Source organism: Stenotrophomonas sp. SAU14A_NAIMI4_8 (assembly GCF_003086695.1).
Taxonomy (GTDB): domain Bacteria; phylum Pseudomonadota; class Gammaproteobacteria; order Xanthomonadales; family Xanthomonadaceae; genus Stenotrophomonas.
Genome location: NZ_CP025999.1, coordinates 1,163,079 through 1,387,660, shown reverse-complemented (window position 1 = coordinate 1,387,660; position 224,582 = coordinate 1,163,079). Strand labels below are relative to the sequence as shown.

218 protein-coding genes and 1 tRNA gene (2 of these 219 cut by a window edge) are annotated in these 224,582 nt (G+C 67.4%); 122 read left to right on the top strand and 97 right to left on the bottom strand.

The features are described from left to right. Positions 1-73, bottom strand: partial view of a hypothetical protein gene (locus C1930_RS20180; RefSeq protein WP_159093560.1) — the beginning only. It extends 104 nt beyond the left edge of the window; the window shows 73 of its 177 coding nt (coding positions 1-73); its start codon is at positions 71-73; its stop codon lies off the left edge, out of view. 126 nt (positions 74-199) lie between these two features. On the opposite strand from C1930_RS20180, the gene C1930_RS06430 reads away from it, so the two are divergent. From C1930_RS06430 to C1930_RS06415, 4 genes are read left to right on the top strand one after another with little or no spacing between them, the layout of a single operon-like run. Then, positions 200-1,549, top strand: a complete 1,350-nt coding sequence (locus C1930_RS06430) for a TolC family protein (RefSeq protein WP_234412772.1) — start codon at positions 200-202, stop codon at positions 1,547-1,549. Further along, entirely contained in the window at positions 1,542-2,555 is a 1,014-nt protein-coding gene (locus C1930_RS06425; RefSeq protein WP_108771342.1) for an efflux RND transporter periplasmic adaptor subunit, read from the top strand. The genes C1930_RS06430 and C1930_RS06425 overlap by 8 nt, the downstream gene beginning before the upstream one ends. Further along, positions 2,540-3,727: an ABC transporter permease gene (locus tag C1930_RS06420; protein WP_108771341.1), complete on the top strand. Its 1,188-nt coding sequence runs from the start codon at positions 2,540-2,542 to the stop codon at positions 3,725-3,727. Before C1930_RS06425 ends, C1930_RS06420 begins: the two co-directional genes overlap by 16 nt. After that, positions 3,724-4,845, top strand: coding sequence for an ABC transporter permease (locus tag C1930_RS06415; protein WP_108771340.1), 1,122 nt, complete (start codon positions 3,724-3,726; stop codon positions 4,843-4,845). The genes C1930_RS06420 and C1930_RS06415 overlap by 4 nt, the downstream gene beginning before the upstream one ends. Here C1930_RS06415 and C1930_RS06410 read toward each other — a convergent pair. Further along, complete coding sequence (locus C1930_RS06410) at positions 4,842-6,227, bottom strand: hypothetical protein (protein WP_108771339.1); 1,386 nt, start codon at positions 6,225-6,227, stop codon at positions 4,842-4,844. The genes C1930_RS06415 and C1930_RS06410 overlap by 4 nt on opposite strands. Positions 6,228-6,356: 129 nt before the next feature. Beyond that, positions 6,357-6,719 carry a glycine zipper 2TM domain-containing protein gene (locus C1930_RS06405; protein WP_108752523.1) on the bottom strand — a complete coding sequence of 121 codons (363 nt, stop codon included), beginning with the start codon at positions 6,717-6,719 and terminating at the stop codon, positions 6,357-6,359. Between the two features lie 154 nt (positions 6,720-6,873). Between C1930_RS06405 and C1930_RS06400 the strand changes: the two genes are divergently transcribed. The 4 genes from C1930_RS06400 (at position 6,874) to katG (ending at position 13,134) form a co-directional block, all read left to right on the top strand. Next, the gene (locus C1930_RS06400) at positions 6,874-7,278 is read left to right on the top strand and encodes a barstar family protein (protein ID WP_108772545.1); all 405 of its coding nucleotides are present in this window, start codon (positions 6,874-6,876) and stop codon (positions 7,276-7,278) included. Positions 7,279-7,390: 112 nt separating this feature from the next. Further along, the gene (gene mutS / locus C1930_RS06395; RefSeq protein WP_108771338.1) at positions 7,391-9,982 is read left to right on the top strand and encodes a DNA mismatch repair protein MutS; all 2,592 of its coding nucleotides are present in this window, start codon (positions 7,391-7,393) and stop codon (positions 9,980-9,982) included. Between the two features lie 168 nt (positions 9,983-10,150). Then, on the top strand, positions 10,151-10,750 hold the full coding sequence (locus C1930_RS06390) for a DUF937 domain-containing protein (RefSeq protein ID WP_108771337.1): 600 nt from the start codon (positions 10,151-10,153) through the stop codon (positions 10,748-10,750). A gap of 143 nt (positions 10,751-10,893) precedes the next feature. Continuing rightward, a complete protein-coding gene (gene katG, locus C1930_RS06385; RefSeq protein ID WP_108755717.1) occupies positions 10,894-13,134 on the top strand; it encodes a catalase/peroxidase HPI in 2,241 nt (746 codons plus the stop codon). A gap of 86 nt (positions 13,135-13,220) precedes the next feature. On the opposite strand, the gene C1930_RS06380 is transcribed toward katG, so the two are convergent. Both C1930_RS06380 and C1930_RS06375 read right to left on the bottom strand, forming a co-directional pair. Then, complete coding sequence (locus C1930_RS06380; protein ID WP_108752517.1) at positions 13,221-13,628, bottom strand: RNA-binding S4 domain-containing protein; 408 nt, start codon at positions 13,626-13,628, stop codon at positions 13,221-13,223. Positions 13,629-13,637: 9 nt separating this feature from the next. Beyond that, positions 13,638-13,877: a hypothetical protein gene (locus C1930_RS06375; protein WP_108771336.1), complete on the bottom strand. Its 240-nt coding sequence runs from the start codon at positions 13,875-13,877 to the stop codon at positions 13,638-13,640. 62 nt (positions 13,878-13,939) lie between these two features. Between C1930_RS06375 and C1930_RS06370 the strand changes: the two genes are divergently transcribed. Further along, entirely contained in the window at positions 13,940-15,397 is a 1,458-nt protein-coding gene (locus C1930_RS06370) for an MATE family efflux transporter (protein WP_108755715.1), read from the top strand. Positions 15,398-15,477: 80 nt separating this feature from the next. Here the strand turns inward: C1930_RS06370 and C1930_RS06365 are convergent, their stop codons facing one another. From C1930_RS06365 to ffh, 10 genes are all read right to left on the bottom strand, one after another. Then, positions 15,478-15,876, bottom strand: coding sequence for a DUF1801 domain-containing protein (locus C1930_RS06365; protein ID WP_108755714.1), 399 nt, complete (start codon positions 15,874-15,876; stop codon positions 15,478-15,480). Positions 15,877-15,910: 34 nt separating this feature from the next. Beyond that, positions 15,911-16,342: a DUF1801 domain-containing protein gene (locus C1930_RS06360; protein ID WP_108755713.1), complete on the bottom strand. Its 432-nt coding sequence runs from the start codon at positions 16,340-16,342 to the stop codon at positions 15,911-15,913. A gap of 24 nt (positions 16,343-16,366) precedes the next feature. After that, positions 16,367-16,738, bottom strand: a complete 372-nt coding sequence (locus C1930_RS06355; protein ID WP_108771335.1) for a DUF6404 family protein — start codon at positions 16,736-16,738, stop codon at positions 16,367-16,369. Positions 16,739-16,820: 82 nt separating this feature from the next. Next, positions 16,821-17,222, bottom strand: coding sequence for a 50S ribosomal protein L19 (gene rplS, locus C1930_RS06350; protein WP_005408597.1), 402 nt, complete (start codon positions 17,220-17,222; stop codon positions 16,821-16,823). A 154-nt stretch (positions 17,223-17,376) separates the two neighbouring features. After that, entirely contained in the window at positions 17,377-18,135 is a 759-nt protein-coding gene (trmD, locus tag C1930_RS06345; protein WP_108771334.1) for a tRNA (guanosine(37)-N1)-methyltransferase TrmD, read from the bottom strand. Between the two features lie 8 nt (positions 18,136-18,143). After that, positions 18,144-18,656: a ribosome maturation factor RimM gene (rimM, locus tag C1930_RS06340; protein ID WP_108748976.1), complete on the bottom strand. Its 513-nt coding sequence runs from the start codon at positions 18,654-18,656 to the stop codon at positions 18,144-18,146. Between the two features lie 45 nt (positions 18,657-18,701). Then, positions 18,702-18,962 (bottom strand): 30S ribosomal protein S16, encoded by a 261-nt coding sequence (rpsP, locus tag C1930_RS06335; protein ID WP_108748975.1) that lies wholly within the window; start codon positions 18,960-18,962, stop codon positions 18,702-18,704. A 165-nt stretch (positions 18,963-19,127) separates the two neighbouring features. Then, on the bottom strand, positions 19,128-19,940 hold the full coding sequence (locus C1930_RS06330) for an aminotransferase class IV family protein (RefSeq protein ID WP_108757668.1): 813 nt from the start codon (positions 19,938-19,940) through the stop codon (positions 19,128-19,130). After that, complete coding sequence (locus C1930_RS06325) at positions 19,937-21,007, bottom strand: nitronate monooxygenase (protein ID WP_108771333.1); 1,071 nt, start codon at positions 21,005-21,007, stop codon at positions 19,937-19,939. Before C1930_RS06325 ends, C1930_RS06330 begins: the two co-directional genes overlap by 4 nt. 235 nt (positions 21,008-21,242) lie before the next feature. Beyond that, positions 21,243-22,619: a signal recognition particle protein gene (gene ffh / locus C1930_RS06320; protein ID WP_108752509.1), complete on the bottom strand. Its 1,377-nt coding sequence runs from the start codon at positions 22,617-22,619 to the stop codon at positions 21,243-21,245. 122 nt (positions 22,620-22,741) lie between these two features. On the opposite strand from ffh, the gene ccsA reads away from it, so the two are divergent. Next, a complete protein-coding gene (ccsA, locus tag C1930_RS06315) occupies positions 22,742-23,536 on the top strand; it encodes a cytochrome c biogenesis protein CcsA (RefSeq protein ID WP_108748971.1) in 795 nt (264 codons plus the stop codon). A 121-nt stretch (positions 23,537-23,657) separates the two neighbouring features. On the opposite strand, the gene C1930_RS06310 is transcribed toward ccsA, so the two are convergent. From C1930_RS06310 to radA, 4 genes are all read right to left on the bottom strand, one after another. Beyond that, positions 23,658-24,125, bottom strand: coding sequence for a hypothetical protein (locus C1930_RS06310; RefSeq protein WP_108771332.1), 468 nt, complete (start codon positions 24,123-24,125; stop codon positions 23,658-23,660). Between the two features lie 78 nt (positions 24,126-24,203). Further along, positions 24,204-26,510 (bottom strand): tetratricopeptide repeat protein, encoded by a 2,307-nt coding sequence (locus C1930_RS06305; RefSeq protein ID WP_108771331.1) that lies wholly within the window; start codon positions 26,508-26,510, stop codon positions 24,204-24,206. A gap of 51 nt (positions 26,511-26,561) precedes the next feature. Further along, on the bottom strand, positions 26,562-28,418 hold the full coding sequence (locus tag C1930_RS06300; protein WP_108771330.1) for an ATP-binding protein: 1,857 nt from the start codon (positions 28,416-28,418) through the stop codon (positions 26,562-26,564). 405 nt (positions 28,419-28,823) lie between these two features. Next, the gene (gene radA / locus C1930_RS06295) at positions 28,824-30,200 is read right to left on the bottom strand and encodes a DNA repair protein RadA (RefSeq protein ID WP_108752506.1); all 1,377 of its coding nucleotides are present in this window, start codon (positions 30,198-30,200) and stop codon (positions 28,824-28,826) included. A 204-nt stretch (positions 30,201-30,404) separates the two neighbouring features. Here radA and C1930_RS06290 point away from each other — a divergent pair, with 204 nt between their 5' ends. Further along, positions 30,405-32,462 carry an EAL domain-containing protein gene (locus C1930_RS06290; RefSeq protein ID WP_108771329.1) on the top strand — a complete coding sequence of 686 codons (2,058 nt, stop codon included), beginning with the start codon at positions 30,405-30,407 and terminating at the stop codon, positions 32,460-32,462. 818 nt (positions 32,463-33,280) lie between these two features. Here the strand turns inward: C1930_RS06290 and cyoD are convergent. Genes cyoD through cyoA form a run of 4 tightly spaced genes read right to left on the bottom strand, consistent with a single transcriptional unit; the run spans position 33,281 to position 37,297 of the window. Next, entirely contained in the window at positions 33,281-33,622 is a 342-nt protein-coding gene (gene cyoD / locus C1930_RS06285; RefSeq protein WP_108748966.1) for a cytochrome o ubiquinol oxidase subunit IV, read from the bottom strand. Then, positions 33,622-34,260: a cytochrome o ubiquinol oxidase subunit III gene (cyoC, locus tag C1930_RS06280; protein WP_108748965.1), complete on the bottom strand. Its 639-nt coding sequence runs from the start codon at positions 34,258-34,260 to the stop codon at positions 33,622-33,624. The genes cyoD and cyoC overlap by 1 nt, the downstream gene beginning before the upstream one ends. Continuing rightward, positions 34,257-36,254, bottom strand: coding sequence for a cytochrome o ubiquinol oxidase subunit I (gene cyoB / locus C1930_RS06275; protein ID WP_108757666.1), 1,998 nt, complete (start codon positions 36,252-36,254; stop codon positions 34,257-34,259). The genes cyoC and cyoB overlap by 4 nt, the downstream gene beginning before the upstream one ends. A 2-nt stretch (positions 36,255-36,256) precedes the next feature. Further along, on the bottom strand, positions 36,257-37,297 hold the full coding sequence (cyoA, locus tag C1930_RS06270) for a ubiquinol oxidase subunit II (RefSeq protein WP_108752504.1): 1,041 nt from the start codon (positions 37,295-37,297) through the stop codon (positions 36,257-36,259). Between the two features lie 338 nt (positions 37,298-37,635). Here cyoA and C1930_RS06265 point away from each other — a divergent pair, with 338 nt between their 5' ends. The 3 genes from C1930_RS06265 (at position 37,636) to C1930_RS06255 (ending at position 39,147) form a co-directional block, all read left to right on the top strand. After that, complete coding sequence (locus tag C1930_RS06265) at positions 37,636-37,974, top strand: hypothetical protein (protein WP_108771328.1); 339 nt, start codon at positions 37,636-37,638, stop codon at positions 37,972-37,974. A 418-nt stretch (positions 37,975-38,392) separates the two neighbouring features. Then, complete coding sequence (locus C1930_RS06260; RefSeq protein WP_108771327.1) at positions 38,393-38,749, top strand: hypothetical protein; 357 nt, start codon at positions 38,393-38,395, stop codon at positions 38,747-38,749. Positions 38,750-38,787: 38 nt separating this feature from the next. Next, the gene (locus tag C1930_RS06255) at positions 38,788-39,147 is read left to right on the top strand and encodes a hypothetical protein (protein WP_108771326.1); all 360 of its coding nucleotides are present in this window, start codon (positions 38,788-38,790) and stop codon (positions 39,145-39,147) included. On the opposite strand, the gene C1930_RS20175 is transcribed toward C1930_RS06255, so the two are convergent. From C1930_RS20175 to C1930_RS06220, 8 genes are all read right to left on the bottom strand, one after another. Continuing rightward, positions 39,117-39,386 carry a hypothetical protein gene (locus C1930_RS20175; protein ID WP_159093559.1) on the bottom strand — a complete coding sequence of 90 codons (270 nt, stop codon included), beginning with the start codon at positions 39,384-39,386 and terminating at the stop codon, positions 39,117-39,119. The genes C1930_RS06255 and C1930_RS20175 overlap by 31 nt on opposite strands. A gap of 48 nt (positions 39,387-39,434) precedes the next feature. After that, a complete protein-coding gene (locus tag C1930_RS20170) occupies positions 39,435-39,584 on the bottom strand; it encodes a hypothetical protein (protein WP_159093557.1) in 150 nt (49 codons plus the stop codon). 48 nt (positions 39,585-39,632) lie between these two features. After that, positions 39,633-40,904 (bottom strand): hypothetical protein, encoded by a 1,272-nt coding sequence (locus C1930_RS06245; protein WP_108771324.1) that lies wholly within the window; start codon positions 40,902-40,904, stop codon positions 39,633-39,635. 671 nt (positions 40,905-41,575) lie between these two features. Continuing rightward, positions 41,576-42,004, bottom strand: coding sequence for a hypothetical protein (locus tag C1930_RS06240; protein ID WP_108755701.1), 429 nt, complete (start codon positions 42,002-42,004; stop codon positions 41,576-41,578). A gap of 79 nt (positions 42,005-42,083) precedes the next feature. Continuing rightward, positions 42,084-42,623 carry a hypothetical protein gene (locus C1930_RS06235; RefSeq protein ID WP_108771323.1) on the bottom strand — a complete coding sequence of 180 codons (540 nt, stop codon included), beginning with the start codon at positions 42,621-42,623 and terminating at the stop codon, positions 42,084-42,086. A gap of 743 nt (positions 42,624-43,366) precedes the next feature. Then, on the bottom strand, positions 43,367-43,732 hold the full coding sequence (locus C1930_RS06230) for an Imm8 family immunity protein (RefSeq protein ID WP_108771322.1): 366 nt from the start codon (positions 43,730-43,732) through the stop codon (positions 43,367-43,369). A 382-nt stretch (positions 43,733-44,114) separates the two neighbouring features. Next, positions 44,115-44,190, bottom strand: a tRNA-Thr gene (locus C1930_RS06225). 36 nt (positions 44,191-44,226) lie between these two features. Next, positions 44,227-45,231, bottom strand: a complete 1,005-nt coding sequence (locus C1930_RS06220) for a 2-hydroxyacid dehydrogenase (RefSeq protein WP_108771321.1) — start codon at positions 45,229-45,231, stop codon at positions 44,227-44,229. A 194-nt stretch (positions 45,232-45,425) separates the two neighbouring features. On the opposite strand from C1930_RS06220, the gene C1930_RS06215 reads away from it, so the two are divergent. Both C1930_RS06215 and C1930_RS06210 read left to right on the top strand, forming a co-directional pair. Next, positions 45,426-46,247: a FecR domain-containing protein gene (locus C1930_RS06215; RefSeq protein ID WP_234412741.1), complete on the top strand. Its 822-nt coding sequence runs from the start codon at positions 45,426-45,428 to the stop codon at positions 46,245-46,247. Between the two features lie 11 nt (positions 46,248-46,258). After that, positions 46,259-49,045, top strand: a complete 2,787-nt coding sequence (locus C1930_RS06210; protein WP_108771319.1) for a TonB-dependent receptor — start codon at positions 46,259-46,261, stop codon at positions 49,043-49,045. 183 nt (positions 49,046-49,228) lie between these two features. Here the strand turns inward: C1930_RS06210 and C1930_RS06205 are convergent, their stop codons facing one another. The 7 genes from C1930_RS06205 to murJ all read right to left on the bottom strand — a co-directional run bounded on the left by C1930_RS06205 (position 49,229) and on the right by murJ (position 59,097). After that, positions 49,229-49,900: a lysoplasmalogenase gene (locus tag C1930_RS06205; RefSeq protein ID WP_108771318.1), complete on the bottom strand. Its 672-nt coding sequence runs from the start codon at positions 49,898-49,900 to the stop codon at positions 49,229-49,231. Further along, positions 49,897-51,780, bottom strand: coding sequence for a M61 family metallopeptidase (locus tag C1930_RS06200; RefSeq protein WP_108771317.1), 1,884 nt, complete (start codon positions 51,778-51,780; stop codon positions 49,897-49,899). Before C1930_RS06200 ends, C1930_RS06205 begins: the two co-directional genes overlap by 4 nt. Before the next feature lie 359 nt (positions 51,781-52,139). After that, positions 52,140-53,090, bottom strand: coding sequence for a 4-hydroxy-3-methylbut-2-enyl diphosphate reductase (ispH, locus tag C1930_RS06195; protein ID WP_108755693.1), 951 nt, complete (start codon positions 53,088-53,090; stop codon positions 52,140-52,142). A 27-nt stretch (positions 53,091-53,117) separates the two neighbouring features. Next, positions 53,118-53,642 (bottom strand): signal peptidase II, encoded by a 525-nt coding sequence (gene lspA, locus C1930_RS06190; protein ID WP_108761511.1) that lies wholly within the window; start codon positions 53,640-53,642, stop codon positions 53,118-53,120. After that, positions 53,642-56,473, bottom strand: coding sequence for an isoleucine--tRNA ligase (gene ileS / locus C1930_RS06185; protein WP_108755691.1), 2,832 nt, complete (start codon positions 56,471-56,473; stop codon positions 53,642-53,644). Before ileS ends, lspA begins: the two co-directional genes overlap by 1 nt. Further along, positions 56,470-57,417, bottom strand: coding sequence for a bifunctional riboflavin kinase/FAD synthetase (locus tag C1930_RS06180; protein ID WP_108752489.1), 948 nt, complete (start codon positions 57,415-57,417; stop codon positions 56,470-56,472). Before C1930_RS06180 ends, ileS begins: the two co-directional genes overlap by 4 nt. Before the next feature lie 75 nt (positions 57,418-57,492). Continuing rightward, on the bottom strand, positions 57,493-59,097 hold the full coding sequence (murJ, locus tag C1930_RS06175) for a murein biosynthesis integral membrane protein MurJ (RefSeq protein WP_108755689.1): 1,605 nt from the start codon (positions 59,095-59,097) through the stop codon (positions 57,493-57,495). A 117-nt stretch (positions 59,098-59,214) separates the two neighbouring features. On the opposite strand from murJ, the gene rpsT reads away from it, so the two are divergent. After that, a complete protein-coding gene (gene rpsT / locus C1930_RS06170; protein ID WP_005408560.1) occupies positions 59,215-59,484 on the top strand; it encodes a 30S ribosomal protein S20 in 270 nt (89 codons plus the stop codon). Positions 59,485-59,687: 203 nt separating this feature from the next. Here rpsT and cgtA read toward each other — a convergent pair whose 3' ends face one another. The 3 genes from cgtA to rplU form a co-directional block, all read right to left on the bottom strand. Next, positions 59,688-60,740 (bottom strand): Obg family GTPase CgtA, encoded by a 1,053-nt coding sequence (gene cgtA / locus C1930_RS06165; RefSeq protein WP_108751495.1) that lies wholly within the window; start codon positions 60,738-60,740, stop codon positions 59,688-59,690. Positions 60,741-60,934: 194 nt separating this feature from the next. Further along, entirely contained in the window at positions 60,935-61,198 is a 264-nt protein-coding gene (gene rpmA, locus C1930_RS06160) for a 50S ribosomal protein L27 (RefSeq protein ID WP_049467623.1), read from the bottom strand. A gap of 18 nt (positions 61,199-61,216) precedes the next feature. After that, entirely contained in the window at positions 61,217-61,525 is a 309-nt protein-coding gene (rplU, locus tag C1930_RS06155) for a 50S ribosomal protein L21 (RefSeq protein ID WP_108748943.1), read from the bottom strand. A 303-nt stretch (positions 61,526-61,828) separates the two neighbouring features. Here rplU and uvrA point away from each other — a divergent pair, with 303 nt between their 5' ends. The 4 genes from uvrA (at position 61,829) to C1930_RS06135 (ending at position 67,049) form a co-directional block, all read left to right on the top strand. Continuing rightward, positions 61,829-64,822, top strand: a complete 2,994-nt coding sequence (gene uvrA, locus C1930_RS06150) for an excinuclease ABC subunit UvrA (protein WP_108771316.1) — start codon at positions 61,829-61,831, stop codon at positions 64,820-64,822. After that, positions 64,822-65,229, top strand: a complete 408-nt coding sequence (locus C1930_RS06145) for a thioesterase family protein (RefSeq protein WP_108748941.1) — start codon at positions 64,822-64,824, stop codon at positions 65,227-65,229. The genes uvrA and C1930_RS06145 overlap by 1 nt, the downstream gene beginning before the upstream one ends. A 156-nt stretch (positions 65,230-65,385) precedes the next feature. After that, positions 65,386-66,111: an enolase gene (locus C1930_RS06140; RefSeq protein ID WP_108755687.1), complete on the top strand. Its 726-nt coding sequence runs from the start codon at positions 65,386-65,388 to the stop codon at positions 66,109-66,111. A gap of 188 nt (positions 66,112-66,299) precedes the next feature. Then, a complete protein-coding gene (locus C1930_RS06135) occupies positions 66,300-67,049 on the top strand; it encodes an enolase (protein WP_108771315.1) in 750 nt (249 codons plus the stop codon). A 97-nt stretch (positions 67,050-67,146) separates the two neighbouring features. Here the strand turns inward: C1930_RS06135 and C1930_RS06130 are convergent, their stop codons facing one another. After that, a complete protein-coding gene (locus C1930_RS06130) occupies positions 67,147-67,581 on the bottom strand; it encodes a copper chaperone PCu(A)C (protein WP_108771314.1) in 435 nt (144 codons plus the stop codon). A 34-nt stretch (positions 67,582-67,615) separates the two neighbouring features. On the opposite strand from C1930_RS06130, the gene C1930_RS06125 reads away from it, so the two are divergent. The 4 genes from C1930_RS06125 (at position 67,616) to C1930_RS06110 (ending at position 71,348) form a co-directional block, all read left to right on the top strand. Then, positions 67,616-68,392 (top strand): enoyl-CoA hydratase/isomerase family protein, encoded by a 777-nt coding sequence (locus tag C1930_RS06125; RefSeq protein ID WP_108771313.1) that lies wholly within the window; start codon positions 67,616-67,618, stop codon positions 68,390-68,392. Positions 68,393-68,564: 172 nt separating this feature from the next. Further along, positions 68,565-69,473, top strand: a complete 909-nt coding sequence (tesB, locus tag C1930_RS06120) for an acyl-CoA thioesterase II (protein ID WP_108755683.1) — start codon at positions 68,565-68,567, stop codon at positions 69,471-69,473. Between the two features lie 4 nt (positions 69,474-69,477). Further along, positions 69,478-69,984, top strand: coding sequence for a pathogenicity-like protein (locus C1930_RS06115; RefSeq protein WP_108771312.1), 507 nt, complete (start codon positions 69,478-69,480; stop codon positions 69,982-69,984). Between the two features lie 146 nt (positions 69,985-70,130). Next, positions 70,131-71,348 carry a sigma-70 family RNA polymerase sigma factor gene (locus C1930_RS06110; RefSeq protein ID WP_108752480.1) on the top strand — a complete coding sequence of 406 codons (1,218 nt, stop codon included), beginning with the start codon at positions 70,131-70,133 and terminating at the stop codon, positions 71,346-71,348. Positions 71,349-71,407: 59 nt separating this feature from the next. Here the strand turns inward: C1930_RS06110 and C1930_RS06105 are convergent, their stop codons facing one another. Beyond that, positions 71,408-71,977: an EF-hand domain-containing protein gene (locus C1930_RS06105; RefSeq protein WP_108755681.1), complete on the bottom strand. Its 570-nt coding sequence runs from the start codon at positions 71,975-71,977 to the stop codon at positions 71,408-71,410. A gap of 153 nt (positions 71,978-72,130) precedes the next feature. On the opposite strand from C1930_RS06105, the gene C1930_RS06100 reads away from it, so the two are divergent. Then, positions 72,131-72,886 carry an arginyltransferase gene (locus tag C1930_RS06100; RefSeq protein ID WP_108752478.1) on the top strand — a complete coding sequence of 252 codons (756 nt, stop codon included), beginning with the start codon at positions 72,131-72,133 and terminating at the stop codon, positions 72,884-72,886. A 38-nt stretch (positions 72,887-72,924) separates the two neighbouring features. After that, positions 72,925-74,139 carry an endonuclease/exonuclease/phosphatase family protein gene (locus C1930_RS06095; protein WP_108771311.1) on the top strand — a complete coding sequence of 405 codons (1,215 nt, stop codon included), beginning with the start codon at positions 72,925-72,927 and terminating at the stop codon, positions 74,137-74,139. 71 nt (positions 74,140-74,210) lie between these two features. On the opposite strand, the gene purT is transcribed toward C1930_RS06095, so the two are convergent. Further along, complete coding sequence (gene purT, locus C1930_RS06090) at positions 74,211-75,398, bottom strand: formate-dependent phosphoribosylglycinamide formyltransferase (RefSeq protein WP_108755679.1); 1,188 nt, start codon at positions 75,396-75,398, stop codon at positions 74,211-74,213. 129 nt (positions 75,399-75,527) lie between these two features. Between purT and C1930_RS06085 the strand changes: the two genes are divergently transcribed. The 5 genes from C1930_RS06085 to C1930_RS06070 are packed head-to-tail and all read left to right on the top strand — an operon-like array spanning position 75,528 to position 78,252. Then, complete coding sequence (locus C1930_RS06085) at positions 75,528-76,409, top strand: SPFH domain-containing protein (RefSeq protein WP_108748929.1); 882 nt, start codon at positions 75,528-75,530, stop codon at positions 76,407-76,409. A gap of 45 nt (positions 76,410-76,454) precedes the next feature. Beyond that, the gene (locus tag C1930_RS06080) at positions 76,455-76,634 is read left to right on the top strand and encodes an Arc family DNA binding domain-containing protein (protein ID WP_100439285.1); all 180 of its coding nucleotides are present in this window, start codon (positions 76,455-76,457) and stop codon (positions 76,632-76,634) included. Next, positions 76,631-76,810: a DUF4177 domain-containing protein gene (locus C1930_RS06075; protein WP_108748928.1), complete on the top strand. Its 180-nt coding sequence runs from the start codon at positions 76,631-76,633 to the stop codon at positions 76,808-76,810. The genes C1930_RS06080 and C1930_RS06075 overlap by 4 nt, the downstream gene beginning before the upstream one ends. 29 nt (positions 76,811-76,839) lie before the next feature. Next, entirely contained in the window at positions 76,840-77,433 is a 594-nt protein-coding gene (locus tag C1930_RS20405) for a PH domain-containing protein (RefSeq protein ID WP_199912409.1), read from the top strand. A gap of 9 nt (positions 77,434-77,442) precedes the next feature. Beyond that, positions 77,443-78,252 (top strand): M15 family metallopeptidase, encoded by an 810-nt coding sequence (locus tag C1930_RS06070; RefSeq protein WP_199912408.1) that lies wholly within the window; start codon positions 77,443-77,445, stop codon positions 78,250-78,252. A 622-nt stretch (positions 78,253-78,874) separates the two neighbouring features. Here C1930_RS06070 and C1930_RS06065 read toward each other — a convergent pair. The 4 genes from C1930_RS06065 to C1930_RS06050 form a co-directional block, all read right to left on the bottom strand. Beyond that, positions 78,875-79,246, bottom strand: a complete 372-nt coding sequence (locus tag C1930_RS06065; protein WP_108748927.1) for a DUF423 domain-containing protein — start codon at positions 79,244-79,246, stop codon at positions 78,875-78,877. Positions 79,247-79,351: 105 nt separating this feature from the next. Next, the gene (locus C1930_RS06060) at positions 79,352-80,425 is read right to left on the bottom strand and encodes an SRPBCC family protein (protein WP_108755677.1); all 1,074 of its coding nucleotides are present in this window, start codon (positions 80,423-80,425) and stop codon (positions 79,352-79,354) included. 233 nt (positions 80,426-80,658) lie between these two features. Beyond that, positions 80,659-81,300, bottom strand: coding sequence for a response regulator transcription factor (locus tag C1930_RS06055; RefSeq protein WP_108748925.1), 642 nt, complete (start codon positions 81,298-81,300; stop codon positions 80,659-80,661). Next, on the bottom strand, positions 81,300-82,505 hold the full coding sequence (locus tag C1930_RS06050) for a sensor histidine kinase (RefSeq protein WP_108752472.1): 1,206 nt from the start codon (positions 82,503-82,505) through the stop codon (positions 81,300-81,302). Before C1930_RS06050 ends, C1930_RS06055 begins: the two co-directional genes overlap by 1 nt. A gap of 150 nt (positions 82,506-82,655) precedes the next feature. On the opposite strand from C1930_RS06050, the gene C1930_RS06045 reads away from it, so the two are divergent. From C1930_RS06045 to C1930_RS06025, 5 genes are read left to right on the top strand one after another with little or no spacing between them, the layout of a single operon-like run. Further along, a complete protein-coding gene (locus C1930_RS06045) occupies positions 82,656-83,252 on the top strand; it encodes a GNAT family N-acetyltransferase (RefSeq protein WP_108748923.1) in 597 nt (198 codons plus the stop codon). Positions 83,253-83,254: 2 nt separating this feature from the next. Beyond that, positions 83,255-84,049, top strand: a complete 795-nt coding sequence (minC, locus tag C1930_RS06040) for a septum site-determining protein MinC (protein ID WP_108755676.1) — start codon at positions 83,255-83,257, stop codon at positions 84,047-84,049. 35 nt (positions 84,050-84,084) lie between these two features. Next, complete coding sequence (gene minD / locus C1930_RS06035) at positions 84,085-84,894, top strand: septum site-determining protein MinD (RefSeq protein WP_108755675.1); 810 nt, start codon at positions 84,085-84,087, stop codon at positions 84,892-84,894. Between the two features lie 2 nt (positions 84,895-84,896). Further along, complete coding sequence (gene minE, locus C1930_RS06030) at positions 84,897-85,157, top strand: cell division topological specificity factor MinE (protein WP_005408532.1); 261 nt, start codon at positions 84,897-84,899, stop codon at positions 85,155-85,157. Positions 85,158-85,204: 47 nt separating this feature from the next. Continuing rightward, positions 85,205-85,684: a hypothetical protein gene (locus C1930_RS06025; protein WP_108771310.1), complete on the top strand. Its 480-nt coding sequence runs from the start codon at positions 85,205-85,207 to the stop codon at positions 85,682-85,684. Between the two features lie 71 nt (positions 85,685-85,755). Here the strand turns inward: C1930_RS06025 and C1930_RS06020 are convergent, their stop codons facing one another. The 3 genes from C1930_RS06020 to C1930_RS06010 all read right to left on the bottom strand — a co-directional run bounded on the left by C1930_RS06020 (position 85,756) and on the right by C1930_RS06010 (position 91,480). Next, positions 85,756-86,979, bottom strand: a complete 1,224-nt coding sequence (locus C1930_RS06020) for a DUF819 family protein (RefSeq protein ID WP_108755673.1) — start codon at positions 86,977-86,979, stop codon at positions 85,756-85,758. A gap of 138 nt (positions 86,980-87,117) precedes the next feature. Next, positions 87,118-89,196, bottom strand: coding sequence for a S9 family peptidase (locus tag C1930_RS06015; RefSeq protein ID WP_108771309.1), 2,079 nt, complete (start codon positions 89,194-89,196; stop codon positions 87,118-87,120). Between the two features lie 319 nt (positions 89,197-89,515). Beyond that, positions 89,516-91,480, bottom strand: a complete 1,965-nt coding sequence (locus C1930_RS06010) for an oligopeptide transporter, OPT family (protein WP_108752468.1) — start codon at positions 91,478-91,480, stop codon at positions 89,516-89,518. A gap of 201 nt (positions 91,481-91,681) precedes the next feature. Between C1930_RS06010 and C1930_RS06005 the strand changes: the two genes are divergently transcribed. Continuing rightward, the gene (locus tag C1930_RS06005; RefSeq protein ID WP_108771308.1) at positions 91,682-92,854 is read left to right on the top strand and encodes a heparan-alpha-glucosaminide N-acetyltransferase domain-containing protein; all 1,173 of its coding nucleotides are present in this window, start codon (positions 91,682-91,684) and stop codon (positions 92,852-92,854) included. A gap of 7 nt (positions 92,855-92,861) precedes the next feature. Continuing rightward, positions 92,862-94,616 carry an oligopeptide:H+ symporter gene (locus C1930_RS06000; protein ID WP_108752466.1) on the top strand — a complete coding sequence of 585 codons (1,755 nt, stop codon included), beginning with the start codon at positions 92,862-92,864 and terminating at the stop codon, positions 94,614-94,616. Between the two features lie 24 nt (positions 94,617-94,640). Here the strand turns inward: C1930_RS06000 and C1930_RS05995 are convergent, their stop codons facing one another. Then, positions 94,641-96,626 carry a prolyl oligopeptidase family serine peptidase gene (locus C1930_RS05995; RefSeq protein WP_108755670.1) on the bottom strand — a complete coding sequence of 662 codons (1,986 nt, stop codon included), beginning with the start codon at positions 96,624-96,626 and terminating at the stop codon, positions 94,641-94,643. A gap of 172 nt (positions 96,627-96,798) precedes the next feature. Further along, a complete protein-coding gene (locus C1930_RS05990) occupies positions 96,799-97,434 on the bottom strand; it encodes a LysE family transporter (RefSeq protein WP_108748912.1) in 636 nt (211 codons plus the stop codon). 137 nt (positions 97,435-97,571) lie between these two features. Here C1930_RS05990 and C1930_RS05985 point away from each other — a divergent pair, with 137 nt between their 5' ends. The 15 genes from C1930_RS05985 to C1930_RS05920 all read left to right on the top strand — a co-directional run bounded on the left by C1930_RS05985 (position 97,572) and on the right by C1930_RS05920 (position 113,029). After that, positions 97,572-98,477, top strand: a complete 906-nt coding sequence (locus C1930_RS05985) for a LysR family transcriptional regulator ArgP (RefSeq protein ID WP_108755669.1) — start codon at positions 97,572-97,574, stop codon at positions 98,475-98,477. A 171-nt stretch (positions 98,478-98,648) separates the two neighbouring features. Continuing rightward, positions 98,649-99,233 (top strand): hypothetical protein, encoded by a 585-nt coding sequence (locus C1930_RS05980; RefSeq protein ID WP_108755668.1) that lies wholly within the window; start codon positions 98,649-98,651, stop codon positions 99,231-99,233. Between the two features lie 85 nt (positions 99,234-99,318). Then, positions 99,319-99,765, top strand: a complete 447-nt coding sequence (locus tag C1930_RS05975; RefSeq protein WP_108771307.1) for a GNAT family N-acetyltransferase — start codon at positions 99,319-99,321, stop codon at positions 99,763-99,765. A 172-nt stretch (positions 99,766-99,937) separates the two neighbouring features. Next, positions 99,938-101,635 (top strand): malate dehydrogenase (quinone), encoded by a 1,698-nt coding sequence (mqo, locus tag C1930_RS05970; RefSeq protein ID WP_108761486.1) that lies wholly within the window; start codon positions 99,938-99,940, stop codon positions 101,633-101,635. Between the two features lie 327 nt (positions 101,636-101,962). Continuing rightward, positions 101,963-104,152 (top strand): TonB-dependent siderophore receptor, encoded by a 2,190-nt coding sequence (locus C1930_RS05965; protein WP_108771306.1) that lies wholly within the window; start codon positions 101,963-101,965, stop codon positions 104,150-104,152. Between the two features lie 69 nt (positions 104,153-104,221). Next, positions 104,222-104,374: a hypothetical protein gene (locus tag C1930_RS20165; RefSeq protein WP_159093556.1), complete on the top strand. Its 153-nt coding sequence runs from the start codon at positions 104,222-104,224 to the stop codon at positions 104,372-104,374. Between the two features lie 230 nt (positions 104,375-104,604). Continuing rightward, positions 104,605-106,248, top strand: coding sequence for a malonate decarboxylase subunit alpha (gene mdcA / locus C1930_RS05960; RefSeq protein ID WP_108755664.1), 1,644 nt, complete (start codon positions 104,605-104,607; stop codon positions 106,246-106,248). A gap of 10 nt (positions 106,249-106,258) precedes the next feature. Beyond that, on the top strand, positions 106,259-106,579 hold the full coding sequence (gene mdcC, locus C1930_RS05955) for a malonate decarboxylase acyl carrier protein (protein WP_108771305.1): 321 nt from the start codon (positions 106,259-106,261) through the stop codon (positions 106,577-106,579). Then, complete coding sequence (locus tag C1930_RS05950; protein WP_108771304.1) at positions 106,576-107,484, top strand: biotin-independent malonate decarboxylase subunit beta; 909 nt, start codon at positions 106,576-106,578, stop codon at positions 107,482-107,484. Before mdcC ends, C1930_RS05950 begins: the two co-directional genes overlap by 4 nt. Continuing rightward, positions 107,481-108,191, top strand: a complete 711-nt coding sequence (mdcE, locus tag C1930_RS05945; RefSeq protein ID WP_108771303.1) for a biotin-independent malonate decarboxylase subunit gamma — start codon at positions 107,481-107,483, stop codon at positions 108,189-108,191. The genes C1930_RS05950 and mdcE overlap by 4 nt, the downstream gene beginning before the upstream one ends. Beyond that, positions 108,184-108,825: a malonate decarboxylase holo-[acyl-carrier-protein] synthase gene (gene mdcG / locus C1930_RS05940; protein ID WP_108771302.1), complete on the top strand. Its 642-nt coding sequence runs from the start codon at positions 108,184-108,186 to the stop codon at positions 108,823-108,825. The genes mdcE and mdcG overlap by 8 nt, the downstream gene beginning before the upstream one ends. Next, on the top strand, positions 108,822-109,679 hold the full coding sequence (mdcB, locus tag C1930_RS05935) for a triphosphoribosyl-dephospho-CoA synthase MdcB (protein ID WP_108771301.1): 858 nt from the start codon (positions 108,822-108,824) through the stop codon (positions 109,677-109,679). Before mdcG ends, mdcB begins: the two co-directional genes overlap by 4 nt. Further along, complete coding sequence (mdcH, locus tag C1930_RS05930) at positions 109,676-110,593, top strand: malonate decarboxylase subunit epsilon (RefSeq protein ID WP_108771300.1); 918 nt, start codon at positions 109,676-109,678, stop codon at positions 110,591-110,593. Before mdcB ends, mdcH begins: the two co-directional genes overlap by 4 nt. Before the next feature lie 108 nt (positions 110,594-110,701). Beyond that, on the top strand, positions 110,702-112,069 hold the full coding sequence (locus tag C1930_RS05925; protein ID WP_108752453.1) for an SLC13 family permease: 1,368 nt from the start codon (positions 110,702-110,704) through the stop codon (positions 112,067-112,069). A 240-nt stretch (positions 112,070-112,309) separates the two neighbouring features. Then, a complete protein-coding gene (locus tag C1930_RS05920; protein ID WP_108771299.1) occupies positions 112,310-113,029 on the top strand; it encodes a GntR family transcriptional regulator in 720 nt (239 codons plus the stop codon). Between the two features lie 245 nt (positions 113,030-113,274). Here the strand turns inward: C1930_RS05920 and C1930_RS05915 are convergent, their stop codons facing one another. Both C1930_RS05915 and C1930_RS05910 read right to left on the bottom strand, forming a co-directional pair. After that, positions 113,275-113,589: a hypothetical protein gene (locus tag C1930_RS05915; protein WP_108771298.1), complete on the bottom strand. Its 315-nt coding sequence runs from the start codon at positions 113,587-113,589 to the stop codon at positions 113,275-113,277. Between the two features lie 31 nt (positions 113,590-113,620). After that, positions 113,621-114,076, bottom strand: coding sequence for a hypothetical protein (locus C1930_RS05910; RefSeq protein WP_108771297.1), 456 nt, complete (start codon positions 114,074-114,076; stop codon positions 113,621-113,623). A 153-nt stretch (positions 114,077-114,229) separates the two neighbouring features. Here C1930_RS05910 and C1930_RS05905 point away from each other — a divergent pair, with 153 nt between their 5' ends. Continuing rightward, the gene (locus C1930_RS05905; RefSeq protein ID WP_108771296.1) at positions 114,230-115,177 is read left to right on the top strand and encodes a nucleoside hydrolase; all 948 of its coding nucleotides are present in this window, start codon (positions 114,230-114,232) and stop codon (positions 115,175-115,177) included. 4 nt (positions 115,178-115,181) lie between these two features. Here C1930_RS05905 and C1930_RS05900 read toward each other — a convergent pair whose 3' ends face one another. From C1930_RS05900 to C1930_RS05880, 5 genes are all read right to left on the bottom strand, one after another. Then, positions 115,182-116,441 (bottom strand): MFS transporter, encoded by a 1,260-nt coding sequence (locus tag C1930_RS05900; protein ID WP_108771295.1) that lies wholly within the window; start codon positions 116,439-116,441, stop codon positions 115,182-115,184. A 152-nt stretch (positions 116,442-116,593) separates the two neighbouring features. Then, on the bottom strand, positions 116,594-117,907 hold the full coding sequence (locus C1930_RS05895; RefSeq protein WP_108771294.1) for a HAMP domain-containing sensor histidine kinase: 1,314 nt from the start codon (positions 117,905-117,907) through the stop codon (positions 116,594-116,596). Further along, a complete protein-coding gene (locus tag C1930_RS05890) occupies positions 117,904-118,644 on the bottom strand; it encodes a response regulator (RefSeq protein WP_108748893.1) in 741 nt (246 codons plus the stop codon). Before C1930_RS05890 ends, C1930_RS05895 begins: the two co-directional genes overlap by 4 nt. A 55-nt stretch (positions 118,645-118,699) precedes the next feature. Further along, on the bottom strand, positions 118,700-119,245 hold the full coding sequence (locus C1930_RS05885; protein WP_108771293.1) for a redoxin family protein: 546 nt from the start codon (positions 119,243-119,245) through the stop codon (positions 118,700-118,702). 3 nt (positions 119,246-119,248) lie between these two features. After that, positions 119,249-120,043: an alpha/beta hydrolase gene (locus C1930_RS05880; protein ID WP_108771292.1), complete on the bottom strand. Its 795-nt coding sequence runs from the start codon at positions 120,041-120,043 to the stop codon at positions 119,249-119,251. 342 nt (positions 120,044-120,385) lie between these two features. Here C1930_RS05880 and C1930_RS05875 point away from each other — a divergent pair, with 342 nt between their 5' ends. The 5 genes from C1930_RS05875 (at position 120,386) to C1930_RS05855 (ending at position 123,915) form a co-directional block, all read left to right on the top strand. Further along, entirely contained in the window at positions 120,386-121,030 is a 645-nt protein-coding gene (locus tag C1930_RS05875; RefSeq protein WP_108771291.1) for a DoxX family protein, read from the top strand. 94 nt (positions 121,031-121,124) lie between these two features. Next, positions 121,125-121,601 (top strand): EF-hand domain-containing protein, encoded by a 477-nt coding sequence (locus C1930_RS05870; RefSeq protein WP_108755650.1) that lies wholly within the window; start codon positions 121,125-121,127, stop codon positions 121,599-121,601. A 54-nt stretch (positions 121,602-121,655) separates the two neighbouring features. Beyond that, positions 121,656-122,501 (top strand): DUF692 domain-containing protein, encoded by an 846-nt coding sequence (locus tag C1930_RS05865; protein ID WP_108771290.1) that lies wholly within the window; start codon positions 121,656-121,658, stop codon positions 122,499-122,501. Continuing rightward, the gene (locus tag C1930_RS05860; RefSeq protein ID WP_108771289.1) at positions 122,494-123,228 is read left to right on the top strand and encodes a putative DNA-binding domain-containing protein; all 735 of its coding nucleotides are present in this window, start codon (positions 122,494-122,496) and stop codon (positions 123,226-123,228) included. The genes C1930_RS05865 and C1930_RS05860 overlap by 8 nt, the downstream gene beginning before the upstream one ends. A 51-nt stretch (positions 123,229-123,279) precedes the next feature. Beyond that, the gene (locus tag C1930_RS05855; protein ID WP_108771288.1) at positions 123,280-123,915 is read left to right on the top strand and encodes a ferric reductase-like transmembrane domain-containing protein; all 636 of its coding nucleotides are present in this window, start codon (positions 123,280-123,282) and stop codon (positions 123,913-123,915) included. A gap of 11 nt (positions 123,916-123,926) precedes the next feature. Here C1930_RS05855 and C1930_RS05850 read toward each other — a convergent pair whose 3' ends face one another. The 6 genes from C1930_RS05850 to C1930_RS05825 form a co-directional block, all read right to left on the bottom strand. Continuing rightward, entirely contained in the window at positions 123,927-124,352 is a 426-nt protein-coding gene (locus tag C1930_RS05850) for a hypothetical protein (protein ID WP_108755646.1), read from the bottom strand. Positions 124,353-124,433: 81 nt separating this feature from the next. Next, the gene (locus C1930_RS05845) at positions 124,434-125,597 is read right to left on the bottom strand and encodes a metallophosphoesterase (protein ID WP_108772544.1); all 1,164 of its coding nucleotides are present in this window, start codon (positions 125,595-125,597) and stop codon (positions 124,434-124,436) included. Positions 125,598-125,661: 64 nt separating this feature from the next. Then, entirely contained in the window at positions 125,662-127,197 is a 1,536-nt protein-coding gene (locus C1930_RS05840; RefSeq protein ID WP_108771287.1) for a TerC family protein, read from the bottom strand. Between the two features lie 43 nt (positions 127,198-127,240). Then, a complete protein-coding gene (locus C1930_RS05835; RefSeq protein ID WP_108748883.1) occupies positions 127,241-127,465 on the bottom strand; it encodes a helix-turn-helix transcriptional regulator in 225 nt (74 codons plus the stop codon). Positions 127,466-127,478: 13 nt separating this feature from the next. Beyond that, positions 127,479-127,946, bottom strand: a complete 468-nt coding sequence (locus C1930_RS05830; RefSeq protein ID WP_108772543.1) for a DUF2975 domain-containing protein — start codon at positions 127,944-127,946, stop codon at positions 127,479-127,481. Between the two features lie 166 nt (positions 127,947-128,112). Continuing rightward, positions 128,113-128,706 (bottom strand): hypothetical protein, encoded by a 594-nt coding sequence (locus C1930_RS05825; protein ID WP_108755644.1) that lies wholly within the window; start codon positions 128,704-128,706, stop codon positions 128,113-128,115. Between the two features lie 130 nt (positions 128,707-128,836). Between C1930_RS05825 and C1930_RS05820 the strand changes: the two genes are divergently transcribed. Beyond that, complete coding sequence (locus tag C1930_RS05820; RefSeq protein ID WP_108771286.1) at positions 128,837-129,148, top strand: metalloregulator ArsR/SmtB family transcription factor; 312 nt, start codon at positions 128,837-128,839, stop codon at positions 129,146-129,148. 13 nt (positions 129,149-129,161) lie between these two features. Then, on the top strand, positions 129,162-130,553 hold the full coding sequence (locus C1930_RS05815) for a DUF2867 domain-containing protein (protein WP_108771285.1): 1,392 nt from the start codon (positions 129,162-129,164) through the stop codon (positions 130,551-130,553). Positions 130,554-130,588: 35 nt separating this feature from the next. Here the strand turns inward: C1930_RS05815 and C1930_RS05810 are convergent, their stop codons facing one another. Next, positions 130,589-131,020: a pyridoxamine 5'-phosphate oxidase family protein gene (locus tag C1930_RS05810; RefSeq protein ID WP_108771284.1), complete on the bottom strand. Its 432-nt coding sequence runs from the start codon at positions 131,018-131,020 to the stop codon at positions 130,589-130,591. 99 nt (positions 131,021-131,119) lie between these two features. Beyond that, positions 131,120-132,145 (bottom strand): AI-2E family transporter, encoded by a 1,026-nt coding sequence (locus tag C1930_RS05805; protein ID WP_108752436.1) that lies wholly within the window; start codon positions 132,143-132,145, stop codon positions 131,120-131,122. A gap of 92 nt (positions 132,146-132,237) precedes the next feature. On the opposite strand from C1930_RS05805, the gene C1930_RS05800 reads away from it, so the two are divergent. After that, positions 132,238-132,639, top strand: a complete 402-nt coding sequence (locus tag C1930_RS05800) for a hypothetical protein (RefSeq protein WP_108755640.1) — start codon at positions 132,238-132,240, stop codon at positions 132,637-132,639. A gap of 42 nt (positions 132,640-132,681) precedes the next feature. On the opposite strand, the gene C1930_RS05795 is transcribed toward C1930_RS05800, so the two are convergent. Further along, entirely contained in the window at positions 132,682-133,689 is a 1,008-nt protein-coding gene (locus C1930_RS05795; protein WP_108771283.1) for a LacI family DNA-binding transcriptional regulator, read from the bottom strand. Between the two features lie 95 nt (positions 133,690-133,784). Between C1930_RS05795 and C1930_RS05790 the strand changes: the two genes are divergently transcribed. From C1930_RS05790 to C1930_RS05770, 5 genes are read left to right on the top strand one after another with little or no spacing between them, the layout of a single operon-like run. Next, complete coding sequence (locus C1930_RS05790) at positions 133,785-134,837, top strand: sugar phosphate isomerase/epimerase family protein (RefSeq protein WP_108771282.1); 1,053 nt, start codon at positions 133,785-133,787, stop codon at positions 134,835-134,837. A gap of 27 nt (positions 134,838-134,864) precedes the next feature. Then, positions 134,865-136,082 (top strand): nucleoside permease, encoded by a 1,218-nt coding sequence (locus tag C1930_RS05785; protein WP_108771281.1) that lies wholly within the window; start codon positions 134,865-134,867, stop codon positions 136,080-136,082. A gap of 12 nt (positions 136,083-136,094) precedes the next feature. Continuing rightward, on the top strand, positions 136,095-137,219 hold the full coding sequence (locus tag C1930_RS05780) for a Gfo/Idh/MocA family oxidoreductase (RefSeq protein ID WP_108771280.1): 1,125 nt from the start codon (positions 136,095-136,097) through the stop codon (positions 137,217-137,219). A gap of 19 nt (positions 137,220-137,238) precedes the next feature. Next, positions 137,239-138,105, top strand: coding sequence for a sugar phosphate isomerase/epimerase (locus tag C1930_RS05775; RefSeq protein ID WP_108771279.1), 867 nt, complete (start codon positions 137,239-137,241; stop codon positions 138,103-138,105). A gap of 18 nt (positions 138,106-138,123) precedes the next feature. Next, complete coding sequence (locus tag C1930_RS05770; RefSeq protein ID WP_108755634.1) at positions 138,124-138,420, top strand: cytochrome c; 297 nt, start codon at positions 138,124-138,126, stop codon at positions 138,418-138,420. Between the two features lie 9 nt (positions 138,421-138,429). Here the strand turns inward: C1930_RS05770 and C1930_RS05765 are convergent, their stop codons facing one another. From C1930_RS05765 to ssb, 5 genes are all read right to left on the bottom strand, one after another. Beyond that, a complete protein-coding gene (locus C1930_RS05765) occupies positions 138,430-139,179 on the bottom strand; it encodes a DUF1080 domain-containing protein (RefSeq protein WP_199912406.1) in 750 nt (249 codons plus the stop codon). Continuing rightward, a complete protein-coding gene (locus C1930_RS05760) occupies positions 139,179-139,754 on the bottom strand; it encodes a gluconate 2-dehydrogenase subunit 3 family protein (protein WP_108771277.1) in 576 nt (191 codons plus the stop codon). The genes C1930_RS05765 and C1930_RS05760 overlap by 1 nt, the downstream gene beginning before the upstream one ends. Beyond that, the gene (locus tag C1930_RS05755; protein ID WP_108771276.1) at positions 139,754-141,439 is read right to left on the bottom strand and encodes a GMC family oxidoreductase; all 1,686 of its coding nucleotides are present in this window, start codon (positions 141,437-141,439) and stop codon (positions 139,754-139,756) included. Before C1930_RS05755 ends, C1930_RS05760 begins: the two co-directional genes overlap by 1 nt. Positions 141,440-141,466: 27 nt before the next feature. Continuing rightward, positions 141,467-142,369, bottom strand: coding sequence for a TIM barrel protein (locus C1930_RS05750; protein WP_108755630.1), 903 nt, complete (start codon positions 142,367-142,369; stop codon positions 141,467-141,469). Between the two features lie 202 nt (positions 142,370-142,571). Beyond that, positions 142,572-143,174 carry a single-stranded DNA-binding protein gene (ssb, locus tag C1930_RS05745; protein ID WP_108755629.1) on the bottom strand — a complete coding sequence of 201 codons (603 nt, stop codon included), beginning with the start codon at positions 143,172-143,174 and terminating at the stop codon, positions 142,572-142,574. Positions 143,175-143,582: 408 nt separating this feature from the next. Between ssb and C1930_RS05740 the strand changes: the two genes are divergently transcribed. The 3 genes from C1930_RS05740 (at position 143,583) to C1930_RS05730 (ending at position 149,327) form a co-directional block, all read left to right on the top strand. Next, a complete protein-coding gene (locus C1930_RS05740) occupies positions 143,583-144,614 on the top strand; it encodes a LacI family DNA-binding transcriptional regulator (protein ID WP_108771275.1) in 1,032 nt (343 codons plus the stop codon). A 225-nt stretch (positions 144,615-144,839) separates the two neighbouring features. Continuing rightward, positions 144,840-145,739, top strand: coding sequence for an ABC transporter ATP-binding protein (locus C1930_RS05735; RefSeq protein ID WP_108771274.1), 900 nt, complete (start codon positions 144,840-144,842; stop codon positions 145,737-145,739). 12 nt (positions 145,740-145,751) lie between these two features. Further along, positions 145,752-149,327 (top strand): M1 family aminopeptidase, encoded by a 3,576-nt coding sequence (locus C1930_RS05730; RefSeq protein ID WP_108771273.1) that lies wholly within the window; start codon positions 145,752-145,754, stop codon positions 149,325-149,327. Between the two features lie 222 nt (positions 149,328-149,549). On the opposite strand, the gene C1930_RS05725 is transcribed toward C1930_RS05730, so the two are convergent. From C1930_RS05725 to C1930_RS05710, 4 genes are all read right to left on the bottom strand, one after another. Continuing rightward, positions 149,550-149,930 (bottom strand): SseB family protein, encoded by a 381-nt coding sequence (locus C1930_RS05725; protein ID WP_108752423.1) that lies wholly within the window; start codon positions 149,928-149,930, stop codon positions 149,550-149,552. Between the two features lie 195 nt (positions 149,931-150,125). Then, complete coding sequence (locus tag C1930_RS05720) at positions 150,126-151,841, bottom strand: alpha-amylase family glycosyl hydrolase (RefSeq protein ID WP_108771272.1); 1,716 nt, start codon at positions 151,839-151,841, stop codon at positions 150,126-150,128. After that, complete coding sequence (locus C1930_RS05715; RefSeq protein WP_108748862.1) at positions 151,841-153,328, bottom strand: MFS transporter; 1,488 nt, start codon at positions 153,326-153,328, stop codon at positions 151,841-151,843. Before C1930_RS05715 ends, C1930_RS05720 begins: the two co-directional genes overlap by 1 nt. Next, a complete protein-coding gene (locus tag C1930_RS05710; protein WP_108771271.1) occupies positions 153,325-155,517 on the bottom strand; it encodes a Six-hairpin glycosidase-like protein in 2,193 nt (730 codons plus the stop codon). Before C1930_RS05710 ends, C1930_RS05715 begins: the two co-directional genes overlap by 4 nt. Before the next feature lie 235 nt (positions 155,518-155,752). Here C1930_RS05710 and C1930_RS05705 point away from each other — a divergent pair, with 235 nt between their 5' ends. Together C1930_RS05705 and C1930_RS05700 are read left to right on the top strand one after the other, a co-directional pair. Continuing rightward, complete coding sequence (locus tag C1930_RS05705; RefSeq protein WP_108771270.1) at positions 155,753-157,807, top strand: glycoside hydrolase family 97 protein; 2,055 nt, start codon at positions 155,753-155,755, stop codon at positions 157,805-157,807. Between the two features lie 222 nt (positions 157,808-158,029). Further along, positions 158,030-160,780: a TonB-dependent receptor gene (locus C1930_RS05700; RefSeq protein WP_199912008.1), complete on the top strand. Its 2,751-nt coding sequence runs from the start codon at positions 158,030-158,032 to the stop codon at positions 160,778-160,780. A gap of 422 nt (positions 160,781-161,202) precedes the next feature. Here the strand turns inward: C1930_RS05700 and C1930_RS05695 are convergent, their stop codons facing one another. After that, complete coding sequence (locus tag C1930_RS05695) at positions 161,203-162,816, bottom strand: alpha-glucosidase (protein ID WP_108771269.1); 1,614 nt, start codon at positions 162,814-162,816, stop codon at positions 161,203-161,205. Between the two features lie 214 nt (positions 162,817-163,030). On the opposite strand from C1930_RS05695, the gene C1930_RS05690 reads away from it, so the two are divergent. Next, entirely contained in the window at positions 163,031-164,029 is a 999-nt protein-coding gene (locus tag C1930_RS05690) for a polyprenyl synthetase family protein (protein ID WP_108771268.1), read from the top strand. Positions 164,030-164,103: 74 nt separating this feature from the next. Here C1930_RS05690 and C1930_RS05685 read toward each other — a convergent pair whose 3' ends face one another. Further along, positions 164,104-164,889 (bottom strand): dienelactone hydrolase family protein, encoded by a 786-nt coding sequence (locus tag C1930_RS05685; RefSeq protein WP_108771267.1) that lies wholly within the window; start codon positions 164,887-164,889, stop codon positions 164,104-164,106. A gap of 125 nt (positions 164,890-165,014) precedes the next feature. Between C1930_RS05685 and C1930_RS05680 the strand changes: the two genes are divergently transcribed. Continuing rightward, on the top strand, positions 165,015-165,593 hold the full coding sequence (locus C1930_RS05680; RefSeq protein ID WP_108771266.1) for an SMI1/KNR4 family protein: 579 nt from the start codon (positions 165,015-165,017) through the stop codon (positions 165,591-165,593). 34 nt (positions 165,594-165,627) lie between these two features. On the opposite strand, the gene C1930_RS05675 is transcribed toward C1930_RS05680, so the two are convergent. The 4 genes from C1930_RS05675 to C1930_RS05660 form a co-directional block, all read right to left on the bottom strand. Then, a complete protein-coding gene (locus tag C1930_RS05675; RefSeq protein WP_108771265.1) occupies positions 165,628-166,161 on the bottom strand; it encodes a hypothetical protein in 534 nt (177 codons plus the stop codon). 124 nt (positions 166,162-166,285) lie between these two features. Beyond that, on the bottom strand, positions 166,286-167,695 hold the full coding sequence (gene murD / locus C1930_RS05670; protein ID WP_108771264.1) for a UDP-N-acetylmuramoyl-L-alanine--D-glutamate ligase: 1,410 nt from the start codon (positions 167,693-167,695) through the stop codon (positions 166,286-166,288). Continuing rightward, entirely contained in the window at positions 167,676-169,028 is a 1,353-nt protein-coding gene (gene murL / locus C1930_RS05665; RefSeq protein ID WP_108755614.1) for a UDP-N-acetyl-alpha-D-muramoyl-L-alanyl-L-glutamate epimerase, read from the bottom strand. Before murL ends, murD begins: the two co-directional genes overlap by 20 nt. A gap of 90 nt (positions 169,029-169,118) precedes the next feature. Then, on the bottom strand, positions 169,119-171,713 hold the full coding sequence (locus C1930_RS05660) for a bifunctional aspartate kinase/diaminopimelate decarboxylase (RefSeq protein WP_108752411.1): 2,595 nt from the start codon (positions 171,711-171,713) through the stop codon (positions 169,119-169,121). Positions 171,714-171,788: 75 nt separating this feature from the next. On the opposite strand from C1930_RS05660, the gene C1930_RS05655 reads away from it, so the two are divergent. Together C1930_RS05655 and C1930_RS05650 are read left to right on the top strand one after the other, a co-directional pair. Beyond that, positions 171,789-172,661 carry a PhzF family phenazine biosynthesis protein gene (locus C1930_RS05655; protein ID WP_108771263.1) on the top strand — a complete coding sequence of 291 codons (873 nt, stop codon included), beginning with the start codon at positions 171,789-171,791 and terminating at the stop codon, positions 172,659-172,661. Between the two features lie 97 nt (positions 172,662-172,758). Continuing rightward, entirely contained in the window at positions 172,759-173,637 is an 879-nt protein-coding gene (locus tag C1930_RS05650) for a PhzF family phenazine biosynthesis protein (protein ID WP_108771262.1), read from the top strand. Positions 173,638-173,677: 40 nt separating this feature from the next. Here the strand turns inward: C1930_RS05650 and C1930_RS05645 are convergent, their stop codons facing one another. Further along, on the bottom strand, positions 173,678-174,109 hold the full coding sequence (locus tag C1930_RS05645) for an OsmC family protein (RefSeq protein ID WP_108755612.1): 432 nt from the start codon (positions 174,107-174,109) through the stop codon (positions 173,678-173,680). 359 nt (positions 174,110-174,468) lie between these two features. Between C1930_RS05645 and C1930_RS05640 the strand changes: the two genes are divergently transcribed. The 4 genes from C1930_RS05640 to C1930_RS05625 all read left to right on the top strand — a co-directional run bounded on the left by C1930_RS05640 (position 174,469) and on the right by C1930_RS05625 (position 176,836). Beyond that, entirely contained in the window at positions 174,469-174,867 is a 399-nt protein-coding gene (locus tag C1930_RS05640; RefSeq protein WP_108748848.1) for an HU family DNA-binding protein, read from the top strand. Between the two features lie 386 nt (positions 174,868-175,253). Next, entirely contained in the window at positions 175,254-175,562 is a 309-nt protein-coding gene (locus C1930_RS05635; protein ID WP_108748847.1) for a DUF3861 family protein, read from the top strand. 55 nt (positions 175,563-175,617) lie between these two features. Beyond that, entirely contained in the window at positions 175,618-176,160 is a 543-nt protein-coding gene (locus tag C1930_RS05630) for a hypothetical protein (protein WP_108771261.1), read from the top strand. Between the two features lie 79 nt (positions 176,161-176,239). Next, the gene (locus tag C1930_RS05625; protein ID WP_108755610.1) at positions 176,240-176,836 is read left to right on the top strand and encodes a DUF1439 domain-containing protein; all 597 of its coding nucleotides are present in this window, start codon (positions 176,240-176,242) and stop codon (positions 176,834-176,836) included. Positions 176,837-177,062: 226 nt separating this feature from the next. Here C1930_RS05625 and C1930_RS05620 read toward each other — a convergent pair whose 3' ends face one another. Beyond that, on the bottom strand, positions 177,063-177,530 hold the full coding sequence (locus C1930_RS05620; RefSeq protein WP_108755609.1) for an SET domain-containing protein-lysine N-methyltransferase: 468 nt from the start codon (positions 177,528-177,530) through the stop codon (positions 177,063-177,065). A gap of 204 nt (positions 177,531-177,734) precedes the next feature. Here C1930_RS05620 and C1930_RS05615 point away from each other — a divergent pair, with 204 nt between their 5' ends. The 5 genes from C1930_RS05615 to C1930_RS05595 all read left to right on the top strand — a co-directional run bounded on the left by C1930_RS05615 (position 177,735) and on the right by C1930_RS05595 (position 183,028). After that, the gene (locus C1930_RS05615) at positions 177,735-178,190 is read left to right on the top strand and encodes an SUF system Fe-S cluster assembly regulator (protein WP_108748843.1); all 456 of its coding nucleotides are present in this window, start codon (positions 177,735-177,737) and stop codon (positions 178,188-178,190) included. 18 nt (positions 178,191-178,208) lie between these two features. Next, on the top strand, positions 178,209-179,684 hold the full coding sequence (sufB, locus tag C1930_RS05610; protein WP_108748842.1) for a Fe-S cluster assembly protein SufB: 1,476 nt from the start codon (positions 178,209-178,211) through the stop codon (positions 179,682-179,684). 64 nt (positions 179,685-179,748) lie between these two features. Then, positions 179,749-180,513: a Fe-S cluster assembly ATPase SufC gene (sufC, locus tag C1930_RS05605; protein WP_108748841.1), complete on the top strand. Its 765-nt coding sequence runs from the start codon at positions 179,749-179,751 to the stop codon at positions 180,511-180,513. Then, positions 180,513-181,775: a Fe-S cluster assembly protein SufD gene (sufD, locus tag C1930_RS05600; RefSeq protein WP_108771260.1), complete on the top strand. Its 1,263-nt coding sequence runs from the start codon at positions 180,513-180,515 to the stop codon at positions 181,773-181,775. The genes sufC and sufD overlap by 1 nt, the downstream gene beginning before the upstream one ends. Then, positions 181,772-183,028: a cysteine desulfurase gene (locus C1930_RS05595; RefSeq protein ID WP_108771259.1), complete on the top strand. Its 1,257-nt coding sequence runs from the start codon at positions 181,772-181,774 to the stop codon at positions 183,026-183,028. The genes sufD and C1930_RS05595 overlap by 4 nt, the downstream gene beginning before the upstream one ends. A gap of 138 nt (positions 183,029-183,166) precedes the next feature. On the opposite strand, the gene C1930_RS05590 is transcribed toward C1930_RS05595, so the two are convergent. After that, entirely contained in the window at positions 183,167-183,817 is a 651-nt protein-coding gene (locus tag C1930_RS05590) for a transposase (RefSeq protein WP_108771258.1), read from the bottom strand. 225 nt (positions 183,818-184,042) lie between these two features. Here C1930_RS05590 and C1930_RS05585 point away from each other — a divergent pair, with 225 nt between their 5' ends. The 12 genes from C1930_RS05585 (at position 184,043) to C1930_RS05530 (ending at position 197,009) form a co-directional block, all read left to right on the top strand. Then, on the top strand, positions 184,043-184,582 hold the full coding sequence (locus tag C1930_RS05585) for a GNAT family N-acetyltransferase (protein WP_108755604.1): 540 nt from the start codon (positions 184,043-184,045) through the stop codon (positions 184,580-184,582). Next, positions 184,579-184,911: a non-heme iron oxygenase ferredoxin subunit gene (locus C1930_RS05580; RefSeq protein WP_108771257.1), complete on the top strand. Its 333-nt coding sequence runs from the start codon at positions 184,579-184,581 to the stop codon at positions 184,909-184,911. The genes C1930_RS05585 and C1930_RS05580 overlap by 4 nt, the downstream gene beginning before the upstream one ends. Positions 184,912-185,106: 195 nt before the next feature. Then, positions 185,107-185,508: a hypothetical protein gene (locus tag C1930_RS05575; RefSeq protein ID WP_108771256.1), complete on the top strand. Its 402-nt coding sequence runs from the start codon at positions 185,107-185,109 to the stop codon at positions 185,506-185,508. Between the two features lie 140 nt (positions 185,509-185,648). After that, positions 185,649-187,967 (top strand): catecholate siderophore receptor Fiu, encoded by a 2,319-nt coding sequence (locus tag C1930_RS05570; protein ID WP_108771255.1) that lies wholly within the window; start codon positions 185,649-185,651, stop codon positions 187,965-187,967. A gap of 49 nt (positions 187,968-188,016) precedes the next feature. Beyond that, on the top strand, positions 188,017-188,694 hold the full coding sequence (locus C1930_RS05565) for a Fe2+-dependent dioxygenase (protein WP_108771254.1): 678 nt from the start codon (positions 188,017-188,019) through the stop codon (positions 188,692-188,694). Between the two features lie 175 nt (positions 188,695-188,869). Next, the gene (locus C1930_RS05560) at positions 188,870-189,262 is read left to right on the top strand and encodes a hypothetical protein (RefSeq protein ID WP_108757661.1); all 393 of its coding nucleotides are present in this window, start codon (positions 188,870-188,872) and stop codon (positions 189,260-189,262) included. Between the two features lie 144 nt (positions 189,263-189,406). Beyond that, positions 189,407-191,833 (top strand): TonB-dependent receptor, encoded by a 2,427-nt coding sequence (locus C1930_RS05555; RefSeq protein WP_108771253.1) that lies wholly within the window; start codon positions 189,407-189,409, stop codon positions 191,831-191,833. 442 nt (positions 191,834-192,275) lie between these two features. Further along, a complete protein-coding gene (locus C1930_RS05550) occupies positions 192,276-192,914 on the top strand; it encodes a PepSY-associated TM helix domain-containing protein (RefSeq protein WP_108755599.1) in 639 nt (212 codons plus the stop codon). Between the two features lie 29 nt (positions 192,915-192,943). Next, positions 192,944-193,462 carry a DUF2271 domain-containing protein gene (locus C1930_RS05545; RefSeq protein ID WP_108748830.1) on the top strand — a complete coding sequence of 173 codons (519 nt, stop codon included), beginning with the start codon at positions 192,944-192,946 and terminating at the stop codon, positions 193,460-193,462. Positions 193,463-193,578: 116 nt separating this feature from the next. Next, complete coding sequence (locus C1930_RS05540; RefSeq protein ID WP_108755598.1) at positions 193,579-194,382, top strand: DUF4198 domain-containing protein; 804 nt, start codon at positions 193,579-193,581, stop codon at positions 194,380-194,382. 54 nt (positions 194,383-194,436) lie between these two features. Next, positions 194,437-195,408, top strand: coding sequence for an FAD:protein FMN transferase (locus tag C1930_RS05535; RefSeq protein ID WP_108771252.1), 972 nt, complete (start codon positions 194,437-194,439; stop codon positions 195,406-195,408). After that, complete coding sequence (locus tag C1930_RS05530; protein ID WP_108771251.1) at positions 195,405-197,009, top strand: sulfite reductase subunit alpha; 1,605 nt, start codon at positions 195,405-195,407, stop codon at positions 197,007-197,009. The genes C1930_RS05535 and C1930_RS05530 overlap by 4 nt, the downstream gene beginning before the upstream one ends. Before the next feature lie 200 nt (positions 197,010-197,209). Here C1930_RS05530 and C1930_RS05525 read toward each other — a convergent pair whose 3' ends face one another. The 4 genes from C1930_RS05525 to C1930_RS05510 all read right to left on the bottom strand — a co-directional run bounded on the left by C1930_RS05525 (position 197,210) and on the right by C1930_RS05510 (position 200,382). Then, the gene (locus C1930_RS05525) at positions 197,210-197,815 is read right to left on the bottom strand and encodes a HutD family protein (protein WP_108772542.1); all 606 of its coding nucleotides are present in this window, start codon (positions 197,813-197,815) and stop codon (positions 197,210-197,212) included. A gap of 22 nt (positions 197,816-197,837) precedes the next feature. Beyond that, positions 197,838-198,551, bottom strand: a complete 714-nt coding sequence (locus C1930_RS05520; RefSeq protein WP_108755595.1) for a murein L,D-transpeptidase catalytic domain family protein — start codon at positions 198,549-198,551, stop codon at positions 197,838-197,840. Positions 198,552-198,568: 17 nt separating this feature from the next. Beyond that, positions 198,569-199,651, bottom strand: a complete 1,083-nt coding sequence (locus tag C1930_RS05515; RefSeq protein ID WP_108755594.1) for a L,D-transpeptidase — start codon at positions 199,649-199,651, stop codon at positions 198,569-198,571. A 335-nt stretch (positions 199,652-199,986) separates the two neighbouring features. Continuing rightward, positions 199,987-200,382 (bottom strand): helix-hairpin-helix domain-containing protein, encoded by a 396-nt coding sequence (locus C1930_RS05510; protein WP_234412307.1) that lies wholly within the window; start codon positions 200,380-200,382, stop codon positions 199,987-199,989. A gap of 129 nt (positions 200,383-200,511) precedes the next feature. On the opposite strand from C1930_RS05510, the gene C1930_RS05505 reads away from it, so the two are divergent. The 4 genes from C1930_RS05505 (at position 200,512) to murU (ending at position 204,129) form a co-directional block, all read left to right on the top strand. Next, positions 200,512-202,005 carry a M20 family metallopeptidase gene (locus C1930_RS05505; RefSeq protein ID WP_108771250.1) on the top strand — a complete coding sequence of 498 codons (1,494 nt, stop codon included), beginning with the start codon at positions 200,512-200,514 and terminating at the stop codon, positions 202,003-202,005. A gap of 70 nt (positions 202,006-202,075) precedes the next feature. Then, positions 202,076-202,345, top strand: coding sequence for a GlsB/YeaQ/YmgE family stress response membrane protein (locus C1930_RS05500; RefSeq protein ID WP_108748822.1), 270 nt, complete (start codon positions 202,076-202,078; stop codon positions 202,343-202,345). A gap of 57 nt (positions 202,346-202,402) precedes the next feature. After that, a complete protein-coding gene (locus tag C1930_RS05495; RefSeq protein ID WP_108771249.1) occupies positions 202,403-203,428 on the top strand; it encodes a phosphotransferase in 1,026 nt (341 codons plus the stop codon). Next, complete coding sequence (gene murU, locus C1930_RS05490; RefSeq protein WP_108771248.1) at positions 203,425-204,129, top strand: N-acetylmuramate alpha-1-phosphate uridylyltransferase MurU; 705 nt, start codon at positions 203,425-203,427, stop codon at positions 204,127-204,129. The genes C1930_RS05495 and murU overlap by 4 nt, the downstream gene beginning before the upstream one ends. Positions 204,130-204,620: 491 nt before the next feature. Here the strand turns inward: murU and hda are convergent, their stop codons facing one another. Genes hda through C1930_RS05475 form a run of 3 tightly spaced genes read right to left on the bottom strand, consistent with a single transcriptional unit; the run spans position 204,621 to position 207,624 of the window. After that, complete coding sequence (gene hda, locus C1930_RS05485; protein WP_108751488.1) at positions 204,621-205,328, bottom strand: DnaA regulatory inactivator Hda; 708 nt, start codon at positions 205,326-205,328, stop codon at positions 204,621-204,623. Then, the gene (locus C1930_RS05480; RefSeq protein ID WP_108748819.1) at positions 205,328-206,500 is read right to left on the bottom strand and encodes an AI-2E family transporter; all 1,173 of its coding nucleotides are present in this window, start codon (positions 206,498-206,500) and stop codon (positions 205,328-205,330) included. The genes hda and C1930_RS05480 overlap by 1 nt, the downstream gene beginning before the upstream one ends. Beyond that, positions 206,497-207,624: a DUF2066 domain-containing protein gene (locus C1930_RS05475; RefSeq protein ID WP_234412305.1), complete on the bottom strand. Its 1,128-nt coding sequence runs from the start codon at positions 207,622-207,624 to the stop codon at positions 206,497-206,499. The genes C1930_RS05480 and C1930_RS05475 overlap by 4 nt, the downstream gene beginning before the upstream one ends. Before the next feature lie 112 nt (positions 207,625-207,736). Here C1930_RS05475 and purM point away from each other — a divergent pair, with 112 nt between their 5' ends. From purM to C1930_RS05445, 6 genes are all read left to right on the top strand, one after another. Further along, positions 207,737-208,795, top strand: a complete 1,059-nt coding sequence (gene purM / locus C1930_RS05470) for a phosphoribosylformylglycinamidine cyclo-ligase (protein WP_108748817.1) — start codon at positions 207,737-207,739, stop codon at positions 208,793-208,795. A gap of 20 nt (positions 208,796-208,815) precedes the next feature. After that, positions 208,816-209,310, top strand: coding sequence for a hypothetical protein (locus C1930_RS05465; protein ID WP_108771247.1), 495 nt, complete (start codon positions 208,816-208,818; stop codon positions 209,308-209,310). Positions 209,311-209,317: 7 nt separating this feature from the next. Continuing rightward, positions 209,318-209,755 carry a hypothetical protein gene (locus tag C1930_RS05460; RefSeq protein WP_108771246.1) on the top strand — a complete coding sequence of 146 codons (438 nt, stop codon included), beginning with the start codon at positions 209,318-209,320 and terminating at the stop codon, positions 209,753-209,755. Continuing rightward, positions 209,752-210,405: a phosphoribosylglycinamide formyltransferase gene (gene purN, locus C1930_RS05455; RefSeq protein WP_108771245.1), complete on the top strand. Its 654-nt coding sequence runs from the start codon at positions 209,752-209,754 to the stop codon at positions 210,403-210,405. The genes C1930_RS05460 and purN overlap by 4 nt, the downstream gene beginning before the upstream one ends. A gap of 67 nt (positions 210,406-210,472) precedes the next feature. Beyond that, a complete protein-coding gene (locus C1930_RS05450) occupies positions 210,473-211,276 on the top strand; it encodes a DUF3108 domain-containing protein (RefSeq protein ID WP_108748813.1) in 804 nt (267 codons plus the stop codon). Between the two features lie 2 nt (positions 211,277-211,278). Next, positions 211,279-211,962, top strand: coding sequence for a DUF3108 domain-containing protein (locus C1930_RS05445; RefSeq protein ID WP_108748812.1), 684 nt, complete (start codon positions 211,279-211,281; stop codon positions 211,960-211,962). 136 nt (positions 211,963-212,098) lie between these two features. Here C1930_RS05445 and C1930_RS05440 read toward each other — a convergent pair whose 3' ends face one another. From C1930_RS05440 to C1930_RS05430, 3 genes are read right to left on the bottom strand one after another with little or no spacing between them, the layout of a single operon-like run. Beyond that, the gene (locus C1930_RS05440; RefSeq protein WP_108748811.1) at positions 212,099-212,416 is read right to left on the bottom strand and encodes a hypothetical protein; all 318 of its coding nucleotides are present in this window, start codon (positions 212,414-212,416) and stop codon (positions 212,099-212,101) included. Next, on the bottom strand, positions 212,413-213,687 hold the full coding sequence (gene murA, locus C1930_RS05435; protein ID WP_108755588.1) for a UDP-N-acetylglucosamine 1-carboxyvinyltransferase: 1,275 nt from the start codon (positions 213,685-213,687) through the stop codon (positions 212,413-212,415). Before murA ends, C1930_RS05440 begins: the two co-directional genes overlap by 4 nt. 21 nt (positions 213,688-213,708) lie before the next feature. Beyond that, a complete protein-coding gene (locus C1930_RS05430) occupies positions 213,709-213,939 on the bottom strand; it encodes a BolA family protein (protein ID WP_108748809.1) in 231 nt (76 codons plus the stop codon). A gap of 54 nt (positions 213,940-213,993) precedes the next feature. Between C1930_RS05430 and C1930_RS05425 the strand changes: the two genes are divergently transcribed. From C1930_RS05425 to mgtE, 14 genes are all read left to right on the top strand, one after another. Then, positions 213,994-214,995 (top strand): KpsF/GutQ family sugar-phosphate isomerase, encoded by a 1,002-nt coding sequence (locus C1930_RS05425; protein WP_108761413.1) that lies wholly within the window; start codon positions 213,994-213,996, stop codon positions 214,993-214,995. 51 nt (positions 214,996-215,046) lie between these two features. Continuing rightward, entirely contained in the window at positions 215,047-215,595 is a 549-nt protein-coding gene (locus C1930_RS05420; protein ID WP_108752380.1) for an HAD hydrolase family protein, read from the top strand. After that, a complete protein-coding gene (gene lptC, locus C1930_RS05415) occupies positions 215,592-216,167 on the top strand; it encodes an LPS export ABC transporter periplasmic protein LptC (RefSeq protein ID WP_108755586.1) in 576 nt (191 codons plus the stop codon). The genes C1930_RS05420 and lptC overlap by 4 nt, the downstream gene beginning before the upstream one ends. A gap of 105 nt (positions 216,168-216,272) precedes the next feature. Beyond that, on the top strand, positions 216,273-216,788 hold the full coding sequence (gene lptA, locus C1930_RS05410) for a lipopolysaccharide transport periplasmic protein LptA (RefSeq protein WP_108752378.1): 516 nt from the start codon (positions 216,273-216,275) through the stop codon (positions 216,786-216,788). Then, a complete protein-coding gene (lptB, locus tag C1930_RS05405; protein WP_108748804.1) occupies positions 216,788-217,507 on the top strand; it encodes an LPS export ABC transporter ATP-binding protein in 720 nt (239 codons plus the stop codon). Before lptA ends, lptB begins: the two co-directional genes overlap by 1 nt. A gap of 39 nt (positions 217,508-217,546) precedes the next feature. Next, the gene (locus C1930_RS05400) at positions 217,547-218,977 is read left to right on the top strand and encodes an RNA polymerase factor sigma-54 (RefSeq protein WP_108771244.1); all 1,431 of its coding nucleotides are present in this window, start codon (positions 217,547-217,549) and stop codon (positions 218,975-218,977) included. 58 nt (positions 218,978-219,035) lie between these two features. Next, entirely contained in the window at positions 219,036-219,353 is a 318-nt protein-coding gene (raiA, locus tag C1930_RS05395) for a ribosome-associated translation inhibitor RaiA (RefSeq protein WP_108748802.1), read from the top strand. Between the two features lie 21 nt (positions 219,354-219,374). Continuing rightward, entirely contained in the window at positions 219,375-219,827 is a 453-nt protein-coding gene (locus C1930_RS05390) for a PTS sugar transporter subunit IIA (protein WP_108752376.1), read from the top strand. Next, positions 219,824-220,774, top strand: a complete 951-nt coding sequence (hprK, locus tag C1930_RS05385; RefSeq protein WP_108748800.1) for an HPr(Ser) kinase/phosphatase — start codon at positions 219,824-219,826, stop codon at positions 220,772-220,774. Before C1930_RS05390 ends, hprK begins: the two co-directional genes overlap by 4 nt. A gap of 22 nt (positions 220,775-220,796) precedes the next feature. After that, the gene (rapZ, locus tag C1930_RS05380) at positions 220,797-221,681 is read left to right on the top strand and encodes an RNase adapter RapZ (protein ID WP_199912405.1); all 885 of its coding nucleotides are present in this window, start codon (positions 220,797-220,799) and stop codon (positions 221,679-221,681) included. Positions 221,682-221,890: 209 nt separating this feature from the next. Further along, positions 221,891-222,283, top strand: coding sequence for a PTS fructose IIA subunit family protein (locus tag C1930_RS05375; RefSeq protein WP_108748799.1), 393 nt, complete (start codon positions 221,891-221,893; stop codon positions 222,281-222,283). Then, a complete protein-coding gene (locus tag C1930_RS05370) occupies positions 222,276-222,545 on the top strand; it encodes an HPr family phosphocarrier protein (RefSeq protein ID WP_108748798.1) in 270 nt (89 codons plus the stop codon). The genes C1930_RS05375 and C1930_RS05370 overlap by 8 nt, the downstream gene beginning before the upstream one ends. Before the next feature lie 2 nt (positions 222,546-222,547). Beyond that, positions 222,548-224,317, top strand: coding sequence for a phosphoenolpyruvate--protein phosphotransferase (ptsP, locus tag C1930_RS05365; RefSeq protein ID WP_108755583.1), 1,770 nt, complete (start codon positions 222,548-222,550; stop codon positions 224,315-224,317). Between the two features lie 182 nt (positions 224,318-224,499). Next, on the top strand, positions 224,500-224,582 hold the 5' end (the start) of the coding sequence (mgtE, locus tag C1930_RS05360) for a magnesium transporter (protein WP_108748796.1). The gene runs 1,279 nt beyond the window's last position; 83 of the gene's 1,362 nt are visible here — the first part of the coding sequence; it begins with the start codon at positions 224,500-224,502; the stop codon falls past the right edge of the window.

The window sequence follows — 224,582 nt, the reverse complement described above, 5'->3', positions numbered from 1 at the left end:
CGGTGCCATCGCTGGCGTGCGCGCGCGGCAATGGCACCCGCGCGCCATGCGCGAACTGGCCTACGCCCTCCACCTACAACGGCTTCACGGCATACCGACTAATTTTTGCCGGACACTTTACGGATGACGGACCCACGTGCATCGGCATCGCCCCACCCCGTGGCTGCAACGCGCAGGCGTGCCCCTGCTGATCTGTGCGCTGTGGCTGCCCACAGCCGGCGGCGCGCAGCCCCTGCCTGACAGCGCGGCACCACCGGCACTGGACTGGGAACAGGCGCGGCAACGGCTGGAACAGGTGTCCGACGCGCTGGCCGCCGCCGATGCCGGCGTGCGCAACAAACAGGAACTGCAGGAAGCCACCCGCCTGCTGCGTCTGCCCGAGATCACCGGCGAAGTGCGCCGCCTGCAGTTCCAGAAGACCCTTACCCTGCCCTTGGGCTCGCTGGCACCGGTGGCCGAGGCCTATGGCATCGACTCGCCGTTGACCTTCACCGAACGCGACTGGCGCACCCGCCCGGTGGTGACCGCGGTACTGCCGCTGTACACCGGCGGGGTGATTCCCGCGGCGCAGCGCGCGGCCAGCGCCGCCAGCGAACAGGCCAGCGCCGAGCGCGAAGCGCAGCGCCAGTCGATCACCGTGCAGCTGGCGCAGGCCTACTTCGGCCAGCGCCTGGCCGAACAGGCGGTGGACGTGCGCCGCGATGTGCGCGACGGGCTGGAACGCCATCTGTCCGATGCACAGAAACTGGAACGCGAAGGCTTCGCCACGCGGGCCCAGCGCCTGCAGGCCACCGTGGCCCGCGACAAGGCCGAACGCGAGTACCAGAAGAGCGTGAACGATCTGGCCACGCTGCAGGCCGCCCTGGCCACCCTGCTGCGCAGTGGCGGCCAGGTCCGCCCCACCTCGCCGCTGTTCGTGCAGCGCGCGCCGCTGGAGCCGGTGGTCAGCTTCGAACGCACCGCGCAGGCGCGGCAACCGCAGATTGCACGCCTGCGTGCGCTGGTGGCGCAGGCCGAGCAAGGCGTGCGCGTGCAGCAAGCCAAACTGAAACCGCAGATCTTTGCCTTCGGCCAGTACGATTTCCGCCGCCGCGATGAAATGCTGACCGACCCGGACTGGGCGTTCGGCATCGGGCTGAAGTACACCTTCCTGTCGCCCAACTCGCGGCCGGCGCAGATCGGCGCGGCGCGAGCGCAGCAGGACCAGGCCGAGGCCGGCCTGCGCGAAGCCGAAAACCAGGTCGCGCTGGGCGTGCGCAAGGCCTGGAACGAACTGGAAACCGCCCGCCAGCAGTTCGTGCTGCTGGACAGCAGCATTGCCCAGGCACAGGAAAACCTGCGCCTGCAGGAACTGGCGTTCCGCGAGGGCCAAGCCACATCGCTGGACGTGATCGATGCACGGCTGGGCCTGGGCGGCGCCCGCGTGGAGCGTTCGCAGGCGGCGTACCAGTACGACGTGGCGCTGGCGCAGTTGCTGGAGATCAGTGGCCAGATGGACCGTTTCGAAGACTACCGGCGGCGCGCGGACGAGGTGATCGACCATGAGTGATGTATTGCACGATGACGCAGCAACGCCACCGGGCAAGCGCCGTACCGGCCTGATCCTGGTGGTGGTGTTGCTGCTGGTGGTGGTGCTGGGCCTGTGGCTGGCGTGGCGCAGCCCGGCCGACCAGATCCAGGGCATGGCCGACGCGGACACACTGAACGTGGCCGCCAAGATCACCGCCCGCGTGGCCGAACTGAAGGTACGCGAAGGCGACCGCGTGCAGGCCGGGCAGATCGTGTTCCTGCTGGACAGCCCGGAAGTGGCGGCCAAGGAACAGCAGGCCCACGGTGCGCTGGCCGCCGCCCAGGCGGTGGCCGACAAGGCCGACGAAGGCGCGCGCCGCGAAGACATCCGTGCCGCCGAAGCCAACTGGAAGCGCGCCGAAGCCGGTGCAACCCTGGCCGAGGCCACCGCCGGCCGCGTGCAGAACCTGTTCAACGAAGGCGTGATGACCCGGCAGAAGCGCGACGAAGCCCACGCCCAGGCCACCAGCTCGCGCGAACTGGCCCGTGCCGCGCGCGCGCAGTACGACATGGCCCTGGCCGGCGCACGCGAACAGGACAAGCGTGCCGCACAGGGCCAGGTACAGCAGGCACAGGGCGCGGTGGCCGAAGTCAACGCCGCCCGTGCCGAAGTGGAAGGCCGCGCCCCGGTGGCCGGCGAGATCAACAAACGCATGGCCGACCCGGGCGAACTGGTGCCGGCCGGCTTCCCGGTGTTCACCCTGGTCGACATCGATCGCATGTGGGTGTCGATGAACCTGCGCGAATCGCAGATGCAGGGCCTGAAGGTCGGCAGCCGCCTGCAAGGCCGGATTCCCGCGCTGGAAAAAGACGCGGCTTTCGAGGTGTACTTCATCAATCCGGCCGGTGACTACGCCACCTGGCGCAGCACGCGCCAGTCGTCGGGCTACGACGTGCGCAGCTTCGAAGTGCGGGTACGCCCGGTGCAGCGTGTCGAAGGCTTCCGGCCCGGCATGAGCGTGCTGTTCGCATGGCCGCAGGACTGAACCCGGACAGTACCGGCATCGGCGCTGCATGTCGGCGCGAACTGCGTGCGCTGCGCAGCAACCGTGCCGACCTGGCCCTGGTCACCTTGCTGCCACTGCTGATGCTGGCGGTGATGGCCTGGATGTTTTCCGCATCGGTCATGCGCGATGTGCCCATTGCCGTGGTCGATCTGGACCACAGCAGCGACAGCCGCCTGCTGCTGCGCATGCTCGATGCCAGCCCCGGCGTACGCGTGGCCACGCAACCGGTCAGCCTGGACGAAGCACAGGCGCAGCTGCGCAGCCTGCAGGTGTTCGCGGTGGTGCTGGTGCCACGCGATGTCACCCGCCAGGCGCTGCGCGGGCGCCAGGGCACGGTGTTCGCCTATTACAACGCCACCTACATGACCACCGGGCAGTCGGCCGCGCGCGATATCGGCGATGCGGTATCGGCCTGGGGCGCGCGCCTGCTGCGCGAACGCATCGGCCTGCAGGTCGGCCCCGGCAAGCTGCGCGCCGCGCCCATCGCCGTGCAGTCGGACATCCTGTACAACCCGGCGCGCAGCTACGAACTGTTCCTGCTGCCGCTGATCTTTCCGGCGGTGTTGTCGCTGGTGCTGGCCTTGGCCGTGGCCGGCAGCCTGGGCCGCGAGATCCGCGATGGCACGTTGCGCGCTTGGCTGGAGCGCACGCCATGGTCGGCGCTGCTGGGCAAGATCGCGCCCTACGTGCTGCTGTTTTCCATGTACGGCGCCGCAGGTGTCGCCTACCTGGCGTGGCTGCGCGGCGATGGCATTGCCGGCAGCGTGCTGTTGCTGCTGCTGGCACAGCCGCTGTTCTACCTGGCCACCGCCAGCTACGCGCTGTTCTTCGTCGGCGTCACCCGTGACATGGGCACCGCACTGTCGGCGGTGGGCCTGAGCATCGGCACCGCACTGGCCTTTTCCAGCGCCACGTTCCCGGTCATCGATGCGCCGCTGTTCACCCGCATCTGGCACCTGCTGCTGCCGCTGAGCGCCTACATCAAACTGCAGACCCAGCAGCAGTTCGTCGGTGCGCCGCTGGCGGTATCGCTGTGGCCACTGGCCACCCTGCTGCTGATGATCGTGGTGGCCGGCGGCATCGGCGGCGCACGGCTGATCGCCTTCGCCCGCAGCACACCGGCCACGCAAGCGGCCAGGGCCAGCGCATGAACGCGGTGTGGCGCAGCCTGCGCCAGACCCTGTTGGCCGTGCTGCTGGACCGCTACGCCATCGTGGTGATGGTCGGCGCGGTCATCCTGTACTCGTTCTTCTACCCGGCCGCGTATCGCCACCAGGTGGCCGGCGATCTGCCCGTGCTGGTGGTGGACGAGGACCACAGCGCCACCAGCCGCGAACTGCTGCGCACGCTGGATGCGCTGCGCGTGGCACGGGTGGTCGGGCAACCGGCCGATATCGAAAGCGCACGCCAGCAACTGGAAGCCGGCCACGCCGAAGGCATCGTGCTGATTCCGGCGAACCTGGAGCGCGACATCCTGCGCGGCCACCCCGCCAAGCTGGTACTGCTCGGCAACGGTGCCTATCTGGGCCGCGCCAGCTGGGTACTGGGCAGCGTGGCCGATGCGCTGGGCGCGTTCGGTCGCGATGCGGCCGTCACCCAGGCCGCCTTCATGGGCGCCCCGCAGGCACCACCGGTCACCTTGGTGCAGCGGCCGCTGTACAACACCCAGGAAGGCTACGGCAGCGCCATCGTGCCGGGCGTGGCCGAACTGATCGTGCACCAGACCCTGCTGATGGGCATCGGCGTGCTGCTGGGCGGCCGCCGCCTGGCGCTGGGCCGGCGCCTGCGCTTCGACCGCCCCACCCTGCTGGGCATGGCGCTGGGCTTTGGCCTCATCGGCCTGTTCGGGTTGTTCTACTACGCCGGTTTCACTGCCTGGGTGCAGGACTACCCGCGCGGCGGCAACCCGCTGGGGCAACTGCTGGGCGGCACGTTGTTCATCGCCGCCACAGTGGCCTTCGGCCTGTTCGTGGGCAGCTTCTTCCGCACCCGCGAACGCGCGTTCCAGTACGTCATCGCCACCTCCATCCCGCTGTTCTTCCTGGCCAATCTGTCATGGCCGGCGGTGATGACCCCAACGCCGCTGGTCTGGCTGTCGCAGCTGCTGCCCACCACCGCCGGCATCAACCTGATGGTGCGCCTGACCCAGATGGACGCCAGCCTGGCCGATGTCCGCCACGAACTGATCACCCTGGGTGGTTTGCTGATGCTCTATGGCACGCTGGCCTACCGGCGCCTGCACGGCGGCGCGCCACGCAGTTCCGACTAATCCTTGCTGTCGTCTGGCGTGTACCAGAACGGAATGCGGTACTCACGGCGGCGGTCGGGCCCTGTGCTCTCGCCCTGCGCATGCCAGACCAGGTGCAGGTCATGCCGGCCCGGCGCCAGGCCCTGCAACGGCAGATAGCCCACCAGCCCGCGCATTTCCAGGTCGCGGCGCTCGAACGGCACGAAGTCGGCCAGCGCCACCGGCTTGCCGTCCAGGGTGATGGTCCAGATCAACGCCAGGCAGTCCACTGCCGCACGTGCCGCCGGCGCACCCTCGGCGCTGTTCTCGCCCCCGGGCAAGGCAGTGCAGTAGCGCCGAGCCAGCGGATTGTCGCGCTGCGGGCGATGCGGAATGAACAGCCGCAGGCGCGAACTGCTGATCGTATCGGCCGGAATCATCGGGTAGGCCAGCAGCTGGTCGTGCGTCGAACGTAGTGATTCGTAGTGCGCGCTCAGCATGCCGTTGTCCACCGCCTCCTCGGTCAGCACCTGGTAGCGGTTGAACAGCGAGAACTTCACCGAACCGGCCACCTGCACCGCCGCCAGCACCATCGCCACGCCAATGGCCAGCAGGTAGCCCACCATGAACGAGCGCGAGCGCAGGTTGCTCTGGATGGTCAGCTGCATGGTCTGCATCAAGCGCAGCAACGGCACCCGCTGCATGCCGGCCAGGAAGCGCTGCAGCGCGCGTTCCAGCCCCTCGCTGGCGCGGCCACGTGCGTGGCGGCGGGCGATGGCCTTTTCCAGCATGAAGGGCACGAAGGCCAGCGCCAGCAGGCTCCCCAGGCACGCGCCCACCACCGCCATCGCCACCTGGTCCGAACCACCGGCCAGGAAGGCGATCAGCATCGCAACGGCCAAGGTCACCATGGCCAGTACCAGGGTGCCGGCCAGGGTCTGCACGCAGATCAGCGTGGTGGAAAACAGCAGCGTGGCCAACCGATCGGCACGCTGGATGCTGCTGTCCAGGCCGCCGTCGCGCGCGCGCAGGAACGCACGCGACACCGGCCCCATCTTCTGCAGCGCGGTCCAGTCGATGCCCTCGGGGAAATGCGATTTCAGCCCGACCAGGCCGATCCAATAACCGCGCACGGTCAGGTGCGCGATCAGCGCCACTGCCAGCACGTAGCACATGCCCACCACCGTACTGAAGGCAAACCAGAGCAGCTGGAAGTACATGCCTTCGGTATGCAGGCTGCTGCGCGCCCAGGCATCGAACAGATAACCGGGCACGGCCAGCAGGGCGAACGCCAGCAGGCCGGAAATGAACAGCTCCAGCTCGTCCGCGCGCTCGCGCAGCCGGCTGAAGCGGGTGTTCGCTTCCGGCTCGGCGTGGGTGGGTGTGGGCACGGCTTGCGGCGCAGCAACGGGGGATTCGTTCACAGCGCGTTCATCCTTGGAAGTTGGCGCAGTATAGGGCGCCACCCGGCCCGGTGGTACGCCCGCGCAAACGAAGAACGCCGGCACAAGGCCGGCGTTCGGGTACTGCAGGTGGAAGGGACTACAAAGGGTTTATCGGTACACGCGTTCGCAGCGGCGCTCGACCACACGGTCGCCGGTCTTGCTCTGGTGGTTGCCCTGGATCTGGCGACCGGCAGCACCGCCGGCCACGGCACCGGCCACGGTGGCCAGCTTCTTGCCGTTGCCGCCGCCCACCTGGTTACCCAGCAGGCCACCCACCACCGCACCGGTGGCGGTACCGGTAATGCGGTTCGGGTCACGAGAATTGCGCTGCACTTCTACGTTCTTGCACACCACGCGGCTGCCGTCGTTGAACTTGCGGCCTTCATCGCGCGGGCCATAAGTCTGTGCACCGGCCACCGACGACGCTGCCAGAAGGCTGCCCAGCAGCAGTACGCGGATAGAAGTATTCATGGCGGTCTCCTGTGTTGCGGTATGGCGCAAGTGTCTCGTGGGCGGTGGCAACCACAGGTGAAATCCAGATCACTGCGCGCTGAACGGCCATGTGCGGTTCATCTACGCCGCGCCGCATTGCTACAGTGATGAAACCGTGGACCGAGACCCGTGCATGCACAACGATGCGCCGCTGGAACTGGTGCTGGAAGGCAGTGCCGTGCATGACATCGCCAGCTTCTACGCCGAGATCAACCGCGTCTTCATGGCGGGCGAAGACTGGCAGCTGGGGCCAAGCCTGGATGCGCTGGACGACCTGCTGTACGGCGGCTACGGGGTGCTGGCCGGGCACGCCACGGCAACACTGGTCTGGAAGGACATCGCCCACACGCGCCACGCGCTGGGTGAAGCCACCACCCGGGCGTGGCTGCAGGACAAGCTGGACAACGCCGCCGCGTTCAACACCGCGGCCATCACGCGACAACTTCGGGCACTGCAGCGCGGCGAAGGCGAAACCTACTTCGAGATCGTGATGGAGATCTTTACCGGGCATCCGAACATCAGCCTGCAGATGCAGTGAGGGCGCCTGGCGGGGGCGCGCCGAGCCACCCCTAGCCGTTACCATGGGCAGCCCTGTACCCGTCTCCGCCCTGCGGCCTGCCCGCGGCGGACACCCCAGATCCACGAGCCCCATGTCCAAAGACAAGTCCGCCGAACACACCCCGCTGATGAAGCAGTTCTTCGCAGCCAAGTCCGACTACCCGGACCTGCTGCTGTTCTTCCGCATGGGCGACTTCTACGAGCTGTTCTACGACGATGCGCGCAAGGCGGCGCGGCTGCTGGACATCACCCTGACCCAGCGCGGCAGCTCCGGCGGCGCGCCCATTCCGATGGCCGGTGTGCCGGTGCACGCCTACGAAGGCTACCTGGCGCGGCTGGTGGCGCTGGGCGAATCGGTGGCCATCTGCGAACAGATCGGCGACCCGGCGCTGGCCAAGGGCCTGGTGGAACGCAAGGTGGTGCGCATCGTCACCCCCGGCACCGTCACCGACGAAGCGCTGCTGGACGAGCGCCGCGACACCCTGCTGATGGCGCTGTCGCGCAGCAAGCAGGGCTATGGCCTGGCCTGGGCCGATCTGGCCGGCGGCCGCTTCCTGGTCAACGAAGTGGAAACCGACGACGCGCTGGAAGCCGAACTGGCCCGCCTGGAGCCGGCCGAACTGCTGGTGCCCGACGAAGAAAACTGGCCCGAGTTCCTGCGCCAGCGCACCGGTGTGCGCCGCCGCGCGCCGTGGCTGTTCGATGCCGACAGTGGCCGCCGCCAGCTGCTGGCCTTCTTCAAGCTGCACGACCTCAGCGGCTTCGGTATCGACGACAAGCCGCGTGCCACCGCTGCCGCCGGCGCCCTGCTCGGCTACGTGGAAGAAACCCAGAAGCAGCGCCTGCCGCACCTGACCTCCATTGCGATGGAAACCGCCGGCGAGGCGATCGCGATGAACGCCGCCACCCGCCGCCATCTGGAACTGGACACGCGGGTGGACGGCGATACCCGCAACACCCTGCTGGGCGTGCTCGACAGCACGGTCACGCCGATGGGCGGCCGCCTGCTGCGGCGCTGGCTGCACCGCCCGCTGCGCCTGCGCGATGTGCTGGTACAGCGCCACCATGCGGTGGAAACGCTGATCGACCGCGGCAGCGATGCGGACATCCGCGAACAGTTCCGCCGCCTGGGCGATCTGGAACGCATCCTGACCCGCGTGGCGCTGCGTTCGGCGCGTCCGCGTGATTTTTCCACCCTGCGCGATGGCCTGGGCCTGCTGCCGGCCGTGCGCGAGGTGCTGGCACCGCTGGATTCGCCGCGCCTGCAGACCCTGCACGCCGCGCTGGGCGAGCACGACGAATGCGCGCACCTGCTGGCCAGTGCGATTGCCGAAATGCCGCCGCTGAAGCTGAGCGATGGCGGTGTGCTGGCCGATGGCTTCGATGCCGAACTGGACGAGTTGCGCCGCCTGTCCACCCACGCCGACCAGTTCCTGGTTGACCTGGAACTGCGCGAGCGCGAGAGCAGCGGCATTCCCACCCTGAAGGTGGGCTACAACCGCGTGCACGGTTACTACATCGAAATCAGCAAGGGCCAGTCCGATCGCGCGCCGGTGCACTACACCCGCCGGCAGACGCTCACCAATGCCGAGCGCTACATCACCGAAGAACTGAAGGCGTTCGAGGACAAGGTGCTGTCCGCGCGCGATCGTTCGCTGTCGCGCGAAAAGTACCTCTACGAACAACTGCTGGACACCCTGGGCAGCCAGCTGGAACCGCTGAAGCAGTGCGCCGCCGCACTGAGCGAGCTGGACGTGCTGGCCGCCTTCGCCGAACGCGCACAGGCGCTGGACTGGGCGCGCCCGGAACTGCAGGCCGAGCCCTGCCTGAAGATCGAACGCGGCCGCCACCCGGTGGTGGAAGCGGTGCGCGAACAGCCCTTCGAACCCAACGATCTGGACCTGCACCCGGACCGTCGCATGCTGGTCATCACCGGCCCGAACATGGGTGGTAAATCCACCTACATGCGGCAGAACGCGCTGATCGTGCTGCTGGCCCATATCGGCAGCTTCGTGCCGGCCAGCCGCGCCCTGATCGGCCCGATCGACCGCATCCTCACCCGCATCGGCGCCGGCGACGACCTGGCCCGCGGGCAGTCCACCTTCATGGTGGAAATGGCCGAAACCAGTTACATCCTGCACCACGCCACCGCGCATTCGCTGGTGCTGATGGACGAGATCGGCCGTGGCACGTCCACCTACGACGGCCTGGCCCTGGCCGATGCGGTCGCGCGCCACCTGGCCTACCAGAACCGCTGCTACACGCTGTTTGCCACCCACTACTTCGAACTGACCGCGCTGGCCGACGAGCAGCACGAAGGCGGTGCCAGTGGCATTGCCAACGTGCACCTGGATGCGGTCGAGCATGGCGAGGCACTGGTGTTCATGCACGCAGTGAAGGACGGCCCGGCCAACCGCAGCTTCGGCCTGCAGGTGGCCGCGCTGGCCGGCCTGCCGCGCGCCACCGTGGCGCAGGCACGGCGCCGCCTGGCCGAGCTGGAACAGCGCGGTGGCGAAAGCCATGCGGCCGCCGTGGCCCCGCAGGCGCTGGATGCACCGCAGCAGTTCGGCCTGTTCGCCGCGCCCTCGAACAAGGCGCAGGAAGCGCTGGCGGCGATCGATCCGGACGAGCTGACCCCGAAGCAGGCGCTGGAAGCGCTGTACCGGTTGAAGGCGTTGTTGTAACGGCCCCCGCCGGGCATGGCCCGGCGCTACCAGGTCATGTGCCGCCGGGCATGGCCCGGCGCTACCGGTCGGCATGGCGCCCGTCCCGGCGCCATGAACCCTTCGCATTTCCGTCGTGTACCCGGCGTTATGCTCGGGCGGTCCTTCCTTCACTGAACGGAGACCGCCATGAATACCCAATCCCTCGCCGCATCCCTGTTCCAGCAACTGCAGCAGGGCCAAGGCCTGCAGCAGGTATCGCAGCAGCTTGGCCTGGACAGCGCGCAGACCAGCCAGGCCGTGGGCAGCGCCCTGCCCCTGCTGCTGGGCGCCATGGGCCAGAACGCCAGTGAACCGCAGGGCGCGCAGTCCCTGCTCAATGCCCTGCAGCGCGACCACAGCGGCGGCGGCGGCTTTGACCTGGGCGGCATCCTCGGCGCGGTGATGGGCGGCGGTGGCAGCGGTGCCACCGACGGCGCCGGCATCCTCGGCCACGTGTTCGGCGGCCAGCAGCCGCAGGCGGCCGCGGCCCTTGGCCAGAAGACCGGGCTGTACAGCGGCACCTCCGGCAAGCTGCTGGCGATCCTCGCCCCCATCGTCATGTCGTTTTTGGCGCAGCGGTTTGCCCAGCAGGGCAATGCCTCTGAACTCAGCAGTGCGCTGGGGCAGGAAGCGCAGAGCGGCGGCGGTCTGGGCAGCCTGCTGGGCGGCGTCCTGGACCAGGACGGCGATGGCCAGTTCGGCGCCAGCGACCTGATGAAACTGGGCGCCGGCCTGTTGAAGCGCTGATCGGCCACGATCGTCCTATGCAGACGGCACCATAGGTCACCACTATCGCATTGGTTGAATCAATCGAATTTACCGATCGTCAGGCCCTGCCTATCGTGGGCTTGAACCCGATTCCCATTTCGCCAGCCCACAGGTAGATACCCATGAAAAGCGAAGCCAAGTGCCCCTTCAACCATGCCGTGGTCGGTGACGCCACGACCAACCGCGACTGGTGGCCGAACCAGCTGCGCGTGGACCTGCTGAACCAGCACTCCGCGCGCTCCAACCCGCTCGATGCCGGCTTCGATTACGCCAAGGCGTTCCAGGGCCTGGACTACGCCGCCCTGAAGGCCGACCTGAAGGCACTGATGACCGATTCGCAGGACTGGTGGCCGGCCGACTTCGGCCACTACGGTGGCCTGTTCATCCGCATGGCCTGGCACAGCGCCGGCACCTACCGCATCGGCGATGGCCGCGGCGGCGGCGGTCGCGGCCAGCAGCGCTTCGCTCCGCTCAACAGCTGGCCGGACAACGTCAGCCTGGACAAGGCACGGCGCCTGCTGTGGCCGATCAAGCAGAAGTACGGCCAGGCCATTTCCTGGGCCGACCTGCTCATCCTCACCGGCAACGTCGCGCTGGAATCGATGGGCTTCAAGACGCTGGGCTTCGCCGGCGGCCGCCCCGATACCTGGGAACCGGACCAGGACGTGTACTGGGGCCGCGAGACCACCTGGCTGGGTGGCGACGTGCGATACAAGCACGGCTCCGAAGGCGTGCAGGAAGACCACGGCGTACTGGTGTCCGACGATGATGCCGACGGCGATGTGCATTCGCGCAAGCTGGAAAACCCGCTGGCCGCAGTGCAGATGGGCCTGATCTACGTGAACCCGGAAGGCCCGGACGGCAACCCCGACCCGGTGCTGGCCGCGCACGACATCCGCGATACCTTCGGCCGCATGGCCATGGACGATGAAGAAACCGTCGCCCTGATCGCCGGTGGCCACAGCTTCGGCAAGACCCACGGCGCCGGCCCGGCCGACAACGTGGGCAAGGAACCGGAAGCGGCCGATCTGGAAAACCAGGGCCTGGGCTGGGCCAGCAGTTTCCGCAGCGGCAAGGGCGGCGACACCATCACCAGCGGCCTGGAAGTCACCTGGACCCGCACCCCGGCGCAGTGGAGCCACGACTTCTTCGAAATCCTGTTCGGCAACGAATGGGAACTGACCAAGAGCCCGGCCGGTGCCCACCAGTGGGTGGCCAAGAACGCCGACGCGGTAATTCCCGACGCGCACGATCCGTCGAAGAAGCACCGCCCCACCATGCTCACCACCGATCTTTCGCTGCGCATGGACCCGGCCTACGAAAAGGTCTCGCGCCGTTTCCTGGAAAATCCGCAGGCCTTCGCCGATGCCTTCGCCCGCGCCTGGTTCAAGCTGACCCACCGTGACATGGGCCCGCGCGCGCGTTACCTCGGCCCGGAAATTCCGGCCGAACAGTTCATCTGGCAGGACCCGCTGCCGGAAGCGCAGCACCCGCTGATCGACGCCAAGGACATCGCCGCGCTGAAGCAGCAGATCGCCGCCAGCGGCCTGAGCGTGGCCGAGCTGGTGTCCACTGCGTGGGCGTCGGCCTCCACCTTCCGCGGCTCGGACAAGCGCGGTGGTGCCAACGGTGCACGCGTGCGTCTGGCCCCGCAGAAGGACTGGGCGGTGAACCAGCCGCAGCAGCTGGCCAAGGTGCTGGCCGCGCTGGAAAAGGTGCAGGCCGCGTTCAATGCCGGCAGCAGCAAGCAGGTGTCGCTGGCCGACCTGATCGTGCTGGCCGGTGGCGTGGGCGTCGAACAGGCGGCCAAGGCCGGTGGCCATGAGGTCAGCGTGCCGTTCACCCCGGGCCGCACCGATGCCAGCCAGGAACAGACCGATGTGGAATCGTTCGCGGTGCTGGAACCGGCCGCCGATGGCTTCCGCAATTACCTGAAGGGCGCCTACGCGGTGCCGGGCGAAGCGCTGCTGATCGACAAGGCACAGCTGCTGACCCTGACCGCGCCGGAGATGACCGCGCTGGTCGGCGGCCTGCGCGTGCTCGGTGCCAACGCCGATGGCGGCAAGCACGGCGTGTTCACCGCACGCCCGGGCACGCTCAGCAACGACTTCTTCGTGAACCTGCTGGACATGGGCACGCAGTGGAAGGCCACTGGCCGCGAAAGCTACGAAGGCCGTGGCCGCAACGACGGCGCCGCCCGCTGGACCGGCACCCGCGCCGACCTGGTGTTCGGTTCCAACGCCGTGCTGCGCGCGCTGGCCGAGGTGTACGCCAGTGCCGATGGCGAGAAGAAGTTCGTGCAGGATTTCATCGCCGCCTGGACCCGGGTGATGGAACTGGACCGCTACGACCTGCACGGCTGACCCGTTTGGTAGGTGCCCACCTTGGTGGGCACCCCAAATCGCCCACCAAGGTGGGCGACTACCGTGAACGCACCACGATCACGCCGTTACAACGCGTCCAGATCACCCAGCGCGCGGATCAACCGCCGCGCGCGCTTGTCCGGCTTGTGCTCCGGCGGCTGGAAACCATCTCGGGCGGCGATGCGCAACGCACGCTGCTCGGCCCGCCGCGCCTTCGACGCTTCGCTTTCCACATACAGCTGCTGCGCCACCGGCGCCGGGCCGCGCTGGTCGCTGATGCCCAGCACCTGGATCTCGAAATGTTCCTCGCCACGGTCCACCTGCACCTGCTCGCCCACGCGCACCGCGCGTGAGGATTTCGGGCGCTGGCCGGCCACGCTTACCTTGCCGGTTTCAATGGCCTGCTTGGCCAGGCTGCGGGTCTTGAAGAAACGGGCCGCCCACAGCCAGATATCCAGGCGGACACTGGGCGGCAGCGGGGAAAGCGCATGCATCGGCGGAAACTACTCCGTGGGTCGATTCAAGGGACGCGGGTTGTCCGGGTCGACCCGGCAGCCGGTGCCGCCGATCAACGGCTTCACACCAGAGGCCAGGTCCTGGCGTTGGCTGCCCACCAGGCATTCGGGTCGGTCGGTCGGCCGTATCTGGGTATCGCCCAGGCGGTCGTCCATGGAACATGCGGGCAGCACGGCCACGATCAAGGCCAGCGCAATCCCGCACACCCCCTGCTGTTGCTGCTGCATTGCCACACCCCGCAAACCGGCTTGGTGCTAGTGTGCGCCTCCCGGCATTCGATCTCCAGCCCATGGCCAAAGCGCCGCTTGACCTGACTTCCGGCCCGATCGGGCGCAACCTGCTGCTGTTCGCGCTGCCCATCCTGGCCGGCAACATCGCCCAGTCACTGAATGGTTCGGTGAACGCGGTGTGGGTCGGGCGCTTTTTGGGCGAGGCCGCGCTGACGGCCACCGCCAACGCCAACAACATCATGTTCTTCCTGATCGGCTCGGTGTTCGGCTTCGGCATGGCCGCCACCATCCTGATCGGCCAGGCCATCGGCGCGCGCGACATCGGCCAGGCGCGGCGTGTGGTCGGCACCAGTGCCACGTTCTTCATCGGCCTGTCGGTGGTCATCGCCATCGCCGGCTGGTTCCTGGCCCACCCGCTGCTGGAAGCGATGGGCACGCCGGCCGCGTCGCTGCCGCTGGCCGAGGCCTACCTGCGCGTGATCTTCCTGGCCATGCCCACGCTGTACGCGTTCGCCTTCCTCAGCGCCGCGCTGCGGGGTGCCGGCGATTCGCGCACGCCGTTCCGCTTCCTGCTGGTGTCGGTGGTGCTGGATATCGCGCTGAACCCGGTGCTGATCTTCGGCCTGGGCCCGTTCCCGGAACTGGGCATTGCCGGCTCGGCCTGGGCCACGCTGGTGTCGCAGACGCTGTCGCTGGCCGGCCTGCTGCTGTACATGCGGCACAAGCGGCACACGCTGTGGCTGGGACGCGCCGACATGCACCTGTTCAAGCTCGATTTCACCATCCTGCGCGCGCTGGTGGTCAAGGGCGTGCCGATGGGCCTGCAGATGGTGCTGATCTCGCTGTCGGTCATCATGCTGATGACCATGGTGAACCAGTACGGCACCGACACCGCGGCCGCCTACGGCGCATCGCTGCAGCTGTGGAACTACGTGCAGATGCCGGCCATGGCCATCGGTGCGGCGTGTTCGTCGATGGCCGCGCAGAACGTCGGCGCGCAGCGCTGGGACCGCGTGCGCGGCACCGCGCGGCAGGGCGTGCTGTTCAACTTCCTGCTGACCGGTGCGCTGATCCTGCCGCTGGTGGCGCTGGACCAGTATTCGCTGGCGCTGTTCCTGCCGCAGGGCAGCGAATCGCTGCAGATCGCCCGCCATTTGAACCACGTGGTGATCGGCTCGTTCCTGTTCTTCGGTGTCAGCTTCGTGATCTCCGGCGTGGTGCGCTCCACCGGTGCGGTCATTCCGCCGCTGCTGATCCTGGCCGCCTCGCTGTGGGGCGTGCGCGTGCCGTTCGCCGAATTCCTGCAACCGTACTGGGGTGCCGATGCGATCTGGTGGAGTTTCCCGGCCGGTTCGCTGGTGTCCATGCTGCTGTCGCTGGCGTATTACCGCTGGGGTGGCTGGCGCAAGGCGCGGATGATCACCGCGCCCGCGCCGGCCGAAGTTCTGGCCACGCCGTCGGAAGTACCAGCCTGCCCGCCCTCGCCGGTAGCCGACCCGGATGCCGTGACCCGGTAACCCCGCCGGTAGCGCCGGGCCATGCCCGGCGAATGTCTGACCACCGCTGCGCTCGCCGGGCATGGCCCGGCGCTACCGTTCTACTTCGCGGCGTTGTGCTTGGCGGCAGCGCGGATCAAGGCCTTGAACGCCGTGGCGTCAGGCATCGCGCCCTCGTGGATGTCGATCGCGCGCCGTGTATTGCCTTCCAGGCTGGCATTGAACAGACCCTTCGGGTCTGGCAGCGCGGCGCCATGGGCGAAGGTCAGTTTCACTGCCTGCTTGTAGGTTTCGCCCGTGCACAGGATGCCGTTGTGTTCCCACACCGGCGTGCCGCGCCATTTCCAGGTCTCTTCCACGTCGGGCAGCGCCTGGTGGATCAGTGCGCGAACGCGGGCCAGCGTCTGGCCGCGCCAGTCGCCCAGTTCGGCAATGCGCGCATCGATCAGTTCAGAGGCAGGGCGTGTTGCTTCGGCGGCTTCCGCAGCTTTCCTGGGCATGTCTGCACTCGCACGGTACGGTGGGAAAGGGAAACTACATGCGCGCGCCGGGCAGCGCACGTGCCTGCTGCAGCCAGTCCAGCAGTTGTGCGCGGTCCAGCACGCTGTCTTCATACAGGTGCAGATAGCGCGTGGTGGCCTGCTTCGAAGGCTCGGGTGGCTGCGGCTGCAGCAGCGCGCCGTGGAAGAACGCGACCTTGATGTAACGCGTGCAGCAGTGAAAGCTGAGGAACCAGCCCTGCCCTTCGCCCACGCCATACATCGGTGAATTCCAGCGCACGGCCTTGTGCACGCCGGGCACGGCCTGGGTGATGAGGGCATCGAGCTGCTCGCCAAATGCACGCTTCCAGCCGGGCATGGCGGCGATGTAGGCCTGCACCGGTGCATCACCATCGCCCTTGGCGATCTGCGGGTTGCCGCCGGACAACAGCTTCGGCGCAGCGGCGGCGGATGGCTTGGAAGGCATTGCGCAGCGCTCCGTGGTCGCAGGTCAGCGGCTGGGCAGGTCACGCCATAACGGCAGGCCGCGGCGCAGGCGCATCACGCGTATCACGACCGCCATCAGCAGACCGAACAATACGCCGGCGAGGAGCGCGCTGAACACCGCCACTGCCAACGGCAGGCTGGTGTTGCGCCAGACCAGCAGCCACATCAGCACGCCCCAGCCCAGTGCGAACCAGGTACCCATCAGCAGTGCATTGGACGCCACGCTGGCGATGATCGGCGGGGGCGCGTTGACGCCCATGCGCCACAGCAGGCGATGCAGTGGCGGCGCCGAGTGCCGGCGCTGCACGCCCGCGGCGTCAAGATGGCGCAGGGCGGCCTGCACCTTGGGCGGGTAACGCTGTTCAACGGTCGTCATGCCGCGAACATAGCGCCGGCCGGCGCACAAACGCAAACGGCCACCCGAAGGTGGCCGTCGCGGCAACAACCGAAGTTGTTTATCAGGCCTTTTCGGCCAGACGGGCAGCCTTGGCGGCAGCAGCGGCAGCCAGGTCTTCCTTGATGCGGGCAGCCTTGCCTTCCAGGCCACGCAGGTAGTACAGCTTGCCGGCGCGGACCTTACCACGACGCTTCACTTCGACCGAGTCGATGATGGCGCTGTGGGTCTGGAAGACGCGCTCGACGCCGTAGCCGTGCGAGATCTTGCGCACGGTGAACGAGGAGTTCAGGCCGGCGTTCTTGGTGGCGATCACAACGCCTTCATAGGCCTGCACGCGCTCGCGGCTGCCTTCCTTCACCTTCACGTTGACGACAACGGTGTCGCCCTGGCTGAACTTCGGCAGTTCGCGGGTGATCTGGGCGGATTCGAATTCCGCGACGATGGACTTGTTCAGCTTGCTCATGGGTTACACCGATTCTTGTTCGGGTGGGCGTGTCGTTCTGACAACGTAGGCTCATGCAGTCACGGAACTGTGCTGCACGTTTGTTGTGGGTACTGCGCGCGCCGGCCGGGGCTGGCGGGAATTGGCCATGATAGCCGATAAAGCCAGCCCTGCGCTAGGGGCTGGCCTTGTGTTTCTGGGCCTGGCGGCCCTGTTCCAGCAGTTTGCGGTCGGCCTTGCCCAGCGCCTGTTCATCCAGCAGGTCCGGGCGCCGTTGCGCGGTACGGACCAGCGACTGCTGGCGGCGCCAGGCGGCGATGGCCGCGTGGTTTCCCGAACGCAGCACGTCCGGCACGTCGCCCAGCGGGTGCTGGGCCGGCTGGCTGTAATGCGGGCAGTCGAGCAGCCCCAGGTCGCCTTCGAAGCTGTCCTGGGCGGCCGATTCGGCGTCATTCAGGGCGCCGTCCTGCAGGCGGGCCACAGCATCGATGATGACTGCCGCACCCAGTTCGCCGCCGGACAGCACGTAGTCGCCCAGGGAAATCTCTTCATCGACGTTGGCTTCCAGGAAGCGTTCGTCGATGCCTTCATAGCGGCCACAGAGCAGGACCACGCGCGGCAGCGCCGCCAGTTCCCGCACCTTGGCCTGGGTGAGCGGCGCGCCCTGCGGGCTGAGGTAGATCACCCGCGGCGGGGTCGGGTCGGCGTCGCGGATCGCCTGCAGGCAGGCCTGCAGCGGCTCGATCAGCATCACCATGCCAGGGCCACCACCGAACGGACGGTCGTCCACCCGGCGGTAGTTGCCTTCGGCGTAATCACGGGGGTTCCAGCCGTGCAGGCTGAACAGCCCCTTCTCCTGCGCCCGGCCGACCACGCCCAGCCCAGCGGACTGGGCCAGGAAGTCGGGGAACAGGGTGATGACGTCGAAGCGCATGCTCACACTCAGAACTCGGGGTCCCAATCGACCACGACCAGATTGGCCTCGAAGTCGACCGATTTGACGAAGTCCGGCAGCACGAACGGGATCATCCGCTCGCGGTCGCCACGGACCACGACCACATCGTTGGCGCCGGTGCTGAACAGGTGCGAGACCTGGCCCAGGGCAACGCCCTCGACGGTCTTCACATCCAGGCCTTCCAGATCCACCCAGTAATACTCATCGGGTTTCGGCGGCGGCAGCGCGCTGCGGGCCACGTAGATCTCGGTGCCGTGCATGGCCTCGACCGTGTCGCGATCTTCGATGCCGGGGAACCGGGCCACCAGATGCTTGCCGCTGTCGCGGCCACGAGCGCCTTCAAGCGTCGATTCCTGCCCGTTGGGGCTGCGCAGGATCCACGGCTGGTAACGGAAAATAGCGGAACGCGGCTCGGTCCAGGACTCGAGCTTTATTTCGCCGCGCACACCAAAAGCGCCGACAATCCTGCCCAGCAGGATGCGGCGCTCGTTATCTTTCATCTGCGTTCAATCAGATGGGCCGCGCCAGAGCGCGGCCCGTCAGGATCAGGCCGCAGCGGCCTGGGTCTTGGCCGCTTCCTTGATCAGGTTGCGGACCTTTTCGGTCGGCTGGGCGCCGTTCTTGACCCAATGGTCAACGCGGGCCAGGTCCAGCTCGATGCGCTTCTCGCCGCCCTGGGCGACCGGGTTGTAGAAACCAACGCGCTCGATGTTGCGGCCGTCGCGCGCGCTGCGCACGTCGGTCACGATGATGTGGTAGAACGGACGCTTCTTGGCGCCGCCGCGGGTCAGTCGAATCTTGACCATGGTGTTTTTCCTATTGCCCAGTCGCCGGAATGGCGAGGTAAGCGGGCGATTATAGCGGCAGATGGCGGCCGGGCCAACCCCATGGGTGGTCCGCCTTCACGGTAGCGCCGGGCCATGCCCGGCGGGACGGCACCCGACCGCTGCGCTCGCGGGGGGATTCTGGGGTCAGATCCCTTTTGCCGCGCAAAAGGGCTCTGACCCCAGCACGTCCCACGCCACGCCGGCCAGCACCGCCCTGCCCTGTTCAGCCAGCGCCTGCGACCCCGGCAGGACCTGCCCATCGATGGCCTCCAGCGCCCACACCCCGCTGGCATTGCAGGCAAAGGCCGCCTTCACACCGGCCAGATCGGCCAGCCGCAAGGGCTGGATGGCCTGCGCCCCCGGCCAGTACCGCTGCAGCAGCGCCTCGGCGGTCCCGCGCAGCGCCGGCGCCTGCGGCCAGAGCAGCCGTTGGCCATCGTGCACGGCCAGGTTCCAGGTACTGCCCTCGCTGACCTGCCCATCGGCCGCCACCAACAGCGCATCGTCAAACCCCGCCGCGAGCGCCGCACGGCGCTGGGCAAACAGGCCGAACGTGCCCACATGTTTGATCTGCGGCCAATCGCGCTGCCAGACCACGCTGCGCACGCGCTTCGGTGCGGTCAGCGCCACCGGCGCCGACACCGCCACCAGCACGTCCACCGGCACGGCGGCCAGCGGATTGCGGAAATCGAAGCGGCGGGAGAACACCGTCACCCGCATGGAGGCATCGCCCTGCCCCGCCTGCTGCAGCGCCTGCGCCATCCAGGCCTGCAGCTGGCGCAGGTCCAGTTCACTGCCGAACAGCTCGCGCGTGGCCTGCGACAGCCGCGCCAGATGCAGCTCCAGCCCCTGCACGGCATGGCCACGCACCTGCAACGAGGTGAAGTGGCCGTAGTTCACCAGCGCCGGCAGCAGATCGTCGGCCTGCGCGGGCTGGCCATTGCAGGTCACCGTCACCGCAGCAGGGCCTGCGCGTCGCGCCACATGTCGGCCAGCACCCCGGCGGCCGGCCGCGCCGGTGCCATCCACGCCGACTGCCCGGCCCAGGCCTGCATCGCCGCCAGATCATTGCGCTGCGCCGCCTGCTTGCGCATCGGCGCGGTCAGCCCGCGCTGCACCGGGTACGGGCGCGGTGGTGGCACAGCATCGGCCGCCGCCGCACGCACATACGGGGTGGCCAGACCGCGGCCCAGACGCCCACTGAAGGCGCGGGTCGGCCAGGTGTCTTCGGGTTCGGTCACCGCCAGTGCGTCGGCCCAGGCCGGGGCGATCGCCGCTTCGGGCGTGCGCAGGAACGCAGTACCGATCTGCACCGCGCTGGCGCCCAGCGTGAGCGCCGCGGCGATGCCACGCCCATCGGCGATGCCGCCAGCGGCGATCACCGGAATCTGCAGATGGTCGGCCAGGCGCGGCAGCAGGGCGAACAGCCCCACCAGTTGCCGTTCGGCCAGTGCCGGATCGAAGGCGCCGCGATGGCCACCGGCCTCCACGCCCTGCGCCACCACCGCATCGGCACCGGCGTCCTGCGCAGCGCGTGCCTCGGCCAGCGTGGTCGCGCAGGCAATCCACGCAATGCCGGCATCCTTCAGTTGCTGCACATGGCGCGGCGACAGCACGCCCATGATGGTCGAGGCCACCGCAGGGCGCGCGGCCAGCAGCGCGGCGAACTGTTCCTCGAAATCGGCCGGAGTGGCATCGGCGGCGCTGGCCGGCACCTCGGGGCCCCATTGGGCCAGGAAGGCGCGGCTGGCGGCTTCGGCGGCCACGTCGCGGGCCGGCGCCGGGTCCGGCAGCCACAGATTCACCTGCGCGGGGCCGCTAGAGGCAGCGCGGAAGTCTTCCATCCACACGCCGATATCGGCCGCCGAAGACAGCACCGCGCCCATCGCGCCCATGCTGCCGGCATTGGCCAGCGCAGCCGACAGCGGCACCGGGCAGGCGCCGGCCATCGGCGCCAGCAGGATCGGAAGTGAAACCTGGAAGCGCCGGCAGAACGCCTCGACGCGGGAAGTGACAGCAGACATCAGCAGGGCGGCCCATCGTTGCAGACAGGCCCCCATGGTGCGCGCAGCAAGGGGGTAGAGTCGAGCTTGCTCGACTGAACCACACGCTACGTAGAGTCGAGCTTGCTCGACTGAACCGCACGCTACGTAGAGTCGAGCTTGCTCGACTGCTGCTGGCCCCTCAGTCGAGCAAGCTCGACTCTACCAACGCACGGTGCCAGCCATGCATCGACCCATGCGTGGCCTCAGCAGCACATCAACGGAACGGCATGCCGCGGCCGCCCATGGCGCCCATCATGCCCTTCATGCTGCGCATCATGCCCTTCATGCCGCCGCCGGCCATCTTGCTCATCATCTTTTCCATCTGCATGTACTGCTTCATGAGCTTGTTGACGTCGGCCGGGGTCACACCCGAACCCTTGGCGATGCGCGCGCGGCGCGAGCCGTTCAGCAGGTTCGGGTTGCGCCGTTCCTTCTTGGTCATCGAATTGATGATGGCGATCATGCGCGGCACTTCCTTGCCCTGGCTGACCTGCTGCTTCAGGTGGTCGGGAATGTTGCCCAGGCCCGGCAGCTTGTCCATCAGGCCGCCGATGCCGCCCATGTTCTGCATCTGCTCCAGCTGGTCGCGCATGTCGTTCAGGTCGAACTTCTTGCCCTTGGCGACCTTCTCGGCCAGCTTGGCGGCCTTGTCCTTGTCCACCTGCTGCTCGACCTGCTCCACCAGCGACAGCACGTCGCCCATGTCCAGGATGCGGCTGGCGATACGGTCGGGATGGAACACATCCAGACCTTCGGGCTTTTCGCTGACACCGACGAACTTGATCGGCTTGCCGGTGATGTAGCGCACGCTCAGCGCCGCGCCGCCGCGGGCGTCACCGTCGGTCTTGGTCAGCACCACGCCGGTCAGCGGCAGCGCATCACCGAAGGCCTTGGCGGTGTTGGCCGCGTCCTGGCCGGTCATGGCATCGACCACGAACAGGGTTTCAGCCGGGTTCACCGCCGCGTGCAGGGCCTTGATCTCGGCCATCATCGCTTCGTCGATGGCCAGGCGGCCGGCGGTATCGACCAGCAGCACATCCACGAACGACTTGCGCGCATCGTCGATGGCCGCGCGCACGATGGCTTCCGGCTTCTGGTCGGCGCTGGACGGGAAGAACAGCACGCCCACCTGCTCGGCCAGGGTCTTCAGCTGCTCGATCGCGGCCGGACGGTAGACGTCGGCCGACACCACCATCACCTTCTTCTTGCGCTTTTCCTTCAGGTGCTTGGCCAGCTTGCCCACGGTGGTGGTCTTGCCGGCGCCCTGCAGGCCCGCCATCAGGATGATGGCCGGGGCGGGAACATTGAGGTTCAGGTCGCTGGCTTCGGCGCCCATCACCGCGGTCAGCTCGTCGCGCACCACCTTGATCAGGGCCTGGCCCGGGGTCAGCGACTTCAGCACTTCCTGGCCGACCGCGCGTACCTTGATGCGTTCGATCAGGGCCTGCACCACCGGCAGCGCCACGTCGGCTTCCAGCAGCGCGATGCGCACCTCGCGGGTCGCCTCGCGGATGTTCTCCTCGGTCAGGCGGCCACGGCCACGCAGGCGCTCGATGGTGCCGGAAAGGCGCTGGGTCAAGGACTCGAACATGCGGCGCAACCTGTCTGAAAGCGGGGGACAATAAGGCAGACAGTATAGCGGGTCCGCCCCCGTTCCCGAGCTGCGACGCTGCGGCCGTCGCCAGCTTCCCGGGGGTATGCGAAACTGCCACGATGACAATCGTTCTCATCGCGATCCTGCTGTACCTGGCCGCCAGCGTCCTGCTGGTGCGCGCGCTCGGCCGCGACGAGGCAATGGGCTCGCCCACCTGGCTGTGGCCGGCGCTGCCGGCCATGCTGCTGCACGGCGGTTACCACGTGCTGGTGGCGCTGCGCACCAGCGGCGGGCCGGACATGCATTTCTTCGCGGCGCTGTCGCTGGTCGGCCTGGGCATGGCCTGGCTGACGTCGCTGGTGGGCGCACGCGGGCGCATGTCGGCGCTGGGCGTGGTGGTGTTCCCGCTGGCCGCGCTGCTGCTGGCGGTTTACCACGGCTACGGCCACGCCCCCAGCAAGGTGCTGGGTTGGCGCCTGGCCAGCCACGCATGGCTGGCCCTGCTGGCCTACGCCACGCTGAGCATCGCCGCGCTGCTGGCCATCATGCTGTGGCTGCAGGAACGCGCCCTGCGCCGCCGCGAGTTCCGCCCGTGGCTGCGCGCCCTGCCGCCGCTGGCCGATCTGGAATCGCTGCTGTTCCGGGTCATCACCGTGGGTTTCGCGCTGCTGACCCTGACCCTGGTGACCGGCGTGCTGTTCGTGGACGACCTGCTGGCGCAGAAGCTGGTGCACAAGACCGTGCTCAGCGTGCTGTCGTGGATCGTGTTCGGCGTGCTGCTGGTCGGCCGCCGCCGCTACGGCTGGCGCGGGGTGAAGGCCGTGCACTGGACGCTGAGCGCGATGCTGTTGCTGCTGCTGGCGTTCTTCGGCAGCCAGTTCGCCATTGAACTGGTGTTCGGGCATACCCGATAAAGGCGTGCCGACCAACGGTCGGCACCCACCGAGGATCCGAACCTGCCGACCAACGGTCGGCACCCACCGGAGATCCGAACCTGCAGTAGATCCACGCCATGCGTGGATGGCGCGTCAACCGTCAGGGCACAGGCTGGGCAAGGATGCGACGCACCGAGCGCCCGCTCTGCGTGATCACATCATCCACCTGCCAGCAGCCCTGGCCCTTGCGGACCATCGGCAGGCGGGTCACATACGGCTTTTTCCACACCGAATAGCGCAACTCGACCTGGCCGACCGTGGCTGACGTTTCGTTCCAGCCGTAGCGTACCGGGCCCTCGATGTCGCCATCCTGCGCATCCAGCCACGGGTCCGAATCGATCGTGCAGATGCCTTCTTCGCGTGCCTGGCAGGCACGTTCTTCGCGCAGCGCCTTGCCGAAGGCCGGGCTGACCAGCGCGCGCGGCGCATCCAGCACGTACCCCGCATCGCCGGAGGTGGCCTCGAAGAATGCCCGCGCCACGCCCACGGCATCCTCGCAGGCCGGGGCGGCCCGGGCGGCGGGGGCCAACAGCAGGCCGGCGATCATGAACATCCCTGTCTTTCGCATGTGTTTCATTCCTTGTAACGCCGGGCATGGCCCGGCGCTACCGAGGGAGGGCCGGGCCGGGTACGCGGCGCGGCGGGCTTACAACCCGTACCGCTCGATCACATCCAGGTGCGGCTGGCGTTCCTGGTCGCAGGCTTCGGCCAGGCGCAGCCAGCACTGCGGGTGCTGCCACTGCGCGGTGTGCTGCTGCAGGAACCGATGCAGCGCCAGCGGCGCGTGGTCCTGCGGCTGGGCCACGGTGAACAGCAGCCCCGGCAGCGTGCCCTCTTCCGCGTCCGGGTCGGTCACGGTGTAGTCGGCACGGCTGTGCCCCCAGATCTGCCAGCCCTGCGCCTGCGCCGCTTCCACCAGCGCATCCCACGCGGCTTCGCCGGGGTGCGCGCCATCAATCAGCCAGCTGCGCGCGAAGCCGCCGCGCTCCAGCACGTGCACCTGCGCATAGGTGGGAATGAAGTGCTGGCGCGCCTCTTCCTCTTCCGGCGCCGGGTGCACCAGCGCGGCATCGAACACCACCCAGTCGCCCACCTGCTGGGCACGGTTGGCCGGTGCGTTTTCCACGATACGCGCGGTTACCGGGCCGGTGCGGCGCGCGTAGTACTCCATCGGCTCACCCTGCTCTTCGCTGCGGATGATCACCCAGCCCCACGGCTCTTCCACCACGCCGTCCTGGCTGGACAGTTCCATGCCGATGGCCGCGGCCGAACGGCGCACGGCGTCCCAGTCGCGCGCGGCGCTGGCGGCGCTCATGTGGTCCCAATGCGCGGCGTTGGGGTCCTCCTGCAGCTCCACCAGCTGCGCGTAGCAGGCCTGCGCCTCGCTGAAGCGGCCGGTTTCCATGTACATGCGGGCCAACGTGCCACGCGCACCGTGCGAACCCGGCGACAGTGCCAGCAGCTGCGTGGCCGCCTGTTCCAGCGCCGGCCAGTCGGACACCCGGCGCGCCCGCTGCACGTCGCACCAGTGCGCGAACACCGGCACGCTGCTGCGGTATACATCGGCCAGCTGGCGCAGGCCCTCGTCATCGCCCTGCTCGGCCAGCCAGCGCATCAGCGTGTAGGCGGCCGGGCCGTCTTCCTGCACATGCGCGCGCACGAACTGCCACAGCAGCGCGCGCGCTTCGTCCTGCGCACCGCAGGCGTACAGCGCCGAGGCGGCCACTTCGGCCAGCCCTTCATCGTCGGGGCACTGCGCGTGGCCCTGCAGCAACCACTGCGCCTCGCGCTCGGGGTCGCGCGACTGGTTCTGCTGGCCCTGCGCTTCCAGCCACGGCAGCAGTTCGGCGGCGGCCACCGGCAGCGGCGCGGCCTCGGGCAGTGCATCGATGCGCGCGGCCAGCGCGGCCACCTGTTCGGCGGCACCGCGGTCCTGGCGCAGCTGTGCCAGGTGCGTGCGGGCCAGCCGCAGCTGCCGCTGCGCAACCCAGCGCGCGCCACGCTGCAGCGCCAGCTCCAGGCTCAGGGCGGCCATTTCAATCACCAGCCGGTGCGCGCCCACGCGCGCGAAGTGTTCGATGATGGTGTTGAAGCGCGTGCCCAGATCCCAGGTGTTGCGCGCCGGATCACGCTGGCACAGGATCGCCACCGTGTTGGCCCACATGCGCCAGGTATTGGGGGTCAGCTCGCTCCACGGCACCAGCTGCTGCAACGCTTCTTCGTCGCGGCCCAGCTGCGCCAGCGCCCAGGCACGCGACAGGCGGCGCGGCACGGTGCAGTTGGCCGGTTCGTACTCGCCAGCGGCGGCCACTTCGGCCTCGCGCTGCTCGATCAGCACCAGCGCTTCGTCGGCACGGCCGGTGGCCAGCAGCACCTTGATCTGCATTTCCGGGAAGCTGTCGAACACTTCCTTGCCGCGCGCCTTGATCGCATCGGCCTGCGCCTGCAGGTAATCCAGCGCGTCCTGGCCGCGGCCATCGTCCAGCAGCGCATCGGCTTTTTCGCAGCTCAGGCACTGGAAGCACGCCCAGCTGGGATCGATGCGGGCCAGCGTTTCATCGCACACTTCAATGCGCTCGGGCACCCAGCCCGGGCCGTCGATGTTGCCGTAGCAGGCGGCCAGATCCTGGGTCACGCAGATCGACTGCGGGCAGTCCAGGGTGTCGGCACGGTGGGCGCGCTCGAACAGCGCCACCGCTTCGCCCAGCGCGCTCTCGCCTTCCACGCGGTTGCCCACGCGGTTGCGCAGCGCCCAGTGGCCCACGTAGACATCCACCCAGGGGTTGTCCAGCGCCTTGCCCAGCGCACGCGCCTCGGGCAGCAGCGCATCCACGCGGTCCACCTGCAGTTCGCTCACCTCGTCGGCCAGGCGGGTCAGCAGGTGCGCGTTCTGCGCCTGCCCGGCCTGGCGCAGGTCTTCCTGCAGTTTTTCAACCCAGTTCCAGATTTCCATGATGTGCAAGTCTCCTGTCTAGCGAAGGCTGGATGAGAAAGTGAGCGGTACTCAGCGCAGCATCTGCTGCAGGGCACCGGCAATATCGGCGAAGGCGGCGTTCAGATCGGGCGTGGCTGTGCTGGCATCGCGCGCCAGCGGGCGCCCCTGCGCGGACACGATGATCTTCAGCGAACGCAGCAGGCGTGCTGCGGCGGGCGCCTGCGCATGGCCGGCGCGTTGCGCCTGCAGCAGCGCCTGCACCGCCGGGTTGTCCAGGTTCACGTACAAGCGCGACGGCGCGCGCGCTTCGATGCGCGCGGTGAACTGCCGCGCCAGGCGCAGCGCGGCCATCGACACGCGCTTGTCGTTCTCATCGTCTTCCAGGCGCTGTTTCAGCTCCGCCTCGCGGTCGGGTACCACCACCACCGGCAGCGCCTCGGGGGTGAAGCGCGCCGGCAGCAGCTGCTCGCCATCGCCCAGGTGCTCGCGCAACCAGGCCAACTGTGTGTCATCCAGGCTGTCATCGCTGCGGAACAGCGCGCGGTTGCCCTGTTCGGTGCCCAGCTCCACCAGGCGCAGGCCCTTGGCCTGGGTCCAGCGGCGCAGGAACGGCACCACCGCGTAGCGATGGCCGTGTGCCACCGGCACGCCCATGGCACGGAACAGCATCTCTTCGAAGCCGCCGCCGTTGTCGAGGATCACGTGCACCGCGCCGCGCGCCGGCAGCGCGCTGGCCGGCAGATCGCCCTGCGAGGTCGGCACGCGCACGTGTTCCAGCAGCAGGTCGAACAGACGGTCGTCGCACAGCGCTGCGCCCAGCAGGGCCTCGTTGTGGCGGCTGAGCACGCGGCGCCAGGCTTCCGGCTGCTGCCGCGCCACATCGGCCAGACCGTCGATCAGCGCTTCCAGCAGCGCGTGCTGCACGGCGCGGTAATGGTCGTCGCGCTGCAGGTCCTCGCGGCTGGCGGTGGGGGTCAACCGCGACGATTCGATCACCCCGCCGATGAAGCCGGCCCACGGCGGCAGCAGGTCGCGCGCATCGTCGTCCAGCAGCATGCCGCGCACGAACACCGACAGGTTGCGGTTGTCGCTGGTGCCGTAGGTGGCGCCATCCTGCACCCACAGCAGGCCAGTGGCGTCACTTTCCGCATCGGCGCGCAGCGGCACGGTCACGATGGGTTCGAAGTCGTGTTCGAAGCGGGCGGCGAACTGCAGCGCCTGGCGCCGCGCCTGTACTGGGTGCAAGGCCACATCGCCCTGTGCGCGCCACGGCGGCGGCTCGGGGTTCAGCGCTTCGGTAGCGGCGCCAATGAAGATCGGTTCGGACAGCAGCGCGCAGTAGCGGCCCAGCACTTCATACAGCCGCGCCTCGTTGGCCAGCGGCAGGAAGTCCGGGTGCAGCTCCAGCTCCACTTCGGTGCCGACCGCACGCGCCGGCACTTCGCTCACGGTGTACTGCTCGGCGTTGCTGGACACATACAGGTGGCCCAGGTCCGGCGTCTGGTACGAAGTGGTGCGCACGCTCACCCGCCGCGCCAGCACGAAGGCCGACAGGAAGCCCAGGCCGAACATGCCGATCAGGCCGTCCTGGTCATCGCCGCCCTGGCGCAGGCCGCGGGTGTAACCCACGCCCACCGTGGCCAGGTAATCGTGGATTTCCTGGCGGGTCAGGCCGGCGCCGGTATCGACGATGCGCAGCACGCCGGCGGCGGCATCGACCTGCACATCGATGCGCGAGGGCAGATCGCCACCGGTCTGTTCAATGCGGCGGCGGATGATGGAATCGTGCGCGTTCTGCACCAGCTCGCGCAGCGCCACCATCGGGGTGGAATACAGGTGCTTGCCCAGCACCGTCATCAGTCCATTGAGATCGACCCCGGCCCGGCGGATTTCGGCGGCGGGGGTGGTCAGCGTCGGGTCCTGCATGTAATCGGTTACTCCTTGCCACACAAGGCGTCACGGGGCGCCATCGTCGAGCCGGGGAAACTAGCACAGGCACGCTGACCGTTGCTGTGCCGGGCGTTGGATTCCGCACCCCGGCGGGGGACCAGCCCCGGTAGAGTCGAGCTTGCTCGACTGCTCCCCAGCCCCGGTAGAGTCGAGCTTGCTCGACGCTCTTGCCTCGACGCGAAAGGCAGTCGAGCAAGCTCGACTCTACAAAGGCAAAACCCGGCGCATCGCGGCCCATCCATCCAGGCAAAGGCAAACCCACCGCATCGCGGCGCGTCCGTCCAGGCAAAGGCAAACCCGGCGCATCGCGGCCCGTCAATCCAGGCAAAGGCAAACCCGGCGCGGCCGCCGGTAGCGCCGGGCCATGCCCGGCGGCATGCCTCACGCCGCGTCGATCGCTTCGGACAGCCGCTCCACGGCAATCACTTCCATGCCCTTCACGCTGCCGCCCTTCGGCGCGTTGGCCTTGGGCACGATGGCGCGCTTGAAACCATGGGTGGCCGCTTCGCGCAGGCGGTCTTCGCCGTTGGGCACCGGGCGGATCTCACCCGACAGCCCTACTTCGCCGAAGGCAATGGTCTTTTCCGCCAGCGGCCGGTCCTGCAGCGACGACAGCACCGCCAGCAGCACCGGCAGGTCGGCGGCGGTCTCCTGCACGCGAATGCCACCGACAACGTTCACGAACACGTCCTGGTCGCCCACCAGCACCCCGCCATGGCGGTGCAGCACCGCCAGCAACATGGCCAGGCGGTTCTGCTCCAGGCCCACGGCCACGCGACGCGGGTTGGACAGCGGCGAGGCATCCACCAGCGCCTGCACTTCCACCAGCAGCGGGCGGGTGCCCTCGCGGGTGACCATCACGCAGCTGCCCGGCTGGTGCGCGCTGCTGCCGGACAGGAAGATGGCCGACGGGTTGGACACTTCCTTCAGGCCCTTGTCGCCCATGGCGAACACGCCCAGTTCGTTCACCGCGCCGAAGCGGTTCTTGAACGCACGCAGCAGGCGGAAGCGACTGCCGCTTTCGCCTTCGAAATACAGCACCGCATCGACCATGTGTTCCAGCACGCGCGGGCCGGCAATGCCGCCTTCCTTGGTCACGTGGCCGACCAGGAACACGGCGGTGCCGGTTTCCTTGGCAAAGCGCACCAGCCGCGCCGCGCTCTCGCGCACCTGGCTGACCGACCCCGGTGCGGCGGTCAGGGTTTCGGTCCACAGGGTCTGCACCGAATCGGCCACGATCAGGCGCGGGCCGGCCTTGCTGGCGTGCTGCATGATCGACTCGACGCCCGTCTCGGCCAAGGCATTCACGCCATCCAGCGGCAGCTCCAGCCGGTGCGCGCGGCCGGCTACCTGCGCCAGCGATTCCTCACCGGTCACGTACAGCACCGGCAGTTCGGCGGCCATCTTCGCCACCGCCTGCAGCAGCAGGGTCGACTTGCCGATGCCCGGGTCGCCACCGACCAGCACCACCGCGCCCTCCACCAGGCCGCCGCCCAGCACGCGGTCGAACTCGCCAATGCCAGTGCTGACCCGGCGGTGCTCGGTCTGCTGCACGTCCTTCAGCGCGGTGATCTTCGGCGGATCGATCTTGCCCACCCAGCCATTGCGCCGGGATGCGGGGGCCTTCGCCGCTGCGGCGCTTTCCAGCACGATTTCCGACATCGAGTTCCACGCCCCGCATTCCGGGCACTGGCCTTGCCATTTGCTGGAATCGGCGCCGCATTCGTTGCAGACGTAAGCGGTGCGGGCCTTGGCCATCGGAAATCCTGCGTGGTGAACGGTGAAGGAGGATAGCCGAGCGCGGTCGCAGGCGCTGCGACAGGCCGCCCGGCACACCCCGCCTACACATCTCCAAATACGAGATGAACATCACACTTTTTAACTGCTAAGGTTCAGCCCCCTGCCGCCGCTATAGTTCGCGGCTTCATGCCTGCCCTCCCCGCTTTCCCTGAAGGACCCGCAATGACTGGCACTTACAGCCAGAGCCTGGTTGCTTTCTCGCTGTTGGTGGCCATTCTCGCTTCGTACACCGCCCTGGACATGGCCGGCCGCCTGGCCACCGCACAGGGCCGGGTGGCCCGCTGGTGGCTGATCGGCGGCGCATCGGCCATGGGGCTGGGCATCTGGTCGATGCATTTCATCGGCATGCTGGCCTTCAAGCTGCCGATTCCGATCGGCTTCGACCTGGGCATTACCCTGTACTCGCTGGCGGTGTCCATTGCCGCGTCGGCCTATGCGCTGTGGCTGGTTTCGCGCCCGGAACTGCCGCGTCGGCGCCTGCTGGCCGGTGGCACCCTGATGGGCCTGGGCGTGGCCACCATGCATTACCTGGGCATGGGTGCCATGCGCATGCAGCCGGGCATCGACTACGACCCGCTGTGGTTCGCGCTGTCCATCGCCGTGGCCATCGGCGCCTGCACCGCCGCGCTGTGGATCGCCTTCCGCCTGCGCCGCGAAGACCAGCGCACCCTGCCGCTGCGCATTGCCGCATCGGCGGTGATGGGCCTGGCCATCGTCGGCATGCACTACACCGGCATGGCCGCCGCCAGCTTCCCGGCCGGCAGCCTCTGCGGCGCGGTGATCGACGGCGGCATTGAATCGCACTGGCTGGCGGTGCTGGTGATCGTCACCACGCTGGGCGTGATCGGCATTGCGCTGGTGGCCTCGCTGTTCGACCGGCAGATGCGCGTGCGCACCGGCCTGCTGGCCGAATCACTGGAAAAGGCCAACGACAAGCTGCTGCAGGCCGCCCTGCATGACCCGCTTACCCAGCTGCCCAACCGCATGCTGCTGCAGGACCGCATCGAGCAGTCGATCGAAAAGGCGCGCCGTCGCGGCCATGCGCTGGCGGTCATGTTCTGCGATCTGGACGGCTTCAAGGCGGTGAACGATGCCTACGGGCACCAACTGGGCGACCGCCTGCTGGTGAAGATGAGCCAGCGCGTCAGCGCCCTGCTGCGCCCGCAGGACACTTTCGCCCGCCTGGGCGGCGATGAGTTCGTGATCGTGCTGGCCATCGACGAACCCGACGACGCGGTGGTGGTGGCCGAGCGCATCATTGCCGCCGTGGCCGAACCGTTCCTGATCGATGCGGCCGAACTGCAAGTCAGCGCCAGCCTGGGCATTGCGCTGTACCCGGACGATGCCACCAGCGAACGCGAGCTGATGGCCCATGCCGACGCGGCGATGTACCACACCAAGGAAGGCGGCCGGAACGGCTATACCTTCTTTACCCCGTCCATGCAGGTGAGCGCGAACCGCCAGCTGCGCCTGCTGCAGGACCTGCGCCGTGCCACCGAACGCGGCGAACTGCTGCTGCACTACCAGCCCAAGTTCGTGGCCGCCGGCACCCCGGCGGTGGGCGCCGAAGCGCTGCTGCGCTGGCAGCACCCGGAACTGGGCATGCTCAGCCCGGACGTGTTCATTCCCATTGCCGAGCGCAGCGGATTGATCCTGCCCATTGGCGATTGGGTGCTGGACCAGGCCTGCGCGCAGCTGCGTGCCTGGCACGATGCCGGCCAGCACGAATGGACCATGGCGGTGAACCTGTCGCCGCTGCAGTTCGCTTCGCCGGCGTTGCTGGACAGCGTGCGCGCTGCGCTGCAGCGGCACGGCATTGCGCCGGAGCGGCTGACGCTGGAAATCACCGAAACCACGGCGATGAAGGACGTGGAAGCCAGCCTGGTGATCCTGAACGACCTGACCGCAATGGGCGTGCATATCGCCATTGATGATTTCGGCACCGGCTATTCCAGCCTGTTGTATCTGAAGCGCATGCCGGCCACCGAGCTGAAGATCGATCGTGCATTCGTGCGCGAGCTGGAACAGAACGCCGAAGACGCGGCCATCGTGTCGTCCATCGTGGCGCTGGGCCGTTCGCTGCAGCTGCAGGTGGTGGCCGAGGGCGTGGAGACCAAGGAACAGCAGGATTACCTGAGCGGACTGGGCTGCGACCAGCTGCAGGGGTACCACCTGGGCAGGCCGATGGCCGCCGACGAGTTCCTGCGCAAGGTGGGTTGAACCGCGCGGGGTCGGATCCCTTGCCACAGGCAAGGGCTCTGACCCCATCTGCATTGCGCGCGCCGCCATCCACGCATGGCATGGATCTACCCGCCGGGCATGGCCCGGCGCTACCCCATCCACGAGCGCACGAGCGGCGCGAACGGCGGGGTCGGATCCCTTGCCACAGGCAAGGGCTCTGACCCCATCTGCATTGCGCGCGCCGCCATCCACGCATGGCATGGATCTACCCGCCGGGCATGGCCCGGCGCTACCCCATCCACGAGCGCACGAGCGGCGCGAACGGCGGGGTCGGATCCCTTGCCGCAGGCAAGGGCTCTGACCCCATCTGCATCGCGCGCGCCGCCATCCACCCATGGCATGGATCTACCCGCCGGGCATGGCCCGGCGCTACCCCATCCACGAGCGCACGAGCGGCGCGAACGGCGGGGTCGGATCCCTTGCCGCGGGCAAGGGCTCTGACCCCATCTGCATCGCGCGCGCCGCCATCCACGCATGGCGTGGATCTACCCGCCGGGCATGGCCCGGCGCTACCCCATCCACGAGCGCAGGAGCGGCGCGGCCGGCGGGGTCGGATCCCTTGCCGCAGGCAAGGGCTCTGACCCCGGATGCATTGCGCTCGCCGCCATCCACGCATGGCGTGGATCTACTGCCGGATGCATCGCGCGCGCCGCCATCCACGCATGGCGTGGATCTACCCGCCGGGCATGGCCCGGCGCTACCCATCCACGAGCGCTCGAGCGCCCCCTTCCCCGCCGCCAACGAAAAAGGCCGCCCCGAAGGGCGGCCTTTTCGTCTGTGGCAACGTCGCGAAGACGTCAGTGCATCATGTGCACGTTCATGTTGTGCATGACCCACAGGGTACCGGCCACGATGATGCCGATCACCACCACGGTGAAGGCAGCAGCGTTGACGTTCCAGCGGCTTTCCGAAGAACGGTCCAGGTGCAGGAAGAACACCAGGTGCACCAGCATCTGCAGCACCGCGGAAACCGCGATCACCACACCGCTTACGGTGCGCGAGAAGTCGCCCGACATCACCACCCAGAACGGGATGACGGTCAGCACCACCGCCAGCACGAAGCCGATCAGGTACGACTTCACGCTGCCGTGGCTTTCGCCGCCGGTGCCGTGGTCGTGTGCATGGTTGTCATGTGCCATTACAGCGCTCCATTGAGGTAGACGACGGAGAACACGCCGATCCAGATCAGGTCCAGGAAGTGCCAGAACAGGCTCAGGCACGCCATGCGGGTCTTGTTGGTCGGGGTCAGGCCGTACTTCTTCAGCTGCACGAACATCACCGCCAGCCACAGCAGGCCGGCGCTCACGTGCAGACCGTGGGTACCGACCAGGGCGAAGAACGCCGACAGGAAGGCACTGCGGTCAGGGCCGTAGCCCTGGTGGATCAGGTGGTTGAACTCCCACACTTCCATGCACATGAAGCCGAAGCCCAGCAGCCAGGTGATGGCCAGCCACAGGTACATCTGGCCCACCTGCTTGCGGTGCATGGCAATCATGCCCAGGCCGAAGGTCAGCGACGAGGTCAGCAGCAGCGCGGTTTCCCACGCCACGAACGGCAGCTCGAACAGATCCTTCGGGGTCGGGCCGCCGTCATTTCCGCCCACCAGCACCACGTAGGTGGCAAACAGCGAGGCGAAGATGAGGCAGTCGCTCATCAGGTACACCCAGAAACCGAAGACGGTGTTGCCGCCGGTGTCGTGGTGCTCGTGGTCGTCATGGCCATGGGCCGCCGCATGCGCGGCGTGCCCGTGGCTCAGGGTCGAGGTATTGGTGCTCATGCCTTCAGCTCCGACTTCACCAGGCCCTGGGCTTCCAGGTGCTTGCGGTGTTCGTTCTCGATGCGTTCCACCTCGGCGGCCGGGACCCAGTAGTCCACGTCCTGGTCGAAGGTGCGGTAGATGAACGTGGCGATCATGCCGACGAAGCCGACGATGGCCAGCCACCAGATGTGCCAGATCATCGCAAAGCCAAACACCAGGCTGAAGGCACCGATGACCACACCCGTGCCGGTGTTGCGCGGCATGTGGATGTCAGTGTACTTGGCCGGCTTCGGCCAGGCTTCACCACGCTGCTTGCGCTCCCAGAAATCGTCCAGCTCGGTGACTTCCGGCAGGCTGCCGAAGTTGTAGAAGGCCGGCGGCGAAGAGGTTTCCCACTCCAGCGTACGGGCATCCCACGGGTCGCCGGTCAGGTCGGCGGTCTTCTTGCGGTCGCGGATCGACACAGCCACCTGGATGATCTGGCACAGGATGCCGGCACCCACGATGAAGGCACCTGCGGCAGCCACCAGCAGCAGCGGCTCGTAGGCCGGGTTCACGGTGCTCTGCAGGCGACGGGTCATGCCCATGAAGCCCAGCACGTACATCGGCATGAAGGTCACATAGAAGCCGATGAACCAGCACCAGAAGGCGCACTTGCCCCAGAACTCGTTCAGGCGGAAGCCGAACATCTTCGGCCACCAGTAGGTGATACCAGCGAACATGCCGAACACCACGCCGCCGATGATGACGTTGTGGAAGTGGGCGATCAGGAACAGGCTGTTGTGCAGCACGAAGTCGATGGCCGGGATCGCCAGCATCACGCCGGTCATGCCGCCGATGGTGAAGGTGACCATGAAGCCGATGGTCCACAGCACGGGCGTGGTGAACTGCACGCGACCGCGGAACATGGTGAACAGCCAGTTGAAGATCTTCACGCCGGTCGGAATCGAGATGATCATCGTCGTGATGCCGAAGAAGGCATTGACGTTGGCACCCGAACCCATGGTGAAGAAGTGGTGCAGCCACACGATGAACGACAGCACGCCGATGCAGGCGGTGGCGTAGACCATGCCCTTGTAGCCGAACAGCGCCTTGCGCGAGAAGGTCGCGATCACTTCGGAGAACACGCCGAAGGCCGGCAGCACCAGGATATAGACTTCCGGGTGGCCCCAGATCCAGATCAGGTTGATGTACAGCATGGCGTTGCCGCCACCATCATTGGTGAAGAAGTGCGTACCCAGGTAACGGTCCAGGGTCAGCAGCACCAGGGTGATGGTCAGCACCGGGAAGGCGGCGACGATCAGCACGTTGGTGACCAGCGCCGTCCAGGTGAACACCGGCATCTGCATCAGCTTCATGCTGGGGGTACGCATCTTCAGGATGGTAATGAAGAAGTTGATACCGCTCAGCGTGGTACCCAGGCCTGCGACCTGTAGACCCCAGATGTAGTAGTCCATGCCGACGCTTGGACTGTATTCGATGCCCGACAATGGCGGGAACGCCAGCCAGCCGGTGGCGGCGAATTCACCGATCCACAGCGACAGCATGATCAGCACCGCACCGGCCACGAACAGCCAGAAGCTGAGCGAGTTCACGAACGGGAACGCGACGTCGCGCGCGCCGATCTGCAGCGGCACGGCCAGGTTCATCAGGCCGGTGATCAGCGGCATGGCCACGAAGAAGATCATGATCACGCCGTGGGCGGTGAAGATCTGATCGTAGTGGTGCGGCGGCAGGTAGCCTTCCGAACCGCCCACTGCCAGCGCCTGCTGGGTACGCATCATGATGGCGTCGGAGAAGCCGCGCAGCAGCATGACGAAGGCGACGATCAGGTACATCACGCCGATCTTCTTGTGGTCCACCGAGGTGAACCACTCCTTCCACAGGTAACCCCACAGCTTGAACTTGGTGATCAGGGCCATCACGCCCAGACCACCCAGTACTGCACCGACCAACGTCGTCAGGACGATCGGATCGTGGGGGATCGACTCAATAGAGAGTTTTCCCAACATGTTCATTCTCCCGAACCCGCGTGGCCGGCATGGCCTGCGTGTTCGTGTTCGGTGGCATCCAGGTTTTCACCCGATTCCTTGGAATCATGCGCGTCACTGGGGGTGTGCCCCTCGTGCGCTTCATGGCTGGCAGCATCGGCGGCGGCCGCACCGGCATGCGAATGCTTCATGCCGTAGTGCTGGTTGTCGCCCATGTGCTTGGCAATGACCCAGTCGAACAGGCCTTCTTCGGTCTTGCCGAAGTAGGTGACCGGGTACCACTCGGAATTCTTCGCATCACCCAGGGCCTTGAAGCTGGTCTTGTCCAGGGTCTGCGTGCCGGCACGCACCTGGTCCAGCCACTGGCGGTACTCGGCATCGGTCACCGAATAGGCGGTGAAATGCATCTTGGCGAAGCCCGCGCCGCTGTAGTGCGAGGACATGCCCGGGAATTCACCGGTTTCGTTGGCGATCAGGTGCAGCTTGGTTTCCATCGCCGCCATCGAATAGATCATGCTGCCCAGGTGCGGAATGAAGAACGCATTCATCACCGTGTCCGACGTGATCTTGAAGTTCAGCGGGGTGTTCACCGGGAACTTGATCTCGTTGACGACCGCAACCTTCTCTTCCGGATAGATGAACAGCCACTTCCAGTCCAGCGAGATCGCCTCGATGGTGACCGGCTTGACGTCCGATTCCAGCGGCTTGTACGGGTCCAGTGCGTGCGACGAACGCCAGGTCAGGACCGCCAGCACCAGCACGATCATGCAGGGGATCGACCACACCACCACCTCGATCGCCGTGGAATGCGACCACTTCGGCTCGTAACGGGCCTTGGTGTTGGAAGCGCGGTACTTCCACGCGAAGGTCAGGGTCATGACGATGACCGGGACGACGACCAGCAGCATGAGCACGACAGCCGTGATCAGCAGGGTCTTCTCGTCCTGGCCAATCTGGCCCTTCGGACTGAGGATGGCCACGGCATCGCAGCCGGTGAGCATCACCAGCAGTGCGAGCAGCAGGCCCGGGCGCAACCAGCGCCCAAGGGTTTTCAACGGAATCATCGGTCGATCCAATTGCGAGGGAATGCCGTTCCCCGTCCTGCCCGCTCCGGCAAAAGCCGGTCCCGCCTGTGGTTGAGACAGGCAGTGAGGTGGGGTCGAGTCAGCCTTTCAATTTTAGGCCGTCACGCATCATTTAAGAAAGGCATTGACAATGATCCAGCGCAGGAATCGGCCGGATATCGCTGCGACACGTTGTCGCACCGCGCGCAGGGCACCCCGTTTGCGGGCGCCGGGGACCGGATTCGGCAAAGTATGCTGAACCTGTTCAGCGTACTTGAAGTGCGTCCCTGCCGCACCAAGACTGCGTAGCACACGCCCCCTCTTCGCAAGGATGCCTGATGACGGCCCTGCTCCGCTGGCTCAGCACACCCACCGTGCGCCGCACGCTTGCCCTGCTGGGCGCCGCCCTGGTGGTGCTGCTGGCCTGCAACCCGGAACTGGCGCCGCTGCTGGGGCTGATGGATGTACTGGGGCTGGACGTGCTGGCACTGCTGCTGGGGGCGCAACTGCTGGCCACCCTGCCCTGGCTGCGGCTGCACGCCGGGCGCCGGCTGCGGATCGCGGGGCGGTTGGCCTGCGGCGCACTGGCCGGGGCCGCGGGCGGGTATCTGCGGCAGTTGGCACCGTTTTGTCGTGATCGCCTTGGGTTTGGGCGCTGGGTTCGCCGGGCGGGCTGACCTGTTCGATGCGGGCGGCGCTGGCCTTTTGAACCGGGCCTGATAGCCCCCGGCCTTGTCGGGCGGGCGTTTCGGGCGGCGGGCCGGCGTGCCAAAATGCCGCCGAAGCGTAAAGCACCCCTGCGTTGACGCAATCTGCCCTTGGCAGCCGCTCGCGGGCTGTGCACACCATGGCATGCCACTGAAAACGAGTGGCCGGGTCGGCAAAACCCGAATGTTACTGGGTTGTTTACGCTTGTCAGCCGGCGCCACCTCTGCGTGGCGCCGGCTGGCAATCCGTTCGCGTTCTTTGGCGGGCGGTGCGTGGGGGTGCGTGTTCGCATGCACCCACCGGGTTCCAGTAACTACCGGTTTTTGCCGCCACGTACCGTCCGCCACCCCTGCGGTGGCGCTTTGTGTTTTGCACGGAGCATCTGCCATGAACGCATCGGAATTTCCTGATCTGACCGCCCGCCGCGCGGCGCCTGCTGGCGAACCCGGCACCGACCCCAGCACCTTCATCCCCACGCTGCGGCGCATCCAGGCCGGCGCGGCCGCCAATGGCCAGCCCTGGCCCGAACGCGCCCTGCCGCCCGGCCGGCGCCTGCAACTGGCCGACGCCGATTGCGCCCTGGCCGGCCTGGCCACCGTGCAGCAGATGCTGCTGGCGGCCGAGCGCACCCGCCAGGCCGGCCAGCCCGAAGACACCCTGGGCGACCGCAGCATGGAAGGATTGATGCTGGCCTGCATTGCCCTGACCGCCCATGCGGCCAGCTGCCTGCAGGTGCAACCGTAGCCAGGGGCGCGGCGGCCTCCATTCCGACAGCCGTCGTGATGCTGCTAGGCCTGCTTGCCGGCCATCTGTATCTGCCGGAACCCGCACTCAGTGTAAACAGCTACAGCAAACAGACCGTGCCGAACTTCCTGCAGATGTGGCAGGAAGCCGCGCAGTTTGCGCAGGAACGCAGTGCTGACGGACTGCGCGTCAGCCCGGCCGCCCGCGGGGCGCGCCATTTCGAACTGTATGCTGGGGACAAACCGGTATTACTGGTCGATAACTCGCCCAAGCGCATGGTGATTATCGTGTTCGAAAATTCGCGCGAGCAGGTGCCGGATCTGTGGGAGCTGGAACATGAATGGTGGCGGGCCATGCGCCAGCGTGGTCAGTTCGTGCGGCATGGTGCGGGCGGGTGAGGATAGGTCGCGAGCAGGGAAAGCAGGAGCTGCTGCTCTTCGGCCTCGCGCCCCTCCTCGACGGCGTGCAGCGCCAGCCAGGCAATTTCCTGTCCCTGCTCATCAAGCGTGTGATGTGCCGGCCGCAGAGCAAGCAAGGGAATCGCCTGCAGCGGTTGCAGACAGCCTTCATCGAGCAACCGCTTCACCCACGCCAGATGCAGCGACGGAAACGTATTGGCCAGTGCATACCCCTGCACCAGCCACTGTGCCGCGCGCAGTAACGCCGCGGGGTCGGCATGGCCCAGCTACGCGTCGATGTCAGCCTCGATGGGCCGCGGCACGCGCGGCTGGCCGCTGTAGTACTGCTGCAGGTGCGCCGTGTATTCGACAGGGGTGCTGCCGACTGCGCCGCTTGAAAGCAGATAGGCGAGGAAACGCTGGGTCTGTGAATCCATCGGAACATTCCTGATGCCTGTGGCCAGCCGCGCGCGTATCGCCTTGGCTTAGCGTGGCGGTGCGTACTCGAAGCGCATTTCCCGCTGCCCCTCGCCTACCACCGGCAGTACCGGGTCGGTGCCGGTGCAGCCCAGGCGCAGGCGATCGCGTGCGGTCACGGGAACACTGCCGCAGCCACCGGAATTGCTGATATCCAGTTGCGGCAGCAAAGCCGCTGCAAAGGTTTCAACCTCGCCGCGCGCTGCCTTGCGGTTAACCGTTGCAGTCGGCACGCTGTAGCGCAGCTTGATGGCATACAAGCGGTCGATGGCGAGCAGCATTACCGAACTGTACTCCTTGCCATCGCGCACGAAACCGAAATCCAGCACGCTGGCCTCGATGCTGTTGGCCGCGTCCGGCTGCGCCGGTGCGACCTTCAAGGTCACCGTCTGCACGCGCGACATATCATCGCGCCCTGCCATCGCTGCGCTGCGCGCCTCCAGCAAGCCCTTGCGCTCACCTTCCAGCAGACCGGCACGCTGTTCCTGGTCCAGCACGCCCACCGGGTAGAAGTACACATCGATCCAGCCGTCCTCGTTGCCGGGCTGCTGGAAGCGCACCGAGGCACCGCCCGCGACATCGTCGTAGCGGCGCTCGCCCAGCGCCTTCCACTGGCCCACCTGCAGCGGGTAGACCACGCTGGTCGCGCGCAGGAAACCGCCCAGGAACGGCGACGGCGCAGCCGCCCCCTGCCCTGCCGTTTCCGGGTTGAGCATGACCGTGTTGTCGCTGGCACCGCATTCCGCCTTCACCACAGGCGCCAGATGCGCGCGCAGCGTGCCGACCTTCTGCTGCGCGGCCAACGTATCCATGGCCGCAATGCGCAGCGCAGGATCGGCTGAAATGAAGGCCGCATAGGCGCGCAGCGCGCTTTCCACACCGGCCACCTGTCGGCTGAGCTGATCGCTGCTTTCGCGCTGGTCTATCTGGAAAACCAGATTGCCGAAGCTCTGCTGCATCAGCAGATCCAGGCCGATCTTCTTGGCCGCCTCATCCTGGTCAGGCAGGTTCATGACCTGGCAGAGGGTCACCATGTAATCCGGCGTTTCCGCCAGCCAACGCAGCATCGACACCCGAAGTTCCTGCGCGCCCGGCTGCTGTGGGGATGCTTCCAGCGACTGGGTGAGGCGCACGAAATTGGTGGCGTTTATGGGTTGCGGGGCGGTGGCCTGCGGCGCGGGCGCATCGGGTTGTGCGGCCGATGCGGGGACGGAAAGCGCCGTAGCGATGCCGATGATGGAAAAGGCGGTGAAACGGCGCAGTGTGCTTACTGATGCCATGGTTTACGGTCCCTGTACTCGCAACATATCGTTACCAGAAGCCTACCTACTCAGATAGAAGATTTCTTCCAAGATCGCAGCTGGATCGATTGACAAGATCAATGCGACTCACGGAATGCGTTGGCGCATCTATCATTCTCTGCTCCGCCCACGAAGAGATCATTTGGAGGGGCGCGCGCGACTTCGCCCAAAGCGGGAAAAACCTCAGGAAAGAGCTACCGACGCTTCTGCCTCATGTACTCAACCACAGAGAATATTCCAAATACGAGCGTGTATACAAACCACACCATGACATACCAACTCAACGGGTGGGATTTTTCCACCTTCACAGATATGTAGTAAAGCGCACCCAGTATTAGAGCCGCCCCAAGCTGTGCTCCGAGAAAACTTCGAATAGCTGGATTCACTTCTTTCCCTCAACTTTTGATTGAGCCACATCGACGGCAACACCCACCGCCCCTTGTCCTATTTGTCAGACTGTAGCTTGCGATAACGAGCTAATCCTAGTCAGGCAGGTTCATGACCTGGCAGAGGGTCACGCTGTAATCGGGTGTTTCCGCCAGCCACCGCAGCATCGACACCCGTAGCTCCTGCGCGCCCGGCTGCGGGGCGGATGCCTCAAACGACTTGGTGAAGTGCACGAAATTGGCTTGTGACCTGACGCTTGACCCTCAACCGGCGATGTAACCAGGCACGACTTCGGCCAATGCCTCGGAGATCTCATCCAGCCCGATGCCAGCGTCGCAAGCTTCGAGGATCAAGTACTCCGCTGCATACCCGTCAAGTCCGCCCGGGCGGGCCAGCGCACACCAGACCAACCGATCAATTGGATCCAAAAGCCGCCGCTCGCCTCCGCTGGACCAGAATACATGGAGCCACTTGTTGTACTCGGCGGCCCGCCCCATGACCCAGAAGTCTCGCGCCGCGTTCACCGCAGCCAATCGCTCGCCATCAAGACGATCGCCAAGCCGACCGCACAGTGCGATGGCAAGCTTCGCGCGAGCGCTATCGCTGCTCTCCAATCCAGCGACTTCGAGCAGCGCATCAAGCCTATCGATTAATTGGCGCACAGCCTCATCAGAGGTTCGTTCACTGCTCATAGCATCATTCCGGAAGGACTGCGTTGAGACCCGATCAATTAGTGGTTACTGCAGTGCAGTGTCCCACACGCAGCTCCAGTCATGCCGCTTCATCAACTGCCACGCAGACGTACTGTTTCGCGGGGAATTGCCATAATTGCGGCTCTGTGTGCCCAGGCAGGGTCAAGCACATCGCCCCCGGGATATCCACCGCGACAGCCGAAAGCATACGACCATCCGAGAAGTGCAGACGGATTCCAGCATCAGCGATCAGTCCAGCGCCCAGCCAGCGAACGATCTCGGTGCGTGCAACATAGAGCTTGTCAGGAAGCTCCAACATTACATGTTCGCAACTTGGCTCAGCGACACGACCTTCTATCACTTCGACGTTGACAGTCCCAAACTCCTCCCACGACTCGATGGACGTACTGGAGCATGTCAGTTCGATCCGCACGTCATGGCCGAACTTCAAGATCACCAGCCAGGCCGCGTCAGCGGTCTGCGAAACAGGAATCCAGCACGCGAGGAGCTGACGCCCGTGCAGCAGTCCAGTGAGTTCCATCGGCTCCGCCCCCGCCAGTTGCATCGAAAGATAGCGCACACCTTCAGGAAGCACTTTGATCGTGGTGTAGGGTTTCATGGGGCCTGAGTTGATCCTCCGGAATGTTGACGCTCTCGATTGTCGGTCCGCGTGCAGGATTCGGGACACCGCGCCTTTCGTCAGCCGGCGAGCAAAGTCCTCAAGGGTCTTGGGCTGCCATGCGGCGGAAGCGTCCGTGGCGTAAGCACCTCTTTCGCTGAAACCTACCGCACTTGGGCCTGTAACGGGGAGTTAGGGTCTGTCGCCCATGTGTAACCTCGCGGACCGCCGGCAGTAGTACGGATACACGGTGAATGACAGGGAGCGCGCTGAATCTTCTGCTATGTCGTCGGCATTGCCAAACGCCGCGTAAGCAATGTTGCCGCGCAGCGTCTGGCCTGGCTCCAGACGGACTTCACCACATCCGTCCGGACAGAATGCTGTCAAGACAGCTTTCGGATGGATCGGGCCTGCGCTTGTGGTCAGAATGGCCCCATCGTACCCCGTCAGGAAGGTCCCATCCGGGCCAGGCCAGCCCTCCTTGGATAGGCACAACGGCACGGCCGCTGCAGAGGTCAGGACAACGCCGTATCGTCTCTCTGCGAGACTGTCAGTCACCGAGAGACTGAAGTCCAGAGGCTCCGCGCGCCGAAACGAACCAACACATGCCGTGATTGTCAGGCACAACACCGTGACATTAAGAATGTTCTTCATCGTCCTGATGCCATGATGCGGGGTGTGCAGGAACCGCTGGTTCATCCACCTTTCACTGCGTCATTTCGGTCCACTGTCGTTCGCCACACCTACTCCTCGCCGATCAAGGGCACATAGCCTTCAAACTCCCAATCCATCATTTCAGCCAGCTTGCTGGCCATTTCTGCCCACGTTCCATCAGGCACAGTCGCACACACGCGCAGGACCGCGCGCTCAACTGCTTCAAAGCTGACTTCATCTACGATGACAAGCTTTGGAATGGACTTACCCTCATCCTCCATGCGTTCGAGCCACTCCCGGTTGCATGCGGTGAAGCCAAAAAGGTCCGCCCCATGGCTATCATCCAGCCCAATGGAAGCTTGAAAGTAACAACCAAACAGGCCGGATTCTTGATGGGTCTTGAGCGCAGAATCCCAATCAGCCGTGTCCAGTCCCCGCAGTCTCGCTTTAGTCATTTTTCGGTCGATGCTGGCATGTGCAGTTTTTGTCCCGCTGCGTTCGCATTGAAAAATCGCCGGGTCAGATCAACTTGCCAGCCGCCATCTTGCCGCGCGGGAAAATGTTCGTCTGACGGGTTCTGGCTCAACCACCATAACCGCAGTTTGCGGTGGCGCCACTCTCCCGTCGAGATGACATGGCCTCCCCAAGTCTGCGCCTACCCGACGGTGGCGGGGACGACCTGATTGTGTGTCACGCCGGCCGCGGGCCGGTGGTGGGAATCCGGCGCTGCCAGCCGTGGGCTGGCACTACTGGGGAGCCAAGTGTTCCGCCGGGCATGGCCCGGCGCTACCTGCCCAAACGAAAAGCCCCGACCAAGGCCGGGGCTTTTCATCTAACTGGTGCCGGAAACAGGAGTCGAACCTGCGACCTACGCATTACGAATGCGCCGCTCTACCAACTGAGCTATTCCGGCTGAGCAGGCGATTTTACGGGCAGCCCAGCCCTGCGGTCAATCCGCCCGCAACTGGTTGGCGCAGCCCCGCCCCGCCGCGAAATCGGCCAGGTTGCCCATCGTGATCGCCGAAATCTCCTGCAGCGCCTCTACGGTGAAGAAGCCCTGGTGGCCGGTCACCAGCACGTTGGGGAAGGTCATCAGGCGCTGGAAGGCTTCGTCGTCGATGATCTCGCCGGACAGGTCCTGGAAGAACAGCGCGCTTTCCTGTTCGTACACGTCAATGGCCAGTTGCCCCAGCCGCCGCGACTTCAGCGCGCGGATCACCGCGTGGGTGTCCACCAGGGCACCGCGCGAGGTGTTCACCAGCATGGCGCCGGGCTTCATGCGCGCCAGCGAGGCATCGTTGATCAGGTGGTGGGTGTCCGGCGTCAGCGGGCAATGCAGCGACACGATATCGGCGCGCGCCAGCAGCTCATCCAGCGCCACGCTGTCGCCCACGTCGGCGAACGCAGCCGACGGGTACGGGTCGTGCCCCAGCACCGTGCAGCCCATGCCGCGGAAAATGCGGGCGGTGGCCAGGCCGATCTTGCCGGTGCCGACGATGCCGACCGTGCGGCCATGCAGGGTGCGGCCCAGCAGGCCGTCCAGCATGAAGTTGCCTTCGCGCACGCGGTTGTAGGCGCGGTGCGTATGCCGGTTCAGGGTCATGACCAGCGCCAGCGCGTGCTCGGCCACCGCTTCGGGCGAATAGGCCGGCACCCGCGCCACGAACAGGCCCAGCCGCTGCGCTTCGGCCACGTCCACGTTGTTGAAGCCGGCGCAGCGCAGCAGTACCGCGCGCACGCCGCCGGCGTGCAGGGCCTGCAGCACCGGCGCATCCAGCCGATCGTTCACGAATACGCAGACCGCCGCGCAGCCCTGCGCCAGGGGCGCGGTGTGAAGGTCCAGCGCGGCATCGAAGTAGACCAGCTCATGGCCCTGCCCCGCGCCCTGCTGCGCGCTGGCTTCGTCCAGGAAGCGGCGATCGTAGGGGCGGGCGCTGAATACGGCGATCTGCATGGGTGGGCCTGCGTGGGAATCCTGCCCCGACCATAGCGCGCCGGCGCTCACGCCGCAGCATCGCCCAGTACCGTATGACCCCAGGCACTTCAACCGCATCGCGCGCTCAGGCAGAATCCGCACTGTGCCCGTGCGTTGCGCGGGCTACGCAAGGAGCTGGGCCGCAATCCTCTCCACCACCATGGAGACTGCGAATGATTCGCAATGAGAACAAGGAAGGGACCGTGGTACTGCAACAGCCGCCACGCGGCGCACCGCGCGACAGCGCTCCGGCCGGGGTCCACCCCGTGCGCCGCCGCTGGCTGCCGATGGCGGTGGCCGCCGGAATCGGCTTGGCCGCAACGGCCGGCTGGTTGCTGTACATGGACGGTAATCCGTCCACCCGTGTGTACGCCAATACCACCCATGCCGTGCAGCGGCAGATTCTGGCCGATGGCAGCGTGGCCACGCTCGATGCCGGCAGCGCGCTCAGCGCCCGCTTCGGCTGGCGCACGCGGGAACTGCAGTTGGACCAGGGCCGCGTGCAGCTGGAAGTGGCACCGTCGTCGCGGGCCCTGCGCCTGCAGGCCGGCAACAGCAGCATCCGCGATATCGGCACCACCTTCCAGGTGGAACGCCTGAACGATGGCCGCGTGGAAGTGGCCTTGCTGGAAGGCGCGGTAGAAGTGACCAGCGGCAGCGCGCAGCACACGCTGGCACCGGGCCAGCAGTTGCAGGTGCTGGCCTCTGGCCGCATCCAGCCAGGCCCGCAGTTGTCCACCACCGCCGCCGCCGAAGGCTGGCCGCAGGGCGATCTGGTGTTCGACGCGACGCCGCTGTCGGTGGTGGTGGAACGCATGAACCGTTACGGCAGCACGCCGCTGGTGATTGCCGACCCGGACATTGCCGATCTGGCCGTCAGCGGCAGCTTCCGCGCAGGGGATGCGCATGAACTGCTGTCCGCCCTGCAGTTGGGGTGGTCCATCGCTGGCCAGCCGCGCAAGGATGGCGCGCTGGAACTGCGCCGCGTGTACTGAGGCCGCGGCGCATGCCGGCCGCGCAGGCGCTGCGCGCGGGGCTGCTGCTGGCCCTGCTGTGCCTGGCCTTGGTGCCGGGCCAGGCGGGCATGGCGCACGCCGGCGAACCGGCCGCCAGCAGTGATTACCACATTGGCGCCGGGCCGCTGGTACCGGCGCTGCAGGCCTGGGCGCGGCACAGCGGCGTTTCGCTGATCTTCGATGCACGTGAACTGGGCGACCTGCGCACCACCGGCGTGCAGGGCCGGCAGAGCCCCGCCGCGGCGCTGAAGCAGCTGGTGGCCGGCATGCCGGTGAACATCCTGCAGACCCCGGCCGGTGGCTACGTGCTGCGCCGGCGTGCGGCAGCGCCACCGCCGCCGCCGCTGAAAGCGCCCACGCCCGCGCCGCCCCCTCCGCCGTCGGCAGCGCCGCAGGTGGAACTGGCGCCGGTACAGGTGACCGGCAGCCGCCTGCCGCGCACCTCCGTGCAGACCACGCTGCCGGTGACCGTTGTCGACCGCGACGACATCCTGCGCAGCGGCTACGGCACGCTGTTCGACTTGCTGCGCCACCTGCCCGGCATGAACGGCCACACGCCGCTGAGCACCGCCCGCGGCGGTGATTCGCTGTACCTGCCGGTGGGCGCGGCGGCCACCACCAGCCTGGACGGCATGGGCCCGCGCGCCACCCTGTTCCTGGTGAACGGCCGGCGCCTGCCGCGCTACCCGATGGTGTCGTTGGCCGACGGCGCGCTGACCGATCTGGGCGGCCTGCCGCTCAGCTTCATCGAGCGCATCGAACTGGTGCGCGGTGGTGCGTCGGCCATCTACGGCGCCGATGCCATGTCCGGCGTGGTCAACATCATCCTGCGCGACCAGGCCGAGGGCAGCGAGGCCATGCTGCAGACCGGCGCCAGTGGCCATGGCGATGGCCAGCAGTATCGCGTGCAGGGCGCCACCGGCGGCGTGCGCAGCAATGGCGACCGCTGGTTCGCCGGCCTCGATCTGCACCGCATGCAGCACGTGGCCGGCGATCGCCGCGACTGGCATGCCGATACCTCGCTGTATCCGATCGGCCTGCTGATGGCCAACGGCGATTACTACCCGGCCACCGAGTGCCACCCACCGCTACAGGAGGACGACCAGGGCTGCTGGTTCGACAGCGTACGCCCACGTTCGCTGCAGCCGGCGTCGGACACCGTGGCCGGCTACCTGCGCTACCGCCACGAGCGCGGCGAAGGGCGATACGCGTATGTGGAAGCGCGCGGCAGCTACAACCGCCAGCGCTTCGAACTGGGCCCGACGGCGGTGGCGTTGAACTTCAACCGCACGGCCATTCTCAACGTGGTGCTGCAGGAAGGCGGCAACGTGCGCCCGCGCGTGCGCGCCAGCGAAGGTGATCTGACCGTGGGCGTGGGCCGCCAGCAGGCGGGCCGCAGCTGGGAAGCGGGCGTGAGCGCGCAGCGCAGCGAGGTGAGCTTGACCACCGATGGCGTGGTGCGCAGCGAGAAGCTGCTGGAAGCGGCGCGCGACTTCGATTTCCTGCCGGGCTTTTCCACATTGCCGCCGGGTCTGGCCGACGACCTGTTCCCAACCATCCACAGCCGTGGCCGCACCGAACAATGGCAGGGTTGGTGGGGCATACAGCGCAACCTGATGGCCCTGCCCGGCGGTGCGGCGCAGCTGGCCACCGGCATCGACCTGCGCCAGGAGCGCTGGACCTCGCAGCCGGACCCGCTGCTGGGCAAGGGCGAGCTGGCGCTGGGCCTGCCGATGGAGCAACGCCGGCTGTCGCGCAACAGCAGTGCCGCCTATGCCGAACTGGGGCTGCCGCTGGCGCACAGCCTGCGCGTGGACCTCGCCGCGCGCGTGGATCGCGATGCCGGGCAGACTGCGTTTTCACCGCGCGCCGGCCTGCGCTGGAGCCCCAGCGAGCACTGGTCGTTCCTGCTGGCCAGCGGCCGCGGCTTCCGCGCGCCCAGCCTGTTCGAGCGGCGCCGGCCACCGGGCTATTTCGGTCTGGTTGCCCTGCCCGCTTCGGACACGCTGCCACCCTGCGCGCGCCCGTTGCGCGGCGGCGGCTGCGCGGTGCAGGTGGACGTGGTGGAAAACGATGCACTGAAGGCCGAGACCTCGCGCAGCCATTCGCTGGCGGCGAGCTGGACGCCCAGCGACGCGTTCGCGCTTACGCTGACCCACAACATCGTGGAGCTGCACAACGAGATCCTGGCGCTGCAGCCCGGTGATGCGCTGTGGAATCGCGATACCTGGGTACTGGACGACCAGGGCCGGCTGCGCGATCTGCGCCTGTCCTTCGACAACATCGGCCGCACCACCTCGCGCAACTGGGTGCTGCGCGGCGAGTACCGCATCGACAGCGGTGCCAACGGGCAATGGCAGTTCGCGTTGGATGCGTTGAAGCAACAGGAACTGAAGCGCGAGCGCAGCCACGAAGCCGCGGTGGATCTACGCGGCCATGCCACCCCGGAACGCACCGCGATACTGACCGTGCAATGGCAGAACCCGAACTGGGACATCGCCCTGCGCGGCAACCGCGTAGGCCGCATGCGCGCCTGGCTGGCCGGCGAAACCTGCCCGGACGAACAGCGTGGCGAGGGGCATTGCACGAATCCGGCGCAGCTGCGCTGGAATCTGCACGTAGCGCGCCGGCTGAGCCCGCGCCTGGTGGCCGCGCTGGACGTGCACAACGTGCTGGATACCGAACCGGTGAACTACCTGCCGGGCAGTGGTAGCCAGGTGGCCGGGCTGGATGACCCGCTGGGACGGTACTTCCTGCTCACCCTGCAGTTCCGCTGACACGCCGTTTGTAGAGTCGAGCTTGCTCGACTGGCTGTTGTAGAGTCGAGCTTGCTCGACTGGCTGTTGTAGAGTCGAGCTTGCTCGACTGGCTCTTGCAGAGTCGAGCTTGCTCGACTGCTGTTGGCAGAAGCAGTCGAGCAAGCTCGACTCTACGAAAAGCGAAGTCGAGCAAGCTCGACGCTACGCGCGGGCTACCGATCGGGCGATGGCGTACTGCGCGCCGTAATACGTGCCCAGCACCAGCAAGCCCGCTACCGGCAGCCCGCCGCCAAAACGATCCCATGCCAGCAGCGAATCGCTGGCCACGAACAGCACACCACCGACCGCCGCCCAGCGCGCGCTTCGCGCCTGCATCAGCGGCAGCCGCAGGCGCTGCCAATGCCGCGCCAACGCCAGCACCGCCATCGAAGCCAGCACCGCCACATACGCCAGCACCGGAATGCGCAGCGGCACCGGCAGATGCGGCCACAGCGCCAGCACATTGCCGATGGCGAATGCTCCCAGCAGCAGTGCGGCGGCCAGCAAGCCGCGCCCTGCGTGCAGGCCGTCGCGGAACGCGGCGATGTAGCACAGGTGCGCCAGCAGGAACGCGACCAGGCCGGGCACGAAGGCATCCACCGGCAGCATCAGCGCAATATCACCCAGGCACGACAGCACCATGCCGGCCAGCACCGCACGCCGGTAGAACGGCGATGCCGCCGGCCGCGCCTGCCAGGCAATGCCGGCAATCAGCAGCGTGGTGGCCGGCTTGGCAAACCAATGCAGCCACCGCCCCTCGCCCTGCAGGAACGCGCCGATGATGGCCAGCACGGCCACCACCAGGATCAGGCCATCGCGGCGGCCGAAGCTCATCGCGCCTTCCACAGATCCGCAAGGCGATCAGGCCTGCCGGCAACGCGTTCCAGCACCGGGTACTGCAGGCCACCGTGGTAATCGATGGTCATGCTGTCGATGCGGTCGAACTGCTTCACCAGCAGCACGATCGGCGCCTTGTCCTTGCCCGCGGCGGCCACCGCGTCCTTCAGGCGTTCGCTGCTGTATTCGCGCCCGCCCACGGCAATCACCCGCATGCCCGGTGCCAGCCCTGCATTGAACGCCGGGCTGTCCCAGATCACATCGCCCACCACGCCGGTGTCCATCACGGTGGCGCCCAGCGAATACGCCAGCAACGCGGCCTTGGCACGCTTTTCCTGCGCCTTGTAGGCCTCGTTGGGGGTATCGCGGTAGACCAGCTTCCAACCGGCCAGAGCCAGGCCGCCGGTGAGCGAGCCCTGGCCATCCAGCCGCTGGCGCAGGAAGCTGGACCAGTCGTACGGCGCAATGCCGTTCAAGGTCGCCACCACGTCATCGAAGGTGTACGGGTTGACGTTCCAGTCGCCGTTGCCGACGCCGAAGAAGGCGCGCGCGAAATCGTCCAGGCTGCGGCGGTTGCCGCTGAGCGTGCGCAGCTTGCCGTCCACTTCCAGCCACAGCATCTGCCCGCCGGAGTAGTAGTCCTCGCTCATCTGGTAGTTGCGGTACGGCAGCGTGCGGCGCTGGGCGATGGTGGGATCGTTGGTGGTGTCCTGCAGCGGGCGCCAGGCCAGGCCGGGGCGGCCACGATCATAGGTGGCGGCCACGTTGGCCAGCATGTCGCGGGCCTGCTCGACCGACCACAGACCCGAGCGCGCGGCCAGCACCTGGCCCCAGAACTGGGTCTGGCCTTCGTACACCCACAACAGGCTGTCGCCCATGGGCGTGTTGAAGTTGGCGGTAGCCAGGTCTGCGCCGCGGCGGTACTTGCCGTTCCAGGAGTGGGTGTACTCGTGCGGCAGCAGATCGCGCATCCACGCGTTGCTGTCCCACTCGGTGAAGTAGCCCGGGGCGGCGCTGTTTTCGCTGGAACGGTGGTGTTCCAGGCCGATGCCGCCCAGGCGGTCGGTCAGCGCCAGCAGGAATTCATAGTGATCGTAATGGCGCGCGCCGTAGAGCTTGTCGGCCTGCTGCACCAGCGCGCGATGCAGCTTGATCTGCGCGTCGGTGGGCTTGAGCGATTTGGCATCGTCGGCGAAGACATTCAGGTGCACCGGCACCTTGGCACCCGGGTCCAGATCGATGCGCTGGTGGTGCTCGCCCGCAAACAGCGGCGAATCAACCAGGTGGTCGTAGGCAATGGGCTTGAACACCACGGTGTCGCCGTCGCGACGCGCAGTTTCCAGTGCGGTGGCATAGCCCCAGCCCTTGGGCAGGGTCACGCTGGCCTGCGCCTGCAGGTTGCGCGCATCCACGCCGGCCGGGTACAGCGAATTGGCGTTCCACTGCAGGTTCAGCATTTCCGGGGTCATCACCACCCGGCCCTGGCTGCCGCCCTGCGAAGACAGGAAATCGAAGTGGGCCACGATCTCGCTCACGCCTTCGGGCACGTCCACCTTGAACGCGTAGACGTTGTACTGGTCGCGCTGCCAGGCCAGCGGCTTGCCGTTGGCGGTCACCCGCAGGCCGGCCAGCTTGTCGATGGGGCCGGTGGGCGAATGGTTGCCGGGAATCCACTGCGGGTACAGCAGGGTCATCGGGCCGGGCTTGGCCGGCACGGTGGCGGTCACCTTGAAGATACGGCGGGCCAAGTCGCGCGCGTCCACATCGATGCGCAGCAGGCCGGGCGCGGCGGCATCGCCCGGCGGCGAGGTCTGCGCCAGCGCAGGCGTGGCGCCCAGCGCGAACAGCACGGACATCACCAGGGCACGGGTCTTCATCAGGCAGGTTCCAGCAACGGTAGAGGTACCGATGCTAGGCCTGTAGGGCGTGCGGCCCCATGGCCGAAGGTCATGGGTGGGTGGCGGTATCCACGCACGGCGTGGATCTACGGGGAAGCGCGGCCGGCAGTAGATCCAAGCCATGCGTGGATGGAGGCCATGGCAAAAGCGTGCGAACCAAGGTTCGCACCCACCAGATCAGATCAAGTCATGCCGAAGTAGATCCACGCCATGCGTGGATGGAATTCATCGCAAAAGCGTGCGAACCAAGGTTCGCACCCACCAAGTCGGTGTCGGTTCGCACCCACCAGATCGGTGCCGGTAGCGCCGGGCCATGCCCGGCGAACCCGCTGACGCGGTCAGTCGACCAACCGCAGCCGCAGTTCCTTCGGCAGCGCGAACACCATCGATTCCGGTTCGCCATCCAGTTCGCCTACGCCGGTGGCGCCCAGCTCGGCCAGGCGGGCCAGCACGCCATCCACCAGCACCTGCGGTGCCGATGCGCCGGCGGTCACGCCGATGTGCTGCTTGCCTTCCACCCAGCGCGGGTCGATCTCGTGCGCACCGTCGATCAGGTACGACTCCACGCCTTCACGGCGCGCCAGTTCACTCAGGCGGTTGGAATTGGAGCTGTTCGGCGAACCGACCACCAGCACCAGGTCGCAGCGCTTGGCTAGGTCGCGCACGGCGTCCTGGCGGTTCTGCGTGGCGTAGCAGATGTCGTCGTTCTTCGGGCCCTGCATTTCCGGGAACCGCTCGCGCAGCGCCTCGATGATGCCGCGCGTGTCATCCACCGACAGCGTGGTCTGGGTGGTGTAGGCGAAGTTCTGCGGCTGGCTGATCTGCAGCGTCGCCACCTGCTCCACGTCTTCCACCAGATAGATCTGGCCGGTGCCCGCTTCGCGGCTCCACTGGCCCATCGTGCCTTCCACTTCCGGGTGGCCGGCATGGCCGATCAGCACCACGTCACGGCCGGCGCGGCAGTGGCGGGCCACTTCGAAATGCACCTTGGTGACCAGCGGACAGGTGGCATCGAACACCTTCAGGCCACGGCGCTCGGCTTCCTGGCGCACGGCCTGGGATACGCCGTGCGCGCTGAAGATGACCGTGTTGTTGTCCGGCACTTCGTCCAGTTCCTCGACGAAGATCGCGCCGCGCTGCTTCAGGTCATCGACCACGAAGCGGTTGTGCACCACTTCATGGCGGACGTAGATGGGCGCGCCCAGCGTTTCGATCGCGCGCTTGACGATCTCGATCGCACGATCGACACCGGCACAGAAACCACGCGGGTTGGCGAGCAGCACATCCATCAGTTCAGTCTCCCGGCAGCGGCCGGCTTACGGTTTCGGGGTGGCATTATCCGCCTTTTTGGCGGACTTGCCGTCAAACAGGCCAAACAGGGCAATGCCGATGGCACCGACCACGATGGCCGAATCGGCGATGTTGAAGGCCGGCCAGGTGTAACTGCCCACGTACCACTGGATGAAATCGACCACGTGGCCATGCACCTGGCGGTCGATCACGTTGCCGATGGCACCGCCGATGATCAGCGCGTACGGCACGGCAGCCTTCCAGTTGCCACGGGCGGTGCCGCGCAGCCACCAGGCCATCAGCGCGCTGATGGCAATGGCCAGCAGGGTGAAGAAGTGCTTCTGCCAACCGCCGGCGTCGCTCAGGAAGCTGAAGGCCGCACCGGTGTTGTAGGTGCGGTACCAGTTCCAGAAGCCGTCGATGACCACCACCGGCTGGAACTCGGGCAGGCTGGACAGCACCCAGGCCTTGGACCACTGGTCCAGGCCGATGATGGCGGCCGACAGCAGCAGCCAGACCAGGGCGTTGGGGTGCGGGCGTGCGGCGGCCATCAGAACCAGCTCCGCAGTTCACCGGCACCGGTGACGTTGCTCACGCAGCGGCCGCACAGTTCCGGGTGGTCGGCGTTGCTGCCCACGTCGGCACGGTGATGCCAGCAACGTACGCACTTGGCCTTTTCGGTCGGCTGCGCGCTGACGAACACTTCGTCGGTGGTCGCCGGGCGCACCTGCACGTCGCCACTGATGAACAGGAAGCGCAGTTCATCGGCCAGCGGCTGCCACTTCGCCGCCTGTTCTTCGTTGGCGGCAATGGTGATTTCCGCTTCCAGCGCGGCACCGATCGCGCCGTTGGCACGCATCGGTTCCAGCACCTTGGCCACCTGCTCGCGCACGGCCAGCAGCTGGTCGAAATCGGCCGCGTTGAGCTGGGCATCGGCCGGCAGCGGCGCCAGGCCGTCGTACCAGGTGGTGAACAGCACGTGGCCGGCACGGTCGCCCGGCAGGTAGCCCCACAGCTCGTCGGCGGTGAAGGTGAGGATGGGCGCGATCCAGCGGGTGAACGCTTCGGCGATGTGGTACATGGCGCTCTGCGCCGAACGACGACCGTGCGAATCGGCCGGCATGGTGTACAGGCGGTCCTTGGTCACGTCCAGGTACAGCGAGCCCAGGTCCACGCTGCAGAAGTTCAGCAGCAGCTGGACGATCTCGGCCATGTTGTAGTTGTCGAACGCGGCCTTGATCTTTTCCTGCAGTTCCCAGGCGCGGTGCACGATCCAGCGGTCCAGCGCCACCATCTCGTTCAGCGGGCGCAGGTGCTGGGCCGGATCGAAACCGTCCAGGTTGCCCAGCAGGAAGCGCGCGGTGTTGCGCAGGCGGCGGTAGGCATCGGCGTTGCGCTTGAGGATCTCCTGCGACAGCGACATTTCATTGCTGTAGTCGGCCGAGGCGATCCACAGGCGCAGGATGTCCGCGCCCAGCTTGTTCATGATGTCCTGCGGCTCGATGCCGTTGCCCAGCGACTTGGACATCTTGCGGCCGTGCTCGTCCACGGTGAAACCGTGGGTGAGGCACTGCTTGTACGGGGCGCGCTGGTCGATGGCCACGCCGGTCAGCAGCGAGGACTGGAACCAGCCGCGGTGCTGGTCGGAACCTTCCAGGTACAGGTCGGCCGGCTTGCCGAAGCCGCGCGCTGCCAGCACGCCTTCATGGGTGACGCCCGAATCGAACCAGACATCGAGGATGTCGGTGACCTTCTCGTAGTCGGCCGCTTCGGCGCCCAGCAGTTCGCTGGCATCCAGCGAATACCACACGTCGATGCCTTCAGCTTCCACGCGGTCAGCCACCTGCTGCATCAGTTCCACCGTGCGCGGGTGGATCTCGCCGGTCTGGCGGTGGGTGAACAGCGCGATGGGCACGCCCCAGGTGCGCTGGCGCGAGATGGTCCAGTCGGGGCGACCGTCGACCATGCTCTGGATACGCGCTTTGCCCCAGCTCGGGAACCAGCCCACGGTGTCGATGGCAGCCAGCGCATCGTTGCGCAGGTTGGCCTTGTCCATCGAAATGAACCACTGCGGGGTGGCGCGGAACACCACCGGCGTCTTGTGGCGCCAGCAGTGCGGGTAGCTGTGGCGGATCGGGTGGAAGGCCAGCAGCGCGCCGTTGTCGCGCAGCACGCCGACGATGGCCTCCTGCGCCTTCCACAGATGCTGGCCGGCCAGCACCACGTCACCGGCCGGCGGGGTCGATTCCAGATACACGCCACGGCCATCGACCGGAGTGATCTGGCCGGCGTTGTACTTGTCCAGCAGGCCGTACTTCTGGCTGACCACGTAGTCTTCCTGGCCGTGGCCGGGGGCGGTGTGCACCGCACCGGTACCGTCTTCGTCGGACACGTGTTCGCCGTTCAGCACCAGGATCTCGCGCTGCGGGTAGAACGGGTGCACCAGCAGCTGGTTTTCCAGCGCGGCACCGGTGGTTTCACCGTGCAGCACCACGTTTTCCACGCCGTAGCGCTGCAGTGCGCGCTCGGCCAGCGCGGCGGCCAGCACCAGCCAACGGCGCTTGCCGTTGTGCGCCGGGCCTTCGGCCAGCACGTAGCGGATCTCCGCGCCCAGCGAAACGGCCAGCGATGCCGGCAGCGTCCACGGCGTGGTGGTCCAGATCGGCACCGCCACTTCCACGTCGGCCGGCACGCTCACGCCAAAGGCCTGCGCCACGGCCTGCGCATCGCGCGCGGCGTAGGCCACGTCGATCGCCGGCGATTCCTTTTCCTGGTATTCGATTTCCGCTTCGGCCAGCGCCGAACCGCAGTCGAAGCACCAGTAGACCGGCTTGGCGCCGCGCACCAGGTGGCCGTTGGCCACGACCTTGGCCAGCGCACGGATCTCGTTGGCTTCGAAATCGAAGCTGAGGGTCTTGTACGGGTTGTCCCAGTCGCCGGTCACGCCCAGGCGCTTGAAATCGGCGCGCTGGATGTTGATCTGCTCTTCGGCGAATTCACGGCACTTCTGCCGGAACTCGACCGCGTCGAGCTTCACCCCGACCTTGCCCCACTTCTTTTCCACCGCGATTTCGATCGGCAGGCCGTGGCAATCCCAGCCCGGCACGTAGGGCGCATCGAAGCCGGCCAGGTAGCGCGACTTGACGATGATGTCCTTCAGGATCTTGTTGACCGCGTGGCCCAGGTGGATGCGGCCGTTGGCGTACGGCGGGCCGTCATGCAGCACGAACAGCGGGCGGCCGGCGGCATTGTCGCGCAGCTGCTGGTAGAGCCCCTGCTCTTCCCACCGCGCCAGAATGCCCGGCTCGCGCTTGGGCAGGTCGCCGCGCATCGGGAATTCGGTGGCTGGCAGGTTCAGGGTGGTCTTGTAGTCCTGGCTCACGCAGTGGCTCGCAATCTATGTTCGGAAAGAAGGGCGCGCGCCTGTTCGGCGTCGCGGTGCATCTGGTCGGTCAGCGCCGCCAGATCATTGAATTTCTCTTCGTCGCGCAGCTTGGCGACGAATTCCACGTCGATGTGACGACCGTACAGGTCGCCCTGGAAATCGAACAGATGGGCTTCCAGCAGCGGCTCCACGCCTTCCACGGTGGGCCGGGTGCCGAAGCTGGACACCGATGGCCACGGCTGGTCGAACACCCCGTGTACCCAGGTGGCGTAGATACCCGACAGCGCCGGGGTCTTCGGGAAGCGCAGGTTGGCGGTGGGGAAGCCCAGGGTGCGGCCGAGCTGGCGCCCACGCACCACCCGCCCGCTGATCGAATACGGGCGGCCCAGCAGATCGCCGGCACGGGTGAAATCGCCGGCCTGCAGCAACTGGCGGATGCGCGTGCTGGAAATGCGTTCGCCGTGCAGGTCCACCGCTTCGATCTCGCCGGCGCTGAAGCCCAGCTCGCTGCCCATGGCCTGCAGCAGGGCCAGATCGCCACGACGGCGGTTGCCGAAACAGAACTCCGGGCCGATCCACACTTCGCGCGCGCCCAGCCGGTGGGCCAGCAGCTGGCGAACGAAGGTTTCGGCCGGCATGGCCGCCATGGCCGCGTCGAAGCGCAGCAGGCCCACGGCATCCACGCCCAGGTCCTGCAGCATCTCGACCTTGCTGCGGGCCAGGGTCAGCCGCGGCGGCGGCGTGCCCTGTGCGAAGAATTCACGCGGCAGCGGCTCGAAGGCCACGGCCACGGCGGGTACGCCCACGGCGCGCGCGCGGGCGACCGCGTGGCGGACCAGCGCACGATGGCCCAGATGGAGGCCGTCGAATGCGCCGATACAGACCACGCTTCCGTTGGGGAACAGCTCCCCGCCCTCGACGCTTCTGAACAGCCTGCTCATCAACTCTCGTTCCGGCCCACCCGGGGCCGTCGCTTCAATGGTGTAACCCTGAAGTATAGCCGCCATGGGCGGCGATCAATGGCCGCGCAGGTCGCGCGGGCGGAAGCCCATGGCCACCATGGCCACCGCATAGGTGGCGCCACCGCCGCCGACCAGCAGGCCCAGCGCGCCGATCCGCTGCCACACGCCCATGCTGCCGAAGGCCGGCAGCCAGTGCAGCAGGGCCAGCAGCACGGCCACCATGGCCACGCAGGCCAGCAGCAGGCGGGTCAGGTAGCCGCCCCAGCCGGGCCGACGCTGGTAGACATCGGTCTTGCCCAGCCAGTACCAGAGCAGGCCCAGGTTCAGGTAGCTGGACAGCGCGCTGGCAATGCCCAGCGCCAGGTGCAGGCCCGGCTGCTTGCCGATGGCGGCCATCACCCCCTGCGCCTTCAGTTCGTCGGGCACCATCACCTGGTACAGCACGGCCAGCAGGGCGAAGTTGAACACCATGTTAGCCACCAGCGCGGCCACGCCGGCACGCACCGGGGTCTTGGTGTCCTGGCGGGCGTAGAAGGCCGGCAGCACCACCTTCAGCAGGGCGAACGCCGGCAGGCCGAAGCTCAGGCCGTACACCGACAGCGCGGTCATGCGGGTGTCGAAGGCGCTGAACTGGCCGTGCTGGAAGATGGTGGCGATCAGCGGTTCGGCCAGGAACAGCAGGCCCAGCATGGCCGGCACCGAGATCAGCAGGGTCATGCGCAGGCCCCAGTCCAGCGAGCGCGAGAAGCCTTCGCGATCGGTGCTGACGTGGTGGCGGGCCAGGGCGGGCAGGATGACCGTGCCCAGTGCCACGCCGAACACGCCCAGCGGCAGTTCCAGGAAGCGATCGGCCAGCGACAGCCAGGACTGCGAGCCATCGGTCAGCTTGGCCGCGATCACCGTGTCCAGCAGCAGGTTGATCTGCGCCACCGACGAACCGAACAGGGTCGGCACCATCAGGGTCATCACCTTGCGCACGCCCGGGTGGCTCCAGCCCCAGCGCGGCAGGGTGAGCAGGTTGATGCCCTTCAGCGACGGCAACTGGAACAGCAGCTGCAGGATGCCGGCGGCCAGCACCGCCCAGCCCAGCGCCAGGATCTGCTTTTCCGGGGTGCCGCCCAGCCGCGGCGCCAGCCACAGCGCGCCGGCGATCATGCACAGGTTGAGGATGACCGGGGTCAGCGCCGGCATGGCGAAGCGCTGGAAGCTGTTCAGCGCGCCACCGGCCAGGGCGGTGAGCGAGACGAACAGCAGGAAGGGGAAGGTCAGGCGGAACAGGTCGACCAGCAGGCCCTGCTTGACCGGGTCGGTATCCACGCCACTGGAGAAGACCGAGGCCAGCTGCGGCGCGAAGATCAGCGCCAGCGCGGTGACCAGCATCAGCACCCCACCCAGGGTGCCGGCGGTGCGGGCCATCAGTTCGCGCAGCTCGGCGTGGCTGCGGGTTTCCTTCACTTCCGTGAACACCGGCACGAAAGCGGTGGCAAAGGAGCCCTCGGCGAACAGCCGGCGCAGGAAATTGGGTATCCTGAAGGCGACCCAGAAAGCATCAGTGATGGCGTTGGTGCCGAACGTGGTGGTCACCACGAAGTCCCGGACAAGTCCGAGAACGCGCGAGACCATGGTCATGCTGCTGAACGACAGCAGGCCCCGCAACAACTTGGGTGAACTCACTCAGCGTCCCTCTTGACAATCGACTTGACGTGCATTTCTTACGCCATCATACTAGCTAGCTTGCTGTTCCCATAACACCGATTTTTTCAGGAAACCACCACCGTGGCCAATATCAAGTCCGCCAAGAAGCGCGCCAAGCAGACCGTCGTGCGCAACGCGCGCAACGTGGCTCAGCGCTCGATGCTGCGCACCGCTGTCAAGAAAGTGATCAAGGCGCTGGACGCCAACGATGCCGCCGGCGCCGAAGCCGCCTTCGCCGTTGCCCAGCCGATCCTGGATCGCTTCAGCGCGCGTGGCCTGATCCACAAGAACAAGGCTGCTCGTCATAAGAGCCGCCTGAACGACCGCATCAAGGCCCTCAAGGCCGCCTGATCCGGCGTTGCCGCCCTGCCCTTCGGGGTGGGGCAGCAGACAAAAGCCCGGCCCCGGCCGGGTTTTTTGTTGCCCGCGATTCTGGGATGACGTCCGGGGTCAGATCCCTTTTCCTGCGGAAAAGGGATCTGACCCCAGCGTCCGGCAGCCAACAAAAAACCCGGCCGTAGCCGGGTTTTTCGCGCGGAACCACCACAGCGCTGTTACGCGTTGCGGGCGGCCTCCAGCTCGTCTTCCTTCTGCCGATCGAAGAACGCCATGATGCGGCTCATGATCGGGAAGGTGCCTTCGCGGCCCAGCGCGGACACCAGGAACCACGGCTCCTTCCAGCCCAGCTCGGCCACGATCTGCTCGGCCGCGGCCTTCGCCTCGTCTTCGAACATCAGGTCGGCCTTGTTCAGCACCAGCCAACGCGGCTTCTGCAGCAGCTCCGGGTCGTGCTTTTCCAGTTCGCGCTCGATGGCACGCACCTGCTCGACCGGGGAAATGCCTTCCACGCCACCTTCCATCGGGGAAATATCCACCAGGTGCAGCAGCAGGCGGGTGCGCTGCAGGTGGCGCAGGAACTGCGCCCCCAGGCCGGCACCGTCGGCCGCGCCTTCGATCAGGCCGGGAATGTCGGCGATCACGAAGCTGCGGTAGTTTTCCACCTTCACCACACCCAGGTTCGGGTACAGCGTGGTGAACGGGTAATCGGCCACCTTAGGCGTCGCCGCCGAAACGGCACGGATCAGGGTGCTCTTGCCAGCGTTGGGGAAGCCCAGCAGGCCCACGTCGGCCAGCAGCTTCAGCTCCAGCTTCAGGGTGCGCTCTTCGCCCGGCTCGCCCGGCAGCGCCTGGCGCGGCGAGCGGTTGGTCGAGCTCTTGAAGTGCATGTTGCCCAGGCCGCCGCGGCCGCCCTTGGCCACCAGCAGGCGGTCGCCGTGCTGGGTCAGGTCGCCGATGATTTCATCGGTGGCCACGTTGATGATCACGGTGCCGACCGGCACGGTGATGGTCAGGTCTTCGCCGCCCTTGCCGTAGGCCTGGCGGCCCATGCCGTTCTCGCCGCGCTGCGCCTTGAAGATGCGGTCATGGCGGAAGTCGACCAGGGTGTTCAGGTTTTCGTCGGCGCGGATGTACACGCTGCCGCCGGCACCGCCGTCGCCGCCGTCCGGGCCGCCGAGCGGAATGAACTTCTCGCGACGGAAGCCAATGCAGCCGTTGCCGCCGTTGCCGGCGAACACTTCGATTTCTGCTTCGTCTACCAGTTTCATTGTTTCGATGCCTGCGATGGGCGCGGCCTGCGTGCCGCCGCCTTGAATGTCGTGCCAGGTGCCACCTGGCAATCGGGCCGTGCCCGTTTTACCACTGATTCCAACGAAAAGCCCCGCCGAAGCGGGGCTCTTCATGCAGCGTGCTCGTCATCCGGCGCGGCCATGCCAAGGCATGGCCGGCGGATACAGCCTGATCAGGCTTCGACCGAGACGACGCTGACGGTGCGACGCTTCTTCGGGCCCTTCACCGAGAACTCCACCTTGCCGTCCGTCAGGGCGAACAGGGTGTGGTCACGGCCCAGGCCAACGCCGGTACCCGGGTGGAACTGGGTGCCGCGCTGACGCACGATGATGTTGCCGGCTTCGATGGCCTGGCCGCCAAAGATCTTGACGCCGAGGTACTTCGGGTTGGAGTCGCGACCGTTGCGCGAGGAGCCTACGCCCTTTTTATGTGCCATGACTGCTTCTCCTGATGCTTAGCCGGCGATGCCGGTGATCTCGATTTCGGTGTAGTACTGACGGTGACCCTGGCGCTTCATGTGGTGCTTGCGGCGACGGAACTTGATGATCCGGACCTTGTCAGCACGACCCTGGGACACGACCTTGGCGGTGACCGAAGCGCCGCTCAGGGCGTCGCCGATCTTGATACCGTCGCTGTCGCCCAGCAGCAGGATGTTGTCAAACTTGATCTCGCTGCCGACTTCGACTTCGAGCTTTTCGACGCGGAGCTTTTCGCCCTGCGCCACGCGGTATTGCTTACCGCCGGTGACCAGTACTGCGTACATGACCAGACTTCCTCTGTAGTTATTGTGGTCTATGGACTGCCGCCATCGAGGGCGGACAGGAGCGGGATTGTACGCAGATCAATGGGCGCCGGTCAAGTCAACCCCTGGGCGGGGCCTGCGGGGGGCCCGGAACGGGGTCAGATCCCTTTTCACATGGTGAAAAGGGATCTGACCCCTGCCTGTCAGGCGGTCTCACGGGGTGAGACGCAGGGGTGGCATTGTCGGCCATTGCCCCCATCTGGTCACCTCGGTAGGCTGATTGATTGCCGCCGCATTCGACCTGCCCCCACAACCGGATCCCCCATGGCGATGGATTTCATCCGCATCCGCGGTGCGCGGACGCACAACCTGAAGAACCTCGACCTCGACCTGCCCCGCGACAAGCTGATCGTGATCACCGGCCTGTCCGGCTCTGGCAAGTCCTCGCTGGCGTTCGATACGATCTATGCCGAAGGCCAGCGCCGCTACGTGGAATCGCTGTCGGCCTACGCCCGGCAGTTCCTGAGCGTGATGGAGAAGCCGGACCTGGACCATATCGAAGGTCTGTCCCCGGCCATTTCCATCGAGCAGAAGTCGACCTCACACAACCCGCGTTCGACGGTCGGCACGATCACCGAAATCTACGACTACCTGCGCCTGCTGTACGCGCGGGTGGGCACCCCGCGCTGCCCCGACCACGGCTATCCGCTGGAAGCGCAGACGGTCAGCCAGATGGTGGACCAGGTGCTTACCCTGGACCCGGAACAGCGCTACATGCTGCTGGCCCCGGTCATCCGCGACCGCAAGGGCGAGCATGCGCAGGTGTTCGACCAGCTGCGCGCGCAGGGCTTCGTGCGCGTGCGGGTGGACGGCGAACTGTATGAAATCGACGCGGTGCCGCCGCTGGCGCTGCGCCAGAAGCACACCATCGAAGCGGTGATCGACCGTTTCCGCCCGCGCGAGGACATCAAGCAGCGTCTGGCCGAAAGCTTCGAAACCGCGCTGAAGCTGGGCGACGGCATGGCCTCGGTGCAGTCGCTGGACGCCACCGACGCCACCCCTACCCTGTTCTCGTCCAAGTATTCCTGCCCGGTCTGCGACTACTCGCTGCCCGAGCTGGAACCGCGCCTGTTCTCGTTCAACGCACCGATGGGCGCCTGCCCCGGCTGCGATGGCCTGGGCATGGCCGAATTCTTCGACCCGGCGCGCGTGGTGGTGCACCCGGAACTGTCGCTGGCCGCCGGCGCCGTGCGCGGCTGGGACCGCCGCAATGCGTACTACTTCCAGCTGATCGCCTCGCTGGCCAAGCACTACAAGTTCGACGTGGATGCAGCCTGGAACTCGCTGCCGGCCAAGGTGCAGCAGGCCGTGCTGTTCGGCAGCGGCGATGAGGCCATCACCTTCACCTACTTCACCGAAGCCGGTGGCCGCACCCAGCGCAAGCACCGCTTCGAGGGCATCATTCCCAACCTGGAACGCCGCTACAAGGAAACCGAATCGGCGGCGGTGCAGGAAGAGCTGGGCAAGTACATCAGCGAACACGCCTGCCCCGAATGCAACGGTGCGCGCCTGAACAAGGCCGCGCGCAACGTGTTCGTGGCCGACCGCCCGCTGCCGGAACTGGTGGTGCTGCCGATCGACGAGGCGCTGAAATTCTTCAGCGAACTGAGCCTGCCGGGCTGGCGCGGCGAGATCGCGGCCAAGATCGTCAAGGAGATCGGCGAGCGCCTGGGCTTCCTGGTCGACGTGGGCCTGGATTACCTGACCCTGGAACGCAAGGCCGACACCCTGTCCGGCGGCGAAGCACAGCGCATCCGCCTGGCCAGCCAGATCGGCGCCGGGCTGGTGGGCGTGATGTACGTGCTGGATGAACCGTCCATCGGCCTGCACCAGCGCGACAACGAGCGCCTGCTGGGCACCCTCACCCGCCTGCGCGACCTGGGCAACACGGTGATCGTGGTCGAGCACGATGAAGATGCGATCCGCCTGGCCGACTACGTGCTGGATATCGGCCCCGGCGCGGGCGTGCATGGCGGCGAGATCGTCGGCCAGGGCACCCTGCAGGACATCCTGGACGCACCGCGTTCGCTGACCGGCCAGTACCTGTCGGGCAAGCGTGCAATCGAGATTCCGACACGCCGCCACGCGCCCAACCCGAAGACCACCCTGCACCTGCGCGGTGCCAGCGGCAACAACCTGAAGGGCGTGGACCTGTCCATTCCGGCCGGCCTGCTGACCTGCGTGACCGGTGTGTCCGGCTCTGGCAAGTCGACCCTGATCAACGACACCCTGTTCTCGCTGGCCGCCAACGAAATCAACGGCGCCTCGCATGCCGTGGCGCCGTACAAGGAAATCGAAGGCCTGGACCTGTTCGACAAGGTGGTGGACATCGACCAGTCGCCGATCGGCCGCACCCCGCGTTCGAACCCGGCCACCTACACCGGTCTGTTCACCCCCCTGCGCGAACTGTTCGCCCAGGTGCCCGAAGCACGTGCGCGCGGCTATTCGCCGGGCCGTTTCAGCTTCAACGTGCGCGGCGGCCGCTGCGAGGCCTGCCAGGGCGATGGCCTGATCAAGGTGGAAATGCACTTCCTGCCGGACGTGTACGTGCCCTGCGATGTCTGCCACGGCAAGCGCTACAACCGCGAAACGCTGGAGATCGTCTACAAGGGCTACAACATCAACGACGTGCTGGAAATGACCGTCGAAGATGCCTTGAAGCTGTTCGAGCCGGTGCCGTCGATCGCGCGCAAGCTGGAAACGCTGGTGGACGTGGGCCTGAGCTACATCAAGCTGGGCCAGAGCGCGACCACGCTGTCCGGCGGTGAAGCGCAGCGCGTGAAGCTGTCCAAGGAACTGTCGCGCCGCGATACCGGGCGCACCCTGTACATCCTGGACGAGCCGACCACCGGCCTGCACTTCCACGATATCGAAGCGCTGCTGGGCGTGCTGCACAAGCTGCGCGACGAGGGCAACACGGTGGTGGTGATCGAACACAACCTGGACGTGATCAAGACCGCCGACTGGATCGTGGACCTGGGTCCGGAAGGCGGCCACCGTGGCGGCACCATCCTGGTGACCGGCACGCCCGAAGACGTGGCGGCCTGCCCGCAGTCCTACACCGGCCACTTCCTGGAACGCATGCTGCCGTCCACCCGCGCACGGCCGCAGCAACCGGCCGCCGTGGCCAACAAGCCCGATGCGCGCCCGCCGCGCAAGGTGAAGCCCGAACCGCCGGCGAAGAAGGCCGCCGCCGCCAAGAGCAGCGGCAAGGCCAGCAAGACCGCCACTGCCAGCAAGAAGAAGAAGGACGCCTGATGAGCAGCGAACACAAGATTCTGGCCCGTATTCCGATCAGCGTGCGCTGGCGCGACATGGACAGCATGGGCCATGTGAACAACGCCAAGTACATTTCCTACCTGGAAGAAGCGCGCGTGCGCTGGATGCTGGGCGTGGACGGCGTGTCGATGACCGACCGCATCGCACCGGTGGTGGCCGCCACCAACGTGAACTACCGCCTGCCGATCGTGTGGCCCAACGACATCCTGGTGGAACTGTTCGTGGAGCGCCTGGGCAACAGCAGCGTGACCATCGGCCACCGCATCGTGGACCAGCAGGACGAATCGAAGCTGTATTCGGACGGCAACGTGGTGGTGGTGTGGATGGACACCCAGACCGGCAAGAGCGCCCCGCTGCCGGACGCGATCCGCAGCGCATCGAGCTGATCCGCTTCTGGTAGATGCCGACCTTGGTCGGCTTTTCGCCCGCCGGGCATGGCCCGGCGCTAGCGGATGCTGCTCGACTCTACGGTTCACCGACGTTGAACAATCTCGACGTTACGCGCCGCGCCACACCCGTTTTCTCCCACTCAAAGGACTGAAATGATCCACCACACCGAACTAAGCGACCTGCTGCCCGGCATGGTCGCCTTCCCCACCGACGTATTCCCGACCGGCCAGGCCTGGCTCGGCCAGCACCTGCTGCCGCTGCTGAACATCGACCTGGGCGTGCTGCGCCCGGAACTGGCCGGCCAGGTGGCCACCATGCTCTGCCCGATCGAGCCGTATGACGGCTGTATCGGCGAGAGCACCGAAGAACACCACAACGCGTTCACCGGCACCAACTGGATCGCCTTCGAACTGACCGCCGACAACCAGATGCGCTTCCTCGGCAACGAAGGCTATTTCATCGGTGACCAGGGGCAGGACAAGGCTGCGCAGGAACACATCGCGCAGATGCGCGAGAGCTACGCCAAGGCCCGCGATTACCATGCCGCCAACGGCCGCCTCGCCTGCTATTCGCGCTTTGGCAAGGGCGAAGCCAGCGAGCGGGACTATCTGGATTCGCTGGGCGGCCCGATCGGTTTCGGCAACTGGACCGAGACCGCAGAAATCCCCGCCGCCTTCGCGCTGGACTTCACTGAAGCAGCCGATGACCCGGATGCGCCGGAGGATGCGGAAACGGTGATCATCACCCGCGATGGCCACAAATTCTTCGCCGTGGCCGAGGTAGCCGGCTACAACTGGTGCGCCACCGGCGCCGATGCCATCGTGATGATGTACGAGCCGGTGAGCCGCACGGTGTTGTTCTCGTACGACTGGTCGTAAGCCGACCGCGCAGCGCGCGCCGGGCATGACCCGGCGCCGCACTTCGTAGAGTCGAGCTTGCTCGACTGCTGCCCTTCGTAGAGTCGAGCTTGCTCGACTGCTCTTGCGTGAAGCAGTCGAGCAAGCTCGACTCTACGGTTCACGGCGGTCGAGCAAGCTCGACTCTACCCCCTGTTCCAAAGGCTGACATGATCCACCACACCGACCTGCACGACCTGCTGCCCGGCCTGGTGCCGTTCCCCGCTGAGGTGTTCGCCAGCGAACAACCGTGGCTGGCCGAACACCTGCTGCCGCTGCTGCAGATCGACCTGGGCGTGCTGCGTCCGGAACTGGCCGGCCAGGCCGCCACCCTTCTGTGCCCGATCGAGCCATATGAAGGCTGCATCGGCGACGACACCATCGCGCACCACAACGCGTTCACTGGCATCAACTGGATCGCCTTCGAGCTGACGGAAGACAACCGCATGCGCTTCCTGGGCGCGCCGGGCTATTTCCTGGGCGAGGCGGTGGAGTCGGAAGAAGCCAGCGCGCATGGCGTTGAAATGCGTGAGAGCCATGCCAAGGCGCATGCGTATTTCCTGCAGCATGGGCGCCTGGCCAGCTGCTCGCGCTACGGCAACGGCGAGTTGGACGAACAGGCATGGCTGCAGCAGCTGGGCGGCCCGATCTGGTTCGGCAACTGGTCTGACTACGCGCCGCTGCCGGCGGCGTTCCAGCTGCAGGATCTGGCAGGCTACCGGCAACGCGGCAGCCTGCGTTTCCGCAATGACAGCAGCCACCTGGCCGACGACGGCCTGCGACTGACCCGCGACGGCCATGCGTTCTTCCACGTGGCCAGCGTGCCGGCAAGCAACTGGTGCGCCGCCGGCGCCGATGCGATCGTGATGTTCTACGAACCGGAAAGCCGCACGGTGTTGTTCACGTTCGATTGGTCGTAAGCCGCGCGCTCGCCGGGCATGGCCCGGCGCTACCGGTGATGATCCGGCGGTCATGCCGGGGTAGCGCCGGGCCATGCCCGGCGGAACGGGCGACGCGTTACGGCGCAGTCTTGCGCACGGTCAACGCCACACTGGCTTCGCCACCGTCCTGCAGCTGCAGCTGCAGCGGCACGGCCTGCCCTTCCTTCAGCGTGCCCTTGCCCTGCATCAGCATCAGGTGCAGGCCACCGGGCTTGAGTTCGGCGCGCGCACCAGGGGCCAACGGCAGGCGCTCGACCGCGCGCATGCGGCTGACGCCATCGACAAGGGTCGTTTCGTGCAGCGACACATCGGCAAACATCGCACTGCCGGCACCGGTGATCACCACCGGCGTGGCACAGCCATTGTGGATCACCCCATAGCCGGCGGTCATGGCCATGGCCGGCGTGGGCGGCAGCCGCGCCCAGCCCTGTTCGATCGTCACGCAGTCCGCCGCCGATGCTGCGCCCGCACACAGCCACAACAATACGCCAACGAATGGTTTGGTTATCATCGCCTCAGATTCCTGTCCGCAACGAGACCGCAGCATGACGACGCTCATCGAGGTGATCAACCATGGCCCCATCCGCGAACTGCGCCTGGCGCGGCCGCCGGTCAATGCGCTGGACACCGACCTGTGCCGGCAGTTGATCCACGCCATCGAACAGGCTATGGCCGAAGACGCGCACGGCATCGTGCTGTCGGGCAGCGAGCGCATCTTCACCGGCGGCATGGACGTGCCGCACCTGCTGTCCCATGGCGATGACAAGCACAAGCTGCTGGACAGCTGGAATGCCTTCTTCGGTGCGGTGCGCACGCTGGCCGAAAGCCGCATTCCGGTGGTGGCGGCCATTACCGGGCATGCCCCGGCCGGGGGCTGCGTGCTGGCCCTGTGCTGCGATTACCGGGTGATGGCGCGCAGTACCGATCCGGCCCGCCCCTACGCCATTGGCCTGAACGAGGTGCAGGTGGGCCTGGTGGCGCCGGAAGGCATCCAGCGACTGCTGCGCCGCGCCGTGGGCCTGCACCGTTCGGCCACGTTGTTGAGCACCGGCGCGCTGGTGCCCGCCGAACAGGCCCTGCAGATCGGCCTGGTGGATGAGCTGGCCGACGGCGATCTGGTGGTGCCCCGCGCCATCGCCTGGCTGCAGCACCTGCTGAAACAGCCGCGCCAGCCGATGCTGCTGACCCGCGCCATTGCCCGCGCCGAGCTGCACGAGGCCCTGCACCCGGATCTGATCCAGCTGGACCGTTTCGTGGAAGCCTGGTTCGCGGCGGATGCGCAGAACGCGCTGCAGGCGCTGGTGGCCCGGCTGGGTAAGTAGAGTCGAGCTTGCTCGACTGCGTGCCCTGGGGTCAGAGCCCTTTCGCAAGGCGAAAGGGATCTGCCCCCTGCTCGACTGCGTGCCCTTGGGGTCAGAGCCCTTTCGCAGGGCGAAAGGGATCTGACCCCTGACCGGTATAATCGGTCCCTTCTTCACTGCTGTGGCCGCCCCCTTGAACGACACGCCCGAACCCGTCGTCTCCGAGCTGATCGACCTGCTCACCCTGGAGCGGCTGGAGGACAACCTGTTCCGCGGCCAGAGCCGCGACATCGGCACCAAGTACGTGTTCGGTGGGCAGGTGCTGGGCCAGGCGCTGGCTGCGGCCCAGGCCACGGTGGACAACGGCCGCCACGTGCACTCGCTGCACGCTTACTTCCTGCGCGCCGGCAACATCGACCACCCCATCGTCTACGACGTGGACCGCACCCGCGATGGCGGCAGCTTCTCGGTGCGCCGGGTCACCGCCATCCAGCATGGCAAGGTGATCTTCTTCTGTGCGGCCTCGTTCCAGCAGGCCGAACAGGGCGCCGAGCACCAGCACAAGATGCCCGAAGTGCCCCAGCCGGAAGACATCGAACCGAACCGCCCGCTGCCGCCGGACGTGCTGGCGCGGCTGCCGATCAAGGTGCAGCGCTGGCTCTCGCGCGGCGGCCCGTTCGAGTTCCGCCATGTGTACCCGCGCGATGAACTGAACCCGCCCAAGCGCCCGCCCTACCACCAGGTGTGGCTGCGCCTGAGCGAACCGGTGGGCGATGCGCCGGAACTGCACCAGGCCCTGCTGGCCTATGCATCCGATTTCCACCTGCTGGGCACGGCCACCTTCCCGCACGGCATCAGCTACTACCACCCGCACGTGCAGATGGCTTCGCTGGACCATGCCATCTGGTTCCACCGCCCGTTCCGCGCCGACGACTGGCTGCTGTATTCGCTGGACAGCCCCAGCGCGCAGGATTCGCGCGGGCTGGCGCGCGGCCAGTTCTTCACCCGCGATGGCGTGCTGGTGGCCAGCACCGCACAGGAAGGCCTGATCCGCGTGGTGCCCGACCAGGCCGCCGTTGCTGCCGTGCCGGCCAAGGAGTAAGACGATGCGTCAGATTTTCAGCAGCCAGCGCGTGGAAACCGTGGAAGGCGTGGCCGAGCTGCTGCGCAGCCACGGCATTGAAGTGAAGGTGACCAACGGCCGGTCGTACAAGACCCGCCGCCGTGGCCAGTTCAGCTATACCGACCTGGGCAATGCCCAGGCCTACCCGGCGGTGTGGATCGTGCGCGCCGACGACCAGCCGCGTGCGCGCGACATCCTGCGCGAGGCACGCCTGCTCGACACCACCCGCCGCGACCACCCCACCGCCGAGTTCGCCTTCCGCGACGCACCGCAGGAAGGCGGCAGCGGCCGTGGCTGGGCCTGGCGCATCCGCATCGGCCTGCTGGTGGTGATTGCCGCCGTGGCCCTGGTGATCGGCCTGCGCCACCGTGGCGCGCCCGCCCCGGCCACCCCGGCACCGGCTCCGGCCCCGCAGGCCCAGCCGCAGCCGGCACCGCAGGCCGCGCCGGAAGAGGAAGAAGTGCGGGTCCGCATCCAGCCGTCAACGTAACGCGCAGGTAGCGCCGGGCCATGCCCGGCGAGCGCAGCGGCCTGACAGAAAAGCCGCCGGGCCATGCCCGGCGTGATCGGGCCACGTCCGGTCACACTTCGCGCGCGGCGGCGTCTTGGGACACAATCCCTGCAGGAGCCGCCGCCATGACGACGTTCGCCGCATCGATCGACCAGACCCTGGAACGCGAGCTGCCCGCCGCTGCCGGCGGCTGCCAGCACGCCTATGGCCGCATCGTGCTGGCCTGCCAGAACACCATCACCGCCATCGCCCTGGCCATCACCCGCGACCGCCAGGCCAGTGAGGACATCGCCCAGGAAGCGTTCGTGAAGGGCTGGCAGCAGTTGCACCAGCTACGCAGCAGCACCAGTTTCCTGCCCTGGCTGCGGCAGATCACCCGCAACCTGGCCCGCGACTGGCTGCGCTCGCAGCGCGGCCGGCCGCTCACCGGCGAAGCCGCCGAAGTGGCGCTGGGCATGGCCGCCGACCCGACCCCGGGCGCGCCCGACCGGCTGCAGCGGCTGGAAGAAGAAATCGCCGCCGAAGACATCATTTCCGCCCTGCCCAGCGACAGCCGCGAAGTGCTGCTGCTGTACTACCGCGAAGGGCAACGCTCGCAGCAGGTGGCCGACCTGCTGGGGCTGAGCGATGCGGCCGTGCGCAAGCGCCTGTCGCGCGCACGCGGCCAAGTGCGCGACGGCCTGCTGCAGCGTTTCGGCGAATTCGCCCGCAGCAGCGCGCCCAGTGCGGCGTTCGCCACGGCCGTGGTGTCGATGGTGCTGGTGGCGGCCCCCGGTACCGCCAGCGCGGCGATCCTGCTGAGCGCCGGCGTCGGCATGGGTGGCAGCAAGCTGGGCCTGGGCGGGGCCAGCGTGGCCGGCGGCACCGCCATGGGCTCGGTCACCGCCGCGCTGGGCTACCTGCACATGATTCCGGCCAGCACCTGGGGCGCCTTCGCCGGTGGCGTGGCCGGCGGCGTGATCGGCAGCTACCTGGGCGGTCGTTTCCTGCTGTCCTACGCCAAGACCGATGCCGAACGCGCGCAGGTCTGGCGCTTCGTGCGCATGAACACCTGGACCGCCATGGCCTGCTGCCTGTCGGTGCTGGCAGTGGTGCTGCTGCAGACCCCGACCTGGGTGCATCTGCTGGTGCTGGTGCTCGGCCTGAGCCTGGTGAACTACCAGTGCCTGGGGCCGCTGCAGCGGATCATGGCGCCGCTGATCGCCCGCGATTCGGCGCGGCGTGGGCGCACCGGCACCAACTGGGTGTATGAATCGATGTATGGACGAACCGGCGTCATCGCCATGAACATCATGGTGCTGGGCGTGGTGCTGTATGCGGTGGCCCATACCGGCGGCCGCTAGGCCCGCAACGCACGACGCCGGCAGTGCGCCGGCGTCGTGGTCGATCAGAACGCGGTGACTCAGCGCTGCGGCTTCGGCGGCATGCCGTCACGCGGGCCACCCGGGCGCGGGCCACCGTGCATCGGGCCCTTGGCCGCATCGAATTCGGCCTTGCTCAGCTGGCCGTCCTTGTTGGTGTCGGCCGCGGCGAACCAGGCGTCACGATGGTGCTTCATGCGCAGCTCGCGGTCGGCCTTGTCCAGATAGCCATCCTTGTTGACGTCCATCTGGTCGAAGCGCGCGGCCAGGCGCGGATCGGCCTTGGCTTCCTCGCGGCTGATGCGGCCATCCTTGTTCACGTCCAGCTTGGCCATCCAGGCATCGGGACCGCCATGGCCACCGCGACGGCCATGCTTCCAGCGCGGCAGCTCATCACGCGACAGCTTGCCGTCCTTGTTCTTGTCCAGTTCGTCGAACTTCGCCGCCAGGCGCGGGTTGGCCGCCGCTTCGCTGCGGTCGATCACGCCGTCGCCGTTGGTGTCCAGCTTCACCGGGCGCGGTGCCGGCGGGGCCGGAGTGTCGGCGGCCAGCGCGATACCGGTGGCGGAGGTGCCCAGCAGCAGGGCCAGCAACAGGGGGGTACGGATCATCGGGTCACTCCTGGTAGGGGTTGCGTCGGGGTGATCAGTTCACCCTCGGGGGACAACAACGCCTGTACGCGGCATCGGTTGACGCGTCGGCCGGTTCCGTTCATCGGGCGGACAGTCGCGGCCGATGCGACACACTGGGGCTATGCTGTGCCCATGGCGATACACGGCGACAGAGACGACGAACTGCGGCTGTTCCAGACCGGCGAGCACCCGTGTGGGTACTGGCCGGACCGGGTGGCGCGCGATCTGGTGCTCGATCCGCAGGACCGCCGCCTGGGCGGGCTGTACCCGCTGGCGCTGAGCTGGGGCTTCCGCCGCAGCGGCGATCTGGTCTACCGCCCGCATTGCGCGCAGTGCCACGCCTGCGTGGCCGTGCGCATTCCCGTGGCCCGCTTCGCCGCCGACCGCAGCCAACGCCGCTGCGCGGCGCGCAATGCCGATCTGGAAGTGCGCATCACCGCGGCCATGCCGCGCCAGGACCTGTTCGATCTGTACCACCGCTACCTGGTACACCGGCATGCCAATGGCGGCATGGATGACCATGGCCCGCACGAGTTCGAGCAGTTCCTGATCGGCACCTGGTCGCATACCCGCTTCATGGAAATGCGCCTGCCCGGCCACGACGGCCAGCCCAGCCAGTTGCTGGGCGTGGCGGTGACCGATGTGACCGAGCACGGGCTGTCGGCGGTCTATACCTTCTTCGACCCAGCGCACGCCGCGCGCGGGCTGGGCACCTTCGCCATCCTGCAGCAGATTGAATGGGCCCGCCGCGAAGGCCTGCCGCATGTGTATCTGGGCTACTGGATACGCGAGCACCAGAAGATGGACTACAAGCGCCGGTTCCGCCCGCTGGAGGCCTACGACGGCCGCCGCTGGCACGATTTCGACAAGGAACTGGACGGCCGCTGACAAACCGCTGACACCGGGCCGGGTGCACAATACGGCCCATGAACATGACCCGCCGCCATCCCCTGATCCTCGCCCTGGCCCTGCTCTGCGGCGCCAGCGCCCCCGCCTTCGCCAAGCCCCCCGCGATGACCGAAACGCCGTCTGCAACGCTGCGCCTGGCCACCTACAACACCTCGCTGTATTCGGACGATGCCGGCGGCCTGATCAAGGAACTGGAAGGCGACAGTGAACATGTCCGCAAGATCGCCGCGGTGCTGCAGCAGGTGCGGCCGGACCTGGTGCTGCTGAACGAATTCGACTTCGACGATGCGCACCGCGCCGCCGATCTGTTCCAGCAACGCTACCTGGACGTGGCCCAGCCCGGCGGCGGCAAGCCGCTGCACTTCGCCTACCGCTATCTGGCCCCGGTCAACACCGGCGTGCCCAGCGGCCTGGACCTGGACGGCAATGGCACGGTGGGCGGCGACGGCCGCAGCCGCGGCAACGATGCCTGGGGCTACGGCCTGCACCCGGGCCAGTACGGCATGCTGGTGCTGTCGCGCTACCCGATCGACGAGGCCAAGGTGCGCAGCTTCCAGCTGCTGAAGTGGAGCACGATGCCCGGCGCGATCCGTCCGGTCGACCCGCGCACCGGCAAGAGCTTCTACAGCGATGCGGTGTGGTCGCAGCTGCGCCTGTCCTCGAAGTCGCATTGGGATGTGCCGGTGCAGACCCCGGCCGGCGTGGTGCATGCGCTGGTTTCGCACCCGACCCCGCCGGTGTTCGACGGCCCGGAAAAGCGCAATGCCGCGCGCAACCACGACGAACTGCGGCTGTGGCAGGAATACCTGTCGGCCGGCGACAAGCCCTGGCTGTGCGATGACCAGGGCAAGTGCGGTGGCCTGGCCCAGGACGCGCGCTTTGTGATCTTCGGCGATCTGAACAACGATCCGGTCGATGGCGATGGCCGCCACGATGCCATCGTCAACCTGATCGAGAACCCGCGCGTGCTGCGCTACCCCACCCCGCGCAGCGTGGGTGCCGAACAGACCAGCCTGGCCTATGCGGCCAAGGGCATCGTGCGCAAGGGCGCACCGTTCCACGCCACCGGTGATTTCGGCCCGAAGTCGGGCACCATGCGCCTGGACTACGTGCTGCCCTCCACCGGTTTCGAATACGTGGGCAGCGGCGTGTTCTGGCCGGCCAATGAAAGCCCCGAAGCGAAGATTGCCGACGGCAGCGACCACCACCTGGTGTGGGTGGACGTGCGGTAACGAAAAACGTACCGACCAACGGTCGGTACCTACCGGGATGCGGGCGCCGGGCATGGCCCGGCGCTACCTTCTTACGGGCGCAGTTCCACGCCGATGGCTTCGGCGGCATCGCGCGCGATGGCACGTGCCTCGTCGATGCTTTCCGCACGCGCCAGGGTCACGCCCACGCGGCGGTGGCCATGCACGCTGGGCTTGCCGAACAGGCGCACGGCGGTGTCGGGCACCTGCAGCGCGGCGGCCACGTTGTTGAAGTACGGCACGCCTTCGCCATGGGCCAGCAGCGCGCACGAGGCCGACGGGCCGCTCTGGCGGATGACCGGAATCGGCAGGCCCAGGATCGCGCGCGCATGCAGCGCGAACTCACTCAGTTCCTGCGATACCAGGGTGACCAGACCGGTATCGTGCGGGCGCGGCGACACTTCGCTGAACCACACCTCGTCGCCCTTCACGAACAGCTCCACGCCGAACAGGCCCCAACCGCCCAGATCGTCGGTGATCGCGCGCGAGATCTCCTCCGCACGCGCCAGGGCCTTGTCCGTCATCGGCTGCGGCTGCCAGCTTTCGCGGTAGTCGCCGTCCTTCTGCAGGTGGCCGATCGGCGCGCAGAACGAGGTGCCGCCGGCGTGGCGCACGGTCAGCAGGGTGATCTCGTAATCGAAGTCGATGAAGCCTTCGACGATGCAGCGGCCGGCACCGGCACGGCCGCCGGTCTGCGCGTAGTCCCAGGCCGGGGCGATGTCGGCCTCGCTGCGCAGGGTGCTCTGGCCCTTGCCCGAGGAGGACATGACCGGCTTGACCACGCACGGCAGGCCGATGGCGGCCACCGCGGCGCGGTATTCGGCTTCGGTATCCACGAAGCGGTACGGCGAGGTCGGCAGGCCCAGGGTTTCGGCGGCCAAGCGGCGGATGCCTTCGCGGTCCATGGTCAGGCGCGCGGCGCGCGCGGTCGGAATCACCCGCAGGCCCTGTTCCTGTTCCAGCTGCACCAGGGTTTCGGTGTGGATCGCCTCGATTTCCGGCACCACCAGGTGCGGCTGCTCCTGGGCAATCAGCGCGCGCAGGGCCATGGCGTCGAGCATGTCGATCACGTGCGAACGGTGCGCCACCTGCATGGCCGGGGCATCGGCATAACGGTCGGCGGCAATCACTTCCACGCCCAGGCGCTGCAGTTCAATGGCCACTTCCTTGCCAAGTTCGCCCGAGCCCAGCAGCAGCACACGGGTGGCGGAGGGGGACAGCGGGGTTCCAAGCTTGGCCATGGGGGTTCCAGCAGCGATGTGAAGGCGGGTGGGCATTCTAGCCGGTCCGGCCGGTTCGGCCGACGAACGGCACTTGCGATCTGATATCAATTTGATATCGTTCAATCGAACCCTCAAGGACGTACTGCCATGAAAGAGAAGTCGCTTTCCTCCCTCAACGGTCTGGGCACGCTGGCCGTCTCGCTGCTGGCCGCGCTGGCCGGTGGCGCGCTGTTCGTGCTGGGGGTGGCAGCCAAAGCCAGCACCGGCGCACCGAACCTGCTGATGATGCTGGGCGGCCTGCTGTTGGTCGTCGCCGCAGTGCTGGTGCTGGCCGGCCTGTACACGGTGCAGCCCAACCAGGCGGCGGTGCTGAGCCTGTTCGGCAAATACGTGGGCACGGTGAAGGACAACGGCCTGCGCTGGAACAACCCCTTCTATTCCAAGCGCCGGGTCAGCCAGCGCGTGCGCAACTTCGAAAGCGGCAAGCTGAAGGTGAACGAGCTTGATGGCAGCCCGATCGAGATTGCCGCGGTGATCGTCTGGCAGGTGGTCGATGCCTCCGAAGCGGTCTACAACGTGGATGACTACGAAAGCTTCGTGCATATCCAGTCCGAATCGGCGCTGCGCGCGATGGCCACCAGCTATCCCTACGACCAGCACGAGGATGGCCAGCTGGCCCTGCGCAGCCACGCCAGCGAGATTTCCCAGCACCTGAAGAACGAACTGGCCGAACGCCTGGCCGACGCCGGCGTGCAGGTGCTGGATGCGCGCATCAGCCACCTGGCCTACGCCGCCGAAATCGCCCAGGCCATGCTGCAGCGCCAGCAGGCCAATGCGGTGATCGCCGCGCGCACGCGCATCGTGGCCGGTGCGGTGGGCATGGTGGAAATGGCCCTGGCCGAACTGCAGAAGAACGGCGTGGTGCAGCTGGACGAAGAACGCAAGGCGCACATGGTCAGCAACCTGCTGACCGTGCTGTGCTCGGACCGCGGCACCCAGCCGATCGTCAACGCCGGTTCGCTGTACTGAGCCACCCTCGCAACGGGGCGCCACCGCGCCCCGCCAGGAGTTCGCATGAGTGAGAAGAAAGCCTATCCGCTGCGCATCAACGCCGACGTGCTGGCTGCGGCGCAACGCTGGGCTGACGACGAGCTGCGCAGCTTGAATGCCCAGATCGAATACGTGCTGCGCGACGCCCTGCGCAAGGCAGGGCGCCTGCCAAAACCCACGCCATCACCCGAGGACAAGGAATGAGCAAGCGCTGGAGCTACCAGACCATTGAAGTGAAGACATCGCTGATGGGCGTGCTGAAGGCCGAGGACATCCAGAACGAACTGACCCGGCAGGGGCTGCTGGGCTGGGAACTGGTGAACGTGATCATTCCCGCGCCGATGCGCCCGGCCATGCTGGTCTTCAAGAAGGAAATCTGACCATGCGCGCCGCGCAAGGGAGCACCGCAATGAGTGGCAGCGACCCGCGTTCGTTCGATGTTGCCGAGAGTTCGCCACTGCGCGTGCTGTGGATCCTGCTGCCGCTGCTGATCGTGTTCGCGCTGTGCGTGTGGGCCGAACTGAAGCACGAGCCGGCCGCTGCGCCGTGGATGGAGATCACCCTGGCGCCGCCGTTCTTCCGCCTGTGGGGCAGCGCGGCATGGAGCCTGGTCGTGCTGGTGCTGATCGGCGTGGGCCTTGGCATGGCGTTCTTCCGCCGCCGGGTGGTAATCGATGGCAATGTGCTGGACGTGCGCTCCACGCTGTACCGGCGCCGCACCCCGGTGGCGCAGCTGCAGCTGGAGCAGGCCGAGGTGGTGGACCTGGGCCGCGACCGCCGCTACGGCCTGCGCTACAAGACCAATGGCTATTCAATGCCGGGCTTCTATTCGGGCCACTTCCGCCTGCAGGGCGGCAACAAGGGGTTTGCCCTGGTCACCGACCGCCAGCGCACGCTGGTGATTCCGGTGCGCGGCGGCAGCACCCTGCTGCTCAGCCTGGAGCGGCCGCAGGCGCTGCTGGACGCGCTGCAGAAGGTGGCCGCCACCACGCCACGGCAGTAAGCTGCGGGCATGCACCGTCGCGCCCCCCTGCTGATCAACACCGAGGCCGTGGAACTGTGGCCGGCCGCCCTGCTGCGCGCGCGCAGCAACCTGGATGCACGCCTGCTGGCCCGCGCGCAGTGGGTGCTGCGGCGCAAGCAGGATGGCCGCTACCTGGCCGTGGTGCTGGACCACGGTGTGCACTCACTGGTCGCGCGGCTGCCGCGCGAGCCCGGCGTGGAAGCGGCCCTGGCGCTGTTGGAACAGGCCCGCGCCCGCCCCTTCGCCGCAACGCTGGAAGACCACTGGCTGCCGCTGGCGGGCCTGCAGCAGCGCCTGCAGCAGCTGGGCCTGGATGCGGATGCCTATGCACAGGACTGCGGCTTGCCACTGGAAGCCGAGCCCTGCCTGCTGCACTTCGCCGGGCGCGACCGTTTCGGCCGCCCGCTGTGGCTGCGCCGCGCCGCCGCGCAGGGCTGGCGCCGCATGCGCCTGCACGCCGCGCGCGACGGCGTGGCGCTGGATGCGATTTCCGGTTTCCGCAGCCACGCTTACCAACTGGGTATTTTCGAACGCAAGCGCGCGCGCGGGCTGAGCGTGGCCGAGATCCTGAAGGTCAACGCCGCGCCGGGCTTCAGCGAACACCACCGGGGTGATGCGCTGGATATCGGCACGCCGGGCGATGCGCCGGCGGAAGAAACGTTTGAAGCCACCGAGGCGTTCGCCTGGCTGCAGGCGCACGCCGGTGGCCACGGGTTCCGGTTGAGCTACCCGCGCGACAACCCGCACGGCATCGTCTACGAGCCGTGGCACTGGTGCTGGGCACCGGCCAACGACTGAGGTAGAGCCGAGCCATGCTCGGCTGCACATTTCCGGTAGAGCCGAGCCATGCTCGGCTGCGCATTTCCGGTAGAGCCGAGCCATGCTCGGCTGCACATTTCCGGTAGAGCCGAGCCATGCTCGGCTGCACATTTCCGGTAGAGCCGAGCCATGCTCGGCTGCACATTTCCGGTAGAGCCGAGCCATGCTCGGCTGCACATTTCCGGTAGAGCCGAGCCATGCTCGGCTGCACATTTCCGGTAGAGCCGAGCCATGCTCGGCTGCACATTTCCGGTAGAGCCGAGCCATGCTCGGCTGCACATTTCCGGTAGAGCCGAGCCATGCTCGGCTGCACATTTCCGGTAGAGCCGAGCCTTGCTCGGCTGCACATTTCCGGTAGAGCCGAGCCATGCTCGGCTGGTTTTGCCGAAGTCGAGCATGGCTCGACTCTACAAATACGCGGGGCAACGATCCCCGCCGGGCATGGCCCGGCGCTACCTAAAGCGCGCGGGGCAACGATCCCTGCCGGGCATGGCCCGGCGCTACCTGTAGCACGCGGGGCACCGATTCCCGCCGGGCATGGCCCGGCGCCACCTGTAGCACGCGGGGCAACGATCCTCGCCGGGCATGGCCCGGCGCTACCTCAGCGCCGCAGCGCGTTGATCGCCAGCAGCACCCAGGCGGCCATCAAGGTGGTGCCGCCCACTGGCGCCAGCCGGGTCGGCCACTGCCACAGCGCGCCGCCCACCAGGCTGCCTGAGAACAGCAGCACGCCCAGCAGCAGCAGGTACAGGCCCAGGTGCGCGATCGCGCCCTGCGCACGCGGGCCCAGTGCCAGCAGTACCGCGCCGTGGGCGAAGGCGTACAGCGCCGCCATGTTCAGGTGCTGCTGCGCCAGCGGGTCGGCCACGCCGTGGGCGGCATAGGCCGAAAGGCCGATTGATGCTGCCGCAAGCAATGCGCCCAGGCAGGCCAGCAGTGAAGGTTTACGCGCACGACGTTCGGCAGTGAACATGGTCTTTCCTTGCGCAGGGCCCCGACCACGGGGCACAGATGAAAAAAAACGCGCCGCAGGAAGCGGCGCGTTTTCGTGTCCAACACTACATGGGTCAGCCGAGGCTTACTTGACGGCCCAGTAGATGTCGTAGGTACCTTCCGGGGTGAACGACTTGTCCACGCCGTCCTTCCAGGACTCGTACGGACGGTCGATCACTTCCGAACCGTTGGTCACAGCCCAGGCACGCAGTGCGTTGCGGGCAATGTCCAGGCCAGCCATGTGGCCGGTGTAGGCCGCGTGGGCCGAACGGTGCGGGGCAACGCGGACGTACTTCACCGGAGCGCCGCCGTCGATCTTGACGGACAGTTCTTCGGCAGCCGCGCCTTCAGCGCCCTTCTTCTTCACCGGCTGGGCGATGTCGAAGGCGTACTTCTCAGCACCGAAATCGGTGGTGATGACGCGGAACGGGCCAGCGGCTTCCAGGCCATTGGCCTCCATCACGCGCTTGATCCATTCCTGGTTGTCCTTGATGGACTTGGTGATGGTGTCCTGGCCGCGATCGACGTTACCGGCATTGACGACCAGCAGGTCTTCGGCCGGCACGTCCACGATGGCCAGATCGGTCAGCGGGGCTTCGGCGGTGCGGTAGTCAACGTTCGGCACGGTGGCCAGCATGTTGGCCATGCGCGACAGACCCATCTTGATGTCGTCGCCGATCTGGCGGCTGACATACAGGCCGGCGTAACGGCCGAACAGGTCGAAGCCGTACTTCACCGAGTAATCCTGGGTGATCTTGACGTTACGACCGCCCTTGCCGGTCGGCTCCAGGGTGAAGGTGGTGACCTTGTCGTGGCCCTTGGTCGGGTCTTCGACGGCGATCACAACGCGCTTGTTCTCTTCCGATTCGGTGATCTTCCAGGAACCGTTACCCAGGTCCTTGGAGGCGAAATCGAGGGTGGCACCCACGCCCGAGGCCGGGCCGGACAGCTTCAGGTCAACGGCGGGATCGCGCAGTACCAGCGGGTTCCAGTCCTTGAAGCGGCGCAGGCTGTTGACCGTGTCGTACACGATCGTCATCTTGCGGTTGGTCTCGATGCTTTCGGTGATGTGACGCTCGCCCGGCAGACATACGCCAATGATGACGAACAGGCCAGCCACGATCCCCAAGGCGATCAGGAACTCGATAATACGGGTCATTCAGAGAGTCTCCGGGGCCGATCCCACGGCCGGGTTGATTGAAGCGAAGCGCCAATCCTAGCAGGCTTCGCAGGCATTGTTTATCGGATTGGCGCACCGGTTTCCGTGCCGGCTGCGTATTTGTATGGACAAAGATTTTGAAGGGTAACGCATCTGGGGCCCCGGCAAGTAGGGGGGCACCCCGCCCCGGGCCTGAAAACACGACCCAAGCCCTTGTCCTGAAAGGATTTTAATCAAACCAACTGGAGTTCGAACGCCTTCAGCACCGCGCGGGTGCGGTCGCGCACGCCCAGCTTGGACAGAATGTTCGAGACGTGGTTCTTGATGGTGCCCTCGGCCACGCCCAGCGAATTGGCGATTTCCTTGTTGGAGAAACCGCTGGCCATCAGCCGCAGGATCTCCGTCTCACGGTCGGTGAGCGGGTCCGGCCGGTCCAGGCTGACGAAATCGTTGCGCATGTGCTCCAGCCCGGACAGCAGGCGCTGGGTCACGGCCGGCTGCACCAGCGAGCCGCCGTCGGCTACGGTACGGATGGCCCCCACCAGCTGTTCCAGCGTCACATCCTTCAGCAGATAGCCCTTGGCGCCGGCCTTCAGCCCGGCCAGCACCAGCTGGTCATCGTCGAAGGTGGTCAGGATGATGGTCGGCGGCAGCTGTTCCTGCCGCGACAGCACCTGCAGGGCCTCCAAGCCGGACATCACCGGCATGCGCATGTCCATCAGCACCACGTCCGGGCGCACCTGCGGCACCAGCTCGACCGCCTGCCGGCCGTCGGCCGCCTCGGCCACCACTTCAATGCCATCGTCGAGCGCCAGCAGGGAGCGGATTCCCTGCCGCACCAGGGTTTGGTCATCGACCAGGCAGACGCGAATCATCACCGTACTCCTTCAGGAACCTGGGTAAGTGCGGCCAGCACCGTGGCCGGTACCGTGGCGCGCAGCCGGAAGCCGTCGCCAGGGCGGGTCTCCACCTGCAGCTGGCCCCCACATTGTTGCAGGCGCTCGCGCATGCCGCGCAAGCCATTGCCTGCATTGACCATTTCCGCCCCGACACCGTCGTCGCGGGCCTCCACCACCACCTGCCCCGGCACTTCGCGGTAGACCCGGATCCACAGGTGGCGGGCATGGGCATGGCGCACCGTGTTGGTGATGATTTCCTGGGTGCAGCGCAGCAGCACGTGGGCCCGCTGCGGGTCCTCCACGTTCAGCGGCTCCTCCACCTCCAGCTGGATGTCCAGCGAGGGCACGTTCTCGGTCAGCGGGCGCAGGGCCGCGGCCAGGTCGATCGCACCGGTCTCGCGCAGCTGGCTGACCACTTCGCGCACGTTGCCCAGCAGCAGCTTGGCCAGGGTGTGCGAACGCTTCACGTGTTCCAGCGCCTTGCCCTCGGCCAGGTGGCCGGCCACTTCCAGGTTCAGGGTGAGCGCGGTCAGCTGGTGGCCCAGCACGTCGTGCAGCTCGCGGGAAATGCGCGTGCGTTCGTTCACCCGCGCGCTTTCGGCCAGCAGGGCGCGGGTGGCGCGCAGTTCGGCATTCAGGCGGCGCTGCTCGTCGCGCGCTTCGGCCTGGCGCCGCGCCACCAGCGCGATGACGAACACGAAGCTGGAAAAGCCCATGTAGCCCATCGCCTGCAGCACGGCGATGACCGGCGGGAAGCCCAGCGGCTTGATATAGACCGGCAGCACCGCCAGGTTGCTGGCCACCAGCCAGACCACGCCGATGCGCGGGCCCAGCAGCCAGGGCAGCAGCCCGGCCACCACCATCAGCAGGATGCTGCCCAGCGCGGTGCCGGAGAAATAGCTGACGCCGATGGCGCAGGCGGTGAGCAGGATCAGCGCGGCATGGTCGAAGAAGCCGGGCCCACTTTCGCCCAGGTCGCGGGTCAGGCCCCAGTACACCACGCCGAAGGCCAGGTAGGCCGAGGCCCACGGAATGACCCGGTAGCCGGCTTCGCCATCCAGGCTTTCCAGGGTGAGCGAGACCGGATCGATCAGGTAGATCGCCAGCCATAGGCCAACGGTGCCCCAGGTGAACAACCCGGAGTAGCGCAGCATCGCATTGTGGTTCAGTCGGGCCAGCATGGCCCATCGTAGCCTGTGCGCGGTCTGCCCCAAGGGCATAAAGTCATGCTTGCCCCTGCCCCCTGTTCATGCCGCAGCCCACCCCGGGCATGCAATAATCGTGCGCAGGGTCCGTTCGCAGGACCAACCGCGTTACCCCACGGAGTCACAATGTCGATTGTCATCCGCGACGTGCGCGAGCACGAGCTCGATTCCGTCCTGGCGTTGAACAACAATGCTGGCCTGGCCATCCTTCCGCTGGATGCGGCCCGGCTGCACCTGTTCTACGAAACCGCTGAATATTTCCGCGTCGCCGAGCGCGACGGCAACCTGGCCGGCTTCCTGATCGGCTTCGGCAGCGACAGCCAGCACGACAGCAGCAATTTCGCCTGGTTCAAGCAGCAGCTGGACACCCCCTTCTTCTATATCGACCGCATCGTGGTCGCCAGCCGCCGCCGCGGCGGTGGCGTCGGCCGTGCGTTCTATGCCGATGCGCAGAGCTTTGCCGAACTGCGCTACCCGCAGATGACCTGCGAAGTGTTCCTGGACCACGGCGCCGACGCTGCCCTGCTCTTCCACGGCAGCTTCGGCTTCCGCGAGTTGGGCCAGAACACCATGCCGCACGTAGATGTGCGCGCCAGCATGCTGGCCAAGGAACTGTGCAGCTACCCCTGGGTGCAGGACACCTACGGCGGCAAGCTGCCCGATGTAGCGTGGGCGCGCGACCGGCAGCTGCCGGCGCAGGCACAGCGGCCGACGGGGACCTGAGCGTGGCGGTGAATTTTGATTACGAACAGGCCGGTGAATTGAAGATCGGCCAGGTGGGCATTGCCAACCTGCGCATCCGTACCCTTGATGTCGAACGCCTCGTGCAGGAAATGCAGGAGCGGGTGACCCGTGCGCCGAAGCTGTTCGGCCGCGCCGCGGTCATCCTCGATTTCGGCGGCCTGAGCCAGGTGCCGGACGTGGCCACCGCGCAGGCGCTGGTGGATGGCCTGCGCAGCGCCGGCGTGCTGCCGGTGGCGCTGGCCTACGGCACCACGGCCATCGATCTGCTGTCGCAGCAGCTGGGCCTGCCGCTGCTGGCCAAGTTCCGCGCCCAGTACGAACGCGCCGAAGCCGAACCGGCCCCGCCGCCGCCGCCGCCGCCGGCCGAACCGCGCCGCGCCGCCAAGACCGAGCCCAAGCCCGCCCCGGCCACGCCGGTAGGCAAGGCCGCCGATGCCGCCGCGCCGCAGCCGGGCCGCATGCAGCTGGGCAACGTGCGTTCGGGCCAGCAGCTGTACGCGGAAAACTGCGACCTGACCGTCATGGCCACCGTTGGCGCAGGCGCCGAGGTGATCGCCGACGGCAGCATCCATATCTACGGCACCCTGCGCGGCCGCGCGCTGGCAGGGGCTCAGGGCAACACCGCGGCGCGCATCTTCTGCCGCGATTTCCATGCAGAACTGGTCGCCATTGCGGGCCATTACAAGGTACTGGACGATGTGCCGGACAACCTGCGCGGCAAGGCCGTGCAGGTGTGGCTGGAACAGGACCAGATCAAGATCGCTGCGCTGGACTGACGCAGCACCCAAACAGAATCATCAGGAGAAGTCCTTTGGCTGAAATCATCGTAGTCACCTCCGGCAAGGGCGGCGTCGGCAAGACCACTTCCAGCGCGAGCCTGGCCTGCGGCCTGGCACGGCGCGGCAAGAAGGTGGCCGTGATCGACTTCGACGTCGGCCTGCGCAACCTCGACCTGATCATGGGTTGCGAACGCCGCGTGGTGTACGACTTCGTGAACGTCGTGCACGGCGAAGCCACCCTTAAGCAGGCCCTGATCAAGGACAAGCGCTTTGACAACCTGTACGTGCTGGCCGCTTCGCAGACCCGCGACAAGGATGCGCTGACCCAGGAAGGCGTGGGCAAGGTGCTGAAGGACCTGGCCGCCGACGGCTTCGACTACATCATCTGCGATTCCCCGGCGGGCATCGAAAAGGGCGCGTTCCTGGCCATGTACTTCGCCGACCGCGCGGTGGTGGTGGTGAACCCGGAAGTGTCCTCGGTGCGCGACTCCGACCGCATCATCGGCCTGCTGGATTCGAAGACCCACAAGGCCGAATCGGGCCAGAACGTGCCGGCCTTCCTGCTGCTGACCCGCTACACCCCGGTGCGCGTGGAAAGCGGCGAAATGCTCAGCATTGCCGACGTGGAAGAAGTGCTGGGCCTGAAGGCCATTGGCGTGATCCCTGAATCGGGCGACGTGCTCAATGCATCCAACAAGGGCGAACCGGTGATCCTGGATGTCGAATCCGCTGCCGGCCAGGCCTACGACGACGCCGTCGCGCGCATCCTGGGCGAAGAACGCCCGATGCGCTTCACCAACGTCGAGAAGAAGGGCTTCTTCAGCAAGCTGTTCGGAGGGTAAGCATGGGCCTGTTTGATTTCCTCAAAGCGAAGAAGACCACCGCCGAAACCGCCAAGAACCGCCTGCAGATCATCATCGCGCAGGAACGCAGCCACCGCGGTGGCCCGGACTACCTGCCGCTGCTGCAGCGCGAGCTGCTGGAAGTGATCAAGAAGTACGTGAACATCGACGTCGATGCGGTGAAGGTCGACCTGGTGAAGGATGGCCAGCACGACGTGCTGGATATTTCCGTGGCGCTGCCCGAAGGCCCGGACAAGCCCTGACCCCCTGCCCCGCCCGTGCCTGCATGGGCGGGGCCGTATGACCCCGCATGACCGACACTACACCCGAACCGAACGTGACCCGCGTTGGCGACATCGCCTTCGCCGATGCGCAGCAGCTGCTGTCCGCACATGGCCTGCGGCTGCACCACGTGGGCGCCGGCGAGGCGATTCCCGGCAGCTACTGGGGTGAACCCGAGGCCGGCATCATCGCCAGCAACGTGTATGTGCGTGACGACACGCCGGTGCACTCGATGCTGCACGAAGCCTGCCACCTGATCGTGCTGCCGCCGGAACGGCGTGCGCAGGTGCACACCGACGCCACCGATTCGGTACCCGAGGAAGATGCCACCTGCTACCTGCAGATCGTGCTGGCCGGGCAGCTGCCCGGCGTGGGCAGCGCGCGGCTGATGGCCGACATGGATGCGTGGGGGTATACGTACCGGTTGGGGTCTACCCAGGCATGGTTCGAACAGGACGCCGAAGACGCGAAAGCGTGGTTGATCGAACGCGGGTTGCCGGTGGCCTAAGTCACCGGTGGGTGCCCGCCGTTGGTAGGTGCGGACCTTGGTCCGCACCCTCCACGCATGGCGTGGATCTACTACGTGGCCAGCGCGCGCAGGGTGATGCCGACCACATAGGCCAGATACGTGCCAGTCGCATAACCCATCGTGCCCAACAGCACGCCCACCGGCGCCAGTGCCGGATGGAACGCGGCGGCCACCACCGGTGCCGAGGCCGGGCCGCCGATGTTCGACTGCGAACCGATGGCGAAGTAGAAGAACGGCACCTTCAGCAGCTTGCCCAGGCACCACAGCAGGCCGATGTGCACGGCGATCCAGATCAGCCCCAGCAGGAACAGCCACGGCCGGTCCAGCAGCGCCAGCAGGTCCATCTGCATGCCGATGCAGGCAATCAGGAAGTACAGCAGCAGCGAGCCCAGCCGCGAGGCGCCGGCGCCTTCCAGCGTGCGCGCACGGGTGAAGCTGAGCCCCAGGCCCAGTGTGGTGGACAGCACCACCACCCAGACGAACGGCGCGTCCAGACTGAACTGCGCGGCCCAGCTGACGTTGGCCTTGAACCAGGCTGCCAACGGCGCGCCGATGGCATGGGCCAGGCCCACGCCACCGAACGCCACCGCCACGATCAGCATCAGGTCGGTCAGGCTGGGAATGCGCTCGTGCTCGGCCTGGAAGCGTGCGATGCGCTCCTTCAGTTCATCGATGGCCGAGGTATCGGCACCGCTGCGCGCATCGATCTTCGCCGCGCGCCCGGCCAGGAAGATCAGCGCAGCCATCCACACATAGCCCACGCCCACATCGACCACGGCGAACTGGCCGAAGGTGGTGGCGTTGACGTCGAACACTTCGCGCATCGCCAGCATGTTGGCGCCGCCGCCAATCCAGCTGCCCGCCAGTGCGGCCATGCCGGCCCAGGTATCGCCGGCCACGGTGTCCGGATGGATCGCGCGCATCACCAGGAAGGCCACCACCGCGCCGAGCATGATGCTGGCCGAGGCGCCCAGGTACATCAGCACCAGCTTCGGGCCCAGCCGCAGGATGCCCTTGATGTCCACCGCCAGGGTGAGCAGGATCAGCGCCGCCGGCAGCAGGATGTCGCGTGCCACCGGGTTGTAGAGTTTGGTGTTCTGCCCGTCGATCAGGCCGACGGTGTTGTAGATGCCCGGCAGCAGATAGCACAGCAGCAGCGCCGGTACGAAGGTGTAGAAGCGCTTCCACAGGCCCTGCTCGCGCGAGGCGGTCCAGAACACGGCGCCGAGGGTGGCGGCGATCAAACCGAAGACGACGATGTCGTTCTGGATCATGCAGGTGCTCTGGGTGCGGGGTCGGATCCCTTCCGCGATGCGAAAGGGCGCTGACCCCTGGGCGAAGGTGTGCCGACCAACGGTCGGCACCTACCGGCGGGAAAAGAAGCGCCGCCCCGAAGGGCGGCGCTGCAACCATCAGTTGCCGATGTGCTGCTTCAGCCAGGCGTTGACGGTGTCATGCCACAGGATGCTGTTGGCCGGCTTCAGCACCCAGTGGTTTTCGTCCGGGAAGTACAGGAACTTCGATTCGATGCCCTGGCGCTGGGCGGCGGTGAACGCGGCCAGGCCCTGTTCGACCGGAATGCGGAAATCCTGCTGGCCGTGGATGACCAGGATCGGCTTCTTCCAGTCAGCCACGTGGTTGACCGGGTTGAACTTCTCGTAGTTGGCTGCCTTCTGGTACGGGGTACCGCCCTGCTCCCATTCGGTGAACCACAGTTCTTCGGTGGCATAGCCCATCATGCGCTGGTCGAACACACCATCGTGGTTCACCAGGCACTTGAACGGGCCGTTCCAGTTGCCGGCGATCCAGTTGACCATGAAGCCGCCGTAGCTGGCGCCCAGCGCACAGGCCTTGTCACCGTTGAGGAAGGAATACTTCTTCAGCGCCGCGTCCCAGCCCTTCTGCAGATCTTCCAGCGGGCGGTCGCCCCAGTGCTGGCTGATCGCATCGGTGAAGGCCTGGCCGTAACCGGTGGAACCGTGGAAGTCGATCATGACCACCGCGTAGCCCTGGCCGGTGTAGGTCTGCGGGTTCCAGCGGTAGCTCCAGCCGTTGCCGAAGCTGCCCTGCGGGCCGCCGTGGATCAGGAACGCGACCGGGTAGGACTTGCCTTCCTGGTAGTTGTGCGGCTTGACCACGTAGCCGTGCACGGTGTCGTTGTTCCAGCCCTTGAACTCGAACTGTTCGTAGTCGCCGAAGCTGACGTCCTTCAGCACTTCACCGGCAGCCGGGGTCAGCGCGCGCAGCGGGCCCATGGTTTCACCGGCCGCCGGCAGCAGGCCAACCAGCACCTGGTCGTTGCTCTTCAGGCTGTTGCGGGTGATGGCCACGCTGTTGCCGGCCACGCTGACCGAAGACACGGTGCCATCGCCGATGACCTTGGTGGCCTTGCCGCTGGCCACGTCGATCTGGAACAGCGGGTGTTCGCCCAGGTCGTCGGTGGTGGTGTAGATGCTGGCGCCATCGGTGGACAGGGTGATCTCACCAGCCGAGCGGTCCCACTGCGGGGCGATTTCGCGGGTCTTGCCGCTGGCCAGGTCCATCGCCATCAGGCCGAAGCGGTCGGCTTCGAAGCCCGGGCGCTTCATGGCGCGGTAGAACAGGGTCTTGCCGTCGGCGCTGAACACCGGGCCGGCATCCCAGGCCGGGTTCGACGCGGTCAGGTTCACCGGCGCCTGCTTGCCGGCCGCATCGAAGCGGTACAGGTCGAAGTTGGTCGACCACGGTTCCTGCTTGCCGGCCACGCGGATGCTGGCGACCACGCTGCTGCCATCGGGCGACCAGGTGAAATCGTCATTGCCGCCGAACGGCTTGGACGGCGCGTCGCCATCAATGGTGGCGCTCAGCGCCGAGGCGCCCTTCACCGGGCCACCCTTGGCAACCGGCAGCGGGGCCACGAACAGGGTGTTGCGGCGGCCGTCGTTCCAGGTATCCCAATGGCGCACGAACAGCGAATCGAAGACCTTGCCGCTGGCCTTGGCGCCGGCCACGTCCTTCAGCTTCTTTTCGGTGCAGGCCAGGTCGGAGGCGCAGGCCTGGAACACGCCGGCGCTGAACAGCACGCGGTCGTCCTGCGGCGACACGTGGTAGCTGTCCACGTCCACCGGGAAGTCGGTCAGCTGGCGCGGGATGCCGCCGCTGATCGGCTGGGCGTACAGCTGCTGGCTGCCGTTCTTGGCGCTGAGGAAATAGACGGTCTGGCCATCAGCCGACAGCGAAGCCGAATTGACGTTCCAGCCAGCCGGGGTGATCTGCTTCGGCGGGGCCGCATCACGCGTGCGCAGGTTGCGCGCGAACAGGGCGGTGCTGGACTTCAGCGCGGCGTCGGTGCTGCGCTTGGCGAACACCACGGTGCTGCCATCGGCGGTCAGGACCGGGGCGGAGACGCGATCCATGGCCACCATGTCGCGGACTTCCAGGCCACGGGCAGCGGCAACGCTGGGCAGGGCGGCCAGCAGGCTCAGTGGCAGCAGGGCATGACGCAGTTTCATCGGGGTCTCCGCAGGACGGCAAAAAACCGATGGTAGGCCTGCGCGGGCGGGGCTGCCAAGGCCATCGGTCATGCCTGCCGGCCAGCGCGGTTCCCGCCGCCAGAAACAGCAAACCGCGCCGTAGCGCGGTTTGTGGGCAGCCCGGGGTCGGATCCGATTCCGCAGGAATCGGCTCTGACCCCAGAGACTGCCAGCCGGGGTCAGAGCCCTTCCCTGCGGGAAGGGATCCGACCCCTTGCACCGGAATCGGCTCTGACCCCAGAGACTGCCAGCCGGGGTCAGAGCCCTTCCCTGCGGGAAGGGATCCGCCCCCTTGGCGTTACGCCTGTGCGCGCTTGCCGGTGCGGTAGATCAGCAGGCCCACCAGGAACAGCACGGCCAGGCCGAACCACTGCGCGGCCGGCAGGTGGAACGGCAGGGCCAGCACGTCGGCACGGCTGCTGACCACGATCGGCACGGCGATGGCGATGCCCATCAGGGCTTCGCCGGTGATCAGGCCGGCGGCGAACAGCACGCCCGGCTTGTGCACGCGGTCGCGGCCTTCTTCATCATCGCCACGCACCTTGTGGAAGCGCTCGACCAGATAGGCGATCAGGCCGCCCAGGAAGATCGGCACCATCAGTTCCAGCGGCAGGTAGATACCGATGGCGGCGGCCAGCACCGGCACGCGGAAGCGCGAATTGCGCGACTTCAGCCAGCTGTCGAAGGCGATGATGACCGCACCGACCACGGCACCGATGCCGATGAAGGTCCACGGCAGTTCACCACCGAACAGGCCCTTGGCCACCGACGCCATCAGGTTCGCCTGCGGGGCGGCCAGCGCGTTCGGGTGCAGCTCGGACTTCACGCCGATGCCGTAGGCGGTGGCCAGCAGGTTCAGCACCGGGGCCATGATCAGCGCGCACGAGAACGCACCGATGCCCAGCATCAGCTGCTGCTTCCACGGGGTAGCACCGACGATGTAGCCGGCCTTCAGATCCTGCAGGTTGTCACCGCCCACCGCGGCGGCACAGCACACCACCGCGCCGATCATGATGGCGGCCACCGCACCCAGCGGCGCACCACCGGCGCCGACCGGCTTCAGGCCATCGGCGCCCAGCAGCACCACCAGCACCGCCGAGGCGAACAGGATGGTGGAGATGGTGATGCCCGAGACCGGGTTGTTGGACGAACCGATCAGGCCGGCCAGGTAGGCCGACACGGACACGAACAGGAAGCCGGCGACGATCATGATGATGGTCATCGGAATGGACACGTGCCACTGGCCGACGATGGCCTGGTACAGGGCCAGCAGCGGCAGCACGAAGGCCACCAGGGCGACCAGCATCCACTTCATCGGCAGGTCGCGTTCGGTATGGGCCAGCACCGGACCGCCACTCTTGCGCGCGGCGGCGAAGCCACTCTTGACGCCGTTCAGCAGCGACTTGCGCAGCGAGATCAGGGTCCAGATGCCGCCAATCAGCATTGCGCCTACACCCAGGTAACGCATCTTCGCGCCCCAGATGGCGAACGCGGCCTCGGTGGACGAGGCGGTGGCGACCGAGGCGGCCAGGGCCGGATCGGTGTTCATGAAGAACGCCTGGTAGATCGGAATGGCGATGTGCCAGGTCAGGATCGAGCCGGACACCACCACGATGCCGACATTCAGGCCGACGATGTAGCCCACGCCCAGCAGGGCCGGCGACAGGTTGGTGCCGATGAAGGCGGTGATCTTGGAGCTGCCGACGTAGGCCGAGGTCGACCAGGCATCGGGGATCAGGCGCAGGCCGCTTTCGGCGGCCAGCTTGACGAAGGCACCGATCACGGCCGACAGACCCAGGATCTTCAGGCCCGGGCCGGGGTTCTCACCGGCCTTGAGCACTTCGGCTGCGGCCTTGCCTTCCGGGAACGGCAGCGGGTCTTCGACGATCATCGAACGCCGCAGCGGCACCGAGAACAGCACGCCCAGCAGGCCACCCAGACCGGCGATGCCCAGCACCCACCAGTACTTGAAGTCGGGCCAGTAGCCCATGATGACCAGCGCCGGGATGGTGAAGATGACACCGGCGGCGATGGACGAACCGGCCGAGGCGCCGGTCTGCACGATGTTGTTTTCGAGGATGGAACCACCGCCCAGCAGGCGCAGCACGCCCATGGAAATGACCGCGGCGGGAATGGCGGTAGCAATGGTCAGGCCTGCGAACAGACCGAGGTAGGCGTTGGCCGCTGACAGCACCACCGCCAGCACGATGGCCAGGGCCACTGCGCGGAAGGTGAGCTGCTTGGGCGCAGCGTCGTGGTTCATGGAAGCCCCTGCTGGCAAAAAATCCCTTGCACGCTAGCGTTCAGGGGGCGGCAAGTCCAGCGTGCCAAAGGATGGGGGCGCCTGCTGCAGCGTCCGCCACGGTCGTCGGCACCGCCAACGGGCCGAACCGGCAAAACCCCGTTGGGACTGAGGCAAACGATATGTTATATCCTATCCAATTCGTTTGTTCCCTTTCCCCGCATGGCCTCTTCCCCCTCTCCCCGCCTGGCCTCCATCGACCAGCTGCGCGGCACCGTGATGCTGCTGATGCTGCTGGACCACGTGCGCGAGACCTTTTTCCTGCAGTACCAGGTGAGCGATCCGATGGATGCCGCCACGGTCTCGCCGGCCCTGTTCGCCTGCCGCCTGCTGGCCCACCTGTGTGCGCCGGTGTTCGTGCTGCTGAGCGGCCTGTCGGCGTGGCTGTACGGCCAGCGCCAGGCCGACCCGCGCCGCGCCACGGCGGCCTTCCTGCTCAAGCGCGGCCTGTTCCTGGTGGTGCTGGAGCTGACCCTGGTGAGCTTCGCCTGGACCTTCCAGTTCCCGCCGGACACGCTGTACCTGCAGGTGATCTGGGCGATCGGGCTGAGCATGATCGCGCTGGCCGGCCTGCTGTGGCTGCCGCGCCCTGCCCTGCTGGTGCTGGGCGTGCTGCTGGTGGCCGGCCACAACCTGTTCGATGGGGTGCGGGTGGAAGGCAATGGCGTGCTGGCGGTGCTGTGGAAGGTGTTGCACCAGCGCGACTGGATCGACGCCGGGGTGATGCGCCTGCGCACCTCCTACCCGCTGCTGCCGTGGATCGGGGTGATCGCCCTGGGCTATCTGATGGGGCCGTGGTTCGCCCGCGACCGCGACCCGGCGCAGCGCCAGCGTTGGCTGCTGTGGGCCGGGCTGGGTGCGCTGGCGGCGTTCGCCCTGCTGCGCCTGGCCAACGGCTATGGCGAAGCGCCGTGGCAGTACCAGGACAGCGCGCTGCGCACCTGGATGAGCGTGTTCAACGTGACCAAGTACCCGCCGTCGCTGCAGTTCCTGCTGCTGACCCTGGGCGTCGGCCTGCTGTTGCTGCGCCTGTATGAGTGGCCGCCGCTGGCCCGCGCGCTGCAGCCGCTGGCCGACATTGGCGCCGCACCGATGTTCTTCTACCTGCTGCACCTGTATGTGCTGAAGCTGATGTACCTGGCCGCGCTGGCGATCTGGGGGCCGACCCACGGCAGCCTGTACGCGCTGGATTCGGTGGCCGGCCTGCTGCTGGTGGCCTGTGCGCTGGCGGTGGCGCTGTACCCGGCCACACGCGCGTTCGGGCGGTTCAAGGCGCGCCGGCGCGATCTGGCGTGGTTGCGCTACCCGGCGCGCGCCTGCGGCACGCGCCTATAATCCGCCGATGAATTCCACCGCGATTGCTTCCGACGATTTCCTGGGCCACCCCAAGGGCGTCTACGTCTGCTTCTTCACCGAAATGTGGGAGCGCTTTTCCTTCTATGGCATGAAGGCGCTGCTGCTGCTGTACCTGACCAAGTACCACCTGTTCGGTGACAAGGCCGGGCTGGACCTGCTGGGCGCCTACGGTGGCCTGGTGTACTGCATTCCGGTGTTCGGCGGCATGCTGGCCGACCGCTGGCTGGGCATGCGCCGCGCGGTGCTGTTCGGCGGCATCCTGCTGGTGCTGGGCCACCTGGGCATGGCCTTCGAAGGCCACGCGGCGTACCGGGTGAACGGCGAAGTGGTGCGCGACACCTCGGCACTGGCGGTGACCTATCTGTCGCTGGCGCTGATCATCATGGGCGTGGGCTTCCTGAAGCCGAACATTTCCACCATCGTCGGCAAGCTCTACCCCAAGGACGACCCGCGCCGCGATTCGGGCTTCTCGCTGTTCTACGCGGGCATCAACCTGGGCGCGCTGTTCTCGTCCCTGGTCTGCGGTTTCCTGGGCGAGGCCTATGGCTGGAAGTACGGCTTCGGTGCGGCCGGCATCGGCATGCTGGCCGGCCTGGCCATGTTCCTGTGGGGGCAGAAGTACCTGCACGGCCACGCCGAACCGCCGCAGCCGGCCGCGCTGAAGCAGAAGGTGCTCGGCCTGCCGCGCGAGTGGCTGATCTACCTGTGCGCGGTGATCGGTGTGCTGCCGGTGGCGTGGCTGATGTGGGCCGCCGGCAACGGCGCGTTCGCGCTGGGCGGTGAAATCAGCCTGGCGCTGATGCTGATGCTGGTGGTGCTGGGCGGCGTGCTGGTCTGGTTTGCCTGGTTCACCGGCAGCAAATGCACGCCGGTGCAGCGCCAGCAGATGATCGCGCTGATGGTGCTGATCTTCATGGCGCTGGTGTTCTTCACGATGTACGAGCAGTCGTACGGGTCGTGGGTCACCTTCACCGACCGGCTGCTGACCAAGGACATCGTGCCGGCGCTGGTGATTACCGATGGCACCCCGCTGCCGTGGTCGATCGTGTCGCTGCTGCTGGCGCCGCTGGGCTTCGTGGTCAGCGCGCGCCTGGCGGAGCGGCGCCCGGGTTCCAACGCACCGCGTGCGTTCTTCATCGCCATCGTGGCGCTGATGCTGGTGCTGCTGGTGCGCGACTGCCTGGTGATTCCGCAGACCGCCGGTTCGCTCACCTACCTGGGTGGGTTGTTCCTGGTACTGCTGGCGCCGGCCTTCGCCGCGCTGTGGACCTGGATGGACCGCCGCGGCTGGGAGCCGGGCAAGCCGGTGAAATCGGCCTGGGGCCTGGTGATCGGTGCGCTGTCGTTCGTACCGCTGGCGCTGGCCGCACAGCAGGTGGGCGCCACCGGTGAGATGGCCAGTGTGTGGTGGCTGGTGCTGGCCTACTTCCTGCTGGCCAGCGGTGAGATGTGTCTGTCGCCGGTCGGCCTTTCGGCGGTGACCCAGCTGGCCGTGCCGCGGGTGATGAGCCTGATGATGGGCACCTGGTTCCTGGCCACCGCGTTTTCGGAAACGCTGGCCGCGCTGTTCGGCAAGCTGGCGGCGATCGAGGTGCCCGAAGGCGAAGCGCTGGACATGGTGGCCGCTGCCGGTGCCTATGCGCACCTGTTCTGGCTGCTGATGTGGATCGGCCTGGGCTGTGCGGTGGCGGCCTTCGTTGCCGCCCCGCTGCTGAAGCGGATGATGCACGGGGTCAAATGACCCCGTGCACCCGCGCCGCCAGGCTCAGGGCGCCTTGCCCTTGTCCGCCGGCACGCTGGCGCTGGCCGTGGCGCCGCCCAGGCTGCGCGACAGGAAGGCCAGCAGTTTTCCGTAGTACTCGCGCTTGTGTTCCAGCGTGTAGAAGCCGTGGCCTTCGGTCTTGTAGTACAGGCTTTCGACCGGCGTTCCGGCACGCTTGAGCGCCGCTTCCATGCGCTCGGTGTGCTGGATCGGTGCGCGCTTGTCCTCGCCACCGGCGGCCAGGAACACCGGCACCTTGATCTGCGCGGCCAGGTTGACCGGCGATACCGCGCCGAGCTTGGCCGGATCGCCCAGCCATTCGCGCAGGTAGGTCATGCCCGACTTGCGGTCCTGCACGTCGCCGCGGTTGAACATCATGGGCAGGTCGTACACCCCCACGTAGCCAGCCGCGCACTGGTACAGACCGGGTTCGCGGACGGCGCCCATCATGGCCGAATAGGCGCCGTAGCTGGCGCCGTAGATGCAGATGCGGTCCTTGTTGGCCACACCCTGGCTGATCGCCCAGCGGGTGGCATCGGTCACGTCGTCCTGCATGGCCTTGCCCCACTGCTCGGCGGCCGCCTGACCGTGGGCACGGCCGTAGTTGCCCGAGCCACGGAAATTGACCTGCAGCACCGCATAGCCGGCCGCGGCCAGCATCTGCGCTTCGCGGTCGTAGCTGCCATCGTCGTAAATGCCAAGCGGCCCGCCATGGGGCATGACCACCATCGGCAGGTTACGGCCGTCGCTGCCATGCGGCACGGTCAGGTAGCCATGCAGCGGCAGGCCGTCGCGGGCCTGCAGCTTGAACGGCTTGACCGTCGCAGTCTTTTCCACGTTGATCCAGTCGCTGCGGCTGATCAGGTAATCGGCCTTGCGCGCGGCAATATCGTAGACATAGAAGTCGCCGGGGTTGGAACCGGACCAGACGCGTACCAGTACCTTGTTGCCGTCGCGGGTGCTGGAGGTGATGAAGACCGCCTGGCCGGGGAACGCCGCCTCCAGGCTGCGGTACAGCCGCGCATCGGCCGACGTCTCGTCGAAGAAACGGGTGCGCGGGGTGTCGCCCAGGTACAGCGCGCCCACCGGAATGCGGGTACCGGGGCGGACGATGATGCGGTACGGATCGACCACCTCGTCGCGCAGCACGGTCTTGCGCTCACGTGTCTGCGGGTTCCAGCTGACGATGGCATCGGGACCGCTGGACTGCTCGCTCTTCAGATAGGCCAGCTGCCCATCTTCGGAAAAGCCAATCGCGGTTTCGATGCGTGCGGACACACTCTCATCGTTCACCAGCGCCCAGTCGGTTCCGTTGGCCGCGCGGTAGTACAGCTTGTTGACGTTGTCCGTGCCCGCGCCGTGGGCAAAACGCACCTGGCCCTGCGCATCGGTGGTGAAATCGGCGCGGCGCACCGGCGAACGGGCCACCGTGGCGCGCTTGCCGCTCTGCACATCCAGGCGCTCGGCGCGGGTGTAGGGATCTTCGCTGAAGGGCCACACCGCGATCACCACGTTGCGGTCGTCGTCCGGCAGGTCGTCGGACAGGAAGGCGGCGATGGCCTCCACCTTCTTCGGCTGGATGCGCGTGCCCGGCCCGTTGCTGGTTACCCGGTAGCCCACCAGCAGTTCGGTACGGCCGCTTTCGGCGTTCATCGACAGCAGCTCGCCAGTGGGCGACGGCTCGTCCAGGCTGCCGAACTTTTCGGCCACGCCGATCAGCAGGCGGGAGTCGTTGACCCAGTGGAAATCGGTGGCGTGGTTCTTGCTCGGTGGCCGCATGCTGCTGACCACGGAATTGTCCGATGACCGCAGGATCGCCAGCGCGGTGAAATCCTCGCCCGGCACGGTGGTGGCGTAGTACTGGCCACTGGGTGAAATCTTCAGATCGCCGAACGCCTCCTGGCGCACGAACGCATCCACATCGACTGCCATTGCCTTCCCCGGCAACAGCACGGCCGCCACCAGGGCAGCCAGCAGGCACTTGCGCATCCTTCCCCCTTGAAGCGGACACCCTGTCCGCATCGCCGATTCTAGGCACGGCCGATTGCCGCCCGCCAGTGCTGGCGGCGACAAAAAAAAGACGGCACCGTTGCCGGTGCCGTCATGGCCACTACCTTGGAGAGAGAGTCAGGACGTGGGTTCGGGGGGCGTGCGCAGTGGGTCAGTGGACCCCGCGCACCGCCAGGGTCAGGGCCAGGATGCTGAGGATCACCGCGATGGTGCCGTCCAGCACGCGCCAGGTGCTGGGCTTGGTGAACAACGGCGCCAGCAGGCGCGCGCCCAGGCCCTGCGCGGTCAGCCACAGGCAGCTGGCGGTGACCACGCCGGCGGCGAAGGCCATGCGTGCATTGCCGAAGTTTTCGGCAATCGAACCGATCACCATCATGTCCAGCCAGAAGTGGGGATTGATCAGCGAAAAGCCGACCGCCGCCATCAGCACCGCACGGCGGCTGCCGTCGTCACTGTCGGCCTCGCCCATGCCACCGCCACCGGCAAAGGCACGGCGCGCGGACTTCATGGCATACCAGGCCAGGAAGGCCACGCCGGTCCACAGCACCGCGGTGGTCAGCCACGGCAGCGCCGTGGTGAGCGTGCGCAGGCCAGCCACGCTGGCGAAGATGAAGAACGCATCGATGGCCGCGCAGGTGGCGACCACCGGCACGATGTGCTTGCGCAGGATGCCCTGGCGCAGGATGAAGGCGCTCTGGGCACCGACCACGGCGAACAGGCCGATGCCGGTAGCTGCACCAGAGAACCAGGCACCGAGGCCGGTGCTGGCGGAGATGACCGAGAACATGGGATTCACTGCCTTGTCTTGCTGGGGGGACGGTGCCTCGCGAAGGCGGACAGCACCGGAATGGACGCTATTGTCGCGCCGCAACATTAAGAAGACGAGCTAAACTTACTAAACCAACATTAGCGGAGCTTAATCGGATGCGCATCGATCACGCCCAGCTGCGAGCCTTGGCCGCGGTGATCCGCGAAGGCAGCTTCGACCGCGCCGCGCAGGCGCTCAATGTCACCCCATCGGCCATCTCGCAGCGGGTCAAGGCGCTGGAAGACCGCATCGGCCGCCTGCTGGTGAAGCGCGGCACCCCGGCCACCGCTACCGCCGAAGGCCAGTTGCTGGTGCAGCTGGCCGAGCAGACCGCCCTGCTGGAGCACGACGCGCTGCACCGCATGGGCCTGGCCGACGAGGACCTGCCGCAGGCCAGCATTCCGGTGGCGGTGAACCATGACAGCCTGGAAACCTGGTTTCCGCAGGCTGCGCACGCCTTTGCCCAGGGCACCGGCACCACCCTGGACCTGCGCGTGGAAGACCAGGACCACACCGTGGAGCTGCTGCGCCAGGGCACGGTGCTGGGCGCGGTGACCACCCTGGACGAGCCGGTGCAGGGCTGCCAGATCCATGCGCTGGGCAGCATCCGCTACGCCGCCACCTGCACCCCGGAATTCCGCGACCAGCACTTCGCCAAGGGCGTGACCGCGCAGGCGCTGGCGCAGGCGCCGGTGCTGGTGTTCAACCGCAAGGACGACATGCAGGCCCGGTTCGCCCGGCGCATGGCCGGCGACGAGCTGCCCAGCACCGCGCCGACCTGGTGGATTCCCTCCACCCGCGCGTTCGTGCAGGCCAACCTGGGCGGTCTGGGCTGGACGATGAACCCACTGCCGCTGGTGAAGCGGCACCTGGATGCCGGCCGCCTGGTCTACGTGCGCCAGCGCGCCTGGGAAGACGTGCCGCTGTACTGGCAGCACTGGAAGGGCGATGTGCAGACCATGGCTCTGCTGACCCGCGCCGTGCTGGAGGCATCGACCGCACTGGTACGGCGGAAGCGCTGAGGCGGCCCGGGGTCGTATCCACCCATGGGGTGGATCTACCACCGGGTTGAGCCACCCGATGTGCGGATGCGCGCGTACCCAGTAGATCCACCCCATGGGTGGATACGCGGCCACGGAAAACAGGACGAATCTGTGCCAGCATCGCCGCAACCGACCTTGAGAGGCTGGGCGATGGGGACCGATCCGCTGTTCCTGCATATCCGCGTGGTGATGGGCATCATCCTGGGCCTGTCGATCACCACCCTGCTGAAGGGGCTGGCGCAGATCATCGAGCACCCGCAGCGGCGCGGCTGTTCGGCCCTGCACCTGTGCTGGGTGGCGTGGACCCTGGTGTCGCTGGTCACGTTCTGGTGGTGGGAATTCCGCCTGATCGAAGTGCACCGCTGGACGTTTGAAACCTACCTGTTCGTGATCGCCTACAGCGCCACCTGGTTCCTGCTGTGCGCGCTGCTGTTTCCCGACGACCTGCGCGACTACGGCAGCTACGGCCACTACCTGTTGCAGCGCCGGCGCTGGATCTTCGGCGTGATCGCGGTGCTGACGCTGCTGGATCTGGTGGACACGGCGATCAAGGGGCGCAGCCGCTGGCAGTTGCTGGGCGAGGCCTATCCACTGCATTCGGCGCTGATGCTGGTGGTCTGCGTGCTGGGCTGGAACCTGCGCAGCGCGCGCTCGCACGTGCTGCTGGCTGCGGTGGCGTTGGTTTACCAGGTGGTCTATTTCGCGGCGGAATACTTCACCATTGGCAGCGATTGAAGGGGCCCGCCAGGCATGGCCTGGCGCTACCGTTCGTGGCTGATGCCTCCGCTGGGCATGGCCCGGCGCTACCAAAGGAACATGCATGACGATCCACTACCGCCCTGCCCGGCCCGATGATGCGGCCGCCTGCATCGATCTGCGCGGGCGTACCCGCGAGAACGCCTTCGGTGCGGCGCAACTGGCCGAGCTGGGCATCACCGCCGAGAGCTGGGCCGAGGGCATTGCACAGGGCGACTTCATCGGCCGCATCGCCGAGGACAACGGCACTATGGTCGGCTATGGCTTTGCCGACCGTGACAGCGGCGAAGTGCTGGTGCTGGCCCTGCTGCCGGACTACGAAGGCCGCGGCATCGGCCAGCGATTGCTGCAGGAAGTAATCGAACTCGCCCGCGCTGCCGGGCACGGCCGGCTGTTCCTGGCCTGTTCGGCCGATCCCCGCTCGCGCTCCTACGGGTTCTACCGTCACCTGGGCTGGCGAGCCACCGGCGAGGTGGACGAGGCCGGGGACGAGATTCTGGAGCTGGTCTGAGGGGCGTGGCCCGGCGCTACCGCGCCAGGGCGGCCGGATGCTGCGTTGCACCAAATCCGGACCCGAAAGGGTTAGAATCCGCCCCTTGGATGCTGCAAGGCGTTGTTTCTTCACGCCCTTTCCCTACCCGGCGCGCATCCTGAACCCCTTCCCCACGCCATAAGTCACCCCCATGAAGAAATTTGGCAAGGCCCTTCTCGCCCTGCTCGTGCTGCTGTTGCTGGTAGCCGCGCTGTTCCTGTACTGGCCGCTGACCCAGCGCTCGGTGCCGGCGGCGAGCAACGACAAACCCGTCGACGTCGTCCTGGTCGGCGGCGGCATCATGAGCATTACCCTGGCCACCTACCTGCAGGAACTGCAGCCGGACTGGAACATCCAGGTCTATGAACGCCTGGACGGCGTGGCCAACGAAAGCTCGGACGGCTGGAACAACGCCGGCACCGGCCATTCGGCCTTCGCCGAACTGAACTACACCCCGGAACTGCCCGATGGCAGCATCGAGACCAAGCGCGCGGTCGGCATTGCCGAAAGCTTCGAGGTCTCGCGCCAGTTCTGGTCGCACCAGGTGAAGGAAGGGCGGCTGAGCCAGCCCAGCGACTTCATCAACCCGACCCCGCACATGAGCTTCGTCTGGGGCGATGACAACATTGCCTACCTGCACAAGCGCCAGCAGGCGCTGGTGAAGAACCCGCTGTTCTACGGCATGCAGTACTCGGAAGATCCGGCGCAGATCAAGCAGTGGGCCCCGCTGCTGATGGAAGGCCGCGACCCGAAGCAGAAGGTGGCCGCCACCTGGATGCCGCTGGGCACCGACGTCAACTTCGGCGTGATCACCCGCCAGCTGACCGCCGGCCTGCAGCGCAGCCCGAACTTCACGCTGCACCTGAACCATGAAGTGAGCGCGCTGCGGCAGAACGCCGACAAGAGCTGGAACGTGACGGTGAAGGACCTGAAGGCCAACACCGAAACCACCACCCATGCCCGCTTCGTCTTCATCGGTGCCGGTGGCGCCGCGCTGAAGCTGCTGCAGATGTCCGGCATTCCCGAATCGAAGGATTACGCCGGCTTCCCGGTGGGCGGCCAGTTCCTGGCCTTCCAGGGCCAGGACGTGACCTCGCGCCACGGCGTGAAGGCCTACGGCATGGCCGAAACCGGTTCGCCGCCGATGTCGGTGCCGCACCTGGATGCGCGGAAACTGGATGGCAAGCCGGTGGTGCTGTTTGGACCGTTCGCGCTGTACAGCACCAAGTTCCTGAAGCACGGCTCGTGGTGGGACCTGTATTCGTCGGTGAACCACAACAACGTCGGCCCGATGCTGGAAGTGGGCAAGGACAACCTGGACCTGGTGCAGTACCTGATGGCCCAGGCACGCCTGAACGACGCCGATCGCCAGGCCGAGCTGGTGAAGTACTTCCCCAACGCCAAGCCGGGCGACTGGAAGCTGATCACCGCTGGCCAGCGCGTGCAGATCATCAAGCGCGACCCGTTGAAGGGCCCGGTGCTGCAGTTCGGTACCGAGATCGTGACCGACAAGGACCACACCATCGCCGCGCTGCTGGGTGCTTCGCCGGGCGCGTCGACCTCGCCGCCGATCATGCTGGACCTGATGGCCAAGGCCTTCCCGGAACAGATGAAGGCTGGCTGGGAAGCCCGCCTGCGCGAGATCGTGCCGTCGTACGGCCGCAAGTTGAATGAAAGCGCCGCGCTGACCAACGAGATCCGCACGCTGACCAGCCAGACCCTGCACCTTCCCTACCTGGAAGTGCCGGCCGATGCTGCGGCCGCCCCAGCAGCCGTGCCGGCGGCCACGCCGGCCCCGGCGGCGGCGAAGGAAAAGCGCAATGCCAACGAGGAACTGCAGGCGCTGTAAGCCTGGGGTTTCCCACGCAGTAGAAACGGACGGCCACCTTCGGGTGGCCGTTCGCGTTTGTGGGCCGGGAAGGGTCAGAGCCCTTTGCCCGGGGCAAAGGGCTCTGATCCCGGGGTCGGATCCCGGCGGCGCAGGCGCAGGGCTCTGACCCCGCCGAGGGCCCGATCATTGTCACGAATTGTAATGTTGTTAAGAACGATTTACATTTGCACCCCGCGCAACTGACCTGCGCCCTCCCGCAGATGGACCTGACCCCGCCCGACGCCGCCGCTCGGGTGCCGGATGACTGTTGCCGCCCACCCTTTCCCTTCCCGCCCCGAGCCCTCCATGTCCCTCTACGCTTCCCGCCTGCCCCGCCGCGCGCCGCTGTCGGCCGCGCTGCTGTCCGTCCTGATCCTGTCGGCTCCCTCGGCGTTCGCCGTCGAAGCCGCCGCCGATGCGTCCGACGCCAAGACCCTGGACAAGGTGAGCGTGCGCGCCGACAAGGCCGCGCCGGCCAGCACCACGCGCCTGCCGATCACCCTGCAGGAAACCCCGCAGTCGTCCACCGTGATCGGCCTGCAGCGCCTGCAGGACGAATCGCTGTTCAGCATCAACGACGTGATGCGCAACGTGACCGGCGTCAGCGTGTCCTTCTATGACACCCAGCGCCCGCTGTACTACGCGCGTGGTTTCGCCATCACCGACTTCCAGGTCGATGGCATTCTGACCTACAGCGGCTCGACCAACCAGGAATACGACACCGCCTTCTACGACCGCGTGGAAGTGATCCGCGGTGCCAACGGCCTGCTCAGTGGCGCCGGTGTGCCCTCGGCCACGGTGAACCTGCTGCGCAAGCGCCCGGGCAAGGAGTTCGATGCCTCGTTCGCAGTCAGTGCCGGCAGCTGGGACTACCGCCGTATGGAGGCGGACGTGAACGCGCCGCTGACCAGCGACGGCCGCTTCCGCAGCCGCGTGGTGGCCGCCTACACCGATCGTGATTTCTATTACGACCGCTACAAAGAAAACAAGATGGCCGGCATGGCCGTGCTGGAAGGCGATGTGACCGACAGCACCACGGTCACCCTGGGCTACCAGACCCAGGACAACAACCCGGTGGGTTCCACCTGGGGCACCGTGCCGTTCTTCGACAGCCAGGGCAACTTCGCCCACCTGCCGCGCTCGACCAACCTGTCGCCGAAGTGGAGCTACTGGCAGCGCGAGACCAGCACCGTGTTCGCCAACCTGGAACAGCGTTTCGGCGACGACTGGCTGCTGAAGGTCAACACCGCCTACACCCGCGGCAACGTGCAGAACGTGCGTCTGTATGGCACCGGCAACCCGAACCCGACCACCGGCTCGGGCATCTTCCTGCGCGCCGCCGCCGGCGATGCCGAAGACACCCGCCGCAACATCGATGCCTACCTGACCGGCACGTTCGAGCTGTTCAACCAGCAGCACGACCTGACCTTCGGCGCGCAGTGGGCCGACCTGGAAGCGACCACCAACACCACCACGCTGAACTTCCCGACCGACTGGGCACGCTGCGGCAGCGAACGCTGCTACTACATTCCCAACGTGTACGACTGGAACGGTGATATTTCCGAGGTGACCTACACCCGTACCGGTGCGCGCCGCGTGGCCAAGACCACGCAGAGCGGCGTGTACCTGGCCGCGCGCCTGCACCTGGCCGAGCCGCTTTCGCTGATCGCCGGCGCACGCCTGAGCCGCTGGGAAACCCGTACCCGCGCGTTCAACGCGGCCGGCACCTACACCGGCACCAGCGGCGCCTACAAGGTGAGCGATGAAGTGACCCCGTACGTGGGCCTGGTCTTCGACATCACCCCGAATGTCTCTGCGTATGCCAGCTACACCGAAATCTTCAATCCGCAGAACTACAAGGACAAGAACGAGAACCTGCTGGCACCGGTGCAGGGTTCGAACCTGGAAGCGGGCCTGAAGACCCAGTGGTTCGACGGCCGCCTGACCGCCAATGCCGCGGTGTTCGAGGCCAAGCAGGACAACTACGCGGTGCGCGACATGAGTGTGCCGGACAACTCGCTCAGCGATGGCAGCTCGGCCTACATCGGCGTGAACGGCACCAAGGCGCGTGGCTGGGAAATGGACGTGAACGGCGAGATCCTGCCGGGCTGGACCGTCAACGCCGGCTTTACCCACGTGAAGGTGACCCGCGCGGCCACCGACCTGCTGTACGCCAACCCCGCCGAAGACCTGCTGCAGATCAACACCCAGCTGCGCCTGCGCGGCGCCTTGGAACGCCTGAGCGTGGGTGCCGGCGTGCAGTGGCAGAGCAAGGTGCAGGGCTACAACATTCCCTACCCGCTGGGTGGCACGGTCACGGTGAACCAGCCGGCCTACGCACTGGTGCAGTTCAACGCGAACTACCGCATCAGCGACAACTGGACGGCCACGCTGAGCGTGCGCAACGCGCTGGACAAGACCTACTGGGCCAACCTGGACTACAACAACTACGGCGAACCGCGCTTCGTGGCCGCCAGCCTGCGCTGGAAGTTCTAAGCCAGGCAGCGGGGTCGGATCCCTTTCCGCAGGAAAGGGCTCTGACCCCATCGCGGGGCCCATCCACGCATGGCGTGGATCTACTGTGGATGCCGACCGCTGGTCGGCACACGACCTGAATGGGCCCGCCTGCGTGCGGGCCCTTCGTTCTGGGCCAACCTGGACTACAACAACTACGGCGAACCGCGCTTCGTGGCCGCCAGCCTGCGCTGGAAGTTCTAAGCCAGGCAGCGGGGTCGGATCCCTTTCCGCAGGAAAGGGCTCTGACCCCATCGCGGGGCCCATCCACGCATGGCGTGGATCTACTGTGGGTGCCGACCGTTGGTCGGCACACGCGCCACGACCTGAATGGGCCCGCCTGCGTGCGGGCCCTTCTCTTTTGCTGCACTGCGAGTTGCGGGCCACTTCATAATTATGGCGTAATTATTCCAACGCCAATCGGAAGCCGGTCGATGAACCCGAGCTGGGACACGTTGCAACGCAGCCGCCAGGCCCGCCTGGAACGGGCCGCGCCCTGGGCACGGGGCCGCCAGGTCGCCGCCGCCGATGTCGCCGACCTGCTGCATGCCCTGCTGGAACCGGGCGACAAGGTCTGCCTGGAGGGCAACAACCAGAAGCAGGCCGATTTCCTGGCCCAGGCGCTGGCCGACCTGGACCCGGCGCGGGTGCACGACCTGCACATGGTGCAGTCGGTGCTGTCCCTGCCCTCGCACCTGGATGTGTTCGAGCGCGGCATCGCCTCGAAACTGGACTTCTCGTTCTCCGGCCCGCAGTCGGTGCGGCTGGCCAACCTGGTGGCCGAAGGGCGCATCCAGATCGGTGCGATCCACACCTACCTGGAACTGTTCGGCCGCTACTTCATCGACCTGACCCCGCGCGTGGCCCTGGTGGCCGCGCAGGCCGCCGACCGCCACGGCAACCTGTACACCGGCCCGAACACCGAAGACACCCCGGTGATCGTGGAAGCCACCGCATTCGGCGGCGGCATCGTGATCGCCCAGGTCAACGAAATCGTCGACACCCTCCCCCGCGTCGATATCCCCGCTGACTGGGTCAACTTCGTGGTGCAGGCACCGCGGCCGAACCACATCGAGCCGCTGTTCACCCGCGATCCGGCGCAGATTTCCGAAATCCAGGTGCTGATGGCGATGATGGCCATCAAGGGCATCTACGCCGAGTACGGGGTGAACCGCCTCAACCACGGCATCGGCTTCGATACGGCCGCCATCGAGCTGCTGCTGCCCACCTATGCCGAATCACTGGGGCTGAAAGGAAAGATCTGCCAGCACTGGGCACTGAACCCCCATCCGGCACTGATTCCGGCCATTGAATCGGGCTTCGTCAAATCGGTGCATTCGTTCGGTTCGGAACTGGGCATGGAGAAGTACATCGCCGCCCGTGGCGATGTGTTCTTCACCGGTGCCGACGGCTCGATGCGCTCCAACCGCGCGTTCTCGCAGACCGCCGGCCTGTACGCGTGTGACATGTTCATCGGTTCGACCCTGCAGGTCGACCTGCAGGGCAACAGTTCCACCGCCACCCGCGACCGCATTGCCGGCTTCGGCGGTGCGCCGAACATGGGGTCGGATGCACGTGGCCGCCGCCATGCCAGCGATGCCTGGATCAAGGCCGGCCAGCAGGCCGCACGGCCCGGCGAAATGCCGCGCGGTCGCAAGCTGGTGGTGCAGATGGTGGAAACCTTCCGCGAACACATGGCGCCGGCCTTCGTTGATCGCCTGGATGCCTGGGAACTGGCCGAGCGCGCGCAGATGCCGCTGCCGCCGGTGATGATCTACGGCGACGATGTCAGCCACGTGCTGACCGAAGAAGGCATTGCCAACCTGCTGCTGTGCCGCACGCCGGAGGAACGCGAACAGGCGATCCGCGGCGTGGCCGGCTACACCGCCGTAGGCCTGGGCCGCGACCGCGCGATGGTGGAAAACCTGCGCGACCGTGGCGTGATCCAGCGCCCGGATGACCTGGGCATCAACGTGCGCGATGCCAGCCGCGACCTGTTGGCGGCGCGTTCGGTGAAGGATCTGGTGCGCTGGTCCGGCGGCCTGTACGACCCGCCCAAGCGCTTCCGCAACTGGTAAGGGACAGAGCATGGAAACCCTCGACTATCGATTCGACGGCAGCCGGCCGGTGCAGTTCCCGCACGATGCGGTGCTGGTGGGCGTACTGGCCTCGGGCAATCTGGAAATCCTGCTGGAACCGGCAGCACAGGACGGCGCGCTGACCGTGCGCGTCATCACCGCAGCGCAGGGCTTTGGCACCATCTGGCAGGCGGTGATCGCCGATTTCGCCCAGCGCCATCCGCTGAGTGACGTGCGGGTGTCCATCAACGATGCCGGCGCGACCCCTGCGGTGGTCAGCCTGCGCCTGGACCAGGCAGTGGAAACCCTGCTGGGCGGAGGCACGCCATGATCCCGTTGCAACGCCACAGCTATTACGAAGCCGATGCGCGCGGGCGGATTGCCGGCCTGGTCGATGCCGGTTCCTTCCACGAATTCCTGGGCCCCACCCGGCGGGTGATGAGCCCGCACCTGGCCCAGCTCGACCAGCCGGCCGCCTTCGACGATGGCATCGTGGTGGGCGAAGCCACGCTGCAGGGCAAGCGCGTGCTGCTGGCCGCGCAGCAGGGCGAATTCATGGGCGGCGGCGTGGGCGAAGTGCACGGCGCCAAGCTGACCGGACTGCTGCGGCGCGCAGCGCAGACCCGCCCGGACGGCGTGCTGTTGCTGCTCGACACCGGCGGCGTACGCCTGCATGAGGCCAACGCCGGGCTGATCGCCATTTCCGAAATCATGCGCGCCACCCTGGACGCGCGTGCGGCAGGGGTACCGGTGATCGCATTGATCGGCAGCGGCAACGGCGCGTTTGGCGGCATGGGCATCGTCGCCCGCTGCTGCACGACGGTGGTCATGTCCGAAGAAGGCCGGTTGTCGCTGTCCGGACCGGAAGTGATTGAAACCGTACGCGGCGTGGAAGAGTTCGACGCACGCGACCGCGCCCTGGTGTGGCGGGTGACCGGCGGCAAGCACCGTTACCTGATCGACCAGGCCCAGGTGCTGGTAGCCGATTCCCTGCAGGCCTTCGCGCAGGCCGCCGTGGATGCGCTGCAGGCCGACACCGTAAGCGCCGACACCGACACCGCGTTGAGCGCGCTGCAGGCACGCCACGCCGCGTTGAAGGCACGCGTGCAGGCGTGGGGCGAGTGCAACGATGGCCTGCAGGTCTGGGCCCGGCAGGGCATTGCCGAACCCGAGCGTCTGCCGCTGCTGGACACCGCCGACTTCCTTGCCGCCACCGCCCAGCGGAGACTGCCATGACCCCGCCGCTGAACACCCTGCTCGATGCCCTGTTCCCGCGCGGCCATGCCGTTGCCGTGCACGATTCGGTGCTTGCCGGCAGCGCCACCACCGACGATGGCGAGGTGACCGTGATCGGCACCACTGACCGCATCGAAGTGGGCGTTGACCACGCGCTGGCGCTGGCCGACACGGTACTGGCCAGTACCGCCGCCCACCCGCAGCGGCCGATCGTGATGCTGGCCGATACCGCTGGCCAGCGCCTGGCCCGTCGCGATGAAATGCTGGGCATCAACGGCTACTTCGCCCATCTGGCGCAGACGCTGGACCTGGCACGCCGGCGCGGTGCGCGCCTGGTGACCCTGGTCTACGGCGAATCGGTCAGTGGCGGCTTCCTGTCCTTTGGCCTGATGGCCGATCACATCCATGCCCTACCCGACGCGCAGGTACGGGTGATGGACCTGCGCGCGATGGCGCGGGTGACCAAGCAGCCGCTGGAAAAACTGCAGGCGCTCAGCCAGAGCTCGCCGGTGTTCGCACCGGGCGTGGGTAACTACGTGGCGATGGGCGCGGTGCAATCGCTGTGGGACGGTGACCTGGCCCAGCACCTGCTGCAGGCCCTGCGTACGCCTGCCGACGGCGACCGGCGCGCAGCGCTGGGTGCGCAGCGTGGCGGCCGTGCACTGGCCGCCGATGTATCCATTGCGGTGGCCCGCGGCGATGCCTGACCGGCCCGCCCGCCACACGCTGGTCTGGCTGTCGGCGCACGCCGATTGGCGGGCCGACGTGGCCGCGTACGAGCCGCGCCTGGCGGCGTGGTTCGCGCAGGGGCTGCCGGCGATGGTGGCGCGGCGTGCGGTGGACGACCCCGACCCGCGGCTGCGGCTGGGCGTGCCGCTGCCGCCCAGCGAGGGCAAGCAGCGGCTGGCGCTGCGCGTACCGCTGCAGGACGTGCAGCGCATGCAGGCACCGCCGGCGCTGGATGAACTTCTGGTCGCTGGCGTGCCCGCCAAGTGGAAACACGCCGTGCTGGCGCTGGCAGAGATCGCGCCGGCACGCGTGTTTGGCGCCTTCGCCTGGCAGCATCTGAGCGGTCTGCCCTACGTGCATGCCGGCTCGGACATCGATCTGCTGTGGCAGGTGGATGTGAGCGCGCAGGCCGAGACCCTGGTCGATCAGCTGCAAGCGTGGGAACGCGCACAGGGCCGCCGGGTGGATGGCGAACTGTGCCTGGCCGACGGCGGCGCAGTGAACTGGCGCGAGTACGCCGGTGGCAGCCGCCAGGTGCTGGTCAAGCGCCTGCACGGCGCCGCACTGGAACCGCGCGAGCGCCTGTTCGTTGCCACCGGAGTGGCCGCATGAGCGCCCTGGCCCACGTGCTGCCACCTGCTGCGCGCGATGTCGACAGCGCGCGCTTGGGCCGCCTGGCCATCGCCAGCCTGCACGCCGAACTGGCGTGCGCGCCCAAGCCGGGCCTGGTGACCCCCTTCAGCACCGGCAGCCATGACGACATGGATGCCGGCACGTTCCTGCGCAGCCTGTTCGCGCTGCGCCACTACTTCACCGACATTGCCCGCGCGGGCGCGGACGATGCGCCGTTTGCACGCTTGCGCACGCTCGGCATCGGCGCGGAAGCGGCCATGCTGCATGCCACCGGCGGCATCAACACCCATCGCGGTGCCATCTTCAGCCTGGGCCTGCTGGTGGCCGCTGCGGCACGCTGCCGCCGCCAGCACGGCCACGCCGCGCCCGCCGCGCAGGTCTGCCTGGCGGTACAGCACTGGGCCAGCGATCTTGCCGCTGCGCCGCTGGATGCCGGCAGCCCCGGCCAGCGCGCGCGCCTGCGCCATGGCGTGCCGGGCGTGCGCGAACAGGCCGCCGCCGGTTACCCGCTGCTGCGCGAGCTGGCCGTGCCCACCCTGCGCCACGCCCTGCACGCGGGCCTGCCGCGCGATGCAGCGCTGTGCCAGACCCTGATGCAGCTGGTTGCACGCGTGGATGACCTGAACCTGCTGCACCGCGGCGGTGCCGACGGCCTGGCCTGGGCACAGCAGCAGGCACGCGGTTTTGTTGATGGCGGCGGTGCGTTCGCCGCTGGCTGGCAGGCACGCCTGCACCGCATCGGCGAGGGTTTCGTGGCGCGTCGCCTGAGCCCTGGTGGCAGTGCCGATCTGCTGGCCTGCAGCTGGTTCCTGCTGCAGCAGGAGGACGCATGAGCCTGGCCCTGCTCTGTCCCGGACAAGGCGCGCAGCACGCGGCGATGTTTGATCGCGTGCGCGACCTGCCTGCCGCCGGTGACGTGCTGGATGCCGCGCAGGCGGTGCTGGGCCGCGATGTCGTTGCGGCCGCCGCCGATGAGGCACGCTTCGACAACGCACTGGCGCAGCCGCTGCTGTGTGCGGCCACGCTGGCGCACTGGCAGGGCCTGCGCGATGCGCTGCCGGCGCCGGTCCTGGTGGCCGGCTACAGCATCGGCGAGCTGGCCGCGCATGCGGTGGCCGACAGCCTGGATGCCCGCGCCTGCCTGCAGCTGGCGGCCCGCCGCGCGCAGCTGATGGACGCTGCCAGCCCGGCCGACAGCGGCCTGCTGGCGGTGCTGGGCTTGCAGCGGCAAACGCTGCAGGCACTGTGCGATGCACACGCCGTGCACATCGCCATCGCCAACGGCGCCGATCACTTCGTCGTGGGCGGCACGCAGGCGTCACTGCACACTCTGGCCGTTGTCGCGCGCGCGCAGGGTGCAGAGGTGCGCGTGCTGCCGGTGCATGTGGCCGCGCACACGCCGCTGCTTGCGGTCGCTGTCGCACCGTTCGCCACGGCGCTGGAGGCGGCGGCGGTGCGCGCGCCAACGCTACCGGTGCTGGCCGGCATCGATGCGCGCCCGGTGCGTGATCGCGCGGCGGTGATCCACACCTTGTCGGCACAGCTGGCACAGACCATCGAATGGGCACAGGTGATGCGCCAGGCCTTCGAGCGTGGCGCGCGGGTATTCCTGCAGCTGGGGCCGGGCACGGCACTGGCGCGCATGGTGGCCGCGTCCTACCCCTGCTGCCAGGTGCGCGCGGTGGAAGAGTTCCAGGGCCTGGACGGCGCAGCGGCATGGGTCCGCAACGCGCTGGACCGGCAGTAGTAACGGGTTCGAGCAGTACGTAGCACGCAGCATGCAGTACGACGCCTTACCCCGGGATGGCGGGTCTCCATCCGAGCTGTACCGCGAGTCACGTGTCTGGGAGGGCGCATGAGTCCACAAATCGCAACGATCATCGGCCTGGTGATCATGTTCATCGTCGCCACCGCCATGCCGATCAACATGGGCGCCGTGGCCTTCGCGCTGGCTTTCATCATCGGCGGTCTCTGGGTCGACATGGGCGGCAAGGAAGTGCTTGCCGGCTTCCCCGGCGACCTGTTCCTGACCCTGGTCGGCATCACCTACCTGTTCGCGATCGCGCAGAAGAACGGCACCATCGATCTACTGGTGCATTGGGCAGTGAAAGCGGTGCGCGGCCATATCGTGGCCATTCCGTGGGTGATGTTCGTCATCACCGCCGTGCTGACCGCCTTCGGTGCGCTGGGCCCGGCTGCGGTGGCGATCATTGGCCCGGTCGCACTGCGCTTTGCCAAGCAGTACAACATCAACCCGTTGATGATGGGCCTGCTGGTGATCCATGGCGCGCAGGCCGGCGGCTTTTCGCCCATCAGCGTGTACGGCAGCATCACCAACGGCGTGGTGCAGAAGGCCGGCCTGGAAGTGACCGAAATGGCGGTGTTCCTGACCAGCCTGGGCTTCAACTTCATGATGGCCATCATCTGCTTCGTGGCATTCGGCGGCATCGCCCTGCTGCGCCGCGGCTCGATCACGGCCACCGGCGGCGTGGGTACGGCGGAACTGGCGATGGCCGGTGGACCGCAGGCCTCGTCGCGGCAGTTCGCCATTGAAGGCCATGGCGCACTGGTGGCCGCCGGCGGTGGCACGCTGTCCAACGATCCGGTGGCGCTGGAAGCCGTGGGCTTCACCCGCGAACGCCTCTTCACCCTGATCGGCCTGCTGGGCCTGGGCGTGGCCGCGCTGATCTACAACCTCAACGTCGGCCTTGTGTCGATCACCGTGGCCGTGGCGCTGGCGCTGCTGTCGCCGCAGAGCCAGAAGGGCGCGGTCGATGGCATCAGCTGGTCCACCGTGCTGCTGATCTGCGGCGTGGTGACCTACATCGGCGTGCTGGAACATGCCGGCGCGGTGGACTTCATCGGCCATGGGGTTTCCAGCATCGGCATTCCGCTGCTGGGCGCGCTGCTGGTCTGCTACGTGGGCGGCATCGTGTCGGCCTTCGCTTCGTCGGCCGCGGTGCTGGGCGCGACCATTCCGCTGGCGGTGCCATTCCTGATGCAGGGCCATCTGGGTGCGGCGGGCGTGATCTGCGCGCTGGCAGTGTCGTCCACCATCGTCGATGTCAGCCCGTTCTCGACCAATGGCGCACTGGTGGTGGCCTCGGCCGCGAAGGAAGAACGCGAAACCCTGTTCCGCCGCTTCCTGGTCTATAGCGGCCTGGTGGTGGTGTTTGGCCCACTGCTGGCCTGGCTGGTGTTCGTGGTGCCGGGCTGGATGTGAGTAAGTGCGTGGGGCGCCGGACCGTTCCGGCGCCCTCCTGCCGGATGGGTTCGGCGGGATGGGTTCGACGGGTAGAGTCGACCGTTGGTCGACTGCTCCTCGCATTGATGCCGGAGAACCCCGCGCTTCGCGCGATAGTCGACTGACAGTCGACTCTACCCCGTCGGTTTTGCCAGTCGGTTTCCGGGTCGGTCGTATCGCGTTACAGGTTCCACGCAGGGAGGCAGTACACTTTCCACCATGGCCATCGCTCCTGCTCCGCGTTCACCGAAGAAGCGCGCACCTCTGTATGAAGAGGTGGCCGAACATGTGCGCGAGCGCATCTACGATTACCGTCTGCCGCCCGGTGAGTGGATCGACGAGCCCGCGCTGTGCGAGGAACTGGGGATCAGCCGCACGCCGCTGCGCGAGGCGCTGAAGCTGCTGGCCGCCGAAGGTCTGGTGCAGATCGATGCCGGCCGTGGCGCGCGGGTCACCCGGCTGACCCTGGAAGACCTGAACCAGTTGTTCCCGGTGATGGCGATGCTGGAAGGCCGCTGCGCGCATGAGGCGGTGAAGCACATCGACGATGCCGGCGTGCAGCACCTGGAAGCGCTGCATGCGGCGATGGAAGGAGCAGCCGCCGAAGGCAACATTGCCGAGTACTACCGCAACAACTACCTGATCCACGAAACCGTGCAGCACTACGCCGGCAACCCGTGGCTGATCCGCATCACCCACGATCTGCACCGCATCCTGAAGATGCACCGCGGGCGCCAGTTGCTGGCCCCCGGCCGCACCGCGCAGTCGCTGGCCGAACACCGTGAGCTGATGGAATGCTTCCGCCGCCGCGATGCGGCCGCGGCCGAGCGCACCATGGAACGCCACCTGCTGAGCCAGGGCCAGGCACTGGCCGCCTACGTGGCCAGCGGCGGGCTGCTGAACGTGCCCGCGCCGTTGCCGACCGAAGGCGGCGGCTGACTGGGCGGTTGCGCTGCCGGGCATGGCCCGGCGCTACCACGGGCGTCTGACCCCGTTCCCACCCCACCGATGGCGGCTGACGGCGGCTGACCGCTGTTCTGTGGCCGCCACGACAAACGACGGCTGACCGCAGCTTGGTAGAGTCGAGCTTGCTCGACTGCTGTTGCGTGAAGCAGTCGAGCAAGCTCGACTCTACGAACGGCAGAAGCAGTCGAGCAAGCTCGACTCTACAAAATGCCTGCGCCTCAATCGCTGCAGCTGCCACCGCTGTCACTGCTGCAGTCCGATCCGCCGTGGCTGTGGCTGCTGTGGCTGTCACTGGAATAGCTGCCCGAGGAATCGTAGCTGCCACCGCCACTGCCATCGGCCCGGCTGCTGGACCCGTCGGCCGTGGCCGCGGCCATACACAGGATCGCCCCCACCAACGGCAGCAGCCAGACCAGCAGCAGCTGCACCGCCCGCCCACCGGCCGACACCTCTTCGCGCCCCAGTACCACGAAGGTGGCGACGAGGTTCAAGCCCAACACCAGGGCGACCAGGATCAGGGTTACCACCAGCATGCTGTGTCTCCGTAAGGGGGAACTGGTCCGGTCATGGTGCACCCATCAGTGCCTGGATCCGCGCGCGCTCCTCCAGCGGCCGCTGGAAATCCATCGGATACACCGGCGCATGGCGCTCGCTTTTCAGGAGGAAGATGCCTTCGCTGTGCAGATAGGCGCCACGGGCGCGACCCAGGCTGTCATGCCACATCGTCCACAGCGGCACCCGGATCGTGCCCGGGACCTTGCCAGGCGAGCGCAGCACGTCCTGCACCTGCAGCACCAGGCGGATTTCATTGCTCACGCCCGGCCCCGTAGGGGCGTCTGGATCGGTCAGTGGCCGCCCCCTGCCATCGACCATTTCCACCGCCACCACCGTGGCCCGGACAATCTGGTCGGCCTCGGCAACCATGTCCTGCAACGGCTTGGGCGCCAGCGAGGTGGCCAGTGCCGGCATGGCCGCGCCCAGGCACAGCAGCCCAGCCAGCAGGATCGCGGGGGATTTCATGGCGGTACTCCGTCCCTGGATGCCCGCTGACGATAGCACCGCCGCGCCGGTTCGCCCTGCCTGTCATGAAGATGGGACAATGTAGGGCGCGCCGGCCCGGCCCTGTGGGTCCGCCGGCCCCCTTGCACCACACGGAAGAAGAAGAACAACAACATGCTGAAAGTCATTTTCGATACCGACCCGGGCGTGGATGACGCCCTGGCCCTGCTGTACCTGCACAAGCACCCGCAGATCGACCTGGTGGGCGTGACCACCACCTTCGGCAACGCCTCGGTGGAATCGACCACCCACAACGCGCTGTACCTGAAGCAGGCCTGGGGCTTTGCCGCCCCGGTCGCGCGTGGCGCAGGCGGCCCGCTGCAGCCCGAGGCCACCCCGGAAGCCTGGCCGGTGCACATCCACGGCCACAATGGGCTGGGCAACCACCCGGTGCCCGCCACGCTGGACGTGGCCGCCGATGCGCGCCCGGCGCACCAGCTGATCATCGACCTGGTGCGCGCGCACCCGGGCGAAGTGACCCTGGTGGCCGTGGGCCGCATGACCAACCTGGCCCTGGCCCTGCAGCAGGCACCGGATATCGCCGGCCTGGTGCGCGGTGTGGTGCTGATGGGCGGCGCCTTCCACGTGAACGGCAACATCACCCCGGCGGCTGAAGCCAACATCTGGGGCGACGCCGAAGCGGCCGACATCGTGTTCACCGCGCAGTGGCCGGTGACCGCCATCGGCCTGGATGTCACCACCTGCGTGGAAATGGACCGCGATGGCCTGGACCAGCTGGCCGCCATCGGCGGTGCCGACGCCGAACTGGTGCGCGCGTTGTCGCAGGACTACGTGGACTTCTACCTGCAGGCCGGGCACAAGGGCATGGTGGTGCACGACTGCTGCGCCTGCATCGCGCTGACCCGCCCGGAGCTGTTCCAGTTCGAACGCGCCAGCGTGCGCGTGGCCACCGACGGCGTGGCCCGCGGCATGACCATTCCCAAGCCGGAAGGCCTGGCCTTCGGCCCCAGCGAGTGGGATGGCCACGTGCTGCAGTCGATCGCCATCGGCGTGGATGCGGCGGCCGTACTGGACGATATCGCGCAGACCCTGAAGGTCTGATCGCCTAGCGTCTGGCCCTGCCCGGGGTTGTCTCGGGCAGGGTCCACAGCACCGGCAGCACCAGCACGGCCACCAGCGCGATCATTGCGCCCGGCGCCGCCGCCCAGCCGCTGCGTTCCACCCACCACTGCGCCAACCAGGGTGTGGCCCCGCCGAACACCGCCGTGGCCATGGTCACGCCCAAGGCCAGCCCGCTCACCCGGCCCTCGCCGGGAAACTGCTCGGCCGTGGCCGGTGCGGCTACCGCGCTCACTCCGCCGGCCACGCAGGCCAGCACCACCGCCGCCAGCGCCATGCCCAGCGGCGAGGCCTGCGCCATCGCGCCGAACATCGACAGCGGCAGCAGCGCCGCCAGCGCGGTGAGTACCAGCAACAGCGGACGCCGCCCGAAACGGTCGGACAGCGCACCGCACAGCGGCGTGATCGCAATCACGGCCACCGCCGCAACCGTGGACAACCACAGCGCATCGCCCTCATCGTGGCCCTGCGCATGCAGGAACGCCGGCACATAGGTGATGCCCACGTAGTAGGTGATCGACCCGAGCGCGGAAATCGCGAACGTACGCGCCACTGCGCCAGGATGGTGGCGCAGCACGTGCCGCAGCGGCGTGGCCGGAATGCTGCCCTCGCGCCGCTGCCGCTCGAATTCGGGGGACTCGTGCATGCCCGAGCGTGCAATCAGGATCACCAGCGCCAGCGCGGCGCCAACGAAGAACGGAATGCGCCAGCCCCAGCCATCCAGCTGTGCCGGCGTGAGCAGCGCCACCGTCACCGCGGAAATCGCCACCGCCAGCAGCGCGCCGACCTCACTGGCGGCCGACGCCAACGAGGTGACCAGGCCGCGCCGCCGCGCCGGTGCGCTTTCCAGTAGGTAGGCCACCACGCCGGTGTATTCGCCACCTACCGAGAACGCCATCACGCAGCGCAGGAGCAGCAACAGCACGCCAGCCGTAGCGCCTGCGGTGGCAGCCGTGGGCAGCAGTGCGGTAGCCAGCATCGCCGCGGCCATCAATGCCATCGAGGCCAGCAGCATCCAGCGCCGGCCAAGACGATCGCCCAGGTGGCCGAAGCACAAGGCGCCCAGCGGACGCATCAGATAGGAGACCGCGAAGCCGGCCAGGGTGACCAGCATGGCCTGCTCACCGCCACCAAAAAACACCCGTGACAGCACGGTGGCGAAGTACAGGTACAGGGTGAAGTCGTACCACTCCACCACGGTGGACAGGCCAGCCACCCACATCGAACGCTGCCGCGCCGCCGTCATCTCATTCATGGCGGCAGGGTGTCACGCGCGCAGTGACGGCGCAGTGCATCGGGGTCGGATCCCGTTTCCACAGGAAACGGGCTCTGACCCCACGCGGGCGATTGTGGGGTCAGAGCCCTTTGCCATGGCAAAGGGATCTGACCCCTTGCTCTTCACCCCGGCAGCTGCAGCCGCGCCTGCAGGCCGCCACCGTCGCGGTTGCGCAGCTGCAGCGAACCGCCCAGCGACTGCGCCAGCTGCACGGCGATGGCCAACCCCAGCCCGGTGCCGCCGGTATCGCGGTTGCGCGATTGTTCCAGGCGATGGAACGGCGCCAGTACCGCCTGCAGCTCGGCCTCGGGAATGCCGGGGCCGCGGTCGGACACGGCGATCCACACCCTGCCCGCCGCATCGCGCCCCGCCTCGATCTCGGCGCTGCCGGCGTAGCGCACTGCGTTGTCGACCAGGTTGCCGACCACCCGCCGCAGCGGCTGCGGCCAGGTCTGCACGGTCAGGCCCGCGGCCGCACCCCCCGTAACCGGCTTGCCCATGTCTTCATAGTCGCCCACCACACTGGCCAGGAACGCGCCCAGATCCATCGCCACCGGCGCGCCGCTGGCCACATGGCTGCTGCGTGCATAGGCCACGCCTTCGCGCACCAGTTGCCCCAGGTGGTCCAGGTCATCCAGTAGGCGCTGCTGGGTGGCATCTTCCGGCAGTGTTTCCACGCGCAGCTTCATGCGCGTGATCGGCGTCTGCAGATCGTGCGAGATGGCCGCCAGAATCTGCAGGCGCTCGCTGACATGGCCACGGATGCGTGTCTGCAGGCCATTGAGCGCCGCGGCCGCGGCGCCGACTTCGGCCGGCCCATCCTCTGCCAGCGGCGCGGCATCACTGCCCGGCTGCAGTTGTTCAACCGCCTGCGACAGACGCGCCAGCGGCTTCATGGCCAGGCGCACCGCCAACCACGCGCACGCCAGCAACAGGGCCAGCTGCAGCAGCAGCACCGCCGGCAACCAGCGCGCCAGCGGCAGCCCCGAAGGGGTCACTTCGATGGTCAACGGCGTACCGTCGTGCAGCTTCAGCTCCACTTCGAAGCGCTCCGGAAGGCGCGCAACCTGGCGCGCCTGCAGCGGATAGCGGTGTTCCAGGCTGTCATCGATGATCGCGGTGACCTGGCGCGCACGCTCGGTTTCAAGCGCCGGCCCCGCTGCCGCCGGGCGCAGCAGGTAGCGATACGTGCGCCTCTCCAGCCGCGGCACCCAGGCCGCGCGCTCACGGGCCGGCAGGTGCTCCAGCAGGGCCACGCTCACCGCCACGTCTTCGTCCAGGTTGCGCAGCATCATGCTGCGGGTGGCCTGGTAGCGCTCGAAGAACAACAGGCCGAAGGACAGCGCGTGCGCCAGGGTCAGCCCGCCCAGCAACAACAGCAGCAGGCGCGCGGACAACGTGCGCGGCCACGGCAGGCGGCGCGCGACGGCCTTCATTCCTGCGGCCCCAGCAACTGCACCGGTACGCTGAACACATAGCCTTCGCTGCGCACCGTCTTGATGTAGGTCGGCTCGCGCGCATCATCGCCCAGGCGCTGGCGCACGCGGCTGACCAGCAGGTCGATGGAACGGTCGAACAGTTCGGCATCGCGACCCTGGGTGAGGCTGAGCAGCTGGTCGCGGCTGAGCACGCGGTTGGCATGGTCCAGGAACACGCGCAGCAGGCGGAATTCGGCACCACTGAGCGGATAGGCGGTGTCCTGCGCATCCAGCAGATGGCGTGCGGTGGTATCCAGCCGCCATTCGCCGAACGCCAACTGGCGCCCCGCTTCACTCACCTGCAGGTTCGGCGGCAGCATCTGCGTGCGGCGGATCACCGCATTGATGCGCGCCAGAAGCTCGCGCGAGGAGAACGGCTTGGTCACGTAATCATCGGCGCCCATTTCCAGGCCGATGATGCGATCGGTTTCATCATCGCGCGCGGTCAGCAGCACCACCGGCACCGCACGATGCTTGCCCGCACGCAGGTTGCGGCACAGGCTCAGGCCGTCCTCGCCGGGCATCATCACGTCCAGCACCACCAGGTCCACCGCGTGGGTATCCATCAGCGCGCGCATGGCCCGGCCGCCGTCGGCCTGGCTGACGCGCAAGCCGTTGCGCTGCAGGTAGTCGGCCAGCATCTGCCGGATGTCACTGTCATCGTCGACGACAAGAATGTGCGGTACGTGGTTCATGGCGTTCTCGATGAAGACAGGGAAAGGCCGCGCGGCGCGGCCATGGTAGCGCGGCTCAGGGACTGGCCAGCAGGCGCTGGATTTCGCTTTCGGTACGCGCGTAGTCACCTTCGCCGTAGTGCCGGTAGACCACCCGGCCCTGCCGGTCGACCAGGTACAGCGCCGGCCAGAAGCGGTTGCCCCATGCGTTCCAGATCCGGTACTGGTTGTCCTGCACCACCGGCCAGGTGATATCCAGGCGACGGATCGCGTGGCGCACGTTGCCCTGCAGTCCCTCATAGGCGAACTCGGGCGTGTGCACGCCCACCACGCGCAGGCCCTTCGGTGCGTAGCGTGCGTGCCACTGGTGCACGTAAGGCGCCACGTTCAGGCAGTTGCTGCAGGCATAGGTCCAGAACTCGACCAGCACCACCTGCCCGCGCAACTGCTCCAGGCGCAGCGGCGGGCTGTTGTGCCAGGGTCCGCCGCCGTCGAAACCGGCCGCGGCAACGGGCTCGGCCGGTTGCGCGTCCGCGGCGGGGCTGGGCCAGACCAGCAGCAGTGCCGCGCCACCGATCAGGGCCAGCAGCAACGGCAGGGCGTAGGTGCGCAGCGTGGCCATCGCTCAGCCCCCCTGCTCGGCCAGCGGCAGCTCGGCCGGCTTCACCCCCGCCGCTTCCAGGATGGTGTCGGCCACCTGCGCCGGGTGCGAGAGCAGCGACACGTGGCTGCTGCCGACCGACTGCAGCTGTGCACCGATGCGCTTTGCAGTGGCGGCCTGCAGTTGCGGCGACAGCATGCGGTCGTCGCGACTGAGCACGTACCAGCTCGGCTTGCCACGCCAGGCGGCGGTGGTGACGGCTTCGCCAAGGGCGCTGGCCTTCAGCGGCACCTGGGTGCTGTACAGCAGCGCTGCGGTCTTCTTCATCACGTCCGGCGCGAAGTCCTGGGCGATGGCATCGGCCGGCAGGCTCAGGTAGCCATCGCGGTCCTGCAGGCGGGTCAGGCCCGGGCCCACCGGGAACCCCTCGCCCTGCTGTGCCGACGATTGGCCGACATCGGGTGCGAAGGCGGCCACGTAGACCAGCGCCTGCACCTTGGGATCGTTGCCCGCTTCGGTGATGACCGTGCCACCCCAGCTGTGGCCGACCAGCACCACCTTGCCGGGCGCCGCAGCGATCGCACGACGGGTGGCCGCGACATCGTCGGCCAGCGACGTGAGCGGGTTCTGCACCGCCACTGCCGGTACCTTCCAATCGTGCAGCGTGCTGATGACCTTGTTCCAGCTGGAGCCATCGGCGAAGGCGCCGTGCACCAGGATGACGGTGGGCGGCGCGCCGGCATCGGCCTGCGCGGCGAAGGCGGGGGTGGCGGCGCCGGCCAGAGCCAGGGTGGCGGCAAGCAGGGTGGTGCGGATCATGGGAGCACTCCAGGGTTGGGAGTGGCCATTTCCGCCTGCGGGTGTATCGGCGCTGTTTCGCTGCGGGGCCGAGTTGTACCGGACTGTAGGGCGGTGGCGGGTTCCTACAGTGGGATACATTCGGCCGCCGGGCATCCTCGCGCGTACGTGCGGGGAACCTTTACCACCCGGTAGCACCGGGCCGCGCCCGGCGAACACGCGACCCGGCGTCTTTGTATCGGACTGTACGAAACCCCTGCCGCGGCCACAGTGGCTGACAAAACCCCGGGCAACGGCACACGTTGCCGATACCTGCGTGGCTCGAAATGGTCTCCATCGACCACTGGCCCGCAGGACACCTCCATGATCAGCACCGCCGCTTCGCGCTATACCCCCCGCCTGAATGCCGTTGGCCGCTGGCTCTCGCCGCTGGCCCTGCGTGCACTGCTGGCCTGGGAATTCTTCGAATCCGGCCGCGAGAAGCTGGGCGGGCAGAACTGGTTCGCCGATCTGGACGGGCGCTTCCCGTTCCCGTTCTCCACCCTGCCGGCATCGCTGAACTGGCAGTTGGCCACCTGGCTGGAGCTGGTCGGTGCAGTGCTGTTGCTGCTGGGCCTGGCCACGCGTTCGGTGGCCTACATCTTCTGGGTGCTGACCATCGTCGCCATTGCCGCCGTGCATTGGCCCGACCAGTGGAACGGCCTGGGCGAACTCTGGCAGGGCTATGCGATCACCGACCAGGGCTACGGCAACTTCAAGCTGCCGCTGCTGTTCCTGGCCATGTTGCTGCCGCTGATCCTCAACGGCGGCGGCGCACTCAGCCTGGACCAGCTGCTGGCCGGCCGACAGCGCGCCACGGTTGGCGATGACGGCCTGGGCTGGGGCGTCAGCCTGATCGCCCTGCTGCTGCCCGTCGCCGCGCTGCTGCCCGGCATCGGTTTCGGCGGCGCCGCGCTCGGCGGGGTCCTGCTGCTGGCCTACGCGCTGCGCCGTCGCCGCAGCGCCTGATCCAGCGCACTCACTGCGCATCCCTTTCGCTTTCCGTCGCGCCATGCGGCGTCCATCCCGCACGCCCTGCGTGCAATCCCAAGGAGTCACCACCATGTCCGTCTCGACCAAGAACACCTCTGCTTCCCGCCTGCCGCGCATCGGCGCCATTGGCATCGCCCTGGCCGGTGGCCTGCTGCTGGCCGGCCAGGCCGCTGCGATCCAACCGTTGGCAATCAGCGCGGTATCCATGAGCGCCGCCGCCGAAGGCAAGTGCGGTGAAGGCAAGTGCGGCGCCAACAAGGCCAGCACCAGCAAACCCGCCGGCAAGGCCAAGGTGGCCGAAGGCCAGTGCGGTGAAGGCAAGTGTGGCGATGCCTCGTTTGCCCGCACCGACCGTGACCACGACGGCCGCGTCTCGCGGGCCGAGTTCAACGCCGTGGCCGGCGAGCGCGCCGCCGAGTTCGATCGCATCGACACCAACCACGATGGCTACATCAGCGAACAGGAAGCACACGACTACCTGCGCAGCGTCTACACCGCCCACGGCAAGCCGATGCCGAAGGGTCTGTTCTCCCGCGTCAACGACTGATTGCCCCCACCCGGCGCCGCCGCAACGGCGGCGCCCTTGCCCTGGAGTAAGCGCATGCACACGCCCCTGCCCCCTGCCAGCGCCGGTCTTGGCCTGCGCCGCGGCCTGATCGATGAACTGCTGGCCATGCCGGCCGATGCCATCGATTTCCTGGAAGTCTCGCCGGACAACTGGATTGGCGTGGGCGGCGCCCACGGTGCCGCGCTGCGCCAGCTGAGCGAACGCCATCGCCTGACCTGCCATGGCCTGTCGTTGTCGCTGGGTGGGCCGGACCCGTTGGACCAGACCCTGCTGGCGCAGACCCGCGCCTTCCTCGATCTGCACCAGGTGCAGCTGTACAGCGAACACCTGAGCTACTGCGCCGCCGGCGGCCATGTTTACGACCTGCTGCCGCTGCCCTTCACTGCCGAAGCGGTACACCACGTCGCCGGTCGCATCGCCCAGGTGCAGGACATGCTGGGGCGGCGCATCGCGGTGGAAAACATTTCCTACTACGCCGTGCCTGGCGCGGACATGAGCGAGATCGACTTCATCAATGCCGTGCTGGACGAAGCCGACTGTGACCTGCTGCTGGACGTGAACAACGTTTTCGTCAACGCCTGCAACAACGGCTACGACGCCTTCGATTTCCTCGCCCGTGTACCGGCCCACCGCGTGGCGTCGCTGCATGTAGCTGGGCACTTCGACGAAGACGACGGCTTCAAGATCGACACCCATGGCGCGCCGGTGAAAGGCGTGGTGTGGGCGCTGCTGCGCGAGGCCTATGCGCGTGTTGGCGTGCGACCCACCCTGCTGGAACGCGATTTCAATTTTCCGCCGCTGGCCGAGCTGCTGGCCGAGGTGGAGCAGATCCGCCAGGCCCAGATCGATGTGCTGCAGCCCGAGGTGGCCCATGGCTGAGACACTGGCCACCCTGCAGCAGCGTTGGGCCGGGCATGTGCGTGACCCGTCCACGCCGGCACCGGCGGGCATCGACGCGCGGCGGCTGGCGGTCTATCGCCGCCTGTGCATCGACAGCCTGGACAGCCTGCTGGCCGGCAGCCTGCCGCGCCTGCAGCAGCACCTGGGCGGGCCACGCTGGCGCGGCATGGTCGAGCATTACTACGCCCGCCATGCCTGCCATACCCCGATGTTCCCGCAGATTGCCGGCGAGTTCGCCGCCTGGCTGGCAATGCAGGACACGCTGGCACTGCCAGGCTGGGCCGCAGAACTTGCGCACTACGAAAGCACGCAGCAGGCGCTGCATATCGAGGCACGCGATCCCGGGCAGGCGCTCGAACAGGCCGCAACGGGCACGCATGTGCTGGCACTGTCCACACACGTGCGTGTGCTGGGCTACCAGTGGCCGGTGCACCAGGACGAGGTGCTGACCACGCGGCCCGAGGCGGCGCCGACTTTGCTGTTGCTGCATCGCCACGCCGATTTCAGCCTGCACACGCAGGTGCTGGCACCGCTGGCCTACGCCCTGCTGACCGCACTGGGCAATGACGGCGCGCGCGTGGATGAGGCGCTGCAGCTGCTGGCCGACGCTCACGGTGTCGACCGCGGCGAACTGCAGGCCGCCACCGCACCGCTGCTCGCCCACCTGTGCGCAGCCGGCGTGCTGGTCGCAGCGCGCAGCGCCTGAACCCTGCGGCCACCGGCCGCCCTTCCCTTCTTCCTTCATCGAGGTCTGACCATGGCTGCTTCAACCCCTTCCTTCCTGCACGGCTGGCGTCTGTTCGTGGCCATCGCCGTGGTGCTGATCGCCTTCGCAATGGCCGCATTCGCTCTGCAACCCGACGTGGTGGAGGGCAGCCGCGCGGCCATCCGGGTGACCGCACGCACCTCGTTCGTGCTGTTCCTGGCCGCGTTCACCGCGTCATCGTTCGCCAGTCTGCTGCCCGGGCCAACCACCCACTTCCTGCTGCGCGAGCGCCGCATCATCGGCCTGTCGTTCGCGTTCTCGCACCTGCTGCATGCCGTGGCGATCACCACGTTCGGCATTCTGAACCCGGCGTTCTGGCCGGCGCGCTCGGCCCTGGCCAACCTGCCCGGCACGGTGGGCTACGTGGCGATCCTGGCGCTGGCGATCACCTCGCAGCGCGGCATCGCCCTGCGCATGGGGCCCACGGCATGGCGACGCCTGCACACCACCGGCATGTGGATCATCGCCGCGGTGTTCACCTATTCGTACTTCAAGCGCGTACCGGCCAACTTCTGGTACGCCGTGCCGTCGGCGCTGCTGTTCACTGCCTTCGTGGTACGCGCCATCGCCAAGCGTGGGCAGTCACTGAAGCGCAGTGCGCGTACGCGCCCGTTGCGGGCGGCGTGACGGACTGGGGGTCAGAGCCCTTTGCCGGTGGCAAAGGGATCTGACCCCTCGCGATAGGCCTTGTACGCCGCGACGATCACCTGCAGGCGCGCCTGCTGGTTCACTCCCATCGGCACCCGCTGCACGCGCTTGTACAGGGTGTTCCACATGTAACCGGAGCGGAAGAAGTACGGACGCACTTCCAGGAACGTCAGCACACCATCGACGATGTTGGGATCGTGCGCGGCCAACTGCTGCAGGGCGTGTGCATAGCCACCGGGAAACGCCAGCTCCGCATACCGTTGGTGGAACTGCGCACAGGCCTCGGCATGGCGCTGCTTCTCTTCCGGCCCACGCCAGCGCAGCGCCGCCGTCTCGTGGATGAGTCGCTGCAGCCGGTTGATTTCATCGGCGTTGCCGCGGATCAGTCGTTCCAGCGGGGCGCGGGGGTGGGCCATGGTTGCCGTGGTGTGCGGGTCCTTGGGGTCAGAGCCCTTGGCGTTGCCAAGGGATCCGACCCCGGGTTGGCTGGCGGTGGGTCAGAGCCCTTGGCCTTTGGCCAAGGGGTCCGACCCCGGGCGCAGGGTGATCAGGGTGATCTCCGAGGGTACGCCGATCCGCGCGGGGAAGCCCGCCCACAGGCCGGCGCCGTTGCTGACGTACAGGGTCATGTCATTGACCGCGTAGCGGCCGGACACGTAACCACCATTGGCGCGCTTCACCAGCTGGTCCATGCCGATGATCTGGCCGCCATGGGTATGCCCGGACAACTGCAGCTGCACGCCGCGCTCGGCCGCTTCGCGCGCGTTGCGCGGGCGGTGGTCCAGCAGGATCACCGGCGCGGCCGGGTCGGCACCGGCCAGGGCGGCGTCCAGATCGGGAAGCGGCAGGCCGTAGCGGGCCGCGACCGGATCGGTGACACCGGCGATGGTGATCGCCGCATCGCCACGACGCACCTGGGTATGACTGTTTTCCAGCACCTGCATGTGCAGCGCGCGGAACGCCTGCATCCATTCGCGGTACTGCGCGTAGTACTCGTGGTTGCCGGTGATGGCGATCACCCCGTCGGCGGCCTGCAGTTCACCCAGGGGCCGGAAATCATCGCGACGCGCGGCCACGGTGCCATCGATCAGGTCGCCAGTGATCACGATCAGGTCCGGCTTCAGCGCATTGCTTTCCGCCACGACCCGGCGCACCCAGTCGCCGGTCAGCAAGCGGCTGGCGTGGATGTCGGTGAGTTGCAGTACGCGGTAGCCGTCGAACGCCGCCGGCAGCCCGGCCATGTTCACTTCGATCTGCCGCACCTGCGGTACCGCCATGCCCTGGCTGACACCGTAACCACTGAGCAGCAGGGCCAATCCAGCCGCCAGCGGCCGCAGCATACGGGCGCGCAGCGCTGTCACCACGCGCGGCCAGCGCAGCAGGCGCGACAGCAGCAGGCCCGCATCCATCACCAGCAGGGCCAGCGCCAGCAGCAGCACGGCGGTGGAACCGGTGGCCAGCACGGCGATGGCCAGCTTGGGAATTTCCGGCGAGGCCATCGTGCCCCAGAAGGTGGCAACAATGCGCAGCTGCACCGCCAACGCCACCAGCAGCAGCGACAACAGCGCCTTGGCCCAGAGCGGCAGCCGCAGCGGCCAGAACAGGCGCCAGGCCACGTACAGGCCCATCAACAATCCAACAGTACTCAGCACAACGTGAATCCAGAACGTGGGGCGGCCATGGTGACCGACCAAGGTTGCAAAAGGTAGGAGAAATTTCCGCGCGTTACGACGCCAGACGCTGCACGCGCAGGCGGGCGATGCGGCGGGTTTCCATGGCCAGCACGGTGATGCGGAAACCGGCCACGTCCACGCTGTCGCCCGCGTCGGGCAGGCGCCCCAGCTGATCCAGCACCAGGCCGGAAATGGTCATGTAGTCGGCGCTGCGCGGCAGGGCCACGCCAGTCATCCGCTGCAGGTCATCCAGGGTCAGCGCGCCATCGGCCTCCCATTCGTCATCGCCCTGTGCCACCACGCCGTAGCGCTCGTCCTGGGTGTCGGCAAGGTCACCGGCAATGGCCGCCAGCAGGTCATTGGCGGTCACCAGGCCTTCCACGCTGCCGTACTCGTCCACCGCCACCGCCAGCGGCACCGGGTGCTGGCGGATCAGTTCCAGCGCCTGCAAGGCACTGGCGCTGGACAGCACGTACTGCGGCGCGCGCAGGTTGGCCTCCAGCTGCAAGGGACGGCCCTGCAGCAGGTCGGCCAGCAGGTCGCGGCTCTGCACCACGCCCCGCAGGCTGTCCAGGTCGCCCTCGCCCACCAGCAGTCGTGTATGCGGCGATGCCACCAGGCGCGCCACCACATCCTCATGGCCACGGGCCAGGTCGATCCACTGCACATCGGCACGTACGGTCATCACGCTGGACACCGGCCGATCGGCCAGGCCCAGCACGCTGCGGATCATCTCGTGCTCGGCCGGCTGCAGGCGCTCCTCATCTGCATGTTCTTCCTCGCCGTGGCCATCGTCGTGGCCGTTGGCCGGGCGTGCCCCCAGCATGCGCAGCACGGCGTCGGCGGTACGCTGGCGGAACGGCTGGCGGCGCTCGTTGCGCTCACGGTTGAAGCGCACCCACTGGTTGAAGGCTTCCACCAGGATCGAGAACGCGATGGCTGCGTACAGATAGCCCTTCGGAATCTTGTAACCCAGGCCTTCGGCCACCAGGCTGAAGCCGATCATCAGCAGGAAGCCCAGGCACAGCACCACCACGGTCGGGTGCTTGTTGACGAAGCGGGTGAGCGGCTTGCTGGCCAGCAGCATCAGCGCCATGGCAATGGTCACCGCGGCGTACATCACGCCCAGGTTGTCGACCATGCCGACGGCGGTGATCACCGAATCCAGCGAGAACACCGCATCGAGCACCACGATCTGCGCCACCACCATGGCGAAACTGGCGTAGACCTTCTTGCCATCGTCGTGGTGCTGGCGGCCTTCCAGCCGCTCGTGCAGTTCCATGGTGCCCTTGAACAGCAGGAACAGGCCACCGCCCAGCAGGATCAGGTCACGGCCGGAGAAGCTGTGCTCGAACAGCACCAGCAGCGGCTCGGTCAGCTTCATGATCCACGACAGTGCCGCCAGCAGCACCAGGCGCATCAGCAGGGCCAGGGCCAGGCCGATCACCCGTGCGCGGTCGCGCTGGTGCGGGGGCAGCTTGTCGGCCAGGATCGCGATGAACACCAGGTTGTCGATGCCCAGCACGATTTCCAGCACGATCAGGGTTGCAAGGCCCATCCAGATCGAGGGGTCAGCCAACCATTCCATTTCAGTTCCGTTTGTTCAGTAGTAGGGGAAGAAACATCAGCGCTCAGTCGTCCTGCTGGGCCTGGCTGGGGTCGTGCCCCAGCAGGTCACCCGGCGTGCACTGCAGCTCGCGGCAGATCGCATCCAGGGTGGAAAAGCGGATGGCGCGGGCCTTGCCGGTCTTCAGGATGGACAGGTTGGCCAGGGTGATGTCGATGCGCCCGGCCAGCTCGGACAGGGTCATGCCGCGCGCCTGCAGCATGCGGTCCAGGGTGATGATGATCGCCATCAGTGCGCGCCCATCAGATCACGCTGTCCAGGTCATCGCGCATGGCCGCACCCACGGCGAACACGCGCGCCAGCACGAACAGCATCAGCACCGCCAGCAGGCCGGTGATGGACATGCCACCGCCCACTTCCATCCAGGCGAAATCCGGCCCCATCCAGCTGGCGTAGATGCCGATGATGATCGACAGGGTTTCCATGGCCAGCATCATCCAGGCCATGCGGTGCAGGCGCAGCGCGTTGGCGTGGTTGAACGGGCGCTCACGCGCGGCCGAACGCAGCAGCCGCGCCAGGTGCCGCAGGAACACCAGGCACAGCACCAGCAGCGCCACGATGGTGCCCAGGCCCAGGCAGAAATGCAGGAACAGGTCGTTGCCATGCAGCGCGGCCGCCGTGGCGTCGTGCACGGTATCCATCAGCCAGCGGCGGTCGTAGGCGACCAGCGGCACCGCCAGCAGCGCGGCCAGGATGCCCAGCCAGCACATCGCCCGCACCGCCTGCACGGCGGTCTGGGCCAGGGTGAACACACCGCGCGCAGGTCGGGCGCGGGCAGAACGAGCGGTCAAGCAGCCTCCGGCATGGGGCAGATCACCTGCCCGGTGGATTTATCGATAAACGATATACCACATCCGGGCCAGGGTGGCTGAACCGCTACTTGGCGACCGCTGGCGGCGTTGTGTCCTGGCGCATGGCCTCGCCCGGCGTGGCCGAGGCCATGGCCTGCACGCCGGCTTCGGCCGCCTGCCGGGTGACCAGGCGGAAGCGCACCCGCAATGCGCTTTCCCCGGGCGTGGCCCAGCCGTACTGGATCGCCACCTGGTCGGCCGACAGCGGCCCGCGGCCGGGCAGCGAGCGCACCTGCAGCGGCTTCGGCGCGGCCTGCATCAGCCGTGCGAAGCCCTTCTGCACCACCGCCGGTTCGGCCTTCTCCGCATACACCGTGCAGGTGCCATCGTCGGCCCAGCTGACCGCGTAGCGGCCACTGGCCAGCGGCACCATCCAGGCCACCCCGCCCTGCCCCTGCAGCAGCGTGGCGGCCTCGGCCGGCGGCAGCGGGCTCAGGCCGTTGGCATCCATCAGCGCCTGCAGCCGGGCCGGCGCGCCGATGTGCTGCATGCAGGCCGTGTCGAACAGTTCGCTGAAGGGGTCCTGGGTGGCCGCCGCCTCCTTCGGCGCGCGCGCCGGCTGCGCCGCGGCCAGCGCGGGCAACAACAGACCCGCCATCAACCAGGGCACCGGGCGCATCGCAACTCCATCATGGGAAAACTGCGGGGAGGATGGCAAAAGCCGGGGGCGCAGTGCAATGCCAGCGCAGGCTTGACACCGCCGCGGCCGCGCAGGATCATCAATTAACGAATTAGTTAATTAACGCCCTATGGACCGCATCTTCGAAGCCCTCGCCTCCGGCCCCCGCCGGCAGATCCTGGCCTACCTCAGTGCCGGCGAACTGACCGCGGGCGAGCTGGCCGAGCGCTTCGATTTCAGCAAGCCGGCGCTGTCCAGCCACCTGCGCATCCTGGAAGACGCCGGCCTGATCGAACGCGAGAAGCGCGGGCAGTTCGTGTACTTCAGCCAGGTGCCCGAGCGCCTGGCCAACACCCTGTTTTCCTGGGCGGCCGAAGTGTGTCCGGTCGGTGGCCCGCTGAAGCGCGAAGCCCGCGCACGCCGCAAGTCCCCTGCCCGCTGATAGGAGCACGACGATGCCTGGTTCGACCCGCAACAGCCGCTCGTTTCCAGGTGTCCAGCTGCCCGCCCAGGACGGCGCCGGCCCGATCGAGGTGATGCTGATCGCCCAGCTCGGCATCGGTGCCGGCGATGCGCTGGTGAACGACGCCGGGCAACGCCAGCGCCACCATCCGGCCTTCATCGATGCGCTGGATGAACCGTCGGCGCGGCTGGGCGGCATGCACCTGCAGCATGGCGATGCGTCATCGCTGTACAGCTTCGTGGTGGGTGCCGGCGGCCACCCGTTCCACCGCCATGCCGGCCCGCGCATGTTCACCGCCATTGCCGGCAGCGCTGGCGCGGAGCTGCGCTTTGCCACCGCCAGCGATGCGCAGATCGCCGCCGATCCGGCCAGCTTCCAGCGCAGCCTGCGGCGCATCCGCATTCCACCCGATTGCCTGTTCACCGTGCGCTTCGGTGGCGGCACCTGGCACCAGTTCGCGTCCAGCCACCGGGCACACCCGGCACTGTTCGCGCTGTCGTGCCACAGCAATGAACTGGCCGGCGCGATGAGCGATGCCACCCGCGCCCAGGTGCAGGCCAACCAGGCCGACATCCCCAGCCTGACCGACGTATTGCCGCAGGCGTGCTGGCCCAGCGCCGCGACACTGGCCAGCGCGCCCCTGCTGCAGTTGTCCCTGCAGGCCGCGCCGCCCAGCGTGTGCGCGCGGCTGTGCGCGCAGACCCGTGCGCTGCTGGGGCCGATGCGCCGGGTCAACCTGCGCCCGCTGCGGGGGTTCGTCGAACGCAGCACACCGCGCTATCCGGTGCAGCATGCCGCGCCGGCAACGCAGGGCATGCTGTACCGCGCCCTGCCCCATAGCGATTACCACGACCTGACCGTGCTGCAGCTGCGCCCCGAACAATGTGCGGGACGCTCGGCATCGACCCTGCTGGCCGATGTACTGGACGGCTTCCTGCGCAATCCTCCGGGCGGCGTGGGCCGGTTGATGGCCCTGCGCAATCGGCTGGTGGCGCCGCTGCGCCTGCGTACCTCGCCGCTGGGTTGCCCGGTGTCGTCGCTGTTGTCCGCCGATCGCAGCCGACTCTTCGCCGGCCGCTTCCCGGTGCTGGATGCAACGGTGCATGCGCAGGACCGCAGCGCCGAAGTGCTGCTGGGTGCGGATGATCGCCACCTGCGTTTCCGCAGCAGCGTGCGCGTGCAGCTGGCCGACGATGGCAGCGTGGAGGTCAGCCTGGGCTCGCGCGTGCAGACCTACAATCGGTTCGGGCGCCTGTACATGGCGCTGATCGACAGCGTGCACCGCCACTACATCGCGCCGGCCCTGCTGCGCCGTGCAGTGGAACATGCGCTGGCGCCGGAGCTGGCGGACTGGGTGGATGGGGGCGCGCCGGTGGCGGGCTGAGCCGCCGGGCATGGCCCGGCGCTACCCGCGGGCGTTCAGACCACCAGCTCGCCCTGGTCTTCGCCGTCCCAGTAGTGGATGCGCTGCGCATGCACGTGGATCAGCACCAGTCCCGGCGTGTCCACGCCCTGCTCGAACCAGCGCTCCAGGTCTTTCACCCAGTGTTCGGCCAGCACCGCGCGTTCGCGGATGATGGAGGCACGGCCTTTCACGTGCACGAACAGCGGCGGCTTTCCCAGCAGTGACTTGCTGCCGGTGAAACCCAGCGCGACCTTCGGGTCGGTTTCGATCTGGCGCACCATGTCCGTGCTTTCCAGCGCGAAGAACCAGCTGTCGCCGTCGTAGTCCACGTCGCCGTTACTGCTCATCGGGCGGCCATCGATCTCGCCGGCGGCATGGGTCTGCAGCATCGCAAAATCGATGCCAGCCATTTTCTTCGCCAGTTCGGGCAGGGTCAGCGTGGTCATGGTTCGGTCTCCGGGGGCGTGCGGCCAGCGTCCACCCGCGCAGGTAAGGCGGGCGTGCAGGTCCGTCGCGGCGGATTTCACGCGCGCGCCAGGCCCGGATCAGATCCAACGCTGGTCCAGCAGCTCCCGCTTCACGTAGGCGTAGAACACCGGTGCGGCCACCAGCCCAGCCAGGCCGAAGGCCGCTTCCATCACCAGCATCGCCAGCAGCAGTTCCCACGCACGTGCCTGGATCTCACCGCCGACGATGCGCGCGTTGAGGAAATACTCCAGCTTGTGGATGACGATCAGGTACAGCAGCGCCGCCACCGCCACGTAGAACGACACCGACAGCGCCACAATGGTGATGACGGTGTTGGAAATGATGTTGCCCACCACCGGCAGCAGGCCGGCCAGGAAGGTGATCAGCACCAGCGTCTTGGACAGCGGCAGGTGCACGCCGAACAGCGGCAGCACGCCCAGCAGGAACACCGCGGTGAACACGGTGTTGAGCAGCGAAATCTTCACCTGGGCGAACACCACCTGGCGGAAGGCCACCGCCAGGCGCGTGGTGCGGCCGACCAGCTCCTGCGCCAGCGGGCCCATCTTGGGCAGCGGCAGTTCGTCGTACAGGGCGATCATCGCGCCCAGCACCATGCCGATCAGCACGCGCACGCCCACCTGCACCACCGACGTACCGGCCACGCCCAGCTGCCGCTGGTGTTCGGCGGCCCATTCGTTCAGCGCCTCGCGCAGCCGGGTCAGGTCTTCGGGAATGTAGGGCTGCAGCAGCGCAGGCACCTGGTGGCGCGAGGTGTTGAGGATGTCCATCAGCCGCGCCAGCAGCACGTCCGGGCCACCGGTCTCGTTGCGGAAGAACGAGGCCACGCCGATGCCGGCCAGCACCAGCGCACCGATGATGACCGCCGACAGCAGGATGACCGCGAAGGCGCGTGCGCGGCCCGGCGGCAGCTTGCCTTCCACGGTATTGGCCAGCACGTGGGTCAGCTGGAACACCAGCAGGCCCGACAGCAGGGTGACCACCAGGCCCAGCTTCAGTGCCAGCCACATGCCCAGCAGCATCAGCAGCCAGGCGGCGATGCGCGCGGCGGGGGGCTTGGGCAGGGCAAGGACGGCGTCGTTCATGGCGGTGCATTCCGGCGGGGTGGCCCATGGTAGTGGATTGTGCGGGCACGGCCGGCGCACACTGGCGCCCCCCCCTGCCGCAAGGACGCCCCATGTACCGCCTGCTGTGCATCCCCCTGCTTGCGCTCGCCGCCGGCAGCAGCTTCGCCGCCGACACCACGCCCGTGCCGCCGCAGGTGCAGGCCGACGTGGAAGCCATCGCCCGCGAACTGCTGAAGGTGCAGCGCAGCGACGTCGAGCTCTCCTGCCCGAAGGCGGTGGAGAACGCGCGCTACGGCCTGGAAACCATGCTGGAGGTGGGGGCGAAGAACGCCGCCGGCGGCTACATCGATGCGGCGAAGTACGAGGCCATGGCCGCGCCGATGCGCGAACTGCTGCCGCAGATCACCGAAGCCGACTGCGAAGGTGCAAGCGATGGCCAGCGCGATTTCTACCAGTGCATGTCCAGCGACTACAACCACGTGCTGGCCTGCGCACAGGCGCACCTGAAATAAGCGCACCTGAAGTAGTCGCACGCCCTGCTCTGCGGCCGCCGCTCAGCCGTTGGCCGGGGCGGCCGTCGACCCGCGCAGCATCAGGCTGAAATCCAGCGTCTGCTGCAGGGGAACATCGACGCGCTCGATGATGGCCAGCAGCAGGCTGACCGCACGCGCCCCAATGTCCCGCATCGGCTGGCGGATGGTGGTCAGCGGCGGCGTCAGGAAGCGCGACGAGGCCAGGTCGTCGAAGCCGACGATGGACACCTGGTCCGGCACGCGGATGCCCAGATCGCGGCATGCCGAGAGCGCACCCAGCGCCATCTGGTCGCTGAAGCAGAACACCGCGGTCGGCGCGAGCGGGCGCGCGAGCAGTGCCGTGGCCGCCGCATGGCCGGACTCCAGCGAAAAATCACCGGGGACAACACTCAGGCCGCGCAGCCGGCCGTGCGCCTTGCCGGCCGCGCGCACGCCTTCCAGCCGCTGCTGGTGCAACGGGTTGTCGGGCGGGCCGCCGACCACGGCAATGCGCTCATGGCCGAGGGCATACAGGTGTTCCATTACCGCGCGCGCAGCGGCGGCATTGTCGATATGCACGCTGGGAATGCCCAGCGCGGGATCGAATTCGCAGCCATTGACCACCGGCGCGGCCACGCCCAGCGCTTGCACGATCTCGCGCGCAGTGGGCGGCAGGCGATGGCCGAGCACGATCAGGCCGTCGGCCTCGTTGCGCCGGAGCATCTGCGCATAGCGCTCCTCGCGATCGGGCTGGTGCTGGGTATCACCCAGCAGCACGGCGTAGCCGGCGGCCTGTGCCGCATCTTCGGCACCCTGCAGGATCTGCGCGAAGAACGGATTGGCGATGTCCGGCACGGTGACCAGGATCTTGCCACTGCGCTGGGTCTTCAGCGTTCGAGCCACCGTGTTGGGCACGTAGCCCAGCTTGGCGGCGGCCTGTTCGATGCGCGCCCGTGTGGCGGGCAGCACTTTGTCCGGCCGCGACAAGGCCCGCGACACCGTGCCGGCCGACACGCCTACGTGTTTTGCGATGTCGTAGATGGTGGCCATGGAGTCAGCTCTGGTTGCGGCTGTGCACTGCACAACGGGTCTGCGGAAAGCCCATGCTAGGGTAATGCAATCGATTGCATCTAGGGCGAATCACCTTGAAGACGCTCAAGGGTCCGGCGCTTTTCCTGGCGCAGTTCATCGGCGACAACGCTCCTTTTGATCGGCTGGACACGCTGGCCGGATGGGCCGCGGGCCTGGGCTATTCTGGCGTACAAGTGCCCACCACCGCGCCCCACCTGTTCGATCTGGCCGAGGCGGCGCGCAGCCAGGCCTACTGCGACGATGTCGCCGCCATGCTGGCCGGGCACGGTCTGCAGATCACCGAACTGTCGACCCACCTGCAGGGCCAGCTGGTCGCCGTCCACCCCGGCTATGACAGTCTGTTTGACGGGTTCGCACCGCCCGCGCAGCGCGACGATCCTGCCGCCCGCCAGGCCTGGGCCGTTGATCAGCTGTTGCTGGCGGCGCAGGCCAGCCAGCGCCTGGGGCTGACCGCACACGCCACCTTCTCCGGCGCGCTGGCCTGGCCCTACCTGTATCCCTGGCCCCAGCGCCCGGCCGGTCTGGTAGACGCAGCCTTCGCCGAACTGGGCCGCCGCTGGCGCCCGATCCTGGATGCCTTCGATGCCTGCGGCGTGGACCTGTGTTTCGAGATCCATCCGGGCGAAGACCTGCACGACGGGGCAACTTTCGAGCGCTTCCTCGACGTGGTCGACCACCACCCCCGCGCGAAGATCCTGTACGACCCCAGCCACCTGCTGCTGCAGCAGATGGACTACCTGGGCTTCATCGACCGCTACCACGCGCGCATCGGCATCTTCCACGTGAAAGACGCCGAATACCACGCCAGTGCCCGCAGCGGCGTGTATGGCGGCTACCAGGACTGGATCGATCGCCCGGGCAGGTTCCGCTCGCTCGGCGATGGACAGGTGGACTTCAAGGGCATCTTCTCCAAATTCGCGCAGTACGACTTCCCCGGCTGGGCGGTACTGGAATGGGAGTGCTGCCTGAAGCACCCCGAGGACGGCGCACGGGAGGGCGCCGCCTTCATCCGCGACCACATCATCCGGGTGACCGAGCGCGCCTTCGATGACTTCGCTGACAGCGGCACCGACGCCGCATCACTGCACCGCATGCTGGGAATCTGAGCCGACACCGCCCCGGGAGGGCAAGCCATGACGCACGCCATGTCGCGCTTGGGCGCGATGATGTTTCTGCAGTTCTTCATCTGGGGAGCGTGGTTCGTGACCCTCGGCACCTACCTGGTGCAGGGGCCGCTGCAGGCCAGCGCCAGCCAGGTGGCCACCGCATTTCTCAGCCAGTCCATCGGTGCGATCGTCGCCCCCTTCCTGGTCGGCCTGATCGCCGATCGCTACTTCGCCGCGCAGCGCATCCTGGCGGTGCTGCACCTGGCCGGCGCGGTGCTGATGTGGCTGGCCTCCACGGCCACCAGCTTCGGCATGTTCTCCGCCTGCGTGATGGGTTACATGCTGCTGTTCATGCCGACGCTGGCGCTGGCCAACAGCGTGGCGATGCGGCACATGCAGTCGCCGGAAAAGCAGTTCCCGCTGGTGCGGGTGGCCGGCAGCATCGGCTGGATCATCGCCGGCGTGCTGATCGGCTGGCTGGGCTGGGAGCAGGCGCACCGGCTTGAACTGACGTTCCGGATGGCAGCAGTGGCATCGCTGGTGCTGGGCCTGTACGCCTTCACCCTGCCGCACACGCCGCCGCTGGCGCAGCAGCCCGATGCCGGGCTCGGGCAGATCCTCGGCCTGGATTCGCTGCGCCTGCTGAAATCGCGCGCCTACCTGGTGTTCTTCCTGGCCTCCATCGCCATCTGCATTCCGTTGTCGTTCTATTACAACTTCACCAACCCCTATCTCAACGATCTGGGCGTGCACGGCGCGGCTGGGCTGCAATCGCTGGGCCAGGTGTCCGAAGTGCTGCTGATGCTGGCGATGCCGTTCCTGTTCGTGCGGATGGGGGTGAAGACCATGCTGGCGGTGGGCATGGCCGCCTGGGTGCTGCGCTATGCGCTGTTTGCCTTCGGCGATGCCGGCAGCGGCTTCTCCCTGCTGGTCATCGGCATCGTGCTGCACGGCATCTGCTACGACTTCTTCTTCGTCACCGGGCAGATCTATACGGATGCACACGCCGGCCCCGCCGCGCGCAGCAGCGCGCAGGGCTTCATCACCCTGGCCACCTACGGCGTGGGCATGTTGATCGGTACGTTCCTGTCCGGCGCGGTGGTGGAGCACTACACCACGGCCGCAGGGCCCGACTGGCAGCAGATCTGGCTGTTCCCCGCCGGCGTTGCACTGGTCGTGCTGATTGCCTTCCTGCTGCTGTTCCGCGACCGCCCCGCCGTTGCGGCGGCGCCCACCACGAACTGAGGACCGCTGTCGATGCCCAAGCTTGGAATCGCCATCGTCGGCACCGGCATGATCGCAGCGGTGCACCGCCGCGCCGCCCTGCTGGCCGGTGCCGACGTGCGCGGCGTAGCGGCATCCACGCCACAGCGCGCACGCGATGTCGCGCAGGCGTGGAATGTTGCGCGCGCCTACCGCGATATCGACGACGTGGTTGCCGATCCGCAGGTGCAGGTCGTGCACGTGTGCACGCCCAACCACCTGCACCGGCCCATGGCGCAGGCCGCACTGGCCGCCGGCAAGCACGTGGTCTGCGAAAAGCCGCTGGCCACCACCCTGGCCGATGCGCAGGCGCTGGCCGCGCAGGCTGCGTCCAGCGGCTTGGTGGCCACGGTGCCGTTCGTCTATCGCTACCACCCGGTGGTGAGGGAAGCCCGCGCGCGCATCGCCGCCGGCGACATCGGCCCCCTGCATCTCATCCACGGCAGCTACCTGCAGGATTGGCTGCTCGACCCGGCCAGCAACAACTGGCGCGTCGACCCGGTGCTGGGCGGCACCTCGCGCGTGTTCGCCGACATCGGCTCGCACTGGTGCGATCTGGTGGAATGGGTCAGCGGCGAGCGCTTCGCCGAAGTCAGCACGGCCTTCGCAACGGTCATCGCCGAGCGCAGCGCCGGCGGCGCAAAGAGCTTCAGCACACCGGCGGCAGGCGGCGCGACGCAGGCGGTGTCCAGCGAGGACGTGGCCACGGCGATGTTCCGGACCGGTGCAGGCACGCTGGCGTCGCTGACCGTCAGCCAGGTGTCGGCGGGGCGCCACAACCGCCTCTGGTTCGAGATCGACGGCGCCAACGCCAGCGTAGCCTTCAACCAGGAAGATCCCGAGCGGCTGTGGATCGGCCGGCCCGACCAGCGCGAGGAGACCTTCGTGCGCGGCCCCGGCGCCGGCAGCGCCGAGCAGCGCCGGCTGTCGGCCTTGCCGCCCGGCCATGCGCAGGGCTACGCCCAGTGCTTCGAGGCGTTCGTCGCCGACACCTATCGCGCCATCGATGGCGAGCGGCCGCAGGGCCTGCCCACCTTCGAAGACGGCCTGCGCTCGGCACTGATCGTCGAACGCGTCATCGCATCGGCCAGGTCGCGCGCCTGGGCCACCATTGAATGACCCCCAGGAGCATGCACCGATGAAGGCATCAACAGGAAGGATCGCGACCGTGGCACTGCTGCTGCTCATCGCCCTGCCCGCGTTCGCCGCGGAAACCCGCAGCCCTGAAAAGCCCATCGCGGTGCAGATGTACACGCTGCGCAACGCCGGCGCGCTCGACCAGCAACTGAAGATTGTCCACGACGCGGGCGTGCAGGCGGTGGAAACGGTCGGCACGCAGAATGTCAGCGCCGCCGAACTGAAGCAGCTGCTCGACAAGTATGGAATCAAGGCGATCTCCTCGCACACGGCGCTGGCCGACCTGCGCAATGACCTGGACAACGTGGTGGCCTTCAACCGCGCCATCGGCAATACCACGCTGGTGGTGCCCTACCTGGACAGCAAGGACCGCCCGCGCGATGCCGCAGGCTGGACCGCGCTGGGCCAGGAACTGGGGCGCATCGCCAAACAGGTGCAGGCCCAGGGCATGCGCCTGGCCTACCACAACCATGATTTCGAGCTGGTCGACTTCGACGGCCGTACCGGTCTGGAACTGTTGTTCGACGCTGCCGGCCCCGACCTGCAGACCGAGCTGGACCTGGCCTGGGTGGCGCGTTCGGGCCATGACCCGGCGGTGATGCTGGGCAAGTTCCGCGGCCGCCTGTTCGCGGTACACGCCAAGGACAACGCCGCCAAAGGCCAGGCCGAAGACGAAGGCGGATTCGCCGCCGTCGGCCAGGGCGTGCTGGACTGGAACGCGATCCTGCCGGCCGCGGCCGACGCGGGCGTGAAGTGGTACATCGTCGAGCACGACCAGCCCCGCGATCCGGCCAAGGTGATCCAGACCGGCGCCGACTACCTGCGCAAACACCTCACTGTCAGCCTGCCCGCCCGCGCATCGCGCTAGCCCGCCAAGGAGCTTCGTTTGAAAACTGTCCTGACCCTGGCCCTGACCCTGTGCACGGCGGCCGCTGCGCTCCCCGCCTGGTGCAAGGAAGATCCCGCTGCCGGTGCCAAGCTGTACGCGACCAACTGCGTGGCCTGCCACGGCGCGGACCGTGCGGGCATGCCCGGCGCGTTCCCTGCGCTGACCGACATCGGCAAGCGGCTGCCGCCTGCACAGATCAAGGAAAAGATCAGCAAGGGCGGCGGGCTGATGCCGCCCTTCCCGCACCTGTCCGCGCAGGAGATCGATGACATCGCCAGCTTCCTGGCGAAGTAGGCGCGGCCGTTACAGCTCGCGCACCCAGATGTTGCGGTAGCTGACCTTGGATGCGTGTTCCTGCAGATACAGCGGCGCGCATCCATGTGGCGAGTACGACGGCGCACCGATGTATTCGGTCAGGCCTGCAAGCACCGTGTCGTTCTGCACCAGCACGCCGTTATGCAGCACGGTGATGCGCGCCGGCGAGGTCAGCCCACCACCGGCCGAGAAGCGCGGCGCCTTCCAGATGATGTCGTACACCTGCCACTGGCCCGGCGCGCGCGAGGCATTCACCAGCGGCATGGCCTGCTTGTAGATCGACCCGGCCTGGCCGTTGGCGTAGGTCGGATTGTCGTGGCTGTCGAGCACCTGCAGCTCGTAGCGCTCCTGCAGGAAGATGCCGCTGTTGCCACGGTCCTGGCCCTGGAAGCCCTTCGTTTCGGTGGGGCTGCGCCACTCGACGTGCAATTGCATGTCGCAGAAATGCTGCCGGGTGCGGATGCCCTTGCTGCCCGGCACCACGGTCATCGCACCGTTGGCCACTGTCCACGGCACGCGGCCACCCTGCTCGGCCTCCCAGGCGGACACATCCTTGCCATCGAACAACACGATCGCATCGGACGGCGCCGCGCCAGTTGGTGTTGCGACGGCAGGCACCGCTGCCCATACCTCGGTCTTTGTCGAGTCGCGCTCGGCGCCGGCCTGCGCGAACACCGGCACCGCCGCCAGCACGCCTGCGGCCATCAAGAAAGATCTGATCATCCTGTCATGCTCCATCAGCTGGTGGCCCAGGCCGGCGTGCCTGGCGCGTAGGCCATGTCGCCATCGTAGCGTCCCGGCACGGCGACGTAGTGCAGTACTTCGGTCGCTCCCTGTTTTGAGGTGAAGAAGCCGAAGATGGCCAACTGCTTGATCATGGTGAACGGATGCGGCATCGCCTTCGCCGTCTCGGCGGTACCGGTCTCGCTCACGTCCACTGTGCGCCTGCGGGCTTCGGCATCCAGCGTGCGCAGCAGATCGGTGCGCGCCTCGGCTGCAAGGGCGACGAAGCTGCCGCCCGCACGCTTTTCGATGTCGGCCAGGCCGGCACGGAACGTGGCCTGCTGCCTCGCGGTGTAGCAGTCGGTCACGAACCGCGCCATGAAGGCGCCCGTGGCTGCGTCCTTCGCACCCGGCGTCTGCGTGCGTGGCAGGATGGTCTCGGCGATCTCATCCAGCGTGGCAATCTCGGCGTCGGTGAAGGGCAGGCCCGCCGCGGCCGCTGGCAGCTTGCCGCTGGCCAGCGCAGGCAGGCCGACCATGGCCGCGCCGGTGGCGGCGACAATCATCTTCAACAGTTCACGGCGGTCCATCACAGATTCCCCGCTTTCAGTTCGCGTACCGCGTGATCGGCCGCCCGCGCGGTCAGCGCCATGTAGGTCAGCGACGGGTTCACGCAGGCACTGGAGGTCATGCACGCACCGTCGGTGACATAGACGTTGGGCGCATCCCAGACCTGGTTGTGCGCGTTCAGTACCGACGTCCTGCGGTCGCGCCCCATGCGCGCGGTGCCCATTTCGTGGATGCCCTTGCCCGGCGCGTAGTCGTTGTCGTGCATCTCCACGTCCTTGACCCCGGCCGCTTCCAGCATCTCGGCCGCATCGGCGGCCATGTCCTTGCGCATCGCCTTTTCGTTCTCGCGCATCGCCACGTCCATCGCCAGCACCGGCAGCCCCCACTTGTCCTTGTGCTCGTGGTCCAGGCGGATCGTGTTGTCGTGGTGCGGCAGCATTTCGCCGAAGCCGGTCATGCCGATGCGCCAGTCACCCGGCAGGCTCAACGCCTCCTTCAGGTCGGCGCCGATGTTCAGCTCGGCAATCTCGCGCGACCAGCCGTTGCGACTGGCGCCGCCCTGGTAACCGAACCCGCGCAGATAGCCACGCTTGTCTGACGCCACGTTGCGGAAGCGCGGAATATAGAACCCGCAGGGGCGGCGGCCGAAGTAGTACTTGTCGTCGTAGCCCTCAACGCGCCCCGACGCGCCCGCACCGAAGTGATGGTCCATCACGTTGTGCCCCAGCTCGCCGGACGAGGACCCCAGGCCCCCTTCCCAGACATCGGTTGCCGAGTTCATCAGCAGCCAGGTCGAATTGAACGACGAGGCATTGAGGAAGATGACCTTGGCCGTGTACTCGTAGGTCTGGCCGGTCTCGGCGTCGAGGACCTGCACGCCACGCGCGCGCTTGCGGTCCTTGTCGTAGAGCACTTCCTTGACGATCGAGAACGGACGCAGTGTCAGGTTGCCGGTCTTCATCGCCGCCGGCAGCGTCGCTGCCTGGGTGGAAAAGTAGGCGCCAAACGGGCAGCCGAGGATGCATTTGTTGCGGTACTGGCAGTTGACCCGGCCCTGCTCGGGCATCGGCTTTGTGATGTTGGCGGTGCGCGAATGGATCATGTGGCGCGTGCCGCCAAAGGCTTTCTGGATGCGCGCGGCCACGTCCTTCTCGACGATGTTCAGCGGGATCGGCGGCAGGAACTCACCATCAGGCAGAACGTCCAACCCCTCGCGCGTGCCGGCGATGCCAGCGAACTTCTCCACGTGGTCGTACCACGGCGCGATGTCGGCATAGCGGATCGGCCAGTCGGTGGCGATGCCGTCCTTGAGGTTCGCTTCGAAATCCAGATCGGAGAAGCGATAGCTCTGCCGCCCCCACATCAGCGAACGGCCACCGACGTGGTAGCCGCGGAACCAGTCGAAGCGCTTCGTTTCAATGTAGGGCGAGTCCTGTTCGTCGGCCCACATGCCCTCCAGGTTCTCGGCCAGCGCATAGTCGCGCATCAGCACCGGGAAGGCCGCCTTCATCGCCTGGGTCGGCCGGTTGCGATGCGGGAAATCCCACGGCTCCTTCATCGCATTGACGTAGTCCTTCACGTGCTCGATGTTGCGCCCGCGTTCGAGCATCAGCACCTTCAGACCTTTCTCGGTCAGTTCCTTCGCTGCCCAACCGCCACTGATTCCCGAGCCAACAACGATGGCGTCGTAATGATTATCTGCCATGGGTCTATCACCTGGGTGGATATCGTTTCAGACGTCGCAGAGACGGATCGCCTCGCGCAATGAGCCAATGGGATCGGGCAACGCAGGCATGAATTCCTGTGCCAGATACCCATCAAAACCGGTGTCGCCGATCGCGCGACAAATGGCCGGATAGTTCAGTTCCTGCTGGTCGCCGATCTCGTGCCGGCCAGGCACGCCTGCGGTGTGGTAGTGCTTGAAGTACGCGTGGTCCCGACCGATGGTGGCGATGATGTCGCCTTCCATGATCTGCATGTGGTAGATGTCGTAGAGCAGGCCGAAATTGTCCGAGCCGAGCCGCTTGCACAGCTCCACGCCCCAGGCCGAGTGGTCGCACAGATAGTCTCGATGGTCCACGCGGGAGTTCAGCAGTTCCATCACCAGTACGACGCCGCGTTTCTCGGCGTGGCCGAGGATGCGCTTGAGGCCGGCTTCGGCGTTGGCCATGCCCTGCTGCGGGTCCATGCCATTGCGGTTGCCGGAAAAACAGATGAGGTTGCGATAGCCGGCATCGGCTACCAGGTCGATGTGCCGCGTGTAGCGCGCCACCAGTTCATCGTGGAATTCGCGGCCGGCGAAGCCCTTGGTCAGGCCCAGCTCCGCGCCGTTGCACATCGAGCTGTCCACGCCATGTGCCTTCAGGGTGGGCCAGTCCTCCGGGCCAACCAGGTCGATGGCGGCAAAGCCGAGGCCCTTCACGGTCTGGCAGAGCTGGGCGACCGACAACTGCGGGAAGGTCCAGCGAGCGACAGCGTGCTTCAGGCGGCCTTTGAGGGGTGCAGCATCGGCGGGGACGGGCAACGCGCCTGCAGCGGCAACACCCAGTCCCACCCCCCCGGCAAGTGCGACACGCAATGCGTCCCGGCGTGTGAAGCCCGGCGCCGGTGCCGGTCCGCTTGAATGAATGGCCATCCACTTACCGGCCTCCCAACCGGTAGCAAACGCAAACGATTCACTGCAATGCAATCGATTGCACCATACGGGAGGACGTATTTTTTTTGCAAGACGCGGTGCACGAAAACGCATGCTGCGGGGCACCACTGCGATGACATCGCGGAAAAAGAAAAGCCCCGCATGAGCGGGGCTTTCTTTTCTGCTGCTGACGCGCGTTCGATCAGAACGGAATATCGTCGTCAGCGAAGTCGTCCATCGGCGGTGCCTGCTGCGGCTGCGGGCGCTGGTTGCCACCCTGGTTGCCATAGCCGCCGCCCTGGTTGCCGCCCTGGTTGCCGTAGCCGCCACCCTGGTTGCCACCGCCCTGGTTGCCGTAACCACCGCCCTGGCCGCCACGCTGGCCACCGCCACCGCCGCCGTACTCCTGGCGCGGGGCCTGCTGGCGCTGCGGACGGTCGCCGCCGTAGTTGCCGCCACCGCCGCCGTCACCGCGGCCGCCCAGCATCTGCATTTCATCGGCAATGATGTCGGTGGAGTACTTCTCCACGCCATCCTGACCGGTGTACTTGTCATAGCGCAGGCTGCCTTCGACGTAGACCGAGCTGCCCTTGCGCAGGTACTCGCCAGCGATCTCGCCCAGCTTGCCGAAGAACACCACGCGGTGCCATTCGGTGCGTTCCTGCTGGTTGCCGTCCTTGTCCTTGCGGACGCTGGTGGTGGCCAGGCTGATGCGGGTGATCGCCATGCCGCCCTGGGTGTACTTCACGTCCGGGTCGTTGCCGAGATTGCCGACCAGGATGACTTTGTTGATGCCGCGCGCCATAGGTACCTTCGTCCGTTGTCCAAGGGCAGGCCGCCAGTGATAGCACGCCGTGACCGGGCATGCCGTGGCCGGGGCCACCCTTGGTGAAATTTGGGGGATGCAAGAACGGTACATCTTAACATCGCCACCGGCCAGCGCCTGCCCTGCGACGACCGGCGCGGCCGGGCGGAACCCTGGAAAATCGTTGCAGGGCAATGGTTTGCGGCGAAAGAGCGGGCATTCTCCGGGCCGCCGTGACCTGCCCAGCGCGCAATCGGCCCGGTTCGATGGAGACAGCGGCGCAGCGCGCGAGCTGCGCCACGGCCATGGCAGATGCGGCACGGTCACGACCGGGCCAACGCCTGTCTCGGCCGGGCCCACCGCATGGCATCATGCGTCCTGCACCGCCCGTTCTTCCCCACCCGGACAATGACGATCAAAGGCAAAGCCACTTCCCTGGACATCGCCCACCTGGCCGGGGTGTCCCAGCCCACGGTGTCGCGCGCCCTGCGTGGCAGCCCAATGGTGAATGCGGAAACCCGCGAGCGCATCCTGCGCATCGCCCGCGAGCTGAATTACAAGGTCGACAAGAACGCCTCCAGCCTGCGCCTGCGCAATGCCGGCACGCTGGCGTTGCTGTTCTTCGAAGATCCCACCAACGATGACTCGCTGATCAACCCGTTCTTCCATTCCATGCTGGGCTCGATCACCCGCGCCTGCGCCCTGCACGGGCAGGACCTGCTGGTGTCCTTCCAGCAGCTGTCCACCGACTGGCAGGCCGACTACGAAGACAGCAACAAGGCTGACGGCATCATCCTGCTGGGCTACGGCGATTACCACCAGTCGCGCGACCGCCTGCAGCGGCTGGTGGAACAAGGCACCCATTTCGTGCGCTGGGGCGCGGCCCTGCCCGGCCAGCCCGGGGTATCGATCGGCAGCGACAACTTCCAGGGCGGGCATGACATCACCGCCCATCTGCTGGACCAGGGCTGCCGCCGCATCGCCTTCCTCGGCCACGCGTCCAGCCATTACCCCGAATTCGAAGAGCGCTATCGCGGCCACGTGGCGGCGCTGCAGGCACGCGGCCTGACGGCCGAGCCCGGCCTGCAGCACGATGCGATCACCACCGAAGCCTCCGGCTACGAGGCCTGCCTGCAGCTGCTGGGCAGCGGCGGCCCGATCGATGCCATCTGCGCGGCCAGCGACCTGATCGCCATTGGCGCGCTGCGTGCCCTGCGCGAACGCGGCCTGCGCGTGCCGCAGGACGTGGCGGTGACCGGCTTCGACGATATTCCGCTGGCAGCCTCGGTATCGCCGCCGCTGACCACCGTGCAGCAGGACACCAAGCAGGCCGGGCAGCTGCTGGTGGAAAAACTGCTGGCGCTGATCAACGGCCAGCCGGTCGATGGCCTGAGCATTCCGGTGAAGCTGGTCGCGCGCGAATCCTCGCTGCACCGGTAACCGGTAGAGTCGAGCTTGGTCGACTGGCCCCTTGGTAGAGTCGAGCTTGCTCGACTGTCGTGCGCAGCGCAGTCGAGCAAGCTCGACTCTACAAAGCCCAGGCCAGGGCAGTCGAGCAAGCTGGACGCCCCCGGCTACGGGCCACCCATGACCAACGGGGGATTCCCCCCGCACCCATTCAGCGCGATAAACGACGTTCATACACAAGGAATGGGTGTACGTCGCATGCTGAAGATCGATTCGCTGTCCAAGACGTACGCCAATGGCGTGCACGCCCTCAATGCCGTGTCGCTGGACATTCCGCGCGGTATGTTCGGGCTGCTGGGCCCCAATGGTGCGGGAAAGTCATCGCTGATGCGCACCCTGGCCACGCTGCAGGAAGCTGACAGCGGATCGGCCACCCTCAGCATTCCCGGCGAATCCCCCATTGATGTGCTGCGCGACAAGGACGCCGTGCGCCGCCGCCTGGGCTATCTGCCGCAGGATTTCGGCGTGTACCCGAAAGTAAGCGCGCTGGACCTGCTGGATCATTTCGCGGTTCTGAAGGGCCTGACCCAGCGCGCCCAGCGCCGCGAGGTGGTGGACGGCCTGCTGCAGCAGGTGAACCTGTGGGACGCACGCAAGCGCAAGCTGGGCACCTACTCCGGCGGCATGCGCCAGCGCTTCGGCATTGCCCAGGCACTGCTGGGTGATCCGCGCCTGGTCATCGTGGATGAGCCCACCGCTGGCCTGGACCCTGAAGAGCGCAACCGCTTCCTGAATCTGCTGGCGGCCATCGGCGAGAACGTAGCGGTGATCCTGTCCACCCACATCGTGGAAGATGTCACCGATCTGTGCCCGACCATGGCGATCATGAACAAAGGCCAGGTGCTGCTGACAGGGCGCCCTGTCGATGCCATCGATGCCCTGCAGCACCAGGTCTGGCGCAAGCAGGTGGATCCTTCCGAACTGGCCGACCACGAGGCGCGCCATGTGGTGCTGTCCTCGCGCCTGGTGGGCGGGCGCCCGGTGATCCATGTGCACAGCGCCAGCGACCCCGGCGACGGCTTCAGTGCAGTGGCCCCCGATCTTGAGGATGTCTACTTCCAGCGCCTGCGCCTGCAGGCGCGTGCCCGCGCGGCCTGAGCGGAGTAGACCATGATCCTGACCTTCTTCCGCTTCGAGCTGCGCGAGCAGCTGCGTTCGCCACTGCTGTGGCTGCTGGCACTGCTGTTCGCCGCCCTGGCCTTTGCCGCCGCTTCGTCCGAAGCCGTGCAGATCGGCGGCAGCCTGGGCAACGTGCACCGCAACGCCCCCATCGTCATTGCCCGCTTCATGGGCATTTTCACCATGTTGTGCATGCTCGTGTCCACGCTGTTCGTCAGCACCGCACTGCTGCGCGATTTCGACCTCGGCACCGCCGAGCTGATCTTTGCCAGCCCGATCAAGCGCCGCGACTATCTGGCCGGGCGCCTGCTGGCAGCGCTCTGTGCCAGCCTGCTGGTGTACGCCATCATTGCGCTGGGCATCTTCCTGGCACCGTTCATGCCGTGGGTGGACCAGGCCCGGGTCGGGCCGGTTTCCCTGGCAAGCTATGCCTGGGCGTTCACCTGGATCGTGCTGCCCAACGTGGTGTTCACCACCGCCCTGCTGGCACTGCTGGCAGCACTGACCCGCTCGATCCTGTGGGTCTACATTGGCCTGGTGTGCTACCTGGTGCTGTACGGGGTCAGCGCATCGCTGCTGCGCGACATCGACAATACGTGGATTGCCGTGCTGTCCGAGCCGCTGGGCATGCGTGCGCTCGGGCGCACGGTGCGCTACTGGGCAGCCGAGCAGAGCAACACACAGCTGCCCGAGGTGGGCAGCTACCTGCTGGCCAACCGGGCGTTGTGGCTGGGCGTGGCCATCGCCCTGTTCGCCGCCACCTTCGCTCTGTTCCGCACCGAACGCAGCGGCAGCGGCCGCAAGCGCTGGGGTCGCAAGGCGGTCATTGCCAGCAGCGACCACCGCCCGGCGCGGATCGTGGCACCGCGCGTCCGCCCCGGCTTCGGCGCGCTGACCGCCTGGCACCAGTACCTGCGCCAGGTGCGCTTTGACACATGGGGCGTGCTGCGCGGGGTTCCCTTCATCGTGTTGCTGGTGTTGGGCATGGCCAACTTCATCCCCGGCGCATTGAACCAGAGCACCATGTATGGCACGCCCATCTGGCCGGTCACCCCGGAGATGCTGGCGGCCCTGCAGGGCGCCTACAGCTGGCTGCTGGTCATCATCGTGCTGTTCTACTCCGGTGAGCTGGTCTGGAAAGAACGCAGCGCACGCCTGAACGAGGTGACAGATGCCATGCCGGTACCGAACTGGGTGCCGCTGCTGGCCCGGTTCAGCACGCTGATCGTGGTCATCGCCTGCTTCCAGGCCATCGGCGCGCTCGTTTCCATGGTGCTGCAGCTGGCCCAGGGCTACACCCACCTGGAACCACTGCTGTACCTGAAGACGCTGGCCCTCGGCTCGGTGTTCTACGTGCTGATGGGCGGCATGGCGCTGGTGCTGCAGGTGCTGACCAACAACAAGTTCTTCGGCTATGCCTTGCTGATCGTGGTGATGGTCGCGCAGGTCGCGCTGGCCATGCTGGATTACACGCAGAACCTGTACAACTTCGGCAGCTGGCCCAATGCGCCCTATTCGGCGATGAACGGCTTCGGCCACTTCCTGCCCGGGCAGCTCGCATTCCAGGCGTACTGGGCACTGCTGCTGGTGGCATTGCTGTGCCTGGCCTCTGCCTTCTGGGTGCGCGGTGTCGGCGCCAGCCTGCGTGATCGCCTGGCCCTGGCCGGGCGCCGTCTGCGCGGGCCCACCGGTGCGGGGCTGGCCGCCTCGCTGCTGGCGTTCGTTGCCTTGGGTGGCTGGCTGTACTGGAGCACCAACATCCGCAACGACTTCCGCTCGCCGGACCAGGAGCGCGACCTTCGTGCTCGCTACGAGCGTGAGCTGTCCAGGTACCGCAGCCTGCCACAACCGCGCATCGTGGCGGTGGACAATCGGGTTGACCTGCACCCTGAAACGCAGTCGGTCACTATCGATGCCGACTGGACCGTGCGCAACACCCACGCCACGCCGATCAGTGACGTGCACCTGTCGATGGGCGATGACCGCCATCTGCAGCGCGTGGACCTGGGCGGGCAGACGCTTGGCTTCCACGACAAGGACCTGGGCTACCGTATCTATCACCTGGCCACGCCCCTTCAGCCGGGCGAGGAACGGCGCTTCCACTTCCGCGTCGAGCAGCACCCCACAGGCATCACCTCAGGCCAGGCGCAGAGCCAGATCGTGGAAAACGGCACGTTCTTCAACAGCACCCTGTTGCCGTCGTTCGGCTACAACCAGGACAGCGAACTGCAGGATCGCAACGAACGGCGCAAGCGTGGGCTGGGCGAGCCAACCCGCATGCCCAAGCTGGAAGACGAAGCGGCACGGGCCAACACCTACGTCTCCAATGACGCTGACTGGCTCGACTTCCGCACTACCATCTGCACTGCACCCGACCAGGTCGCACTGGCACCGGGCTATCTGAAGCATGAAGCCGTGGTCGATGGCCGCCGCTGCTTCAGCTACGCGATGGATCGCCCGATGCTGAACTTCTATGCCTACCTGTCCGCACGCTGGCAGGTAAAGAAAGGCATGTACAAGGACATTCCGATTGAGGTGTATTTCGACCCGGCCCACGCCTACAACGTGGACCGCATGATCGAGGCCGTGCAGAAGTCGCTGGCGTACTACGAGGCCAACTTCACCCCGTACCAGCACCGCCAGGTCCGCATCATCGAGTTCCCGGGGTATTCCAGCTTTGCCCAGTCCTTTGCCAACACCATCCCCTACTCCGAGTCGATCGGTTTCATCGCCGACCTGCGCAACCCGGACAAAGTGGACTACGTGTTCTATGTCACCGCTCACGAAGTTGCACACCAATGGTGGGCACACCAGGTGATCGGCGCCAACGTGCAGGGCGCTACGGTGCTGTCCGAATCACTTTCCCAGTATTCGGCGCTGATGGTGATGGAACAGGAATACGGTCGCGGGCACATGCGCCAGTTCCTGAAGGACGAGCTGGACAGCTATCTGTCCGGCCGTGGCGGTGAGCGTATCGAAGAGCTGCCGCTGGAACGGGTGGAGAACCAGCAGTACATCCACTACCGCAAGGGCTCGCTGGCGTTCTACCGGCTGCGCGAGGAGATTGGTGAGCAGGCCTTGAACCGTGCCTTGAAGCGCTTCCTGCAGGACAAGGGCTACCAGCAGCCGCCCTACACCACCTCGCGCGAACTGCTGGGCTACATCCGCCAGGAAACCCCTGCCGACCGCCAACAGGTGGTGACCGACCTGTTCGAGAAGATCACGCTGTACGACAACCGTCTGCTGGCGGCCACCGCGCGCCGGCGCGATGACGGCCGCTACGAGGTGACCCTGAAGCTGCACGCAGCCAAGTCCCATGCCGACGGCCAAGGCAAGGAGACCCCCGCGGCGATGGATGACTGGATGGAGATCGGCGTGTTCGCGCAGGGGACATCGGGCAAGGAGCGCGATGAAAAAGTGCTGTACCTGCAGCGCCACCACATTACCGCTGAAACGCCGACGATCACGGTGACCGTGGACGCCAGGCCGGATGAAGCCGGGTTCGACCCGTACAACAAGCTGATCGACCGGGTGAGCGAAGACAACCGGCGCAAGGTCACGATGTGATCACCACGGAGGTGCCGGCAGCGACCGGCACCTCCGTCACCCCGATACCCGTAGAGTCGAGCTTGCTCGACTGCCGTTCGCCTCCTGCCCGTAGAGTCGAGCTTGCTCGACTGCTGTGCGCCTCATACCCGTAGAGTCGAGCTTGCTCGACTGCTTTGCGCAGAGCAGTCGAGCAAGCTCGACTCTACGAAGCAAAGCCAGAGCAGTCGAGCAAGCTCGACGCTACGCGAAGTCCTTCAGGATCTCGCCCACGCCGCTCGGGGAAACCTCGAAGCCCAGCGGGGTGCCGGGGTTGATCACCACGCCGTAGCCGCCGGGTACGCGGCGCAGCACGTCCAGCATCCGCCAGCGGATCTGGTGCGGCGCCTGCTGGCTGTAGATGCCCACCCGCGCAGGATCGGTGAATACCGCCACGTGCAGGGTGCCCTGCTTGTCGAACAGCAGCGGGTCGAAGCCGCTGCCGTCGGGGGTGACCAGGCTGCCAGTCAGCAGCACCACCTCGGAGGCGACGAAGGCTTCCATGAAGGCACGGATCGGCACGGCACCGTCCATGGCCGCCTTCAGCAGGGTTTCAATCGGGGTCTGCGGGGCAAGGTCGGTCATGGCGGTACGGCAGGCAATCAGGGGGGCCCCCATTGTAGAGTCGAGCTTGCTCGACTGCTCGAAGAGCGTGCGAACCAAGGTTGGCACCTACCAGAGCGGGCGTGCCAACCAAGGTTGGCACCTACCAGAGCGGGCATGCCAACCAGGGTTGGCACCTACCAAAACGGTAGCGCCGGGCCATGCCCGGCGGCGCCCTCAGCGCCCCAGCCGCTGGTCCCGCGCCTGCTGGTCGGCCATGGCCTTGTCCAGTTCGGCCTGCAGCGCCGGCTGCTTCACCGGCGCATCCAGCACGTAGACCTTCACCCCGTGTGCGGGTACTTCGGTCTGCAGCCGGCCCTTCACCTTCAGTTCGCCGCCGCCCAGCGCTTCGCGCCAGGTGCCGGCCTGCAGGTAGCGCTCCACGCTGAAGGTCTTCGCCGCATCGCCCTTGTTCAGCAGCACGAGCGCCGTCTGCGCCACATCGCCGTGCTGCAGCACGCGCAGGAACACCGCTTCATCGCCCTGCAGGCGCTCGTTCACCTGCAAGCCGCGCTGTAGGGCCGGGGTGGCTTCGCGCAGCTTGGCGATGCGCTGCAGCGGCGCGAAGATCGGGCTCTGCGGCGCGGCGTCCACGCGCGGCTGGCCGAAGTAGGCGCGGTTGCCGGCATGTTCGGCACGGCCGCGCATGAAGCCGGTTTCCGAACCGTAATAGACCACCGGAATGCCGCGTGCGGTGAACAGCCAGTTGTGCGCGTCGATGAAGCCGTTGTCGCTGGCCTGCAGGCGCGGCATGTCGTGGTTGTCGTAGAAGCTCATCAGCTCGTACGGGTTGGCATACGGCCCGCCACTCAGGTGCAGCGGTTCGGCCAGGGTTTCAAAGCCCTTGCCGGCGGTGCCGAAGGTCTGCTCCATCGCGCCGCGCAGTGGGAAATCCAGCACGCTGACGTTGGCATTGGCTGGCCAGGTGTGCTCGGCAATGCTGGCCGCGTTGTAATCGAAGGCTTCGCCGAACATGAACATGCCCGGGTGCTGCGCCCGGATGCGGCTGACGAATTCATGCCACCACGGGTGTGGCAGCCAGCCGATGGTGTCGATGCGCAGCGCATCCACGCCCTGCGCGGTCCACTGCAGGTACGCCCCCACCAGATAATCCATCACCGCCGGATTGTTCTGGTTGAAGTCGGACAGCTCGGCCAGGTTGCCGTCGAAGATCGAACCGTCCTTGCTGTCGACCGGGCCGATGTTGTTGTAGAAGGCGTGCAGCGGGTTGTGCTGCGGGTCCAGCTTCTGCGGCGGCAGGTTCTGGTGGTCGGCAACCAGCTTCCCATCCTTGTCGAAGATCTGGCCGAACTGCGGCTGCCGCTTGGGCATGGTCCAGGCCGGCGAACCATGGTTGCCGACGATGTCCAGCACCACCTTCAGGCCGGCATCGTGCAGGCCCTTGTTGAGGCCGGCGAAATCCAGATCCTTGCTGGGCAGGTGCTCGTCGAGCTTGTAGAAGTTGATGCCCCAGTAGCCGTGGTAGCCGGTCTTGCCGCGGTCGGTCAGCGTGCTGGTGCAGCTGATCGCCTTGCTGCCGGTGAAGGCTTCGTCGGGGTTGTCGACGATGGGAGTGATCCACACCGCACCGAAGCCCAGGTTGCGGATGTACTGCGCGTTGTCCAGCACGCCGCGGAAGTCACCGCCCAGGTAGCCGATGTTGCCATCCACCTTGTCCGGGCACGGCACCGGAATATCGAAGGTGCGGTGCTTGCCCCCCTGGTCGCGGTGGTCGTTGGATGGATCGCCATTGACGAAGCGATCGGTCACCACGAAGTACACCGCATCGCTGGCGAACGGCTCGGTGGTGCCGACATACGCCGGGCGCGGCGCGGCCACGGCCTGGCCAGCAAACAGGGCTACACAGACAGCAACAGGCAACACAGCACGCATCACACCACCTCCGAACGCGACGGAACCCGCAGCACGCACACACCTGCCAGCAGCAGGCTGCAGCCGCCCAGCACCAGCACGTGCATCGGCTGGCCGCCCAGCCATGCGCGCAGGGCAAAGCCCAGCGCACTGGCCGCGACCAACTGCGGGATCACAATGAAGAAATTGAAGATGCCCATGTACACACCCATCTTCCTGGCCGGCACGCTGTCAGACAGCAGGGCATACGGCAGCGACAGGATCGACGCCCAGGCAAAGCCCACGCCCACCATCGACAGCAGCAGCCAGTGCGGATCGCGGATGAACATCAGCGAGATCAGGCCGGCGCCGCCCAGCCACAGGTTCACCAGATGGCTCCAGCGCAGGCCCACGGCACGCACCATCAACGGGATGACCAGCGCGGCCAGCGCGGCAAAGCCGTTGTACGCGCCGAACAGCACGCCCACCCAGTTGGCACCTTCGTTGTAGGCGGCCGACTGCGGATCGGTGGAGCCGAAGTGGGTGCCGGCCACTGCGGCCGTGGTGTAGATCCACATGGCAAACAAGGCGAACCACGAGAAGAACTGCACCCAGGCCAGGCGCCGCATGGTGATGGGCATTGCGCGCAGATCGTCGACGATCGCCGCCAGCATGTGGGTGCCCGGCAGCGAGCGGGCCACCGCCAGCAGCAGGCCGTAGCCCGCACACAGGCCGGCCAGCACGTACAGCATCTTGTCGCCCTGGCGCCAGGCGATCAGCACCGCCAGCAGCAGGCCCACGCCCAGCCACAGCGCCACCTGCGACCACGGCGCGGGGCCGTTCACTGCGGCCGCGGCGTGGTGTGCCGGTGGTTCGGCGTCATCGAAGCCGGCCAGCTCGGTGGGCGAATACTCACGCGTGCTGACCACGGTCCAGGTGATCGCTGCCAGCAGCACCACGGCACCGAAGTAGAACGCATAGCGCACCGTGTCCGGCACTTCGCCGGCGGCCGCCGTATTGGCCACGCCGAAGTGGGCCAGGATGAACGGCAGGAAGCTGGCCACGATCGCGCCCACGCCAATGAAGAAGCTCTGCATGGCGTAGCCGGTCGGCCGCTGGCGCGGTGCCAACTGGTCGCCCACGAACGCGCGGAACGGTTCCATCGACACGTTGATGGAGGCATCGAGCACCCACAGCGTGCCGGCGGCGATCCACAGCGTGGGCGAATTGGGCATCACCAGCAGCGCCAGCGTGGTCAGCACCGCGCCGATCATGAAGAACGGCCGGCGTCGCCCCCAACGCGTCCAGGTGCGGTCGGACAGGTAACCGATCACTGGCTGCACCAGCAGACCGGTCAGTGGCGCGGCGATCCACAGCCCCGGCACCGACTCCATGTCCGCACCCAGCGTTTCGAAGATGCGGCTGGCATTGGCATTCTGCAGGGCAAAACCAAACTGGATGCCGAGGAAGCCGAAGCACATGTTCCAGATCTGCCAGAACGACAACTGCGGTTTGGCAGGACGGCTCATCGGCTACCCTCGACTGCGGCCACCGGCGCCACCTTCAGCGCCTGCACCTGGGCCTGGTTGAGCACGCCATCGCGCCCGCCCTTGCCGCCGGTGTAGTGCGCGAAGTGCTGCAGCGCGCTCATGTTGAAGCCCTCTTCCAGCTTCACCGTGCAACGTTCCTTGGGCACGCTGAAGGTGGCGGCGGTGGAATCCTGCGCGGCCACGCTGTGCGGCAGGGTCACCGTCAGGCGCTGCGCGGGCTGGCCGGCGCACTGCACCGCCAGCTGCTTCACCGCAGCGGTCACCCCGGTGTTGATCGGGCCATTGGGGTTGGTGTACTGCAGCCGCAGCCGCACCAGCCCGGCCTTGGCCGCCGTGAACTGCCACTGGCGCGCGCCGCGCAGCACCTGCTGCGGGCCCACGCACAGCATCGGGCTGTGCAGCGATTCCAGCGCACCGTCGCGGCGGGTCAGGCTCAGGCAGTGCTGCAGGCCGTCATCGCCGATGCGCGCCACACCCTTGCTGATCGCGGTCAGCGCGCGACCGTCCTGCCACAGCACCTGGCCTTCGGCCACCGGTACGGTCCAGCCCTTGCCGCTGCGCCGCGCCTGCGGTGCGGCCGGGGTGGCCGGCGCGCGCGCGTTGGCATCGGCGGTGCTGGCGGGCAACGCGCGCGACGGCGCGGCCACCAGCTGCACCGTGGTGGTGGTGCCGCGCGTCTTCACCTTGCCGGCCACCAGCAGGCCATCACCCACCTGCTTCGGGCGCTCCAGCACGTAGCGCTTGCCGTTGGCGTCCAGGGTGATGCGGCGCTGCTTGCCGAATAGTTCGGGCACCAGGCTGGCCGGCAGTTTGGGCTGCACGCTGCCATCATCCTGCACGCCAAACACCCCTTCGGTGACCATGGCCAGGTAGCCGGCCACCGACCACAGCTGGCGCTCGGAATTGACCACCGGCCCGCTCAGCGCGCCTTCGTCCACATGCACGGCCTGGCTGACCAGTTCGTAGTTTTCCATGTTGGAACCGGCCAGCGCCGCGCCCTGCATCAGCGAGCGGATCTCGGCGGCGATGCGCGGTGCATCGTCCAGCTTGCGCGCGGCGCGCAGCGAATAGGCGCTGACGAACGGCCAGATGGCGCGGTTGTGGTAGATCGGCTGCTGCGCTTCCTGCGGCCACACCACCGGGCTGCCGGCCGGCCCCATCGGGTAAGCGGCCAGCGCACGCTGTGCGCGCTCGGCGGGCAGCACGTCGGCCAGGATGCCCAGCGACAGGCCCAGCAGGTCCACCTTGGCGTACGGCACCGGGTGCGCCGCTTCGCCGATGTAGCTCATGTACTGGCCCATGTCCTGGCGCCAGAAGCGTGCATCGATCTGCAGCGCCAGCGCATCGGCCCAGGCCTTGTACTGCTCGGCGCGCTCATCGCCCAGCTGCGCGGCCATCTGCTGGCCCAGGCGCAGGGCCTGGTAATGCAGCACGTTGGTGGACAGCGCGTAGGAATCGCCGATGAAGCGCACGTTCTCCCGCGTCCAATCCGGGTAGGTCTGCTCGCGCCAATCCAGGAACGAAGTCTCGCCGCGGTACAGGCCCATCTGCGGGTCGAACACCATCGCCCGGTCCTGCGCCAACGTGCCCTGCAGCGCCTGCCAGACCTGATCGGCGAAGGCCGCATCATCCAGCAGATGGCGCGCGGCCAGGAACCACACCACCCGGTCGCTGCTGATCGGCCAGCTGCCGCCCGAGCCGGTGTCCTGGGCCACGAACAGGCCAGGGGTATGGCCATCGCGCGCCGCCGACAACTTGAACTGCAGCGACTGCCGGGTGCGCTGCGGGTCCAGTTTCGCCAGGGCCAGGTCGGCGGCGAAGCTGACATCGCGGGTCCACACGTACGGCCAGCGCGCGCCGGTCTGGAAGCAGTCGCAGGGCACCGGGCGGCCTTCATCGAAGGCCGGATCGCGGATCGCGTCCACGCGGTCCTGGTCCATTTCCTGCTGGGCCAGGGCGAACAGCGCATCGAACATCACGCTGCCGGTCTGGCTGCGCATGGGCGCGGCGGCAATGCGCACCTCGCCCTTGGGCGCGTGCAGCACGAAGCTGCCCTTGGCAGCGGTTTCGGCACGCGCGTGGCGGCCGTTGAATTCCAGGTCGGCCGCGTGCGCGGTCGTTCCCAGCGCTGCCCCCAGGGCAGCCGTCAGGCAAATGATCTTCAGCATCGAAGCGGCAGACCGGCTTGCGCCCGTCGACCTCCCTCCCTCTCTGCACCGTTGTGGGTCCGCGCCACCGGAACCGGTGCGCGGGCGCGGCCCCTCCCTCAAGGTGCCTTGCCCCATGGTAGACGCGGCGCCGTGGCCTGCGTCCAGTTGCATACGTATTCATGGCCATCGCGTGAAGACCGGGCGCCGTGCTGGCTTATGGTCCGGGTCTGCCAATGGCGCCTTGGGAGGGGAAATGCCGGCTTTTTCTGTTGCAGTCCGCGCGATGTTCGCGCCGGTGTTCGGCATGGCCCTGCTGGGTCTGGCGGTGGTGGCCCAGGCCGCGCCGCAGGTCACCCGGGTGGAATCGCCGGGCAAGGTGCTGGCGGTCAGCCTGGTGCTCGATGGCGGTACCGCGCGCTACCGGGTGGAACGCCTGGGCGCGCCCGTGGTGGACGATTCCAAGCTGGGCTTCGTGCTGCGCGACGGCCGCCTGGACCGTGATTTCGTCCAGCTGGGCGAACAGCGGCGCAGCGTGGACGAGACCTGGGAACAGCCCTGGGGCGAGCGCCGCGTCACCCGCAACCACTTCAATGAACTGACCGTGCAGCTGGCCGAGAGCACCGGCAGCAAGCGCCGCGTGGACGTGGTGTTCCGCGTCTACGACGACGGCCTGGGCTTCCGCTATGCGTTCCCCGAACAGCCCAACCTGCGCGAAGCGATCATCGATGACGAGGTGACCGAGTTCGCCATCGCGCCGGATTCCACTGCGTGGTGGATTCCGGCCGGCGAGCCGATCCACTACGAGTACCTGTACCAGCGCACGCCGCTGCGCGAGGTGCCGCTGGTGCACACGCCGATGACCCTGCGCAGCGTGGATGGCCTGCACGTGGCCATCCACGAGGCTGCGCTGGTGGACTACGCCGGCATGTGGCTGCGCCGTACCGAAGGCCAGCGCCTGCGCGCCGAGCTTTCGCCTTCGGCCGAAGGCTGGAAGGTGCGCCGCAGCCTGCCCTTCGCCACGCCGTGGCGCACGCTGCAGATTGCCGACCGCGCCGGCGGCCTGGTCGAATCGGACCTGATCCTCAACCTCAACGAACCCAACGCGCTGGGTGATGTGAGCTGGGTGAAGCCGGCCAAGTACCTGGGCGTCTGGTGGTCGATGCACCTGGACAACGAAAGCTGGGCCACCGGCCCGAAGCATGCCGCTACCACCGCCAAGACGAAGAAGGTAATCGACTTCGCCGCCGCGCACGGCTTCCGTGGCGTGCTGGTGGAAGGCTGGAACCCCGGCTGGGACGGCATGTGGGTGGGCAATGGCTATGACTTCGATTTCACCCGCGCCACCGCCGATTTCGATATCGAAGCGCTGTCGGCCTACGGTCTGAAGAAGGGCGTGCACCTGATCGGCCACCACGAAACCGGCTGCGCCATCGAACACTACGAAGACCAGCTGGACGCCGCGCTGGACCTGTATGCGCGCCTGGGCGTGGATCAGTTCAAGACCGGCTACGTCTGCGATGACGGCCAGGTGGACCGCCGCAACCCGGCCGGCGGCCCGCTGTGGCGCGAGTGGCATGACGGCCAGTTCATGGCCCGCCACCACCTGAAGGTGGTGCAGGAGGCCGCACAGCGGCACCTGTCGGTGAACCCGCACGAGCCGATCAAGGACACCGGACTGCGCCGCACCTACCCCAACTGGATCTCGCGCGAAGGCGCGCGCGGCATGGAATACAACGCCTGGGGCCAGCCGCCGAACCCGCCCGAACATGAGGTCAACCTGGTGTTCACCCGCATGCTGTCCGGGCCGATGGATTACACCCCCGGCATCCTCAGCCTGAAGGGCCGCCACGGCCAGGCCATTCCCAGCACCCTGGCCCGCCAGCTGGCGCTGTACGTGGTGCTGTACAGCCCGATCCAGATGGCCGCCGACCTGCCCGAGCATTACCTGCAGCACCGCGAGGCGTTCCGCTTCATCGAAGACGTGGCGGTGGACTGGGAACAGAGCCGCGTGCTGGATGGCGAGGTGGGCGACTACGTGACCCTGGTGCGCCGCGACCGCAACAGCCGCGACTGGTTCCTGGGCAGCATCACCGACGAACACGGCCGCGTGCTGCCGGTGTCGCTGGGCTTCCTGGAACCGGGCGTGCGCTACCGCGCCGAGATCTACCGCGACGGCGACGGTGCGGACTTCCGCAGCAACCCGTTCGCGTTCAAGCGCGAGACGCGTGAAGTCACCAGCGCCGATGCCCTGACCCTGGTGCTGGCACCGGGCGGTGGCCAGGCGATCCGCTTCACGCCGGTGCACTGAACACCCGCACTTCTGCATCGCCGGGCATGGCCCGGCGCTACCGGGAGCGGAGACTGGAATCGTTTACAACGCTGCAAACGCCATTGAATACGTATGCAGGGTGATTCCGCCGAACAACGCGCTGCCTACCATAGCGGCGACGACAGCGGCCACCGCGTCGCACGTTTCCGGCCCCGCCGGGACGACCACAAAATGCTCTACAACATTGCCTGGGAGGGGAAAATGTTGAACCACAAGCGCAGCGCGCTGAGTCTGGCGCTGGCCGTCGTACTGGTGCCGTCGCTGGCATCGGCGCAGTCCACCGAAGCCACCGCCACCGATCCGTCCGCCACCAACCTGGACACCGTGCAGGTAACCGGCATCCGCCGCGGCATCGAAAACGCCATTGCGGTGAAGCAGAGCGCCACTTCGGTGGTCGAAGCGATTTCCGCCGAAGACATCGGCAAGCTGCCCGATGTCAGCATCGCCGAATCGCTGGGCCGCCTGCCCGGCCTGGCCGCCCAGCGCGTGGCCGGCCGTGCCCAGGTCATCAGCGTGCGCGGCTTGTCGCCCGACTTCGCCACCACCCTGCTCAACGGCCGTGAAGTGGTCAGCACCGGCGACAACCGCAGCGTTGAATTCGACCAGTACCCGTCGGAACTGGTGAACGGCGTGACCGTGTACAAGACCCCGGACGCGGCCCTGGTCGGCCAGGGCCTGTCCGGCACCATCGACATGCAGACCGTGCGCCCGCTCAGCTTCCCCGAGCGCGTGATCGCCGTCAGCGGCCGCCTGCAGAAGAGCTCGCTGGGTGAAGCGGCCAACGTCGATGAATTCGGCAACCGCTTCAGCGCCAGCTACATCGACCAGTTCTTCGACAAGACCCTGGGCATCTCGATCGGTTACGCGCACAGCGACAACCCGATCCAGGAAAACCAGGTGGGTCTGTACGAACCGTGGACCACCGAGCAGACCACCAACGGCAACCGCCCGGGCCTGGCCGCAGGCACCTACTTCTCCGATGGCATCAAGGCCCTGCGCCGTACCGGCAACAACAAGCGCGACGGCGTGATGGCCACCATCCAGTTCCGGCCGAACAACGCCTGGACCAGCACCTTCGACGCGTTCCACACCGAAGCCGAACAGATCGACACCGCCAACCAGTTCGAGGTCAACCTCAGCAACTACAACGGCGGTTACACCCCGGGCCTGCTGATCAGCAACCCGCAGGTCAATGCCGATGGCACCTTCACCGGGGGCACCGCCAGCGGCGTGTACCCGCTGGTGCGCGGCATGTACAACAAGCGCAAGGACAAGATCGATGCGTTTGGCTGGAACAACGAGTTCACCTTCGGCAGCGTGAAGCTGGTGGCCGACCTGAACTACTCCAAGGCCACCCGTGACGAACTGAACCTGGAAAACAACCTGCAGCTGACCCCGATGCCGCAGCTGGACACCATCGGTCTGGTGGTGAACCCGAACGGCTTCTCGCAGATCTCGCCGGGCCTGGATTATTCCAACCCCGATGCGCTGTTCCTGACCAACACCATCTACGGTTCCGGCTACGGCAAGGTGCCGCAGGTGGAAGACCGCCTGAAGGGCGGCAAGCTGGCGGCCACCATCAGCCTGCCCGAAGCGATGGCGTCGTGGGCACCGGACCTGGATATCGGCGTGAACTACGCCGACCGCCGCAAGACCAAGACCCAGTCCGAAGGCAACATCCTGCTGGGCGCCCAGGGCGATGCCAACATCGCCTCGGACCTGCAGTATTCGCCGGTGAACCTGGGCTTTGCCGGCATCGGCAACATTCCGGCCTGGAACGTGCCAGCCGCCGTGGCCCGCTACATGACCTTCGATCCGGTCGACAACCTGGATTACCTGATTCCCAAGTCGTGGGTGGTGGAAGAGAAGATCACCACCGCGTGGGCGCGCCTGAACATCAACACCGACATCGGCGTGGTGGGCGTGCGCGGCAACATCGGCGTGCAGATGCAGCACACCGACCAGAGTTCGGATTCGCGCTACTGGGACAGCTCGCAGCCGGCCGGCAGCAACATCCAGCCGTATTCCAACGGCAAGACCTACAACGACTGGCTGCCCAGCTTGAACCTGGCCTTCATGTTCCCGCATGAGCAGACGCTGCGCTTCGCCGTGGCCAAGCAGGTCGCCCGCCCGCGCGTGGACCAGATGCGCGCCGGCCTGGAATTCGGCGTGGATACGGCCACCGGCAAGCCCGGCGGCAGCGGCGGCAACCCGCTGCTGGACCCGTGGCGCGCCACCGCCATCGATCTGTCCTACGAAAAGTACTTCGGTGAAAAGGCCTACGTGGCCGCCGCCGTCTTCTACAAGGACCTGAAGAGCTACGTGTACACCCAGTCGGTGGACAACTACGACTTCACCGACCTGCTGGGCAGCTACGTGCCGCCGCCGGGCATGACCGTGCCGGTGCTGACCACCGGTACGTTCTCCTCGCCGCAGAACGGCAAGGGCGGCACCCTGAAGGGCCTGGAACTGACCGCATCGTTCCCGCTGGACATGCTGACCGACAGCCTGCGCGGCTTCGGCGTGCAGGCCAGCGCCACCTTCAACAAGAGCGACATCGAGATCCTGGACCCGGAAAGCGCCTCCAGCGTGGGTACCGATCCGATCAGCCTGCCGGGCCTGTCCGACCGCGTGTACAACTTCACCGCCTACTTCGAGCGCAATGGTTTCGAAGCACGCGTGAGTCAGCGCCGCCGTTCGGATTTCATCGGTGAAATCGGCAACTTCAACGGCAACCGCACGCTGCGTTACGTGGTGGGCGAGAACGTAACCGATGCCCAGGTCAGCTACACCTTCAGCGACAGCAGCGCCCTGCGTGGCCTGACCCTGCTGCTGCAGGGAAGCAACCTGACCAACGAACCGTACCGCACCTACGCCGGCACCAAGGATCGCCCGCTGGAATACATCGAGTGGGGCCGCACCTACGTGCTGGGCGTGAACTACAAGTTCTGACCCACGCCGGGAAACCACCGAAAACCCGCTGCGCAGGCAGCGGGTTTTCTTTTGCACCGGCGTTGGTAGAGGGTCGGTCGTGCCCATCCACGCGTGGCGTGGATCTACTGAAATGCCCATCCACGCATGGCGTGGATACGCCAACCCCGGCCACCACGCCCCCCGGTAGATCCACGCCATGCGTGGATACGCCACCCCAGGCAACCACGCCCCCCGGTAGATCCACGCCACGCGTGGATACGCCACCCCAGGCAACCACGCCGCCCGGTAGATCCACGCCATGCGTGGATACGCCAACCCCGGCAACCACGCCCCGGTAGATCCACGCCATGCGTGGATACGCCACCCCATGCAACCAAGCACAAAAAAGGGACGGGGCGCTTCGGCCCCGTCCCCGCAAGTACCGCCACCGGAGAAATCGGTCAGCTGCGTCGGGCGCAATACACCGCGCGCGGCGGCAGCCGCAGTTCGTTGCCTTCCACCGTGCCCGCATCCGGGCCCGGCACCGCCACCTGTTCCCAGCGGCCGGCCGGCAGCGGATGGCTGACCGGCGCTGCCGACAGGTTGAAGGCCAGCAGGAGAGTTTCATCTGCAAGCATACGCTGGAAAAGCAGCACCGGCTCGGCGCTGTCCAGGAATTGGATGTCGCCGTGCAGCAGGGCCGGCTGGGTGCGCCGCCAGGCCAGGAAATCGCCGAAGGCGCTCAGCACCGAGTGCGGGTCGGCCTGCTGCACCGCCACCGCGGCGGCACGGTGCTCGGCCGGAATCGGCAGCCACGGCTTGCCGGTGGTGAAGCCGGCCAGCGGGGCATCGGTCCACGGCAGCGGCGTGCGGCAGCCGTCACGGCCCTTGAAGTTGGGCCAGAAGGTGATGCCATACGGGTCCTGCAGGTCCTCGAACGGCACCTCGGCCTCGGCCAGGCCCAGTTCCTCGCCCTGGTACAGGCAGACCGAGCCGCGCAGCGAACACAGCATGGCCACCAGCATGCGGGCCAGGCGCGGGTCGGCCGGGTGGCCGCCCCAGCGGCTGACCGCCCGCTCCACATCGTGGTTGGACACCGCCCAGCACGGCCAGCCTTCGGTCATCACCGCTTCCAGGCGCGAGACCGTATCGCGGATATAGGCCACGCTGTAGTCGTCCACCAGCAGCTCGAAGCTGTAGCCCATGTGCAGGCGGCCGTCCTGCGTGTACTCGGCGGTGGTGGCCAGCGAATCTTCCGACGAGATCTCGCCCAGACTCACCGCGCCCGGGTACTGGTCCAGCAGCGCGCGCAGCTGTTCGAGGAACGGCAGGTTTTCCGGCTGGGTATTGTTGTAGTAGTGGTACTGGTAGGCGTACGGGTTGTCCGGGCTGAAGCCGCGCCCCACCCGCTTGTCCGCCGGCTTGGGCGGGTTGTCACGCAGCTGCGCGTCGTGGAAGCAGAAGTTGATGGCATCCAGGCGGAACCCATCCACGCCGCGGTCCAGCCAGAAGCGCACGTTGTCCAGCGTGGCCTGCTGCACTGCCGGGTTGTGGAAGTTCAGGTCCGGCTGGTCGACCAGGAAGTTGTGCAGGTAGTACTGCTCGCGGCGCGGTTCCCACTGCCAGGCGCCGCCGCCGAACAGCGACAGCCAGTTGTTGGGCGGGGTGCCGTCTTCGCGCGGGTCGGCCCAGACATACCAGTCCGCCTTCGGGTTGCTGCGGTCCTGGCGGCTTTCACGGAACCAGGCGTGCTCGATCGACGTATGGCTCAGCACCTGGTCGATCATCACCTTCAGGCCCAGGCCGTGCGCCTTGGCCAGCAGGCGGTCGAAGTCGTCCAGGTTGCCGAACAGCGGGTCCACATCGCGGTAATCGGCGATGTCATAGCCGAAATCGGCCATGGGCGATCTGAAGAACGGCGAGATCCAGATCGCATCCGCGCCCAGCGCGGCAATGTAGTCCAGACGCTCGATGATGCCCGGCAGGTCGCCTACCCCGTCGCCGTTGGCGTCGAGGAAACTGCGCGGGTAGATCTGGTAGATGACGGCTCCGCGCCACCATGGATTGTGCGACATCGACAGCCCCCCTCCGGGCATGCGGGACCCGCCGGAAGCGGGCCGAAAAGCAACTCCGGCAAGCTTAGCGGCGGCCTCCCGGCGATGGCGCTGGCTGCATACGTATTCACGCCGCGGGGCCGGCCAGCGGCCCGCGAAAAGACCGGTCGGTCGGGTTTCCGCCCGAATTCACGGCCAGCGCCTATAATCGGGGGGAGCCTGAAAGCCTGATCGCATGACCATCACTGAAGACACCCGTCCCGCCCTGGGCCTGCCCCAGATCCAGTCGCTTGCTGCGGCCGACATGGCCGCCGTCGATGCCCTGATCCGGCGCCGGCTGTCCTCGGACGTGGTGCTGATCAACCAGATCGCCGACCACATCATTTCCGCCGGCGGCAAGCGCCTGCGCCCGATGCTGGTCATGCTGGCCGGCCACGCGGTCGGTCAGGCCGGGCCGGAGCACCACCAGCTGGCGGCCATCATCGAGTTCATCCACACCTCCACCCTGCTGCACGACGATGTGGTGGACGAATCCAGCCTGCGCCGTGGCCGCAGCACCGCCAACGCCCTGTGGGGCAATGCGCCCAGCGTGCTGGTGGGCGATTTCCTGTACTCGCGCAGCTTCCAGCTGATGGTGGAACTGGACCGCATGCCGGTCATGCAGATCCTGGCCGACACCACCAACCGCATCGCCGAAGGCGAAGTGCTGCAGCTGCTGCACGTACACAACCCGGACACCGACGAAGCGGCCTACCTGCGCGTGATCGAGCGCAAGACCGCGGTGCTGTTCGCCGCCGGCACCCGCCTGGGCGCGCTGGCCAGCGGCCAGGACGAAGCCACCCAGCAGGCCCTGTACGACTACGGCATGCACCTGGGCTACGCCTTCCAGATTGCCGATGACGTGCTCGATTACTCGGCCAATGCCGAGGAACTGGGCAAGAACCTGGGCGACGACCTGGCCGAAGGCAAGGCAACCCTGCCGCTGATCCACGCCATGGCCCACTCCGACCTGGCTACCCGCGAGCGCCTGCGCAGCATCGTGCAGGACGGCGACGCCTCGGCCATGCCGGAAGTGCTGGCCGCGATCCGCGCCACCGGTGGCCTGGACTACAGCCGCCGCCGCGCCGAGGAGTACGCCGAAGCCGCCGAGCGCGCGCTTGACGGCCTGGGCGACAACGATGCCTTGGCCGCCCTGCGCGGCCTGGCCCGCTACGCGGTGCAGCGCTCGCATTGATCGGTGAAGGTGTGCCGACCTTGGTCGGCACACAAGCATCGGTGGGTGCCGACCGTTGGTCGGCACGCCTTTGATTACCGGAACCGTTCCTCGAAGAACTCATCCAGCGCCTTCCACGCGCGCTTGGCCGCGCGTTCGTTGTACTGGCACCCCGGCGGGCTGTTGGCATCACGCTCGGCAAAGCAGTGCACCGCGCCGCTGTAGTTGGTGAATTCCCAGTCGACCTTGGCCGCGTCCATTTCCTTCTGGAAACTGCCGATATCCTCGGCCGTCACGCTGGTATCGTCGGCGCCATTGAGCACCAGCACCGAAGGATGCGTGCCCCCGGCCTGTGCCGGCAGCGGTGAGCCCAGGCCGCCGTGCAGGCTGACCACAGCGGCCAGCGGTGCACCGGCACGGGCCAGCTCCAGCACCGTGGTGCCACCGAAACAGAAGCCGACCGCACCGATCCGGCTGGCATCCAGCGGTGCCTTGCCGGCCTGCGCCTTGAGCACGTTCACCGCTTCCAGCGCGCGTGCGCGCAGCAGCGGCCGGTCGTTGCGCAGCTTGGTTGCCACCGGGCCGGCCTCGGCATCGCTCTTCGGCCGCACGCCCTTGCCGTACACATCGGCCACCAGCACCACGTAGTCATCGCCGGCCAACTGCTTGGCCTTTTCAATCGCCGATGCGTTCACGCCCTTCCAGTTGGGCACCATCACCAGGCCGGGGCGCTTGTCATCGTCGCCGTCGTCGTAGACCAGCACACCACTGAAGGTCGTGCCCTGGTGCGTCCATTCCACCGGTTGGGTCTTCATCGCCGCCCACGCCGGCATCGCCGCCAGCCCCAGCACCATCGCCACACCATACCGCCAGCTGTTCATGTGCCTGCTCCAGAAAGAAGGGAAGCAGGCTGCACGGTGCCCACGCCTGCCAGTGCGCATTCTGCATTGGCGGCGTGACGCAGGTGTGGTTGGATACCCCCCTGTTCCTGCTTCCCTGCAATTGAATGAACCTGGTAGATCGTTTCCTGTCCGGCCTTGTTGCCCGCCTGCCGGAAGATGACGCCCCGCAATGGGCCCACGTGCAGGGCGCCAGCGCCGACGACCTGCAGCGCCTGCGCACGCAGTGGCCGCAGGTACCCGACAGCCTGCTGAAGCTGCTGTCGCGCGTGGATGGCACGCACTACCGTGAGTACCCCGGCGGCGAGGTCTGCGTGCTGGTGCTGGGCTCGGACGTGGGGGACTATCCGTACTTCCTGCGCTCGGTCGAACAGATCTTCGACGACCAGCGGCAGTGGCACGACAGCATCCGTTCCATCTACGAGGAATGGCTGGACGACGAGCCGGACATCCTCGGCGCCGGCATTGACGGCGATCTGCCGATGAACCGTCGCCTGTGCTTCTCGCACTGCATGAACAACGGTGGCACCTCGATGCTGTACCTGGATTTCGATCCCGCCCCGGGCGGCACCGTCGGCCAGGTGGTGCGCTACCTGCACGATCCGGACAGCTACGCGGTCATCGCCCCCAGCTTCGATGCCTACCTGCAGGACCTGATCGACCGCGATTACAGCTTCATCGAGTAGATCCACGCCATGCGTTGATGGGGGTCACGCGCTCTCACCCGCGTTCGATCCACTGCAACGTTCCCGGTTCGAACGCCAGCAGATCCGCCGCCGCCAGCTGCGCACGCGACCAGCGACGTTCCGGCGGCGCTGGCTGCCGGGCGCCCACCGAACCATCGTAGTCGCGCACCAGCAGGCCAATACGCGCCGCACCTGCGCCCAGCAGCGCATCAATGCGCTGCAACCACTGGCAGGCATCGCCCAGCGCTTCTTCTCGCCGCAGCTGCTGATCCTGTTCATGCCGGGCCAACTGCTCGGCCAGCGCGCGGGCGATCTTCGCCTCGCTCCAGCCCTTCTTCCGCCAGCGCTCGGCATCGCCCGCCCACGCCGGCTCGGCCCGCAGCGAAGCCAGCGCCGTCCCGCAATCGCAGTGCGCGGCACTCAGCCAGGGCTGCCAGCCGGGGCCGACCGCCGCCTGCAGGCTGGGCGAGGCCTGCGCGAACAGGCACCGGCCGCTGCGGCTGAAGACCGCGGCGGCCGTGTCGTGGGCCAGCGTGGTGGGCAGGAACACGGTGATGAAGGTGCACATGCGGGCGTCCGGGTCCGTCCGGGAATGCACCGATGGTAACGCGCCCCTGGAGTAGATCCACGCCATGCGTGGATAGGGGTCAGAGCCCTTTCCTGCGGAAAGGGATCTGACCCATGGGCCTGCCCTACCCGATGCCCAACCCCGGAATCGCGCTGATGCTGTCCGGGTTGAATCCGGCCAGCTCGGCGAAGTGGCGGCCGCGCGCCACGTAATCGCGGTAGGCACCAAAACTTGGCGCGCCCGGTGACAGCAGCACCACCCCGCCCTGCGCGCCCAGCGCGGTACGCGCCAGCGCCATGGCGTGCGGCAGGTCTCCCGCCGCGTGCAGGCCGAAGCGACCGGCATCGGCCAGCGGCTGCAGCATGGCGTGGATGCGCGGGCCGTTGCTGCCCATGGTCACGATCTCCACCGGTGGCACGTCGTGCGCCATGTGCTGCATGAAATCGGTCCAGTCCAGGCCACGGTCGTGCCCGCCCACCAGCAGCGCGATGCGCTGCCCGGCGAAGCACTCCAGCGCCGCCAGGCTGGCGTGCGGCGTGGTGCTGATCGAATCGTTGATGTAGGTCAGGCCCTCGGCCACGCCAATGCGCTGCAGGCGGTTCGGCAACGGTCGGAAATCCTGCACCGCCGGTGCCAGCGCCACTGCATCCAGCCCCAGCGCTTCCAGCGCGGCCAGCACCGCGCACAGGTTGCCGCGGTTGTGGCGGCCGGGCAGCGGCGTGTTGCGGGTATCGAACACCGCCTGCTCGCCGCGGTGCACGATGTCGCCGCGCATGTGCCAGCCCTGCGGCTGGTTGAACCAGACCACCTCGCTGTCGGGCAGCGCCAGCGCGGCCAGATGCGGATCGGCGGCATTGAGCACGGCGATGCGCGGCGCCGCTTCGGTCACCAGACGCAGCTTGTCTTCAATGTAGCGCTGCTCGGTGCCGTGCCAGTCCAGGTGTTCGGGGAACAGGTTCAGCACCACCGCCACCTGCGGGCGGGCGCCACTGCGCGCCACTTCGCCGGTCTGGTAGCTGGACAGTTCCACCGCCCAGTACGCGGGCGCTGGCTGCGGGTCCAGCACTTCCAGCAGCGGCAGGCCGATGTTGCCGACCAGGCCGGTGCGATGGCCGGCGGCGCGCAGCAGGTGCGCGACCAGCGCGGTGGTGGTGCTCTTGCCCTTGGTGCCGGTCACGCACACGGTGTCGTGCACGATGCCATCGGCACCGGCATGTTCGGCGAACCACAGCGCGGTGCCGCCGATGAAGACCGTGCCCTGCGCGGCGGCCGCCAGCGCGATCGGCTGGTACGGGCTGATGCCGGGCGACTTGATCACCACATCGAACGCGGCCAGCGCCTCGGCGGTGGGTTCACCGCGCACGTCCAGCCGCCCCTGCGTTTCCGCACGCGCCGCCTCGGCTTCAGCAGCCGGGCAGAACAGGCTCAGGGCCAGCGCGGGCAGGCGCGCGCGCAGCACGGAAAATGCCGCACGGCCCTCACGCCCCCAGCCCCACAGCGCGACGCGCTTTCCTTCAAGCTGCGAAATCTTCACGCACCTGTTCCCACAACGCGGCCGGAATGCGGTGCTCGCCCTGCAACAGCAGCAGCGGTGCCAGTTCCAGTTCGGCGGCATCCAGCTGCGGCTGGATCTCGTTGCAGAAGCGCTTCACCAGCACGTCTTCCTTCCATTCCGGGCGCTGCGCCAGGGTCGCCATCGCCGCACGCGATTCGCGGCCTTCGCCCACGCACTCGAACGGCTTGTGGTCCTGGAATTCCAGCAGCGCATCGAAGCCAGCGGCCTGCTCGGCATCGTCCAGCAGGTTGCGGCCGAAGATGCGCACAAGACGCGTCTTGGGCATGAACGGGGCCAGCGCCAGGAAAACGAAATGGCACTTCGGGCAGACGCCGCACCAGCGGTTCACCGGGCGCTCGCCCAGGATGTGGAAATTGCGGTTGCAGCTGGAGAAATGCGCGTCGTAGAAATCGGTCTTGGCGAACTGGCGGGCCACCGCCAGCTCGGACATCGGGCGCAGCAGCGAGTAGTAGTGCAGATCGGCGGCCACCTGCTGCTGCACGTGGTTGCCGAAGGCCTGCTCGAAGGCCCAGCCCTTGGACCACTGGTGGTTCACTTCACCGGTGCCGGGAATCTGGCTGCCGTAGCTGGCCGAACGTTCGTTGGAGAACACCACCTGGTCCACGCCCTGCAGCAGCGCGGCCAGCACCATGATCGCCGAGTTCACCGCGGTAACCGGAATATGGCCGTTCCAGGCACCTTGGCGGTTCAGCTCGAACAGTTCCGGGGCCAGCGCGCGGCCCAGGTTCAGCGTCGGCAGGCCGGTGCGCTCGGCACAGGCGCGGATCAGCTGCGAACCGCCGATCCAGGTCACCGTCTCGTCCACGCCGGCACGGCGCAGCGCTTCAATGCTGACCAGCGAATCCTTGCCGCCGCCGATGGCCACCAGCGCGTGCGGCTGCAGGCCCAGTGCCGGCGCCTGCAGCGCCTGGCCCTGCACCGGCAGGCGGAAGCGCCCGCGCAGGTTCAGGCCGTTGCGATAGGCGAATTCGCCCAGACCATTCAGGTAGATCGTTTCCACAAGCGCAGCGGTATCGGCATCGATCGCATAGCTGTCGATGCTGACCGTCTCCGGCACGCCCGCCTTGTAGTAGCTGACGCCGGCGATCAGGTGCAGCAGCTGCAGTGCGCGCTGCACGGCGGCGGCGCGCGCGTCGTCCAGTACGAACGGCGCACCGGGCACGCTGATGGTTTCCACCATCTCAGGGCCGTCATCGAAGGCGTAGACCAGCTTGGCCACGCCGGTGTCCGCGGCGAATTCGCAGCGGACGAAGCGGAAGCGGGAAACCTGGTGTTTATCGAAAGCAGTCATGGTGGATCCAGTTCAAGCGCGGTCAGGCACGGGCCCGCGCGCGTGCGCGGGTCGTGTCGGTGGGCGGGTGCAGGGTACGAAGGCTGGCGATCACTCGATCACGTCTTCGCGCGGCATCGCCCGCTGGTTGTAAGTGTTGGACATCACATAGCCGTAGGCACCGGCATCGGCGATCAGCATCACATCGTCCGGCGCGGTGGACACCGGCAGCTTGCGGCGCTTGCCGAACACATCGCTGGATTCGCAGATCGGGCCGACCACATCGAATGCCGCCTCGGCATAGCCGCCCTGGCGGCTCAGGTTCTCGATGTCATGCCAGGCGTCGTACAGGGCCGGGCGCATCAGCGTGTTCATGCCGGCATCCAGGCCGACGCGGCGCACGCCGTCCTTTTCCACCACCTGGGTGGCGTGGGTCAGCAGTACGCCCGATTCGGCCACCAGGTAGCGACCCGGCTCGATCGCCAGGCGGAACGCCGGGTGCAGCGCCTTCACTTCGGCCAGGCCTTCGGCCCAGGCGTCCAGGTCGAACGGCTCGTCTTCTTCGCTGTACGGAATCGGCAGGCCGCCACCGATATCGATGGTCTGCACGCTGCCGATGCGGCGGGCGAAACCGGCCAGTTCATCGCACATCAGGCGCCAGTGCTGCGCCGTTTCCACGCCGCTGCCCAGGTGCGCGTGCAGGCCGACCACGCGGGTGCCCAGCTCGGTGGCCGCGCGCACGAATTCGTCCACGCGGGCAATCGGCAGGCCGAACTTCGACTCCTTGCCGCCGGTGCGCACCTTGGCGTGGTGGCCTTCGCCACGGCCCAGGTCCACGCGCAGCCACAGTTCGCGGTTGCGGAACAGGTCCGGCCAGCGCTGCAGCGCCTCCACGTTGTCCACGGTCACGGTCACGCCCAGGGCGAACGCGGCTTCGTATTCGCTGCGCGGGCAGAAGCTGGGGGTGAACAGCACGCGCTTGGGCGACAGTTCCGGCAGGTGCTGGAACACGTGCTTCAGTTCACCGTGCGATACGCATTCCAGGCCGAAGCCTTCGGCTTCCAGCAGCTGCAGGATGGCCGGGTGGCTGTTGGCCTTGATCGCGTAGTAGCGCTGGTCGATCGGCTTGATCGCGGCCAGCGCGCGGGCGCGGGCGCGCACCGTGGGCAGGTGGTAGACGTAGCGCGGCGTGCCGGCGTCGGCCAGCTGCAGCAGGTGCGCACGCTGGCCACGCCACCACGGCGTGCCGCGCGGGCGCACGGTGCCGGCAATCTCGCGCCAGCGCGGGCCGAACACTTCAGTTTCTTCCACCGGCATGGCGCCGCTGTCGATCAGCTCGGCATGCAGGATCGGCAGCAGGCCATCGGCATCGGCCTCGTCGATCACGAAGGTCAGGTTCAGGTCGTTGGACGACTGCGAGATCATGTGCACGCGCTCGCGGCCGAACGTGGCCCACACGTCCGACAGCTTGTGCAGCAGCGAACGCATGCCACGGCCGACCAGGGTGATGGCCGCGCACGGCACGATCACCTTCACCTTGCAGATCTGCGACAGGTCCGCCGACAGCGCGGCCAGCACATCGGTGTTGACCAGGTTCTCGGACGGGTCCAGCGACACGGTGACGTTGGTTTCGGCCGAACCGATCAGATCCACCGACAGCCCGTGCTTCTTGAACAGGCCGAACACATCGGCCAGGAAGCCGACCTGCTGCCACATGCCGATGCCTTCCATCGACACCAGCACGATGCCGTTGCGGCGGCTGATCGCCTTCACCCCCGGCACCGGCGCGGCATTGCCGTCGATGCTGGTGCCCGGCAGTTCCGGGCGCTCGGTATCGAGGATGGCCATCGGCACGCCGGCGTCACGGCACGGCTTGATCGAGCGCGGGTGCAGCACCTTGGCGCCGGTGGTGGCGATTTCCTGCGCCTCGTAATAGTCCAGGCGGGTCAGCAGGCGCGCGTCGGGCACGTCCTTGGGGTTGGCGCTGAACATGCCCGGCACGTCGGTCCAGATTTCCACACGGCTGGCGCCCAGCAGCGCACCGAAGTACGCCGCCGAGGTATCCGAACCACCGCGGCCGAGGATGGCGGTACCGCCGTCGGCATGGCGGGAAATGAAGCCCTGGGTGATCAGCAGGCGGGTCGGCTGCGCGCGGAAGCGCTGCGCCCATTCGCCGTCGGCACGCCACTGGCAGTTCACCGACAGGCGCTGCGACCAGTCGCTCTGGTTCGGCTGCGGCGGCATCGCGTCCAGCCACTGGCGGGCATCCATCCAGCCCATGTCCAGGCCCGACGCGTGCAGGTAGGCCGCGCCCAGGGTGGAGGACAGCAGTTCGCCCTGGCCCAGCACTTCGGCCTGCCAGTCCAGCGTACGGGTGGCGGCACGCGCATCGTCCAGCAGGCCCTGCAGCACGGCCAGGCGCTCGGCCAGCACGTCGTGGCCCAGGCCCAGTTCATCCAGGAAGCCCAGGTGGCGTTCGACCAGCGCGGCCACGCGGTCGCGGCTGTCGGCGGCGCCATCGGCAATGGCGGTCAGTTCATTGGTCACCCCGGACAGCGCCGAGACCACCACCAGCACGCGCGAGCCGGTTTCTTCCGCGCGTTTTTTCGCCAGCTTCCCGATCGTGTCCCAACGGTGGCGACGCGACACCGAGGTGCCGCCGAACTTCAGTACGATCCAACGATCGACAAGGGGGGAAGCTGACATGGATAGGCTATGTGTAATGTGGGGAAGCCGCCCACGGGGGCGGAACCTTCGATTCTAAGCCCAATGGACCCGCCGATGCCCGCCTTCCGCTACCTGCAGCTCGATGTCTTTGCCGACCAGCCCGGCCGCGGCAACCCGCTGGGGGTGGTGCTGGGCGCCGAGGGCCTGTCCGCGGCCCGCATGCAGGCCCTGGCCGCCTGGCTGAACCTGTCCGAGACGGTGTTCTTCCTGCCCCCCAGCGCGCCCGGCGCCGACTACCACATCCGCATTTTCACCCCCGCCAGCGAACTACCGTTTGCCGGCCATCCCAGCGTGGGCGCGGCCTGGGCGGCGGTCACCCGGGGGCTGGCGCACCCGCGCGACGGCGCGCTGGTCCAGCAGTGCGCGGCCGGTCTGCTGCCGGTGCGGGTGAGCGGCGCGGCCGATGCCCCGCACATCGAACTGGCCAGCCCGCCGGCCCGCCGCCTGCAGACCGCCCCCGGCGCGGTGCCGGACACGCTACGGGCACGGGCCGCCGACGGTCAGGCGCCCGAGCTGTGGGACAACGGCCCGCGCTGGTGGCTGCTGCCGCTGCGCGACGCCGCCGCGGTACGCACGCTGGCGCCGGACATGGCCGCCCTGCGCGACTGGAGCAATGCCACCGACGCCACGGGCGTGGCGGTGTTCGCCGCCGAAGACGCCGCGCAGCACCAGTGGGTGGTGCGCGCGTTCTGCCCCGGTGATGCGGTGAACGTGCCCGAAGACCCGGTAACCGGCAGCGCCAACGCGCTGATCGGCGCCTGGCTGGGCGAGCGCGGCGTGCTGCCCGGCGGCAGCGGCAGCTACGTGGCCAGCCAGGGCCGCGAGGTCGGCCGCGACGGTCGCGTCCATGTGCGGGTGGATGCCCAGGGCACGGTGTGGATCGGCGGCCAGGTGCAGTGCGTGATCGACGGCCTCATCCGCTGGTAGCGCCGGGCCATGCCCGGCGGCATCACCGCACCGCGCTGCGCGCTCGCGGGGCATGGCCCCCGCGCTACCATCCCCCATTTCGTTGGAGCTCCCCCTGATGTCCGCACGCCGTTTCCTGCAACTGGATGTGTTTTCCCCGCGCGCCGGCGCCGGCAATCCATTGGCCGTGGTACTCGATGCCGAAGGCCTGGACGACACCACCATGCAGGCCATCGCGCGCTGGACCCGGCTGCCGGAAACCACTTTCGTGTTCCCGCCCGAAACGGCCGGCAGCAGCTACCGCCTGCGCATGTTCAGCCCGCAGAAGGAAGTCCCGTTCGCCGGCCACCCCAGCGTCGGTACCGCGCATGCGGTGCTGCTGGCCGGGCTGGCCACGCCGGTGGACGGCGTACTGGTGCAGGACGGCATTGCCGGCGCGCTGCCGCTGCAGGTGATGGGCGAAGGCGCGCAGCAGCGCATCGCCATCCGCACCCCGCGCGCGCAGCTGGCCGAGACTGCGCCGGCCGATGACCCGCGCCTGGCCGCTGCGCTGCAGGGCTGGCCGCTGGGCACCCTGCCCCCTGCACGCATGCAGGGCGGCCGCAGCTGGTGGGTGGTGCAGGTGGCCGATGAAGCACAGCTGCGCGCACTGCAGCCGGACTGGGACGCGATCGCCACCCTGGCCGAATCCACCGACAGCATGGGCGTGTTCGCCTACGCCTTCAGCGATGGCAATGAGGGTTACGACCTGGCGGTGCGCGCCTTCGTCGGCAACGGGCGGCGCTTCGAAGATGCGGCGTCGGGCGCGGCGAATGCCGTGCTGGCAGCCTGGCTGGACCTGCGCGGGGTGCTGCCGCGCGGCCGCGAACCGTATGAAGTCAGCCAGGGCCGTGAGGTCGGCCACGATGCGCGCCTGACCCTGCGGGTCGATGCGGACGGCGAAGTGTGGTCCGGCGGCCAGGTGCAGACGGTGATCGCCGGCACCCTCGACTGGTGATCGCTGTGGGGCGCCGGGCATGGCCCGGCGCTACCCGGCCTCAGCCCAGTTCGGCATCCAGGCTGATCGGCACCGCACTCAACGCTTTGGACACCGGGCAGTTCTGCTTGGCGTCATCGGCAATGGCGCGGAACTGGGTGGCATCGATGCCCGGCACCACGGCCTTCACCTTCAGGCGGATCTGCGAAAGCTGCGGGCCGCCTTCCATCGACAGATCCACCTTGGCTTCGGTGTCCAGCGAGGTCGGTGTAAACCCTGCCTCGCCCAGTTTGGCCGACAGCGCCATGGTGAAGCAGCCCGCGTGCGCGGCGGCGATCAGCTCTTCCGGATTGGTGCCCTTTTCATCGCCGAAGCGGCTGTTGAAGCCGTAGCGGGTCTTGTCCAGCAGCCCGCTCTGTGGGGTGCTCAACTGGCCCTTGCCCGACTTCAGATCCCCTTCCCAGTGCGCGGTGGCGTGTCGCGAGATTCCCATGTGCTGCTCCTGCGTGGCGTTGGTGAACGCTTACCCTGCCACGGCCAGCGTTAGCCCTGCGTCGCTCCGCCGCAGTGGCAGACGCTGTCCCGGGCCAGCGCCGTGGACACTTCTTCGCCAGGCGGGGGCGCATTTTTCCCTTGTTTTCAGTACTTTCGCGCAGATCGCCCGCATCCCGCAGCGCACCAGAGCCGCGCAATCCCCTGCCGCGCGCCATGTACTGAATCGGTCTGGATATGAAAAAACCTGCACTTTCAGCACTGCGGGCTATTGGCGGCGCCCACGAGTTGCCCTACATTGCGCTTGCCGACGGGGTTCGGCGCCGACCAAACAACCAACCGTTCACGGAACAGGAAACCATGGCAAAGACCGCTAAGAAGGCTGCCCCGAAAAAGGCAGTGAAGAAAGTCGCGACGAAGGCAGCCGCCAAGCCGGCCGCTCCGAAGCCGATCAAGGAAGTGCTGACCAAGTCGGGCCTGGTTGCACACATCGCTGAAGCGTCCGGCGTTGTCGCCAAGGACGTGCGCGCGGTGCTGGCCTCGCTGGAAAGCGCTGTCGCTTCCTCGGTGCACAAGAAGGGTGCTGGCTCCTTCACCCTGCCGGGCCTGCTGAAGATCTCCACCGTCAATGTGCCGGCCAAGCCGAAGCGCAAGGGCATCAACCCGTTCACCAAGGAAGAACAGTGGTTCGCCGCCAAGCCGGCCACCACCAAGCTCAAGGTTCGCCCGCTGAAGAAGCTCAAGGACGCTGCGCTGTAAGCGCGCGCCCCACGGCGATCTTCTGACGGGACGGCCCAGGCCGTCCCGTTTTTTTTGCGCGCAATGTATCCACGCCCAGCGTGGATGCGGCCCCCAGGCCAACCCGCCAGTAGATCCACGCCATGCGTGGATGCGCCCCCCAGGCCAACCCGCCAGTAGATCCACGCCATGCGTGGATGCGCGCCACCCCGCGGCAACCCGCAACACAGCGTTTCCCTGCCCATACCCTGCCCGCCCACAGCCGCGCCAGCATTGGCCGCAGCCGGCATTTTCCGCCGCGGGAACGCACCGGGTGGAACACTGCGTGCAGCGCGGGCCGTCGCCGCCGGTCACTGCCTTGCCTATGGTGGGCACATCCCCCCTCTTTACAGGCGAGCACACCTCTCATGGCCAGCCCCTCCACCCGCTACCGGATCTCGGTGACCCCCATCGAAAAGGACGGGCACCAGTGCACCGGGCGCTGCACCATCGAACTGGAACATCGCGCCAGCCGCGACCTGATGCGCCTGCTGGAAGCCGCCCCGCGCACGCCCGGCCTGAGCGGTGACGAGCGCGCCACCCTGGTGGTCGCCGCGCAGTTGCTGCGCGATATCGTCCAGCGCCATGCCGACAGCGAGGGCCACGCCCTGGCGGCGGTGGCGCCCGACCTGCTGGCCGCGCTGCAGGCATTGGACCAGCGCATCGCATCGCGCTGATTCCCACCCAGCCGATACACTGCCGCCTCCCATTGGCCTCGGGGAGGAGGCAGACATGCGCAGAATCGTGGGGGGCTGCCTTGCCCTCGCCCTGATGGGGTGTTCGCGCGCCCCGGTGGACGCACCCGCGTCGGCCGCCACTACCGCCGCAGCGGCCGACGCCGCTGTCGCGACTGCCGCCGTTGCCGACGCTGCGCCAGGCGCCCTCACAGCGCAGACGGTCGACCCGCTGTTCGGCGCAGTCGCAGCCGGCAGCGAAGCACCCGCGCACATGCTCAACCGCTACATGCTGGACCTGCTCAACGGCAACCGCAGCAGCAGTGATGCGGCCTGGGTCTTCGCCCCGGCCGACCCACGCCACGCCGACGACGCACTGCTGCGGCAGCTGCCGGACCTGCGCAGCCTGCGCCTGGACAGCGAACCGCCCGTTCCCCGCGACAACGAACGCCCCAGCCGGCTGCTGGAAGTGCCGGTGCGGGTACGTGCCGCGACCGGCCAGGGCACCTTCCGCTTCCATGGCTGGTACCGCGTGCAGCCACGCGCGGACGGCCAGGGCTGGCAGATCCAGTCGGCGAAGCTGGAACCCACGCTGGACTGAATCCCTTTCGCAGCGTGCACCCGCGATTCAGCGGCCACCGCTACTCTGTGAGCCACCCATTACCTGCCCGGTCACCGCCATGCGCCTGCGTTCCCTGCTGACCCGTGTTGCTGCATCCACTGTCCTGATCGCCGCGGCGATCGGTGCACAGGCAGCCCCTTCGATTTCCGGCCGCGAACTGTCGGTCGGTGCCAGTGACGTCCAGCAGTACCTGGATGGCAGCTTCCCGCGCACCCAGGACGCGCTGGGCGGACTGATCGCCCTGACCATGAGCCACCCCCAGCTGAGCCTGCCGGCCGGCGAACGCTTGAACCTGGGCATGGACCTGGCGCTGGCCACCGCGGGCGGCAACCCGACCAACCTGGGCAAGGTGAAGCTGAGCAGCGGCCTGCGCTATGACGCACAGACCCAGGGCTTCCACCTGCAGGAACCGACCGTGGACGATTTCACCCCGGCCAGCCAGGGCGGGCGCCTGGATTCGCGCACCCGCGCCCTGCTCAACGCCGCCCTGAGCGACTACGCGCGCCGCGAACCCATCTACAAGCTGGACCCGACCGTGGCCGGCGTGCTGGGCGCCCTGCAGGTACAGTCAGCCCAGGTGAAGAACGGCAAGCTGGTGGTCACCTTCAACCAGAACCTGGGCAGCCTGGTGCCCGCCGGCCTGCTGGGCAAATAAGGTAGCGCTGGGCCATGCCCGGCGGCTTCTGCATTTCCCACGCGTCCCGTTCGCCGGGCATGGCCCGGCGCTACCGCTCACGCCGCCAACGGAATAGCGTCCGGCACGCCAGATGCAGGCGGCCCTTGTAGAGTCGAGCTTGCTCGACTGCCCTTACCCGTAGAGTCGAGCTTGCTCGACTGCCCTTCGCAAAGCAGTCGAGCATGGCTCGACTCTACGATTCCGCTCAGCGCTTGGGCTGCAGCATCGTGCCGGTGCACTTGGGCGAACCGCAGCGGCACTCCCAGATCTTCTTCAGCTTGGCCGTGTGGCGCTCGGCCAGCACGATGCCGTAGTTGTAGGTCAGCTCTTCGCCAGCCTTGATATCGCGCACCGCCTCGATGAACACCTTGTCGCCGCGGCTGTCACCGTCTTCGTCTTCCTCGATCACCGCTTCGCAGTTCGGGTCGCAGCTGTGGTTGATCCAGCGCGCATCGTTGCCCTTGTAGTTGGCATCGATCACCCAGTCATCGTTCAGGGTGAACAGGAAGGTATGGCCGCTTTCCACATCGCCGCTGTCATCGGCATCGACATCGCCATGGCTGCGCAGCAGGCCCTTGTACTGGATCACGCGCTCGCCCTGCTTGATCGGGGCCACGGCGAACACGCCGTTGCCATGGATGGCGGACTTGCGGGCTTGGATCTTCTTGGGCATCGGCAAGGGGGTTGGCAGCAATAGGAACCCCGATTCTCACCCATTCACAGTGATTGCGAAAATCACCCCCATGCCGCAGCATGTCGCCCCACCCCGCTGCCGGGGTGTCCCGCCGCCGGCCCAGCGCCGGCTGAATGGCCGGGTTGGATGCCGGCGAAGAAAAGCGTACAATTTCAGTCCGCTTTAAGAACCACTCGCATCCCCATGTTGCGCGTCACCAAGCTCACCGATTACGCCACCGTCGTGCTGACCGTGCTCGCCGCCCGCCCGGGCGAGGTGCTCAGTGCTACAGAGCTGGCTGAATTCACTGGTCTGGAACCGCCCACCGTCAGCAAGGTGCTCAAGCCGCTGGCCCAGGCCGGTCTGGTGGAAGGCCTGCGCGGCGTGCGCGGCGGCTACCGGCTGACCCGCGCGCCCGGGCAGATCACCCTGTTCGAGGTGGTCGAAGCGATGGAAGGGCCGCTTGCCCTGACCGAATGCAGCCACGACCACCACCAGTGCGGCATGGCGCCCAAGTGCGGCGCGCGCAGCAGCTGGCGGCTGATCAACGATGTGGTGTCCGAGGCCCTGCGCGCTGTCAGCCTGGCCCAGATCCTGCCCCCTCTTCCCCTTGTCGATGACGAACAGCGCCGCACCATCGCTGTCGACGTCGTCTCCTGATCCGTAGGCAGCCCCCCCATGGCCACCGAAACCATCGAAACCGTCGCCCACGACGACACCCCCAACCGCGAGATCCACGAGCAGCTCGGCCGCAAGTATTCGGCCGGCTTCATCACCGAGATCGAATCGGACTCGCTTCCTGCCGGCCTGGACGAGGACACCATCCGTGCCCTGTCGGCCAAGAAGGAAGAGCCGGAATGGATGACGCAGTGGCGCCTGGACGCCTACCGCCACTTCCTGACCATGCCGATGCCGAACTGGGCCAAGCTGCAGATCGCCCCGATCGACCTGCAGGCGCTCAGCTACTACTCCGCGCCGAAGGGCCCGAAGTACGCCTCGCTGGATGACGTGCCCAAGGAACTGCTCGATACCTACGACAAGCTGGGCGTGCCGCTGCACGAGCGCGCCAAGCTGGCCGGCGTGGCGGTGGACGCCGTGTTCGACTCGGTGTCCGTCGGTACCACCTTCCGCAAGGAACTGGCCGAGAAGGGCATCATCTTCTGTTCCATGTCCGAGGCCATCAAGGAACACCCGGAACTGGTGCGCCAATACCTGGGCACGGTGGTGCCGGTGGGCGACAACTACTTCGCCGCGCTGAACTCGGCCGTGTTCTCCGATGGCAGCTTCGTGTTCATTCCCAAGGGCGTGCGCTGCCCGATGGAACTGAGCACCTACTTCCGCATCAACGCCGGCCACACTGGCCAGTTCGAGCGCACCCTGATCGTGTGCGAGGACAAGGCCTACGTGTCCTACCTGGAAGGCTGCACCGCACCGATGCGCGATGAGAACCAGCTGCACGCCGCGGTGGTGGAACTGGTGGCGCTGGAAGACGCGGAGATCAAGTATTCCACGGTGCAGAACTGGTACCCGGGCGACGAGAACGGCGTGGGCGGCATCTACAACTTCGTCACCAAGCGTGCCGAATGCCGTGGCGCGCGCAGCAAGGTCACCTGGACCCAGGTCGAGACCGGTTCGGCCATCACCTGGAAGTACCCCTCCTGCGTGCTGCTGGGCGACGATTCGGTGGGCGAGTTCCACTCGGTGGCGCTCACCCACCACCGCCAGCAGGCCGACACCGGCACCAAGATGATCCACGTCGGCAAGCGCACCAAGAGCAAGATCGTCAGCAAGGGCATCAGCGCCGGCCGCGGCCAGAACACCTACCGCGGCCTGGTCAAGGTCGACCGCAACGCCGATGGCGCGCGCAACTACACCCAGTGCGATTCGCTGCTGATCGGCAAGCAGTGCGGTGCCCACACCTTCCCCTACATCGAGGTGAAGAACCCGGGCGCCACCGTCGAGCACGAGGCCACCACATCGAAGATTTCCGACGACCAGCTGTTCTACTGCCGCGCCCGTGGCATCAGCCAGGAAGACGCGGTGTCGATGATCGTCGACGGCTTCTGCAAGCAGGTGTTCCGCGAACTGCCGATGGAATTCGCAGTGGAAGCCAAGAAGCTGCTGGAAGTCTCGCTGGAAGGGTCGGTGGGTTGACCCGCCTGCTGCCTTCGTTCTGATTATTCAGCCACGCACGGCGTGGCGCTACTGGATTCGTATCATGCTGAAGATCGACAACCTCCACGCCCGCATCGGCGACAAGGAAATCCTCAAGGGCCTGTCGCTGGACGTGAAGCCCGGCCAGGTGCACGCCATCATGGGCCCCAACGGCGCCGGCAAGTCCACCCTGGGCAATGTGCTGGCCGGCCGTGACGGCTACGAAGTCACCGAAGGCAGCGTGCAGTTCGACGGTGTGGACCTGCTCGACCAGGACCCGGAAGCGCGCGCCGCCGCCGGCCTGTTCCTGGCCTTCCAGTACCCGGTGGAAATCCCGGGCGTGAACAACACCTACTTCCTGCGCGCCGCACTGAATGCCCAGCGCAAGGCACGCGGCCAGGACGAGCTGGATTCCATGCAGTTCCTGAAGCTGGTGCGGCAGAAGCTGGCCGTGCTGCACCTGAAGGACGAGCTGCTGCACCGTGGCGTGAACGAAGGCTTCTCCGGTGGCGAGAAGAAGCGCAACGAGATCTTCCAGCTGGCCGTGCTGGAGCCGAAGCTGGCGATCCTGGACGAAACCGATTCGGGCCTGGACATCGACGCGCTGAAGAGCGTTGCCGACGGCGTGAACGCACTGCGCGCGGCCGACCGTTCGTTCCTGGTCATCACCCACTACCAGCGCCTGCTGGACTACATCAAGCCGGACGTGGTGCACGTGCTGGCCGACGGCCGCATCGTCAAGACCGGTGGCCCGGAACTGGCGCTGGAACTGGAAGCCCACGGCTACGACTTCCTGAAGGATCGCGTGGTGCGCGAGGCGGCCGTCTGATGAGCGCCCTGCTCGACTCGATGGCCCAGGCCTTCTGCGGCAGCGACGCGCGCCGCGACGTGCTCGATGCCGCCCTGCGCGACGGCCTGCCGGCTGCTCGCAGCGAAGCCTGGAAGTACACCTCGCTGCGCCAGCTGGAGCGCCGCGCCTTCGCCCCCGCACCGCAGGCCCCAGCCGCGCTGGATGCCGAGGCACTGGCCGACATTCCCGCGCCGCGCCTGGTGTTCGTCAACGGCCGTCTGCACGATGGCCTGAGCGACACCCACGGCCTGCCCGCCGGCGTGCAGCTGGAAGCGCTGTCCAGCGCACTGGCCGCCGGCGAGGATGCCGCGCGCTTCCTTGGCCGCCGCTACGAGCGCAGCGACGAAGTGTTCGCCCGCCTCAACGCCGCCCTGGCCGATGAAGGCGTGGTGCTGCGCGTGGATGAAGGCGTGCAGGTTGAAGTGCCGCTGCAGCTGGTGTTCGCCAGCGTGGCCGGCGATACCGACCTGGCCTGGCACCACCGCCACCTGATCGAACTGCGTGCCGGCGCCAGCCTGGGCGTGGTCGAGCACCGCTTCAGCGTGGGCGATTCGGCACACCTGGACAACACCGTGCTGCACGCCCGCGTGGCCCGCGACGCCGTCCTCAAGCACGCCCGCGTGCAGGCCGGCAGCGCACGCCAGACCAGCTTCCTGCGTACCGATGCGGTGCTGGCGCGCGATGCGCAGTACCACCGCGTCGACCTGGAACTGGGCGCCGCACTCAGCCGCCACGAACTGAACGTGCGCCTGGAAGGCGACAACGCACAGCTGACCGCCAACGGCGTGCTGCTGGGCAATGGCCGCCGCCACGTCGACACCCGCCTGGGCATCGACCACATTGCCCGCGATACCCGCAGCGAACTGCTGTGGCGCGGCGTGGCCGCCAACCGCAGCCGCGTGGTGTTCCATGGCGGCATCCAGATCCGCGAAGGCGCCGATGGCACCGACGCGAACCTGTCCAACAAGAACCTGCTGCTGTCGGCCGATGCCGAGATCGACACCCAGCCGGTGCTGGTGATCGACGCCGACGAAGTGAAGGCCGCACACGGTGCCACCGTCGGCCAGCTCGATGCCAACGCGCTGTTCTACCTGCGCTCGCGCGGCCTGCCGCAGGCCCAGGCGCAGGCCCTGCTGAGCGCCGCGTTCTGCCACGAACCGCTGAAGGTGCTGCCCGACGCGCTGCGCGAGCAGCTGGCACGGCGCTTGGACAAGGCCCTGGCCGAGGCAGGCGTGGCATGAACCTGTCCACCCCGCGCCCGATCGAAGAACGCGCCGCTGCCCCCGACTGGGACCGCGTGCGCCTGGACTTCCCGCTGCTGATGCGCGAAGTGCACGGCAAGCCGCTGGTCTATTTCGACAACGCCAACACCGGCCAGAAGCCGGTGCAGGTGATCGGCGCGGTGGACGAGTTCTACCGCCGCTACAACGCCAATGTCAGCCGTGCGGTGCACGCGCTGGGCACCGAAGCCACCGACGCCTACGAAGGGGCGCGCAACAAGCTGGCGCGCTTTTTGAACGTCCGCGCCAGCGAGCTGGTGCTGTGCAGCGGCACCACCTTCGCGCTGAACCTGGTCGCCTATTCGTGGGCTCTGCCGCGACTGAAGGCCGGTGACGTGATCCTGGTCTCGCGCATGGAACACCATGCCAACATCGTGCCGTGGCAGCTGGTCGCCCAGCGCACCGGCGCCACCCTCCGCGTGGCCGAGATCACCCCCGACGGCGCACTGGACCTGGACGCGCTGCGCAAGGCGATGACCGCCGAGGTCAAGCTGCTGGCCGTGGCCCACGTGTCCAACGTGCTGGGCACGGTGAACCCGGTGCGCGAGATCTGCCGTGAGGCACGCAAGCGCGGCATCATCACCGTGGTCGATGGCTCGCAGGCCGTGCCGCACCGCAAGGTGGACGTGGCCGCGATCGGCTGCGACTTCTATGCCATCACCGGCCACAAGATGTGCGGCCCGACCGGCACCGGTGCCCTGTGGGCCCGCCGCGAACATCTGGATGCCATGCCGCCGTTCCTGGGTGGTGGCGAGATGATCAAGGAAGTCAGCTTCGACGGCACCGTGTTCAACGACGCCCCGCACAAGTTCGAAGCCGGCACCCCGAACATTTCCGGCTTCATTGGCCTGGGCGTGGCCGCCGACTATCTGGAAGCGCTCGGCCAGGACCACGTGGAAACACGCGAAGCCGAACTGCTGGCGCACTTCACCGAAGAGCTGCAGAAGATCGATGGCCTGCGCATCTTCGGCACCATGCCGGACAAGGCCGCGGTCGTCTCGTTCCTGATCGACGGCGCGCATTCCCACGATCTGGCCACCCTGCTCGATCTGGAAGGCGTGGCCGTGCGCTCGGGCCAGCACTGCGCCCACCCGCTGCTGCAGTATTACGGCGTCGCCGCCACCTGCCGCGCCTCGCTGGCGTTCTACAACACCCACGACGAAATCGAGCGCTTCATCGTGGCGCTGAACAAGGTGCGCAAGCTGCTGGGCTGAGCCCGCAGAGCGGGGTCAGATCCCTTCGCGCAGCGAAAGGCTCTGACCCCATCAACGCACCGGCCACTCCCCGCAGCAACGCCTCAGGGTCAGAGCCCTTTGCCCAGCAAAGGGATCTGACCCCGAGCGCTCAAGGGGTCAGATCCCTTTCGCACCGCGAAAGGGCTCTGACCCCGTCAATGCACCAACCAACCGCCGCTGTGACTGCAATGCGCCGCGAATAGCTTGCAGATCCACCGCAGGAATGCCCTGTTCGATGAACGCGGCGTAGCGCCTGCGCCGCTCCTCCACATCGGCAGCCATCAGCTCGAACGCAGAATGGGGCACCAACAGCGCGTTCACCCTGCCCTGTGCATGGGCCCCGTAGCTCGACCAGCGATAGTCCCCTGGATGCGCCACCATCTCCGCCCGCACCGGATTGAGCTCAATGTAGCGCTGACAGGCGAGCAGGTACCGATCCGAATCCACCAGCGTGGAGTGAAAGCGCCCTTCCCAGAGGGTGCCGCTTCGGCCCTGCCGCTCGTTCACCCGGCGCACATAGGCACGGCTCACCGCCTGCATCATCTTCGAGAGCCCACCGGGCGAATCAGGTGTCACCAGCAGATGGACATGGTTGTGCATCAGGACGTAGGCATGGACCCGGCATCCCTGCTGATCCGCCTGGCTGCACAGCAGACGCAGGTAGGTAACGCGGTCGCCATCGCTGAAGAATACCGTCTGCCGATTGTTGCCGCGCTGGACGATGTGTTGCGGGAAACCTGGTGCATCAATGCGGCGCGGGCGGGGCATGGGCGTCTCCGATTGCCAAGGGGGTCAGAGCCCTTTGCCGGGCAAAGGGATCTGACCCCAAGCATCTGCTGCTGCCGCTCCGAAGGCAGTCGGTCGACTACCCGCCATGGCGTCGTCCGATTGGGGTCAGAGCCCTTTCGCGCTGCGAAAGGGATCTGACCCCGGGGGAACCCCGGGGGACCCCGGACCATTTGCGGGCGCCCCCACCCCACCTAGAATGGCGGCATGAGCACCCTGACTTTCCGCGCCGCCACGCCGGCCGACATCCCCGCCCTGATCACCCTGGTCACCTCCGCCTACCGTGGCGATGCCAGCCGCGTGGGCTGGACCACCGAAGCCGACCTGCTGGACGGTGCCCGCATCGACGCCGAGGGCATCCAGGCCGACCTGGACCGCCCGCGCTCGACCATCCTGCTGGCCGAACGCCAGGGCCGCCTGGTGGCCTGCGCCCACGTCGCCGATGTCGACGGCAAGGGCTACTTCGGCATGTTCTCGGTCGACCCGGCCCAACAGGGCGGCGGCGTCGGCAAGCAGCTGATGGAAGCGGCCGAAGCCCATGCCGCGCGCGAGTGGCAGCTGCCGGTCATGCAGATGACCGTGATCGACGTGCGCGATGAACTGATCGCCTTCTACGAGCGCCGCGGCTACCAGCGCACCGGCATCAAGAAGCCCTTCCCCTATGGCGACGAACGCTTCGGCATTCCCAAGCGCGACGACCTGCGTTTTGAAATCCTGGAAAAGCCGCTGGCCGGGGCATCGGCATGAGCGAGGCCTGGACCTTCGTCTGCGCCGGCGCGGAACTGCTGCCGGGTGAAATGAAGAGCGTGTTCGACGAGGTGACCGGCACGCCCATCGTCGTGTTCAACCTGGACGGCGAGCTGTATGCGCTGGAAGACCAGTGCACCCACGAGGAGTTCGAACTGTCCTCGGGCGAGTTCAACACCAACGAAGGCAGCATCGAATGCGTGCTGCATGGCGCACGCTTCGACGTGCGCGATGGTCGCGCCCTGTGCGCCCCGGCCTATACCGCCGTGCCGAAGTTTCCAGTGAAACGCGAGCACGACGCGATCTGGACCCGCGACGACCGCGATTGACCCAGCAAGGGCGTTGCGCGCCCCGGCGCGCGCCCGCTCACCCAGGTAGCGGTTGCGGCGCATACCGGCCGCCACGGGCCTGCCAGGCCACCCCAGGCCCGTTCACGAACGCCCGCCGACCGCGCAGATGCGAATCATTATCGTTGGTGTTATCCTACGCGCCTCATTCGTAACGTTTTGTAACGCCTCCGCGCCATGGCTTTGCCTGCGGCCACCGCCACGCTGTGCCAGCTTGCCCGCCAGGGGTGGCCGCTGCTTGCCGCAGCGCTGCTGACCCTGTTGCTGGGCTGGTCGGCCCTGCATGAGGGCCGGGGCGCGGCGGCACCGTCGATGATGGCGGCCTCGCCAGCCACCCTGCTGGACAGCGCGCCGCACGCGCCCGACGGCGGCCTACCCCCTGACGAGCCCCTGCCGCGCAGCGAAGCGCCGGCCGAAGGTGGGCCCGAAGACGAACCCCTGCCGCCTGCGCAGCTCTGCCAGCGCACGCCGCCGGTCGCGCCGCCGCACACCACGGTCGCCCCCGCAGTCACCACGGCAGTCGCCACCCGCAATCGGCGCCAGCCGCCCTCGCACGCGCCTCCGGCCACCTTGGCCTGATCGCGGCGCGCCTGCGCGCGCTTCGCCGCATCCTCGTTTCCCGCCCGCCTCCGCGGTGCGCGCGTTCCTGTTTCCGCCCTCGTTCCCGCCCCTGTCGCGCACGCGCCGACGGCCCATTCCTGTCTTTCATTCCCATGCCCATGAGCCCCATCAAGAGCCGCAAGCACGCCACCCCGCTTCGTTCCCTGCCGCTGGCCACCTTGGCCGCCGGCCTCGGACTGGCCACCCTGCCCGCCCTGGCCCACGCCGAAGCGGCCGACAACGCGCGCACCCTGGACAAGATCGACGTGCACGCCACGCGCGGCTACAAGGCCGACAAGGTGGCCTCGCCGAAGTTCACCCAGCGCCTGCAGGACACCCCGCAGACCATCCAGGTCATCACCAGCGACCTGTTCAACCAGCAGGGCGCCACCACGCTGACCGAGGCGCTGCGCAACAGTCCCGGCGTGGGCACCTTCTACGCTGGTGAGAACGGCAACACCACCACTGGCGATGCGCTGTTCATGCGCGGCTTCGACACCTCCAACAGCCTGTACGTGGACGGCCTGCGCGACCTGGGCTCGATCTCCCGCGATGTGTTCAACATCGAACAGGTGGAAGTGACCAAGGGCCCGGCCGGCACCGACAACGGTCGTTCGGCACCGACCGGTGCGATCAACCTGGTCAGCAAGCAGGCCAACCTGCAGGACGCCACCTCGGCCAGCATTTCGCTGGGCAGCGACCAGCAGCGCCGCACCACCGCCGACTGGAACCAGTCGCTGGGCGCCACCAGCGCGCTGCGCATCAACGGCATGTGGCAGGACAGCGACCAGCCCGGCCGCGACCACGTGCAGAACAAGCGCTGGGGCATCGCACCCTCGCTGGCCTTCGGCCTGGGCACCGCGACCCGCTACTACCTCAACCTGCTGTACGTGAAGCAGGACAACGTGCCCGATGGCGGCGTGCCCACCCTGGGCCTGCCGGGCTGGACCCCGCAGCCGACCCTGGAAGCACTGGCCGGGCACCCGGTCGATCCGGAAAACTTCTACGGCACCCGCGCCGACCACGATGACGTGACCGCGCAGATGGCCACCTTCCGTTTCGAGCACGACTTCAACGACAGCGTGCGCCTGACCAACACCGCGCGCTGGGGCCGCACCGAACAGGACTACCTGCTCACCGCCTTCATGGGCACCGGCGTGCGCGGCGCGGGCGGCCGCCCGACCGGCAACATCACCTATACCAACCCGGCCGACCTCTCCAGCTACGCCATCGCGCGCAGCCTGCCGACCTTCAAGGATCAGCGTAATACGATCCTGACCGATCAGCTGAACCTGCGCGCGGACTTCGCCACCGGCGCGGTCGGCCACGCCCTCAGTGCCGGTCTGGAATTCACCCGCGAAGAACTGGACAGCTACGGCCAGGCCGCCACCGCCGGCACCAGCTGGCCAGCCGCCAACCTGTACGACCCGGACTGGAACGTCAGCGGTCTGAACTGGGCGCACAACGGTGCCGACGCGCATGGCAAGACCACCACGTCCTCGGTCTACCTGTTCGACACCCTGTCCTTCGGTGAAAGCTTCCTGCTGACCGCCGGCGTGCGCGCCGACCACTACAAGACCGAGTACGCCAGCGCGTCGGTGTGTGGCGGTCGTGGCAGCCCGGTGTGCGGCAGCAACCCCACCGGCACCGTGCTGCGCAACCCCACCCTGGAAGCCAGCGACACCCTGCTGAACTGGAAGCTGGGCGCGCTGTACAAGGTGGGCGACACGGTCAGCCTGTACGCCAACTACGCCATTTCCCTGCAGCCGCCGGGCGGCGCCAACTTCCAGCTGAGCAGCTCGGCCAGCAGCGCCGACAACCCCAAGCTGGACCCGCAGAAGGCCAAGACCTTCGAAGTGGGCAGCAAGTGGGGCTTCATGGATGACGCACTGGCGGTGAACCTGGCGCTGTTCCAGACCGACGTGGACAACGAGATCAACACCACCGTGCTGGACGATGCCGGCAACCCCACACAGACCGGCAGCAAGCGGGTGAAGGGCGTGGAACTGTCGGCAGTCGGCCGGGTGACCGAGAACTGGTCGGTCAGCGCCGGCTTCAGCCACCTGGATACCGAAGTGAAGGAAGGCGCGAAGGTGGCCGCCGACGGCACCACCAACCTGACCTACACCCCGGACGATACGTTCACCGGCTGGACCAGCTACCTGCTGCCGCATGGCATCACCGTGGGCGGTGGCGTGCGCTACGCCGCCGGCATGCACCGCGGCACCGACGGCGCGGTGGGCACCCCGTCGTTCACCAAGTCCTACGCGGTGTACGACGCCATGGTGTCGTGGGACGTGAACGAGCACGTGTCGCTGCGCTTGAACGGCTACAACCTGTTCGACAAGCAGTACGTGGCCAGCATCAACAAGAGCGGCTACCGTTACACCCCGGGTGCACCGCGCACCTTCCTGCTCAGCGCGGACATCCGCTTCTGATGCAGCGCGTGGGGGAGCCCGTCTCCCCCGCGCCTTTCGAGGAATCGCCATGCTGCTGCATGTTCCGCAGGTCCTGTCTTCCGACGATGTCGCCCAGCTGCGGCAGCGCCTGGATGCGGCCGACTGGGCCGATGGCCGCGAAACCGTGGGCGTGCAGGGCGCGCGGGTAAAGCACAACCAGCAGTTGCCCGATGCATCGCCGTTGAAGGCCGAACTGGGCAGCATCGTGCTGGCCGCGCTGCAGCGCCACCCGCTGTTCTTCGCTGCGGCCCTGCCGCTGAGGATCCTGCCGCCACGTTTCAACCGTTACACCGGTGGCGGCACCTACGGCTTCCATGTGGACGGCGCAGTGATGAACCTGGCCCACGGCGAACAGCTGCGCTCGGACATTTCCTGCACCCTGTTCCTGTCCGCCCCCGAGGAATACGACGGCGGCGAGCTGGTGATCAGCGATACCTATGGCGAACACGAAGTGAAGCTGCCCGCCGGTGACCTGATCGTCTACCCGTCCAGCAGCCTGCACCAGGTCACTCCGGTCACCCGCGGCGCGCGCGTGGCCTCGTTCTTCTGGGTGCAGAGCATGATCCGCGACGATGCCCAGCGCCGCCTGCTGTGGGAAATGGACACCTCCATCGAGCGCCTGCGGCAGACCAGCGCCGACCCCGGTGCCGTGCTGCAGTTGACCGGCGTCTACCACAACCTGTTGCGGCGCTGGAGCGAGGTCTGAGCGATCTACCCGGCACGCGACGCCACCTGACAATCGTTCTCATTTGCAACTGCTAACCGCTCTCATTACAATCACGCCTCGTTGACGCCGGCGTTTCCGGCCGTTCCCAGGGTTGCCCATCTTGCTTGGCCCGCTTCGCCCCCGCCCGCTTCGCCACGTGCAGCTTGGTACCGCCATGCGCGGCCGCCGGCCTGCGCTGGCCAGCCTGTTGGCGTGGATCGCGATGCTGGCGTTGCTGCTGGGCACCCTGCCGCTGTTGCCGGTTGCCCACGCGGGCCTGGCCCAGGCGCAGCAGCAGCCGCTGGAAGAGCGTGGCGGTGAGCGCGGCGCGCACGAAGAGGCCCCGGCCAAGCTGCGCCGCTGCGCTGCAGCCCCGCAGAAGACAACCGACACGGCGCCGCCCCTGCTGCTGGCACGCCAGTGGCTGCACAGCGAACTGCAGTTGATCCCGACCGCGCCGGCGCATGCCGTCGCGCAGCCGGACTGGCCGCTGGCCGCTCCGGACACGCCCTGGGCCGACGCGCCCGGGCGTCGCCAGCAACGCGGCCAGGCGCCGCCGCTGGCCTGATCCCCGGCCCTGGCTGACCGCATCGGCGGTACAGCCAGCGCGCCGCTGCGTGTTCGTTCCCTGCCGCCCCTGACCGGGCATTCCTGCCGCCACCGCGCCTGCCGCGCGGTTCCGCGCGCGCTCGCATCCTTCGAGGTTCCTGCCATGGCCCAGCGCCATCGTGTTCGTTCGTCCCTGTCCCGCCACCTGCTGACCAGCGCCGTGCTGGCGGCCTTCGCCGCCCCTGCCTACGCCAACGGTGCCGCCGCCGGCGCACCGCAGACCCTGGATACCGTGGTGGTCACCGCCTCGGGCTTCGAACAGAAGATCATCGACGCCCCGGCCAGCATTTCCGTCATCACCCAGGAAGAGCTGACCACCCGCCCCTACATGACCCTGCTGGACGCGGTGCGCGACCTGGAAGGCGTGGACGTGGGCGAAACCCGCGACAAGACCGGCCAGGGCACCATTTCCATGCGTGGCATGGGCTCGGATTACACGCTGATCCTGGTCAACGGCCGCCGTCAGAACAACCACGGCGACATCTACCCGAACAACTTCGGCGGCAACCAGTTCAACCACATCCCGCCGCTGGATGCGATCGAGCGCATCGAAGTGATCCGCGGCCCGGCCTCCACCCTGTACGGCGCCGATGCCATGGGCGGCGTCATCAACATCATCACCAAGCGTTCGCTGGACCGCTGGAGCGGTTCGGCCACGCTGGGCGGCACGTTCGAAACCGACGACCAGTTCGGCGACGACCGCACCGCCGATGTCTACGTGACCGGCCCGCTGGTGCCCAACGTGCTGAACCTGTCGGCGCGTGCCAGCTGGTACGACCGCGATGCCTCCAACCCGGTGTACAGCCCAGTGCTCGACCCCAGCGGCGTGGCCCACGACCGCTCGCTGGGCTTCGGTGGCGGCGGCAAGACCGTGGACAACACCAACAAGGCCGGCGGCATCAGCCTGGACTGGAACATCAGCGATGCCCAGCGCCTGACCCTGGATTACGACACCTCGCGCCAGGAATACGACAACGCGATCAAGATCAACGATGCCGGCGAAGAGGAATACCCGGTCGGCACCGTGGACAGCATCAGCAGCATCTGGCGCAGCAGCAATTTCTGCCGCGGCGCCAGCGGCGCCAACGCCAACGCCTGCCGCAACAACGGCGGCACCTGGTCGCGCCGCGCCGATCCGCGCGTGGGCTACAGCCCCAGCCAGGAATTCACCCGCGATGCCTGGGCGGTCACCCACGAAGGCCGCTGGGGCTTTGGCAACAGCCTGGTTTCGCTTTCGCACGTGGCCACCAACAACGACGGGCGCACCATGCCCTTCACCGTGGCCGAGCGCGTGCAGCTGCTGCAGATGATCGATGCCACCGGCCCGTATGCCGGGCTGCCGCTGGCCGAACGCCGCGCGCTGGCCGAATCGACCTTCCTGCCGCGCCCGGCTCGCACCCTGGAAAGCGAGCAGTACACCCTGGATGCGAAGCTGGACATTCCGTTCCAGGCCGCCGGCCAGCACGTGGCCGTGGTCGGTGCGCAGGTCATCCGCGGTGAACTGACCGACGGCGTGTTCGGTACCGAGCGCGGCACGCCGGGCCTGAGCCAGGACCACAACATGTACTCGCTGTTCGCCGAGGACACCTGGACCGTGCTGGCCCCGCTGGCGATCACCTACGGCCTGCGCTACGACGACCATGAAGTGTTCGGCGACCAGCTCAGCCCGCGCCTGTACGGCGTGTACACCGTCAACGAGGCCTGGACGGTGAAGGGTGGCATCAGCACCGGCTTCAAGACACCCAAGACCACCCAGCTGTACGACGGCGTGATCGGTTTCGGTGGCCAGGGCACCTCGCCCATGTTCGGCAACCCCGACCTGAAGCCGGAAACCAGCACCAGCACCGAACTGGCCGTGTACTGGCAGCACCCGGCCGGGCACAGCTTCAACGCCACCGCCTTCCACAACCGCTTCGACGACAAGATCGCCTCGCAGCCCTGCGGTGCGGCGCTGACCCTGTCGTGCAGCTCCACTGGTGAATATGCCGACCTGGGCTATGCCAGCAGCACCCGCACGGTGAACATCGACGAGGTGGTGATCCAGGGTGCCGAAGTGGCCGGACGCTGGAACATCAGCGATCAGTTCAGCCTGCGCGCCAACTACACCTTCACCGACAGCGAGCAGAAGAGCGGCGCCGAGAAGGGCCGACCGCTGGGCAACAGTGCCCGGCACATGGCCAACGCCACCTTCGACTGGCGCGCCAGCGACCGCTTCAACGTATTCCTGACCGCCGAAGCGCGCTCCAAGCGCTATGGCGGCATCAGCACGGTGACCGGCCAGGAACGCTACTACAAGGATTACACCGTGCTGCACCTGGGCGCCTCGTTCGAAGCCACCGAGTGGCTGACGGTGAACGCCCGCATCAACAACCTGCTGGACCGCGACTTCACCACCTACCAGACCTTCTTCACCGATCTGGACGGCGATGGCATCTACACCGATGACACCAATGAAGTGCTGTTCGAGGACGACTACAACAACAAGGACAAGGCCCGCAGCGTCTGGGTCAGCCTGAACTTCCGCTTCTGAGTGGTGGCACCCACCGCCCTGCGGTGGTGGGTGCCAACCGACCTGCTGTGGTGGGTGCCCACCGACCTGCTGTGGTGGGTGTCCACCGACCTGCTGTGGTGGGTGCCAACCGCCCTGCTCTGGTGGGTGCCAACCTTGGTTGGCACCGCCCTGTTCTGGTGGGTGCCAACCTTGGTTGGCACCGCCCTGTTCTGGTGGGTGCCAACCTTGGTCGGCACCGCTCCATCCACGCATGGCGTGGATCTACCCGTGGGTGCCAACCTTGGTCGGCACCGCTCCATCCACGCATGGCGTGGATCTACCCGTGGGTGCCCACCTTGGTCGGCACCGCTCCATCCACGCATGGCGTGGATCACCCGCGCGGGATACACAACGACACCTAATTGCGAGCCATTCTCATTAATGCTGTAATGGGTGGTCTTCACCTGCCCCGAAAAACACCGTGAGCCGTCCTGCCTCGTCCACCGTGCAGCAGCAACAGAGCCGTGGCTTCTGGCTGCGTACCCTGCACCAGTGGCACTGGATCAGCTCGGCGGTGTGCCTGATCGGCATGCTGCTGTTCGCGGCCACCGGCCTGACCCTGAACCATGCGGCGAAGATCGAGGCCAAGCCGCAGGTGCAGAACCATCAGCTGGAACTGCCGCAGGCACTGCTGGCCCAGCTGGGCACGCGCGAAGACGGCAATGCGCCGATTCCGCGCCCGGCGCGGCAGTGGCTGGACCAGCAGCTGGGCATCGCCATCGGCGGCCGCCCGGCCGAATGGTCGCCCGAAGAAATCTATCTGTCGCTGCCGCGCCCCGGCGGCGATGCCTGGTTGAGCATCGACCGCGAGACCGGCGCCGTGGAATACGAATCCACCTCGCGCGGAGTGGTGTCCTACCTCAACGACCTGCACAAGGGCCGCAACGCCGGCCCGGCCTGGGGCTGGTTCCTGGACCTGTTCGCGGTGGCCTGCCTGGTGTTCTGCATCACCGGCCTGTTCCTGCTGCACCTGCATGCGCGGCAGCGGCGCATGACCTGGCCGCTGGTCGGCCTGGGCTTGATGATTCCGCTGCTGATCGCCCTGCTGCTGATCCACTGACTTCCTACCGTTCCCTTCGGAGCCGCCCCATGCGCGTCACCCTCACCATCGCCCTCAGCGGCCTGCTGGCCACCAGCCCCGCCTACGCCACCACGCTGGACATCAACGTTGAAGTGCCCAAGCTCAACGTGGCCGAATACCACCGCCCGTACGTGGCGGTGTGGCTGGAAGGGGCCGACCAGAAGGTCGCCGCCAACCTGTCGGTCTGGTACCAGCAGACCAGCAACAGCGAAGGCCACGGCACCAAGTGGCTGCCCGACCTGCGCCAGTGGTGGCGCAAGAGCGGCCGCACCCTGCAGGTGCCGGTGGACGGCGTGACCGGTCCCACCCGCCCGGCCGGCAAGCACGCGCTGTCGTTCAGCGACAAGCAGCCGGCGCTGAAGCAGCTGGCCCCCGGCAACTACACCCTGGTGGTGGAAGCGGTGCGCGAAGTGGGCGGCCGCGAACTGCTGAAGATCCCCTTCACCTGGCCGGCCACCGCCGCACAGAACGGAAAGGCGCAGGGCGCCACCGAACTGGGCCTGGTCACCCTGGCTGTGAAGCCCTGATTCCCCTTTCCGGGGTCAGAGCCCTTCCTGCGGAAGGGATCCGACCCCGGGGTCGGATCCCTTTCCAGCGGAAAGGGCTCTGACCCCACCCACCCAACGTCCCTGGAGTCTTCCGCATGAAGCGCACGCTCGTCCTAGCCGCCGCCCTGGCCGCTGCTCTTCCGTTCTCCGCCCTGGCCCACAAGGCCTGGCTGCTGCCCTCGCAGACGGTGATTGCCGGCAACGCGCCGTGGATCACCGTCGATGGCGCCGTGTCCAACGACCTGTTCTATTTCAACCACGTGCCGCTGCGCCTGGAATCGCTGGTGATCACCGCGCCGGACGGCAGCACCGTGCAGCCGCAGAACGCGGCCACCGGCAAGTACCGCAGCGTGTTCGACATCGAACTGAAGCAGCAGGGCACCTACCGCATCGCCTCGGTGAACGATGGCCTGTTCGCCACCTACGAACTGAACGGCGAGCGCAAGCGCTGGCGCGGCACCGCCGCCACCTTCGGCGAACTGCCCAAGGATGCGAAGAAGCTGGAAGTGAGCCAGTCGGTGGGCCGGGTGGAAACCTTCGTCACCAACGGCGCGCCGAACGACACCGCGCTGAAGCCGACCAACCGCGGCATCGAGCTGGTGGCCGTCGGCCACCCCAACGATCTGTTCGCCGGAGAGGAATCGACCTTCCGCGTGCTGGTCGATGGCAAGCCGGCCGCCGGCCTGGACTTCGAGATCGTGCGCGGCGCCACCCGCTACCGCAATGCGCAGGACGAACTGAAGGTGACCAGCGACGCCAAGGGCGAGATCAAGGTGACCTGGCCGGAAGCCGGCATGTACTGGCTGGAAACCGGCACCGAGGACAACAAGACCTCGGTGAAGCAGGCCGCCAAGCGCCGCCTGAGCTACGTCGCTACGCTGGAAGTCCTGCCGCAGTAACCACACCGCGGCGGTGCCGGGATGCTTCCGGTACCGCCGCCTGCACCGCCTGACATGACCGATACCTCGCTCGACATCGCCCGCCTGGGTGGCACCACCATGGGCACCACCTGGAGCGTTTCGCTGGTGGCGCCGCGCCAGCGCGACCTGCATCCGTTGCATGCGGGCATCCAGGCCCGCCTGGACGCGGTGGTCGCGCAGATGAGCACGTGGGAACCCGGTTCCGACTTGAGCCGCTACAACAGCGCGCCGGCGGGCCAGCACTGCGTGCTGCCGGCCGAAACCCGCCACGTGCTGGCGTGTGCGCAGACCATCGCCGCCGCCAGCGACGGCGCCTTCGATCCCACGGTGGGCCCGCTGGTGGCGCTGTGGGGCTTCGGCGCGCATGCCGGTCCACGCGCCCTGCCCAGCACCGATGTGCTGCAGGCCACGCGCGCGCGCTGTGGCTGGCAGCGCCTGCAGTGGCAGGGCGACGCACTACTGCAACCCGGCGGGCTGGAACTGGATCTGTCGGCGATCGCCAAGGGTTTCGGCGTGGATCATGTCGCGGCGTGGCTGCGCAGCCAGCAGATCGATGCGGCACTGATCGAAGTGGGCGGCGAACTGGCCGGCTATGGCCACAAGCCGGATGGGCAGCCATGGCGCGTGCTGGTGGAATCGGCGCCGGAAGAAGATGCCGCCAGCGAGCTTCCGCCGCGCGTGCTGGCGCTGCATGGCAAGGCGGTGGCCACCTCGGGCGACCGCTGGCACCAGTACAGCACTGATGGCCAGGCCTACAGCCACAGTCTGGACCCGCGCACCGGCATGCCGGTACGCCAGGTCGCCGCGGCCGTGACCGTGGTGGCCGACGATGCCATGCACGCCGATGCCTGGGCCACCGCGCTCACCGTGCTGGGCCAGGCCGCCGGTATGGCGCTGGCCGAGCGCGAGGGGCTGGCCGTGCGTTATCTGCTGCGCAGTACCGGCGGCCCACAGGAACATCTGAGCAGCGCCTTCCAGCGCCTGCTGGACGAGCAGGCCGCATGAGCCGTCGTCCCTCGCGCGCACTGCTGGGAAATCTACTGGTGCTGGCGCTGCTGGCCGTGGCCGCCACCGCCCTGCTGCGCCTGCACCTGGGGGAAACCTGGTGGCAGGGCGCACCGACGCCGCGCCATTGGCATGCCGCGCTGATCGCCCTGGTGCTGTACGCGCTGGCCTGCACCGCGGTGTGGTGGCGTGGCCGCCGCCGCGACGACCACAGCGCCGATGGTGCCGCACCCTTGCTGCTGGTCTGGTCCAGCCAGACCGGCTTCGCCCGCGAGCTGGCCGAACGCAGCGCCGAGGCCCTGCGCGCGGCCGGGCTGCCAGTGCGCCTGCGCGGCCTGCATGAAGTGGATGGCACCCTGCTGGCCGACAGCACCCGCGTGCTGTTCATTGCCAGCACCACCGGTGAAGGCAATGCGCCCGACCATGCCCTGCCCTTCCTGCGCGGCACGATGAGCGCCTCGCCTGCATTGGGCCACCTGCACTACGGCGTGCTGGCGCTGGGCGACCGCAGCTATGGGCACTTCTGTGCCTTCGGCCACCAGCTCGATACGTGGTTGCGCCAGCATGGCGCCCATCCGATGTTCGATGTGGTCGAGGTCGACAATGCCGACCCGGCCGCACTGCGCCACTGGCAGCAGTTGCTGGGGCAGATCGGCGGCGGTGCCAGCGAACTGCCCGACTGGAGCCCGGCCGAATATCAGCCGTGGACGCTGCTGCAGCGCGAGCACCTCAATCCGGGCAGCCTGGGCGGACCGGTGTACTGGCTGCGCCTGCAGCCCCCGGCGGGCAGCGAAGCGCTGTGGCAGGCCGGCGACATCGCCGAAGTCGGCCCGCAGCACGCCGCGCACAGCACGCGCGACTGGCTGCAATCGAACGGCTTCGATCCGGCCCTGGAGCTGGACGACGGACAGACCCTGCTCGACCGCGTTGCGCGTTCGCACCTGCCGAACCTGGTGACACCCGGCGACCTTGCCGGCCTGCTGGCGGCACTGCAGCCGCTGCCGCATCGTGAGTATTCCATCGCATCGGTGATGGCCGACGGTGCGCTGGAACTGCTGCTGCGCCGCCAGCTGCGTGCCGACGGTACAGCGGGTATCGGCAGTGGCTGGCTGTGCGACCACGCCGCCATCGGCGAACCGGTGCAACTGCGCCTGCGCCGCAACGACAACTTCCATGGCGTGGCCGCCGACGTGCCCCTGCTGCTGATCGGCAATGGCACCGGCATCGCCGGCCTGCGCGCGCACCTGCACGAACGCGCCCGTACCGGCGCGCAGCGCACCTGGCTGCTGTTCGGCGAACGCTCGGCGGCCCACGATTTCCACTTCGGCCACGAACTGCAGGCGATGCAGGGCAACAGCACGCTGCAGCGGCTGGATGCGGTGTTCAGCCGCGATGGCGGCGCGCACCGCTACGTACAGGACCGGCTGCTGGCCGAAGCGGCAACGCTGCGGCAGTGGGTCGATGAAGGCGCCACCATCCTGGTCTGCGGCAGCCTGCAGGGCATGGCCCCGGCAGTAGATGCGGTGATCGAGCAGGTGCTGGGTGCCGAAGGCAAGGAAGCACTGCTGCTGGCCGGCCGCTACCGCCGCGACGTGTATTGAGGGGTCGGATCCCTTTCCGCAGGAAAGGGCTCTGACCCCATCCACGCATGGCGTGGATCTACCACTGCGGCGGGGTCGGACCCCTTTCCGCAGGAAAGGGCTCTGACCCCATCCACGCATGGCGTGGATCTACCACTGCGGCGGGGTCGGATCCCTTTCCGCAGGAAAGGGCTCTGACCCCATCCACGCATGGCCCGGCGTTACCCGGCGCTCGTTACCCGTATCGCCAACAACTCACCACCGCCCTGCAACGCGTGGCGCTGGCGCTCACCGGCGGCCAACCACGCGGTATCCCCGGCCTGCAGCGGCGGCAGCCCGCTGTCCGCACCGAAGTCTGCATGCCCGGCCAGCAGGTACAACGCCCAGGCCACGCCCGGTTCGCAGAAGAAGAACATCGATCCCACCAGCGGCCGGTGCAGCAGCTCGGCCTGCAGCACATCGCGCTGCCACATCAGGTTGAAATCGTGGGTGGGGCCATCCACCAGTTCCCCCTGCAGCGTCTGCTCACCCGCAAAGCGCACGCGCCCGTGCGGCGGCAGCACCTCGGCCACGTGGCCATCTTCGAAGCGCAATCGCACGCCGTTGCCGTGCAGCAGCACCAGTTCGCGCTCCACCCCGGGAAACGCCGAAAACGCGGCATCCTGCTCGATCTCGGCCACCGACAGGCGCAGCGCCCAATCATCGCCGTGTGCCGGCAGGCGCAGGATCTCGCGGGTCCAGCCCAGACCATTGCGCCAGCGTTCGCGGCGGTAGTCCAGGCTGGAAATCACCTGGCTCGGGGTGTGCAGCAGGGAATCGGTGTCCATGCCCGCATTGTAGGTGCGTGTGTCAGCCTGCGCCGCCACAACCGCCGTCCAGCAGCTTGGAATGTTTCAGCCAGTCCGGATCGGGATAGTAGGCAAAGACCAGGGCGCCACCGCGCAGCGAATCGATCAGCGGCCGCGACACCGACAGCCGCACCGCCGGGCAGCCCAGGCTGCGGCCCAGCCGCCCCTGCAGCCGGGCCACCGTCGGGTTCACGTAGGGCGCACCATGGATCACGATCGCGCGATCGCGCGCCAGATCGTTGTAGCCCGGCTCCAGCCCATCCAGGCGCAGCGAATAGCCGTTGCCGCCCATGTAGGTCTCCTTCGCAGTGAAGGCCCCGATGCTGGACATGAAGCTGCCATCGCGGTTGGAAAAATGCTCGGTGCGGTTGCCACCGCTGTTGCGCCCATGCGCCACCCACTCCTCGAACAGCAGGCGCTGGCGTGCCAGGTCGAACACCCACAGCCGCTGCTCGGTGGACGGCCGCGAGTAATCGATCACCGCCAGCCGTTCGCCGCTGACGCCCAGCTCGGGGCGCTGCAGCGAACAACGCAACGCCGTTGCCGCCAGCTTCAGTACCTGGCGGTCGGCATTGGGCGCGGTGCGTGCCAGCAGCGCGGTCAGGTCTTCGGTGCTGGCGGTGGCCGCCGCCGGTGGTGCGGCGGCAGAGGCCGCACCGGCCAGGATCGCCAGCAGGCCGCCAGCGGCCCGCCAGCACGTGCGTGAAACGTTCATGGGTGACGGCAATCTGCTCAGGACTTCTTCGACGTGGGCGCGGCCGGCTCCGATTCCAACACGGGCTGCATGCCCGATTCAGCCGCGCTTGGGCGTACCGCCGGCAGCGAGGTCACCAGCAGGGTCGTACCGGGCACCAGCACCTGGTACAGCTGGTGGGCGAAATCGGCCGGCAGCGCCATCGGCAGCGAGGGCGTGGCCAGCAGGTCCGGCGTGGCCTGCGCGCTGTCCTGGCCCAGCAGCGGATACGCGGTCCACTGGTGCAACCGCTGCTGTGCATCCAGCGGGCTGGGCGTATCGCTGTAGCCCTGCCCCATCACGAACAGCGTGGTGCCCTGGAACGCCGGCAACGCATCGGCGCGCAGCGGCGATTCGCCGATCATCACCCCATCGCGCAGCACGTACAGCCGCTGGTCCTGCAGGCTGACCAGGATGCCGACCTGGCCGGCAGGCGCGGCGGCATCGTTCCACCACGCCGCGGCAGCGCTGCCTGCTTCGCCGTCCGGCAGCGCCTGGCCCTTGGCATTCACCGGCGCCAGCACGGCCGGGTAGGCCAACGTCATTGGCGCGCTCTTGGCATCGGCCACCACCACCGTGTCGCCGCGCTGGGTGGCACTGAACAGTTTCTGCGCGAAGGCCTGCGGCAGGCGCACGCAGCCGTGCGAGGCCGGGTGACCGGGCAGGCTGCCGCCGTGCAGGGCGATGCCGTCCCAGGTCAGCCGCTGCATGTAGGGCATGGGCGCGCTGTTGTAGAGGTTGGAGCGGTGGTCCTTGTCCTTCTGCAGGATGGTGAACACACCGGTGGGCGTTTCGTGCCCGGTCTTGCCCGAGCTGATCGTGCTCAGCCCGATCGCGATGCCGTTGCGGTACACATAGGCGCGCTGCTCATCCAGGCTGACCACCAGCACGATCGGTCCGGACGGCGAGATTTCCGGGTGCCACAGATATTCGCCGGGCTTCAGATCGGTCGGCCCGCGCACCTCTGCGCTGGCAGGAGCAGTGGCCGTTGCAGCTGCAGCTGCAGGCGTGGCCGCGCTGGCCGCACTGGTGGCACAGGCCAGGGCAAGCGCCAACGGCAATGCAAGACGATGAAGGGACATCCGGTGGCTCCATTCCATGGGGAGCCTCCACGCTACACCATCGCCACGTCGTGGCCGTGCGCAGAAAAAGAAATTGCCCGGCGACACCACCATGTGTCGTACCGGGCAATCGTCACGTCCCTGTCGGCCTGCTGCCATTCCCCGCGTCCTGCGGTATGGGAATGTTGCGTCCTGCACGCGGCCGCGTCTGTCCTGTTTGTATCTCAGCCCCTTCCACAGGTCTGTGATGCCACCATCCTGGTGATTGGTGTCGCCTCCGTGCGACGGTCGGTGGTCACGGCCTTCCTGTCCGCGACCAGTGAACCAGCCTCCTGCCGGTTCCGACGATCCTGATGTCATCGCCTGGGTACGGTTCGCACCGGTACCGATCCGGGTACCGGATCCGCGGGCAACAGCCTGTTGCCGACGGTGATCCGCTGTCGATTCCGTTCAACGATTCCTGTCCCTATCCCCTTCACCTGCGCCAGATCCTCTACGCGGTGAAACGGGCCGTGTGTGCGCCGGTGCTCGACGATTGCCGCAGCCTTCCTGGCCCCGACCATCGACAGTCCCTGCTGCAGCGCCTGGGCATCGGCCCGGTTGATGTCGATGGGCTCGGCGGCTTGCGCCCCCAGCATCCACATTCCCAGCACCAGCGCCCTTAACACGACACTCCAAGGCACGACGTGTATCTCCTTGTGGTTCTGGCCGTCCCGACCGGCAATCCCGTCGGCCGAAACAGTGTCCGTCACCACATGTGCACAGCCTATCGGTTTCACAGATTTCTAAAAGCCAGCCAACTACCCGACGTCGTGTAGGAAAAACCCTACCCCCACCACAGGCGTAGAATGCGCGGATCAGCCATGCAACCGGAGTTTCAGATGGACAGCGCCAAGCTCGGCCAATTCGTCAATGAAAAGTGGGACAGCGAAATCGTCCCGCAGTTGGTCGACTACATCCGCATTCCCAACAAGTCGCCGATGTTCGACGCCAATTGGGTGCAGAACGGCTACATGGAGCAGGCGGTCACCCTGATGGAAAACTGGGCCAAGGCCCAGCAGCTGCCCGGCCTGAAGGTCGAAGTGGTCCGCCTGGAAGGCCGTACCCCGCTGATTTTCCTGGAAATCCCGGCCACCGGCGCGGAAACCGGCGACGACACCATCCTGCTCTACGGCCACCTGGACAAGCAGCCGGAAATGACCGGCTGGGACGACGACCTGGGCCCGTGGACCCCGGTGCTGCGCGGCGACAAGCTGTACGGCCGCGGTGGCGCCGATGACGGCTACGCCATCTTCGGCTCGCTGGCCGCCGTGCTGGCCCTGCAGGCCCAGGGCCTGCCGCACGCGCGCTGCGTGGTGCTGATCGAAGCCTGCGAAGAATCGGGCAGCTACGATCTGCCGGCCTACGTCGACCATCTGGCCGACCGCATCGGCAAGCCGTCGCTGGTGGTCTGCCTGGATTCGGGCTGCGCCAACTACGACCAGCTGTGGTGCACCACCTCGCTGCGCGGCCTGACCGGCGGCAACTTCACCGTGAAGGTGCTCAACGAAGGCGTGCATTCCGGCGATGCCTCCGGCGTGATCCCGTCCAGCTTCCGCCTGCTGCGCCAGATCCTGTCGCGCATCGAGGACCAGGACACCGGCCGCATCCTGATCGAGGGCATGAACGTGGAGATCCCGGCCGAGCGCCAGGAACAGGCCAAGCGCGCCGCCGAAGTGGTCGATACCGAGATCTTCGAGAAATTCCCGATGGTCGACGGCCTGCGCCCGATGAACGACGACCTGGCCGAGCTGGTGCTCAACCGCACCTGGCGCCCGGCCCTGTCGGTCACCGGCATCGGCGGCATGCCGCCGCTGGAATCGGCCGGCAACGTGCTGCGTCCGCAGACCTCGGTGAAGCTGTCGCTGCGCCTGCCGCCCACCGCCGACGGCAAGACCTGCGGCGAACTGCTGAAGGAAGCGCTGCTGCGCGACCCGCCGAACGGCGCCCAGGTCACCCTGGACCTGGAAAAGGCCTCCACCGGCTGGAACGCCCCGGCGATGGCGCCGTGGCTGACCCAGGCCATCGACGATGCCAGCCAGGCCTTCTTCGGCAAGCCGGCCATGTACATGGGCGAAGGCGGCTCGATCCCGTTCATGGGCATGCTGGGCGAGAAGTTCCCGGGCGCCCAGTTCATGATCACCGGCGTGCTCGGCCCGCACTCCAACGCCCACGGCCCGAACGAGTTCCTGCACATTCCGATGGGCAAGAAGGTCACCGCCTGCGTGTCCAAGGTCATCAGCGAACACTACGCTGCCAGCCTGCGCGGCGAGACCAGCGGTTCGCCGGTGGCCGCCGACAGTGGCACCCGCCACGGCGACCACGGCTGCTGCTGATCGCGGCACACCGTGACGGACGCAGCCCGGCCTTGCTAGGCTGCGTCCACCCCCAGCGGAAACCACGCGCATGAATGGTCTTTTCGGCAGCAGCAGCTGGTTGTACATCCTGCTGGTCGGCTTCTTCGTCGGCCTGCTCGGGCGCTTCTTCATGCCCGGCAACAACCGCATGGGCTGCCTGCTGACCATCGTGCTGGGCATCGTCGGTGCGCTGGTGGCCGGGTGGTTCGGCCAGTACATGGGCTGGTACCGCCCCGGCGAACCGGCCGGCTTCCTCGGTGCTGTGGTCGGCGCGGTGGCCGTGCTGGCCCTGATGCGCCTGTTCAGCCCACGCCGCTGACATCCCCCTCTCCTCTTTCCTGAGCGTGGCGCGCCTGGCGCGCCCGGAACCGCCTGCATGACCGAACCTGCTTCCGATCCCCAGCGCAGCGCGCAGCGCCTGCAGTGGGCCCGCACCCAGCTGGACGACGCCCACGCGGTGGTCGAACGCGCTTCGGTCGATGCCGGCCTGCGCAGCTACTGGCGCACCACCAGCACCAGCGGCAGCCACATCATCATGGATGCCCCGCCCGGCCTGGAAGATCCACGCCCCTGGCTGCGCATGCGCGCGCTGCTGGCCGACCATGGCCTGCGCGTGCCCACCGTGCTGGCGCAGGAGCTGGACGCCGGTTTCCTGCTGCTGGAAGATCTCGGCGGGCCGACCCTGGCCAAGGTGCTGGATACGCACAACGCCGATGCCTGGTTCACCCGCGCCATCGACCAGCTGATCGTGCTGCAGTCGATTCCGGTACCGGAAGGTTTCGGCCACTTCGGCGAAGCGCTGCTGCAGCGTGATGCCGGCCTGTTCGAGGAGTGGTTCCTGCAGCGGCATCTGGGCCTGCAGCTGGACTGCGACGCCGCCGAGGGCCTGCAGCTGGCGCAGCGGCGGATGATGGACAACGCACTGGGCCAAGCCCAGCTGATGACCCACCGCGATTACATGCCGCGCAACCTGATGCCGGTGGCCGATGGCCCGGCCGTGCTGGATTTCCAGGACCTGGTGCGCGGGCCGATCGCCTACGATCCGGTCAGCCTGTTCAAGGATGCGTTCCTGAGCTGGCCGCTGGAGCGCGTCGACGGCTGGTTGGCGCAGTACCACGCCGCCGCCGGGGCGGCCGGCCTGCCGGTCCCGCCGCTGGCCACCTTCCTGCGCGACGCCGACTGGATGGGCATCCAGCGCCACGTCAAATGCCTGGGCCTGTTCTGCCGCCTGCGCTACCGCGACAACAAGGGCCACTACCTGGACGATGCACCGCGCTTCATTACCTACCTGGATGAAGTGCTGCCGCGCTACCCGCAGCTGGACGGCCTGCGCCGGCTGATGGACGAACAGGTCAAGCCGGCGCTGCTGGACCAGGCCGCGCCACTGCGGTTCGCCCGATGAAGGCACTGATCTTCGCCGCCGGCCTGGGCGAGCGCATGCGTCCGCTCACCCTGCACACGCCCAAGCCGCTGCTGGCAGTGGCCGGCAAACCGCTGATCGTCTGGCACCTGGAACGCCTGGCGGCGCTGGGCGTACGCGACGTGGTAGTCAACACCGCGTGGCTGGCCGAGCAGTTCCCGACCACGCTGGGCGATGGCAGCCAGTGGGGCCTGCGCCTGCACTTCGTGCACGAAGGCGCTACGCCGCTGGAAACCGGGGGCGGCATCCTCAATGCCCTGCCGCAGCTGGGTGATGCACCGTTCCTGGTGGTGAACGGGGATATCTGGACCGATTTCGATTTCGCCACGCTGCCGCGCGAGCCGCAGGGCCAGGCGCACCTGGTGCTGGTGGACAACCCCGCGCAGCACCCGCAGGGCGATTACCGGCTGGATGCGCAGGGCCTGCTGCACCACGACCGTGCCGGGCCGTGCCTGACCTATGCCGGCATCGGCGTGTACCGGCCATCGATCGTGGCCGACTGGCGCGCGGTGATCGGCGATGCCGCGGGCAGCGAGCGGGTGCCGCCGAAGTTCTCGGTGGTTCCGCTGCAGAAGCATTTCATGGCGCAAGGATTGATGACGGGGCAGCACCATCGCGGGCGCTGGACCGACGTCGGCACGGTCGATCGCCTGCGCGCACTGGACGCAGAGTTGGCCGCCTGATCGGTAGAGTCGAGCTTGCTCGACTGCAAAGCCGTGCTTGGCCGGGCGGATGGGCTGCGCAGGGGACGCTGCAAGTACGTCCTTGTAAGCTCGTAGGCGCCATCCATGGCGCCTGCGCCCCTGCGCAACCCATCCGCGCGGCCACGGACAATTCCCGTGGGCGTCCAGCCACGGAAAAGAAAAAGAAAATCAGAGGCGGGTCGCTCCGCTGCGCTCGCTCGTCTGTGTCGACCAAGGTCGACACCTACCAGACGCCGTGCGCATATCAGGTCCAAGATCCAATCCCAAGGCCACCGACCCACTGTCGAAGGCGGGGCGGTGTGGGCTTGCAGGACCGCAGGCGCCATGGATGGCGCCTACGAGCCCCCATGGACGGGTTTACGGCGTGTCCTGCAAGCCCACACCGCCCCGCCTCCCCCAGGAAGCCAGCTGTTGCACTTGATCTTCAGCGGGAGCAGGGCAGCAGCCCTGCAATAAAAAAAACCCCACCTTCAGTAACGCGGGCGGCCTTCTTCCAGCACCTGCCGCAGGAACGGCACCGTGATCCTGCGCTTGGCCGCCAGCGATTCTCGGTCCAGCCAGTCCAGCAGGGTAATCAACCCACCCAGCTCGCGCCCGGTGTGCGACAGCAGCCACTCGATGGCCGCCTCATCAATGGCCAGCCCGCGCCGCAGCGCGCGCTCGCGCAGCACCGCCGCGCGGCCTTCTTCGTCCAACGGCTGCAGCAGCACGCGCACGCACTGGCCCAGCCGCGAACGCAGGTCCGGCAGCAACAGGCCCAGCTCGCCCGGCGCCGCCTGCGCGGTGTACAGCACCGTCGCCCCGGCCGCGCGCGCACGGTTGTGGAAATCGAACAGCGCCACCTCGTCCTCACGGTCGCCGGCCACTGCATCCAGGCCATCCAGGGCGATCAACTCGCGCTGTTCCAGCCCTTCCAGCGCCACCCGCACCCGCCCCGCCACGCTGGCCAACGGCACGTAGGTCGGCAGCCGGCCCGCCTGTTCGGCGGTCGAACACATCGCCAGCGCCTGGTGGGTCTTGCCGGTGCCGGCCGCGCCTTCCAGGTACACCCAATCGTGGCTGGCGCCCAGCGCGATCGCACGCAGCTGCGCCAGCGCGCCATCCGGCGCGCCGATGAAGGTTTCCAGACGCTGGTCCCGCGGGTAATGCAGGGCCAGCGGAAGTTGCGGAACACCAATCACCTGGGGTCCGGGCCGTTCTCGTAAGGGGTGACGATGATATGGGGCGCATCGACCACGCCATCAAGCACGATGGACGGCTTCTCGCCCGCGTACAGCTCGCTCTGGCGGTAGCGCTGGTGGGCATAGCGCAGCAGCACATTGCTTACCGCCGCCACCGGCAGTGCCAGCAGCATGCCCAGGAAGCCGAACAGCTGGCCACCGGCCATCACCGCGAAGATCACCGCCACCGGGTGCAGGCCGATCTTGTCGCCCACGATGCGCGGGGTCAGCACGTAGCTTTCCAGCAGCTGGCCCACGGTGAACACCACGCCCACCAGCAGCAGCAGCTTCAGGTCGATGCCCTGCGCCTGCACCAGCGCGGCCACTACCGCCATCACGATGCCGGTGGTCGCGCCCAGGTAGGGAATGAAGCTGATCAGACCGGCCACCAGGCCGATCAGCAGGCCCAGCTTCAGCCCGACCAGCGACAGGCCGGCGGCGTAGATCACCCCCAGCGCCACCATCACCAGGAACTGGCCGCGGATGAACGCACCCAGCACATCGTTGGATTCACGGGCCAGGTTGCTGATGGTGCCGATGTGGTTGCGCGGAATGACCGAGGCAACGCGCTCGACCAGCTTGTCCCAGTCACGCAGGAAGTAGAACGCCAGGATCGGCAGCAGTGCCAGGTTCACCACCCAGGTCACCACGGTGAAGCCCGAGCGCGAGACGTAGCCCATGAACGTGGTGGCGAAGCCGCCGGCCTGCTGCCAGTGGCTGCGCACCCATTCGATCAGGCGGTCCGGGTCCATCCACTGCATCACTTCCAGGCCGGTCTTCTGCTCGAACCAGGGAATGCCCTTCTGCATCAGCCACGCCTGCGCCTGCGGCACGGCCGCCACCAGGGTGGTGATCTGGCGCTCGATCATCGGCACCAGCACCAGCATCAGCCCGGTGATCAGCAGGACCATCGCCACGAACACCAGCACCACGCCGGTGTTGCGCGACAGGCCACGGGCCTCCAGCCGATCCACCAGCGGATCGCCCAGCCAGGCCAGCGCCAGGGCCAGCACGAACGGGGTCAGGATGGGGGCCAGCAGCCACACCACCCAGCCCACCATCAGGGCCACGGCCACGTACTTCAGCCGCCGCAGGAACTGCGCGATTTCCGCCTCCGGGCTCAGGATCATCGCAGGCGGTACTCGTTGCTGACCGGCGGTGCCACCGGCGCACCGGTGCTGTCATCCAGCGGGGTGGGCAGTGCCGGCAGCGTGGCCGAGGGCACCAACACGCCGTTGTCGCCCAGCATGCGGTTGAAGCCGGCCAGGCCGGTGGTCATTTCCAGGTTCAGTTCCAGATGGTCGGCCGTGGCGCGCAGCGGGGTGACATTGCGCACCACCGGCACCTCGCGCAGGCCCGCGGCCAGGCGCAGGTAATCATCGCTGCCGTTGATGCCGGTCACCACCACGCGGTAGCTGCCGGCCTGGCCGGTGGCCGCGCCCGCCTTGGCGTAGCGCTTCACCAGCGCATCGGCAGCGCCGTCGGCACCGGCGGCCATCGCGCGCATGGCGTTGGCGTCCTTGCTGGTCCACTTGTTCAGTTCACGGCCGTTGTCCACGAACACCCAGTCGGCCTGCCAGCCGCCGTTGGCGCGGTACAGCTTGCCGATCAGCTGCATGGGCGGGGCGTAGCGCGACGACGCGCGGGCCACCGCGGCACTGTCCTGGCGCCAGATGGCCCCCACCAGCGCCTGTTCGGCCGCGCCACCGCTGGGCAGGCCCAGCTTGTAGCCGCGCTCGATGGCCCGGTTCAGCAGCGGGCGGGCGGCGTTGGCCTGCTGCACGCTGACCAGGCGCGGGCCGCTGCCATCGTCCACGGCCATCCAGACCACCGGCTTGGGCCGCGGCTGCGGCCACAGCGGCAGGCCCAGGGCCGAGACCAGTGCGTCCACATCGTCTTCGCGGAAGCGCGCGACCAGCAGGGTGCGGTAGCTGGGGGCGCCGCTGGCACCCACGCTCTGGTCCTGCTTGTAGTCGTAGCTGGCCACGTAGTCCTTGGCGTTGCGCAGCGCCTGCGCCACGCCGGGGCGGCTCATCGCGCTGCGGTCGCCGGACAGCTTGCCCAGCACCACGCCCAGGGCACGGGCCAGACCGCCATTGCGGTCGCCCTCGGCCTGGCTGTTGACCGGGACTTCGGCTTCATAGGCACCGCTGGCGGTAGCAACATCGCCTTCGGTTCGCAGGCCGCTCTGGGCCATCGTGGCCACCGGCAGGCTCAGGGCCAGAAGCAGGGGGAGAAACAGGCTGCGGCGCATCAGGACATCCATTGGCTCGACGTATCCGGGGGGAATTGTTGCCCGAATACGGCCTGTGCGCCAATCCGGCCTGTTAAAATCGCCCGTTCAACCCCTGCCAGCGCCGACGCCCGTGACCAACACCCCGTCTTCCGCCCCTTCCCCCCTCACCTACCGTGATGCGGGTGTCGACATCGACGCCGGCAACGAGCTGGTCGAGCGGATCAAGCCCCTGGTCAAGCGCAGCTTCCGCCCGGAAGTGATGGGCGGCCTGGGTGGCTTCGGCGCCCTGTTCGACCTGTCCAACAAGTACCGCGAACCGGTGCTGGTGTCGGGCACCGACGGCGTGGGCACCAAGCTTAAGCTGGCCCACCAGCTGAACCGCCACGATACGATCGGCATCGACCTGGTGGCCATGTGCGTGAACGACGTGCTGGTGCAGGGCGCCGAACCGCTGTTCTTCCTGGACTATTTCGCCACCGGCAAGCTGGACATCGACACCGCTGCGGCGGTGGTGGGCGGCATTGCCAACGGCTGCACCGAGGCCGGCTGCGCGCTGATCGGCGGCGAAACCGCTGAAATGCCCGACATGTATGCCCCGGGCGAATACGATCTGGCCGGCTTCACCGTGGCCGCCGTGGAAAAGAGCGAACTGAAGGATGGCGCCAGCGTGGCCGCCGGCGACGTGTTGATCGGCATCGCCTCGTCCGGCCCGCACTCCAACGGCTATTCGCTGGTGCGCCGCATCTATGACCGCGCCGGCCAGCCGGCCGACCTGGTGCTGGAAGATGGCGTGAAGCTGGTCGATGCGCTGATGGCGCCGACCCGCCTGTACGTGAAGCCGATCCTGTCGCTGCTGAAATCGCATGGCGAGGCGATCCACGGCATGGCCCACATCACCGGTGGCGGCCTGACCGAGAACATCATCCGCGTGGTGCCCGAAGGCCTGGGCCTGGATATCCAGGCCTCGTCGTGGACCCTGCCGCCGGTGTTCCAGTGGCTGCAGAAGGAAGGCGCCGTGGTGGACAGCGAAATGTGGCGCACCTTCAACTGCGGCATCGGCTTCGTGCTGATCGTTGCCCCCGACCAGGTCGCCGCCGTGTCCGCCGCCGTGCAGGCACAGGGCCTGCAGCACTGGACCATCGGCCAGGTCACCCCCGCTGCCGGCGCAGAACGCGTCCGCATCGGCTGATCCGGCACAAAGGAGCCCGCATGGACGCACTGCCCCCTACCGCCAACGACCTGCCGCCACCGGCGCCCGCCCCCGCGGCGCCGCTGCTCACCGCCGAGGACAGCAACCACCTGCGGCTGCTGTCGATCTTCCACTATGTGGTGGCGGGGCTGGCGGCAGTGTTCGCGCTGATCTTCGTGTTCCACATCGTGATGGGCGTGCTGATGCTCAACGGCACCCTGCCGATGAACTCCAACGGCCAGCCCAGCTCGCTGCAGGAACAGCGCTTCATGGGCTGGATGTTCATCGTCATGGGCGGCGGCATCGTGTCCTGCGGCCTGGCGCTGGCGGCGTGCATCGCCTGGGCCGGGCGCTGCCTGCAGCAGCGCCGCCGCTATCTGCTGTGCCTGGTGGTGGCCGGCGTGTCCTGCCTGTTCACCCCGTTCGGCACCGTGCTGGGCGTGTTCACCCTGATCGTGCTGCTGCGGCCGCAGGTGAAGGCCGCCTTCGAAGCCAACGCCCCCACCCGCCGCTGAGACCGCCATGGCCGCCGTACCGCCCCCGCTGAACGCTCCCCGTGGTTGGACCGACATCCAGATCAACGGCCACCTGCATACGCTGAAGATCCTGTTCTACGTCTATGGCGGCGTGCAGGTGCTGCTGTGCCTGCTGCTCCTGCTGGGCGCGGTGGGCGGCTACGTAAGCGAAAGCCGCAGCACCGACCCGAATGCCTCGCCGGCGCTGCTGGCGGTGGTGTTTGCCGGTTTCGCCGTGGTCATCGGCGCGTTCGCCGTGCTCAGCCTGGTGGCCGCGCGCGCACTGGGTGACCGGCAGCGGCGCACCCTCTGCCTGGTCGCATCCGGCGCCGCCTGCCTGGGCGGCGCGCTGGGCATCGGCCTGGGCGTGTACGCCCTGGTGGTGCTGCTGCGCCCGGACGTGTCTGCACGGTTCGCCGCCCCCGGTAGCGCCGTCGTCGCATGACCGCACGCATTGCCGTACTCGCCTCGGGCCGGGGCAGCAACCTGCAGGCCATCCTGGACGCCATCGCCGCGGGCCGGCTGGACGCGCAGGTGGTGGCGGTGCTGTCGGACAAGCCCGACGCGGCCGCGCTGCTGAACGTGGCGCCGGCGCAGCGCTGGGCGCGTTCGCCCAAGGACTTCACCGACCGCGCCGCGTTCGATGCCGCGCTGGGCGATGCCCTGGCCGGGTTCACGCCGGACTGGATCGTCTGCGCCGGCTACATGCGCATTCTCGGCGCCGATTTCGTACAGCGCTTCAGTGGCCGCCTGGTCAACATCCATCCCTCGCTGCTGCCGCTGTACAAGGGCCTGCACACCCATGCCCGCGCGCTGGAAGCGGGCGATGCCGAAGCCGGGGCCAGCGTGCACTTCGTGGTGCCCGAGTTGGACGCCGGCGCGGTGCTGGCCCAGGCACGGGTGCCGGTGCTGGCCGGCGATGACGCGCAGACCCTGGCCACGCGGGTGCTGGCGGTGGAGCACCCGCTGCTGATCGCCACCCTGTCGCTGCTGTGCCAAGGGCGCCTGGCTGAACGGCAGGGGCAGCCGCAGTTCGACGGTCACCCCCTGTTTAGCCCACTGGCCCTAGATTCCACCGGGAACCTGAACCGGTAACCCCCGTGCACACGCCCTGCTGACTGCGGGGCTGGCATGCTGCCCCCTCCTGCGGTTCCTGCCCGCCATGAAGACCACGCCGTTGTTGCGCAAATTCCTGCTGCTGCCGATTGCTGTGCTCGCCTGCGCGGCCTGGGGACAGGCCACGCCCCCGGATGCGCCTGTCGCCGTACCCGCCGCGCCGGCGGTGCCCATGCCGCCCGCACTGGCTTGGGAACCGCCGCCGCTGCAGCCGTTCAGCGCCACCTACCAAGCCTTCTACAAGGGCAAAGAGGCTGGCGATGCCACCATGCAGGTCACCCACACCGGCGGCAACCAGTGGCGGGTGGACATGCAGGTGGTCGGCCGACGCGGCTTTGCCAGCGTGCTGGGGCTGAACATCGAACAGAGCACCGTGTTCGAGGAACGCGCCGGCGCCTATGCACCGCTCAGCCAGAGTACGGTGCGCAAGGGCCTGTTCCTGGGCAAGAAGGCCGTCGGCACCTACAACTGGCAGGCCGGCACCGCGCAGTGGAGCGGCGATGTGAAGAAAGACCGCGCCCAGCCCATTCCGCTGCAGGCCGGTGACCAGAGTGCCCTGCTGATCAACCTGGCGATCATGCGCGACGCCCGCCCGGGCGCGACCATGCATTACCGCTATGTCGACATGGGCCGGGTGCGCCAGCACGACTACCAGGCCGCCGCCGAAACCGAGAACGTGGCCGTCGGCGATCTGTCCTACAACGCGCTGCGGGTGTTCCGCACCAACGGCGGCAGCAACGAAACCATTCTCTGGATCGCCAACGGTGTCCCCACGCCGGTGCGCATCCTGCAACGCGAAGATGGCGAGGACCGCGTGGACCTGCGCCTGATCGAATACCAAGGAGTGTGAGCATGAAGACCCTGACCCGCCCCCTGACCTGGATCGCCGCGGCCGCGCTGTCCGTCGCCAGCCTGCCGGCCATGGCGCTGCAGCCGTTCAAGGCCGACTACCTGGCCAGCTACATGGGCATGCAGGCCAACGGCACCATGACCCTGGCCAGCGAAGGCGCCAACAAGTGGCGCTACAGCCTGAACGTGAAGAACCAGCTGGCCGACCTGAGCCAGAGCACGGTGTTCGAGGAAGTGCGCGGGCAGCTGCGTCCGCTCAGCAGCCAGGACCGTTCGGCGCTGCTGGTGAAAAAGCGCAACGTGCAGGCCAACTACAACTGGAGCAGCAACCAGGCCACCTGGACCGGCGATATCAAGCCCGACCGCGCCGGCCCCATCGCGCTGAAGGCCGGCGACATGGATGCACTGCTGATCAACCTGGCCATCGCCCGTGACCTGGCCGCCGGCAAGCCGCTGACCTACCGCATGGTGGACGAAGGCCGCATCAAGAACATGACCTACAAGATCGTGGGCAAGGAAGCGGTGACCGTGGGCGGCAAGAGCTACCAGGCCACCAAGGTCTCGCGCGTGGACGGCAACAAGGAACTGATCGCCTGGATCGTGCCGGAATTCCCGGTGCCGGCGCGCATGCTGCAGAAGGAAAGCGGCCGCGACGCGCTGGACCTGACCATCAAGGCGATGAATTGACCGCCGGGGTCGGATCCCTTCCCAACGGGAAGGGCTCTGACCCCGGTTGCGTGGGTGGGGTCGGAGCCCTTTCCGATGGAAAGGGATCCGACCCCTAGCGCCACACAGAAAAACGCCCGCTTGCGCGGGCGTTTTCTTATTTCTTTTCCTCGGCCGCGGCCGGCTTGAACTCGGTGCGGCAGTCCACGCGGATCTGCTCACCGGTGCCGCGCCAGACGAACGTGCGGCAATGCCGGTTGCCGTCTTGGCTGTCATTCACCGCCACCGCGTAGAACGACTGGATGATCTCGTCACGGGTCACCGTGCCGTCACCGTTCCAGTCCATGTCCTTCTGCTCGATGCCCTTGGTGATGGCCAGGTTGGCGTACCAGGCATAGCCCAGCCACGCCAGCGCCAGCAGCACCAGGGCCAGCAGCGCCTTGCGGCGGCGGGTGAACCTGCCGCGCAGGATCATGCGGTCACGCGCCGGATGGTGGCGCCCAGCGAAGACAGCTTCTCTTCGATGTTTTCGTAGCCGCGGTCCAGGTGGTAGATACGGTCGATGGTGGTATCGCCATCGGCCATCAGGCCGGCCAGGATCAGCGACGCCGATGCACGCAGGTCGGTGGCCATCACCGGCGCACCGCTCAGGCGCTCGGCACCGCGCACGATGGCCGTGTGGCCTTCGATCTGGATGTCCGCGCCCAGGCGCAGCAGTTCGTTGACGTGCATGAAACGGTTTTCGAAGATCGTTTCATTGATGACGCCCACGCCGTCGGCCACGCAGTTCAGGGCCATGAACTGGGCCTGCATGTCGGTCGGGAACGCCGGGTACGGCGCGGTGGTCAGGTTCACTGCCTTCGGCCGCTTGCCCTGCATGTCCAGGGTGATCGAATCCTCGGTGGTCTCGATCTTCGCACCGGCTTCCACCAGCTTGGACAGCACCGCATCCATGGTGTTCGGGCGCGCACGGTTCACCGTCACCTTGCCACCGGTCATCGCCGCGGCCACCAGGAAGGTGCCGGTCTCGATGCGGTCGGGCAGCACTTCATGGCGGCCACCGGTCAGGCGCTCGACGCCTTCGATCACCAGGCGGGCGGTGCCCACGCCTTCGATCTTCGCGCCAAGCGCGATCAGGCAGTGCGCCAGGTCGGTCACTTCCGGCTCCATCGCGGCGTTGTCCAGGATGGTGGTGCCTTCAGCCAGCACGGCCGCCATCAGCACGTTCTCGGTGCCGGTCACGCTGACCATGTCGAAGGTGAAGTGGCCACCCTTCAGGCGCTTGGCGGTGGCCTTGATGAAGCCGTTCTCCACCACGATGTCCGCACCCAGCGCCTGCAGGCCCTTGATGTGCTGGTCCACCGGGCGCGAACCGATCGCGCAGCCACCCGGCAGCGACACTTCGGCGGCGCCGAAGCGGGCCAGCAGCGGGCCCAGCACCAGGATCGAGGCGCGCATGGTCTTGACCAGCTCATACGGTGCCACGTGCTGGTTCACCGAACGCGGGTCGACCACGATCGCGCTGCCGCGCGACAGCGTGCCCTGGTCGATGGTGACCTTGGCGCCCAGCTCGCCCAGCAGCTTCACCGTGGTGACCACATCGTGCAGGTGCGGCACGTTGGTGATCTCCACCGGCTCGTCGGCCAGCAGGGTTGCACAGAGGATGGGGAGGACGGCGTTCTTGGCGCCGGAGATGCTCACTTCACCGTGCAGCGCAGCGCCGCCGGTCACAACGATCTTGGCCATGTATAGGGAATCTTCTGCGGTTCAGCCGGCTTCGGCCGGGGTCACGGTTTTCAGCGCCAGCGCGTGGATCGCGCCGCCCATCAGGTCGCCCAGGGTGGCATAGACCATCCGGTGGCGGGCCAGCGGCATCTTGCCGGCAAAGGCCTCGCTGACCACGGTCGCTTCGAAGTGCACGCCGTCGTCGCCACGCACGTCGGCGCGGGCGCCGGGCAGGCCGGTTTCGATCAGGTTGCGGATGGTGTCGGCGTCCAACGGGCTTTCCTAATAAAATGAGCCCTCATTCTACTTCCGCTGCGTGGCGTCCGCATGGCCGAGTCCCCCCTGCCCTCCCGTTCCGTCGATCCCGCTGCCCTGGTGGCCAGTGGCCAGCGCGTGTTCGAGATCGAACAGCAGGCCCTGCAGGCCGTGGCCGGGCGCCTGGGCGAGGCCTTCCAGCAGGCCTGCCAGACCATCCTGGGCAGCCGCGGCCGCGTGGTCGCCACCGGCATGGGCAAGTCCGGGCATATCGCCCGCAAGATCGCCGCCACCCTGGCCTCCACCGGCACCCCGGCGTTCTACGTGCACCCGGGTGAAGCCGGCCACGGCGACCTGGGCATGATCACCGAGGACGATGTGGTGCTGGCCCTGTCCTATTCAGGCGAATCGGACGAGATCCTGATGCTGCTGCCGGTGCTCAAGCGCCAGGGCAACACCCTGATCGCCATGACCGGCCGCGCCCAGTCCAGCCTGGCCAGCGCCGCCGACATCCACCTGGACGTGAGCGTGCCGGCCGAAGCCTGTCCGCTGGCCCTGGCACCCACCTCCAGCACCACCGCCTCGCTGGTGATGGGCGATGCGCTGGCCGTGGCGCTGCTTGACGCGCGCGGCTTCACCGCCGACGACTTCGCCCGCTCGCACCCGGCCGGCAGCCTGGGCCGCCGCCTGCTGCTGCACATTACCGATGTGATGCACAGCGGCGAGGACCTGCCCAAGGTGGACGCCGGCGCCAGCCTGAGCGAAGCCCTGATGGAGATGAGTCGCAAGCGGCTGGGGATGACCGCCGTGGTCGATGCCCAGGGCGTGCTGATCGGCCTGTTCACCGACGGCGACCTGCGCCGCGCGCTGGACAGCGCGCTGGACGTGCGCACCGCCCGCATCGCCGACATCATGACCCGCAGCCCGCGCACCATCGGTGCCGACCAGCTGGCCGTGGAAGCGGCGCGCCTGATGGAAACCCACAAGATCAACGGCCTGATCGTGGTCGATGAGCAGGGCCGGGCCGTCGGCGCGCTGAACATTCATGACCTGTTGCGGGCCCGGGTGGTTTAACCAATAGTCCGTAGACCCCATTCAGATACCAACACCGAGTCCGACACCCTGATGCCCTGGTCCCCCCTGCCCGCCTTCCCCGCCCATCTGCTTGCCACCGCGGCCCGCATCCGCCTGGCCTGCTTCGACGTGGACGGTACCCTCACCGACGGTCGGCTGTACTACGACAAGGACGGCAACGAGAGCAAGGCGTACTTCGTGCAGGATGGTCTGGGCCTGAAACTGCTGCAGCAGCACGGTATCCACCCCGTGCTCATCACCGCGCGCAACAGCCAGTCCGCGCTCAAGCGCGGCGCCGACCTGGGCATTGACACCCAGATCGCCGTGGGCGACAAGCTGGCCAGCGTGCAGGCCTTGTGCGCCCAGCATGGCATCGGCCTGGACCAGGTGGCCTTCATGGGCGATGACCTGCCCGACCTGGCCCCGATCGGCGCGGTCGGCCTGGCCGTGGCCCCGGCCAATGCGCACCCGTGGATCGCCGAACGCGCCCACTGGCAGACCCGCAGCGAGGGCGGCCGTGGCGCCGCGCGCGAGCTGTGCGACGTGCTGCTGGCCGCGCAGGGCCATGTGGACGCCGTGCTGGCAAGGTTCGGCGCATGAATACCGCACGCGTGAACTGGCGTACCGTGCTCGGCGTCGGCCTGCTGCTGGCGGCGCTGCTGAGCAGCTGGGCCGCCCTGCGCAACCGCGACAAGGGCCCGGTGAGCGAAGGCCAGGACGCAGGCGTGGATTACATCCTGCACGATTTCCAGATCGTGGCCCTGGACGACCAGGGCAAGGAATCGACCACCCTGCGCGCGCCCCTGCTGGAACGCCAGCGCGGCGACCAGACCATCAACATCGCCACGCCGCTGTTTGAAATGCCCGATGCCGAAGGCCGGCACTGGACGCTGCGCGCCGAAACCGGCTGGCTCAGCGCCAAGGGCGATGAGATGAAGCTGCGCGGCAACGTGGCCGGCGACAGCCCGGTCGCGCCCGGCGTGGTGCCCACCACCTTCCGCACCGACCACCTGGACGTGTTCCCGAAAGAGAACCGTGCGCGCACCGACGCGCTGGTCACCATGACCCGCCCGGGCATGGAACAGTCCGGCGTGGGCTTTGAAGTGGATTCGAAGAACAACACGTATCATTTCCTCAGCCAGTCCAAGGGCCGCTACACGCCCAAGCGCTGATTCCGCCGCCGGCCCGCGACGTCTTCCCGACAGGCGCAGGGCCAGCAGCACCCACCCGGCCGCCCGGTTACCCCCGGGCGCCTCCCACCGGTAGAACGGACCCCGATGAAGATTCCCTTTGCAGCCGTGCTCGCGCTTGGTCTTCTTGTCCCCAGCGCCGCCTTCGCCAAATCCAGCGACCGCAACGAAGACATGCACATCGACGCCGGTGCGCAGTCCGGTTCGCTGACCGGCGACGGCAAGACCACCCTGTCGCAGGGCGTGGTGATCACCCAGGGCACCCTGGACCTGCGCTCGGCCCAGGCCGAGATCTACATGAAGGACGGCGAAGCGGTCCGCGCCGTGTTCACCGGCAAGCAGGCCAAGATGAAGCAGCAGCTGGATGACGGCACCTGGGTCGATGCGGTGGCCGACAACATCGACTACGACGTCAAGAGCGATACCGTCACCCTGACCGGCAACTACAAGGTCACCAGCGCGCGCGGCACCAACGCCGGCCAGCGCATGGTCTACAACATGAAGAGCGGCGAGATGAATTCCGGCGGCGACGGCAGCCGCGTACGCACGGTCATTCCGCCCAAGAACAAGACGCCGGCCGCGCCGGCCGGGGGCAAGAAGTAATGCTCGTCGCCAAGGGCCTGCGCAAGCGCTACAAGCAGCGCGAAGTGGTCAAGGATTTCGGCCTGACCCTGGACGCCGGTGAAGTGGTGGGCCTGCTCGGCCCCAACGGCGCCGGCAAGACCACCTGCTTCTACATGATCGTGGGCCTGGTCGCGGCCGATGCCGGCAGCATCGTGCTGGACGGCCAGGACATCACCGACGACCCCATGTATACCCGTGCCAAGCAGGGCGTGGGCTACCTGCCGCAGGAACCGTCGGTGTTCCGCAAGCTGACCGTGGCCGACAACCTGCGCCTGGTGCTGGAACTGCGCGACGATCTGGATTCGGCCGGCCGCGAGCGCGAACTGAACAGCCTGCTGGACGAACTGCAGCTGGGCCATGTGTCCGAACAGCTGGGCGCCAGCCTGTCCGGCGGCGAGCGCCGCCGCTGCGAGATCGCCCGCGCGCTGGCCGCCAAGCCGCGCCTGATCCTGCTGGATGAACCGTTCGCCGGCGTCGACCCGATCTCGGTGGGCGAAATCCAGCGCATCGTCACCCACCTGAAGCAGCGTGGCATCGGCGTACTCATCACCGACCACAATGTGCGCGAAACCTTGGGAATCTGCGACCGCGCGTATATCCTCGCAGAGGGCACCGTGCTGGCCCAGGGCTCGCCCGAGGCGATCCTGGACAACGCAGACGTGCGTCGCGTCTACCTTGGAGATTCCTTCAAGCTGTAAGGCGGCCGCCGGGCCCACTCCCCTCCGTTCGGCACAGGCATGAAGACTCGGCTGCAGACATCGTTGGGACAGCACCTGGTGCTGACACCGCAGCTGCAGCAGGCGATCAAGCTGCTGCAGATGTCCAGCACCGAGCTGGAGCTGGAAATCGCCCAGGCGGTGGAAAGCAACCCGTTGCTGGACTGGGCCGAAGGCGATGATGCGGCCGCGGGCAGCGAACAGGACGGCGGCGCCGACAACGAAGCGCCGCCCACCGCCGATGCCGGTGAGAACGGCGGCGACGACTGGGCGCCGGCGGAACTGGACTGGAGCAGTGCCGGCAGCAGCGGCAGCTTCGACGACGATGACGACACCGGCAGCGCTGCCGAGCGCGTGGCCGAGACTGAAACACTGGCCGACCACCTGCTGTGGCAGCTGCATCTTTCGCACCTGTCGCTGCGCGATCGCAGCATCGGCGCGGCCCTGATCGATGCGCTGGAAGACGATGGCTACCTGCGCGAACCGCTGGCCACCATCGCCGAAACCCTGTTGCCGGCCATCCATGCCGGCGAAGACGAAATCCTCACCGTGCTGCACCAGATCCAGCGCTTCGATCCGGTGGGCGTGGCCGCGCGTTCGCTGGGCGAATGCCTGCAGCTGCAGCTTGCGGTGCTGCCGGCCGACACGCCTGGCCAGGCGCTGGCCCGGCAGATTGCCGCCGGCCCGCTGGAACGGCTGCCGCGCAGCGGCGTGGCCGGCATCGCACAGGAACTGAAACAACCGCTGGCCGAGGTCGAGACCGCCGTAGCCCTGCTGCGCTCGCTCGACCCGCGCCCCGGCACGCAGATCGCCCCGCTTTCGCAGGACACCTACGTGGTGCCCGATGTGGTGGTGTGGCGGCAGGGCGGTGTGTGGCGCGCGGCGCTGGCCGCCCATGCCGGGCCCAAGGTGATGATCCACCGCGGCTACGAACAGATGATCCGCCGCTGCGGCGATGCCGATGCCGGTTATCTGCGCAGCCAACTGCAGGAAGCACGCTGGTTGTTGAAGGGCCTGCAGGCCCGCGGCGAAACCCTGCTGCGCGTGGTGCGCTGCCTGATCCAGCAGCAGGCCGGATTCCTTGAATTCGGCGAACAGGCCCTACGACCGCTGACCCTGCGCGAGATCGCCGGCGAACTCGGCCTGCACGAATCCACCGTCTCGCGCGCCATCGCCCGCAAGCACGTGCGCACGCCGCGCGGCACCCTGCCGCTGCGCGCCTTCTTTGCCTCCGGCATCGACACCGACGGCGGTGGCGAAGCCTCCAGCACCGCCATCCAGGCCATGATCCGGCGCCTGATCGATGACGAGAACCCGCGCAAGCCGCTTTCTGACGCCAAGCTGGCTGACCTGTTGAAGACGTCGGGAATCCCGGTAGCGCGCCGCACCGTTGCGAAGTATCGTGAGGCCATGAACATCTCCGCCTCGCACGAAAGGGTCAGAATCGCTTGACGCGCCACCGCGCCCGGCGGAGAGGTTCATTGGCACATCCGAACACAGGAGAAACCCGATGCGCATCGAAACGTTTGGCAAAGATGTCGAAGTCACCCCGGCCCTGCAGTCCTATGTGGAGGACAAGCTGGCCCGGATCGGCAAGCACTTCGACCAGCACTGCGAAGCGCGGGTAACCCTCAAGCTGCAGAAGACCGAACACCACGTCGACGCCAGCCTCAATATTCCCGGCCAGACCCTGCATGCCGAGGCCAACGGCCAGACCATGTACGCCGCGATCGATCTGCTGGCGGACAAGCTTGACCGCCTGGTGATCAAGCACAAGGAGAAAAAACAGCAGCACGCACCGCTGCCGGTGGGCGACAATGGCGGCTGATCGCCACCGTTCCCCGCAGACATGCCCCTGACTGACCTTCTGGCGGCCGTGCAGACCCAGCTCTGCACGGCCACCGACCGCGACAGCGTCCTGCAGACCGCCGCCGGCCTGTTGGCCTGCCGCCAGGCCAATGCCGAGCAGATCTACCAGAACCTGTGCCAGCGCGAAGCGCTGGGCAGCACCTGCATCGGCGAGGGCATCGCCATTCCGCACGGGCGCGCGCCCGCGCTGGACCGGCCCCGCGGCGCCCTGCTGCGGCTGGCCACCCCCATCGATTTCGGCGGCGACGCCCCGGTGGACCTGGTGTTCGCCATGGCCGTGCCCGCCCACTACACCCACCAGCACCTGATGCTGCTGTCCGAGCTGGCCGAACTGTTCTCTTCGCCGGCCATCCGCCAGGCCCTGCGCGAGGCCGGCGACGCGCGCAGCCTGCGCCTGGCCCTGGACCTTCCCCCTTCGGCGAGCGCCGCATGAATACCAGCATCACCGCACGTGAACTGTTCGAACAGCAGCGCGAGCGGCTGGCGCTGCGCTGGGTTGCCGGCCAGTCCGGCGAGAAGCGCGAACTGGAAGCCGGCAACACGGTGTCCCGGCGCCCCTCGCTGGCCGGTTACCTCAATGCGATCTACCCGAACAAGGTGCAGATCCTGGGCACCGAGGAACTGTCCTGGCTGGACGCGCTGGAACCGCGGCAGCGCTGGGAAACGATCGAAAAGATCATGCATTCGCACCCGCTGGCGCTGGTCATCACCCGCAACCAGCCCTGCCCGGAAGACCTGCGCGCGGCCGCCGATGAATCCGGCACCCCGCTGTGGGTGTCGCCCAAGCGCGGCCATGAACTGCTGAACCACCTGTCCTACCACTTGGCACGCACGCTGGCACCGCGGGTGATCCTGCACGGCGTGTTCATGGAAATCTATTCGATCGGCGTGCTGATCACCGGCGAGGCCGGTTCGGGCAAGAGTGAACTGGCGCTGGAACTGCTCAGCCGTGGCCACCGTCTGGTGGCCGACGATGCCCCCGAGTTCACCCAGATCGCCCCCGACGTGCTCGATGGCACCTGCCCCGAGCTGCTGCAGGACCTGCTGGAAGTGCGCGGCCTGGGCGTGCTGAACGTGCGCGAGATGTTCGGTGATACGGCGGTAAAGAAGAACAAGTACCTTCGCCTGATCGTGCACCTGACCAAGCCGATGACCGAGCCCACCCCCCATGGCTACGAACGCCTGACCGGCGATTCCGGTACCCGCCACGTGCTGGACCTGGACGTGCCACTGATCACCCTGCCGGTGATGCCCGGCCGCAATCTGTCGGTGCTGACCGAGGCGGCCACCCGGCTGCACATTCTACGTACCAAGGGTATCGATCCGGCGGCGATGTTCATCGCCCGCCACAGCAACCTGCTGGAACGGCGAACACCCTGAGCCCACTGCAAAGAGCCTGTCCATGAGCACCGCCTCCCCCACCGCCCCGACCCTGATCATCGTCAGCGGCCTGTCCGGCTCGGGTAAATCCGTCGCCCTGAAGACCTTCGAAGACCAGGACTACTACTGTTCGGACAACCTGCCGATCCGGCTGCTGCCGGATTTCGTACGCAGCGTGCTGGACAACCACGACGGCGCAGCGCCGCGGCGGCTGGCGGTCGGCATCGACGTGCGCGGGCAGAGCGACCTGAGCCAGCTGTCCGATTGGCGCCAGCAGGCCACCGATGCGGGCGTGCAGGTGAAGGTGCTGTTCTTCGAGGCCAGCGACGAAACCATGCTCAAGCGCTACGCCGACACGCGCCGGCGCCATCCGCTGAGCCAGCTGGGCCTGTCACTGCCGGAAGCGATCGCCCGCGAACGCGAACTGGTGGCGCCGCTGCGCCACGAGGCCGATGCCGTGGTCGATACCAGCGCCCTGAACGTGCACCAGCTGCGCCGCCGCATCATCACCGAATTTGCGCTGGGCCATGCCACGCGCCTGTCGCTGCTGTTCGAATCGTTCGCCTACAAGCGCGGCGTGCCGGCCGAGGCCGACTTCGTGTTCGATGCGCGCGTGCTGCCCAACCCGCACTGGGACCCGGACCTGCGCGCCCTGAGCGGCCGCGAACCGGGCGTGCGCGATTACCTGGAAGCGCAGCCGGACGTGCAGCGCTACCTGACCCAGCTGATGGACTTCCTGGACACCTGGCTGCCGAAGCTGGGCGATGGCACGCGCAGCTACGTGACGGTGGCCTTCGGCTGCACCGGCGGCAAGCACCGCTCGGTGTTCCTGGCCGAGCGCATGGCCCGGCACGCCCGCGAAATGGGCTGGGACGACGTGGCCACCTACCACCGCGAACAGGATTGACGAGGCGGCCAGCCCCTGCGCTGTTGGTAGGTGTCGACCTTGGTCGACACGTCGTGCGCCGTTGGTAGGTGTCGACCTTGGTCGACACGATGGGGTCAGAGCCCTTTTCCCGTGGAAAAGGGATCCGACCCCGGCAACACTGAATACGGGACACAGTGCCCCTCTCCTGCTGCTATCGCCCGTTCACCCTGACCTGTTAACGTGCAGTAATGACCTGTGGCATTCTCCTCGTAACACACCCCGGGGTCGGGACCGCCCTGCTTGACGTGGCGACCCGGCTCCTGCGGCAATTGCCGCTGAAAACCGAAGCTTTCGAAGTACCGTTCGACGCAGACCTGGATGCCCTTCTCCCGCTTGCCTCGGCTGCCTTGCGCCGGGTCGATGGTGGCGAAGGCGTGCTGATCCTGACCGACCTGTACGGCGCCAGCCCAGCCAACCTTGCCGGGCAGCTGGCCCGGCTGGGAACCCCGGTTCGCCGGGTGTCGGCGCTGAGCCTGCCGATGTTGCTGCGGGTGATGAATTATCCGGAACAGGCACTGGATCAACTGCCCGCCACTGCGGCGGCGGGCACCCGCAATGGAGCGATAGTCGACGATGCTTGAACGAGAACTCACAGTCAGCAACCGCCTGGGCCTGCATGCCCGGGCCACCGCCAAGCTGGTGCAGACCCTGGCGCCCTTCCGCTGCAACGTGACCATGGCCGCCAAGGGCCGTGAGATCAACGCCAAGAGCATCATGGGCGTCATGCTGCTGGCCGCCGGCCAGGGCACGCCGGTCACCATCCGCATCACCGGCGAAGACGAGGCGGCTGCCATGGACGCGGTGGTTGACCTGTTCGAGCGCCGCTTCGACGAGGACAGCTGAGCGTGCCGCGCGCACGTGCCGGGCAACTGCCTTCCGGCCAACGGCCGGTGCAGCTGTTGTCCGGCCACGGCGCCGCACGCGGTACAGCGCTGGGCCGTGCGCGCGTGCGCCTGCCGCATGCGCTGGAAATCGCCGAACAGCGCGTGGCCCCGCAGCAGGTACCGGCCGAGCTGGCACGCCTGCACCGCGCCGTGGAAGCGGCGCGCACCGAGATGCACGACCTGCGCCAGCGCCTGCACGGCGCGCTGAACCAGGAAGTGGGCGAATTCCTGGACCTGCATGCCCTGCTGCTGGATGACCCGGAGCTGCTGTTCGGGCTGGACGAACTGATCCGCAGCGGCCCCTACAGCGCCGGCTACGCACTGCGCCTGCAGCGTGACCGCCTGGCCAAGGTCTTCGATGGCATGGACGATGCCTATCTGAAGAGCCGCATGGACGATCTGGACCATGTGATCGGCCGCATCCACGCCTTCCTGCAACCCGACCGCGCGCCGGTGGTGAAGGGCCTGGCCGGGGAAATCCTGGTCTGCGACAACATCGCACCGTCCGAACTGGCCCAGCTGCAGGCCCAGGGCGTGGTCGGCATTGTCACCGCCGCCGGCAGCGCGCTGTCGCACAGCGCGATCCTGGCCCGCAGCCTGCACCTGCCGCTGATCGTGAACGTGCCGCAGGTGCTGGGCCGGGTGGCCGACGGCGATGTGCTGATCATCGACGGCGCCGACGGCAGCATCACCGTGAACCCGCAGGCCGACAACCTGCGCGATTACCGCGTACGGCTGAAGGAACACGCGCGCGAACAGCGCGAACTCGGCCGCCTGCGCAGCAAGCCCAGCCGCACCCGCGACCAGGTCGATATCGCCCTGCTGGCCAATGCCGAATCGCTGGAAGACGTGACCCAGGCACACGCGCTGGGCGCGCAGGGCCTGGGCCTGTACCGCACCGAATTCCTGTTCCTGCAGCGCAACGAACTGCCCGACGAAGAAGAGCAGTTCCAGACCTACCGCGATGCCGCCCTCGGCATGAGCGGGCGTCCGGTCACCATCCGCACCCTGGACCTGGGCGCGGACAAGGCCGACCGTACCGGCCTGACCCTCAGCAACGAGGAGAACCCGGCGCTGGGCCTGCGCGGCGTGCGCCTGTCGCTGGCCCGGCCGAAGGTGTCCGACACCCAGCTGCGCGCGATCCTGCGCGCCTCGGCCTACGGCAAGCTGCGCGTGCTGGTGCCCATGGTCAGCACCCGCGAGGAACTGCTGGCGGTGCGCCGGCGCCTGCTGAAGCTGGCCGAACAACTGCGCGCCGAAGGCCATGCGGTGGCCGACCACGTGCCGTTGGGGGCGATGATCGAAGTGCCCGCCGCCGCGCTGGCCCTGGAAAGCTTCATCGACCTGGTGGATTTCCTGTCGATCGGCACCAACGATCTGGTCCAGTACCTGCTGGCCGCCGACCGCAACAACGAAGCGCTGGGCGAGTTGTACTCGCCGCTGCATCCGGCCGTGGTACGCCTGCTGCAGCTGGTGATCGACACCGGCGCACGCCATCGCATTCCGGTGGCGGTGTGCGGCGAGATCGCCGGCGACGCACGCATGACGCCGCTGCTGCTGGCACTGGGCCTGACCGAGTTCAGCCTGCACCCCGGCACCCTGTTGGAAGTCCGCCGCGCGATCCGCGAAAGCGACCTGGCCACCCTGCGCGCACGCGCACCAAAGCTGCTGGCCGCGCGCGATCGCCGCGGCATCGAACGCTGGCTGGCCCTGGTGGCCGAGACACCCTGACTGCCGCGCTACGCGCTCGCCGGGCGCGGCCCGGCGCTACCACCACAATGCGTCCCCGGTAGCGCCGGGCCATGCCCGGCGGCTATGCGTTGAAACATCGGCTTGCGATAATGACGCGCTGAACACCCCTGTTGCCGCATCCTTGCCGGGATCGCGGCTTTTCTCTTCCCGCGGGAGCTGCGATGGCCGAAGCTGTACGCCACGACAAGACTGCGCGCCAACTGCGCCTGTTGTCCGATGCGCTGGACAGCGGCCGGCTGGGGCC

Bases quoted from the DNA above. Each gene is read 5' to 3' on its own strand.
- C1930_RS06425 (WP_108771342.1), top strand. From the start codon at position 1,542: ATGAGTGATGTATTGCACGATGACGCAGCAACGCCACCGGGCAAGCGC.
- C1930_RS06420 (WP_108771341.1), top strand. From the start codon at position 2,540: ATGGCCGCAGGACTGAACCCGGACAGTACCGGCATCGGCGCTGCATGT.
- C1930_RS06415 (WP_108771340.1), top strand. From the start codon at position 3,724: ATGAACGCGGTGTGGCGCAGCCTGCGCCAGACCCTGTTGGCCGTGCTG.
- C1930_RS06405 (WP_108752523.1), bottom strand. From the start codon at position 6,719: ATGAATACTTCTATCCGCGTACTGCTGCTGGGCAGCCTTCTGGCAGCG.
- C1930_RS06400 (WP_108772545.1), top strand. From the start codon at position 6,874: ATGCACAACGATGCGCCGCTGGAACTGGTGCTGGAAGGCAGTGCCGTG.
- mutS (WP_108771338.1), top strand. From the start codon at position 7,391: ATGTCCAAAGACAAGTCCGCCGAACACACCCCGCTGATGAAGCAGTTC.
- C1930_RS06390 (WP_108771337.1), top strand. From the start codon at position 10,151: ATGAATACCCAATCCCTCGCCGCATCCCTGTTCCAGCAACTGCAGCAG.
- katG (WP_108755717.1), top strand. From the start codon at position 10,894: ATGAAAAGCGAAGCCAAGTGCCCCTTCAACCATGCCGTGGTCGGTGAC.
- C1930_RS06380 (WP_108752517.1), bottom strand. From the start codon at position 13,628: ATGCATGCGCTTTCCCCGCTGCCGCCCAGTGTCCGCCTGGATATCTGG.
- C1930_RS06375 (WP_108771336.1), bottom strand. From the start codon at position 13,877: ATGCAGCAGCAACAGCAGGGGGTGTGCGGGATTGCGCTGGCCTTGATC.
- C1930_RS06370 (WP_108755715.1), top strand. From the start codon at position 13,940: ATGGCCAAAGCGCCGCTTGACCTGACTTCCGGCCCGATCGGGCGCAAC.
- C1930_RS06365 (WP_108755714.1), bottom strand. From the start codon at position 15,876: ATGCCCAGGAAAGCTGCGGAAGCCGCCGAAGCAACACGCCCTGCCTCT.
- C1930_RS06360 (WP_108755713.1), bottom strand. From the start codon at position 16,342: ATGCCTTCCAAGCCATCCGCCGCCGCTGCGCCGAAGCTGTTGTCCGGC.
- C1930_RS06355 (WP_108771335.1), bottom strand. From the start codon at position 16,738: ATGACGACCGTTGAACAGCGTTACCCGCCCAAGGTGCAGGCCGCCCTG.
- rplS (WP_005408597.1), bottom strand. From the start codon at position 17,222: ATGAGCAAGCTGAACAAGTCCATCGTCGCGGAATTCGAATCCGCCCAG.
- trmD (WP_108771334.1), bottom strand. From the start codon at position 18,135: ATGCGCTTCGACGTCATCACCCTGTTCCCCGACTTCCTGGCCCAGTCC.
- rimM (WP_108748976.1), bottom strand. From the start codon at position 18,656: ATGAAAGATAACGAGCGCCGCATCCTGCTGGGCAGGATTGTCGGCGCT.
- rpsP (WP_108748975.1), bottom strand. From the start codon at position 18,962: ATGGTCAAGATTCGACTGACCCGCGGCGGCGCCAAGAAGCGTCCGTTC.
- C1930_RS06325 (WP_108771333.1), bottom strand. From the start codon at position 21,007: ATGTCTGCTGTCACTTCCCGCGTCGAGGCGTTCTGCCGGCGCTTCCAG.
- ffh (WP_108752509.1), bottom strand. From the start codon at position 22,619: ATGTTCGAGTCCTTGACCCAGCGCCTTTCCGGCACCATCGAGCGCCTG.
- ccsA (WP_108748971.1), top strand. From the start codon at position 22,742: ATGACAATCGTTCTCATCGCGATCCTGCTGTACCTGGCCGCCAGCGTC.
- C1930_RS06310 (WP_108771332.1), bottom strand. From the start codon at position 24,125: ATGCGAAAGACAGGGATGTTCATGATCGCCGGCCTGCTGTTGGCCCCC.
- C1930_RS06305 (WP_108771331.1), bottom strand. From the start codon at position 26,510: ATGGAAATCTGGAACTGGGTTGAAAAACTGCAGGAAGACCTGCGCCAG.
- C1930_RS06300 (WP_108771330.1), bottom strand. From the start codon at position 28,418: ATGCAGGACCCGACGCTGACCACCCCCGCCGCCGAAATCCGCCGGGCC.
- radA (WP_108752506.1), bottom strand. From the start codon at position 30,200: ATGGCCAAGGCCCGCACCGCTTACGTCTGCAACGAATGCGGCGCCGAT.
- C1930_RS06290 (WP_108771329.1), top strand. From the start codon at position 30,405: ATGACTGGCACTTACAGCCAGAGCCTGGTTGCTTTCTCGCTGTTGGTG.
- cyoD (WP_108748966.1), bottom strand. From the start codon at position 33,622: ATGGCACATGACAACCATGCACACGACCACGGCACCGGCGGCGAAAGC.
- cyoC (WP_108748965.1), bottom strand. From the start codon at position 34,260: ATGAGCACCAATACCTCGACCCTGAGCCACGGGCACGCCGCGCATGCG.
- cyoB (WP_108757666.1), bottom strand. From the start codon at position 36,254: ATGTTGGGAAAACTCTCTATTGAGTCGATCCCCCACGATCCGATCGTC.
- cyoA (WP_108752504.1), bottom strand. From the start codon at position 37,297: ATGATTCCGTTGAAAACCCTTGGGCGCTGGTTGCGCCCGGGCCTGCTG.
- C1930_RS06265 (WP_108771328.1), top strand. From the start codon at position 37,636: ATGACGGCCCTGCTCCGCTGGCTCAGCACACCCACCGTGCGCCGCACG.
- C1930_RS06260 (WP_108771327.1), top strand. From the start codon at position 38,393: ATGAACGCATCGGAATTTCCTGATCTGACCGCCCGCCGCGCGGCGCCT.
- C1930_RS06255 (WP_108771326.1), top strand. From the start codon at position 38,788: ATGCTGCTAGGCCTGCTTGCCGGCCATCTGTATCTGCCGGAACCCGCA.
- C1930_RS20170 (WP_159093557.1), bottom strand. From the start codon at position 39,584: ATGGATTCACAGACCCAGCGTTTCCTCGCCTATCTGCTTTCAAGCGGC.
- C1930_RS06245 (WP_108771324.1), bottom strand. From the start codon at position 40,904: ATGGCATCAGTAAGCACACTGCGCCGTTTCACCGCCTTTTCCATCATC.
- C1930_RS06240 (WP_108755701.1), bottom strand. From the start codon at position 42,004: ATGAGCAGTGAACGAACCTCTGATGAGGCTGTGCGCCAATTAATCGAT.
- C1930_RS06235 (WP_108771323.1), bottom strand. From the start codon at position 42,623: ATGAAACCCTACACCACGATCAAAGTGCTTCCTGAAGGTGTGCGCTAT.
- C1930_RS06230 (WP_108771322.1), bottom strand. From the start codon at position 43,732: ATGACTAAAGCGAGACTGCGGGGACTGGACACGGCTGATTGGGATTCT.
- C1930_RS06220 (WP_108771321.1), bottom strand. From the start codon at position 45,231: ATGCAGATCGCCGTATTCAGCGCCCGCCCCTACGATCGCCGCTTCCTG.
- C1930_RS06215 (WP_234412741.1), top strand. From the start codon at position 45,426: ATGATTCGCAATGAGAACAAGGAAGGGACCGTGGTACTGCAACAGCCG.
- C1930_RS06210 (WP_108771319.1), top strand. From the start codon at position 46,259: ATGCCGGCCGCGCAGGCGCTGCGCGCGGGGCTGCTGCTGGCCCTGCTG.
- C1930_RS06205 (WP_108771318.1), bottom strand. From the start codon at position 49,900: ATGAGCTTCGGCCGCCGCGATGGCCTGATCCTGGTGGTGGCCGTGCTG.
- C1930_RS06200 (WP_108771317.1), bottom strand. From the start codon at position 51,780: ATGAAGACCCGTGCCCTGGTGATGTCCGTGCTGTTCGCGCTGGGCGCC.
- ispH (WP_108755693.1), bottom strand. From the start codon at position 53,090: ATGGATGTGCTGCTCGCCAACCCGCGTGGTTTCTGTGCCGGTGTCGAT.
- lspA (WP_108761511.1), bottom strand. From the start codon at position 53,642: ATGGCCGCCGCACGCCCGCACCCCAACGCCCTGGTCTGGCTGCTGCTG.
- C1930_RS06180 (WP_108752489.1), bottom strand. From the start codon at position 57,417: ATGAGCAGGCTGTTCAGAAGCGTCGAGGGCGGGGAGCTGTTCCCCAAC.
- cgtA (WP_108751495.1), bottom strand. From the start codon at position 60,740: ATGAAACTGGTAGACGAAGCAGAAATCGAAGTGTTCGCCGGCAACGGC.
- rpmA (WP_049467623.1), bottom strand. From the start codon at position 61,198: ATGGCACATAAAAAGGGCGTAGGCTCCTCGCGCAACGGTCGCGACTCC.
- rplU (WP_108748943.1), bottom strand. From the start codon at position 61,525: ATGTACGCAGTACTGGTCACCGGCGGTAAGCAATACCGCGTGGCGCAG.
- uvrA (WP_108771316.1), top strand. From the start codon at position 61,829: ATGGCGATGGATTTCATCCGCATCCGCGGTGCGCGGACGCACAACCTG.
- C1930_RS06145 (WP_108748941.1), top strand. From the start codon at position 64,822: ATGAGCAGCGAACACAAGATTCTGGCCCGTATTCCGATCAGCGTGCGC.
- C1930_RS06140 (WP_108755687.1), top strand. From the start codon at position 65,386: ATGATCCACCACACCGAACTAAGCGACCTGCTGCCCGGCATGGTCGCC.
- C1930_RS06135 (WP_108771315.1), top strand. From the start codon at position 66,300: ATGATCCACCACACCGACCTGCACGACCTGCTGCCCGGCCTGGTGCCG.
- C1930_RS06130 (WP_108771314.1), bottom strand. From the start codon at position 67,581: ATGATAACCAAACCATTCGTTGGCGTATTGTTGTGGCTGTGTGCGGGC.
- C1930_RS06125 (WP_108771313.1), top strand. From the start codon at position 67,616: ATGACGACGCTCATCGAGGTGATCAACCATGGCCCCATCCGCGAACTG.
- C1930_RS06115 (WP_108771312.1), top strand. From the start codon at position 69,478: ATGCGTCAGATTTTCAGCAGCCAGCGCGTGGAAACCGTGGAAGGCGTG.
- C1930_RS06110 (WP_108752480.1), top strand. From the start codon at position 70,131: ATGACGACGTTCGCCGCATCGATCGACCAGACCCTGGAACGCGAGCTG.
- C1930_RS06105 (WP_108755681.1), bottom strand. From the start codon at position 71,977: ATGATCCGTACCCCCCTGTTGCTGGCCCTGCTGCTGGGCACCTCCGCC.
- C1930_RS06100 (WP_108752478.1), top strand. From the start codon at position 72,131: ATGGCGATACACGGCGACAGAGACGACGAACTGCGGCTGTTCCAGACC.
- C1930_RS06095 (WP_108771311.1), top strand. From the start codon at position 72,925: ATGAACATGACCCGCCGCCATCCCCTGATCCTCGCCCTGGCCCTGCTC.
- purT (WP_108755679.1), bottom strand. From the start codon at position 75,398: ATGGCCAAGCTTGGAACCCCGCTGTCCCCCTCCGCCACCCGTGTGCTG.
- C1930_RS06085 (WP_108748929.1), top strand. From the start codon at position 75,528: ATGAAAGAGAAGTCGCTTTCCTCCCTCAACGGTCTGGGCACGCTGGCC.
- C1930_RS06080 (WP_100439285.1), top strand. From the start codon at position 76,455: ATGAGTGAGAAGAAAGCCTATCCGCTGCGCATCAACGCCGACGTGCTG.
- C1930_RS06075 (WP_108748928.1), top strand. From the start codon at position 76,631: ATGAGCAAGCGCTGGAGCTACCAGACCATTGAAGTGAAGACATCGCTG.
- C1930_RS20405 (WP_199912409.1), top strand. From the start codon at position 76,840: ATGAGTGGCAGCGACCCGCGTTCGTTCGATGTTGCCGAGAGTTCGCCA.
- C1930_RS06070 (WP_199912408.1), top strand. From the start codon at position 77,443: ATGCACCGTCGCGCCCCCCTGCTGATCAACACCGAGGCCGTGGAACTG.
- C1930_RS06065 (WP_108748927.1), bottom strand. From the start codon at position 79,246: ATGTTCACTGCCGAACGTCGTGCGCGTAAACCTTCACTGCTGGCCTGC.
- C1930_RS06060 (WP_108755677.1), bottom strand. From the start codon at position 80,425: ATGACCCGTATTATCGAGTTCCTGATCGCCTTGGGGATCGTGGCTGGC.
- C1930_RS06055 (WP_108748925.1), bottom strand. From the start codon at position 81,300: ATGATTCGCGTCTGCCTGGTCGATGACCAAACCCTGGTGCGGCAGGGA.
- C1930_RS06050 (WP_108752472.1), bottom strand. From the start codon at position 82,505: ATGCTGGCCCGACTGAACCACAATGCGATGCTGCGCTACTCCGGGTTG.
- C1930_RS06045 (WP_108748923.1), top strand. From the start codon at position 82,656: ATGTCGATTGTCATCCGCGACGTGCGCGAGCACGAGCTCGATTCCGTC.
- minE (WP_005408532.1), top strand. From the start codon at position 84,897: ATGGGCCTGTTTGATTTCCTCAAAGCGAAGAAGACCACCGCCGAAACC.
- C1930_RS06025 (WP_108771310.1), top strand. From the start codon at position 85,205: ATGACCGACACTACACCCGAACCGAACGTGACCCGCGTTGGCGACATC.
- C1930_RS06020 (WP_108755673.1), bottom strand. From the start codon at position 86,979: ATGATCCAGAACGACATCGTCGTCTTCGGTTTGATCGCCGCCACCCTC.
- C1930_RS06015 (WP_108771309.1), bottom strand. From the start codon at position 89,196: ATGAAACTGCGTCATGCCCTGCTGCCACTGAGCCTGCTGGCCGCCCTG.
- C1930_RS06010 (WP_108752468.1), bottom strand. From the start codon at position 91,480: ATGAACCACGACGCTGCGCCCAAGCAGCTCACCTTCCGCGCAGTGGCC.
- C1930_RS06005 (WP_108771308.1), top strand. From the start codon at position 91,682: ATGGCCTCTTCCCCCTCTCCCCGCCTGGCCTCCATCGACCAGCTGCGC.
- C1930_RS06000 (WP_108752466.1), top strand. From the start codon at position 92,862: ATGAATTCCACCGCGATTGCTTCCGACGATTTCCTGGGCCACCCCAAG.
- C1930_RS05995 (WP_108755670.1), bottom strand. From the start codon at position 96,626: ATGCGCAAGTGCCTGCTGGCTGCCCTGGTGGCGGCCGTGCTGTTGCCG.
- C1930_RS05990 (WP_108748912.1), bottom strand. From the start codon at position 97,434: ATGTTCTCGGTCATCTCCGCCAGCACCGGCCTCGGTGCCTGGTTCTCT.
- C1930_RS05985 (WP_108755669.1), top strand. From the start codon at position 97,572: ATGCGCATCGATCACGCCCAGCTGCGAGCCTTGGCCGCGGTGATCCGC.
- C1930_RS05980 (WP_108755668.1), top strand. From the start codon at position 98,649: ATGGGGACCGATCCGCTGTTCCTGCATATCCGCGTGGTGATGGGCATC.
- C1930_RS05975 (WP_108771307.1), top strand. From the start codon at position 99,319: ATGACGATCCACTACCGCCCTGCCCGGCCCGATGATGCGGCCGCCTGC.
- mqo (WP_108761486.1), top strand. From the start codon at position 99,938: ATGAAGAAATTTGGCAAGGCCCTTCTCGCCCTGCTCGTGCTGCTGTTG.
- C1930_RS05965 (WP_108771306.1), top strand. From the start codon at position 101,963: ATGTCCCTCTACGCTTCCCGCCTGCCCCGCCGCGCGCCGCTGTCGGCC.
- C1930_RS20165 (WP_159093556.1), top strand. From the start codon at position 104,222: ATGGCGTGGATCTACTGTGGATGCCGACCGCTGGTCGGCACACGACCT.
- mdcA (WP_108755664.1), top strand. From the start codon at position 104,605: ATGAACCCGAGCTGGGACACGTTGCAACGCAGCCGCCAGGCCCGCCTG.
- mdcC (WP_108771305.1), top strand. From the start codon at position 106,259: ATGGAAACCCTCGACTATCGATTCGACGGCAGCCGGCCGGTGCAGTTC.
- C1930_RS05950 (WP_108771304.1), top strand. From the start codon at position 106,576: ATGATCCCGTTGCAACGCCACAGCTATTACGAAGCCGATGCGCGCGGG.
- mdcE (WP_108771303.1), top strand. From the start codon at position 107,481: ATGACCCCGCCGCTGAACACCCTGCTCGATGCCCTGTTCCCGCGCGGC.
- mdcG (WP_108771302.1), top strand. From the start codon at position 108,184: ATGCCTGACCGGCCCGCCCGCCACACGCTGGTCTGGCTGTCGGCGCAC.
- mdcB (WP_108771301.1), top strand. From the start codon at position 108,822: ATGAGCGCCCTGGCCCACGTGCTGCCACCTGCTGCGCGCGATGTCGAC.
- mdcH (WP_108771300.1), top strand. From the start codon at position 109,676: ATGAGCCTGGCCCTGCTCTGTCCCGGACAAGGCGCGCAGCACGCGGCG.
- C1930_RS05925 (WP_108752453.1), top strand. From the start codon at position 110,702: ATGAGTCCACAAATCGCAACGATCATCGGCCTGGTGATCATGTTCATC.
- C1930_RS05920 (WP_108771299.1), top strand. From the start codon at position 112,310: ATGGCCATCGCTCCTGCTCCGCGTTCACCGAAGAAGCGCGCACCTCTG.
- C1930_RS05915 (WP_108771298.1), bottom strand. From the start codon at position 113,589: ATGCTGGTGGTAACCCTGATCCTGGTCGCCCTGGTGTTGGGCTTGAAC.
- C1930_RS05910 (WP_108771297.1), bottom strand. From the start codon at position 114,076: ATGAAATCCCCCGCGATCCTGCTGGCTGGGCTGCTGTGCCTGGGCGCG.
- C1930_RS05905 (WP_108771296.1), top strand. From the start codon at position 114,230: ATGCTGAAAGTCATTTTCGATACCGACCCGGGCGTGGATGACGCCCTG.
- C1930_RS05900 (WP_108771295.1), bottom strand. From the start codon at position 116,441: ATGACGGCGGCGCGGCAGCGTTCGATGTGGGTGGCTGGCCTGTCCACC.
- C1930_RS05895 (WP_108771294.1), bottom strand. From the start codon at position 117,907: ATGAAGGCCGTCGCGCGCCGCCTGCCGTGGCCGCGCACGTTGTCCGCG.
- C1930_RS05890 (WP_108748893.1), bottom strand. From the start codon at position 118,644: ATGAACCACGTACCGCACATTCTTGTCGTCGACGATGACAGTGACATC.
- C1930_RS05885 (WP_108771293.1), bottom strand. From the start codon at position 119,245: ATGGCCACGCTGCGCACCTACGCCCTGCCGTTGCTGCTGGCCCTGATC.
- C1930_RS05880 (WP_108771292.1), bottom strand. From the start codon at position 120,043: ATGATCCGCACCACCCTGCTTGCCGCCACCCTGGCTCTGGCCGGCGCC.
- C1930_RS05875 (WP_108771291.1), top strand. From the start codon at position 120,386: ATGATCAGCACCGCCGCTTCGCGCTATACCCCCCGCCTGAATGCCGTT.
- C1930_RS05870 (WP_108755650.1), top strand. From the start codon at position 121,125: ATGTCCGTCTCGACCAAGAACACCTCTGCTTCCCGCCTGCCGCGCATC.
- C1930_RS05865 (WP_108771290.1), top strand. From the start codon at position 121,656: ATGCACACGCCCCTGCCCCCTGCCAGCGCCGGTCTTGGCCTGCGCCGC.
- C1930_RS05860 (WP_108771289.1), top strand. From the start codon at position 122,494: ATGGCTGAGACACTGGCCACCCTGCAGCAGCGTTGGGCCGGGCATGTG.
- C1930_RS05855 (WP_108771288.1), top strand. From the start codon at position 123,280: ATGGCTGCTTCAACCCCTTCCTTCCTGCACGGCTGGCGTCTGTTCGTG.
- C1930_RS05850 (WP_108755646.1), bottom strand. From the start codon at position 124,352: ATGGCCCACCCCCGCGCCCCGCTGGAACGACTGATCCGCGGCAACGCC.
- C1930_RS05840 (WP_108771287.1), bottom strand. From the start codon at position 127,197: ATGGAATGGTTGGCTGACCCCTCGATCTGGATGGGCCTTGCAACCCTG.
- C1930_RS05835 (WP_108748883.1), bottom strand. From the start codon at position 127,465: ATGGCGATCATCATCACCCTGGACCGCATGCTGCAGGCGCGCGGCATG.
- C1930_RS05830 (WP_108772543.1), bottom strand. From the start codon at position 127,946: ATGTGCTGGCTGGGCATCCTGGCCGCGCTGCTGGCGGTGCCGCTGGTC.
- C1930_RS05825 (WP_108755644.1), bottom strand. From the start codon at position 128,706: ATGCGCCCGGTGCCCTGGTTGATGGCGGGTCTGTTGTTGCCCGCGCTG.
- C1930_RS05820 (WP_108771286.1), top strand. From the start codon at position 128,837: ATGGACCGCATCTTCGAAGCCCTCGCCTCCGGCCCCCGCCGGCAGATC.
- C1930_RS05815 (WP_108771285.1), top strand. From the start codon at position 129,162: ATGCCTGGTTCGACCCGCAACAGCCGCTCGTTTCCAGGTGTCCAGCTG.
- C1930_RS05810 (WP_108771284.1), bottom strand. From the start codon at position 131,020: ATGACCACGCTGACCCTGCCCGAACTGGCGAAGAAAATGGCTGGCATC.
- C1930_RS05805 (WP_108752436.1), bottom strand. From the start codon at position 132,145: ATGAACGACGCCGTCCTTGCCCTGCCCAAGCCCCCCGCCGCGCGCATC.
- C1930_RS05800 (WP_108755640.1), top strand. From the start codon at position 132,238: ATGTACCGCCTGCTGTGCATCCCCCTGCTTGCGCTCGCCGCCGGCAGC.
- C1930_RS05795 (WP_108771283.1), bottom strand. From the start codon at position 133,689: ATGGCCACCATCTACGACATCGCAAAACACGTAGGCGTGTCGGCCGGC.
- C1930_RS05785 (WP_108771281.1), top strand. From the start codon at position 134,865: ATGACGCACGCCATGTCGCGCTTGGGCGCGATGATGTTTCTGCAGTTC.
- C1930_RS05780 (WP_108771280.1), top strand. From the start codon at position 136,095: ATGCCCAAGCTTGGAATCGCCATCGTCGGCACCGGCATGATCGCAGCG.
- C1930_RS05775 (WP_108771279.1), top strand. From the start codon at position 137,239: ATGAAGGCATCAACAGGAAGGATCGCGACCGTGGCACTGCTGCTGCTC.
- C1930_RS05765 (WP_199912406.1), bottom strand. From the start codon at position 139,179: ATGGAGCATGACAGGATGATCAGATCTTTCTTGATGGCCGCAGGCGTG.
- C1930_RS05760 (WP_108771277.1), bottom strand. From the start codon at position 139,754: ATGGACCGCCGTGAACTGTTGAAGATGATTGTCGCCGCCACCGGCGCG.
- C1930_RS05755 (WP_108771276.1), bottom strand. From the start codon at position 141,439: ATGGCAGATAATCATTACGACGCCATCGTTGTTGGCTCGGGAATCAGT.
- C1930_RS05750 (WP_108755630.1), bottom strand. From the start codon at position 142,369: ATGGCCATTCATTCAAGCGGACCGGCACCGGCGCCGGGCTTCACACGC.
- ssb (WP_108755629.1), bottom strand. From the start codon at position 143,174: ATGGCGCGCGGCATCAACAAAGTCATCCTGGTCGGCAATCTCGGCAAC.
- C1930_RS05740 (WP_108771275.1), top strand. From the start codon at position 143,583: ATGACGATCAAAGGCAAAGCCACTTCCCTGGACATCGCCCACCTGGCC.
- C1930_RS05735 (WP_108771274.1), top strand. From the start codon at position 144,840: ATGCTGAAGATCGATTCGCTGTCCAAGACGTACGCCAATGGCGTGCAC.
- C1930_RS05730 (WP_108771273.1), top strand. From the start codon at position 145,752: ATGATCCTGACCTTCTTCCGCTTCGAGCTGCGCGAGCAGCTGCGTTCG.
- C1930_RS05725 (WP_108752423.1), bottom strand. From the start codon at position 149,930: ATGACCGACCTTGCCCCGCAGACCCCGATTGAAACCCTGCTGAAGGCG.
- C1930_RS05720 (WP_108771272.1), bottom strand. From the start codon at position 151,841: ATGCGTGCTGTGTTGCCTGTTGCTGTCTGTGTAGCCCTGTTTGCTGGC.
- C1930_RS05715 (WP_108748862.1), bottom strand. From the start codon at position 153,328: ATGAGCCGTCCTGCCAAACCGCAGTTGTCGTTCTGGCAGATCTGGAAC.
- C1930_RS05710 (WP_108771271.1), bottom strand. From the start codon at position 155,517: ATGCTGAAGATCATTTGCCTGACGGCTGCCCTGGGGGCAGCGCTGGGA.
- C1930_RS05705 (WP_108771270.1), top strand. From the start codon at position 155,753: ATGCCGGCTTTTTCTGTTGCAGTCCGCGCGATGTTCGCGCCGGTGTTC.
- C1930_RS05700 (WP_199912008.1), top strand. From the start codon at position 158,030: ATGTTGAACCACAAGCGCAGCGCGCTGAGTCTGGCGCTGGCCGTCGTA.
- C1930_RS05695 (WP_108771269.1), bottom strand. From the start codon at position 162,816: ATGTCGCACAATCCATGGTGGCGCGGAGCCGTCATCTACCAGATCTAC.
- C1930_RS05690 (WP_108771268.1), top strand. From the start codon at position 163,031: ATGACCATCACTGAAGACACCCGTCCCGCCCTGGGCCTGCCCCAGATC.
- C1930_RS05685 (WP_108771267.1), bottom strand. From the start codon at position 164,889: ATGAACAGCTGGCGGTATGGTGTGGCGATGGTGCTGGGGCTGGCGGCG.
- C1930_RS05680 (WP_108771266.1), top strand. From the start codon at position 165,015: ATGAACCTGGTAGATCGTTTCCTGTCCGGCCTTGTTGCCCGCCTGCCG.
- C1930_RS05675 (WP_108771265.1), bottom strand. From the start codon at position 166,161: ATGTGCACCTTCATCACCGTGTTCCTGCCCACCACGCTGGCCCACGAC.
- murL (WP_108755614.1), bottom strand. From the start codon at position 169,028: ATGACTGCTTTCGATAAACACCAGGTTTCCCGCTTCCGCTTCGTCCGC.
- C1930_RS05660 (WP_108752411.1), bottom strand. From the start codon at position 171,713: ATGTCAGCTTCCCCCCTTGTCGATCGTTGGATCGTACTGAAGTTCGGC.
- C1930_RS05655 (WP_108771263.1), top strand. From the start codon at position 171,789: ATGCCCGCCTTCCGCTACCTGCAGCTCGATGTCTTTGCCGACCAGCCC.
- C1930_RS05650 (WP_108771262.1), top strand. From the start codon at position 172,759: ATGTCCGCACGCCGTTTCCTGCAACTGGATGTGTTTTCCCCGCGCGCC.
- C1930_RS05645 (WP_108755612.1), bottom strand. From the start codon at position 174,109: ATGGGAATCTCGCGACACGCCACCGCGCACTGGGAAGGGGATCTGAAG.
- C1930_RS05640 (WP_108748848.1), top strand. From the start codon at position 174,469: ATGGCAAAGACCGCTAAGAAGGCTGCCCCGAAAAAGGCAGTGAAGAAA.
- C1930_RS05635 (WP_108748847.1), top strand. From the start codon at position 175,254: ATGGCCAGCCCCTCCACCCGCTACCGGATCTCGGTGACCCCCATCGAA.
- C1930_RS05630 (WP_108771261.1), top strand. From the start codon at position 175,618: ATGCGCAGAATCGTGGGGGGCTGCCTTGCCCTCGCCCTGATGGGGTGT.
- C1930_RS05625 (WP_108755610.1), top strand. From the start codon at position 176,240: ATGCGCCTGCGTTCCCTGCTGACCCGTGTTGCTGCATCCACTGTCCTG.
- C1930_RS05620 (WP_108755609.1), bottom strand. From the start codon at position 177,530: ATGCCCAAGAAGATCCAAGCCCGCAAGTCCGCCATCCATGGCAACGGC.
- C1930_RS05615 (WP_108748843.1), top strand. From the start codon at position 177,735: ATGTTGCGCGTCACCAAGCTCACCGATTACGCCACCGTCGTGCTGACC.
- sufB (WP_108748842.1), top strand. From the start codon at position 178,209: ATGGCCACCGAAACCATCGAAACCGTCGCCCACGACGACACCCCCAAC.
- sufC (WP_108748841.1), top strand. From the start codon at position 179,749: ATGCTGAAGATCGACAACCTCCACGCCCGCATCGGCGACAAGGAAATC.
- sufD (WP_108771260.1), top strand. From the start codon at position 180,513: ATGAGCGCCCTGCTCGACTCGATGGCCCAGGCCTTCTGCGGCAGCGAC.
- C1930_RS05595 (WP_108771259.1), top strand. From the start codon at position 181,772: ATGAACCTGTCCACCCCGCGCCCGATCGAAGAACGCGCCGCTGCCCCC.
- C1930_RS05590 (WP_108771258.1), bottom strand. From the start codon at position 183,817: ATGCCCCGCCCGCGCCGCATTGATGCACCAGGTTTCCCGCAACACATC.
- C1930_RS05585 (WP_108755604.1), top strand. From the start codon at position 184,043: ATGAGCACCCTGACTTTCCGCGCCGCCACGCCGGCCGACATCCCCGCC.
- C1930_RS05580 (WP_108771257.1), top strand. From the start codon at position 184,579: ATGAGCGAGGCCTGGACCTTCGTCTGCGCCGGCGCGGAACTGCTGCCG.
- C1930_RS05575 (WP_108771256.1), top strand. From the start codon at position 185,107: ATGGCTTTGCCTGCGGCCACCGCCACGCTGTGCCAGCTTGCCCGCCAG.
- C1930_RS05570 (WP_108771255.1), top strand. From the start codon at position 185,649: ATGAGCCCCATCAAGAGCCGCAAGCACGCCACCCCGCTTCGTTCCCTG.
- C1930_RS05565 (WP_108771254.1), top strand. From the start codon at position 188,017: ATGCTGCTGCATGTTCCGCAGGTCCTGTCTTCCGACGATGTCGCCCAG.
- C1930_RS05560 (WP_108757661.1), top strand. From the start codon at position 188,870: ATGCGCGGCCGCCGGCCTGCGCTGGCCAGCCTGTTGGCGTGGATCGCG.
- C1930_RS05555 (WP_108771253.1), top strand. From the start codon at position 189,407: ATGGCCCAGCGCCATCGTGTTCGTTCGTCCCTGTCCCGCCACCTGCTG.
- C1930_RS05545 (WP_108748830.1), top strand. From the start codon at position 192,944: ATGCGCGTCACCCTCACCATCGCCCTCAGCGGCCTGCTGGCCACCAGC.
- C1930_RS05540 (WP_108755598.1), top strand. From the start codon at position 193,579: ATGAAGCGCACGCTCGTCCTAGCCGCCGCCCTGGCCGCTGCTCTTCCG.
- C1930_RS05535 (WP_108771252.1), top strand. From the start codon at position 194,437: ATGACCGATACCTCGCTCGACATCGCCCGCCTGGGTGGCACCACCATG.
- C1930_RS05530 (WP_108771251.1), top strand. From the start codon at position 195,405: ATGAGCCGTCGTCCCTCGCGCGCACTGCTGGGAAATCTACTGGTGCTG.
- C1930_RS05525 (WP_108772542.1), bottom strand. From the start codon at position 197,815: ATGGACACCGATTCCCTGCTGCACACCCCGAGCCAGGTGATTTCCAGC.
- C1930_RS05520 (WP_108755595.1), bottom strand. From the start codon at position 198,551: ATGAACGTTTCACGCACGTGCTGGCGGGCCGCTGGCGGCCTGCTGGCG.
- C1930_RS05515 (WP_108755594.1), bottom strand. From the start codon at position 199,651: ATGTCCCTTCATCGTCTTGCATTGCCGTTGGCGCTTGCCCTGGCCTGT.
- C1930_RS05505 (WP_108771250.1), top strand. From the start codon at position 200,512: ATGGACAGCGCCAAGCTCGGCCAATTCGTCAATGAAAAGTGGGACAGC.
- C1930_RS05500 (WP_108748822.1), top strand. From the start codon at position 202,076: ATGAATGGTCTTTTCGGCAGCAGCAGCTGGTTGTACATCCTGCTGGTC.
- C1930_RS05495 (WP_108771249.1), top strand. From the start codon at position 202,403: ATGACCGAACCTGCTTCCGATCCCCAGCGCAGCGCGCAGCGCCTGCAG.
- murU (WP_108771248.1), top strand. From the start codon at position 203,425: ATGAAGGCACTGATCTTCGCCGCCGGCCTGGGCGAGCGCATGCGTCCG.
- C1930_RS05480 (WP_108748819.1), bottom strand. From the start codon at position 206,500: ATGATCCTGAGCCCGGAGGCGGAAATCGCGCAGTTCCTGCGGCGGCTG.
- C1930_RS05475 (WP_234412305.1), bottom strand. From the start codon at position 207,624: ATGCGCCGCAGCCTGTTTCTCCCCCTGCTTCTGGCCCTGAGCCTGCCG.
- C1930_RS05465 (WP_108771247.1), top strand. From the start codon at position 208,816: ATGGACGCACTGCCCCCTACCGCCAACGACCTGCCGCCACCGGCGCCC.
- C1930_RS05460 (WP_108771246.1), top strand. From the start codon at position 209,318: ATGGCCGCCGTACCGCCCCCGCTGAACGCTCCCCGTGGTTGGACCGAC.
- purN (WP_108771245.1), top strand. From the start codon at position 209,752: ATGACCGCACGCATTGCCGTACTCGCCTCGGGCCGGGGCAGCAACCTG.
- C1930_RS05450 (WP_108748813.1), top strand. From the start codon at position 210,473: ATGAAGACCACGCCGTTGTTGCGCAAATTCCTGCTGCTGCCGATTGCT.
- C1930_RS05445 (WP_108748812.1), top strand. From the start codon at position 211,279: ATGAAGACCCTGACCCGCCCCCTGACCTGGATCGCCGCGGCCGCGCTG.
- C1930_RS05440 (WP_108748811.1), bottom strand. From the start codon at position 212,416: ATGATCCTGCGCGGCAGGTTCACCCGCCGCCGCAAGGCGCTGCTGGCC.
- murA (WP_108755588.1), bottom strand. From the start codon at position 213,687: ATGGCCAAGATCGTTGTGACCGGCGGCGCTGCGCTGCACGGTGAAGTG.
- C1930_RS05425 (WP_108761413.1), top strand. From the start codon at position 213,994: ATGGCCGAGTCCCCCCTGCCCTCCCGTTCCGTCGATCCCGCTGCCCTG.
- C1930_RS05420 (WP_108752380.1), top strand. From the start codon at position 215,047: ATGCCCTGGTCCCCCCTGCCCGCCTTCCCCGCCCATCTGCTTGCCACC.
- lptC (WP_108755586.1), top strand. From the start codon at position 215,592: ATGAATACCGCACGCGTGAACTGGCGTACCGTGCTCGGCGTCGGCCTG.
- lptA (WP_108752378.1), top strand. From the start codon at position 216,273: ATGAAGATTCCCTTTGCAGCCGTGCTCGCGCTTGGTCTTCTTGTCCCC.
- lptB (WP_108748804.1), top strand. From the start codon at position 216,788: ATGCTCGTCGCCAAGGGCCTGCGCAAGCGCTACAAGCAGCGCGAAGTG.
- C1930_RS05400 (WP_108771244.1), top strand. From the start codon at position 217,547: ATGAAGACTCGGCTGCAGACATCGTTGGGACAGCACCTGGTGCTGACA.
- raiA (WP_108748802.1), top strand. From the start codon at position 219,036: ATGCGCATCGAAACGTTTGGCAAAGATGTCGAAGTCACCCCGGCCCTG.
- C1930_RS05390 (WP_108752376.1), top strand. From the start codon at position 219,375: ATGCCCCTGACTGACCTTCTGGCGGCCGTGCAGACCCAGCTCTGCACG.
- hprK (WP_108748800.1), top strand. From the start codon at position 219,824: ATGAATACCAGCATCACCGCACGTGAACTGTTCGAACAGCAGCGCGAG.
- rapZ (WP_199912405.1), top strand. From the start codon at position 220,797: ATGAGCACCGCCTCCCCCACCGCCCCGACCCTGATCATCGTCAGCGGC.
- C1930_RS05375 (WP_108748799.1), top strand. From the start codon at position 221,891: ATGACCTGTGGCATTCTCCTCGTAACACACCCCGGGGTCGGGACCGCC.
- C1930_RS05370 (WP_108748798.1), top strand. From the start codon at position 222,276: ATGCTTGAACGAGAACTCACAGTCAGCAACCGCCTGGGCCTGCATGCC.